This window comes from Klebsiella spallanzanii (genome assembly GCF_902158555.1).
Lineage (GTDB): Bacteria > Pseudomonadota > Gammaproteobacteria > Enterobacterales > Enterobacteriaceae > Klebsiella > Klebsiella spallanzanii.
This window is the reverse complement of record NZ_CABGGS010000045.1, coordinates 1-230,686: the sequence shown is the minus strand read 5'-3', so window position 1 is coordinate 230,686 and position 230,686 is coordinate 1. Positions and strand designations below refer to the sequence as shown.

Genomic DNA, 230,686 nt, shown 5'->3' with positions numbered 1-230,686 from the left:
GCGGCGAACTGCCCCTGCGACAGCAGCATTGAGCGGGTGAAGCGGCCATAGTCCAGACCGGTGAGTGATGCGGTCATCTCCAGCTTATCTTTGACCTTATCGGCGAGGATCTTGCCGTCGTCGCAACGTGCCAGTTCGACGCGCGGAGCCTGTAGATTACCATCCGGCTGGTTTCTCGCCCGGTTCTGACTCCAGAACGCGCGATAGGCCGTGCCTTTTACTTCGAATTCCACTTCCGCCAGGCATTCGGCAGTGTCGCGGGTCATCAGATCGTTCTGCGACTGCGATACGCTGCTCAGACGCGGGGTTTCGTGATACAGCGCAAGACAGATGGCATCCAGCAGGGTCGTTTTCCCGGCACCGGTTGGCCCGGTAATGGCGAACAGCCCGTTGCTGGCGAACGGCTCGGCGGTGAAATCGATTTTCCATTCGCCTTTCAGCGAGTTGAGGTTCTTCAGGCGTAAACTCAGGATTTTCACAGGCGATCCTCACCGTTCAGGCTATGCAGCGTTTCATTAAATAACTGTTGCAGGCGCTGCTGCTGCGCCTCTTCCAGGGTTTCCAGCGCCAGACGACGTGCGAATACGTCCTCGACCTGCAGTTCGCTGAGCGTTTCCCGCCGTTCTCCCGCCAGTATGCGCTCGCGCTGGGCGCGGCTGCGGCGTACCAGCAGCACTTCTACCGGTAGCGTTTCGGTCTGTGCCTGAATTTTGCGCTGAATATCATGTAAATACTCATCGCTGGTGATTTCAATATCCAGCCAGACGGTGGGCTGCTGGGGATTATTTTGCCATTGATTTAGCTGTTCGCTAATGCTGGCAAAATCGCCCTTTAGTACTGCCAGCGGCTGGGTTATGGGGACGACCAGCGGCGTGACGTCCGTCAGACGACCATTGCTAAAGGTCACCAGGTTGACGCTTTTGTTTTTTCCGGTTTCGTCAAAACTGAGTGGGATTGGGGAACCGCTATAGCGAATATGTTCGCAGCCGCCCACCACCTGCGCCCGGTGAATATGACCAAGCGCGATATAATCGGCAGGGGGAAAGTGGCTTGCCGGGAAGGCATCAAGGGTCCCGATATAGATGTCGCGAACTGCATCGCTTTTGCTGGCGCCGACGGTGGTTAGATGGCCGCTGGCAATAATCGGCAGCGGTCGGTCGCCGCGCAGTTCGCAAGCCTGCTGATACTGCTGCTGGTAGTAGTCGCTGATGGCGGAGAGAAGCTGCTGCTGCTTTTCGCCGCTGGAGTGTCCCGCCTGGCTGGTCACCAGCTCGCGCGGGCGCAGGAACGGCACCGGGCAAAAAATCGCCCCCGCTGAACCATCACGTAAGGGCAGAATAAAAGGAGCGTGACCGGCATTGGCGACTACCGTGGTTTTCAGGAAGGCGAGAATATCCCGCGACTCGTTGAGGGTCGCCACCGAATCGTGGTTTCCCGCCAGTACCACCAGCTGGCAGCCGGTCTGCTGTAGCTGAACGACAAAGCGGTTATACAGCTCGCGCGCATAGCTCGGCGGAGATCCTGTATCAAAAATATCGCCCGAGACAATAATGGCATCAACGTCATGCTCCTGCGCGCTGGCCAGCAGCCAGTCGAGAAACGCCTGATGTTCGGCGGCGCGACTTTTGCTGTAAAAATTCTGGCCAAGATGCCAGTCAGACGTGTGAAGGATGCGCATAGTAGTTCCATAGCGAAAAAGCGTAAGCGGCATTATAGCACTGCACTCCGGTGAGTTAAGTCCGTGTCACAATTCAAAATCCACGTTCATCAGGCCGTCATTTTTTTCATAAATCTGTCATAAATCTGACGCATAATGGCCGCGCACTTCTATACTGATGGCTAAAAAATACAGGGTAAATAATGGCGAGAAGAATTCTGGTCGTTGAAGATGAAGCTCCAATCCGCGAAATGGTCTGCTTTGTTCTGGAGCAAAATGGCTTTCAGCCCGTCGAGGCGGAAGATTTTGACAGTGCGGTGAATCAACTCAATGAACCCTGGCCTGATTTGATCCTCCTTGACTGGATGCTGCCGGGTGGGTCGGGTCTGCAGTTTATTAAACAGCTCAAGCGTGAAGCGATGACCCGCGATATCCCTGTGGTGATGCTGACTGCGCGCGGCGAAGAGGAAGATCGCGTTCGCGGCCTGGAGACCGGTGCGGATGATTACATCACTAAGCCATTTTCTCCGAAAGAGCTGGTGGCGCGAATTAAAGCCGTGATGCGGCGTATTTCGCCGATGGCGGTGGAAGAGGTGATTGAGATGCAGGGGCTGAGCCTCGACCCATCCTCTCACCGCGTGATGACCGGCGAAAATCCGCTGGATATGGGGCCGACGGAGTTTAAATTATTACACTTCTTCATGACGCACCCGGAGCGTGTCTATAGCCGCGAACAGCTGCTCAATCACGTCTGGGGAACCAACGTTTATGTCGAAGACAGAACGGTAGACGTGCATATCCGCCGTCTGCGTAAAGCGCTGGAACATAGCGGCCATGACCGGATGGTACAAACGGTTCGCGGTACGGGATATCGTTTCTCCGCCCGATTCTGAATGTTGACAGGAGTGTGAACCGTGCTGGAACGGCTGTCATGGAAAAGGCTGGCGCTTGAGCTTTTCTTGTGTTGTATTCCGGCCCTGATCCTTGGGGCGATTTTGGGTCACCTGCCGTGGTTTTTGCTGGCGGCGGTAACGGGCCTGCTTATCTGGCATTTCTGGAATCTTATGCGCTTGTCGTGGTGGCTGTGGGTTGACCGCAGCATGACGCCGCCGCCGGGTAGCGGCAGCTGGGAACCGCTGCTATATGGCCTGCATCAGATGCAGATGCGTAATAAAAAGCGCCGACGCGAGCTGGGCAGCCTGATCAAACGCTTTCGCAGCGGTGCGGAATCATTGCCCGATGCGGTGGTGCTGACGACCGAAGAAGGCGTCATGTTCTGGTGTAACGGCCTGGCCCAGCAGACGCTTAATTTGCGCTGGCCGGACGATAACGGACAGAATATCCTTAACCTGCTGCGCTACCCAGAATTTGCCAACTACCTGAAATATCGTGATTTCTCGAAGCCGTTGAATCTGGTGTTGAATAACGCCAGGCATCTGGAAATTCGCGTGATGCCTTACAGCGACAAACAGCTACTGATGGTGGCGCGCGATGTCACGCAGATGCACCAGCTTGAAGGGGCGCGGCGTAACTTTTTCGCTAATGTCAGTCATGAACTGCGAACCCCACTGACGGTGCTGCAGGGTTACCTGGAGATGATGCAGGAGGCTGTGCTGGAAGGCGCGACGCGCGAAAAAGCGTTGCACACCATGCGCGAACAAACCCAGCGTATGGAAGGCCTCGTTAAGCAGTTGCTGACGCTTTCACGAATTGAAGCCGCGCCGGTACTGGTGATGAACGACAAAATCGATGTTCCGATGATGCTACGGGTCGTCGAGCGCGAAGCGCAAACGCTGAGCCAGCAGAAGCATGTTCTGCATTTTTCGGTTGATGAGTCGCTAAAAGTGCTGGGTAACGAAGAACAGCTGCGCAGCGCGATTTCCAATCTCGTGTATAACTCGGTTAATCATACCCCGGCGGGAACGGAAATTACCGTGAGCTGGCAGCGTGCGCCGCACGGCGCGTTGTTCAGCGTCGAGGATAACGGGCCGGGAATCGCTCCGGAACATATTCCGCGCCTGACCGAGCGTTTCTATCGGGTTGATAAAGCGCGTTCAAGGCAAACCGGCGGCAGCGGTCTGGGGCTGGCGATTGTTAAACACGCCGTGAGCCATCACGACAGCCGCCTGGAAATTGAGAGTACGCCGGGTAAAGGCACGCGTTTTAGCTTCCTGTTACCGGAACGTTTGATTGCCAAAAATTGAACCCGACGGCCAGGGTGTCAGCATTACTTGCCAATGACCAGCTTCGGCTGGTCATTTTCGTTTGCAGCGAAATCGAAGCTGCGTAATTAACGAACGTTAGCTGCTTTTTTGTTCGCATGATTAGCCGTATGTTTTCCATATACCCGGTCAATAATTCTACTTATAAAAATAGAGTTAGCATAATCATCTACTTTCACGATCCCTCCTTGCTTTAAAACGTTATAAGCGTTTAAATTGCCCCCCTACAGTCGCAGACAGACTGTTTTTGCGTGGTAATTCAAAAAACAATTCTTTTCCACGCCGCTTTGGGAGCATATCCCGCTGAGTTTACTGACAATGGCCGCTGTATCATCCCCGAAGGGAAGGCGCGGTATTTAACCGTTTGTACAACACCACATCCACAGGCAGTAATGAATTTATGACCCATCAGTTAAAATCTCGCGACATCATTGCGTTGGGCTTTATGACCTTCGCGCTGTTCGTTGGCGCAGGCAATATTATCTTTCCGCCAATGGTTGGTTTACAGGCTGGCGAACACGTCTGGACCGCTGCCATTGGCTTTCTGATTACCGCCGTGGGTTTGCCGGTGCTAACGGTCGTGGCGCTGGCGAAAGTCGGCGGCGGCGTCGAGAGCCTGAGCACGCCGATTGGTAAAGTCGCCGGTATTCTGCTGGCCGTGGTCTGCTATCTGGCCGTTGGGCCGCTGTTCGCCACTCCGCGTACCGCGACCGTCTCTTTTGAAGTAGGGATTGCCCCGCTGACCGGCGATGGTCCGCTGCCGTTGTTGATTTACAGCGTTATCTATTTTGCGCTGGTGATCCTTGTTTCGCTCTATCCGGGCAAGCTGCTGGACACCGTGGGGAATTTCCTTGCACCGCTGAAAATCATTGCGCTGATTATTCTTTCCGTTGCGGCAATCGTCTGGCCTGCCGGCCCGCTGAGCCATGCGATGGAAGCCTATCGTACCGCACCGTTTTCTAACGGCTTCGTCAATGGCTACCTGACCATGGATACCCTCGGGGCGATGGTCTTTGGCATCGTGATTGTCAACGCCGCGCGTTCCCGTGGCGTAACCGAAGCCCGTCTGCTGACCCGCTACACCGTCTGGGCTGGCCTGATGGCCGGCGTGGGCCTGACGCTACTGTACCTGGCGCTGTTCCGCTTAGGCTCAGACAGCGGTACGCTGGTTGAACAATCCGCTAACGGCGCGGCAATTCTGCATGCTTACGTACAGCACACCTTCGGCGGCGCGGGAAGCTTCCTGCTGGCGGCGCTGATCTTTATCGCCTGCCTGGTGACCGCGGTGGGCCTGACCTGCGCCTGTGCGGAGTTCTTTGCTCAGTACCTGCCGTTCTCCTATCGTACGCTGGTCTTTATCCTTGGCCTGTTCTCAATGGCGGTCTCTAACCTCGGTTTGAGTCACCTGATTCAGATCTCGATTCCGGTGCTGACAGCTATCTATCCGCCGTGTATCGCACTGGTTGTATTAAGCTTTACCCGCGGTTGGTGGCATAATTCGTCCCGCGTTATCGCCCCGGCAATGTTTATCAGCCTGATGTTTGGTATCATTGACGGGATTAAAGCGTCGGCGTTTGCAGAGATTATGCCGTCCTGGACCGCGCGTCTGCCGCTGGCAGAGCAGGGTCTGGCCTGGCTGATGCCAACCGCCGTGATGGTGATTCTGGCCGTTATCTGGGATCGCGCAGCAGGACGTCAGGTGACATCCAGCGCGCATTAACCGACGCTTCACGCAGGCGTTTAACCACGGGACTTCAGGTCCCGTGGTTTTTTGTTTTTTTGGTCATGCTCCTTTGAATTTTGCCCCCGCGAAGGCCAGAGGAGAAAAACGGCATGGAACACGATGGAAAGTAGTAACAAGCTTAAGCGCGGGCTAAGTACCCGGCATATTCGCTTTATGGCGCTGGGGTCGGCAATCGGTACCGGCCTTTTCTATGGTTCGGCTGACGCGATTAAAATGGCGGGCCCGAGCGTTCTGCTGGCCTATATTATCGGCGGCGTCGCGGCCTATATTATTATGCGCGCGCTGGGCGAGATGTCGGTGCATAACCCGGCCGCCAGCTCGTTTTCACGCTATGCGCAGGATTACCTTGGCCCGCTGGCAGGCTATATCACCGGCTGGACATACTGTTTTGAAATCCTGATTGTCGCTATCGCCGACGTGACGGCCTTCGGTATCTATATGGGCGTCTGGTTCCCGGCGGTGCCGCACTGGATTTGGGTACTCAGCGTGGTGCTGATTATCTGTGCCGTCAACCTGATGAGCGTCAAGGTTTTCGGTGAGCTGGAGTTCTGGTTCTCCTTCTTCAAAGTCGCCACCATTATCCTCATGATTCTGGCTGGTTTCGGCATCATTATTTGGGGTATTGGCAACGGTGGTCAGCCGACAGGGATTCACAACCTGTGGAGCAACGGCGGCTTTTTCAGCAACGGCTGGCTGGGGATGGTGATGTCGTTGCAGATGGTGATGTTCGCCTACGGCGGGATTGAAATCATCGGTATTACCGCCGGTGAAGCGAAAGATCCGGAGAAATCCATTCCGCGCGCCATTAACTCGGTGCCGATGCGTATTCTGGTGTTTTACGTGGGTACGCTGTTTGTGATTATGTCTATCTATCCGTGGAACCAGGTCGGGACCAACGGTAGCCCATTTGTTTTAACCTTCCAGCATCTTGGCATTACCTTTGCCGCCAGCATCCTCAACTTTGTGGTGCTGACTGCCTCGCTGTCGGCGATTAACTCTGACGTCTTTGGCGTGGGCCGCATGCTGCATGGTATGGCGGAGCAGGGCAGCGCGCCGAAAATGTTCGCCAAGACGTCGCGCCGTGGGGTGCCGTGGGTGACGGTAATGGTGATGACTATTGCGCTGCTGTTTGCGGTCTATCTTAACTATATCATGCCGGAGAACGTTTTCCTGGTGATTGCCTCGCTGGCCACCTTCGCTACCGTCTGGGTGTGGATTATGATCCTGCTGTCGCAGATTGCCTTCCGCCGCCGTCTGCCGCCGGAAGAGGCGAAGGCGCTGAAGTTTAAGGTACCAGGCGGGGTAACGACGACGGTTATCGGTCTGCTGTTCCTGGTTTTTATTATTGGTCTGATTGGCTACCATCCGGATACCCGCATCTCGCTATACGTCGGTTTTGCGTGGATTATTCTGCTGCTGGTGGGCTGGCAGTTTAAAATCCGTCGCGAGCGTAAGCTGGTGAAAGCGTAGTCATTGCGTTCTTTTCTTGCCGGATACGCTCAGGCTATCCGGCAAGCGATCCCTCCACCCCCGCCATCCTCCCCCAATAATTCTGCCGATGATGAGTCATACGTCTGTACGCTATGGCAAGGTGTGCCCATTCTGCAAAGAGAGGAATAACGATGTTGAAGGCATGGCACCTCCCGGTTGCTCCATTTATTAAGGAACAGCAGGAACGACTGTTTATTACGTTATGGCTAAGCGGCGACGATCTGCCGCAGCGGGTGACGCTGCGGGCAGAAGAAGATAATGAAGAACTGTCGCTGCCGATGCACCGTCTGCGGCAGGAGCCGCATTCGGGCGTGGTGGCATGGCGCGGGGAAATCAACCTGGCCAACGGACAGCCGCGTCGCCGCTACAGCTTCAAGCTACTGTGGGCCGACCGTCAGCTGTGGTTCACGCCGCAGGGTTTTAACCGATTTCCACCGGCGAGGCTGGAGCAGTTTGCGGTTGATTTGCCGGACAGCGGGCCGCAGTGGGTTGCCGATCAGGTGTTTTATCAAATTTTCCCTGACCGTTTCGCCCGCAGCCAGTCACACGAGGCTGAACAGGACAAGGTTTACTATCATCATGCTGCCGGTCACGATATCGTGCGCAAAGAGTGGGATGAACCGCTCACCGGCGAGGCGGGCGGCTCTACTTTTTACGGTGGAGATCTTGACGGTATTAGCGAAAAGCTACCGTACCTGAAGCAGCTTGGCGTCACGGCGCTGTATCTGAACCCGGTCTTTGTCGCCCCCAGCGTACATAAATATGATACCGAAGATTATCGCCGCGTTGACCCGCAGTTTGGCGGCGATGCGGCGCTGCTGCGCCTGCGCCACAACACGCAAAAAGAGGGAATGCGTCTGATCCTTGATGGCGTGTTCAACCACAGCGGTGATTCGCACGCCTGGTTCGATCGCCATCAGCGCGGCAGCGGTGGTGCCTGCCATAATGTCGATTCGCCGTGGCGTGACTGGTATAACTTCTCCCCGGAGGGCGTGGCCCACGATTGGTTGGGATACGCCAGCTTGCCGAAGCTGGATTATCGGTCAGAAACCCTGGTCAATGAAATCTATGGCGGGGAAGATAGCGTGGTGCGCCACTGGCTGAAAGCGCCGTGGAGTATGGACGGCTGGCGGCTCGACGTAGTGCATATGCTGGGCGAAGGCGGCGGGGCGCGTAATAACCTGCGTCATATTGCCGGCATCACCCATGCGGCGAAGCAAGAGCAGCCGGAATCCTTTGTGTTTGGTGAGCATTTCGGCGATGCGCGCCAGTGGCTACAGGCCGACGTTGAAGATTCGGCGATGAACTATCGTGGGTTTACCTTCCCGCTGTGGGGCTTCCTTGCCAATACCGATATTTCCTACGATCCGCAGAAAATCGATGCGCAGACCTGCATGGCGTGGATGGATAACTATCGCGCCGGGCTATCGCACCAGCAGCAACTGCGGATGTTCAATCAGCTCGATAGTCACGATACTGCCCGCTTTAAGTCCCTGCTGGGCAAAGATGTCGCGCGTTTGCCGCTGGCGGTGGTATGGCTGTTTAGCTGGCCGGGTGTACCGTGCATTTACTACGGGGATGAAGTCGGCGTGGATGGTAATAACGATCCGTTCTGCCGTAAGCCGTTCCCGTGGGATCCGGCATTGCAGGATGGCGAGCTGCTCGGCTTGTACAAGCGCATGAGCAAGTTGCGTAAGGCTAATCAGGCGCTGCGCTACGGCGGTTGCCAGGTGATCTATGCCGAAGACAACGTGGTGGTGTTTGTGCGCGTCTATAAGCAACAGCGCGTGCTGGTGGCGATTAACCGCGGCGAAGCCTGCGAGGTCGTGGTTGAGGATTCACCGCTGCTTGACGTTAACGACTGGCAGTTGAAAGAAGGAGCCGGTGCGCTACACGACGGTGTGCTGACGCTACCCGCTATCTCCGCCAACGTGTGGTTTAGCCGTTAGTCATAGAGCTGGTTCAGATGTTCACTCTGGAGAATGGCCTCGCGCCACCAGCGCTGAGCCAGCCCATCATTACCGCTACGCCAGGCCATATAGGTAATATCTTTCTCGCGGCAAGAGATAACGGCTTTTTCTACCAGCTCGCCGCGTTCCAGCCACGGGCGGGCAATATGGCGCGGTAAAAAGCCGCAGCCCAGCCCGGCGCGCAACAGCTCAACTTTACTGGCGAAATCATCAACGCGAATTTGCGGCTGCTCGTCGAGCAGGTTGCTGTTGAGTGGGTGACAGTAGCGAGCGCTATCGCTGATGACCACCGCGCGATGCAGGCTTAGCTGCTTGTTGGTGAGCGGTTGGGTGGTTTCCGCCAGCGGATGCCCCGGTGCGATGACGAAAACATTGTCCATGGCGCCAAGCATTTTCCACGACCATTCGGCGGAGGTCGGCGGTTCATTAATTGCCCCGAGAATAATATCCGCCCCGTTGTGGGTGAGTTCTTCCCATGAACCCGCGAGAGTGTGGTGGGTAAAATTAAGCCGTGTTTGCGGGTGCCGGGCGTAGAATGCGTCGATCAGCGGTAGCAGCGCATTAAAAGGAAAAGAGTCATCCAGCGCGATAGCCAGATCCCGCTCCCAGCCGGCGCTGAGCTGGACCGCTTGTTTTTCCAGATCTTTGGCGGCATTAAGCAGCAATCGCCCCTTTTCCAGCATCATTCTGCCGGTATCGGTAAATTTAGCCCGGTGTCCGGAGCGATCCAGCAAGGTGATGTTCAGATCGCTTTCCAGCTTTTGAATCATATAGCTCAGCGCGGCGGGTGTTTTAAATAGCGATTCGGCGGCGGTAGCAAAAGAGCCATGCTTGTCCAGCGCGTCGAGAATCAACAGGACATCAAGGTTTAAGCGCATGAGTTAACTTCCGGTAAAAAATCGTGCCTATTTTTTACCGAAGAGCGATGTTCAATACCAGTGAATAATTTAGAACGGTTAACCGCAAAATTTTGATAAACATAATTTCATTAATATTGTGATGGGTAATTGATTGGTCATAAAATTTTGCTTTAGAAATAAATTAGAAAAAAATCTTTAATAACTCGTTAGAAATTACTGACTATACTCACCATGCTTTATCAGTCAGGATCCAGACAGCACAACGGTAACGGTAGTATCTTCTTAACTCATTGATTAACAGGATATGTTATGTCTATTCGTGAACTGATCGATCCCTCTAACTCTGCTCTTATTTTTATTGATCACCAGCCGCAAATGTCTTTTGGCGTGGCTAATATTGACCGCCAGACCCTGAAAAATAATACGGTGGCTTTAGCCAAGGCAGGGAAAATTTTTAATGTTCCGGTGATTTATACTTCAGTAGAAACCAAAAGCTTCAGCGGCTATATCTGGCCGGAATTGCTGGCTGTGCATCCAGATGTGAAGCCCATTGAACGCACGTCGATGAACTCCTGGGAAGATGCGGCATTTGTGGCTGCGGTAAAAGCAACCGGGCGTAAGAAATTGATTATTTCCGCACTGTGGACGGAAGTGTGCCTAACTTTCCCGGCGCTGATGGCGCTGGATGAAGGATATGAAGTGTATGTGGTGACCGATACCTCCGGCGGCACCTCGGTTGATGCTCACGAGCGTTCCATTGACCGCATGGTACAGGCCGGTGCGGTACCGGTGACCTGGCAACAGGTGCTGCTGGAGTATCAGCGCGACTGGTCGCGTAAAGAGACTTATGACGCGGTGATGGACCTGGTCCGTGAGCACAGCGGCGCTTACGGAATGGGCGTGGATTACGCGTATACCATGGTGCATGGCGCGCCGGAGCGTCAAGCCTAAATACACTTCATCCTTCAAGCTGCCTCTTTGTTGGCTTCGTTTGCCCGCCCCGGCGCAGCATGAATGATTTTGTGTATTGTCATTTATGGCTGATGGCGGGGTAAATCCCGTCATTACCCTGAAGCAAGGAACTCTTAATGGCGCAGCAGAAATCGGTGACCCTGGTTATCAGTCATGTACTCGACCCCGAACATGGCCAACGTTATGAAGAGTGGCTGGGTAAAATTATGCCGATTGCGGCGGAGTTTCCCGGACATCTTGGCGCCAACGTGATTCGTCCGGCCGTCGGGCAGAATTTATGGAGCGTAATCATTCGCTTCGACACCATTGAGCATCTTTACGCCTGGACGCAGTCAGAAACGCGTCGCGAGCTGGTGGCGGAAATCGCACCGCTGCTGAGCGAAGGCGACCGGACCGAAGTTCGCACCGAACCGGCCTTTTGGTTTACGCCACCGACTGCCAACGTGCGCCAGCCGCTGCGCTGGAAGCAATTTTTAATCACCCTGCTGGTGATTTTCCCCAGTACCAATCTGGTGCCCACGGTAACCGGAATGCTATTGCCCTCGCTGAAGGGAAGTCTGTTACTGCATTTGATCAATGATGCCTGTGTGGTCGCGCTGGTGGTCTGGTTCTGGATGCCCATCGTGACCCGTTTGTTTGCTGGCTGGTTAAAGAAAAGCTGAGCCAGCCTCCTGAAGGAGAGCGTTATGTCGCAAACTGCCACACTGATCCTGACCCATGGTCGGGTTCATACTCTCGATCGTCAAAATCCGCTCGCTGATGCGCTGGCGATCGCCGATGGTAAAATTCTCGCCGCCGGTAGCCACGATCGGATCATGAGCTTTGCTGCTGAAGGGACGCAAATTATCGATCTTAAAGGGCATACGGTGATCCCCGGACTGAACGACTCCCACCTGCACCTGATCCGTGGTGGCTTGAATTATAATCTGGAGCTGCGCTGGGAGGGCGTTCCCTCGCTTGCGGACGCGCTGCGGATGCTTAAAGATCAGGCCGACCGCACGCCGTCGCCACAGTGGGTGCGGGTGGTGGGGGGCTGGAGTGAATTCCAGTTTGCTGAACGGCGGATGCCAACCCTTGAAGAGCTTAACGATGCCGCGCCGGATACTCCGGTGTTCGTCCTGCATTTGTACGATCGCGCGCTGCTTAACCGCGCGGCGCTGAAGGCGGTGGGCTACACCAAAGAGACCCCGGATCCGGCGGGCGGCGAGATTGTTCGCGATGGCAACGGTAATCCGACCGGAATGCTGATCGCCAAGCCCAATGCGATGATCCTCTATTCGACGCTGGCGAAAGGGCCGAAGCTGCCGCTGGAGCTGCAGATCAACTCAACGCGCCAGTTTATGCGCGAATTAAACCGTTTAGGGTTAACCAGCGCCATTGATGCCGGGGGCGGTTTCCAGAACTACCCGGAAGATTACGAAATTATTGAGCAGTTACACGCCAAAGAGCAGATGACCGTGCGTATCGCCTATAACTTGTTTACCCAGCGGCCGAAGCAGGAGCTGGAAGATTTTGAGCGCTGGACCGATATGCTGAAGCCGGGTCAGGGGACCGATTTTTACCGCGCTAACGGTGCCGGGGAGATGCTGGTCTTTTCGGCGGCGGATTTTGAAGACTTCCTCCAGCCGCGCCCGGATCTGTCGGAAGGGATGGAAGATGAGCTGGAGCGGGTGGTGCGTCATCTTGTCGAGCACCGCTGGCCGTTCCGCCTGCATGCGACCTATGATGAGTCCATAAGCCGGATGCTCGACGTCTTCGAGAAGGTTAACCGCGATATTCCGTTCAACGGCCTGCACTGGTTTTTCGACCATGCGGAAACCATTACCGAGCGCAATATCGAACGCGTCAAAGCGCTGGGCGGCGGTATTGCGGTACAGCACCGGATGGCTTTCCAGGGCGAATATTTTGTCGATCGCTATGGTAAAGAGGCGGTTAAACACACCCCGCCGGTAGCGAAGATGCTTGAGCTGGACGTGCCGGTAGGATTGGGCACAGATGCCACCCGCGTGGCGAGCTACAATCCGTGGACCGCGCTGTACTGGCTGGTTTCCGGGCGCACCGTTGGTGGGATGGCGATGTATGACGAAAGCAATCGCCTGCCGCGCGACGTAGCGCTGGAATTGTGGACGGCGGGAAGCGCGTGGTTCTCCAGCGAGCAGGGTAAGAAAGGGCGAATTGAACAGGGACAGCTTGCTGACCTGGTGGTGCTGTCCAAAGACTACTTCAGCGTAGCGGAAGAGGACATTAAGGGAATTGAGTCGGTATTAACGGTGGTTGACGGTAAGGTAGTATACGCTGCCGGACACTTCTCGCCGCTGGCGCCGCCGCCAATCCCGGTATTGCCGGAGTGGTCGCCGCTGGTCAAGGTTCCGGGCCATTACCGCTCTGCGCCGACGGCGGCGAAAATTGGCGCGATAGTTCAGATGCACCAGTGCTGCGGTAGCTGCGGGGTACACGGTCACCAGCATGATATTGCGCGCAAGTCGTCGATTCCGGTGGCTGATGAGCAGGCGTTCTGGGGCGTGCTGGGCTGCTCTTGCTTTGCATTTTAGTTCACGATTAACCCGCCCCGGTGTTGTCCGGCGGCGGGTTTCTCCCTGGGATGACGTCAGTCTATAAAGCCAAAATTTTCTAATAGCGGTTTTGCGAGCCAAAAAGCTCGATACGGCGTGCAATCATTTCTCGTACCGGTTTTAGCCCCTGATTGATCACTTTGCGCGGGTCGTTGACATCGTGGCCGGTATCGGCGGCAAAAATTGCTTTTACTTCCTGACACCAGGCGTACATATTTTCTGTATTGACGTTAATCTTGGCCGTACCGCAGGCGATTGCCTTACGCATGTCTTCATCGGCAATACCCGTACCTCCGTGCAGAACCAGCGGAACATTCACCAGCTCGGAAATGGCCTTCATCTCCGTAAACCCCAGTTTGGCTTTGCCTTTGTACAGCCCGTGGGTTGACCCCAGCGCCGCTGCCAGGCAATCAACCTGTGTCTCTTTGACCAGGGTATAGCACTCCTGCGGGTCAGCATATATTACTTGGGAATTGACGATCCCGTCTTCGCTGCCGGCGATGGTCCCCAACTCTGCCTCAACTGAAACGCCTTTACTGTGCGCCAGTTCGACCAGGTGGCGGGTGATAGCCAGGTTTTCGTTAAACGGCAGGTGCGAACCATCAAACATAATGGAGCTGAATCCTGCTTCAATAGCCGCCTCGCAGGCTTCCCGAGTGGTCCCATGATCCAGGTGCAGCGATACCGGAGTATCAATATGTAAATAATCCATCGCGTTAACCACGATGTCATGGATACATTTTAATCCCAGCATATGTTTAACCGTACCGCCGGAAACGCCCAAAATAACGGGAGAGCGTAGCTGTTGCCCGGTGCTTAATACAGCACCGACCCATTCCAGATTATTGATATTGAATTGCCCTACGGCATAACCGTCCCGTAGGGCATGCTGAAGCATGTCCTTCATCGAAACTAACATAATCACCTCTGAAGTTTAATTAACAGCAATTATTCGCCAAAATATTGCTTTAAGTTTCTTTCGTAACTATTTAACGAGTTATGAACTACCGCAAGATCCGGCATGGATTCGCGTACACCTTTCTTCTCAATAGAGATAGCCGCAGTCAGACTGGCAAATAAAATAATATTATCGATATGCCACGAATAATGGACGCCGTAGGTAAATGCACCGTGAAATACATCCCCTGCGCCGGTGGTATCCACGGCATTACACAGCCAGGCGGGGACAATTTGCAGCATCCCGTTCTTTAAGAACGCACATCCTTTTTCTCCGAGGGTAATAAATGCTTCGCCACGGCAAATTTTATTTAACTCGATAAGCGCTGTTTTAATTTCAGCCTCGGTGCTGAGAGCGCGATATCCCATATAGTCTCGGGCAAAGTGTTCACTGACGACAAAATAATCGGTCCAGGCCGCTAATTTAATATTGCTGGCGCGTAATGAGCCACCGTCCATAACCACTTTCGCCGTGGGCAGTTTTTTGATTAAATACTCGCTAATTTCTGCTTCATGACCATCAACTAATAGCGTTACCGGTTCTTCTGATGCAATAAGCCGTTCAGCCAAATCATCGAGTTTGAGCTTCTGGTCATAAGTCAGCGAAGGTGGCGTCTGCATTTTACGGGTAATAATCGTCCGCGAGCCCGTCAAGCGATTGACCAGTACTGATGCCAGCGGGGTGATCATTTCATCGGAGAAGACCACATGGCTGGTATCGACGCCCGCTTCGGCAAATTCATCGATAATGCGCTGACCGTAAAGATCTTTATTCAAATGACCGATGTAATAAACATCTTCACCCCATAGTCCCAGCAGCCACGCCGCATTTGCTGCCGGGCCGCCACCGCTCTCGATAAAGTCATGGCAGAAATTTTTGGTATTCTCCTGCGGCCACTCGTTAAGAAAAAAGAACTGATCAAAACATGAAAATCCAATGGACAAGATAGCCATAACAACTCCTGATTATTTTGTCAGCTGCGGGAAGAAATCCCTTCCCGCAGGGAAAAATGAAACCACTTATTCATTTTTCTTATCCGCAGTGAGCTCCTCATAGCTGAGCGTGTCACCGACTACACGAACTGAACGGAAGCAGAATGGCACCAGCAGCGCAACAATGAGCGCCAGGCAAATCAGATAGATAGTTATCTGACCAAACTGGGTGAAAGCATTCCCGATGATGATGCCCCAGACGGCGAAATCGAAGTCGGCAAATGTGCTGTTTTCAAAGCCAAGGTTGCCCAGCGCCGGGAGTAGCATCGCCGGGAGGAAAGCGAGGAATATCCCGCCGATGAACGAGGCAATCACACAGCCGCGCTTGCCGCCAAGTTTGTCGGCAAAGACTCCGGAAGTCCCGCCGCAGAAGAAGTGCGGTACCATGCCAGGAATAATCAGCGCCATACCAAATGCGCCCAGGAACAGCATACCGACCAGACCGCCAATGAACGAGCTGATGAACCCCACGACCACGGCGGTTGGACTAAAGGTGAAGAACACCGCGCAATCAACGGCCGGGATAGAGTTCGGTATCAGCTTCTGACTGATCCCCTGGAAGGCCGGGACCAGATCGCCGAGGATCAGCCGCACGCCGTTGTAGACGATGGCGACGCCGACGGCAAACTGCAGACCGGTCAGGATGGAGAAGATCAGCATGTTCTGATCCGTTATCGTACGCAGGTACTCTGTGCCTGCGACGGCGCTACACACAAAGTAGATGATGAACATCACGATGCCTGTGGTGACCGTAGTATCGCGCAGAAAGCCCCATTTCTCTGATATTTCGGTATCGGCGAAAGAATTGGCCGGGTTGCCGGTTTTGGTCGCAATCCAGGCTGAGATGTAATAGCCGAGGGAACCGAAGTGCCCCATCGCAATGCCGCCGTCTTCGGTGACCTGCTTGGTATAGCGTTGACCAATGGCAGGAGAAATGGCTGACCATGAGCCCAGCAGGAATCCCCCGATCAGAACCAGCATCCAGCCGCGGAATTCTGCCGCCTGTAGCACCGCCGAGAACAGACAGGCCAGGAAGAAAGAGTGGTGGCCGGTCAGAAAGATATATTTGTACTTGGTGAAACGGGCAATCACCAGGTTGAAAATAAATCCGAGCAGCAAAATACTCATGGTTTCCACACCCAGCACTTTCTGCGCGACGGAAACAATGGCCTCGTTGTTAGGGATAACGCCGCGAATATTAAACCCGGCTTCGATAATGCCGCCAAGCGGGTTCAGGTTGGCAACGATAACCCCTGCACCCGCGCTTAACATCAAGTAGCCTAAAATAGGCTTCAAGGTACCGGTGAGTAATTTATTTCCGGGGGATCGCAGTGCCACTAAACCGACAAATGCGATAATCCCCATCAGAAATGCGGGTTGACTAAATATTTCCGATAAGAAACTAAGAATAGCCTGCATGATCGTTCCCTCAATAATGATTAAGAGTGAGTCGCAGCAACTTTGGTGAGTGCTTCAGTAATATCTTCAGCGATTTTCGCTTTATGCACATAGCTGCGAATAATGGCAACGTTACAGTGCGCAGGAAATTGGTTTGCCAATTCTTTTATCGTGACATAAAGATCGGCTTTTTCACCTACGGCATTGGCAAAATCAACGGAGGCGACGTCAGCTTTGATACCTAATTCATCACATATTTTTTTGACATTATTAGCAGCCATTAATGAACTGCCAATACCGTTACCACAAACTGTTCTGATAACTAACATAATGACTACTCCATTTGCTTTTGGATGAAATGTAATACTGAATTGATGTCATTCTCCTGTTGGAGAAAACTGACAATATCTGACTCAACCAGTGAGGCTATAAGTTGGATCATTTTTATATGACTATCGGCATCCGCCCCAGCGATGGCGATGATGACGTTAACCGGATCAAACTCCTCATGACCAAAGGCGATTGGTTGTTGGGTGGTAACTAATGAAAACCCTGTTCGTAATGCGCCTTTTTCTGGTCGTGCATGCGGCATCGCCAGACCGTAGTCGATAACAATGGCTGGACCAAAATCGCGATAGACTTCGAGCATTTCGCCGATATATTCCACCCGACAAATATTTTTCCGGACAAGCAGCGAGCCAGCGAATTCGATAGCCTGCTCGGCGGTTGAAATATTCTGCTTAAGCGCAATCAATGTAGGGTCAAAAATAATTTCCATCATCCGATCCTTAATGCGTTCATATTCCTGAACTAGATCATGGACAAATATATCAACAAAAATGATGGTTCAGATCACATATGGATTTTTAAATATTGAAGTTGATCACACTGGAGTAATGTTTGAATTATTTTTTATGTAAAAAATAGATTTATTATGTTGTTTAATATCAGTTAGTTACAATTATTCTCTTTGTGCGGAAGAAAAAGACAGGACGAATGAATGGTCGAACATCTGAATTTTAAATGAAGATGTGGGATGTTTATCACAAATATAGGGGTGTTTTTTTTACAAAGTTTGAACGGAGTATCAAAAAACGTGCAGAGGGACGATTTTAATCATTTGCGATATCAATGTTTGTATTGCGATGAGTTGAAAAAGGCGAAATCGGGGCACAAAAAAGGCCCGCAGCTGCGAGCCTTTTTCTGAAACGTCTGCCGATTACAGGCTGGAAACGTTCTCGGTCAGGTATTTAGCAACGCCTTCCGGAGAAGCGGCCATACCTTCTTTTCCTTTTTCCCACTGCGCCGGGCAAACTTCGCCGTGCTCTTCGTGGAACTGCAGCGCGTCAACCATGCGCAGCATTTCGTCGATGTTACGGCCCAGCGGCAGGTCGTTAACCACCTGGTGGCGAACAACGCCGTTAGCATCGATCAGGAAAGAGCCGCGCAGGGCAACGCCTTCGTCCGGATGCTCGATACCGTACGCTTTCTGGATTTCGCGTTTGATGTCAGCAACCATTGCGTATTTAACCGGACCGATACCACCCTGGTCGACTGGGGTGTTACGCCATGCGTTGTGCACGAATTCGGAGTCAAAAGAAACGCCAACGACTTCTACGCCGCGTTTCTGGAATTCTTCGTAGCGTTTGTCAAAAGCAATCAGTTCTGACGGGCAAACGAAGGTGAAGTCCATCGGCCAGAAAAACAGAACGGTGGCTTTACCGTTGGTGTGCTGTTTGAAATTGAATTTCTCAACGATTTCGCCGTTACCTAATACTGCCGCCGCGGTGAAGTCCGGAGCCTGACGAGTAACCAGAACCATATGATTCTCCTGTTAATACTAAGGTTAATTGGAACGCAACGCGGGCAAGTATAGGGAGAGGGGCGGGGGAACTCAACGTGACGCTGACAATCGATGAGATAGGTTTTGTCTATCAATCGTTATTTAAAAGCGCTTTTCAGGATAGTCTTTTGCGGGAAAAGAGCAATCATTTATAGCTCACGTTTTTTTGCCTGCGCCATCATCTGCGGATAGAAGCGCCAGAACTGCTGCTCAAGTCGATCGTAGTGCGTATCCAGATCCTGCCAGGAGTCGCGCAGGGCATCAAGGCGCGGGCGGCGGCTGGCCATACCGTTGAGCACGCGCTGAATAAAATCCATGTCCTGGTAGCGTTCAAGCCAGCGCTCTGACCAGAGGTATTCGTTGAGATTCACAAAGCGCGGCGGAGAATCGGGCAGGATCTGCGCTACCTGAGTATGCGCATAGCGAACGAACTCGGTCAGCGGCATCTCAGGAGAAATGCGTTCCCAGTGGTGCGACAGAAAGTGATCCCACATTACGTCGAGAGTAATCGGCGCGACGCGGCGGGTCTGCGGGCGGAACCACTCGCGGGCTTCTTTCACTTCTGCCAGGTTGTCGGTCATCACATCGATACGCCGATGCATAAAAATGCCGTCAACGATATCGGCGGGGTAATCCTGTTGCGGATTGCCGCGAACAAAGTCGGCCAGCAGGTTGCCGGGTAGCGAACTGTCGGCGAGATGGGCTAAGTGCAGGTGTGCAAGAAAATTCATCGTTTAATCTTTGTCCTGAGGTGGTAACGGTTGCAGGGAGAACCTCCCGGCACTAGACTACCCGCCTCTTTATTAGTCTGAGTTACCGTCATGCGCGTTGCCGATTTTTCCTTTGAATTACCCGAATCCCTGATTGCCCACTATCCCATGCCTGAGCGCAGTAGCTGCCGCTTGCTGTCATTAGACGGGCCGACGGGCGCGCTGACGCACGGTACTTTCACCGATTTACTCGATAAGCTCAACCCTGGAGATCTGCTGGTCTTTAATAATACCCGCGTGATCCCGGCGCGCCTGTTTGGCCGTAAAGCCAGCGGCGGCAAGATTGAAGTGCTGGTCGAGCGTATGCTTGATGATAAACGTATTCTGGCACATATTCGCGCTTCCAAAGCGCCGAAGCCGGGCGCCGAACTGCTGCTCGGTGATGATGAAAGCATTAACGCCACCATGCTGGCGCGTCACGGTGCGCTGTTTGAAGTTGAATTCAACGACTCGCGTCCGGTGCTGGATATCCTTAACGCCATCGGTCATATGCCGTTGCCGCCGTATATCGACCGCCCGGACGAAGATGCCGACCGCGAGCTATATCAAACGGTCTATAGCACTAAGCCTGGCGCCGTCGCCGCGCCGACCGCGGGTCTGCACTTTGACGATCCACTGCTGGCGGCACTGCGCGAAAAAGGTATTGAGACGGCGTTCGTTACGCTACACGTGGGCGCAGGGACGTTCCAGCCGGTGCGCGTAGATTCAATCGAAGACCACATTATGCATTCCGAATATGCGGAAGTGCCGCAGGATGTGGTCGACGCGGTGCTGGCGGCAAAAGCGCGCGGCAACCGGGTGATTGCCGTCGGGACGACGTCGGTACGCTCGCTGGAGAGCGCCGCGCAGGCGGCAAAAGACGCGCTGATTGCGCCGTTCTTCGGTGATACGCAAATCTTTATTTTCCCAGGTTATCAATATCAGGTTATTGATGCGCTGGTGACCAACTTCCACCTGCCGGAATCGACGCTGATCATGCTGGTTTCCGCATTTGCGGGCTATCAGCACACCATGAACGCCTATAAGGCTGCTGTAGAACAAGAATATCGCTTTTTTAGTTACGGTGATGCCATGTTTATCACGTACAATCCGCAGGCTATTTCTGAGCGTGTCGGGGAATAAGTTCCCGGCATGAGTGTTTAAAACGTCGGACTGTTTTTCTGACGCAGGAGTGATAATGAAATTTGAGTTAGATACCACCGATGGTCGCGCGCGTCGCGGCCGCCTGGTGTTTGAGCGCGGCGTGGTTGAAACGCCAGCATTTATGCCCGTTGGCACCTACGGCACCGTCAAAGGGATGACGCCGGAGGAAGTTGAAGCCACTGGCGCGCAAATCATTCTCGGTAATACCTTCCACCTGTGGCTGCGTCCGGGCCAGGAGATCATGAAGCTGCACGGCGACCTGCACGACTTCATGCAGTGGAAAGGGCCGATTCTCACCGATTCGGGCGGTTTCCAGGTCTTCAGCCTCGGCGATATTCGTAAGATCACCGAGCAGGGGGTGCACTTCCGTAATCCAATCAACGGTGATCCGATTTTCCTCGATCCGGAAAAATCGATGGAGATTCAGTACGATCTCGGTTCTGACATCGTGATGATCTTCGACGAATGTACGCCATACCCGGCGGACTGGGATTATGCTAAGCGCTCGATGGAGATGTCTCTGCGCTGGGCGAAGCGTAGCCGCGACCGTTTTGATGGTCTGGGTAACAAAAATGCGCTGTTTGGCATTATTCAGGGCAGCGTTTACGAAGATTTACGTGATATCTCTGTTAAAGGTCTGGTAGAGATTGGCTTTGATGGCTACGCTGTCGGCGGTTTGGCTGTTGGCGAGCCGAAGGAAGATATGCACCGTATTCTGGAGCACGTCTGTCCGCAGATCCCAGCCGACAAACCGCGATACCTGATGGGCGTCGGTAAGCCGGAAGATCTGGTCGAAGGGGTGCGCCGCGGGATCGATATGTTCGACTGCGTCATGCCGACGCGCAACGCGCGCAACGGCCACCTGTTCGTCACCGATGGCGTGGTGAAAATCCGCAACGCGAAGCACAAGAGCGATACTTCGCCGCTGGATGCAGAGTGTGATTGCTACACTTGTCGCAACTATTCACGCGCTTATTTGCATCATCTTGACCGTTGCAACGAAATATTGGGCGCGCGTCTCAATACCATTCATAACCTGCGATACTATCAGCGCTTAATGGCTGGTTTACGCAAGGCTATCGAAGAGGGTAAATTAGAGAGCTTCGTGACCGATTTTTACCAACGTCAGGGTCGAACCGTTCCACCTTTGAACGTTGACTAATTTTAATAATGAGGGAATTTCAATGAGCTTTTTTATTTCTGATGCGGTAGCAGCAACCGGTGGCGCGGCGCAGGGCAGTCCGATGTCTCTGATCCTGATGCTGGTGGTGTTTGGTCTGATTTTTTACTTCATGATCCTGCGTCCACAGCAGAAACGCACCAAAGAACATAAAAACCTGATGAACTCCATCGCTAAAGGCGATGAAGTGCTGACCAACGGTGGCCTGGTTGGGCGTGTGACTAAAGTTGCGGAAAGCGGATACATCGCTATTGCGCTGAACGATACCACCGAAGTGGTTATCAAACGTGACTTCGTAGCTGCCGTTCTGCCGAAAGGCACCATGAAGGCGCTGTAATTACTCATTTTCCCTAAGGGAACTGCCGTGTTAAACCGTTATCCTTTGTGGAAGTACATCATGCTGATCGTCGTTATCGTCGTCGGCTTAGTGTATGCGCTTCCCAACCTGTATGGTGAGGATCCGGCCGTTCAAATCACTGGCGCGCGCGGCGTCGCCGCCAGTGAGCAAACGCTGATCCAGGTCCAGAAAACACTACAAGAAGAAAAAATTACCGCTAAGTCTGTGGCACTGGAAGAGGGCGCAATTCTTGCGCGCTTCGACACCACTGATATCCAGCTGCGCGCGCGTGAAGCGTTGATGGGCGTGCTGGGTGACAAATACGTCGTGGCGCTTAACCTTGCTCCGGCAACCCCGCGCTGGCTGGCGGCAATGTATGCCGAGCCGATGAAGCTGGGTCTTGACCTGCGCGGCGGTGTCCACTTCCTGATGGAAGTCGACATGGACACCGCGTTGGGCAAACTGCAGGAACAAAACATCGACAGCCTGCGCAGCGAGCTGCGTGATAAAGGCATTCCTTACGCGACCGTGCGTAAAGAAGATAACTATGGTCTGAGCATCGCCTTCCGCGATAGCGCGGCCCGCGACCAGGCTATTTCATACCTTAGCCCTCGTCACCGCGATTTGGTTATCTCCACTCAGGGCAGCACTGGCCTGAAGGCCGTGATGACTGATGACCGCCTGAAAGAAGCTCGTGAATATGCGGTTCAGCAGAACATCAACATCCTGCGTAACCGTGTCAACCAACTGGGCGTTGCCGAACCTCTGGTTCAGCGTCAGGGTGCCGATCGTATTGTGGTTGAACTGCCGGGTATCCAGGACACCGCGCGCGCGAAAGAGATTCTGGGCGCGACCGCGACGCTGGAATTCCGTCTGGTTAATACCAACGTTGACAGCTCTGCAGCGGCTTCCGGCCGTGTACCGGGCGACTCTGAAGTGAAGTTTACCCGTGAAGGACAGCCGGTTGTGCTGTACAAGCGCGTGATCCTCACCGGTGACCATATCACCGACTCGACGTCGAGCATGGATGAGTACAACCAGGCGCAGGTTAACATCTCTCTGGATAGCGCTGGCGGCAACATCATGTCTAACTTCACCAAGGACAACATCGGTAAACCGATGGCGACCCTGTTTGTGGAGTACAAAGACAGCGGTAAGAAAGATGCCAACGGCCGTGCGATTCTGGCGAAAGAGGAAGAGGTGATTAACATCGCCAATATCCAGTCTCGTCTGGGCAACAGCTTCCGTATTACCGGTATCAGTAACGCGACAGAAGCGCGTCAGCTCTCTCTGCTGCTGCGTGCGGGCGCGCTGATTGCGCCGATTCAGATTGTCGAGGAACGTACCATTGGTCCAACTCTGGGTATGCAGAATATTCAGCAGGGCCTGGAAGCGTGTCTGGCCGGTCTGGTGGTCTCTATCTTGTTCATGATCTTCTTCTACAAGAAGTTCGGCCTGATTGCGACCTCAGCGCTGATTGCCAACCTGGTGCTGATTGTTGGCATTATGTCCCTGATTCCGGGGGCGACGCTGACCATGCCGGGGATTGCGGGTATCGTGTTAACCCTTGCGGTTGCGGTCGATGCGAACGTTCTGATTAACGAACGTATTAAAGAAGAGCTGAGCAACGGGCGTTCCGTGCAGCAGGCGATTCATGAAGGCTATGCTGGTGCGTTCAGTTCCATCTTTGATGCCAACATTACGACGCTTATCAAGGTCATTATCCTGTACGCGGTCGGTACCGGTGCCATTAAAGGGTTTGCAATTACCACCGGTATCGGTGTTGCGACCTCAATGTTTACCGCTATCGTCGGCACCCGTGCCATCGTGAACCTGCTGTACGGCGGCAAGCGCGTTAAAAAGCTGTCTATCTGAGGAGTGCGTTGTGGCACAGGAATATACTGTTGAACAATTGAACCACGGCCGTAAAGTCTGGGACTTTATGCGCTGGGACTACTGGGCCTTCGGCATTTCAGGTTTTTTGCTGATTTTGTCCATTATTATCATTGGCGTGCGCGGGTTTAACTGGGGTCTGGATTTCACCGGTGGTACGGTGATTGAAATTACCCTCGAAAAACCTGTTGATATGGATCAGGTGCGCTTGTCGCTGCAGCAGGCTGGCTTTGAGGAGCCGCAGTTGCAGAACTTTGGCAGCAGCCGCGACATCATGGTCCGTATGCCGCCGGTGCATGACGCCAACGGTAGTCAGGAGCTGGGCAGTAAGGTCGTTACCGTAATAAACGAGTCGACCAGCCAGAACGCAGCGGTTAAGCGTATTGAGTTTGTCGGACCGAGCGTCGGGGCAGATCTTGCGCAGACCGGCGCGCTGGCGCTTATCGCAGCGCTGGTGTGTATCCTGATCTACGTCGGTATTCGCTTTGAATGGCGTCTGGCAGCGGGGGTCGTTATCGCGCTGGCGCACGACGTGGTGATAACCATGGGCGTGCTGTCGCTGCTGCACATCGAGATTGACCTGACTATCGTGGCATCGTTGATGTCGGTTATCGGTTACTCGTTGAACGACAGCATCGTGGTATCTGACCGTATTCGTGAAAACTTCCGCAAGATTCGCCGCGGTACGCCGTACGAAATCTTTAACGTGTCGTTGACGCAGACGCTGCACCGTACCTTGATCACCTCCGGGACGACCTTGATGGTTATCCTGATGCTGTATCTCTTCGGTGGCCCGATTCTGGCTGGCTTCTCGCTGACGATGCTTATTGGTGTCTCTATCGGTACGGCGTCTTCTATCTACGTCGCCTCCGCGCTGGCGCTGAAGCTGGGCATGAAGCGTGAGCACATGCTGCAGCAGAAGGTCGAGAAAGAAGGGGCGGATCAGCCGTCAATTCTGCCGTAAGATCGGTTTTGTTGAACGTTCTGAATCAACCGCAGCACTGGTGCTGCGGTTTTTTTATTTAATGGTTTATGTCAGATGTTTTACTGGTGTCATCCCGCATCAGCGACAAGAGCTGAAAAATCACCTTTTTTAAGTGCGTCTTTATCGATGAAGAGCATTAACTTGTCTCCATCGTGCCATTCCCATACAAGCTTTTCGTCAGAGTCCAGCGTCAATAGCGCAACATAGTTTTCCCCTGGAGTAGGATCGTAGCCGAGCGAATAGTGGGAGGGGTAGCCCAGCAGGTAATTCTGGCTATGCAGTAGATCGCGCAACTGTGTATGGTAAGCATCTTCTTGTTCATGACTGAATGAAGGCCACTGTGGCGTCTGGTATTCATCGTAAGGAATATCCATACACGGGGTGAACTGGATGCGGCGAGCGTGGCGGGATATCCGTTTAGCTTCAGAAGGAAGAAGTGGAGTAAGCTCTTCTGTCGATGATGTATAGATTGCCAGAATATAGTCCTCATCCCGCCAGAAAACCTCACCCTCACCTTCATCTTCTGCGTAAAACAAACTCAGTAAACCTTTGGTTGGGAGGTCGGTTCCAGAGACGTTTATCTCAGCAAAGTTAATCTGTGCAATAAAGCGATAATACGCTTTAGGATGTTCAGGCCAGAGGGTCCCGGGCGGCAGATCCGGAGCGCCGCCAAACTTACTGCAACCGGGATTAATAGGTTGCGTAGAGGACGTGATATCTATTGCCGGGCGTACCGTTTGCGTGAAGAAGTCCTGAAATTGGGCCAGCGGGGAGTTTTTGATCTGTTCTAAAAACAATGGATTATGGGAATTCATAATATGTTCCATTTAAGGTTAAAGAGAAATTCCATCTTGCTCTGTAAATACTATCTGCCGAATAATGGTTTTGTTCGCGCGTTTTAAAAGTATATCTCAGTAGGGTATTGGCATGTTCTGAAACGTAGGACGATGGTTACTGACACAATGCTGTCAGTAGCCCTGTCATACACTCCTCCTGAACCCAAACAATGGACAGGAGGATATATGAGAAACGTAATTAACTGGTTTGAGATCCCGGTTGCGGATATGGATCGTGCCGTGGCGTTTTACGAACCGGTGATGCAGGTAACGCTGAAGCGGGAGAATATGGACTGTGCTGAAATGGCCGTATTTCCTTATCAGGATCCGGCTCCCGGCGGTGCGCTGGCAAAATTCGACGGCGTTAAACCTTCCGATCAGGGATGTATTATCTATCTGCATACTGACAACCTGGCGGCTGCGCTCGAACGCGTGAGTTCAGCGGGCGGAAGCTGCGTTTTTGGCCCGCTTGAGCTGGCGGACGATATTGGCACAATTGCCTTGTTTATTGATAGCGAGGGTAATCGGATTGGCCTTCACCAACCCGCGTAAATGAGATAACAAAAATGAGCCGACGCGCCGACCGCCTTTTTCAAATCGTCCAGATCCTGCGCGGTAGAAGGTTAACCACTGCCGGGCTGCTGGCCGAGCGGCTTGGCGTGTCCGAGCGTACGATTTACCGTGATATTCGCGATCTGTCGCTCTCTGGCGTGCCGGTGGAGGGGGAGGCGGGAAGCGGCTACCGGCTGCTGGCGGGTTATGATTTACCGCCGCTGATGCTGACGACGCAGGAGTCGGAGGCGCTGGTGGCTGCTATTCGGTTGTTGCAAACCTGGGGCGGCGCGTCGCTATCCCAGGCGCTGGAGTCGGCACAGGAAAAAGTGCTGGCGATATTACCGGCGGAGAGCCGACGCAAGGCGGAGCAGTCGCGCCTGTTTGCGCCCGACTTTGGTTCGCAGGGTTACACCAAAGATCAATTTGATTTAGTGCATCGGGCCGTCTCCGTACAGCAGGCGCTGGCGTTGCATTATCGTGATGAAGCTGGAAACGTGTCGCAGCGTGAAGTGCTGCCGCTGGGGCTTTTCTTCTGGGGTGAGCGCTGGCTGCTGGTGACCTGGTGCGAACTGCGGGAAGACTATCGCTGTTTTCGTCTCGATCGCTGCCTGGATATTGTCGTGACCGGGCGTCATTTCAGCGAGCGAGCCGATCGTTCATTGAGTGATTTTATGCGCAAGGTGAGATGCGAAGAGCGTTAAGGATGAGCGATCCCCGACGCGGACGCCGGGGACATTCACAGCGGATTAGAAGTTGTAACCGACCACGAGGTAACCACCCCAGCCGGTAGAGCGGACGTTAAAGTCGCCGCTGCCGAAGTTCAGCTTAGCGTCGTCCGCCCACTGGCCGCCGTTGTGCCAGTAACGGGCTACCACGGAGTAGTGCCAGTGATCGTAGTTCAGCGCCAGGATGTGGCTGGAGGCGATGGAGTTACTGGTACGCGCATGCTTGCCGTTCATGTCGTAGAAGTTGTCATCGCCCAGATCGGAACCCCAGTCAAAGTTGGTAAAGCCGATATAGCTCAGTGAACCGCCCCACAGATCGGTCAGCGGAACAAAGTATTTCACTTTGAAACGGTAACCGTCCCATTCGTTTTCGTTCGATGCTTCGTAGTTCTGCCACTGGTATTTAGCGTACACGTTCAGGGAGAGGCTCATCGGCAGACCGGTGTCGATATCGGTACCCAGACCCATATACCAGGTGCTCTGACGACCGGACTTATTGCGGCCCATATCGTAGATGTAGTTGTTAGCGAAATACCACTCTTTGAACGGACCGAAGCTGAGATCGGTTCCGGTCAGTTTATCGATAGAAAAGCGCGGCTCAATCTCCATAAACAGCGGAGAACCGTGGTTCCAGATACCTTTCGCGTTGGTGTTACCACCGAAGAAGACCGGCGCATCCATATAGCCATAGAAATCAAACCAATCTTTCTTGGCAAACGCTTCATATTCCAGGTAGGTATCGTTGCGGATCTGCGGCCCAAAACGAGTGTGGTAGCTACCGACCACGTTCACACTCTGGTGCCACCAATCAGACAGATATTGCGGTTTGTCGTTTTCTGCCGCGCTGGCAGAGAAAGATGCGGAGAGCGCCAGAGCTGCGCCGGCTGCCAGTAATGTTTTTTTCATAATGATGCCACTGTTTAAATTAAGCCTGAAGGCGTTAAAAGAATCGCCGAAGCGTTTCTAAATATTTCGTATTTCTGTGGCGTCTATTATAGGAATCCTTGCTCACAAAAATATGTGTTGTTTCACATAACGAACATGCACGTAATCGATTGCGTTCACGATTTTATGCATTTCTTGACAAAATGCCACCGAAATTCATAAACACAGTCAATTTTTAGTGAACTGAATGGGAAATCTGTAAATGGATTTGCGCGGCGGCAAAACGCCGGATGTTTGTGGCATCCGGCTGAGAGAATTACTGCATATCTGCGGGCTGGATATCGTGGATGCGAACGAAGCCGACCTGCTCTGGCGTAACGCCATTCAGGCGCAGCGGAATATCGACGTCGCTCGGTGCCAGAATGCTGGCCGGAGCGCTAATGAGCTGATTTTGTACATTAACTTCCTGGTAGCTATCGGTTGTGCCGCTAATCTGCCCTGAGGCTACCGTGGCGCTAAAAGCGGGGAGCGGATCGTTTGACTCGCCCTGGATGCGCAACGTCAGTCGGGTACCATCGCCATCTGGGGTGATGTTGAGTAACGACATGCGTAGGGTGCCAATCTGGCTTTTCAGCCGAGCCGGTGTTTTCGCGCCCGGTAGCAGGTACACGCCGCTGCTCGATTTCGCATTAAGAACGTTTTGCTGGGTGATTTTTACCGTTTGCTGATTGAGCTGAGTCATCTCTTTGCTCAGCGTGCTCACGCTCTGGTTCATCTGGCGGACTTCGCTTTGCTGTGCGCAGGCGCTGAGGGTGAAGAGGCTACCCATAATGGCCAGTTTTAGATAACGTCTTGTCATGGTCGGGATTCCGTTAACAGAGGATGCTTAATGGTAGATCGTTCAGGTAAACGCACTATAGATCCTTTGTCTCAAAAGCTCTTTCTTTGTTGTCGGGTCACTTCGCGGTAAACTACCCGTTAGTTTAACTACCTGTCAGGACGCGCTATGCATTGCCCTTTCTGTTTCGCCGTAGATACCAAAGTTATCGACTCTCGTCTGGTGGGCGAGGGCTCTTCCGTACGCCGTCGCCGCCAGTGTCTGGTCTGTAATGAACGCTTTACGACGTTTGAAGTGGCGGAGCTGGTGATGCCGCGGGTCGTGAAAAGCAACGATGTGCGCGAACCTTTTAATGAAGATAAACTGCGCAGCGGAATGCTGAAAGCGCTGGAGAAGCGCCCGGTGAGCGCCGATGACGTGGAAATGGCGGTTAACCATATTAAAACCCACCTGCGCGGGACCGGCGAGCGTGAAGTGCCGAGCAAAATGATCGGCAATCTGGTGATGGAGCAGCTGAAAAAGCTCGATAAAGTGGCCTATATCCGCTTTGCCTCTGTCTATCGCAGTTTTGAAGATATTAAAGAGTTCGGCGAAGAGATCGCCCGCTTACAGGACTAAGCCATGCAGGACGAAATATACATGGCGCGAGCCCTTAAGCTGGCCGCGCGTGGACGCTTCACCACTCATCCAAACCCGAATGTTGGCTGCGTGATCGTCAAAGATGGCGAGATCGTTGGCGAAGGTTTCCACTATCGCGCTGGCGAACCGCATGCGGAAGTGCACGCGCTGCGCATGGCGGGCGAAAAAGCGAAAGGCGCGACGGCTTACGTGACCCTTGAACCCTGTAGCCATCATGGCCGTACGCCGCCGTGCTGCGAAGCGCTGATTGCCGCAGGCGTGACCCGCGTCGTTGCCGCGATGCAGGACCCGAATCCGCAGGTTGCAGGGCGCGGCCTGTACCGTTTGCAACAGGAAGGCGTTGACGTGAGCCACGGGCTGATGATGAACGCGGCCGAAGCGCTGAATAAAGGCTTCCTGAAGCGGATGCGTACCGGTTTCCCTTATATCCAGCTTAAAATGGGCGCATCTTTGGATGGCCGCACGGCGATGGCCAGCGGAGAGAGCCAGTGGATAACTTCACCGCAGGCGCGACGCGACGTGCAGCGTCTGCGTGCGCAGAGCCACGCTATTCTTACCAGCAGCGCGACGGTGCTGGCGGACGATCCTCAGCTTACCGTGCGCTGGAACGAACTCAACGCCGACACCCAGGCGTTGTACCCGCAGGAAAACCTGCGTCAACCTTTGCGCATCGTTATTGATAGTCAGAACCGCGTCACTCCACAGCATCGTATTGTTCAGCAGACGGGAGAAACGCTGTTTGCCCGCACCCGTGAAGATGAACGGCAGTGGCCGGAGAGCGTACGTACGCTGTTAGTACCGGAACATAACGGTCAACTGGATCTGGTTTTACTGATGATGCAGCTGGGTAAGCAGCAAATTAACACGATTTGGGTGGAAGCCGGGCCAACGCTTGCCGGTGCCCTGTTACAGGCCGGATTGGTGGACGAGCTTATCGTCTATATTGCGCCTAAACTGTTAGGCAACGATGCGCGCGGTTTATGCGCGCTGCCGGGGCTTGAGAAACTGAATCAGGCACCCCATTTCAAATTCAACGAGATACGTCATGTAGGCCCGGATATTTGCCTGCATTTAGTGAACGCTTGATTTCCCCGGTCAAAAGGGAAAGCAGTGCGCCGATTATTATGATAGAATCCGCCCCCCTTGCGGGGCCAAATGAACCCGAAGGAAGAGTATGAACATTATTGAAGCTAACGTTGCTACCCCGGACGCTCGCGTCGCCATCACCATTGCGCGTTTCAACAACTTTATCAATGACAGCCTGCTGGAAGGTGCGATTGACGCCCTGAAACGTATTGGCCAGGTAAAAGATGAAAACATTACCGTTGTTTGGGTTCCGGGCGCGTATGAACTGCCGCTGGCGGCTGACGCACTGGCAAAAACCGGTAAATATGATGCGGTGATTGCACTGGGTACCGTTATCCGTGGCGGCACTGCGCACTTTGAATATGTGGCTGGCGGTGCAAGCAATGGCCTGGCGCACGTCGCTCAGGACAGCGGGATCCCGGTAGCCTTCGGTGTTCTGACCACAGAAAGTATTGAACAAGCCATCGAACGCGCTGGCACCAAAGCCGGTAACAAAGGCGCTGAAGCAGCGCTGACCGCGCTGGAAATGATTAACGTATTGAAAGCCATCAAGGCCTGATTTTTTGTAAGGGGAATTCCGTGAAACCTGCTGCTCGTCGCCGCGCCCGTGAGTGTGCTGTCCAGGCGCTTTACTCCTGGCAGTTGTCCCAGAACGACATCGCTGATGTTGAATACCAGTTCCTGGCGGAACAGGATGTGAAAGATGTCGACGTTCTGTATTTCCGCGAACTGCTGTCCGGAGTGGCGACTAACAGCGCGTACCTCGACGGCCTGATGAAGCCGTATCTTTCTCGTCTGCTGGACGAGCTGGGTCAGGTGGAAAAAGCGGTGCTGCGTATCGCGCTGTTTGAGCTGTCAAAGCGTAGCGATGTTCCGTACAAAGTTGCGATTAACGAAGCCATTGAGCTCGCGAAAACCTTTGGCGCTGAAGATAGCCACAAGTTTGTCAACGGCGTGCTGGACAAAGCTGCCCCGGTAATTCGTCCCAACAAAAAGTAAACTCCAGGGCCGGATTTGCAGAATTTCACTTCTGTAAGCCCGGCCTTATTCTTTTCTTTTGCTGAGGCATAACGTATGGCATGCGGCGAATTTTCCCTGATTGCCCGTTATTTTGATCGCGTAAAAAGCGCTCGTCTTGATGTTGAAACCGGCATTGGCGACGACTGCGCGCTCCTGAACATCCCCGAGAAAAAAACGCTGGCAATCAGCACCGACACCCTGGTGGCGGGAAACCATTTTTTACCCGATATTGACCCTGCCGACCTCGCTTATAAAGCGCTGGCGGTGAATCTGAGCGACCTCGCCGCGATGGGCGCGGAACCAGCGTGGCTAACGCTGGCTCTGACGCTACCGGAAGCAGACGAAGCCTGGCTTGAAGCCTTTAGCGACAGCCTGTTTGTTCAGCTCAACTATTACGATATGCAGCTCATTGGCGGCGATACTACTCGCGGACCGCTATCGATGACGCTGGGAATCCACGGATTTGTGCCAACGGGACGCGGTCTGAAGCGCTCCGGGGCGAAGCATGGCGACTGGATTTACGTCACCGGCACGCCGGGAGACAGCGCCGCAGGGCTGGCGATTTTGCAGGACAGGCTACAGGTGGAAGATGCCACCGACGCGGATTACCTCCTGGCACGTCATTTGCGTCCTCTACCGCGTGTTTTGCAGGGACAGGCGCTGCGCGATCTGGCGAATTCCGCCATCGATCTCTCCGACGGCCTGATTTCCGATCTGGGCCATATTCTCAAAGCCAGCGGCTGTGGCGCGCGCGTCGACCTTGATGCGATGCCGTTCTCGGATGCTATGCTGCGTCAGGTTGAGACGGAACAGGCGCTACGCTGGGCGCTCTCCGGCGGCGAAGATTATGAACTGTGCTTTACCGTGCCGGAACTTAATCGCGGGGCGCTTGACGTCGCCCTCGCCAATCTCGGCGCACGTTTCACCTGTATTGGCCAGATTCTCCCGGAATCGGAAGGCCTGCAATTTATCCGCGAAGGCAAGCCTGTCACGCTCGATTTTAAGGGATACGATCATTTTGGCGCGTAGTAGAGATGTGGCGAAAAGTCGCCTGAAGATGAGCAACCCCTGGCATCTTCTGGCGACTGGCTTCGGTAGCGGGCTAAGCCCCGTGGTGCCGGGAACAATGGGATCGCTGGCGTCGATCCCCTTCTGGTATCTGCTGACCTTACTCCCCTGGCAGCTCTATTCGCTGGTAGTGATGATGAGCATCTGCATTGGCGTCTATATCTGTCACCGTACGGCGAAAGATATGGGCACCCACGATCACGGTAGCATCGTCTGGGACGAGTTTGTCGGGATGTGGATAACCCTGATGGCGTTACCGACGATGGACTGGCAGTGGGTTGCCGCCGGCTTTGTGATTTTCCGCATCTTTGATATGTGGAAGCCGTGGCCTATCCGCTGGTTTGACCGCAATATCCACGGCGGGATGGGGATTATGGTAGACGATATCGTCGCCGGGGTGATTTCTGCCGGGGTGCTGTACGTGATTGGTCACCACTGGCCGATTGGTCTTCTCTAAGCACAGTAGACTCCAGGTCAGCAACTTTCCGGAGGCGGTGCTGCGCACCTGTCCGGGCTACAAAACCTGCAATTCACGCCGATCCCGTAGCCCGGGCAAGGCGCCGCCCCCGGGGAGCAAAGAGCGCAGAGTAGCCCTGTAGAAGTAGAACGTTACTTGAACCCGACAATCGGGTGCGGTTTGTACGGCGTCTCCAGCTTTTCAATCTGCTCTGGCGTTAGCGTTAAATCGACCGCATGTAGCAGTTCATCCATTTGCTCTTGCCTTGAGGCGCCGATAATCGGCGCGGCTACGCCGGGTTTGCTCAACAGCCAGGCCAGCGCCACCTGAGCGCGGTTGGCATCAAGCTCTTCCGCGACCTCGGCGAGGTTGTTGGCAATCAGTTCATCATTCTCATCTGCGGCATTGTAGAGCGCCTTACCGACCTCATCTGAGACCAGACGGGCGGTGGTTTCCCCCCACGGGCGGGTCAGGCGGCCGCGCGCCAGCGGGCTCCATGGCATTACCGCGACGCCTTCTCGGCTGCACAGCGGCAGCATCTCATTTTCTTCTTCACGATAAATCAGATTGTAGTGATCCTGCATGGTCACAAAGCGCGCCCAGTTATTCTGCTGTTGCAACGCCAGCGCCTGGGCGAACTGCCGCGCATGCATCGACGACGCGCCGATATAGCGAGCTTTACCCGCCTTAACCACATCGTTTAGCGCCTCCAGGGTCTCTTCAATGGGCGTGGTGTAATCCCAGCGATGGATTTGCAGCAGATCGACATACTCCATACCGAGACGGCGCAGGCTATCGTCAATAGAACGCAGAATTTGCGCGCGCGATAGCCCCTGTGAAAGATCGCCCACCTGGTGATAAACCTTAGTGGCGACGATAACGGCGTCGCGGCGGGCATACTCACGCAGCGCGCGGCCAAGGATCTCTTCGCTGCTGCCGTCTGAATAGTTGTTCGAGGTGTCGAAAAAGTTAATGCCGCCTTCGAGGGCGTATTTTATCAGCGGGCGACTGCTCTCTTCGGGTAAGGTCCAGGCATGGTTACCGCGGTCCGGTTCGCCGAAGGTCATACAGCCAAGGCAAAGCCGGGAAACGCGCAGATCGGTATCGCCAAGGGGAATGTAATGCATAATACGCTCCTGCTACTGTAAAGGTTATCCCTTAAGCATAGCAGGAGCGGTCACCGGAATTATGCTAGCCAGGCGTGGATTTTGGCTTCAATACCGGCGGCGTCGAGGCCGAGGTCGGCATAAACTTCTTCCTGGGTGCCCTGCGGGATGAAGAAATCAGGCAGGCCGAGATTCAGCACCGGAACCGCACGGCGGCGCGACATCAGCAGCTCGTTCACGCCGCTGCCTGCTCCGCCCATGATGGCGTTTTCTTCCAGAGTGACCAGCACGTCGTGTTCTGCAGCCAACTGCAGCACCAGAGGCTCATCCAGTGGCTTGGCAAAGCGCATGTCCACCAGAGTGGCATTGAGCTTTTCCGCCACTTTTGCGGCCTGCGGCAGCAGGGTACCGAAGTTCAGAATCGCGATTTTTTCGCCTTCACGTTTCACTACGCCTTTACCGATAGGCAGCGAGGCCAGCGGCTCAAACGCCGCGCCGGTACCAGCGCCGCGCGGATAGCGCACCGCGCTTGGTCCGTCGTTGTAGTGATAACCGGTATACAGCATCTGGCGGCATTCGTTCTCATCGCTCGGGGTCATGATGACCATATCCGGGATGCAGCGCAGGAAGGAGATATCGAATGCGCCCTGATGGGTCTGACCATCAGCGCCAACGATACCCGCACGATCGATAGCGAACAGCACCGGCAGTTTCTGGATAGCGACATCGTGAATCACCTGGTCGTAGGCGCGTTGCAGGAACGTAGAGTAAATCGCCACCACCGGTTTATAGCCGCCAATCGCCAGCCCGGCAGCAAAGGTCACCGCGTGCTGTTCGGCAATAGCGACATCGAAATACTGATCAGGGTATTTTTTCGAGAACTCGACCATCCCTGAACCTTCGCGCATTGCTGGCGTGACGGCCATCAGCTTGTCATCTTTCGCGGCAGTTTCGCACAGCCAGTCGCCGAAGATTTTCGAGTAAGAGGGTAGGCCGCCGCTGCTTTTTGGCAGTACGCCGCTGGTGTGGTCGAATTTAGGTACTGCGTGGAAGGTAATTGGGTCTTTTTCGGCGGGCTCGTAGCCGCGGCCTTTCTTGGTCATAATATGCAGGAACTGCGGCCCTTTCAGATCGCGCATGTTCTTCAGCGTATTAACCAACCCGATAACATCGTGGCCGTCCACCGGCCCAATGTAGTTAAAGCCCAGCTCTTCAAACAGCGTCCCCGGAACCACCATCCCTTTGATGTGTTCCTCGGTGCGTTTGAGCAGCTCTTTAATCGGCGGTACGCCAGAGAAGACTTTTTTGCCGCCTTCGCGCAGCGTGGAGTAGAGCTTGCCGGAAAGCAGCTGCGCCAGATGATTGTTTAGCGCGCCGACATTTTCGGAGATCGACATTTCATTATCGTTGAGCACCACCAGCAGGTCGGGTTTGATATCGCCAGCGTGATTCATCGCTTCAAACGCCATTCCGGCGGTTATCGCCCCGTCGCCGATCACGCAGACCGCGCGCCGCTGCTTATCTTCTTTGGCTGCGGCGATAGCGATGCCGATCCCGGCAGAGATGGAGGTCGAAGAGTGACCGACGCTCAGGACGTCATACTCGCTCTCTCCGCGCCACGGGAAGGGATGCAGGCCGCCTTTCTGGCGGATAGTGCCGATTTTGTCACGGCGTCCGGTCAGAATTTTATGCGGGTAAGCCTGGTGGCCGACGTCCCAGATCAGGCGGTCGAACGGTGTGTTATAGACGTAGTGCAGCGCCACGGTTAGTTCAACCGTGCCAAGGCCGGAGGCAAAGTGCCCGCTGGAGCGGCTGACGCTGTCCAGCAGGTAACGCCGCAGTTCGTCACACAGTTTCGGCAGGCTGTCTTTCGGCAACAAACGCAACTCCTGGGTGGAGTCCACCAGCGCCAGGGTCGGGTATTTGGCAATATCAAAACTCATCAGAGACTCATTTATTGTTTATTTATCACGCTGAATTATGTAATTCGCGAGCGCTTCCAGTGCCGTGGTATCCAGAGATTGCGCGGCCAGCTCATTTAGCGACTGGCGGGCGTCGGTAATCAGGTCATGGGCCTTTTTCCGGGCTTGCTCAAGTCCCAGAAGGGCGGGGTAGGTACTTTTGCCCAACTGTTGGTCGGCTCCCTGACGTTTGCCAAGGGTCGCAGTATCCCCTACCACGTCGAGAATGTCATCCTGCACCTGGAAGGCAAGACCGATATTTTCTGCATATCGATCGAGCGCGGGTAGCGCTCTGCGTCCTGCTTCACCGGCACTTAACGCGCCCATTCGTACCGCTGCGCGAATCAACGCGCCGGTCTTATGCCGATGAATGCGTTCCAGCGCCTGCAGATCGACCTGATGGCCTTCCGCTTCCAGATCCAGCGCCTGACCACCGCACATACCGGCAATGCCGCTGGCCTGAGCCAGCTCAGAAATCATGGCCAGACGATCGCGATCCGGCACTTCTGCCATTGGTGCATCGCTTAGTATAGAAAACGCCAGCGTTTGAAGGGCATCTCCGGCAAGAATTGCGTTCGCTTCGCCAAATTTAATATGGCAGGTTGGCTGGCCGCGGCGTAAATCATCGTCGTCCATCGCCGGGAGATCGTCGTGCATCAGCGAATAGGCATGAATGCACTCGACGGCGGCGGCAGGGGCGTCCAGCGTCGCGCGGCTAACGCCAAACATGTCGCCAGTGGCATAAACCAGGAACGGGCGCAGGCGTTTGCCGCCTAATAATGCGCCGTACTGCATGGCTTCGACCAGCGGAGTGTTCTGAAAGGGTTGCGGCGCGATAAAACGACGCAGCGCTTCATTGGCCTGCTCAACGCATGCCTGTAGCTGTTGCGGGAAGTCCATTTATTCAGCGTCCGGCGTAAAAGGCGTCAACGGCGCATCTTCGCTATCCGCCAGCAGAATTTGTACGCGCTGCTCGGCCTGCTGCAGTTTTGCCTGCCCCTGGCGCGCCAGCTGTATTCCGCGCTCAAATTCGCCGAGCGCTTCTTCTAACGGCAGCGAGCCGCTTTCCAGACGATTAACGATCTGCTCCAGCTCGCCCAGGGCGGTTTCAAAGCTGGCCGGGGCCTCATTTTTCTTTGGCATAGTGAATATAGACTCTTGTTATGTCTCGATGGCTATTAATATGGTAACGAAGTCGCGCGGTTAATCAAATAACGCGCAATGCCAGGTGAAAAGCGTCCAATAGTGGTATACTCCGCGCCCTGGATGCAGACGCTGGTTGCGCCTGTACAACTTTTTATGCTTAAAGCCCCGTCGGGCTTGCCAACGAACTATTGTCGCCATGAAGTTTATCATTAAATTGTTCCCGGAAATCACCATCAAAAGCCAATCTGTGCGATTGCGCTTCATTAAAATTTTAACCGGGAACATTCGTAACGTTCTCAAAAACTATGATGAGACGCTTGCCGTCGTTCGTCACTGGGATCATATCGAAGTTCGGGCCAAAGATGAAAATCAGCGCCCGGCTATTCGCGATGCCCTGACCCGTATTCCCGGCATCCACCATATTCTGGAAGTCGAAGACGTTCCTTTTACCTCTCTGCACGATATTTTCGAACAGACGCTGCCGCTGTGGCGTGAAGCGCTGGAAGGTAAAACCTTCTGTGTGCGCGTAAAGCGTCGCGGCAAGCATGAGTTTACCTCTATCGAAGTGGAGCGCTACGTCGGCGGCGGTTTGAATCAGCACATTGAAACCGCACGCGTGAAGCTGACCGACCCGGATGTGACGGTGAACCTCGAGATCGAAAACGATCGCCTGCTGCTGGTAAAAGGGCGCTATGAAGGTATCGGCGGTTTCCCTATCGGTACTCAGGAGGACGTGTTGTCGCTGATTTCCGGCGGCTTCGACTCCGGCGTCTCCAGCTATATGCTGATGCGTCGCGGTTGCCGAGTCCATTACTGCTTCTTTAACCTCGGCGGCGCGGCGCATGAAATCGGTGTACGTCAGGTAGCGCATTATCTGTGGAACCGCTTCGGCAGCTCCCACCGCGTGCGTTTTGTGGCGATTAACTTCGAACCGGTGGTGGGAGAAATTCTCGAGAAAGTCGACGATGGCCAGATGGGCGTGGTGCTCAAGCGTATGATGGTGCGCGCGGCGTCGAAAGTTGCCGAGCGCTATGGCGTGCAGGCGCTGGTCACCGGTGAAGCATTGGGCCAGGTTTCCAGCCAGACGCTGACCAACCTGCGCCTGATTGACAACGTCTCGGATACGCTGATTCTGCGTCCGCTGATTTCGCACGATAAAGAGCACATTATTAATCTGGCGCGTGAAATCGGTACCGAAGATTTTGCTCGCACCATGCCGGAATACTGCGGCGTTATTTCGAAAAGTCCGACCGTGAAAGCGGTGAAGGCGAAGATCGAAGCGGAAGAAGAAAACTTCGATTTCAGCATCCTTGAAAAAGTGGTGGCGGAAGCAAATAACATTGATATCCGCGATATCGCCCAGCAGACCCAGCAGGATGTGGTAGAAGTGGAAACCGTCAGCGGTTTTGGCCCTAACGACGTTATCCTCGATATCCGTTCTATCGACGAGCAGGACGATAAACCGTTGAAGGTAGAAGGCGTGGACGTGGTTTCTCTGCCGTTCTATAAGCTGAGCACCAAATTCGGCGATCTTGACCAGAGAAAAACCTGGCTGCTGTGGTGTGAACGCGGAGTGATGAGCCGCCTGCAGGCGCTGTATCTGCGCGAACAGGGCTTTGAGAACGTGAAAGTGTATCGCCCGTAGTTTCCCAGGGTAAGGGCGTCAACATTGCAAACGGCAACCCTGGGTTGCCGTTTTGCGTTTACTCGTAGTAGTTATATATTCCCGCCGCCATCACCAGCTGCGACGCGACTTCATAAGCTTTCTCACGCCCTGACAGCAGATCGATAATCTTCAAAGCGAAATCAATTGATGTCCCCGGCCCCTGGCTGGTGAGCAGGTTAACCCGCGGGTCCCAGACAACGCGTTTGTCTTGCCATTGCTCAGTGGGAATTTGCTCTTTCAGCGCCGGAAACCCGGTCATATTACCGATGGGGAACAGGTTATGCGGTACCAGAACAGTGGCCGCCGCAGCGCAAATAGCTGCGACGATACGCCCGGAAAGATGGAACTGACGTACCGTTTCAACCAGCAGCGGGCTGTCGCGGAAGCACTCCGCGCCCTTAATTCCGCCGGGCAAAACGATGATATCGAAATCGCCATCGGCTACTTCAACCAGCGGTGCATCGGCTAACAGTTTGACGCCACGCGAGCAAACAATAGTCAGATTGCCATCGCTGGCGACGCTGGCGGTAGTGACCTTTATGCCGCCGCGAACGAGTAAATCAATGGTGGTGACCGCTTCGGTCTCTTCGCTACCAGGGGCGAGGCAAATCAGTGCCGACGCGCTCATATTCATTCTCCTTACGCTTTACCAGTTCAAACAGGCGGGTATTTTCCGGTACGGCGATACCGTGGGCTCGGGCGCGCTTTAATAGAAAACCGGTGATATAGTCGATTTCCGTATGGCGCTGAGCGAGAATATCCTGCAGCATTGAGGATGTGTTTTCTGCCGTACTTTCAATAACCTGATGAACATAGAATAACAGGTTTTCCGGAGAGGTATGCATACCCTCGCGCTCCATAACCGCCGCAACTTCATAGCAAATAGCGGCGACCTCCTGCGGATATTCGCGCAAGTCGCCGTTCTGGCAATTCTTGAGCGCCGTCAGCGGATTAATCACACAGTTTACCGCCAGCTTGCTCCAGGTGGCGGGGTAGATATTATTATGCCAGGCGACATCGGGCAGTACGCCCTGCAGCACATCGGCAAGATAGCTGTAGTCCTGGGGATAATCTTTCGCCGGACCAATATGACTGGTGCCGCTGGCGACGTGGACGATAACGTTGCCGTCGCGGCGGGCCGCCTGGGTCGTCGAAGCCATCAGCAGCGGTTGCTTGATGGCTTTAAGCTCATCCACGGTACCCATGCCGTTATGCATTAACAAAATGGGCGCTGATGGGGGCAGAATAGTGCTCAGGTTTTTGACCGCATTAGAAACCTGCCAGGCTTTTAGCGTGACCAGCAACAGGTCGCTGCTGGCGAGAAAATCAGGATCGTTGGCAGTGAATGATTCATTGAACACGCTGCCGTCGGTTTCAATCACATTGACGCTACAGAATGGCTGTGGGACGCGTAACCAGCCCTGGACCTCATGTCCGTGTTTGTACAGCGCAGTTAGCCATAACTGTCCCAGTGCACCGCATCCGAGTACGGTTACTTTCATTATTCCTCCTCACCTGTAGTGCTGCATCAGGTGCTCATGGCTAAAGTATAGCGTTATCAGTTATCCTTTCGGGATAACAAGTTGAGTTATGTCGCGTTGCGGGTATTATGCAACGCAAAAGAAACTGAAGGAGAGGAAAAGATGCCATCTTTCGATATTGTCTCTGAAGTCGATCTTCAGGAAGTTCGAAACGCCGTAGAGAACGCGACCCGTGAAGTTGAATCGCGTTTTGATTTTCGTAACGTCGAAGCGAGCTTTGAGCTGAACGAAAAAAACGAGACCATCAAGGTCCTCAGCGAATCTGATTTCCAGATTAACCAACTGTTGGATATTCTGCGCGCCAAGCTGCTGAAACGCGGAATTGAAGGCAGTTCTATCGAGGTGCCGGATGAGTTCGTGCACAGCGGTAAAACCTGGTTTGTTGATGCTAAGCTAAAGCAGGGGATTGAGAGCGCGACGCAGAAGAAAATCGTCACGCTTATTAAAGACAGCAAGCTGAAAGTACAGGCGCAGATCCAGGGTGAAGAAATTCGCGTTACCGGGAAATCTCGCGACGACCTGCAGGCGGTGATGGCGCTGGTGCGCGGCGGTGATTTAGGCCAGCCGTTCCAGTTCAAAAATTTCCGCGATTAATATTGCTGGTTTATGTTCGCCGGGCCGGTCGCTAGCCGCCGCCCGGCAGAATATCTGAAACAGGTTGGTTAACTGTCTGAAAGCGGGTTATCCCGCTTTTTTTACGCCCCTTTGATCGCCTGCTCAATCTCAAAGCGGTTAGTTATCTTACTGTCGATTTTGATATATACCGAGCGCTCTTCGGCGATGACCAGAACCTCTTTTACGCCCTCTTTCGCCTGTAAGCGTTCCTGTAGCGCCTTATCCGCCACAACATTGTCGGGGATCTCTACCCGCAGGCTGCTGACGTACGGCGGCTCGCTCATGGTACCTGCTACCAGCAGCCACAGCATCGCCAGCAGCGCCCCGAGCAGGAAGACGGTTTGCGAGTCAAAGAAGCCGTCCACCCAGCCGCCTAGCGCCCCGCCAATAGCCACGCCGAGGAACTGGCTGGTGGAATAAATGCCCATGGCAGTGCCTTTGTATCCGGCCGGCGATTCTTTGCTGATCAACGATGGCAGTAGTGCTTCCAGTAGGTTAAATGCGAGGAAGAATAGTTGTACGCCAGCCACCAGCTCCCAGAAGTACCCTCCCGCGCCCCAGAGTACGATTTCCGCAATCAGCAGGATAGCGACGCACAGCAGGAAGACGCGCTTCATTTTACGCTTCACTTCGGCGTAGATAATAAACGGCACCACGGCGATAAATGAAACCAGCATGGTGACCAGATAGATTTTCCAGTGCTCGGCGGCCGGGAAACCGGCGGCCTCAAGCTGGCCTGGGAGGGCGACGAAGGTGGACATCAGCATGATGTGCAGGCACATAATGCCGAAATTAAGCTTCAGCAGTTTTGGCTCAGCAAGCACTTTGCTAAAGCAGCCTTTTACCATCCCGGACTCACGATTCAGCACGTGATTCTGGCTATTTGGCACTACCCACAGCGTGAGCAGAATGCCGAGCGTTGCCAGGAGGGCAATCATCCAGAACAGGGCGTGCAGGCCAAGCTGATGAGTAACAATGGGCCCGAGCACCATCGCGATAGCAAAGGTGATGCCGAAGCTGACGCCGATAAAGGCCATGGCTTTGGTGCGGTTCTGTTCGCGGGTTAAATCGGAAAGCAACGCCATTACCGCGGCGGCAATCGCTCCGGAGCCCTGGAGCGCGCGACCAAGAATAATGCCCCAGATGGAGTCAGAGAGAGCGGCGATAATACTGCCAATAACGAAAATTAACAGGCCGCCGACGATCAGCGGTTTACGACCAATGCGGTCGGAAAGCAGGCCGAAAGGTACCTGAAATACCGCCTGGGCCAGCCCATAGATACCGATTGCCAGCCCGATAAGGGCTTCACTTGCGCCCTGTAACGCCATGCCATAAGTGGTCAGAACCGGCAGGACCATAAACATGCCGAGCATGCGCAGAGAGAATACGGTCCCCAAACCCCAGGTCGCGCGCAGTTCGCCCGGCGTCATTTTGTTATCGTTCATTACCACCTCAATATAAAAACTGCGCCTAGTGTAGTGGGGGGAACCAAAAGCGTAAATAAATGTTTGTTTAACAGATATTACGGCTGTGTTGCATGATGAGGTGAGTGCGGTAGACAGAAAGAAACCAGTGGAGTGGCCCCCACTGGCGCTTAGCGATTATTGGCAGTTGAAGTCAACCCATTGGCCGCCTGCATCGGCGGATTTAACGCACTGTTCGACCCAGTAGACGCCGTGGAGCCCGGCTTCGACGTTTGGATACCAGAAGGTCTCCAGGAATGCATGGTCGCCGCGATCCATTGCGTCCATGGCAATAGCGTAGCGGCGGTAAAGGTTGGCCCATGCCTCGAATAACCCTTCGGGATGGCCACCGCCGATGCGGTCGTCCGCCAGCGCCTGCTGGCTCAGATAGGGCATCCCGCGTTCAAGAACGCGCGCCGGCTCGCCCTGTACCTCGTAGCTGAGCTGATTCGGGCGTTCATCCCACCACTCGATACTGGCTTTTTCGCCAATAACGCGGACTTTTTGCGAGTGCATCGCGCCGCTGTTGACTGCGCTGGTCCACAGCGAACCGACGGCGCCGTTGTTATATTCCATCAGCACAAAGGCATTATCTTCCAGCGGAGCGCGGGATTTGACGAAGCTTTGACGTGCGCACATTAACCGGGTGATGTTGAGGTCTGGCACCATCGTTTCCGCAATAAATAGCGGGTGGGTTGCCAGATCTCCCAGAACATAGCTAGGGCCGGCATATTTGGGAGTGACGCGCCAGCGGGTGGATTCAGCCTGCAGTTCGACGGCTTCGTTATGAAAACCGTGGGCAAACTGCATATTGATAATGCGGATCTCGCCGAGCATCCCCTCGGCAATCATCTGCCGTGCCTGTTGGATCATCTGATGCCCGGCGTATCCGTAGGTGACGCCAATGATTTTATTCTGTTTTTTGCTCAGCGCTAGCAGTTCGCGGGCTTCATCGGCGGTAAAGCACAGCGGTTTTTCGCAGACAACGTGCAGCCCGGCCTCCAGTGCCGCTTTGGTAATGGCAAAGTGGGTGTTGTTCGGCGTCGTCACCGATACGGCTTCAATACCGTCAGGACGTTTGGCCTCTTCTGCAAACAGCGTTTGATAATCGGCATAGCAACGCTCAGGTGCGATTCCGAGCTGCTCGCCGAATTGACGGCCGCGTTCGGCATCTATATCGAGCGCACCGGCCAGCAGAGTAAAGACGTTGTCGCGCAGCGCCGCACAGCGGTGGCTATAGCCAATCTGGCTGGTACCGCCACCACCGACCATTCCCCAGCGCAGGGAGCGAGATAAGGGTTTCATGCCGTTTAACATGATAGTGCTCTCCTTTATATAGATACTACGGATTTCAGATGTTCTTCTGTATACCCACGCTCGACGAGCGCGGGTGTGATTTTGCGGTTTTACATTTCTCCGCGGGCTTCGCGTTCTTTCAGCTCTTGCATAATCTGCGGGTATTGCTTGTCCAGCCGGTAAAACAGCAGGGTGATGATGACCACAATCCACAGGAAGAAAGAACCATAGAGATAAACATTGTTAATCATGTCGATAGCGCTCTGCGGCTGAACGCCGGAGCCGCTGCTGGAGCTGACGTAGCCCGCTATGCTTAACAGGCCAGAGATAACTGCGGCAGCAACGCCCGCGCCGAGTTTCGTCCCGACGGAACCTGCGGAAAATATCATCCCTTCCTGTCTGACGCGGGTTTTCCATTGACCGAATTCGACGGCATCGCCGCAGAAGCCGAACAGCACGGCATTTAGCGGAGCGAAGCCGATTCCGCGAATAATCGCGTTTGCCAGCGCCCAGTGGTAGTCGTTGGAATTGAACATGAACAGCACCTGACCAATGGTCGCCAGAACAATGCCGCAGAGGGCAACGTTGCGCTTACCGTACTTGCGGATGGGGACAGAGCTGAGGAAGGTGAAAATAATGATGCAGGCGGTTTCAGCAACGAAAATAGAGCTGTAGAAAGTGTCGTCGCCGAGCACGTAGCGGCAGTAATAAGGCAGAGCGATACCGACTACGGTGTAATAAACGCTCTGAGCGGTCCACAGAATTGCGCTGGCCCAGAAGTACTGGTTCCTGAAGAGTGCGGAAAGCTGGGTTTTTACCGGCACGTTACCCTGCTTTTCGCGCGCTTTGATAACGACTTTCTCTTCGCATTTATAGAAGCAAAACAGTAACAGCAGCAGGGCCAGAAAAGCCCAGATAGCCATGGTTTTGATCCATGCAGCCTGATCGTCGCCGAAGTATTTCACCAGCGGCAACGTGCAGGCCACGGCGAGAATACGACCAAATGGCGACATCGACATGCGGGTGATACTCAGCATATCGCGTTCCCAGGATGAGCGGGTCATCATGGCGGAAAGGCTGCCGTAGGGGAGGTTGATTGCGGTGTAGCACACGGTGGTACAGAAGTTATAGGCCACCAGAAGATAGAGGAACTGCAGGGTGCCTGTGGTCTGTGGCACGGTAAACAGCAGAATCGCCGATACAGCATAGGGGATGCTCATCCACAGCAGCCAGGGGCGTGATTTACCCCAGCGGGAGTTTGTGCGTTCAACCATCAGCCCCATTATCACGTCGGACACGCCGTCGAACATACGCGAGATCAGCATTACCAGGCCAACGGTGGCGATGCTGATACCGACATAATCGGTATAGAACAGGGTTAGTACAGTACCAATCATGCCAAAAACAACGTTACAGGCGGTATCGCCGCCGCCATAAGCAATGCGGGTCGTCCAGGTTAGCTTATCGCCGCGTACTGCAGCGGGAGAGAGAATGATCTGCTGTTCACTCATGGTCTATTCCTTTGTCGGGGGGACAAGTTAAGGACCTCAGCGCCAGCTCCGCCGGCACAACCTTAATCCTGAATGTTGGCTAGAACATATGGAAATAATTATTTCATTTCAATGGTTGTGTGAAATTTAATTTCTGAATATGGGAGGGGGATCGAAAAATGAAAAAGATTGTGCTGTGGTTTGTAAATCCTCAACCATCAAATTGAATTGATTGATAAGGTCATTAATTAGTTTATTGATACTTTAAGTATTTTTCATGCTGATTGAATATGGTGCTTTTATGCAAGAAATTGTGAAGTGAATCGATAATGCATTAGGTTTTAATTTTTCATTTAATAATTTAATGAAATTTATTTTCTTTTTTTGTGCGGAAGAACTCGAGTCTGCCCAATGAAAACCACCGAGTAGATAACCCGGTGGTATCAGCCACTTTCAGGCGGAGTTGATGTTACGGTGTACTTCTGATTACCGTCGTTGAGGATGATGATTTTGGCGACGGATCGGCAGCAAATATCCCTTTGGCTGCCAGACCGGCAACGGTAATTGCGGCAGGAATACCAAGGATCAGGAAAACGCTTTCGAAGCTGAGATTCAATGCCAGCATTTCAGCACCGGCAAAAGCGCTGAGAATAGCGCCCATACGGCCAACGCCGTGCATCCAACTGGAGCCGGTGGCTCGCGCTTCTGTAGGGTAATAGCGGGCGGAGAGCGCGTTCATACCGGTATTCGCTCCGTTCAGGCAGGCTCCGCTGATAAACGCCAGCAGGCAGATGAGCGCAAAGCTTGCCGCCGCATAGCCCATCGCCATCGTAAACAGGCCGCCAACCGCGTAAATTAGCCCAAGTGCCCGATGCGGGTTGATCCGATCCATTAGCCAGCCTGCAAACAGCGAACCAATGGTTCCGCCCGCCTGGTACATAGCCGTCATCACCGCCGCCTGGCTGACCGTTAATCCCACCTCTTTCACCAACGTCGGTAGCCAGCTGCCAAGGAGATAGACCAAAAAAAGCCCCATAAAGTAGACCAGCCATAGCATCATCGAGCCGAAGCGATACTGGCGAGAGAGCACAATACGCATTGCATTTGTCTGGACGGGCTGCGTCGGGAGGCTGAACTCAGCATCATCGGCGATTTTCCCGGGATAGAGCCGTTGCAAAATTGTGCGAATGCGTTCGGCTGGCGCACGCTTAACCACCAGAAAACGCACCGATTCCGGTAACAGCCAGATCAGTACCGGAGCAAAGAGCAGCGGAAGGATACCGCCGAGCAGCATCAGGGAGTGCCAACCAAACTGTGGGATAAGCCAGGATGCGGAAAAACCGCCCGCCGCTGCGCCAAAGGTGAAGCCGCAAAAAATTATAGTAATCAGAAACGAGCGCTGGCGCTCTGGCGCATATTCCGACACCAGGGTACCTATGTTTGGCATTGCGGCGCCTAATCCCAGTCCGGTCATAAAGCGAAAGAACACCATCTGTTCGATATTTTGTGAAAGGGCAGTGGCGATGGTCCAGAAGCCGAAGAAGAAAACGCTATTAATGATGATTTTCTTCCGCCCAAGACAGTCGGCGAGCGGCCCGGAAAAAATAGCGCCCAGTGCCAGGCCTATCAGCGCGGCGCTAATGACGAAGCCGAGTTCATGGTTGCTGACTCCCCACTCCTGCTTGAGCGTTGGGGCGATAAATCCCATGATGGCGATATCAAAACCGTCCAGCGCAATCACGCAAAAGCCTAAAAATACCACCAGCTTCTGAAAGCGGCTGAGCGGATTGGCGTTAATTAATTCCCTGACGTCCAGGCGTTGAGTCTGTGTCATGGGACGCTCCTTATGCGCAAGGGCGCAGGTAGGACTGCGCGGCGTTAAACAGCAACTGGGCACGAGCGAGCGCAGGTAATGCGCCGCGGTCGCCGCTGAGTGGAACTTCAAGAGAAACCGGTAGCGTAGCCGGCAGCGCTGCCATCAGACCGTGCAGGTCGAGCCCTCCTTCGCCGGGCACCTGGCGCGCGGCGCGGGCCTGGTAAATCAGCTCTTGCTCATCAATAGGTATCTGCGGTGAGGCATCGCAAAGCTGCATGTAGTTGAGGCAATTTTGCGGCAGCGTGGCAAGCGTAGAAAGGGACTCGCCCGCCCGCCAGAAGTGAATTGCGTCAATCAAAATACCGATATCCGAGCGGCCGCTGGCGTTAATCAGCGCCTGCGCCTCGGCGATGGTGCGCAGGTGGGTCCAGGGCATCGGTTCCAGGTTCATGGTTAAGCCATACTCCTGACCGGCTTCGGCAAGGCGGGCGAGATTTTCCGCGCTGCGCGCCCGGTTATCATCGTTGCCGGCGACCAGAACCTGTTTTGCGCCAAGGCGTGCGGCGGTATTAAGGAAACGCTGCAAACGAGCGTCCAATGAAAAGTCTGGCGTCAGACGGACTATCTCAACGTCTGAGACGCGGATGCCGGTTTCCATCAGTGCCGCCAGGGTGTCGCGGACGGCGGTGGTATCGCCGAGCATGTCGTAATCCGGATCGGAAGGCGTTGCGGGAAGCAGGCGCAGGCCAACGTGGGTGAATCCGGTTTGTGCCGCAATCCGCACCTGTTCCGGTGGCGGGACGTCGAGTAAGGTAAGCGCGGCGAGTGACAGGGTTCGCATGTTCATAAAGGACTCCAGTACAGTTGCAGGTGGTTGTTGTTATGTGTATTGCCGTCCCTGGTAAGATGTTTTACTGCATTGTTTTATTTATGTTTTCGGCTAGATTTTTACCGACCAGATAGCCGAAGGTCATGGCCGGTCCAAGCGTGATACCGCCGCTGGGATAGAATCCCTGCATCACGCTCGACATATCGTTACCGATAGCGTAAAGACCCGAAATAGGCTGCTGTCGGGCATCCAGAACCCGTGCGTGTTCATCGGTTTTTAATCCACTAAAAGAGCCCAATGAGCCTGGGAGAATGCGTACCGCATAAAAAGGTGCGTGGTTGAGTTTTCCAAGCGTTGGGTGGGGAGAGTGGCTGGCATCACCTTGCGCACGGTTGTATGCCGACGCGCCGCGATGAAAATCCTCGTCTTCTCCTTTGCTGGCGAAGCCGTTAAAGCGGGCCACCGTTTCCGTTAACTGCCGTGGATCGATTGCACATTGTTGTGCCAGCGCCTCCAGCGTTTCGCCGCTTTGCAGGTAGCCGGTTCGTAACCAGGCTGCCGGTGAAAAGGGGAAGGGGCGCGCGTGGCCTAACCCATAGCGGTGCAGCGCACGACTGTCTGCGATCAGCCAGGCCTGCGGCGTTTCGCCAGGCGGTGTTGCTTCCAGTAGGGCGGCAATAAAATCGTGATAGGAGTTGGCCTCATTGGTGAAGCGCTCGCCACTGGGCAAAACGGCTATAAAGCCGGGTTTGGCACGTTCAACCAGATGTGGGAATACCAGTTGCAGGCCGCTGGCAAGCGTCACGCGCGAGACCGGAGCCCAGGCCATAGCATGCCTGAGCGAGCCATCAAACTGCCCTCCAGCTGATTCGCCGAGCCGAATGCCATCGCCCTGATTACCCGGCGGCGCGGCGGAGAAGTGACCATAGCCGCTGGCGGCGTGCGGCACATTTTGCGCCAGACGCTGCCTGTCGTGAGGAAAACCGCCGCAGGCGAGGATTACCGCCCCGGCGCGAACGTCTATTTCACCGCTGTCGCTGCGCAATACCGCGCCTTCAACGCTGCTACCGGCGGTGAGAAGCCGTTCTACCGGTGCATTCAGTTGAAAGTGAACGCCCGCGTCCAGCGCCGAGCGTAGCAGGCGAGCAACCAGCGCATTGCCGTTAACCAGGTGCTGACCACGCCCGGCGCGAAGCCGCTGCCAGCCGTGGCGTAACAGGCGACGGGTTGCATATAGCGCCGAGCGTGGCGATCGGGTCGCGTTAAAAAAGTGCGCCATATCCGTGCCGCCGGCAATCCCCATCCCGGCAAGACTGATGATCTCCAGCGGCGGGCGCAGACGATGTAGCCAGTCGCCGAGCAGGCGGCCATCAAAAGGCTGCGCCGTAACCGAGCGGCCGCCCTGCGCATAACCGGGCGAGTTATGAAAGTCGGGCATTTTGCTGCCGGAAAGAAATTGCACCGCGGTGTGGCGGCGGAAAAAGTCGATCATCTCCGGTCCGTGCTGCAAGAAGGTAAGCAGGCGAGCGTCGGCAGGTTGCCCATCCATTTCATGCCGAAGATAGGTGAGCGGTGCATCTGGTTCTTCTTCAATACCTTCCTCGCGCGCCAGCGGATTGTGCGGGATCCACAGCCATCCGCCGGACCACGCGCTGGTGCCGCCAATCACCGACTCTTTTTCCGCAACCAGCACGCTGGCGCCGCCCAGCGCGGCGGTGACGGCGGCAGAGAGCCCTGCCGCGCCGGAGCCGACCACCAGAACATCCACGTTCATCTGCCCGCTCATGTCTGGCTCCTTATTGCAGTGGTGAAAAATCAGTGGGGCGCATGAGAACCGATTCCAGGCGTTCAACGGCGGCCAGTTCGCGGTTTTTACGCGAGAAAGTCAGCCAGCGCTCGTCTTGTGCCATCCGTGTGCGGCGCACCAGACGATCGTCGAGGCTTTCGTAGGCCCAGATGTGCACTACCTGATTGACCACCCCAATTTCGGTAAAGAAAAAGCCGATGAGTTTGCCGAGGTGTTCGGTCTGAACGGCATAGGCATCGCTTTTATATAGCGCCAGCCAGTCAGCCATTTTCAGCGGATTGATGGTGTAGGTGCGTTTTTCATAGATCATGGTGTTCTCCTGTTTACAGTGCGTGTTGTTGCGCCATATGGCTGGCTGAGAGATAGCCGAAGGTCAGCGCCGGGCCGAGGGTGATTCCGGGGCCGGGATAGGTTCCGGCCATTATCGAATCCATATCGTTGCCGACGGCATAGAGGCCTTTAATCGGTTGGCCCTGCTGATTGATGACCTGGGCATCGGCGGTAGTGACCAGCCCGCGCGAAGTACCGAGATCGCCGGTATAGAGCGTAACGGCATAAAATGGCGCGTTCGTTAGCGGTGCGTTACAGGCGTTTGGCTGGTGGCCGGGGTCGCCCATTGCGCGGTTATAGCTGTTGCCGCCTTTGGCGAACTCTGGATCAACTCCCGCTGCGGCATCGCGGTTATAGCGTGCCACCGTCTCGCCGAGCGTTTGCGGATCCAGCCCAAGCTGCTGCGCAAGTTCCGCCAGGGTATTGGCTTTGTGCAGATAGCCAGCTTTTACCAGGGCATCGTTATTTACCGGGGCAGGGCGCGCCAGGCCAAGGCCGTAGCGTTTCATGGCCTGCGCATCGCAAAGCAAAAAGCAAGGCGCGTTTTCTGCCCGGCTTTGCATGGCGCTGGCAAAGTGGTGATAAGAGTTTGATTCATTGACGAAGCGCACCGCGCGCTGGTTGACGGCGATAATGCCGGGTTTGGCGCGGTCAGTGACAAGATGCGGGAAGCGCTCCTGCGTGCCGTCCGGTCGATGTAAAATCGAGACTGGCGCCCAGAAAAAGTTAGACGGCAGGTCAGCGCCTTCACGGGCATTTACCGCGCTACCAAGACGCAGCGCAGCACCGTCGTTGGTGGCTGGCGACATGGTGTAATGCTCGTGAGTATTGGGGCGGTAGCGTTCTGCCAGCTTGCCTGCGGCAAAACCACCTGCAGCCAGAACTACGCCGCAGCGCGCTTCAAAAGTCTGCTTTTGCCCATCATGTTCAATTTCAACGCCCGTCACTTCGCCATCGCGTTCGGTCAGCGCAAGCACGTTAACGTTAAGCTTTAGCACCATGCCTTTGCGAAAGGCGAGCGTTGCCATGCGGGCAACCAGCGCGTTGCCCATTGCCAAACGGGTACCGCGATGGTGCTTGAGGCGGTCGCGGCCGAAGCGCAGCAGCAGCTTGCTACAGTGCGATAACGAGCGTAGAGATCGGCGTATATCAAGAAAGTGCTGGATATCAACGCGATTAACCATCATCCCGCCAAACAGCATCATTCCCGGCGGGGGAGAGCGGAGGTCGCGAAAATGTTCCCCCAGCTCACGCCCGTCATACTCCACTACCTCCAGCGCCCGCCCGGCATCAACGGCACCGGGCTCGTCCGGATAATAATCCGGGGAGAGCGGACGCAGGCTGTATTTCACCGCTCCCTCTTTTTCAAGAAACGCCAGCGCTTCGCGGCCAGAGTGGATAAAAGCATCGACCAGATCCTGACGATAATTTGCCTCGCCGATAATCGTTTGCAGATAGGTTTCGATCTTCTGTGGGCTGCCGCTTCTGGCCATTTTGCGCGCCTGATCGCTATCGTGGATCCATACCGCTCCGCCGGAAATCGCCGATGTGCCGCCAAACTGCGGTGCTTTTTCCAGCATTAGCACCGACAGCCCCTTACAGCAGGCGGTCACCGCAGCGGCAAAGCCCGCCGCACCGCTGCCGATAACGATGACATCCCAGCTTTTCATGCCGTCGCTCCTGGTTCATGCGGGATTGCGCCAATGAACTGCCCCATCAGTTTCATTTGCGCCAGCGCCATTTCAGGGCCGGTCTGGGTGATGCAGCCGCGATGTTGAGCAAAGGTGAGTAATGGTGTTATTACCGGTGCGGTTACTACGTCCGCGACGTGAGTAGATGGCTGGAGCGTTTCCAGTAGCGTCTGCGGTAGCGGTAAGGGATCAAAACCGGCCATTCCCGCCGGGGAGCCGTTGACCACTAAATCAAGTCCCGCGAGCGTTGCGGGCAGGTCAGTGAGATGAACCTGTGGAAAATGGGTGGCCAGCCGGTTGTGCAAAAGCTGAAGCGTGGCGGGATTCTGATCAAAAAGGGCCAACTGACTAATGCCCGCTTCGCACAGCCCCCATGCGATTGCGCTGCCGACGCCGCCGCAGCCAGATAGCAGCCCTTTTTTACCCCTGGCGCTAAATCCATGTGCCTCTGCGGCCAGCTGGAAACCGACGCCATCAAGCATATCGCCCTGCAAGCGGCCATCGTCCAGCTTGCGGATCACATTGACGGCATTCAGGTGCTGAGCTCGCGGGGTTAACTCATCCACCAGCGCTGCTGCGCGCTGTTTATGCGGAACGGTGACCAGCACACCGCTCATGTTGTGCCATCCGCGTAGCGTCTTCAGATAATCAGCCACGGCGTCGGGGGCGATATCGACCGGGATCATGATGCTGTCCATCTGCTGGCCAGCGAAGTAGCGGTTGAAGTTCTCCGGCGATTTAACCTGGGTAATCGGGTGGCCGATAACGGCGACGACCTGAGTGAATCCACTGACCATTTCAAACCTCATTTTGTTAAATGAATGTTGTGAAAGTATTTCAGTGGAAGCTGAGAGCGACAACGCAGAATTCGGCCATACTGGTTGTTAATCGCACCATCACTGCGATAATCGCACTAAACCAATTATTTTGTTGCGAAAGTGTGAACAACTATGCAAAACCAGATTCACTCCCGCGATCTGATCGTCGGCTTGCAAAAAGGATTGGCGCTGATCCAGTTATTCTCAAAAGAGTTTCCGCGGCTCACGGTACCGCAGGCGGCGAAAATGAGCGGACTGACGCAAAGCGCTGCGCGGCGCTTTTTCCTCACGCTGCTGCACGAACGCTATTTACAGACTGACGGGCGCTATTACTGGCTGACGGCTAAAGCATTACGACTGGGGCAGGCGTATGTTGATTCGGCGCAGTTTCCGCGCATGGTGCGGCCTATTGTGGAGTATATCGCCAGCCGGACGGAAGAGCATGCTTCGGTCGGGGTGATTGATGATGATGAACTGGTTTATATCGCCCGTAGTAAACACACACCATTTAACTCGACTTCAGTGCGGCTAGGGGAGAGGGTGCCGATTTACTGTACTGCGGGAGGGCGGCTGTGGTTGGCTTCGCTGCCGGAAGCTGAATGTGAAGCTGTGCTGCAGCGAATCCGTCGCGAACAGCGCACGCCTTATACGATAACGGATGTTGCGGCGCTGATGGATAAAATCGCTCAGGTTCGCCGCCAGGGTTATGCGGCGATTGAGCAGGAGTTTGAAATAGGCATGTTGGTACTGGCGGTACCGTTGTCAGACCGGGAGGGGACTTACTGGGGAGCGCTGAGCTTAACCAGCCATCTATCGCGCACTTCGCTTGAGGCATTATGTCGTGCGCATCTCGATCTACTTTATAGCGCCCAGGCGATGCTGGTGGGGTAATGACTGCGAGGTGAGTTGGGCAGGTTTCAGTACCTGCCCGTTGTACTATTACGCGTTCGCGCCGTCGATAAAGCTGTTCCAGTCAGCTCCTGCGTTATTGACGAAATTCGACCAGCTGTTTGCCGCGGTATTCACGAAGCCGTTCCAGTTGTTCAGTCCGGCAGAAACAAAGGTGTTCCAGTTTGACTGACCGGTGACGAACTTGCCAAATTCCGCCGTGCTGTCAATCACGAAGTTAGCAAAGGCAGCACCTGAGGTGGCGACAAAAGATCCGAAGCCAAGGCCGGAGTTGACGACAAAGTTTGTAAAGCCAGTTGCAGCGTTCAGCAGATTAAACCCACCTGAAACGTATTCCATTTTGTTAAAAGTTAATTCTTTCATTTTATTCCCTTATTAAACGGATTGTTATCAGTGAGCAATAGGCTCACTGCGAAAGGCTAACACCGCAAAAGAATGGTAAACCAGATAAAGGCATGGCCCAGATGCTGATTTTTCTATCATTTTTTTATGAATCTTATCGGCGAAAAATGAATGGAAATATCTAGTGAATATGAACTGATACCAGTTTTTGTTTTGTCAGAAGTGAATTTGAGGGGGGGAGGGCGTTATGCTTACTGATAAAAAACGGCCCCCGGTCTTGCGAGCGGGGGCCGTTGAGCGATTGCTGAATATGGTCTTATCTGACCATCGTCAGCAGGTTATGTGAATCTGGCACCATGAAGTCAACGGACATCATCACTGATAGTGCGGTAATGGCAACGATGGAAAAGACGAACAGCTTGCGCGCCCAGACTTTATCATCTACCACTTTATAACCGCGCAGCGCCATCCCAAGCCACCAGACGCTCACTGCCGCAGCGACAACCAGATATTTATATCCAGCGTAGCCGCCCAGAGAGAGCATCAGCGTCGCGACGGCGAAAGCGATGATGTAAACGGTGATATGGTTTTTAGCCACTGAAATGCCTTTCACTACCGGCAGAACCGGAATATTCGCCGCTTGATAATCCTTGAAGCGGAAAATCGCGATGGCGTAAGAGTGAGGCATCTGCCACAGGCTGAAAATCGCCAGCAGAATGGCGGCACCGCTGTCAAAGTCACCGGTCACCGCACAGTAGCCAATCACCGGCGGCGCAGCGCCGGAGAGAGAACCTATCAGCGTGCCGTAGACGGAGTGGCGCTTCATGTACAGGCTGTAAACGCCGACATAAACCACGAACCCCATCACTCCCAGCCAGCAGGCCAGGGGATTAGCGCCAAACCACAGGAGCATGAAGCCAGCAATACCCAGCAGGGTGGCGTATACCAGCGAAGCTTCTGGCGAGATCAGCCCTTTGACCAGCACCCGGTTTTTCGTCCGTTCCATCTTTCTGTCGATATCACGGTCGATGTAGTTGTTGAAAACACAACCCGAGGCGACCACCAGGGAGACTCCGAGGAGCGTCCAGATGAACAGCGGATAGTCGATGTGGCCCTTGGAGGCCAGCAGGAAACCGCCGATCACGGAGATCAGGTTGCCAAAAATAATGCCTGGTTTCGTTACTTGCAGGTATTGCTTAAACATACTCGCCGCTCTTAGTGCATCATCATGTTGTAGTTCAGGTTCCACATAATCCAGATGGAGCCGACGACAACGATAGCAATGATGATTACGGTGAAGATAAATGCGGTCAGGTTCCAACCTTCGTCCGATTTACTGTTCATGTGCAGGAAGTACACCAGGTGCACCACAATTTGCACAACCGCAGTTACCAGGATGGTTCCCAGAATAACCGCATGCGATGCGGAGCCACTCATCACCATTGCAAACGGGATAGCCGTCAGAATGATAGACAGGATGAAACCTGTCATGTAGCTCTTCACGCTGCCGTGAGAAGCGCCGCTATGATCGGTAGAATGACTCATTACATCGCCCCCATCAGATAAACAACAGAGAACACGCAGATCCACACCACGTCCAGGAAGTGCCAGAACAGGCTCAGGCACATGATACGGGTGCGGTTAGTGCTGGTCAGGCCACGACGAGAAACCTGTACCATCAGCACCGCCATCCAGATCAGACCGGAAGTCACGTGCAGACCGTGGGTGCCGACCAGCGCGAAGAACGCTGACAGGAAGCCGCTGCGATCCGGGCCCATACCTTCAACAATCAGATGATGGAATTCATAGAGTTCCATCGCGATGAACCCTGCCCCGAAGAGGAAGGTCAGCGCCAGCCAGGAAACCACCTGGCTCTTGTTGTTTTTGTACATGGCGATAGCCGCCATGCCATAGGTGATGGAGCTGAACAGCAGCAACGCGGTTTCAACCAGAACGAACGGCAGTTCGAAAATATCTTTACCCGTCGGACCGCCCGCCGTGCCGTTCACCAGAACGGCGTAGGTCGCGAACAGAGTGGCGAAGATAATGCAGTCGCTCATCAGGTAGATCCAGAAACCGAATACCTTCATCGGTCCTGTATCATGGTGCCCGTGTTCGTGCGCGTGGGCGTTGTGCGCAAGAGTATCAGTTGCCATTTTTCAGCCCTGCTTTGTTAATCTCATCGAAATGCTGATTTTCCAGTTTTTCGACTACTGCAACCGGCACGTAGTAATCCACGTCCTCGTCAAAGCTCTTAATAATCCAGGTCACCAGGATGCCGAGGAAGCTGGCAATCGCCATCCACCAGATATGCCAGATCATTGCGAAACCAAACACCGTTGCGAAAGCAGCAATAACGATGCCCGCGCCGCTGTTTTTCGGCATATGAATCTCTTCATAGCCAGCCGGTTTCTTATACGCTTCGCCTTTTTCTTTCATTTCCCAGAACGCGTCACGCTCGTGAACGTTAGGGACGATAGCGAAGTTGTAGAACGGAGGTGGAGAAGAGGTAGCCCACTCCAGAGTACGGCCGCCCCATGGGTCACCGGTCAGGTCACGGTTCTGCTCGCGATCGCGGATAGAAACGTAGAACTGAATCAGCTGGCAAAGAATACCGCAGGCGATCAGCGCTGCACCGCAAGCTGCAACAACCAGCATTGGGTGGAACTGCGGGTCAATCTGCTGGCTCAGGCGACGGGTCATACCCATGAAGCCCAGCACGTACAGCGGCATAAATGCGACGAAGAAGCCGATGATCCACAGCCAGAAAGCGCGTTTGCCCCAGGTTTCGTTCAGGGTGAAGCCAAAGGCTTTCGGCCACCAGTAGGTCAGGCCTGCGAAGCAACCGAACACCACGCCGCCGATGATGACGTTATGGAAGTGCGCGATCAGGAACAGGCTGTTGTGCAGAACGAAGTCTGCGCCCGGTACCGCCAGCAGAACGCCGGTCATACCACCTACAGAGAAGGTCACGATAAAGCCAATCGTCCACAGCATTGCAGAGTTGAAGACGATGCGGCCCTGATACATGGTAAACAGCCAGTTGAAGATCTTAACCCCGGTCGGGATGGCGATAATCATGGTGGTAATACCGAAGAAAGCGTTTACGTTCGCGCCCGCACCCATAGTAAAGAAGTGGTGCAGCCAAACGATGAACGACAGAACGGTAATACACACTGTTGCCCATACCAGCGAGGTATAGCCAAACAGACGCTTACGCGAGAAGGTTGCCGCGATTTCGGAGAAGACGCCGAATACCGGCAGAACCAGAATGTACACTTCCGGGTGGCCCCAGGCCCAAATCAGGTTGATGTACATCATCATGTTGCCACCCATATCGTTGGTAAAGAAATGGGTGCCCAGGTAGCGGTCCAGGGTCAGCAGCGCGACGGTGACGGTCAGAATTGGGAAGGAGGCGATAATCAGGATGTTGGCGCACAGAGATGCCCAGCTAAATACCGGCATCTTGAACATCGTCATGCCAGGGGCACGCATCTTGATAATCGTCACGAAGAAGTTAATACCGGTTAACGTTGTACCAATACCGGAGAGCTGAAGCGCCCAGATCCAGTAATCGACCCCGACTCCCGGACTGTACTCGATTCCCGATAGCGGCGGATAGGCCAGCCAACCAGTCTGCGCGAATTCACCGACGCCCAGAGAGAGGTTAACCAGAATCACGCCCACAACGGTGAACCAGAAGCTCAGGTTGTTAAGGAATGGAAAGGCAACGTCACGTGCGCCGAGCTGCAGCGGAACCACCAGGTTCATCAGACCGATAACAAACGGCATCGCTACGAAGAAGATCATGATAACGCCGTGGGCGGTAAAGATCTGATCGTAGTGGTGAGGCGGCAGGAAGCCTGCTTCCCCGGCCGAGGCCAGCACCTGCTGGCTACGCATCATAACGGCGTCAGCAAAGCCACGCAGCAACATGACGATTGCTACGATAACGTACATGATGCCGAGACGTTTGTGGTCAACCGAAGTTAGCCACTCGTTCCAAAGGTAGGACCACTTACCGAAGTAAGTGATGGCAGCCAAAAGCGCCAGTCCCCCAATGATAATTGCAGCCACCGTAACCACAATAATGGGTTCATGGTAGGGCACTGCATCCAGTGTAAGTTTTCCGAACATCGTTTTCTTCCTCGGCCCCTTAGTGAGCGGTTTCCGCGTGGCTCATGTCCATGCCTTCCATTCCTTCATGCGCTGCGTGCTCGCCTTCTGGTTGGGACATATCCATGCTCTTACCGTGAGACATAAATTTGTTAACAACATCTTTAAACAAATCAGGTTTCACGTCAGAGAAGTATTCCACTTTGTTGTATTCGCTAGGCGCAGCCAGTTTGTCGAATGTTTCCATGGAATCCATGGCATTCGCAGACTGTTTGGCTTTCGCTACCCACTGATCGAAGGTTGCGCGATCCGGCGTGGCGATAGCTTTGAACTTCATTCCTGAGAAGCCCGGGCCGCTATAGCTGGCGGAGATACCGTCGTAAGTACCAGGTTCATTCGCGATGAGGTGCAGCTGAGTCTGCATCCCGGCCATGGCGTAAATCTGGCTACCTAAACGTGGGATAAAGAACGAGTTCATCACGGAATTGGAGGTCACTTTGAAGTGTACCGGTACGTTCGCCGGGAAGGCGATTTCGTTGACGGTAGCAATACCTTGTTCCGGATAGATGAAGAACCACTTCCAGTCCATCGAAACAACTTCGATAGTGATCGGTTTTTCATCGTGAGCAAGCGGTTTGCTTGGCTCTAATGCGTGAGTTGTTTTCCAGGTCAGAACGGCCAGGAACAGGATGATCAGAATAGGAACCGTCCAGACCACTGCTTCAACTTTGTTGGAGTGTGACCAGTTCGGGCTATACTTCGCATCTTTATTGCTCGCACGATACTTCCAGGCAAATCCTACTGCCATCAAGACGGCTGGAATAACGACAATCATCATCAGGCCAAAGGCCGTCAGAATCAGAGAACGTTGCTCCAGTCCAATCTGTCCTTTTGGGTCGAGGAGCGCAGAATCGCAACCACTGAGTAATACAGTACCTGCGATTAATGACATCCATCCCAAACTTTTATTGTATTTCCTAAGTCTCATTGAACGACCTCAATTCCACGGAATCTGGTGGCGCTTAAAGTGTACGGGCATTTTACGGGAAGGTTGCATTACTGTAAACATCGTTGGAGCTGTGTCTTTTCTGTGTTAGCGGCTTCTGCTTGGTTTGTCACATATGTTACTGAGTGTGACATAATAGCTTGCAAACCTTGATTTGCGCGGGATCGATAACGAAAGGGATTAGAACGAAAGGATTTATAAGGGAATGGACATAACCACTCGCAAAACAAAACAAAAAATTAACAATTAATTATCAAATAAAAGACATCATAAAAACGAAAAATAAAATCACTTGAGCTGAATCGGTTAAATTATTTATAGATTCGAATAAAAATTGTCAATAATTTCCAGAAATCTAAAGCGCACAAAACAACAAATTAAGGATGAGGAATATAAGATCGTTAATAAGACGTTATAATTACGTTTCGTAATTACAACGCCTACTAACTTTTTTGCGATGATTTAAATTAGCTCAGTTTTGCGTAATGCCAGATAGTCAAGGATAGCGCCGAGTAAAATACCGCCCACGGCGGTGAGTACGGCGATTTCCAGCAGACCGGTCAGGAAGGAAAAAGCGGTGTAATCCAGCGCGTTCAGCACCAGCAGCAGCAGCCATATCGCCAGCAACAGGCAACCTACGGCAAGGATAAGTAACGCCAGGGCATAGGCCTGAGGAAAAAGCGTGCGCGGCATAAAGCTTTCTGATTGCTGGGTATGTTCCAGCGTGCGCCGACAAATTAACAGCAGCGCAATACCCGGAACTGCGGCAAAGACAGAGAAAAGGTAGAAGGTAGGCCAGCCGTGTGCTTCAACAAACCAACCGGCGATGGGGCCAACATAAACACGTCCAACGGCGGAAAGAGCGGAGAGCAGAGCAAACTGTGTCGCTGAAAATGATTTATTGCACAGCGTCATCAACAGCGCGACGAACGCCGCAGTACCCATCCCGCCGCACAGGTTTTCAAAAAAGACCGCCGTTGCCATGGAGATAAGGTGCTTATCAGTAATCGATAGCAGCCAATATCCTGCATTGGAAACGCCCTGCAATAAACCGAAAATAAACAACGCGCGGAACAGCGTCAGCCGCTGCATTAATACGCCGCCGTAAAGTGCGCCAACGATGGTGGCGAAGAGGCCCAGCGTTTTGTTGACCATACCCACTTCGCCTGCGTCAAAGCCGACGCCACGAATCAGAAATGTGGTGGTCAGGCTCATGGCAAAAGCGTCGCCAAGCTTATAAAGGACGATCAGCAGCAGGATTAGCCAGGCGTTGTTACGACCGAAGAAATCGCGTAACGGTGCGGCAACGGCCTGCTCCAGCGTTTTCGGTACCGGGATAACGTCGCTGGGTTCCGGGGCCAACAACGTGGCGATAATACAAGGGATCAGCAGCGCGGCCATCAGCCAGTACATTCCCTGCCATCCCAGCCAGCGGTCTGCCAGCCATAGCGCTAATCCGCCGGAAACCAGCATCCCCAGGCGATAGCCCAGCACGCTGATTGCCGCGCCGGTACCGCGCTCTTCCGCCGCCAGAACATCCGTTTTCCACGCGTCAAAGACGATATCCTGAGACGCGGAACAAAAGGCGATAACCACCGCCAGCGCTGCCATCCAGCGTAATTGCGTAGAAGGTTCAAGGAACCCCATCGCCGCAATGGCGATAAGCAACAGAAACTGGGTGGCCAGCAGCCAGCCGCGACGACGGCCAAGAAACGGCGGCGTGTAGCGGTCCATCAGCGGTGACCACAGGAACTTAAAGACGTAAGCCTGGCCAACGAGCGAGAAAAAACCGATTGTTTTTAAATCGATATTTTCCACGGTCATCCACGCCTGTAGCGTGCCAGATGTCAGGGCAAGCGGTAACCCCGACGCAAAACCGAGGATCAGCAGAATGGCTGATTTGGGCTGCGTAAAAATGCGTAAGTAATGATTGGACATGGCGTATAGCACAGACCCGGCGTGAAGCCGGGTCTGTGATTAATTAACGAGCGTTTTGCTTGATGAAATCGTGAATGCTGGTGTCCTGCGCCATATCGCTAATGGTATCGGTCATGACGCTATTAACCGCATCGGCGATATTTTTGTTCGAGGCCTGGAAAGCACCTTCGACAGAGTAGCTGGCACGATAGTTTTTGGTCATCTTATTACCGTTTGCGGCGGTTGCGATGATAGCAATATCGGCTTTGGTTGAGATGTTGTAACGCACGTTGCCCTGAGAAACGTCGGCGTACAGTTTGTTCACAATGATTTGCAGGTCAACAGCGCCGTTAGGGCCAATCATATAGCCACGCGCGGTCATCTGTTTCTCCAGCACTTCCTGCAGCAGGAAACGCAGGTCGCGGGAGGCGGTTAGCGTAACCTGCTGATTGTCGCGAGTCACTTTCGCCAGCGCCTGATCCGGACGCTGATCGGCACCGTTAATGCTGACGGTCACGCCCATCAGGCTAGGGTCCTGCTGCGGCAGCGTAATTTTCGGTGAAACATCAATGGTGGTCGGCGGAGTGGCGCATCCGGCCAGCATAAACAGCGCGACCAAAGGAAAAAGAATTTTCTTAAACATGTTCAGGGTCTCAACGCATGGGGGTGGTAATGAGGAAAATTCCCGCCATCATAACATCGCCATCGGCAAGGGGAAGTGGCAACGCATGTAAATTCATCGTCTTGTGCGTTTTCTGTCCTTGCCTCATTTATTCTTGCGATCCTGGCGGGGCTTTCAGGTCGTAGAATCAGTAAACCCGATACCTTTGTATGAAAATATCAGAGAAATGCTAATTTTTTGTTGTTTTCGCCTAATGGAAGCGGTAAAAGCGGCTAACATTTAAAGGGAATGGCGGCAATACAGCGTTGTCGGAGGAGAAAATTCATGATGATACGTGAACAGATCGAAGCAAAACTTAGGGCAGCGTTCGACCCGGTGTATCTTGAAGTCGTGGATGAAAGTTATCGCCACAACGTTCCAGCGGGCTCTGAAAGTCATTTTAAAGTGGTGTTGGTGAGCGATCGCTTCCTTGGCGAGCGTTTTCTTAATCGTCACCGTATGATTTACGGAACGTTGACTGAGGAGCTATCAAGCACCGTGCATGCTCTGGCGCTACACACCTACACCATTAAAGAGTGGGAAGGGCTACAGGATACCGTCTTTGCTTCTCCTCCTTGTCGCGGGGCGGGTAGCATCGCGTAGAAATCGTATTTGCAACTGCTGGAGCTTTTCCAGTATGTTGCGTGAAGATTTATGAGAAAACGGCCTGCGGGCCGTTTTGTTTTGCCTGGAAAATGAGCTGTTCGCGCGTTTTTACAGGCTAATTTGCTCGGGAAATGTGAAAAAAGCCGCAGCAGTGGGCGACAACCGTTCTCGACTCGCAAAAGTGATGCCGCTATAATGCCGCGTCTTTTATTATGAATGTCTTCGGGATGATTCTGACGACAGGGAATGTGTTTCTGATTTGAAGAGGGCATCCCGGTTCTGCGAAGCAACCTGTTACGCGCTTCCAGAGTTGACCGAGCACTGTGATTTTTTTGAGGTAACAAGATGCAAGTTTCAGTTGAAACCACTCAGGGCCTTGGGCGCCGTGTAACGATTACTATCGCCGCTGACAGCATCGAGAATGCTGTCAAAAGCGAGCTGGTCAACGTAGCGAAAAAAGTTCGCATTGACGGCTTCCGTAAAGGCAAAGTGCCGATGAATGTTGTTGCTCAGCGTTATGGCGCATCTGTTCGCCAGGACGTGCTGGGTGACCTGATGAGCCGTAACTTCGTTGACGCGATCATCAAAGAAAAAATTAATCCGGCTGGCGCGCCGAACTATGTTCCGGGCGAATACAAGCTGGGTGAAGACTTCACCTACGCGGTAGAGTTCGAAGTGTATCCGGAAGTTGAGCTGCAGGGTCTGGAAGCAATCGAAGTTGAAAAACCGGTTGTTGAAGTGACTGACGCTGATGTCGACACTATGCTGGATACTCTGCGTAAGCAGCAGGCTAACTGGAAAGATAAAGACGGCGCTGTAGATGCAGAAGATCGCGTTACCGTTGATTTCACCGGTTCCGTTGATGGCGAAGAGTTTGAAGGCGGCAAAGCGTCTGACTTCGTACTGGCTATGGGCCAGGGTCGTATGATCCCGGGCTTTGAAGACGGTATTAAAGGCCACAAAGCTGGCGAAGAGTTCACCATCGACGTGACCTTCCCGGAAGAGTACCACGCTGAAAACCTGAAAGGTAAAGCGGCTAAGTTCGTTATCAACCTGAAGAAAGTTGAAGAGCGTGAACTGCCAGAACTGACTGAAGAATTCATCAAACGTTTCGGCGTTGAAGATGGTTCTGTAGCCGGTCTGCGCGCTGAAGTGCGTAAAAACATGGAGCGCGAACTGAAAGGCGCCGTGCGTAACCGCGTTAAGTCTCAGGCTATCGAAGGTCTGGTAAAAGCTAACGACATCGACGTTCCGGCTGCGCTGATCGACAGCGAAATCGACGTTCTGCGTCGTCAGGCTGCTCAGCGCTTCGGTGGTAACGAGAAACAGGCTCTGGAGCTGCCGCGTGAGCTGTTCGAAGAGCAGGCTAAACGCCGCGTTGTTGTCGGCCTGCTGCTGGGCGAAGTGATTCGCACCCACGAGCTGAAAGCTGACGAAGATCGCGTGAAAGGCCTGATCGAAGAGATGGCTTCCGCTTACGAAGATCCGAAAGAAGTGGTCGAGTTCTACAGCAAGAACAAAGAGCTGATGGACAACATGCGCAACGTCGCGCTGGAAGAGCAGGCTGTTGAAGCCGTGCTGGCGAAAGCTAAAGTGTCTGAAAAAGCAACTACCTTCAGCGAACTGATGAACCAGCAGGCGTAATTCCGCCCCAAGGTTTAAGGTTTGAGCAAAAACCCGTTGCCGAAAGGCTGCGGGTTTTTTTATTGCAATGATAGCCTTAGGATGGGTGCGAAAAGGCGATTTCAGTGATAGCGTTACGGCAAAAGGTTGTTATGCTTGAATTATGGCAACGTCATCCCCATAACCGGGAGACGTAACTGCATCAGCATAACCATGCACCGTAATGAAGCATGTATATATGCACTTCTGCCAGGGGGCAGAAATTCTGGCTGATAATCCGTCCGTAAGGTTACAATCAGTGCAGCGGTTTTTTTCAAATTAATCCAGGAGACGGAAATGTCATACAGTGGCGAACGAGACAACTTTGCACCCCATATGGCCCTGGTGCCGATGGTCATTGAACAGACCTCACGCGGCGAACGTTCATTTGATATTTACTCCCGTCTGCTTAAGGAGCGCGTCATTTTTCTGACCGGCCAGGTAGAAGACCACATGGCTAACCTGATCGTGGCGCAGATGCTGTTTCTGGAAGCGGAAAACCCGGAAAAAGATATCTATCTGTACATTAACTCTCCGGGCGGGGTGATTACCGCCGGGATGTCTATCTACGACACCATGCAGTTCATTAAGCCTGATGTGAGCACCATTTGTATGGGCCAGGCAGCGTCTATGGGCGCATTCCTGTTGACCGCTGGGGCGAAGGGCAAGCGTTTCTGCCTGCCGAACTCCCGCGTGATGATTCACCAGCCGCTGGGCGGCTATCAGGGGCAGGCGACGGATATCGAAATTCACGCCCGCGAAATTCTGAAGGTGAAAGGCCGCATGAATGAACTGATGGCACATCATACGGGTCAATCTCTTGAGCAGATTGAGCGTGACACCGAGCGTGACCGTTTCCTGTCTGCCTCTGAAGCAGTGGAATACGGCCTCGTCGACTCCATTTTGACTCATCGTAATTGATGCCCCTGGCGCAAGGGTGCCGCTATACTTGTTTGTAAGAGGGCGGCACAACGCTTATCAGCGATTTGCGCCTGAGAATGGCATTTGCGTCGTCGTGTGCGGCACAAAGAACTTAATAAGAGGTTTGGACTCATGACAGATAAACGCAAAGATGGTTCGGGCAAACTGTTGTACTGCTCTTTTTGCGGCAAAAGCCAGCATGAAGTGCGTAAGCTAATCGCCGGGCCATCCGTGTATATCTGCGACGAATGCGTTGATTTATGTAACGACATCATTCGCGAAGAAATCAAAGAAGTCGCGCCGCATCGCGAGCGCAGTGCATTGCCGACTCCGCACGAAATTCGCCACCATCTGGACGATTACGTTATCGGCCAGGAGCCGGCGAAAAAAGTGCTGGCGGTGGCGGTATATAATCACTACAAACGCCTGCGCAACGGCGACACCAGCAACGGCGTTGAACTGGGCAAAAGTAACATTCTGCTGATCGGGCCAACCGGCTCGGGTAAAACGCTGCTGGCAGAAACGCTGGCGCGTCTGCTGGATGTTCCTTTCACCATGGCAGATGCAACCACGCTGACTGAAGCCGGTTACGTGGGTGAAGACGTCGAAAACATTATTCAGAAATTGCTGCAGAAGTGCGACTACGACGTACAGAAAGCCCAGCGCGGTATCGTTTACATCGATGAGATCGACAAAATTTCCCGTAAATCGGATAACCCGTCGATCACCCGCGATGTTTCCGGTGAAGGCGTGCAGCAGGCGCTGCTGAAGCTGATTGAAGGTACCGTGGCGGCCGTTCCGCCGCAGGGTGGCCGTAAACATCCGCAGCAGGAGTTCCTGCAGGTTGATACCTCGAAAATCCTGTTTATCTGCGGCGGCGCGTTTGCCGGTCTGGATAAGGTCATTTCCCACCGTGTAGAAACCGGCTCTGGTATTGGTTTCGGCGCGACGGTTAAGGCTAAGTCAGACAAAGCCAGCGAAGGCGAGCTGCTATCTCAGGTTGAGCCAGAAGATCTGATCAAGTTTGGTCTGATTCCTGAGTTCATCGGTCGTCTGCCGGTGGTGGCGACCCTGAGCGAGCTGAGCGAAGAAGCATTGATTCAGATCCTTAAGGAGCCGAAAAACGCCCTGACCAAGCAGTATCAGGCGTTATTCAGTCTGGAAGGCGCTGAGCTGGAGTTCCGTGACGAAGCGTTGGACGCTATTGCTAAGAAAGCGATGGCGCGTAAAACCGGTGCGCGTGGTCTGCGTTCCATCGTTGAAGCAGCGCTGCTCGATACCATGTACGATCTCCCTTCAATGGAAGACGTTGAAAAAGTGGTCATCGATGCCTCGGTTATCGATGGTCAAAGCAAGCCGCTGCTGATTTACGGCAAACCGGAAGCACAGCAGGCATCTGGTGAATAATTAACCAGTTTGCTCAAGCAGTTAACAAAAAGGGGGGATTTTATCTCCCCTTTTATTTTTCCTGCATTCCCGCCGTTGAATGTATGGAATACATCCCCATATACTGGTTTACATATTAACGGCGACGCGTCGTTGAGTTGCGTCGTCGGCTACCTGGCGGACTTTAAACTAAGAGAGAGCTCTATGAATCCTGAGCGTTCTGAACGCATTGAAATCCCCGTATTGCCGTTGCGCGATGTGGTGGTTTATCCGCACATGGTCATACCCCTGTTTGTAGGGCGGGAAAAATCTATCCGTTGTCTCGAAGCGGCCATGGACCATGATAAAAAAATCATGCTGGTTGCGCAGAAAGAAGCCTCGACGGATGAGCCGGGTGTAAACGATCTTTTCACCGTCGGGACCGTGGCGTCTATTTTGCAAATGCTGAAGCTGCCGGACGGTACTGTCAAAGTGCTGGTCGAAGGTTTACAGCGTGCGCGCATTTCTGCGTTGTCTGATAACGGCGAGCATTTTTCGGCGAAAGCGGAATATCTTGAATCGCCAGCGATTGACGAACGCGAGCAGGAAGTGCTGGTTCGTACCGCTATTAGCCAGTTTGAAGGCTACATCAAGCTGAACAAGAAAATCCCTCCTGAAGTGCTGACGTCGCTCAATAGCATTGACGATCCGGCGCGCCTGGCGGATACCATCGCTGCCCACATGCCGCTTAAGCTGGCGGACAAACAGTCCGTGCTGGAGATGTCCGACGTTAACGAACGTCTGGAATATCTGATGGCGATGATGGAGTCAGAAATCGATCTGCTGCAGGTTGAAAAGCGTATTCGCAACCGCGTGAAAAAGCAGATGGAGAAATCTCAGCGTGAGTACTATCTGAATGAGCAAATGAAAGCCATTCAAAAAGAGCTCGGCGAGATGGATGATGCCCCGGACGAGAACGAAGCGCTGAAGCGTAAGATCGACGCGGCGAAAATGCCGAAAGAGGCGAAAGAAAAAACCGAAGCGGAACTGCAAAAACTTAAAATGATGTCCCCGATGTCGGCGGAAGCGACCGTCGTTCGTGGCTACATCGACTGGATGGTGCAGGTGCCGTGGAATGCCCGCAGCAAGGTCAAAAAAGATCTGCGTCAGGCTCAGGAAATCCTCGATACCGACCACTACGGTCTGGAGCGCGTGAAGGATCGAATTCTTGAGTATCTCGCGGTGCAGAGTCGCGTTAACAAGCTCAAAGGGCCGATCCTGTGCCTGGTTGGGCCTCCGGGGGTGGGTAAAACCTCTCTGGGTCAATCCATCGCCAAAGCAACCGGACGTAAATACGTGCGTATGGCGCTGGGCGGTGTGCGTGATGAAGCGGAAATCCGCGGTCACCGTCGTACCTATATTGGCTCTATGCCGGGCAAGCTGATCCAGAAAATGGCGAAGGTGGGCGTTAAAAACCCGCTATTCCTGCTTGATGAGATCGATAAAATGTCTTCGGACATGCGCGGCGATCCGGCATCGGCGCTGCTGGAAGTATTGGATCCAGAGCAGAACGTGGCCTTTAACGACCACTATCTGGAAGTGGATTACGATCTCAGCGACGTGATGTTTGTGGCGACCTCTAACTCCATGAACATTCCGGCACCGCTGCTGGATCGTATGGAAGTGATCCGCCTCTCCGGTTACACCGAAGATGAGAAGCTGAACATCGCTAAACGCCACCTGCTGTCAAAACAGATTGAGCGTAACGCGCTCAAAAAAGGTGAGCTGACGGTTGATGACAGCGCGATTATCGGCATTATCCGTTACTACACTCGCGAAGCGGGCGTGCGTGGTCTGGAGCGTGAAATTTCGAAACTGTGCCGTAAGGCGGTTAAACAGCTGCTGTTGGATAAATCGCTGAAACACATCGAGATTAACGGCGACAACCTGCATGATTTCCTTGGCGTACAGCGCTATGACTATGGCCGTGCGGATAGTGAAAATCGTGTAGGCCAGGTCACCGGTCTGGCGTGGACAGAAGTGGGTGGCGATCTGCTCACCATCGAAACTGCCTGCGTCCCGGGCAAAGGCAAACTGACCTATACCGGTTCACTGGGCGAGGTGATGCAGGAGTCAATTCAGGCAGCGCTGACCGTGGTACGTTCGCGTGCGGACAAGCTGGGCATTAATTCAGACTTTTACGAAAAACGCGATATTCACGTTCACGTGCCGGAAGGGGCTACGCCGAAAGATGGCCCAAGTGCGGGTATCGCGATGTGTACCGCGCTGGTTTCCTGTCTGACAGGTAATCCGGTGCGCGCTGATGTGGCGATGACAGGGGAAATCACCCTGCGTGGTCAGGTATTGCCGATTGGCGGTCTGAAGGAAAAATTGCTGGCCGCACACCGCGGCGGCATTAAGACTGTTCTGATTCCTGATGAAAATAAACGTGACCTTGAAGAAATTCCAGATAACGTTATCGCCGATTTAGATATCCATCCGGTGAAACGAATCGAGGAAGTTCTGGCACTTGCGCTGCAGAACGAACCGTTTGGCATGCAGGTCGTCACGGCCAAATAGTGATTTCGCGCAAATAGCGCTAAGAAAAATAGGGCTGGTAAGTAAATTCGCACTTGCCAGCCTTTTTTTGTGTAGCTAACTTAGAACGCTGGCAGGGGGGTCATTTACAACTCTGTTGTAAGGGCATGACAGTCCTGATATAACTGCTGCGCGGTCGCACTACGAAGGATTCTGGTGCGATATAAATTATAAAGAGAGGAAGAGAACAGTGAATAAATCTCAACTGATTGACAAAATTGCTGCCGGTGCGGACATTTCTAAAGCCGCAGCTGGACGTGCGTTAGATGCTTTAATTGCTTCTGTTACTGAATCTCTGCAGGCTGGGGATGACGTTGCGCTGGTAGGGTTTGGTACTTTTGCTGTTAAAGAGCGCGCTGCCCGTACCGGTCGCAATCCGCAAACAGGTAAAGAAATCACCATCGCTGCTGCTAAAGTACCGGGTTTCCGTGCAGGTAAAGCGCTGAAAGACGCGGTAAACTGATCGACTTCCCCATTGGGGTCTGTGACGAAGTACAAGGGCGCATCGCGAGATGTGCCTTTTTTATTTGCCAGAATGAGACTTAATGTGACTTTATACGCACTTGTGGGCTGACAATCACCCCGTTTTCTTGTCAAAATACGTCCTCACGCGCGGCGGCCATCACATGCTATGCTGCGCGAGCAAAAGTCATCTACAGCGGAGCGTTGTTACACCATGATGGACAACCTACGCACGGCCGCCAACAGCGTCGTGCTCAAGATTATTTTCGGTATCATTATCGTCTCGTTCATTTTGACCGGGGTGAGTGGTTACCTGATTGGCGGTGGTAACAACTATGCCGCAAAAGTTAATGACCAGGAGATTGGTCGCGCACAGTTTGAAAATGCCGTTGCCAGCGAGCGTAATCGCATGCAGCAGCAGCTTGGCGACCAGTTCTCTGAACTGGCGGCCAATGAAAATTACATGAAGACCATGCGTCAGCAGGTGTTGAACCGTCTGATTGACGAGGCGCTGCTTGACCAGTATGCCCGTGAGCTGGGCCTTAATATCAGCGACGACCAGGTTAAGCAGGCTATCTTCAAGACCCAGGCTTTCCAGGCGGATGGCAAATTTGATAACGAGCGCTTTAGCCGTATCGTTAATCAAATGGGGATGACGACGGACCAGTACGCTCAGGCGCTACGCAACCAGTTAACGACGCAGCAGTTGATTAACGCCGTTGCTGGCACCGACTTTATGCTGCCAGGCGAATCCGATCAGCTGGCTGCGCTGGTTTCTCAGCAGCGCGTGGTGCGTGAAGCAACCATCGACGTGAATGCGCTGGCGGCGAAGCAAACGGCAACCGACGAAGAAATCAACGCGTTCTGGCAGCAGAACCAGGCGCGCTTTATGGCCCCTGAGCAGTTTCGTGTGAGCTACATCCAGATGGATGCCGCGAGCATGCAGGAAAACGTCTCTGACGAAGAAATTCAGTCATGGTACGACCAGCATCAGGATCAGTTCACTCAGCCGCAGCGTAACCGCTACAGCATCATTCAGACCAAAACTGAAGCAGATGCTCAGGCTGTGCTTGATGAGCTGAAAAAAGGTGCCGACTTCGCCACTCTGGCTAAAGAAAAATCAACCGATATCATCTCTGCCCGCAACGGTGGCGATATGGGCTGGCTGGAAGACGCGGCGACCGTGCCTGAGCTGAAAGATGCCGGTCTGAAGGAAAAAGGCCAGCTCTCCGGCGTGATCAAATCTTCCGTCGGCTTCCTGGTCGCACGTCTTGATGACATTCAGGCTGCGCAGGTAAAACCGCTGGCTGACGTTCGCGATGATATCGCGGCGAAAGTGAAGCAGGAAAAAGCGCTGGATGCGTACTACGCGCTGCAGCAAAAAGTGAGCGACGCGGCGAGCAACGACAACGAGTCGCTGGCAGGCGCAGCGCAGGTTGCGGGTCTGAAAGTGGTTGAAACCGGCTGGTTTGGTCGCGATAACCTGCCGCAAGAGCTGAACTTCAAACCGGTTTCTGACGCTATCTTCAACGGCGGTCTGGTTGGCGAAAACGGTACGCCGGGCAGCAACTCCGATATCATCACCGTTGACGGCGATCGCGCGTTTGTTCTGCGCATCAGCGAGCATAAACCGGAAGCGGTGAAACCGCTGGCGGACGTGAAAGCACAGGTGAGCGATATCGTTAAGCGCAATAAAGCGGAACAGCAGGCGAAGCTGGATGCTGATAAGCTGCTGACGGCTTTGAAAGAAGGCAAAGGTGATGAAGCGATGAAAGCCGCAGGCCTGAGCTTCGGCGCGCCGCAGACGCTGTCACGTACCGGCCAGGAAGCGCTGAGCCAGGCTGCTTTTGCTCTGCCGCTGCCGCAGTCGGGTAAACCGAGCTACGGTGTGGGTTCTGATATGCAGGGCAATGTGGTTCTGCTGGCGCTGGATGAAGTGAAAGCGGGTACGATGCCGGAAGAGCAGAAAAAAGCGATGATTCAGGGGATCACCCAGAATAACGCTCAGATCGCTTTCGAGGCTCTGATGAGCAACCTGCGTAAGGCCGCGAAAATTAAGCTCGGTGACATCATCGATCAGCAACAATAATTTCGTGCTGCTTCGCAAAAGCAAGTAACGTGATGTAATCCTCAAAGGCCGCTTTCGCGGCCTTTTCCATTTCTGATTTTTGCCTTTTGTACTCTTTTTCCCTCATCGTTATCGTGGCCTTGCTGTCAACAAACAAGGAGATAACAGCATGAAACGAGGAATGAGAACGCTTATTGCCGCCGCCGTACTGGTTTGCGCGGCGGGAAGTCAGACCGCACTGGCAGCCCCTTCAAGCGGGAAAACGTCGGCGACGGCGAAGGAGAGCGTACAGACGCCGCAGGCGAAAGCGCCTGAAGCGTTAAATGCGACTGATAGTGAAGGAACCAGGGTCAGTATCAATAACGCCAGCGCAGAAGAATTGGCCCAGGCTTTGAACGGCGTCGGCCTCAAGAAAGCACAGGCCATCGTCAGCTATCGCGAAGAGTACGGGCCGTTTAAAACCGTTGATGACCTTAAACAGGTTCCAGGAATGGGCAATTCTCTGGTGGAGAGAAATCTGTCACATCTGAAGCTGTAAATTTTCAGCGGAAGTTTGCACAGTCGTAAATATTTGCCAGACTGAAGAGGTCGCACAAGTGGTGTGACCTCTGACCTCAAAACAACAATGAAAGATAAGGCATTTGCGCTATGCAGACACAAATCAAGGTTCGTGGCTATCATCTGGACGTTTACCAGCACGTGAATAATGCGCGCTATCTGGAGTTTCTCGAAGAGGCGCGTTGGGATGGTCTGGAAAGCAGTCCGGCCTTCCACTGGATGACCACACACAACATCGCCTTTGTGGTGGTGAATATCAATATCAACTATCGTCGACCGGCAGTATTAGGCGATGTACTCACCGTCACCAGCAAACTGGAGCAGTTGAACGGTAAAAGTGGAACGTTAAGCCAGGTGGTGACTTTGAATCCTGGCGGTGAGGTGGTCGCCGATGCGCTCATCACCTTTGTTTGCATCGACCTGAAAACACAGAAAGCGCTGCCGCTGGAAGGCGAACTGCGTGAAAAGCTCGATCAAATGAATTTACGCTAACATAGCTTCCGCTTTCTTCCCGGTGGCGCTGCGTTGACCGGGCTACGGGTTCACAGTCGCCAGCAGGCCGGTAGCCCGGACAAGGCGCGTCGAGCGCCGCATCGGGGAAATAGCTGATTACTTCAGCCCGGTTTTCTGCTTCATAACCGCCATAATGCCAGGCTTATCAGCCTGGTACTGGTTTAGCCCGTTGGCGCGCAGGTTACAGGCCGCACATTGGCCACAACCATCGCCTTTAATGCCGTTATAGCAGGTCAGAGTTTCGCGGCGTACCAGATCCAACTGGCCCCAATAATCGGCTAAGGCCCAGGTCTCGGCTTTGTTTAGCCACATCAACGGTGTCTCGAAGCGAATATCTTTAGCCATTCCGAGGCTGACGGCATGGTGCAGCGCCTTTACGAACTCGTCGCGACAGTCCGGGTAGCCCGAAAAGTCGGTCTCGCAAACGCCGGTAATTATTGCTTCTGCCTTAACCTGATACGCGTAAATCGCCGTCAGGGTTAAAAACAGAATGTTGCGACCGGGCACGAAGGTATTGGGAATACCGCTGGCGTCCGGCTCGTAATCCGGAACCGGAATGCTATCGCGAGTCAGGCTGCTAACCGCCAGTTCGTTAAGCAGCGTGACATCAAGGACTTTGTGGGCGACGGCCCCTAGCTTTAGCGCCAGTTCGCGAGCAACGTCAATTTCCGCGCGATGGCGTTGGCCATAATCAAAAGTGACGCAATGCACTTCATCATACTGTTGCAGAGCCTGCACCAGGCAGGTCGTCGAATCTTGTCCTCCGCTGAAGACAACTACGGCGCGTTTCATGGTAATTCCTGACTATCGAAGTGAAGCGCATATGGTAGCGCCTGATGAGCGTGACCACCAGCTCCGTCACGGCGTTGACGCTGGCAGCCAGGCGCTGGCGAAATCAAACCAACCGCGTGCGTTAAGGCGTAGTCCGTTGACGCCAGGCGGCGCGCTGATTCGATAATTATAATTAAACAGCGGCGTCATGATGGCATCACCCATCAGGCTGTTAAACACGTTGTGTAACGCCTCGTTGCGGCTGCGTTCGTCCGGCAGTGTCTGCACGGCATCCAGCGTGGTCTGGAGATGGGCATATTGCGCCCCGGTCAACAAATTAGGCCACAGCGTGTCGCAGCGCAACCATTGTTCCAGCGCGTACTCGGGCGCCTCGCCAATCAGGCGGTCACCCATCATCAAATCTGCCTTCGAAAACTGCTGGCAGCCATCCCAATTTTTCGCGTCGTGGAAAATAATCGTCAGCTCGCAGCCTAATTTCGCGAGGTGTTGCCGAAGCTGTTCTGCCATGGCGTGTAGCTCTACCGGGAGATGATAGAGCAGGGTAAGTCGTGCAGGCAGCGGTACGTCGAGATTTTCGGGCCACTGCGGAATTGACCACCCCGGCAATATCTCATTGCTCGGGGTAATGAGATCTTCATCCAGTGGCAGGGTTTCTAACAGGGTGGAGCGATGAATCAGCGATACCAGCCTTTGCGCCTGCGCTTTATTGAGGCGGGGACTTTGGCGTAGCGTCAGGTAACAAAAGCCGAGGCTAATGCTATTACTGACCTGGCGCAGTCTGGTCAGTTCATCGGGATCGCCGATGGTTATCTGTACCGGGTGGCGGCAACTGGTGCCCAGATCCTGCTCGAACAGCTGCGGCGTGATCCAGAATTCAACGGCCTGCAATAGCGGGTGAGAGAGATGATAACGCTGATGATTTTCCAGCCGCACCAGTTCCGGAGTAAATAACTTCAGGCGGAATGGCCCGCTGCCGATTGATGAATCATCCGGATGCGCCAGCACGCTGCAGTAGCTGGCAAGACGAAACGGTAGCCAGTAATCTGCGCGATGCAGAGTGATTGTCAGACATTGAGAGTGGGTGACGTTAATCTCGCTGATACTCGTAAACAGCGTGCGTAGTGCGGGCAGCTTCAGCAGCATCAGAAGCCGCTGCTGAAGTTGTGAGGTTTCAATCGGATCGCCGTTATGCCAGAACAGGGTTGAACGGATATAAAAGTGCCAGCGCAGACCGTCAGGTGACACTTCCCAGTGATGCGCTAAATCCCCCATCGGACAAGTGCTCTGCGCATCAAATCGGGTCAGACCGGAAAAGATCTCTCCGGCCAGGTGCTGTTCCGCTCGTCCGGGCATGAAACCAGGGCGCAGCGGCTCCAGGGGGCGATAGTAAGGGATACGCAGCGTTGGTGTATTGTTTTGCCATTGTCCGCCAAGAAAAGGCGAGAGCAGCGCTTTGAGCTCCACTGGCGCAAGCTGGGCCAGCTCGAGAGCATTCTGCTGCTGCCCTTTATTCAGCGCCAGTTCCATCATTTCATTGCGCAGCGTCTCCGGGGCTTTATAAAACTGGAGTAATCCGCGCTTTCCGCGCCCGGAGCTGGCCTGCCAGCTTAACCAACCGGCGTCCTGCGCCTGGCGCAGCAGGGTACGGACATGCCGTTCGCTGCAAAAGCAGCGCTCCGCCAGTTCGCCGACGGTCACCTGCTGCGGCTCGCCGGAGGAGGGCTGCCACAGTCGCTGGTACTGATTCAGACGGTTTAAGAGCCTCATATTCCTTTAACTCTACTATTTTGCGAAAACCCGGAACAATAAAATTTATCTATTCACTATTACTTCCGTATATCTCAGGAGATACTGCAACACAAGCAAAATCCACCACGGTTTGGGGAAGAGGGTATGGCAAGACTGGCTGCATTTGATATGGACGGTACGTTACTGATGCCGGACCATCGTTTGGGAGACAAAACGCTTTCGACGCTCAAACGTCTGCGCGATCGTGATATCACCCTGGCGTTCGCGACCGGCCGCCATGCCCTGGAGATGCGCCATATTGTGGGTGAAATTTCGCTCGATGCGTTTTTAATCACCGGTAACGGGACGCGCATTCACTCACTGGAAGGAGAAGAACTGGATCGTCGCGATCTGGCACCCGATGTTGCGGAGGAAGTGCTGCACAGCGCCTGGGAAACAACATCCAGCATGCATTTTTTCAACGATGGTGGCTGGTATACCGGGCAAGAGATCCCTGAAATGCTGAAAGCGCATGTCTTTAGCGGTTTTCGCTACCAGCTTTACGATCCAAAACGGATCCCGGCGCATCAGGTGACCAAAATCTGCTTCTGTGGCGATCATGACGACTTACGGCGGTTGCGGATCCAACTAAACGAAGCGCTGGGCGATCGCGCTGACCTGTGTTTTTCGGCAGTGCATTGTCTTGAAGTTCTGCCGACCGGATGTAACAAAGGTTCGGCGCTGGCGGTGCTGAGCCAGCACCTGGGACTGACGCTGCAGGATTGCATGGCCTTCGGCGATGCGATGAATGACCGGGAAATGCTCGGCAGCGTTGGGCGAGGTGTGATTATGGGCAATGCCATGGCTCAGCTGAAAACTGAACTTCCGCACCTACCGATTATTGGCGACTGCCGCCATCAGGCAGTCTCCCACTTTTTAACGCATTGGCTGGATAATCCTGATCTTCCTTATTCCCCCGAATAGAGAGACCCTGCCAGCAAGCCAGATACCCTTTGTGATATCTGGCTTTTTTCATTTAGTCTGTATTATTTCCGCGATTTGCGCCTGCCATGGGGAGACATCGCCAATATTGGCCGCCACCCACTGCGGGTTATAGTAACTTTCCAGATAGCGTTCACCGCTGTCGCACAGCAACGTGACGATAGAGCCGGTGCGGCCCTCTTCGCGCATGCGGGCGGCCAGCTGCAGTACGCCCCACATATTGGTGCCGGTTGATGCGCCAACCTTCCGCCCGAGCAGCGTTTCCAGCCACAGAGCGGTAGCAACGCTGGCGGCATCCGGTACTCGCAGCATCTCATCGACCACATCAGGAATAAACGAAGGTTCGACGCGCGGGCGGCCGATGCCCTCAATTTTGCTACCGACCGGGCTGCGCAGGCTGGCGTTGCGGCTCTGCCAGTAGTCCATAAACACAGAGTTTTGCGGGTCAACCACCATTAGCTGCGTATCGTAACCCTGACTGCGAATGTAGCGCCCAATGGTTGCGGAGGTTCCACCAGTGCCCGCGCTCATGACGATATATGAAGGTTGAGGGTGCGGTTCATGGTTCATCTGACGGAAGATACTGTCGGCGATATTATTGTTTCCCCGCCAGTCGGTCGCCCGCTCGGCAAAGGTAAACTGATCCATATAATGACCATTCAGCTCGCGAACCAGTGTTTCAGAGGCGGCATAGATTTCGCAGGCGCTTTCGACAAAATGGCAGCGGCCGCCGTAGAACTCAATTTGTTCAATTTTACGTTTTGCCGTACAGGAGGGCATAACGGCAATAAACGGTAGGCCTAAAAGGCGGGCGAAATAGGCTTCAGAGACGGCGGTCGAACCGGAAGAGGATTCGATAATCGTCGTCCCTTCTTTTATCCAGCCGTTGCACAGACCATAGAGAAACAGCGAGCGGGCAAGCCGATGCTTCAGGCTACCGGTTGGATGGGTGCTTTCATCTTTCAGATAGAGCTGAATACCGGGGAACCCCGGTAGCGCCAGACGAATAAGGTGCGTGTCGGCGGAACGCTGATAATCGGCATTAATTTCACTAATCGCGTGTTTTACCCAGGCGCTGTTCATCTCAATTTCCTGTTTGTCATTTTGTGCCCAGCTTAGCGGAAATCGAAGGAAAAATTGTTGCCATTTAGCCTTTCAATTACAATGAATGGAGTAAATTTTTCTCCTGAGGTGAGCAATGTTAGATAAAATTGACCGTAAGCTGCTTTCTTTGCTGCAAACCGACTGTACCCTCTCTTTGCAGGCGCTGGCTGATGCCGTTAATCTGACCACCACGCCCTGCTGGAAGCGGCTGAAGCGGCTGGAAGACGAAGGTATTCTCCGCGGGCGAGTCGCTTTGCTGGATGCGGAAAAGGTCGGGCTTGGGCTGACGGCGTTTGTGCTGATTAAGACTCAGCATCACAGTAGCGACTGGTATTGCCGCTTTGTCAGCGAGGTCACGCAGATGGCGGAGGTCCTCGGCTTCTGGCGTATGGCCGGCGAGTATGACTATCTGCTGCGGGTCCAGGTGGCGGATATGAAGAACTATGATGATTTTTATAAACGCCTGGTCAACAGCGTGCCGGGGCTCTCGGATGTCACTTCGAGTTTTGCCATGGAACAGATAAAATACACCACAGCCTTGCCTATTGATTAACGGCCTCTGCCGCTACGAATTACATACTCGGGATTTAACTGCTTGCGATTATTTGTTCAACTTAGCTGGTATTTCCGCCGGGAGTGGCGTCGTTACCTCGGCGCTATTGCTCTGCTGATTATCATTGCCATCCTGCAACTGGTGCCGCCGAAAGTGGTGGGCATCGTGGTTGACGGCGTCACGAAGCAACATTACACCGCTGAAAAGGTGTGGATGTGGATCGGCCTGCTGGTCGTTATTGCGGTGATGGTCTACCTGCTGCGCTACGTCTGGCGCGTACTGCTGTTTGGCGCATCTTATCAACTGGCCGTAGAGCTACGGGAAGATTTCTATCGCCAGCTCAGCCGCCAGCATCCTGCCTTTTACCTGCGTCACCGTACCGGCGATCTGATTGCTCGCGCCACCAACGACGTTGACCGGGTGGTTTTCGCCGCCGGTGAAGGGGTGTTAACGCTGGTGGACTCCCTGGTCATGGGCTGCGCCGTGCTGATTGTGATGTCGACGCAAATCAGCTGGCAGTTAACCCTGCTGGCGCTGCTGCCAATGCCGATTATGGCGCTGGCGATTAAGCGTAACGGCGATGCGCTGCACGAGCGTTTTCGCGTGGCGCAGGCGGCATTCTCCAGCCTGAATGACCGTACCCAGGAGAGCCTGACCAGTATTCGCATGATCAAAGCCTTTGGCCTTGAAGATCGGCAATCGGCGCAGTTCGCCGCTGATGCCGCGGATACCGGGGCGAAAAACATGCGCGTGGCGCGTATTGATGCTCGCTTCGATCCGACGATTTATATCGCTATCGGTACTGCTAACCTGTTGGCAATCGGCGGCGGCAGCTGGATGGTTATCCAGGGCAGCCTGACCCTTGGCCAGCTTACCAGTTTTGTTATGTATCTTGGCCTGATGATTTGGCCTATGTTAGCGCTGGCATGGATGTTCAATATCGTCGAGCGCGGCAGCGCGGCCTATGCACGTATTCGCACCATGCTGGAAGAGGCGCCGGTGGTGAACGACGGCAGCGAGCCGGTGCCGGAAGGCCGCGGTACGCTTAGCGTCGCCGTGCGCGAATTTATCTATCCTCAGGCGAATAAAACCTCTCTGGAAAAGGTCAACTTTACGCTACAACCCGGGCAGATGCTGGGGATTTGCGGGCCGACCGGATCCGGAAAGAGCACTATTCTGGCGCTGATTCAGCGTCATTTTGACGTGACCGAAGGCGATATTCGCTTCCACGACGTTCCCCTGACCCGGCTACAGCTGGATAGCTGGCGTGCCCGGCTGGCAGTGGTTAATCAGACGCCGTTCCTGTTTTCTGATACCGTCGCCAGCAACATTGCGCTCGGTAGGCCTGACGCTACTCAGGAGCAGATCGAGCACGTCGCGCGACTTGCCAGCGTGCATGAGGATATCCTGCGTTTGCCGCAGGGATACCGCACCGAAGTCGGCGAACGCGGCGTGATGCTTTCCGGCGGGCAAAAACAGCGTATTTCCATTGCCCGCGCGCTGTTGCTGGAGGCGGAGATCCTGATTCTTGACGATGCGCTTTCGGCGGTGGATGGTCGTACGGAGCATCAGATTTTGCATAACCTGCGGCAGTGGGGGGAGGGGCGAACGGTGATCATTAGCGCCCATCGCCTGTCGGCGTTGACTGAAGCCAGCGAGATTCTGGTGATGCAGCATGGGCATATTGCTCAACGTGGTCGCCATGAGGCCCTGGCGGCGCAGCCGGGCTGGTATCGCGATATGTATCGCTATCAGCAACTGGAAGCGGCGCTGGATGAGGTCCCGCTGGAAGATGAGGAGATCGCCAGTGCGTAGTTTTACTGAACTCTGGCCGACGTTAAAACGCCTTCTGGCCTACGGCTCCCCGTGGCGTAAACCGTTGATGGTCGCGGTTGCCATTATGTGGGTTGCGGCAGTGGCGGAAGTCAGCGGCCCGCTGCTGATTAGCTACTTTATCGACAATATGGTGGCGAAGAATTCGCTGCCGCTGAAGTTGGTCTGCGGCCTGGCTGCAGCTTATATTGGCTTGCAAATTCTTGCTGCTGGCCTGCATTACTGCCAGTCGTTGCTGTTTAACCGTGCGGCGGTCGGCGTCGTGCAGCAACTGCGTAGTGATGTGATGGATGCCGCGCTGCGTCAGCCGCTTAGCGAGTTTGATACTCAGCCAGTGGGTCAGCTTATTTCACGGGTGACCAACGATACTGAAGTGATTCGCGATCTGTACGTCACCGTTGTGGCAACCGTGCTGCGAAGCGCCGCCCTGATTGGCGCGATGCTGGTGGCGATGTTCAGCCTTGACTGGCGAATGGCGCTGGTGGCGATTGCTATCTTCCCGGCAGTGCTGATCGTGATGATGATTTATCAACGTTACAGTACGCCAATCGTCAGACGCGTTCGCGCCTGGCTGGCGGATATCAACGACGGCTTCAACGAAGTGATTAACGGCATGGGCGTTATCCAGCAGTTTCGCCAGCAGGCGCGATTCGGCGAGCGGATGCGCGAAGCCAGCTATGCGCACTACCTGGCGCGAATGCAAACCTTGCGCCTCGATGGCTTCCTGCTGCGCCCGCTGCTAAGCCTGTTCTCTTCGTTAATTCTCTGCGGCCTGCTGATGCTGTTTGGCTTTAGCAGCGGTGGAACGATTGAGGTTGGGGTTTTGTACGCTTTTATTAGCTATCTTGGCCGACTGAATGAGCCGCTCATTGAGCTGACGACCCAGCAGTCAATGCTGCAGCAGGCGGTCGTTGCGGGCGAGCGCGTCTTCGAGCTGATGGACAAGCCGCGCCAGGCGTGGGGAGAGGATAGCGAGCCGCTGCGCAGCGGTGCGATTAGTATTGAGAATCTCTCTTTTGCTTACCGCGACGATAATCTGGTATTGCAGGATATCAATCTTGATATTCCGTCGCGCAGCTTTGTGGCGCTGGTCGGCCATACCGGCAGCGGTAAAAGTACTCTGGCCAGCCTGATGATGGGCTACTACCCGGTGACTCAGGGTGAAATTCGTATTGATGGTCGCCCGCTTTCCTCCTTGAGCCACAGTGCGCTGCGTCAGGGAATTGCGATGGTGCAGCAGGATCCGGTGGTGCTGGCCGATACCTTCTACGCCAACGTGACGCTCGGTCGTGATATCAGCGAAGAGCAGGTTTGGGACGCGCTGGAGGCGGTACAGTTGGCAGCGCTGGCTCGCGAAATGGAAAACGGTATTTATACACAGCTGGGCGAACAGGGAAATAACCTTTCCGTAGGGCAGAAACAGCTGCTGGCGCTGGCGCGGGTGCTGGTCGAGACTCCGCAGGTGCTGATTCTTGATGAGGCGACGGCCAATATCGACTCCGGTACCGAGCAGGCAATTCAGCAGGCGCTGGCTCGGGTGCGCGAGCATACAACGCTGGTGGTGATTGCGCACCGCTTATCGACCATCGTTGAGGCTGATACGATTCTGGTGTTGCACCGGGGGCAGGCTGTAGAGCGCGGCAATCACCAGCAGCTGCTGGCCGCCAAAGGCCGCTACTGGCAAATGTATCAGCTGCAGCTGGCGGGAGAAGAGCTGGCTGCGAGCGCGCAGGAAGAGTCGCTTATCGCCTGATGCACCATAAACAGGCAGCCGCTGTTTTGCGGTTTGATGTGGTGCAAAAGCGTCACATATCACGCACCGGAATGGTGCAATTTTAGGCGAAAGGGGCCATTCGCCGCTCCGTTTCCGCTGAATTATTGTTTTTCCTCCTCATAAAGGGCCGCTTCGCGGTCCTTTTTCATTTCTGGCATAGCCCTTGCTTTATTAGATTCGTGTTAGCTGCGGCCATTACCGAATTCTGACTGGAGGGGACTTATGAAGCTGGTTACCGTGGTAATCAAACCATTCAAACTGGAAGACGTGCGTGAAGCATTATCTTCAATGGGTATTCAGGGCCTGACGGTCACTGAAGTTAAAGGGTTCGGCCGTCAGAAGGGCCACGCGGAGCTCTATCGCGGTGCCGAATACAGCGTCAATTTTCTGCCTAAAGTGAAGATTGACGTCGCGATTGCCGACGATCAGCTGGATGAAGTCGTCGATGTCATTAGTAAAGCGGCTTATACCGGAAAGATTGGCGACGGCAAAATCTTTGTCGCCGAGCTGCAGCGCGTCATTCGCATCCGTACCGGCGAATCTGACGAAGCGGCTCTGTAACTTTCAGACCACACAGTGATGGGGAACGAAACAATGAAGATAGCAACAATGAAAACAGGTCTGGGAGCGCTGGCACTTCTTCCGGGGCTGGCGATGGCTGCACCGGCGGTAGCGGATAAAGCCGACAACGCTTTTATGATGATTTGCACCGCGCTGGTGCTGTTTATGACCATTCCGGGCATCGCGCTGTTCTACGGCGGCCTGATCCGCGGTAAAAACGTTCTTTCCATGCTGACTCAGGTCATCGTGACCTTTGCTCTGGTCTGCGTACTGTGGGTGGTTTATGGCTACACGCTGGCCTTCGGTACCGGCGGCAGCTTCTTCGGCAACTTTGACTGGGTACTGCTGAAGAATATTGAACTGAAAGCGCTGATGGGCAGCTTCTATCAGTATATCCACGTTGCCTTCCAGGGTTCATTTGCCTGTATTACCGTCGGCCTGATCGTCGGTGCGCTGGCGGAACGCATTCGTTTCTCTGCGGTACTGATTTTCGTGGTGGTATGGATGACGCTTTCTTATATCCCGATTGCGCACATGGTCTGGGGCGGCGGTCTGCTGGCCACCCACGGCGCGCTGGATTTCGCTGGGGGTACGGTCGTACACATCAACGCTGCGGTTGCCGGTTTGGTGGGTGCCTACATGATGGGTAAACGCGTCGGCTTTGGCAAAGAAGCGTTCAAACCGCATAACCTGCCGATGGTCTTCACCGGTACCGCTATTCTCTACGTTGGTTGGTTTGGCTTTAACGCGGGTTCAGCAAGCGCAGCGAACGAAATTGCCGGTCTGGCTTTCGTCAACACCGTGGTGGCAACGGCGGCGGCTATCCTCGCATGGACCTTCGGTGAGTGGGCAACCCGTGGTAAGCCGTCTCTGCTGGGCGCATGTTCTGGGGCAATTGCGGGTCTGGTCGGTATCACTCCGGCGTGTGGTTTCATCGGCGTCGGCGGCTCTCTGATTGTGGGTATCGCTGCGGGCCTGGCGGGCCTGTGGGGCGTCACCGTACTGAAACGCTGGCTGCGCGTTGATGACCCGTGCGATGTGTTTGGTGTTCACGGCGTCTGCGGTATCGTAGGGTGTATCCTGACCGGTATCTTTGCCGCGACCTCTCTGGGCGGTGTCGGTTACGCAGAAGGTGTGACCATGGGCCATCAGGTTCTGGTACAGCTGGAGAGTATCGCCATCACTATCGTCTGGTCTGGCATCGTTGCCTTCATCGGCTACAAAGTTGCTGATATGACCGTAGGTCTGCGCGTACCGGAAGATCAGGAACGTGAAGGTCTGGACGTCAACAGCCATGGCGAAAACGCCTACAACGCCTGATTCATCGTTATCTTGTTCATCGTAAAAAGCGGAGCTTGGCTCCGCTTTTTACATGGTTAGCTAATCGATTGGATCCAGGGCAATAGCGTTGACACCCATAGCCAGGAGAGGGGCATGACGATGATCAGACCCGGCAGTAAGTTAGCTACCGGAAATGATTTAATACCGCAGATTCTCAAGCCCGTCACAAACATAATAAAGCCGCCCAGCCCGGAGAAATCAGCAACCATCTCAGGCGTTAGCATTGGCATTATTGATTGCCCGATAAAAAGCAGAATCATTTGGACGATAAATTGCGGGATGGCGATAGTGGCGACCGAAAGACCGAGCAGGGTGGCAAAAATACCCGCCGTCAGGATATCGAGGAATGATTTAGTCAACAGGATAGATATGTCGCCGGTTATCCCTTCCCGCATCGCGCCAAAGATGCCCGTTCCTGAAGCCACAAAGAGCACCAGAATCCCAACGAATTTGTCGAGATACTCCTCTTGCGATAACGTGCTGCCGCTTTTTTGCGGCGCAACTTTGTCGATGACAAAACGCAATTTTGATGCGCCACGGCCAATGTTTTTCTCGATAGAAAATATTTCGCCGATAATTGCGCCAAAGAGTAATGAGGCGACGACGACGGGTAGAGCATGTAATTTGATAATTACCGTTATCCCCATTCCCATGGAAGCTGCACCAAAAGTCAGAGGTAGCGCGGTACGGAATTTCTCACTTAATCGATCGCCAATTAAGCCGCCGACGATCCCGCCTATAAGCGTTGAAGTGGAGTTAATGATTGGCCCAATCATTGTTTTTCCTTGTTAGTATTTGCGAAATATCGATTTCTGTTGTCGGACCGCAAATGCACTCACTATCCGGCAGGTTCTGCGGATTGCGAACCTGCCGAAAGTGAACGACTATTTTTTGAAGCCAGGAATAAAGCGATTGACATCCACTTCAAGGAATTTGCTGCGCTGAAAATGCGCTTTCAGGTTCCAGGGAATGGTACAGTCAAAAATCGTTTTACAGGCAATTCCGTGGCCGAGTATTGACGGGCTGAATGCTGGGTCGGATGAAGGATCGAGTGGGTGACAGCGTACTCCAGGAATAAATATAGTACTGACATCCCCCTGATATCGCGTCGTCATTGCCCACATCACATCGTTAATATCAAATACATCAACATCCTCATCAACCAACATGACATGTTTCAACTCTGAGAAGGCTGAAAATGCGAGAAGCGCTGCCTGGCGCTGCCTGCCTTCATCCGCTGGCGTGCGTTTTTTAACTTGCAAGACGGCCAGGTATTTACCCGTACCCGGCGATGGGCAATGGACGTTCTGAACGAAGCCGGGCAAGGCTTTTTCAACCATTTGTAAAATACTGGCTTCTGTCGGGATCCCCGCCAAATTGGTGTGCTCATCGCTGGCCCCAATACAGGTTTGCAGAATGGGATGGCGGCGGTGAGTAATGGCTTTCACTTTGATGACGGGAACCTGAGCCTGGGCGCTGCCGGTATAGCCGGGAAACTCCGGCATGGCTTTACCGGTATCGCTGTTCTGATCTTCACGGACCCTCACGTTGGGCAGGAGCTCGCCCTCAATAACGACTTCGGCATTAGCGATAGCCAGCGCATTCACGCTAACGCAATCGGTGAGTTCTACCGCCTGGTTGCGTAAGCTACCGGCAATCGATAGCTCGTCAAAACCTAAGGGCGTGGTCGGTGGCTCGAAGCAGGCACCGATTTCAATTGCCGGATCGACGCCAATACTAATGGAGATAGGTAGCGCTTTCCCTGCGGCCTCCGCTTTCTGGCGGAAAGTGTCAAGGTGGCGTCCCGGCACGAAATACATTGAGATTTCGTCTTTGCTCTGAACGCATAAACGGTGGATCGTGACGTCATGTTCGCCGGTTTCCGGATCGGCGGCGTAGCACATACCCATCGTAAAGTAGGGACCGGCATCTTCCGGAGTGTTCGTTGGCGCAGGCAATATTTTCAGGATATCGAAATCAGGATCGGTCGCCAGGTGGATAACTTCCTGACATACGGCCTGTTCACGTGGAATCACTATCGGCGCAATGGGATTGGCAACGGAATCTTTAAGCATAAACGCCAGGTTTTCAGGCGTGGTGCCAAACAGATGGGCGACGCGCTTGCGCGAGCAAAGCAAACCAATCAGGACTTTTACATCATCGTACCCTTTGACTTTGTTAAAGATCATGGCCGGGCCAACCCGGGTGGGGCGCTGGACGGTGCCGTGCGCGCCGACGTAGCGGTATACGCCAGATAATTCCGCGATAGGGTCAACGGGTTCATCGGTATAGATCAATTCATCATCGTAGTGGCTTAATACAGCCAATGCGGAACGCAGATCGGTCACTTTTTGCTGTTCCTTGAACATTAAAATCTCCTTTAAGTTTTACTTAACGATGACATGGCAGCTATATAGCGCAGACCCTGATTTTTAATCATCGTGGTGAATTTAATTTTCGCTAAATAGAAATAAGAGTCCAATAACATTGCCCCGGATTTTAATAAGGATTTATTATTAGTGACTTCCTGGAGGTTGTTATGGATTATCGGCAATTGCATGCCTTTGTAGTATTGGCAGAAGAGCTGCATTTTGGCCGGGCGGCGCAGAGGCTCAACGTTACGCAGCCTGCGCTAACTCAGCAGATTAAAAACCTTGAAAATGCGCTGGATCTGATGCTGTTTGTTCGCGATCGGCGTCATGTGTCATTGACCGCTGAAGGGCTCTTTTTGATTGACGAGGCGCGAGCTATTCTTGGCCACTGTGATAAATTTCTCGAAAATGCAAACAGCTTACGGCTGGGGCATAAGGGGCAGTTGAAAGTTGGCTATGTGGGGTCATCAATTCTCGATCCGGCATTAACATTGTTAATAAAAAATTACCGACATAAAAAATCAGAGGCCGATCTGATTATAGAAGAACATAACGCTCATAATTTATTAACATTTTTATTGGATAAACGAATTGATCTTGCTTTTGTTCGTTCGCCAATACCGCAATATGAACCGCTGGAGTATATGAATATTGCAACTCGTTCACTTATCGCGGTCTTGCCGCGCAACCATAGGCTGGGCCATTGCCGGAGGATTTCTTTATCATCGCTGGCCGACGAGCAATTTTTTATACAGAAAGATCCGTATGGCGTGGGGCTAGGATGGTCGGCGATAAGCGCTTGTCAGCAGGCAGGATTTACGCCTCAGCGAATTCAGTATACGCGTGATGTATCGGTCGCTATCGGCCTGGTGTCAATGGGGATGGGCGTCGCACTGGTGCCTGAAACGCAAAGTTCGATGCTAATGTCGGATGTGAGCTACTGCCTGCTGGAGGAAACATTTGCTACGACTACGCTAACCCTCTGTTGGCGGCGGCATACTAAAAATAACCTCTTGCGTGATTTTATAAACTATACCCGTGAACTCACTGGCCGCCAGCAGCATCTGGTTACTCAGGGCGTGGCGGCACAACGTTCTGGCGGTTTACAGTGAACTCATTATTGGCGAGCGTAAGCACCTATTTTCCTGGAAAGAGGCTCCGGTTTCGCATGACGCCTTCTTGTACCGTAGAAGCTACCAGGGTGCCGTCCTGAGTGTAGAACTCGCCGCGTACAAATCCACGAGCGCTGGAAGCAGAGGTACTTTCAACGCTGTAAAGCAGCCATTCGTTGATGTTGAACGGGCGGTGGAACCACATTGAGTGATCGATAGTAGCGACCTGCATTCCTGGCTCCAGGAAGCCGATGCCATGCGGCTGTAGCGCTACAGGCAGGAAGTTAAAGTCAGAGGCGTAGCCCAGCAGATACTGGTGGATGCGGAGATCTTCCGGCACTGCGCCGTTGGCGCGGATCCAGACCTGGCGAGTCGGCTCTGCAACATGGCCTTTCAGCGGGTTATGGAATTCGACAGGGCGAATTTCCAGCGGTTTATCGCAAAGAAACTTATCTTTGACCTGCGGCGGCAGCAGATGGGCCAGCTTGCGGGCGATGTCCGTTTCAGAGGGCAAAGCATCAGGATCAGCTGCAGCAGGCATGGTTTTCTGATGTTCGTAGCCAGGTTCCGGGGCCTGAAAAGACGCGGTCATATAGAAAATCGGTTTACCGTTCTGGATAGCCGCGACCCTGCGGGCGCTGAAACTATTGCCATCGCGCAGGACTTCAACATCGTAGATGATCGGTTTTTGGCTGTCGCCGGGACGCAGGAAGTAGCTGTGAAAAGAGTGGATCAGGCGCTCAGCGGGAACCGTCTCTTTTGCGGCATACAGCGCCTGACCAACTACCTGGCCGCCAAAAACCTGACGCAATCCCAGATCTTCGCTCTGCCCGCGGAACAACCCCTCTTCAATTTTTTCCAGATTTAACAATGCCAGCAGATTGGTTAATGCCTGACTCATAGTGACCCTCAATCAATGATGACTGCCTTGCGCAGCGCGTATTGAGGCAAAGTATAACCTGGAATCGCAAGTGGTCCGATGGGTGCAATAATCTGAATATGGGCTCTTTTCCAGGAAGAGATCTGAGATCTGTGCCACACTTATTCATGATACTAATGTCCTGTCCCCGATATCGGCAGGATGTACTCCTGCTAAAGAAGGGATGAAAAGGAGAAAAGAATGAAATTTGCCTATATGTTAAGTGCCTTGGCCGTAGCGGCTACGTTGTCAGCCTGTGCGAATAATCACAGCAACAATGCAGCGAATCAGACGGCAGCGCCCGATCCTTATGGCATTGCCTCACTAAGCTCCTCGCAGCAGCAGCCTAATGTTTCCGGGACAATCAATATTCGCCAGCGCGTGGCATTACCGCCGGATGCAGTATTGACCGTGACCCTCTCCGATGCATCTCTGGCCGATGCGCCAGCGCACGTGCTGTCGCAAAAAGCGGTCAGGACGGAAGGGAAACAGGCGCCATTTAACTTTGTGCTGCCCTATAATCAGGCACAAATCCAGCCTAATGCCCGCATTCTGCTTAGCGCGGCAATCACCGTTAACGGTCAGTTAATGTTTATCACTGATACTGTACAGACGGTGATTAACCAGGGGGGGAATCGCGCGGATCTACTTCTGGTGCCGGTCCAGCAAACGGCGGTACCGGTGGCAAATACCAATGTCCCCGCTGCGCAGTAATCTCACCGATGCCCCTCCTTCAGGGGCATTTTTTTGCCTTTAATAAACCCAGCGATAATGCTGCAGGTCGATGTGACCGCTACCTGAAACCTGTACACCCTCTGCCAGTAGCGCCTGACGCTGGCGCTGTAAATCGGGCCCAGTAAGGGAGATATCGCCATGGCGATTAACCACTCGATGCCAGGGAAGAGTGGAGCCTTCCGGTAGACGCTTTAACACGCCGCCAACCTGGCGCGCCGCGCGCGGTGAGCCCGCCAATTGCGCAATGTCGCCGTAGGTGGCAACGTATCCTTCAGGAATCGAGGCGACTATCTGCCAGACTCGCTGCGGAAAAGTATCGTGAGAATCCATGGTACGCCCTGTTGCCGGGAAAGGTTCAGGATAAGCGTTACGTGTCAGGCTGTACAGATAGCGGTTTAAGCCGATTTAATGACGGTAAACTCGAGGGCCAGACCCAGAATCTGCATGCCATGGACATTTTCGTTCGGCGTATTGGTTAGCAGACTTTCAAGAAACTTCAGGCGTTTTGATTGAGCATTAATAATCAGTTTGGCGTGCATTGCCGGGAGCTTAAGCGTTGATATCGGGTACACTACTCGGCCGCTGACTTCGATGGGAATTTTACGTAATTCAATGTGCTGAAGTACGCCAACGGTAGAGTAGAGCAGCGCAACCGGGGTGACGGCCAGCAATTGATGACTGCTAATCGTTATAAAATCCAGCAACACTTCCGGGCGTAGAAAGTGTAACCCGTGGAAGGGGACGGTCACTTCGTCGATAGGTGGCATCGCTAGTGTGGTGATTAAACGTGGTGATTCACTCATTCAGATACCATTAACATAACTTATTGATTAAAAATGATTCATTGCGTAATTCACAGTATGAATGATGCCAGGGAATTGTGCTGAGAGTACGCTCTCAATCTCTTGATATAGTCGTAAGAGTTTATGGTAAAAAGCATCTTTACAGCGCTTATTGAGCGACTTTGCGCAATAAACCAGCACCCAATCGGCGACGGCTTGCAATTCACGGGTTCAGCAGGGATAATGCGCCAGCGCGTTAGGTAACTAACGCTCTCAATGGGGGCTCTGTTGGTTCTCCCGCAACGCTACTCTGTTTACCAGGTCAGGTCCGGAAGGAAGCAGCCAGAGCAGACGACGTGTGTGCCGGGATGTAGCTGGTAGGGCCCCCACCCATTTCCGGGTAGCAAAAGTCATATCCATAATAAAAAAGCGGTTTAAAATTCCCCTTTATATTTAATACCCACAAAATCATTGTGTATTTTATTTGGTTTCTAAAACACGCCTTTCTTATACTAAAAAATGGCTATGTCATAAATGTGAAATTTAATTGAAATATTAATGTCATCTTTATGTCATATACAACGTGCAGATTATTCATGGGAAAATGTTGTTGGAAATAAGTCCAAAAATATATCTCTGGATCAGCATGTTAACTTCGTGTATTAATTATATGATAATTTTATTTCACGGGAAGCGTGACTATGACCACTGTGGTTCTGAACGTAAAAATTGATGGCGAGTTAAAAGAAAAACTGCGTCAGTATGCGGAAGAAAATAACGAAAATTTGGGAACAGCTACGGAGAAACTGCTGCTGCTGGCCTTTCAGGTAGCGGAATCAGCAGACGAGGCGGGGGTTTCGGAAGAAGATATCGATAGTCAGCATACCGAAGAAGAAACGTCTCCATTAACCCCTAAAGAAATCAAAGCATTACGTAAAATCCTGAAGAAGAAAAAATGAAACAACAACTCTCTACAGCCAGCAACTATAGCGAAGCCTGCGACATGCTGCGTTCTGGGTACGTTAAGCACGTGCGCCTGAACTGGAATATCGGTAGCGATGAGTTCTTTCGCATTGCCTCCGATTGGTGTGACACGGGTGCAAAAATTAAAAAAGATGAAGATGGTTTTATTATTTCCCTAAAAGGGTTCCCGATTCCACGTCAACATTAATGAATTTATTTCATTTTTGTCATCGGATTGACATGCAGCGATGACAAGATTGAAGCGCAATTTTATAACAACATCTCATATGCATCACGGATGATGGTTTTTGACGGGCTGGCTCCAGCCCGTCGATATTTTATTAGATGATTTTCCTCGGGCGGAAATTCTCTTTCTGTTCCGTAAGGCTGTGCCATAACGGCTGTAATGTATTAAACGCCCTGCGCAGTTCGTCATCCGAAAGGGTGAAAGGCAAACGCAAATAGCGGTCAAAAGCACCCGCCAGACCAAACCTTGTGCCTGTTCCTATGTGAATCCCTCTGCTTTCTGCCCGCACGGAAAAAAGCGTCGCCAGCATTCCGGGTAATTCAACCCAAAAAGAGAGCCCACCTTCCGGTGGTGAAAATCGCCAGTGGGGGAAATACTCTTCCATGAGCGCGCCGCACATATCCCGGCGAGCCGCCAGCATAGCGCGTCTCGACGGTAATAGTGCTTTCTCATTGTCCAGTAGCCAGCAGCAGGCCAACTGTTCCAGCAGCGGAGAGCCGAGATCGAGAGAGTCGCGCGCCTGAACCAGCGATGCAATGGTTCGCGAAGACGCGCGTATCCAGCCAATGCGCAAGCCTCCCCAGAAACTTTTTCCCGCAGAGCCGATGGTTATTACCGGAGCGTCAGGGTTAAACGTTGCTAGCGGCGGCGGCGGCGGGGCGTCGTACCATAAATCGACCATCGTCTCATCGACCACCAGAGTGGTGCGGGTTTGCGCAGCGAGATCGGCAACCCGTTGGCGCGTGGCGCTATCCATACAGCGACCGGTTGGGTTATGAAAGTCCGGCATCAACCATGCGAGTCGAGGAGCCGTTTGCGCAATTGTCGCTGCCAGGCCATCGCAATCCCAACCCTGCTGCGGTAATGCAACACCAACCGGGCGGCATGATGCGCCCTGAATCGCGCTAATGGCCATGGGATACGTTGGTGCATCCACCACCACGCGATCGCCGGGCCCGGTTAACAAACGCAACACCAGGGCAAAACCGCTCAGCGCGCCATTGACGATCATCACTTCATCGCGACGGGTTGGCAATCCGCGTTCGCTATAGCGGCGGGCAATCGCTTCACGCAGCAGCGGTAGCCCCTGTTGATCGTAACCGGTATTGGATAAATGCTGTGGCATGATCTTCAGGGCCTGACTGTACGCTTGATGGATCTCTGGTCCGGCGCTAAGTGCGGCAACGGCCAAATTCACCGATTGCGGATCCGGATTTTTGGCCGTCATATTAACAGGACGCTCCGGTAGAGCGATGCGCGAACCGCTTCCCTGGCGGCTGTAGAGATAGCCTTCCTCCCGTAGCAGCCCGAGCGCGCTGGCAACCGTGGTACGGCTGATATTCAGGGCTGTCGCCAGTTCACGCTCGCCGGGCAGGCGGGTTTCCAGCGCCAGGCGACCGTCAAGGATCAGCAGGCGCAGCGCTTCCGCCAGTTGACGCCAGATCGGCGTGCGAGAGGTGGACTCCTGCCAGTTGCCCAGCAGGCGTACCAGCGACTGTGAACCAAAGCGACGAGGTGACATAGCAATCCACTTTTTTAAAACTGGCCATTAATTATCAATCCATTTTTACTGATGATAGGCGATATCGCAATTGTTCTGAGGTGAAAAATGGTACGTCGCTTGCTACAACTTTACATAGGTCTGGTCCTGTATGGCGTGTCGACCGCGTTATTTGTGCATGCCAACCTGGGGGCCGATCCGTGGGATGTTTTTCATCTGGGGGTGGGTAAGCAGTTCAATCTGGATTTCGGCACGGTTATGATCCTGACGGGAGCGGCAGTACTCTTGTTGTGGATCCCGCTGCGGCAAATGCCCGGGCTGGGTACGGTCAGTAACGTGATTGTGCTGGGGCTGGCGGCAAATGCGACCCTGGCAGTGCTGCCGCCGCTGGAATCGCTGGTGGCACGCAGCCTATTGTTAGTAGGGGCGATAGTGCTGAATGCGCTGGCGACAGGGATGTATATTGGCGCAGGTTTTGGCCCAGGACCGCGTGATGGTCTAATGACTGGCCTGCATGCGCGTACCGGTTGGTCGCTGCGGGGGATTCGTACCGCGATTGAAGTTTCAGTCCTGATCATTGGCTGGCTGATGGGGGGTAAATTTGGCGTCGGGACCGTGTTCTATGCGTTAACGATTGGGCCGCTGATCCAGCTATGTCTGCCGTGGTTTCGCCAGCCGATAGCGCCCATCGCCGTAACCAGGGATACTGCCAAAACGGTAAACGAAGGAACCGGTGTATAGCGGCTTATAGCAGACTCTCATGACAGAGGGTGATGAATACTGTTATCGCCCCATCCTCATCCGCTTGAGGATGGGGATGTTGTTACAAGTTACTCCAGCCGTGCAGCATCATATATAAACCCACCACAATAATGAGCCCACCGGAAATCCACGGTGCTTTACGTGACAGCTCGTTCAGCCCCGGCCAGCGGTTAGCGACATGCTTCACACTCAAGGCGGCGATCGCTCCGGAGGCGACTAAGGTGAGCGCAAGCCCGACGCTAAAACCCAGCACTAACGTTGCTCCTAGCGAGAACTTCTTCAACTGCAGGCAGATGAGCAATACGGTAATTGATGCGGGGCAAGGGATTAATCCGCCCGTTAGCCCAAACAATACGATCTGTCCGGTGGTGACCTGCTGCCCGTTAAAGCGGCGATTGATCTCTTCCGCGTGCGCTCGCTGGTGGGCGTCCTGCCAGTTATCGGCGGCGACCAGCGGATGTTGATGAACATGAGATTTGTGTTCATGCGGGTGGCCATGATTATGGGGTTCATGTTCATGTTCATGTTCATGTGAGTGCGATTCGTGCCAGGTACGCCAGAGCATCCAGCAGGCAATCAGCACAATAAGAATCCCGGAAATCAGCTGAAACCAGGGTTCTGACGTTTGAGCGTCCCAGCCGCGACCAAACCACAGACCTGCCATTGCCACCAGCCAGACCACTGCTGTATGCGATACCGTCGCTGCTAACCCCAGCAATACTGCCTGCTTAAGCGTTCCACGTACCGCCACAATAAATGCCGCCATCATGGTTTTCGAGTGTCCGGGCTCAAGCCCGTGCAGCGCGCCCAGCAGAATGGCGCTGGGAATAAAGAGCCAGGCATTGCCCTGTTGCAGCAGCGAAGTGAAGTCGTTCATAACATGATCCATTATCAGAAGTTGTTGTATGTTACTCCCCCCCAGTACATTAATACTACCCCCCAGTAGAAAAATACTCCGGGGGAGTAGGGCATGTTATGCTGTTCTTATTGTGTACTGTGGTCGTCCGTGGAAATGACCAATCAATCAAATAGTGGATCGCGTAATGTCACATACCGTTCGTCACAAGAAGATGTTATTGACTCGATTAAAGAAAATTCAGGGGCAAAGTACCGCATTAGAAAAAATGCTTAATCGCGATCATGAATGCGCTGAGGTTTTACAGCAGCTGGCGGCGATTCGCGGTGCGGTAAACGGCATGATGTTGCAGGTTATCCAGGGACACTTAACGGATCACGTCGTTAAAGAGCCGGAGGAAGGCCAACGTGAAGCTGACCTTGACGTGGTCATGCAGGTGATAAAATCTTATCTGAAGTAGATTCAGGAGAGATTTTTCTCGGGCTGTTGTGAATGCGCTTTAAGGTTGTTCTCAGCCCACAGGATAAATTTCTCCTTTGGCAGCGCCTTGCTATAAAGCCAACCCTGGGCGTACAGCACCCCATGACTGCGTAGCCAGTCGCGCTGGCTTTGAGTTTCGATGCCTTCCGCGACGGTTGTCAGGTTGAGCGCTTTCGCCATTTCAATAATGTGTGGCGTTAGCGGTTTGTATTCCAACGTATCGACAAACGATTTATCGATTTTCAGGGTATCGACGTCCAGCTTTTGTAAATAGCTTAGACTGGAGTAGCCGGTACCAAAGTCATCAATGGAAATACGGTGTCCGGCCTGACGATAGCCGGCGATGACGGGTAAAGTGGTTTGCGGATCGACAAAACCGCGTTCGGTAATTTCCAAAGTGATCTGCTGAGCGCTGATACCCCAGCGCTGAAGCTGTTCGCGCAAAAGTATTGGCAGCTTTGGCGAACGCAAATCATCCACCGACAGATTGATCGAGATGTGTACCTCCGGACGCTGGCGCAGCCATGCACCCAGGTCGGCAAAAATCTTCCTCACAATATCTTCGGTTAAATGGGTAATGAGTCCCGTCTGTTCGGCAAGAGGGATAAAAATATCCGGCGATAAGAAGCTTCCGTCGGGCTGCTTCCAGCGAGCAAGCGCTTCCGCGCCCGCGATTTTTCCACTCTGCAACGAAATAATAGGCTGGTAGTAGACCTGAATAGCATTGGAATTCAGGGCATCCAGCATCCCATAACGCGGTGAACGCAATCTTCGCAGCAGGCGAATAAGCAGGAATGAGGCCAGAATACTGGTGAACAGGCCAATCGGCAGCCAAAATATCAGCTGCTGGTGGAGTTTTTTCTGTAATGGCAGCGTGGATGACCAGGTGGCGATAGCCAGACCCAGCTCGGGTATACGGTGGAGGCGATAAACGGTGTTATTGAGAGTTAACGTTTCGGCATCCAGATGTTTAATTTGCGCCCAGACGGCAGCCTCGAGGGGTTTACTGCTGATAATGATTTGGTCGCGCTTTGTTCCGAACAGGAGAGTGTGAATTTCTTCCTGACCTAACGGAATCACATCGATAAATGAAACGGGGTCGATCATCACCACGTGATGCTCGCTGCCCATTGCCGTCATTTTATGTTTCAGTCCCAGATCGCTAACCGATGTGAGCCAGGTGCGATAGCCATCGGCAGTAATATGGTCGGGAGATGGAAAGATGACTGAAACTTGATGATCTTCGAGGGAAGAGCATTGCGGAATACCATCGTGTAACCACAGAACTTCCTGTACGTAGCGGTGGGTGTAGGCAATCTGCCGCATATTGAGCAGATGCTGCGGACTGCAGGTCGCGGCGGTATGAGCATCTGCTTCCTTAAGCGCTTCTCTTGCCTGATCGGCAACCTGCTGAACGCGGGCCAGTACGCGGACAGAAAAATTATCCAGCTCGGTGTAAAACTGTGCTTTAGCTTGCTGAGTTGCCAGCCAGATGCTCAGTACGACCGGCAAAATAATGGCGAGAATCAGTACCCCTGTAACCAGACTCACCTGATGCCGGGTTGTCATGAGTATTTCCTTATTTTATCGAGGGGTTCGATGAGTATACGCGAAAGATAAAAAGAGGATTCAGCAAGCGGGATAAAAAAGGCCCGAACCGCAAGATACTCACGAATTCGGGCTAACAGTGGATGAACCGCGTCGTCCAAAGTTTGAACGACGCGGAGAAAACGAGGGCTGGCATGCTGACAGTAAGGGTTATCAGCATAGGTTCACATCCTAACGCGCAATCATGACAATCAGATGTTGCGCTTAATGGGCATCAGGCGCGGTGATGTCAGCGCTAATACGCAGGTCATTTTCGTCGAAGACCATGCAGTAGCGATCGTCGAACGCAACGCTGATTTTCTGCCAGGGACGGAAATGAACGTCGCCTGGTAGCAGGATTTTGACGTTATCATGACCATAGCACTGGCCGAACAGATAGGTGTTATTGCCCAGTCTCTCAACCACTTCACATTGAAACTCAACAACGGTTCCGATATTCACATCGGTTGAGAGATGCTCAGGACGAATACCAAGGGTAACGCAAGCGCCCGGCTGCAGCGGCGATGTGGTGATATTGAGCGTCAGGTTGTGGTCTTGCGCCATCTTTACGCTAAGCTGCCCCGGCTGCCATGCGGTTACCGTCGCGGGCAGGAAGTTCATTTTGGGTGAGCCGATAAACCCCGCGACGAATTTATTCACCGGGTTGTAATACAGCGACATCGGCGAGCCCATCTGTTCCACTTTGCCATAGTTCATCACCACGATTTTGTCGGCCAGGGTCATCGCTTCAACCTGATCGTGGGTGACATAGACCATTGTGGTCTTGAGTTCATGGTGCAGCTTCGCGATGTGCAGGCGCATTTCAACGCGTAGCTCGGCATCGAGGTTAGAAAGGGGCTCATCAAACATAAACACCCGTGGATTACGCACGATTGCGCGGCCGATTGCCACGCGCTGACGCTGGCCTCCGGAAAGTTGTTTAGGTTTACGATCCAGTAGATGAGAGAGCTGCAGCGTTTTCGCGACCATTTCAACCTGACGGCGAATTTCATCTTTTGGGACTTTATTGACCTTCAGGCCATAACCCATATTTTCCGCCACCGTCATATGTGGATAGAGCGCATAGGACTGGAATACCATGGCGACGCCGCGGTGGGCGGGGACGACATCATTCATCACTTCATCGCCAATCAGTACTTCACCATCGCTGACCTCTTCCAGGCCGGCAATCATCCGCAGTAGCGTCGATTTACCGCAGCCGGATGGGCCAACGAAAACTGCAAATTCGCCATCTTCAATATCAAGATTCACCTGATGCAGCGTCACTGTACTGCCGAACCGCTTGGTGACATTCCTCAGTCGTATATTGGACATCAACATTCCCCGGGTTAGTAGCGTTTCCTGCCGTTGGGATTTGGGCTGTGACGTATAATTTGTATAACGTGTAACAATTCAGCCAAACGATGCTCAACGACACTAAAATCATGCAGTGACTATAACTTCCAGCGTTTTAGCGCCATACATTGATGTTTCATTTCTGCAATCATGATCACACAACTGGCAGCTTTCAGTAGTTTTATCGGCATTCAAAGCGTAGCGTATAACAAATCAAGAATGACGGATGTTTTGTTTATGAACCGCCGTTTATCAATTGACTAAGGAATTGCCGGAAGTCAAATTGCTCAATAAAAACCATTAAATTGTTATACCTTCACATGAGGTTGATAATGAAAAAGAACACTCTTGCTGCACTGATCCTTACCACTCTGGCTGCCGGGCAGCTAGTGAGCCTGCAAGCGCACGCGGCCGGACAGCTCAACGTCTGGGAAGACATCAAAAAATCCGACGGCATTAAAGCTGCGGTAAATGATTTTGAAAAGCAGTTCGACGTTAAGGTTAACGTGCAGGAGATGCCGTACGCCCAGCAGTTGGAAAAGCTGCGACTTGATGGCCCGGCGGGCATCGGCCCGGATGTACTGGTTATCCCTAATGATCAGTTGGGTGGTGCGGTCGTCCAGGGGCTACTGTCTCCTCTGACTATGGATCAGGCGAAGCAGGAGGCCTTTACGCCTGCGTCAATCAACGCTTTCCATATGGATAACGTGCTTTATGGCGTGCCGAAAGCGGTGGAAACCCTGGTACTGATTTACAACAAAGACCTGATCGACAAGCCGCTGGATAGCCTGCAGGCGTGGTTCGACTATTCGAAAAAGCAGCGCGAAGAGGGCAAGTATGGTCTGTTGGCGAAGTTTGATCAGATCTATTACAGCTGGGGCGCTATTGGTCCGATGGGCGGCTATATCTTTGGCAAAAACGACAAGGGTGGCTTCAACCCGCAGGATGTCGGTCTGAACAAACCCGGCGCGGTGGAAGCGGTTACCTTCCTGAAAAAATTCTATACCGATAAGGTCTTCCCGGCGGGGATCCTTGGCGACAACGGGCTGAACGCCATTGATTCCCTGTTCACAGAGAAAAAAGCGGCGGCGGTGATTAACGGTCCGTGGGCTTTCCAGCCGTATGAAGCGGCAGGCATAAATTATGGCGTTGCGCCACTACCGATGCTGCCTGATGGCAAACCGATGAGCTCTTTCCTCGGCGTGAAGGGTTATGTGGTCTCGACGTGGAGTAAAGATAAGGCGCTGGCACAGCAGTTCATCGAATTCATCAACCAGCCCCAGTATGTGAAAGCGCGCTATGTTGCGACCGGTGAAATCCCGCCGCTGAAGTCAATGATTGACGATCCGGTGATTAAGAATGATGAAAAGGCCAGCGCGGTGGCGGTGCAGTCAGCGCGTGCGACGGCGATGCCTGGCATTCCGGAAATGGGCGAAGTCTGGGGCCCGGCTAATGCCGCGCTGGAGCTTAGCCTGACCGGCAAACAAGAGCCTAAAGCGGCGCTCGATAACGCAGAGAAGCAGATCAAAATGCAAATCGAAGCGATGCAGGCCAGCAATCAGTAATCAGGTGATGTAACAGAACGGGAGGAGGCCCTCCCGTTTTCAGAAGGAGTCGTGTGTGATTATCAATCCCAGCGAAAATATTGCCGAAGCGCGTGGCGCAGGACGCCATGCGTGGTGCGGCCTGTTGCTGGCTATCGTGCCGGGTTTTGGGCAGTTTTATCATCGCCAGTGGCTGAAGGGGATTGTTTTCCTGGTGCTGCTGAGCAGTTTTATGAGCATTTTTTATGACTTTCTCAGCGAAGGCCTGTGGGGGTTATATACCCTGGGCGAGGAAGTTCCGCGGGATAACTCGATCTTCCTGCTGGCGGAAGGGATTATCAGCGTGCTGATTATCGCTTTTGGCCTGCTGGTCTATTTCCTCTCGTTACGCGATGCCTGGGTTAACGGCAAAAAGCGCGATGAGGGCATGGCGCTGAATAGCGTACGTAAGCAGTATCAGATGCTGCTTAGCGATGGTTTTCCTTATTTGATGATCACCCCTGGCTTTATTCTGCTGGTGTTTGTCGTTATCTTCCCGATTTTGTTTGGTTTTGCCATTGCCTTTACCAACTACAACCTTTACCACACGCCGCCGGCGAAGCTGGTGGATTGGGTCGGGTTCAAAAACTTCATCAACATCTTCACATTGTCCATCTGGCGCTCAACCTTCTTTGATGTGCTGCAGTGGACGGTGGTGTGGACTTTACTGGCGACGACGTTGCAATGTACCGTTGGCGTGCTGCTGGCGATTCTGGTCAACCAGAAAGACCTGCGCTTTAAGCCGATGATTCGTACTATTTTTATTCTGCCGTGGGCGGTGCCTGGATTCGTGACGATTCTGGTTTTTGCCGGGATGTTTAACGATTCATTCGGGGTAATTAACAACGCTATTTTGTCCTTCTTCGGCATCAGCCCGAAGGCGTGGTTGACCGACCCGTTCTGGACTAAGACTGCATTGATCATGATGCAAACCTGGCTGGGCTTCCCGTTTGTTTTCGCCATGACTACCGGCGTACTGCAGGCGATTCCGGACGATCTTTATGAAGCGGCCACGATGGATGGTGCCAGCGCGTTTACCCGCCTGCGGACGATTACTCTGCCGCTGGTGTTGTACTCCATTGCGCCGATCATCATCACCCAGTACACCTTCAACTTTAACAATTTCAACATCATCTATCTGTTCAACAACGGTGGACCGGCGGTGGCGGGGTCTAATGCTGGCGGTACGGATATCCTGGTGTCGTGGATCTACAAATTGACGATGTCGTCTTCGCAATACGCCATCGCGGCCACCATTACGATCCTGCTGTCGATTTTTGTCGTTGGTCTGGCGTTGTGGCAGTTCCGCGCCACGAAATCCTTCAAAAATGACGATATGGCGTAAGGGAAGCAACATGGCTAAATCACCGAGTATTAAACGCGAAAAGTGGATTCGCCTGTCACTGACCTGGCTGGTGGTCATCCTGGTATCAACGATCATTATTTATCCGCTGGTCTGGACGGTAGGGGCGTCGCTGAATGCCGGGAATAGTCTGCTGAGTACGTCGATTATTCCTGAGAACCTGTCATTTCAGCACTATGCAGACCTGTTCAATGGCAATGTGAACTACCTGACCTGGTACTGGAACTCGATGAAAATCAGTTTCATGACCATGGTGCTGACCCTCATTAGCGTGAGCTTTACTGCCTATGCGTTCTCCCGTTTTCGTTTTAAAGGACGGCAGAACGGGCTGATGCTGTTCCTGCTGCTGCAGATGATCCCGCAGTTCTCAGCGCTGATTGCGATCTTTGTTCTTTCGCAGCTGTTGGGGCTGATCAATAGTCATCTGGCGCTGGTGCTGATCTACGTTGGCGGCATGATCCCGATGAATACCTGGCTTATGAAGGGGTATCTGGATGCGATCCCGAAAGATCTGGATGAATCGGCGAGAATGGATGGGGCCAGCAGTTTCCGCATCTTTATCGAAATCATTATGCCGCTGTCGAAACCGATTCTGGCGGTGGTTGCGTTATTTTCATTTACCGGTCCATTGGGGGATTTCATTCTCTCCAGCACCATCCTGCGCACTCCGGATAAGTACACGCTACCGATTGGCCTGTACAACCTGGTGGCGCAGAAAATGGGTGCCAGCTACACCACCTACGCGGCGGGCGCGGTACTGATTGCCGTCCCGGTAGCGATTCTTTACCTGGCGCTGCAAAAGTACTTTGTTTCCGGCCTCACCTCTGGCAGTACAAAAGGATAACTTCATGAAAAGATTAACACCCGCGTGGCTTGCTGTTTCTCTGGCATGCTGTTTTTCAGCCAGTACGCTGGCGGCAGACGCGCTGCAAACAAAAGCTTTTAACAATATGCCCGCTGATTTTATTAAAGGGGCGGATATTTCCACGTTGCTGGATGCTGAAAAGCACGGCGCAAAGTTTTTTAACCACAACAACCAGCAGCAGGATCCTATCGCGATTCTGAAGTCCGACGGCGTGAACTATGTTCGCCTGCGTCTGTGGGTTGATCCTACAGATGCTCAGGGTCAGGGCTACGGCGGCGGTGATAACGATCTGGCGGCAACGCTGGCGCTGGCAAAGCGTGCAAAAGCACAGGGCATGAAGCTGCTGCTGGATTTCCATTACAGTGACTTCTGGACCGATCCGGGTAAGCAGTTCAAGCCTAAAGCCTGGGAGAAAATGGACTATCCACAGCTGAAAACCACCATTCACGACTACACTCGCGACACGATTGCCCGCTTTAAACAGGAGGGCGTGCTGCCGGATATGGTGCAGATCGGCAACGAGATTAACGGCGGTATGCTGTGGCCGGAAGGCAAAAGCTGGGGGCAGGGCGGCGGCGAATTCGATCGCCTGGCGGGGCTGCTTAATGCTGCCATTGACGGCCTGAAGGAAAACCTCACCGGCGGCGAGCAAGTCAAAATCATGCTTCATCTGGCCGAAGGCACGAAAAACGACACCTTCCGCTGGTGGTTTGATGAAATCAGCAAGCACAACGTGCCTTACGACATCATTGGCCTGTCGATGTATACCTACTGGAATGGCCCAATTAGCGCGTTGAAAGCCAATATGGACGATATCAGCAAGCGTTATAACAAAGACGTGATTGTAGTTGAAGCCGCTTACGCTTATACCCTGGATAACTGCGATAATGCCGAAAATAGTTTTCAGGCAAAAGAGGAAAAGGATGGCGGTTATCCTGCTACCGTGCAGGGGCAATATAATTATATTCACGATTTAATGCAGGCCGTGGCTGACGTTCCTGAACATCGTGGTAAAGGTATTTTTTATTGGGAGCCGACATGGATTGCCGTACCGGGAAATACCTGGGCGACGCCTGCCGGAATGAAATATATCCATGATGAGTGGAAAGAAGGTAATGCCCGGGAAAATCAGGCTCTATTTGATTGTCAGGGGAAAGCATTGCCGTCAATGAAAGTATTTAATTAATTATTCGGCTTTAAACTTCAGGATGTTTATTATGAAAAAATTTGCGCCTTTGAGTCCTAAGGTTAATGCGCTATTGCATGGCGCTGACTATAACCCGGAGCAGTGGGAGAATTATCCCGATATTATCGACAAAGATATTGCCATGATGCAGCAGGCAAAATGTAATGTGATGTCGGTGGGGATATTTAGCTGGGCGAAGCTTGAACCTCAGGAAGGCGTATTTGAGTTTGGCTGGCTGGACAGTATTCTCGATAAACTGTATGCCGCTGGAATTCATGTCTATCTCGCCACCCCAAGCGGCGCGCGTCCGGCGTGGATGTCGCAGAAGTATCCTCAGGTGCTACGCGTTGGTCGCGATCGGGTGCCTGCGCTGCACGGTGGACGCCATAACCACTGCATGTCATCACCGGTTTATCGTGAGAAAACCCTGAAAATCAACACGCTGCTGGCTGAACGTTATTCGCAGCACCCGGCGGTGCTGGGCTGGCATATCTCCAACGAATACGGCGGTGAGTGCCACTGTAGCCTGTGCCAGGAGCGTTTCCGAGACTGGTTGAAAGCGCGTTATGAAACGCTGGATAACCTCAATCATGCCTGGTGGAGCGCCTTCTGGAGCCACACCTATAGCGACTGGTCGCAGATTGAATCTCCGGCACCGCAGGGAGAAGTCTCAATTCATGGTCTGAACCTTGACTGGCATCGTTTCAATACCGCGCAGGTGACTGACTTCTGCCACCATGAAGTTGCCCCTCTGAAAGCAGCAAATGCTGAACTACCGGTGACAACCAACTTCATGGAATATTTTTACGATTACGACTACTGGCAGTTGGCGCAGGCACTGGACTTCATCTCATGGGATAGTTACCCCATGTGGCACCGCGACAAAGATGAAACCACGCTGGCTTGCTATACCGCCATGTATCACGACATGATGCGCAGCCTGAAGGGCGGCAAGCCATTCGTCCTGATGGAATCCACGCCGAGTGCGACCAACTGGCAGCCGACCAGCAAGCTGAAGAAACCGGGAATGCATATCCTTTCTTCTATGCAGGCGGTGGCGCACGGCGCTGATTCGGTACAGTACTTCCAATGGCGTAAAAGCCGTGGCTCAGTAGAGAAGTTCCATGGCGCGATTATCGATCATGTGGGCCATCTGGATACGCGCGTAGGTCGTGAAGTGACCCGGCTCGGCGAGATGTTAAGCAAGCTGCCGGGTGTGGTGGGCTGCCGGACGGATGCGAAAGTGGCGATTATCTTCGACCAGCAAAACCGCTGGGCGTTGGATGATGCCCAGGGACCGCGTAATCTCGGAATGGAGTATGAAAATACCGTCAATGAGCACTATCGTCCATTCTGGGAGCAGGGGATTGCAGTTGATATTATTGATGCCGACGTTGACCTGAGTGCTTACCAACTGGTTATTGCGCCAATGCTGTATATGGTACGCGAGGGATTCGCCGAGCGCGCCGAGGCGTTTGTGGCCAATGGAGGTTATTTAGTTACAACATACTGGACAGGTATCGTTAACGAGTCAGATCTCTGCCACTTGGGTGGTTTCCCTGGCCCTCTGCGTAAACTGCTGGGTATTTGGGCGGAAGAGATCGACTGCCTGAACGATGGTGAACATAACCTGGTGCAAGGACTGGCGGGGAATAAAGGCGGATTGCAGGGGCCGTATCAGGTACGCCACCTGTGTGAACTGATTCATACTGAAGCCGCGCAGCCGCTGGCGACATACCGCGATGATTTTTATGCCGGAAGACCAGCGGTTACCGTCAATCACTTCGGTAAAGGTAAGGCCTGGCACGTTGCCTCACGTAACGATCTTGCCTTCCAGCGCGATTTCTTCGCTACCATAAGCAAAGAGTTGGCGCTGCCGCGTGCGGTTGAGGCTGATTTGCCGCCGGGGGTCGTGGCAACTGCGCGAACTGATGGTGAAACCACGTATGTATTCCTGCAAAACTACAGCGCGCAACAGCATAGCGTAACCCTGCCGCAAGGCTATCAGGATAGCCTCACCGGCACGGTTCTGAATGCGCCGTTGGCCTTAAATGCATGGGACTGCCGTATCCTTAGTCGTCACGCGTAATTTCTCTCTATCCGCGCCTGCTCCTGCGAGCAGGCGTTTTTTTATCTGCTTATCAGGAGTCTATTATGGTGAGTTTAAAATCCTTTCTGAGTTACTTCTCCCAGCCTCGTCCGGCGGTACCTTTGAATCAGGTGGAACAACAGCAAATTGAGCATTTAATTCAGGCTTTCGGCGGCGAGGCCAATATTATTAATGTCGATGCTTGTATTACCCGCCTACGCGTCACGGTGAATAATCTGGCGGTTGTTGATTCTCAGGCATTACAGCAGCAGGGAGCGCTTGGAGTTATTATTCTTGGGCAGCAGGTGCATGCTATTTTTGGTAAACAGTCGGATGCATTGCGACAATTACTAGATGAACACTTTGCTATCCGTAAATAAAATAAAAACGGGATAACGCAATAATGGGTTATCCCGAAAATTTAACAAGTTATTCAATGGCAATAATCATTACCGGAGGGTAATTAACGACCTTACAGTTGGAGATAAAACACGTTTAAATATCATTACCACCAGGCTTCTACCTGTACGCCAAAGTTCCAGGTATTGTTGGCAGTCTGATCTTCGAACGGTTTACCATTTTCAGAATCATTCAAATATGAAGCGAAAATACGCAGTTCAGGACGTGACATAAAGTCAGGGCCATCAGCCAGGCCCAGCGCAATGGTGTATTTTTCACCGGCCTGCTTGTACTCAGTATTGTTTTTGTAGCTATCTTTTTGGTAGAAACCGCCCACTTCGCCAATCAGGCGTACGTATTCGGTGAACTGGTATTGTCCGCGGGCGACCAGCGACAGCATACGCGTTTTATCCGTGTACTCAGTTATGTTGTCTGCAGAGCCCCATGTCAGGACATGGTTAATCGAGAACTTGTCGGTAATCGGGATTAAACCGGTGTTAATAACGCGGTAGCCGGTGGCATCGTTGACATTGTTCCACATGTCGTACCAACCGCCGCCCTGGGAGACCATATTCTGCGCCAGGCCTTTGTTCGCGTATTGCAGCACCGTTTTGTTGTAACCACCCAGCATATCCTGGCTGATCTCACCGGTTAGCATGACGCCATTTTCAGCATCATACAGCCCGCCGTAGGTGTCCTGCTTTTTGGTGGTATTCGGCATCGCGTAGTCGATACCAAATTCAGTCCACGATCCGGACCACGGCTTCCAGCCTGCGTAGCGCAGATCGAGGTAGTTAATATTAACGTTGCTATCACCATCGACGCGGTAATCGACGTCGTTAGCATCGCCGCGGATCCAGGCAAATGAGACGGCGCCCGGGCCGAGAGTATAGTTTTCGATTCCCGCACCGGACCCGGAAATATTCCAGTATTTGGTATCGATGATGTGCAGATCGTGGCGTTGATAGTAGCGTTTACCGCCCCAAATCACCGCGTTTGGATCGCCGGGAACCAGGCCTTTGATCTGCAGGTTTAGCTGGCGCAGGCCGAACTGCGCGTCGTCATCAAGCGTGGTTTCGTTATCATTGGATCCGTCAGAAACCATGCTGACCATGCTATCAAGGTAGAAGCTAACATCATTCTTCTTGTAGACCTCTGAACCTAACTCCAGCTCGCCATAGGTATCGGACTCGTTACCCAGACGACCAATTTTATTCTTTTGCCATTCGGCCTGGCTACCGTCACCGGAGACCCCAACCCCGGCGCGCATATAACCATGAAAATCGATACCCGGAAGGGTGGCGGAAGCAGCAAACACGGATGGTGAAATCAGCGCAGCGGCCAACGCAACGGAGAGTGTGCGCAGCGTAGTGTTCATGTCTATCCTCTTATTGTTTTGTATTACGTTCACATAACTTGTGTCATAAAATGCCTAAACCAGAATTCAGGCAATTTAATGATCGTCATAGTGTGATTAACTGCAAATAAATAAGCGGGTTTTGTTACGAGTAGTGAGTCTATTCACAATTTGTTGTATTGTGAGCGTCATACTTTTATTGGTGGTTGTTGCTCAGGGGATGCGGCAATGAGCGTTTTTTCAAATTGCCCCTGTTACAATCCAGGGATAACAACATAAGGAACCGGACCATGAAGTCTAAAAGCGCGACCTTAGAAGACGTTGCTCGCCATGCGGGCGTCTCCTATCAGACCGTGTCCAGGGTACTCAACAAGTCTGCTAATGTATCCAAAGCCACGCGCAGCAAGGTGGAGAAATCCATTGAAGAGCTACGCTATGTCCCTAACCGTCTGGCGCAACAGCTGGTAGGTAAGCAAAGCCATACCGTGGGGCTGGTCACAATTTCCCTCGCATTGCACGCACCTTCCCAGGTAGCCGCAGCGGTAAAACGCTACGCTAATGTTGAGGGCTATCAGGTACTCATCTCAATGATTGATGAGAGCGTCAACCAAAGTATTCAAGAATCTATTAACGAGCTGAAGTCTCAGCTGGTGGACAAGGTTATTATTAACGTGCCTCTGGAGACCGAACAGGCCCAGAAAATCGCTACTGACAATGATGATATTGTCTGTCTTTTTTTAGATGTCGATCCCTACAGTTCCGTGTTTAACGTTTCGTTTAACCCGGCTGATGGCACCCGAGCGAGCGTCAAATATCTCTATGAAATGGGGCATCGGGACATCGCGCTGCTGGCCGGGCCGGAAAGCTCGGTATCGGCAAAGCTACGTTTGAAAAGCTGGATGGAAACTCTGGAGGGGTATGGGTTACAGCCAGTAACGGTCATTCGTGGTAACTGGGATGCACAGAGCGGATATGCCGGCGCACTGCAAATGCTACGTGAGACGCCAAATTTTACCGCTGTTCTGGTGGGTAACGATCAGATGGCATTAGGCGTGCTGAGCGCGTTTCATCAGCATCAGGTACCGATCCCGGGTGAAAAATCGGTCATTGGCTATGATGATACTTATGAGAGCTCGTTCTTTTATCCTGCGCTCACGACCGTGTCATTGGATCTTGATTTACAAGGAAAAGAAGCCGTTCGCCGCATTCTCGATAGCGGCGATAATGAGAAATCCCACACTTCTTCCATATTGCCTGCACGTCTGGTCGTCCGTCATTCCACTGGGCCGAAAACGGAGCCGGGCAAAAATCTGCAATCTATAGCTGAACAGCTCAGATCGTTGGCGCATCAGCTAAATCCCTAAATAAATGGGCGGCAGGGTCGCCCATTTATTCCTCCCTTCATCAGGGTTGATCTTTGGATTTCTCCAGCGTACGATATTGTTATGTTATAACATAATCATTGAGGCTATGATGAAACCCAATATTCATCCGCACTACCGTACGGTGGTCTTTCACGACACCAGCGCCAACGAATTCTTTAAAGTCGGTTCAACGATTAAAACCGAGCGTGAGATTGAGCTGGAGGGAGAGACATATCCCTACGTGACGCTTGATGTGTCATCCAAATCGCATCCGTATTACACCGGTAAACAGAAGGCTTTCAATAATGAAGGCAGCACCGCGCGCTTCCGCCAGCGTTTCGGTGGTTTTATTGATGCGAAAAGGAGCAAATAATGCAGGTACTCAACTCGTTACGTAGTGCGAAACAGCGCCACCCGGATTGCCAAATAGTGAAGCGCAAAGGGCGGCTGTACGTGATTTGCAAAAGCAATCCCCGCTTTAAAGCCGTGCAGGGACGCAAGAAAAGGCGTTAACGGAAGCTCTCCAGCGGACGTAGCTGTTGGCCGTCGGCACTAAAGTTGCCGTCGGCCAGCCATTGCTGCATTGCCTTGTCAATCCGCGGCCACTCGGAATCGATAATGGAAAACCAGTCGGTATCGCGGTTATGACCCTTTATCACCAACGCCTGACGAAAGCGTCCCTCGTACTGAAATCCTAACCGCAGCGCCGCCCGGCGTGAAGGCTCATTCAGACTGTTGCATTTCCACTCGTAGCGGCGATAGCCAAGAGTATCAAATACATAACTCATCAGCAGCCAGTGGGCCTCTGTAGCCATCGCTGTCCGGCTCAATAAAGGTGAAAAGTGAACGTGGCCGACTTCAACAACGCCGTTTTTGGCATCGATTCTCATCAGCGCCAGTGAGCCAACGGGCTTATTGGTCTGCTTATCCATTACCGCAAAGTGAATAGGATCGGCCTGTTCCGAAACGCTCTCTATCCATGCGCTGTATTCCTCCACGCTACTGTCTGGCTCACGCAGCAGCCATGTCCAGCTTCGGGTATCCGGGGCTAAGCGGTGTGCTGCAAACAGCGCGCTGGCGTGCTTTGTGCTCAAGGGTTCCAGGCAGCAAAAGCGCCCCTGCAGGTTCAGCCTCTCGGGATGCGAGCGGGGCTGCCAGTCGGGTAGGGCAGTACCAACAGGTTGATCAAACTGATTAAGATGGCTCATGGGCTTTCCTTATATGGACGAATACCGTGAGATTAAGAACTTATTGGTTCCATAAAAAGTACCATCAGAGTATGTTTTTATGGTGCCACGAGGAGCCATGATGAATATTCCGGATGATGCTTTTTTTGCGTTGTTGGAACGGGGGTTGCGCGACAGAGGGAGTGAAACCCTGCAGCGTACGCTCTACCAGATGCTACGTGAGGCCATTTTGCAGGGGACGCTGGCGGGTGGTAGCCGTCTACCTGGTTCACGCGCTATGGCGCAGAGGCTGGAGCTTTCGCGTAATACTATCAACAGTGCGCTGGAGCAACTGGCGATAGAAGGATATTTACTGCGTAGCCGTCAGGGGACGCACGTAGCGCCTTTGGGAGCGCAAGGAGAGAGTGATGTTGAGGAACGCATCATTGTACTGCCTGACCGCTTACAGGGATTGCCAACAGGAACACGTCGTGATTCACCCACGTTGCTCTTTACGCCGGGGATGCCCGCGGTTAACTATTTCCCTCTTTCCATCTGGCGTCGGCTCCTTGACAAGGTATTGCGTGAAGAGGGAAGTGCCCTGCTGGGATATGGCGATGCTCAGGGGGAACCAGGGCTGCGAAAAGCGATTGCCCGCCACCTTGCGCTATCGCGAGGGATCCGCTGTGAAGCAAAGCAAATTGTGATTACGGAAGGCGCGCTGGAAGGCATCGATTTATGTACGCATCTGCTCAGCGTGGCGGGTGATACGGCATGGGTAGAAGAACCTGGCTACCTGGGCGCAAAAAGTATGTTTCTCAAAGCCGGACTTCATATGAAGGGCATTCCGGTTGATCATGAAGGTATGTATTTTGACATCCATGCTGGAAGTGAAGCGCCGCGGTTAATTTTCACGTCTCCTTCGCATCAATATCCTTGTGGGGCGGTGATGAGCGCAGGACGACGACTGGCGCTACTTGAGTATGCCCGGCAGCATGATGCCTGGATTATCGAGGATGATTACGATAGTGAATTTCGCTACAGCGGCGAGCCTGTTCCGGCGATGCTGGGGATGGCAAAGCAGGCGCCTGTGGTTTATTTGGGAACATTTAGCAAGACGTTGTTTCCAGCGCTACGTATTGGTTTTATGGTGATGCCGTCTGCGTTAGCAGATGCGGCGCAGGGGGCAATTGGTTCGCTATTGCGCGGTGGGCATCGGGCAGAGCAGAGAGCGCTGGCGTTGTTTATTGAAGAGGGATACTACGCGCGTCATCTGGCCGCAATGCGTCGTTTGTATCGCAAACGCCAGCAGCAGCTGCGGGAAACCCTGGCTGGATACCTCACTCATCCTTATGAGTTATTTGGCGGCGGGGGAGGGTTGCACCTGACGGTCGCTATTGAAAACATTGATGATGACGCTGTTGTTCAGCAGGCCCGACGATTTCAGCTTGCGCCTGCGGCATTAAGCCGTTTTTATCTCAATGCAAAAACGGCGAAAAGCGGCTTTGTTCTGGGCTACGGTAATACGTCCGCCTCGCATTTTACTTCAGCGGTGAGAACGCTAGATCGCCTTATTGCGCTGCACCGACGCGAGTAAGAGAAAATACGTCGTAAAATGAAAGCTCACCTTTAGTATCGATCATTTTCTGCAGTTGAGCTTTCTGTTCACCACCGACGCGAGGCGATTGCAGAATGCGCTCGATCAGCTGACCGGGGACAAATCGGGTGTTGTACCATTCGCCGTTGTAGCAAACGCGGAAATCCAGAACGTCAATATCTTCATAACGATAGCGTGGGTAGACATCAAAGAAGAAGAAACCGTTCAACAGCACAAACAATACAATTAATAGCCAGACAGAATCTACCAGCGTTTCTGAACGTAGCATCACAATAAGCGTTGCGAGGAAGGCTGCGTACATCGCGACAAATAGCCATGGATGATTGCGAATAAAGCTAATGCTAAAGCGTGGGCGGTTGTCGCGTTTTTCTTTTACATTAAGTTCATCAATCGTGTTCTTCAGCAGCAGCTGTATTTCTGTCATCTTATTCCCCAAATTCCGCTACGAGCCCGGATACCAGACTAACATGGTACGGCCTGGGCTCAGCCTGAAAGCTATTTTATGTTGCGTAAATCAGTGGGGAAAGTAACAGATTGGTTGCGGAAAAGCATAACAGTTACCGTTTTTCACTCTCCAGCATTTTTATGATTTGTGCTGGATTCCCGCCAACGACGGCATTTGCTGGCACATTTTTTACGACTACTGAACCTGAAGCAATAACAGCATTATCGCCTATGGTTACGCCAGGGTTAATAACCGCCCGGCCGCCGATCCACACATTGTGGCCGATGACGACAGGTTTGCCGTACTCTTTGCCGCTGTTACGTTCGACGGCATCCAGGGGGTGAGTTGCAGTGTAAATATGTACACCGGGCGCCAGCATACAGTTATCGCCAATATGGATTGGACAAACGTCCAGCATGACGCAATCAAAGTTGGCGTAGAAATTTTTGCCGAGGAAAATATTGTAACCATAGTCACAGCGGAAAGTGGGTTCGATATACGCATCGCCAGCGTCCCCCAACAGCTCTGCAAGCAGTGTTTTCCTTAATTCGCGCTCTTCCGGGGTCGAATGGTTATAGCGGTGCAGCAGCTGTCTGGCGCGCAGACGGTCGGTTTTCAGCGTAGGATCACCTGCCAGATATAGCTCACCGGCGATCATTTTGCGTTTTTCTTCACTCATGGGTACGTTCCTTTATTACCTTATGGTTTATGCCGCCACAGTATAAAAAAGAAACCGGTTTCACATTCGCACGCAGCTAACATATGTGACTGATATCACATTTGTTATCATTGCGAGAGAGGGATTACAGGCATCAATCATTCACTTTCATTTGAAATAAATTAACGGATGAATTTCCAGACTGAAGGTGGGATTTTGTCGTACAGTTTATTCATCGTCAATTCAGCAAGACGATGATCTGCTGCTGAGTAAAATACCGCCAGTTCATTATCGGAAAGTTCATATTTATTTTTTTCAATTACGCGTTCCAGCGTATCAATTGTCTGACAGCGTCGTAAACGCATCAAATAATCTATTTTGGTTAATGTTTTATCAGACATAAATTCACCTTTTGATTGTAATTATACTAACAAGAAAGACTGGCCGGGTTTTCCCGGCTGGCGTTCACAAAGCAGCGGAATAGCCGATTGCCTGATTTGCGCCATTTTTGTAGTTCTGCCGTGTTAATGCCGTAGTTGCTGAACAACACAAAGGTGTCATCCAGGTATTCGTCGAGCTGAGTAATCAGTTTATTATCCTCAGCATACTTAATTTTATAATTAAGTGCGAATGCGGCAATGTGCTCGATCAATTCATTTAGTTGAAGATTTACAGCCGAAGTAGGGTCATTAACCCAGCCATGGTTGCTCTCTTCAAGGTTTGCAAGACAGTCATGATACAGGGTTTCGCAGAGAAATTTAAGCTGCGCGATATCATGTCTTTTTGGCGAGTATTCGTCCATAACACATCCCCTTTTAAGTGGTTTAAACGACGACTAACAGCACCGTTATGGGATGAACACGACTAACAGACCTGACACATACTATGTAATCTTGCTGTTATAACTATAATCCACTCTCAAAAAGATTTCACCGTGCTATTACGAAAAATTACAATTATCACGGATACATTATCTTAAACGCCCCAGACCTTATTATATCGCAACATTGATGGTCATGGGGGAGGTTAAAGCAAGCCTTGTATATCATTGGGTTAGCTGAGTGTTTTCGTCATTATTAGCGTACAACCATACATAATGTCGGTGATTGAGAATATTCTGATTTGAGGTAAATGAGTGAACGGGTTGATCAAAAAAGCAGAGATAAATCTCATAACTCATCATCAAATATTATATATCAGGCTATAAAATAAACAATAACAATGAGTGCGTTTTAAATAGATGGGAAAGAAAAGGGCCGCAAATGCGGCCCTCAGAAGCAGAGATTAATGATGCTCAACCGTATGGCTGTGCTCAATATCCTCATTTTTCTTACTAAAGCGGCGGCGAACCACGACAAAGAATACTGGCACAAAGAAAATAGCCAGAACCGTCGCAGTCACCATCCCGCCCATTACGCCAGTACCTACGGCGTTCTGTGCACCGGAGCCTGCCCCGGAGCTAATAACCAACGGCATTACCCCAAGGATAAAGGCTAGGGAGGTCATCAGGATCGGACGCAGACGCATACGTACTGCTTCCAGCGTCGCTTCAATCAGACCTTTTCCTTCTTTATCCATCAGGTCTTTGGCGAACTCGACGATAAGTATTGCGTTCTTCGCCGACAGACCAATGGTGGTCAGCAGGCCCACCTGGAAGTAAACGTCGTTGGTTAGCCCGCGGAAGGTTGCTGCCAGCAGTGCGCCGACAACGCCGAGCGGAACGACCAGCATAACTGAGAACGGGATAGACCAGCTTTCATACAGCGCAGCCAGACACAGGAAGACGACAATCAGTGAGATAGCGTACAGTGCTGGCGCCTGGTTACCGGATAAACGTTCCTGATAGGACATACCGGTCCAGTCGTAGCCGATACCCGCAGGCAGTTTACCCGCCAGCTCTTCCATCAGGTTCATGGCTTCACCGGTACTCTTACCCGGTGTCGCCTGGCCGAGGATTTCCATGGAAGGCAGACCGTTGTAACGTTCCAGACGCGGTGAGCCGTATTCCCAACGTGAAGTTGAGAAGGCGGAGAACGGTACCATCTGCCCATCGCTGCCGCGTACATACCAGTTGCCAATATCTTCCGGCAGCATGCGGTATTTCGCTTCAGACATGATGTACACTTTCTTCACGCGACCGCGGTCGATGAAGTCGTTGACATAGCTACCACCCCATGCTGCTCCAAGCGTGGTGTTAATGTCGCTGATAGAAACACCGAGTGCCTGCGCTTTTTCCTGATCGATATCCACTTTGAACTGCGGAGTATCTTCCAGGCCATTTGGACGAACGCCGCTCAGTACATCAGGGTGCTGAGCGACCATGCCAAAGAGCTGGTTACGCGCCTGAGTCAGTTTTTCATGTCCCAGACCGGCCTGGTCAATCAGCTGGAAGTCAAAGCCCGTTGCGGTACCCAGTTCGACGATAGCCGGCAGGTTAAAGGCGAACACCATCGCGTCTTTAATCTGCGAGAAGTAGCCCATCGCGCGGCCGGTAATCGCTTCAACCTTGTTCTCTTCTCCTGGACGCTGGCTCCAGTCTTTCAGAGAGACGAACGCGATGCCGGTGTTCTGCCCGCGACCCGCAAAGCCAAAGCCGTTTACGGCAAATACCGATTCAACGTTGTTTTTTTCTTTGGTGAGATAGTAGTCGGTCATCTCATCAAGGACTTTCTGCGTACGCTCCTGTGTCGCACCAGCAGGTAGCTGCGCCATGCTCAAGAATACGCCCTGATCTTCGTCCGGCAGGAACGAGCTCGGCAGACGAACGAACAGCCAGGCCATCCCGACAACGATGATCAGATACAGCACCAGATAACGACCAGTACTACGCAGGATATTTCCTACGCTATCGGTGTAGTGGTGCGTGCTCTTATCAAACATGCGGTTAAACCAACCAAAGAAGCCAGTGGTTGCGCCATGGCTGCCTTTTTGGATAGGTTTCAGCATTGTGGCGCAAAGCGCCGGAGTCAGAATCAAAGCTACCAGTACCGACAGCGCCATCGCCGAAACGATAGTGATAGAGAACTGGCGGTAAATCGCACCGGTAGAGCCACCGAAGAAGGCCATTGGGATAAATACCGCAGAAAGCACCATCGCAATACCTACCAGCGCGCCCTGAATCTGGCCCATTGATTTACGCGTGGCTTCTTTTGGCGGTAGCCCCTCTTCCGCCATCACACGCTCGACGTTTTCCACCACCACGATGGCGTCATCCACAAGCAAGCCGATGGCGAGCACCATACCAAACATGGTGAGGGTGTTTATCGAGAAACCAAACAGTGCGAGGACGGCGAATGTCCCCAACAGTACAACCGGCACCGCGATAGTAGGAATCAACGTTGCGCGGAAGTTCTGCAGGAACAGGTACATCACCAGGAACACCAGAATGATCGCTTCAACCAGCGTTTTAACCACTTCGTGAATTGAGATTTGCACGAATGGAGTGGTGTCATACGGGTAAACAATTTTCAGGCCGGAAGGGAAGAACGGTTCCATTTTCTTCAGTTCGGCACGAATGGCGTTCGCAGTATCCAGGGCGTTAGCACCGGTTGCCAGCTTAATACCCAGACCGGATGCTGGCTGACCGTTAAACTTCGCGATAACGTCATAGTTTTCACCACCCAGCTCAATGCGCGCGACATCGCGCAGACGAACCTGGGAGCCATCCTGGTTAACCTTCAGCAGAATGTTGCCAAACTCTTCAGTATTGGTCAGACGAGTCTGCGCCACGATGGAGGCATTCAGCTGCTGGCCTTTCACCGGGGGCGTACCGCCTAACTGTCCTGCTGCAACCTGGGCGTTCTGCGCTTTCAGGGCGCTGATAACGTCAACCGGCGTCAACTGGAAGTTATTAAGTTTGTTTGGGTCCATCCAGATACGCATAGCGTACTGGGAACCAAACAACTGCACGTCACCAACGCCGCTGGTACGGCTAATCGCATCTTTCATGTTGGCGGCAACATAGTCAGAAATGTCATCCTGATTCATGGTGCCGTTAGTATTAATAACGCCGACAACCATCAGGAAGCTGCTGGATGCCTTTTCAACGCTAATACCCTGCTGCTGTACTTCCTGCGGCAGCAGCGGTGTCGCCAGCGCCAGTTTGTTTTGAACCTGTACCTGAGCAATATCCGGATCGGTACCGGATTCAAAGGTCAGAGTGATGGTTGCTGTACCGGTGGAGTCGCCATTTGAAGACATGTACATCAGGTGATCGATACCGTTCATGTTCTGTTCGATAACCTGAGTCACGGTGTTCTGCACGGTTTCTGCGTCGGCACCGGGGTACATGGCCGTGATGGAAATTGCCGGCGGCGCAATCGTCGGATATTGCGCTATTGGCAACTTGAGGATCGAGAGCCCCCCAGCCAGCATAATGATGATGGCGATCACCCAGGCAAATATGGGGCGATCGATAAAGAAATTAGGCATGTCTTAACGGCTCCTGTTTAAGTTAAGACTTGGTTTGTTCTGACTGAGCGTTGCCTGCGGCTTGCTGTTTTTCATCAGAAACGACTTCCTGCGCTTTTACCTGTACGCCTGGTTTGACTTTCTGCAGACCGCTAATAATGACGCGATCGCCAGTTTTCAGCCCTTCGGTGACCAGCCATTTATCGCCAATCGCCTGAGTGGCGGTAATCTGGCGAACTTCGACTTTGTCACCTTCACCAACCAACATCACGCTCGCATCGCCGCGCGGCGTACGGGTTACGCCTTGCTGAGGAACCAGCATCGCATCAGGGTTAACGCCTTCTTCCAGACGTGCTCGGACGAACATTCCTGGCAGCAGGGTGTGATCCGGGTTCGGGAAGATAGCGCGTAACGTGATAGAACCGGTGGTCTGGTCAACGGTGACGTCAGAGAACTCCAGCGTACCGCCCTGCGGGTATTTGAGACCGTCGTTAGTCACCAGTTCAACCTTCGCTTTACCGTTCTCCTGCTGCAGTTTACCGTTAGCCAGCTCTTGTTTCAGGCGAAGGAAATCGTTGCTTGACTGAGTTACGTCAACGTAGATTGGATCCAACTGCTGCACGGTGGCCAGCGCAGTGGTTTGTCCATTTTGTACCAGAGCGCCTTCCGTCACGGTAGATTTACCGATACGACCGCTAATAGGGGAGGTCACCTTGGTGTAGGCCAGATTAATGCGCGCGGTTTCAACCGCTGCTTTAGCAGCGACCACGGCGGCATTGCTCTGCTGAGCGGTCGCCACGGCAGTATCGTAATCCTGTTGACTAATGTACTTAGTGCCTAACAGTTTCTGATAACGTTTCACCGTTAACTGATCCATATTTGCCGCAGCTTGCGCTTTCGCTAAGTCGCCCTTCGCGCTTTCATAGGTGGCCTGATAGGTCGCCGGATCAATTTGATAAAGAGACACTCCTGCCTGAATATCACTACCTTCGGTGAAGTTGCGTTTCAGAATAATGCCACTGACCTGAGGACGAACTTCCGCAACGCGATAGGCGCTGGTGCGGCCTGGCAGTTCGGTAGTTATTTGTAGAGGAGCGGATTTGAGCGTCACAATGCCGACTTCCGGCATCTGCTGGGCCCCTTGCTGAGCCGGTTTGTCGTCACATCCTGTTAGCGCTAAGCTGCCTGAGAGCATCAGAACGACCGCCAGAGGCGTTAACCCTCTGTTTTTGTTCATATGTAAACCTCGAGTGTCCAATTTCAAATTGTTCAGTGGCTCAATCGACCACAAACCCACTACTGCGTTTCTATTATGGTCATGCTATGGTACATACATTCACAAATGTATGTAAACGTAACCTCTGTAAACTCATCGACCTATGGCACGAAAAACCAAACAACAGGCGCTTGAGACCCGGCAACAGATTCTGGATGTTGCTCTGCGTTTGTTTTCGCAGCAAGGCGTATCATCCACTTCGTTGGCCGCAATTGCAAAAGCCGCTGGCGTGACAAGGGGCGCTATCTACTGGCATTTCAAAAATAAATCAGATTTATTTAATGAAATATGGGTACTTTCGGAAGCCAATATTAGCGATCTCGAAGTTGAGTATCGGGCAAAATTCCCTAACGATCCACTGTCAGTTGTGCGTGAGATCTTAGTCTATGTTCTTGAAGCAACAGTGACAGAGAAACGCAGGCGGTTGATGATGGAAATCATCTTCCATAAATGTGAATTCGTTGGTGAAATGGTCACGCTTCAACAGGCGCAGCGTAGCATATGTCTTGAAAGTTACGATCGTATCGAACAAACGCTAAAAGAGTGCATTGCGGCGAAAATGTTGCCTGCCAATTTGCTCACCCGGCGAGCGGCAATATTAATGCGCAGCTACCTTTCGGGCCTGATGGAAAACTGGCTATTGGCGCCGAACGCCTTCGATTTGCAAAAAGAAGCGCGAGAATATGTCGCAACGTTGCTTGAAATGTATCAATTTTGCCCCTCGCTGCGCTGTTCTGAAGGACTAGAGGCTTAAGCATTTTTGCGGACAAAAGGTGAGTATTTCCTGCTGTCCGCCGCTATTCGAGTGATAACAGAAGTGCTATTCTTCGCGCTGCGACGATCCCCGGTATTCTCCGGCTTTTGCAATCACTCATGTTAACACTATGCTGCATACAATCCGTTGGCGAAACGCCATATCCGCTTTTGTTATTACCCTGATTCTTTTTATCGGCTGTATCAGCGCGAACTCAGCGCTTGCGGCTGATTTACCCGAACGCTCCGAGGTACAGAGCCAGCTCACTACGCTGAATAAGCAAAAAGAGCTGACCCCGCAGGACAAGTTGGTTCAGCAGGATTTGGCTCAGACCCTGGAAACCCTCGATAAAATTGAACGAATTAAATCGGAAACGGCACAGCTGCGCCAGCAGGTGGCTCAGGCGCCAGCGAAAATGAATCAGGCTGTAGATAACCTGAACGCATTGAGCGATGTTCCTGATGATGAAGCGACGCGTAAAACGTTGAGCACGTTATCGCTGCGCCAGCTGGAATCGCGCGTCTCTCAGACGCTGGACGATTTGCAGAATGCTCAGAACGATCTGGCAACGTATAACAGCCAGTTAGTTTCTCTACAGACGCAGCCTGAACGTGTGCAAAATGCGATGTATTCCGCTTCGCAGCAGTTGCAGCAGATTCGTAATCGTTTAAACGGAACCTCGACAGGTGATGAGGCGTTACGTCCGACTCAACAGAATTTATTGCTGGTACAGCAGGCTTTACTGAATGCGCAGATAGACCAACAGCGCAAAAGCCTTGAAGGTAACACGGTGCTGCAGGACACTCTGCAAAAGCAGCGTGATTATGTTACTGCCAATAGTAACCGCCTGCAGCACCAGCTTCAGTTATTACAGGAGGCCGTCAACAGTAAGCGCTTAACGCTCACTGAGAAGACCGCTCAGGAAGCGGTCTCGCCGGATGAAGCGGCGCGGATTCAAACTAACCCGCTGGTAAAACAAGAGCTGGATATTAACCATCAGCTTAGTGAAAAACTCATCTCGGCGACGGAAAATGGCAATCAGCTGGTTCAGCGCAATATCAAAGTGAAGACCTGGCTCGATCGCGCTTTGCAATCTGAGCGTGATATAAAAGAACAGATCTCCGTGCTAAAAGGCAGCTTGCTGCTGTCGCGTATCCTTTATCAACAACAACAAACGCTACCCTCGGCGGATGAACTGAGCGATATGACTAACCGTATCGCTGACCTGCGTCTTGAGCAGTTTGAGGTTAATCAGCAGCGCGATGCGTTGTTCCAGAGCGATGCTTATGTTGCGAAGCTGGAGGAGGGGCATAGCAGCGATGTGAATCCTGAGGTGCATGATGCGCTTCTGGAGATCGTTGATATGCGCCGGGAACTGCTCGATCAGTTTAACAAACAGCTGGGTAACCAGTTGATGATGGCGATTAACCTGCAAATCAACCAGCAGCAGTTAATGAGCGTTTCGACCAACCTGAAAGCTATTCTGACGCAGCAGATTTTCTGGGTAAACAGCAACCGCCCGATGGACTGGGAGTGGATTAAAGCCTTCCCGGAAGCGCTTAAGGGGCAGTTTAAGGCGATGAAAATTACCGTAAACTGGGAAAAGGCCTGGCCTGCGGTATTTATCGCTTTTCTTGCTGGCTTACCATTACTGCTGATTGCCGGGCTTATTCGCTGGCGCCTGCAGTGGCTAAAAGCGTATCAGGCGAAGTTAGCATCGCAGGTAGGCCAACTGCGCAATGATACTCAACTCCATACGCCGAAAGCGATTCTTATCGATCTTATTCGGGCGTTACCGGTAGTGCTGTTGATTCTGGCCGTTGGCCTGATTCTACTGACGATGCAACTGAATATCAGCGATTTGCTATGGGCCTATAGTAAGAAGCTGGCGATGTTCTGGCTGGTGTTTGGTCTGTGCTGGAAGGTGCTGGAAAAAGACGGTGTGGCGGTGAATCACTTTAATATGCCATCCCAGTTGACCAGCCACTGGCGGCGGCAGATTGTCCGCGTCAGCCTTGCGTTATTGCCGCTAAACTTCTGGTCCGTGGTGTCGGAACTGTCGCCACTGCATCTGATGGATGACGTCCTCGGACAATTCGTTATTTTCCTCAACCTGTTGTTGATTGCGGTGCTTGTCTGGCCGATGTGTCGTGAAGGCTGGCGCGATAAAGAGTCTCACAGTCTGCGTCTTGTCACCGTTACCGTGCTGTCGATTGTTCCCATAGCGCTGATGGTGCTAACGGCAACGGGCTATTTCTACACGACGCTGCGTCTGGCAGGCCGTTGGATTGAAACCGTATATCTGGTGATGCTGTGGAACCTTCTGTACCAGACCGTACTGCGCGGCCTGAGCGTCGCAGCCCGACGCATAGCGTGGCGTCGGGCGCTGGCGCGCCGTCAGCATCTGGTTAAAGAGGGCGCTGAAGGAGCCGAGCCGCAGGAAGAACCAACGATCGCGCTGGAGCAGGTTAACCAGCAGACTCTACGTATTACGATGTTGGTGATGATCGCGCTGTTTGGCGTGCTGTTCTGGGCGATTTGGTCCGATCTGATCACCGTTTTTGCCTATCTCGACAGTATTACGCTATGGCACTACAACGGCACTGAAGCCGGTGTCAGCGCGGTTAAAAGCGTGACAATGGGAAGCCTGCTGTTTGCCATTGTGGCTTCCATGGTGGCATGGGCGCTAATACGTAACTTGCCAGGACTGCTGGAAGTTCTGGTACTGTCTCGGTTGAACATGCGCCAGGGGGCGTCATACGCGATTACCACGATTCTGAACTACGCCATTATTGTTATTGGCGCGATGACGGTATTTGGTTCGCTGGGGGTCTCGTGGGACAAACTGCAGTGGCTGGCGGCAGCATTATCGGTTGGTTTAGGTTTCGGCCTGCAGGAAATCTTTGGTAACTTTGTTTCCGGCTTGATTATTCTTTTCGAACGCCCGGTGCGTATTGGCGATACGGTGACTATCGGTACCTTCTCAGGAACCGTTAGCAAGATTCGTATCCGTGCTACCACGATTACCGATTTTGACCGCAAAGAGGTCATTATTCCGAACAAGGCCTTCGTTACGGAACGTCTCATTAACTGGTCGCTTTCCGACACCGTGACACGCGTGGTGATCCGCCTCGGCGTGGCCTATGGTTCCGACCTTGATAAGGTAAAAGAGGTACTACTGAAGGCCGCGCACGATCATCCTAAAGTGATGCAAGAGCCTGCACCATCGGTCTTCTTTACTACCTTTGGGGCCAGTACGCTCGATCATGAACTGCGTCTGTACGTGCGTGAACTGCGCGACCGCAGCTACGCGGTGGATGAGCTCAACCGTGCTATCGATCGTTTATGCCGGGAAAACAATATCGATATTGCCTTTAACCAACTGGAGGTTCATCTGCGCAATGAGAAGGGGGATGAAGTGACAGAGGTGAAGCGCGATGCTAAAGGGGACGATACTTCCCCAGCGATTGGCTAAGCATACCGGGGCGGTGGATATCCGCCCCGCAGATTTTAATGGCTGAGCGAGGAGAGTTCTTCCTGGCTCAGGCCTGTTATCTCCATCACCATATTCGGCTCCAGCCCGCTGGCGGATATGTTTTTGCAGCAGTTCCAGCATCGTTGTACATTGCAAACGATGACTCTGGCACCTTCCGCTGTCCGCCAACAGACTACTCTTCCTCATTATTTACTTTGTTTTCATAGTCACGGCGAACAATCTCCAGCGCAGCTAGCACGGTTTGCGCGGGGACGTTACTCTCTTCAAGCAGCACAATTAAATCGACGGCCAGTTTGACCTCGTCAGGCGCATTTTCCAGCGACATACTTCTTCCTCATGTTATCGTGTTAAGCGGGCTAGCTTGTTTTCAATTTTTTCCAGCGCATCGCGACAGCGGGCTAAGCGCGCGGCGTACGCCTCAACTTCTTTTGCCAGCCGCTGCTGTTCATCAAGGCTTGTGGCCTGCGCCAGCTGTCTCTGGCGATCGTTGCGCATTGCCAGAAGACGACGTTCGTATTCCTGATGCTGGATTCGTCGGCGCTGCCAGCGGTTAAGCGTTGGTGAGGCGCTGTCCCATGCGCGTAATGACCAGGTTGCCGCTTCTCGGCTGATGGCGGCGATTTGAGCCACGAGACGCTCCGCCAGCCAGGTAACCTGCGGTAGCTGCTGGCGTTCGACCGCCTGCTGTAGCTCAGAGAAGTGCTCCTTGGTTTCGTCGAGATAAGCCTGCATTTGTGTACTGCGGGTACGGAATAGCTGACGATCGAAACGCGGGCTGATTGTGGCGTGATTCGCCAGCGGTGCAACCTGCGAGTCCAGCTCTGCGAGCTGATTTTTCAGCGAGTGTAAAAGCCGGGTCGTTTTCAAATAACTCCTCCATCCCCCGTTAAACAACTGTGCTACATTAACGTTATCTTTTTGATAACGATTCGCATTATGCCACGTATTATTTTGATCATCATTGGCTGGCTCGCGGTAGCGCTGGGAACGCTGGGCGTGTTTTTGCCGCTACTGCCGACGACGCCGTTTATCCTGCTTGCCGCATGGTGTTTTGCCCGTTCATCGCCGCGCTTTCACCACTGGCTTTTGTACCGTTCATGGTTTGGCGGCTATCTACGTCACTGGCAGAAATACCGTGCTATGCCGCCGGGTGCTAAACCGCGGGCGGTGGTGATGATTTTGCTGACCTTTGCTATTTCCCTTTGGCTGGTTAATCTTACCTGGGTGCGCATCCTGCTGCTGGTGATTTTGACCTGTCTGCTGATATTTATGTGGCGCATTCCGGTGGTTGATGCAAAGCAACAAAAGCACTGATGCGCAATAATGATGGTTGCAATTGTCGCTGACAGACAGTAAATTCTGGCGTTTTCGAGCGCGGGTAAGCCTGGTCAAAGGTTAAACAAATGTTTCTTTGACCCATTTGGCATGCCCGCGAGTAACACCGTTTTAATCAGGCATAAACTTATGACCGCAACAGCACAGCAGCTTGAATATCTGAAGAACAGCATCCAAAGCATCCAGGACTATCCGAAACCTGGCATCCTTTTCCGTGATGTCACCAGCTTGCTGGAAGACCCGAAAGCCTATGCGCTCAGTATTGAGCTGCTGGCGGCGCGTTATAAAGACGCGGGTATTACCAAAGTGGTGGGCACCGAAGCGCGTGGTTTCTTGTTTGGCGCACCGGTTGCGCTGGCGCTGGGCGTAGGCTTTGTTCCGGTACGCAAGCCGCGTAAGCTGCCACGTGAAACTATCGCAGAAAGCTATGAGCTTGAATATGGCACCGATCAGCTGGAAATCCACGTTGATGCCATTAAAGAAGGCGATAAGGTTCTGGTGGTTGACGATCTGCTGGCGACCGGCGGTACCATCGACGCAACCGTCAAACTGATTCGTCGTTTGGGCGGCGAAGTGCATGATGCGGCCTTTATTATCAATCTGTTTGATCTGGGCGGCGAACAGCGTCTGGAAAAACAGGGAATCAATTGCTATAGCCTGGTGCCTTTCCCGGGCCACTAAGCATTTCCCTCCACATAGCCTCGCTGATTGGGCGGGGCTGTGATAGCATGACCCCCTCGTGATTTCACCTTCCAGCGTTTCAGAGCCAGCCCATGAGTTATCAGGTCTTAGCCCGTAAATGGCGCCCACAAACCTTTGCTGACGTCGTCGGCCAGGAACATGTGCTGACCGCACTGGCGAACGGCTTGTCGTTAGGGCGCATTCATCACGCATATCTCTTTTCCGGCACCCGCGGAGTGGGGAAAACCTCCATCGCGCGCCTGCTGGCAAAAGGACTAAACTGCGAAACCGGCATTACCGCTACCCCTTGCGGCGTTTGCGATAACTGCCGCGAAATAGAGCAGGGGCGCTTTGTCGATCTGATTGAGATCGATGCCGCCTCACGAACTAAAGTCGAAGATACCCGCGATCTGCTGGATAACGTTCAATACGCGCCGGCCCGTGGTCGCTTCAAGGTCTATCTGATCGATGAAGTCCATATGCTATCGCGCCACAGCTTCAATGCGTTGTTAAAAACGCTGGAGGAGCCGCCTGCGCACGTTAAATTCCTGCTGGCGACGACCGATCCGCAAAAGCTGCCGGTGACGATTCTTTCCCGCTGCCTGCAGTTCCATCTCAAGGCGCTGGACGTTGAACAGATTCGCCATCAGCTAGAGCATATTCTCGGCGCGGAGCAAATTTCCTTTGAACCGCGCGCGCTGCAGCTGCTGTCGCGCGCGGCGGATGGTAGCCTGCGCGATGCTTTGAGCCTGACCGATCAGGCGATTGCCAGCGGCGATGGTCGCTTAACGACTGAATCGGTTAGCTCCATGCTTGGCACTCTTGACGACGATCAGGCGCTTTCGCTGATTGAAGCGCTGGTGGCCGCCGACGGCGAACGCGTGATGGCGGGCGTCAATGAAGCGGCCGCGCGCGGCGTGGAGTGGGAAGCTTTACTGGTTGAGATGCAGAGTCTGCTGCACCGCATTGCGATGGTGCAACTCTCTCCGTCGGCGTTAGGAACGGATATGGCGGCGATAGAGCTGCGTATGCGCGAGCTGGCGCGGACGGTGCCGCCAACCGACGTTCAACTGTACTATCAAACGTTGTTGATTGGCCGCAAAGAGCTGCCGTATGCCCCAGACAGACGCATGGGCGTCGAAATGACGCTGCTGCGGGCGCTGGCGTTCCATCCGCGCATGCCGTTACCGGAGCCCGAAGCGCCGCCGGTACAGGCTGCTCAGGCCGTACCTGTACAGCAGTCTGTCCCGGTATCTGCTCCGCCGCCGCCGCAGAATTTGCCGCAGACCACCAGCCAGGTGCTGGCGGCCCGCAGCCAGCTGCAGCGTAGTCAGGGAGCACCCACCCCAAAAAAGAGTGAACCGGCAGCCGCTTCCCGCGCGCGGCCGGTGAATAATGCCGCGCTGGAACGTCTGAGTTCGATTACCGAGCGCGTACAGGCACGTCCGGCTGCTGCTGCGCTGGAGCAGGCTCCGGCGAAGAAAGAGGCCTATCGCTGGAAATCGACGACCCCGGTTGAAGAGGTCAAAGTCGAAGTCGCTACGCCGAAGGCGCTGAAAAAAGCGCTGGAGCATGAAAAAACGCCAGAACTGGCGGCTAAGCTGGCCATCGAAGCGGTCGAGCGGGATAGCTGGGCGGCGGAAGTCAGCCAGCTCGCGGTACCCAAACTGGTGGAACAGGTGGCTCTCAACGCATGGAAAGAGCAAGAGGGTAACCGTGTCTGCCTGCACTTACGGCCAAGCCAGCGCCATCTGAACTCGGCAGGCGCTCAGCAAAAGCTGGCGGAAGCGTTGGGTATTTTGTACGGTACGCCGGTTGAATTGACCATCGTGGAAGATGATAATCCCGCGATGCGCACGCCGCTTGAGTGGCGGCAGGCAATTTATGAAGAAAAGCTCGCGCAGGCGCGCGAAGCGATTATCGCGGATAATAACATTCAGACGCTGCGTCGATTCTTCGACGCAGATTTGGATGAAGAGAGTATTCGCCCCATTTGATTGCAAGCCTGGCTTGCGGTCAGCATCCTTAACGACGACATACTGAGAGAGTAGCCTATGTTTGGTGGAAAAGGCGGTCTGGGTAACCTGATGAAACAGGCCCAGCAGATGCAAGAAAAAATGCAGCAGATGCAGGAAGAAGTGGCCCGACTGGAAGTGACCGGTGAATCCGGTGCCGGTCTGGTTAAGGTCACCATCAACGGCGCGCATAACTGCCGCCGCGTTGAGATCGACCCGAGCCTGCTGGAAGACGACAAAGAGATGCTGGAAGATCTGGTTGCCGCCGCGTTTAACGACGCTGCCCGCCGCATCGAAGAAACCCAGAAAGAAAAAATGGCGTCTGTTTCTGCCGGTATGCAGTTGCCGCCAGGCTTTAAGATGCCGTTCTGATGCAGACCAGCCCGCTGTTAACGCAGCTGATGGAAGCACTGCGCTGCCTGCCGGGCGTTGGCCCGAAGTCGGCGCAGCGTATGGCGTTTACCCTGCTGCAGCGTGACCGCAGCGGCGGAATGCGTCTGGCGCAGGCGCTCACGCGCGCGATGTCGGAAATCGGCCACTGCGCTGATTGCCGCACCTTCACCGAGCAGGAAGTGTGCAATATTTGCAGCAACCCGCGACGTAAAGAAAACGGCCAGATCTGCGTTGTAGAGAGCCCGGCGGATATCTACGCCATCGAGCAGACCGGGCAATTTTCCGGTCGCTACTTTGTGCTGATGGGCCATCTGTCGCCGCTCGACGGTATTGGGCCGGATGATATTGGGCTCGATCGTCTGGAACAGCGTCTGCGTGACGAATCGATGCAGGAAGTGATCCTCGCCACCAACCCTACGGTTGAAGGCGAGGCCACTGCGAACTATATTGCCGAGCTTTGCGCGCAGTATGGCGTAGACGCGAGCCGTATTGCCCATGGCGTACCGGTTGGCGGCGAGCTGGAAATGGTAGACGGCACTACGCTGTCCCACTCTCTCGCCGGGCGGCATAAGATTCGTTTTTAATCAAACGGAGGCGCTTTTCAGGGCCTCCGCTTGAAAATTTCCCTCTCTGTCCCCATCTCACACTCAACGGTTTTTTTACCATTAACAATGGCATTGTTGAGGTTGATTTAGATGAAAGGACAAGAAACTCGTGGTTTTCAGTCAGAGGTAAAACAGCTTCTGCACCTGATGATCCATTCTCTTTATTCCAATAAAGAAATTTTCCTGCGTGAGCTGATTTCCAACGCCTCCGATGCGGCCGACAAGCTGCGCTTCCGCGCGCTGTCCCAGCCGGATCTGTACGAAGGCGACGGCGAGCTGCGCGTGCGTGTTTCATTTGATAAAGACAACCGCACCCTGACCATTGCCGATAACGGCATTGGTATGAACCGCGATGAAGTAATTGACCATCTCGGCACCATCGCGAAGTCCGGCACCAAAGCATTCCTTGAGTCTATGGGCTCTGACCAGGCAAAAGACAGCCAACTGATCGGCCAGTTCGGTGTGGGCTTCTATTCGGCGTTTATTGTTGCCGATAAAGTCACCGTTCGTACCCGCGCGGCGGGCGACAGCGCTGAAAACGGTGTGTTCTGGGAATCCGCTGGCGAAGGTGAATATACCGTTGCCGACATCAACAAAGCCGATCGCGGAACCGAGATCACTCTGCACCTGCGTGAAGGTGAGGACGATTTCCTCAATGACTGGCGCGTGCGTTCGATCATCAGCAAGTACTCCGATCATATCGCGCTGCCGGTTGAGATTGAAAAACGTGAAGAAGTTGACGGTGAAACCGTTATCTCCTGGGAGAAAATTAACAAAGCCCAGGCGCTGTGGACCCGCAATAAGTCGGAAATTAAAGACGACGAGTACAACGAATTCTACAAGCACATTGCTCACGACTACAGCGATCCGCTGACCTGGAGCCATAACCGCGTTGAAGGTAAGCAGGAGTACACCAGCCTGCTATATATCCCGTCGCAGGCGCCGTGGGATATGTGGAATCGCGATCATAAACATGGTCTGAAGCTGTACGTACAGCGCGTCTTCATCATGGATGACGCTGAGCAGTTTATGCCGAACTACCTGCGCTTCGTACGCGGCCTCGTGGATTCTAACGATCTGCCGCTGAACGTCTCGCGTGAAATCCTCCAGGACAGCAGCGTCACCCGCAATCTGCGCACCGCGCTGAGCAAACGCGCCCTGCAAATGCTGGAAAAACTGGCAAAAGACGACGCGGAAAAATATCAGACCTTCTGGCAGCAGTTTGGCCTGGTGTTGAAAGAAGGCCCGGCGGAAGACAATGCTAACCAGCAGACCATCGCTAAACTGCTGCGCTTTGCCAGCACCCATACTGATTCTGCTGCGCAGACCGTGTCGCTGGAAGAGTACGTCTCCCGCATGAAAGAAGGGCAGGAGAAGATTTACTACATCACCGCCGACAGCTATGCCGCCGCGAAGAGCAGCCCGCATCTGGAACTGCTGCGTAAGAAAGGTATTGAAGTTCTGCTGCTTTCCGACCGCATCGACGAGTGGATGATGAGCTATCTGACCGAGTTCGACGGTAAGCCGTTCCAGTCGGTCGCGAAAGCCGATGAGTCGCTGGATAAGCTGACCGACGAAGTGGATGAAACCACGAAAGAGGCCGAGAAGGCGCTGGAGCCGTTCGTTGAGCGTGCCAAAACCCTGCTGGGCGACCGGGTGAAAGAGGTTCGTCTGACCCATCGTCTGACCGATACTCCGGCCATCGTCACCACCGATGCGGATGAAATGAGCACCCAGATGGCGAAACTGTTTGCCGCTGCGGGCCAGGCCGCGCCGGAAGTGAAGTACATTTTTGAACTGAACCCGGTTCATCCGTTGGTGAAACGCGCTGCCGATACTCAGGACGATGCGCAGTTCGGCGAGTGGGTTGAGCTGCTTCTCGATCAGGCGCTGCTGGCCGAGCGCGGGACGCTGGAAGATCCGAACCAGTTTATCCGCCGCATGAATCAGCTGCTGGCGTCGTAATTTTACTCTCACCCTAACCCCTCACCCGGTGCTGTTTTTCTCCCTCTCCCTGTGGGAGAGGGCCGGGGTGAGGGCATCCAACCGCACTCTACGTAAAATATCTCACCATTAACCGTTTCAGCCGCCCCGCCTTCCTTGAGCCATCCGCGTTCTGGTGGTATGGTTTAGCGTTTTTTGAAAAATTGAATCAACTTTTGAGGGGATTTTCGTAATGCGTATTATTCTGCTTGGCGCTCCGGGCGCGGGTAAAGGAACTCAGGCTCAGTTCATCATGGAGAAATACGGTATTCCGCAAATCTCCACCGGTGACATGCTGCGTGCCGCGGTGAAGTCAGGCTCCGAGCTGGGCAAACAAGCAAAAGATATTATGGACGCCGGTAAGCTGGTGACCGACGAACTGGTTATCGCGCTGGTGAAAGAGCGTATTACTCAGGAAGATTGCCGCAACGGTTTCCTGCTGGACGGTTTCCCGCGTACCATTCCGCAGGCTGACGCGATGAAAGAAGCGGGCATTGCCGTGGATTACGTGCTGGAATTCGACGTTCCTGACGAACTGATCGTTGATCGCATCATCGGTCGTCGCGTTCACGCCGCTTCCGGTCGTGTTTATCACATCAAATTTAATCCGCCGAAAGTTGAAGGCAAAGACGACGTGACCGGCGAAGAGCTGACCACCCGTAAAGACGATCAGGAAGAGACCGTACGTAAGCGTCTGGTTGAGTATCATCAGATGACGGCTCCGCTGATCGGCTACTATCAGAAAGAAGCTGAAGCGGGCAATACCCAATACGCGAAAGTCGATGGCACCAAAGCGGTTGCTGACGTTCGCGTAGAGCTGGAAAAAATCCTCGGTTAATTCCGTCGGTTCTCATCCTGCAGCTGCGGGATGAGAACTTCTCTCATATTACCTTTTTCTATGATTGGTTCCGTTTAGCGCCATTTAAGCTACAATTGTCAGCGATTCAAATGGTTAAGAGGCGGTAATGCATCAGACGAAAACAGGTATTTTATTAGCCAATTTAGGCACTCCCGATGCGCCCACGCCCGATGCGGTGAAGCGCTATCTGCGACAATTTCTCAGCGACAAGCGCGTGGTGGATACCTCCCGTCTGCTGTGGTGGCCGCTGCTGCGCGGTGTGATCCTGCCTCTGCGCGCGCCGCGAGTGGCTAAGCTATACCAGTCCATCTGGATGGAAGAAGGTTCGCCGCTGATGGTCTACAGCCGCCAGCAGCAGCAGGCGTTGGCCGACCGCCTGCCGGATACGCCAGTTGCGCTGGGAATGAGCTACGGCTCGCCCTCTCTGGACCGCGCGGTCGATGAACTGCTGGATCAGGACGTTGACCATATCGTGGTGCTACCGCTTTATCCGCAATACTCCTGCTCCACTGTGGCTGCAGTTTGGGATGAACTGGCGCGTATTCTTGCCAAAAAGCGCGCAATCCCTGGCATCTCCTTTATTCGCGATTATGCCGATGATGTGGACTATATTCACGCGCTGGCCGCCAGCGTGCGCGCTTCGTTTGCGGTGCATGGTGAGCCTGATTTACTTCTGCTCTCTTATCATGGGATCCCGCAGCGTTATGCTCAGCAAGGGGATACCTATCCTCAGCGTTGTCGGGATACCACCCGCGAGCTGGTTTCGGCTCTGGGGCTATCGCATGACCGGGTGATGATGACTTTCCAGTCGCGCTTTGGCCGTGAACCCTGGCTGACGCCCTATACTGACGAAACGCTGAAAATGCTCGGTGAGAAGGGCGTGAAGCATATCCAGGTTATCTGCCCTGGTTTTGCCGCCGATTGCCTGGAGACGCTCGAGGAGATCGCCGTGCAAAACCGGGAAATATTCCTTGAAGCCGGTGGCCAGCAATATGAGTACATTCCTGCACTTAATGCGGACGCCGCGCATATTGAAATGATGGTTAACCTGACGGCGAAATATCGCTGATCGCGCGCGCAGCGGGGAGTATGCTACTATTCCCCGCTTGTTCACTGCCAATAAATCACCACTATGAAATTTCCCGGTAAACGCAAATCCAAACACTACTTTCCTGTCAACGCTCGCGATCCGCTGCTGCAACAAATTCAGCCGGACAATGAGTCCAACGTCGCCTGGGTGGTCGGCATCGATCAAACGCTGGTAGATATCGAAGCGAAAGTGGATGAGGCGTTTATCGTACGCTACGGCCTGAGCGCTGGGCATTCGTTGGTGATTGAAGATGATGTCGCCGAAGCGCTATATCAGGAACTGGTGCGCAACGATCTGATTACCCACCAGTTTGCGGGCGGTACGATTGGCAACACCATGCATAACTACTCTGTACTGGCGGACGATCGTTCCGTCCTGCTTGGCGTCATGTGCCGCAATATTGAAATTGGCGGCTACGCATACCGCTATCTGTGCAATACCTCCAGCCGTACTGACCTTAACTATCTGCAAGGGGTTGATGGTGCGATTGGACGCTGCTTTACGCTGATTAGCGATTCCGGCGAGCGTACTTTCGCCATTAGCCCCGGTCATATGAATAAGCTGCGCGCGGAAAGCATCCCGGAAAGCGTAATCGCCGGAGCCTCCGCGCTGGTGCTGACTTCCTACCTTGTACGCTGCAAGCCGGGCGAGCCGATGCCGGACGCGACGATGAAAGCAATCGAATATGCGAAAAAGCATGATGTGCCGGTGGTCCTGACGTTGGGAACCAAATACGTCATCGCTGATAACCCGCAGTGGTGGCAGACGTTCCTTAAGGAGCACGTCTCTATTCTGGCGATGAACGAAGAGGAAGCGGAAGCGCTGACGGGCATTGGCGATCCGCTGCTGGCTTCGGATAAGGCGCTGGAGTGGGTTGACCTCGTGCTGTGCACCGCCGGCCCTGCCGGGCTTTATATGGCGAGTTTTACTGAGGAAGAGGCTAAGCGTAAAACCCAGCATCCACTGCTGCCGGGAGCGATTGCCGAGTTTAACCAGTTTGAGTTCAGCCGCGCGATGCGCCATCAGGATTGCGTGAATCCGCTGCGTATTTATTCACATATCGCACCCTATATGGGCGGGCCGGAGAAGATCATGAATACCAATGGCGCGGGCGACGGTGCGCTGGCGGCGCTGCTGCATGATATCACCGCCAACAACTATCATCGCAATAACGTGCCGAACTCCAGCAAGCATAAGTGCAAGTGGCTGACCTATTCATCCCTGGCGCAGGTATGTAAATACGCCAACCGCGTGAGCTACCAGGTGCTGAATCAGCATTCGCCGCGTCTGACCCGAGGTCTGCCTGAGCGCGAAGATAGCCTGGAAGAGGCCTACTGGGATCGTTAACTCCCGATCGATAATATGTATCCCGGAAAAGGTGGTTTATCGCTGATTCCGGGGTATTAAAAATATTCGACTTCATAGCTAATGATACCGAGAATCGGTCCGACCTTCGTAGGCTGACCATCGGTTTTCCATATCCTGAAGATGTAGTGCATATCCATTTTTTCTGGGGATAACGGCAGAGGGTAGCTCTTTCCAGTGCTCTGGTTAAAACCGATCATGTCGGCGGGATAACCCACATCCTGGTTGCTATAGATATACATTGAAAAGTTCTGCGGACCATTTTTATCCATATTGATTAACCTGCCGCCGCTATCCAGGGTTCCGGAGGTCAGAAAGCGTGGGCGGACATTTTGCATTTCCGCTGTGGCCTGACAATGGGCAAGCCGGATGAAAAAACGGACGTCACCTGTCTGGTTGGTGCTTTGCGTGTCACCATCAATAAAAACGTTGGAGGCAAATTCAAAGTCAATATTCGGGCTGGGAACACCGCTGCCGCCTTCATCAGGGTCTATAACGACGCCTTCAACTTTACAGGTTCCATTAATAATATGACCTTCAATATTAAGACTGCCGTCGGTAGCCCATACGGCGGCGGATAATAGCGTGAATACCATCATCGTTATTCGTATAACGCTTAACATAATGTCGTCCTTTTATTCATTCGTATCCGCTGGTATCAAAAGTAGATAACTTCATAATTCAGTACGCTCTGTACGGGGCCGGGGGTGACGGCCTGAGAGGGATCCAGTTTTTGATAGGAAGCGCTATATTTCATTGTCAGATAACTTCCGTGGACATTCCATGTTGTGCCGGTTCTGTAGCGCGGTGTTGCACTGCTGCTCTCGGCGGGACCGTTCACTTTTATCGGGGCCCCTGAATCATGGCGGATCAGGATCCCGACGTTGGTGGCGCCGTTTTTTGCGGTATTTAACAATACGCCATCGCTGCTGGTTGCATCTGAAGTCATACTGACTTTCACGTTGTCGAGATTAACTAACTCTGTCCATTGGCATGAGATAGAGATATTAAACTGTACGCTACCGCTTAGGTCCATAGTCGACACGACGGGCAACGGAATTGTGAGGTCGCGTAGTCCTTTATATACATCTGGAGTATCCGCGCTAATCATACAGGCTCCCGCTCTTAGCGTGGACCTGAATATCATTGTGCCATCAACGGCGTGGGAATTTGGGGACGTTACGAGAATAGCTAATAATAGCGCCCATGGTTGATATCTGTTACCCATTATTACGCAACCCTCTTATATATGGACGGTTTCTTGAAGTTCACAGGATAGATAATATTATCCTGAGGGTAAATAAAATGGCGGGATATTAATGATGAATAATGCTAAGTCTATGCTATTTTTGATGATTTAAAATGAGATGAAGATAATATGAAATGTTTTTTTTCAATGATGGCAGCTGATTAATTAATTCTATAAATTGGCTGTTTGCGTAATAACCTATAATAAAGAACGTGCGGAGCCGACGTTTTTTGCGATCGGCCCCGCTATCTATCTTAGCCTGTGGTCACTTCCAGCGGCGCTGGCGGCGTTTCCAGCAGGTTTATCATTGCGCGAGCGATTTCCCGCTCACCCATGACGACCTGATTAGCGCCGCGTTCAACGATGTATTCCACTTCATCGTCATAATGGGCGCGCGCGATGATTTCGATATTCGGGCACTTCTCACGCGCCGAAGCGACAATTTCCCCGGCTTCATAGCCGTTAGGTATGGTCAGCAGCAGCCAGCGGGCGCAGTCCAGATGCGCCAGGTTCATAATTTCTTCGTTGGCGGCATTACCTAATACCGCGCGAATGCCCCGCGCACGCAGCTCGTCTACGCGGGTACGCGACGTTTCGATGACCACCAGAGGTACGCCCTGAGCCATCAGTTTTTCACCGAGCAGGCTGCCGACGCGACCGAAACCCACCAGCAGCGCATGGTTGCAAATATCGACGGGGATCTGTTTCTCTTCTTCAAGCACCTCTTCCAGCGTCTGATCGTCCAGCGTCTCCGTTTTATCGAGGTATTTTTCCAGCAGGGTAAACAGCACCGGGTTGAGCATGATTGAGATTATCGCCCCGGCGAGCACCAGATTTTGCCCGGCCTGCGGCAGCAGATTCAGCGCCATTCCCAGACCCGCAAGGATAAAGGCGAATTCGCCGATTTGCGCCAGGCTGGCGGCAATCGTTAGCGCGGTGCGCGGTGAGTGCCCAAACATCCTTACCAGGAAGAAAGCGGCAGCCGATTTACCGAAAATAATGATTGCCAGCGTAGCCAGTACCGCCAGCGGCTGCTCCAGCAGGATCATCGGGTCAAACAGCATACCCACAGAAACGAAGAACAGAACGGCGAACGCATCGCGCAGCGGCAGCGTATCGTGGGCTGCGCGATGGCTCAGTTCGGATTCATTCAGCACCATACCGGCGAAGAACGCGCCCAGGGCGAAGGAGACGTCAAACAGCTCAACTGCGCCGAAGGCGATACCGAGCGCCAGCGCCAGTACCGACAGCGTAAACAGCTCGCGTGAACCGGTGGCGGCGCTGCGTGACATAATCCACGGCACCAGGCGGCGGCCGACCAGCATCATAATGGCAATAAAAGCGACGACTTTACCGATGGTAATGCCCATATCGAGGGCCAGGGAGGCCAGACCAACGTCGCCTTTCTCCGCCATACCAGCGACGGCCGGCAGCAGAACCAGCGTCAGCACCATCACCAGATCTTCAACAATCAGCCAGCCGATGGCGATTTGCCCCCGCTGGCTATCAATAAGCTGTCGTTCTTCCAACGCGCGCAGCAGCACCACGGTACTGGCGGTAGAAAGACACAAACCAAAAACGATGCCGGTCATCAGCGACCAGCCTAACATTGCAGAGAGCGCCATACCCAATAGCGTCGCCACGGCTATCTGGGCGATTGCGCCAGGGATGGCAATGGCCTTTACCGCCATCAGATCTTTTAAAGAGAAGTGCAGACCCACGCCGAACATCAGCAGGATCACGCCAAGCTCAGCCAGTTCCGGCGCCAGCTTGGTATCAGCAACGAAACCAGGGGTAAAAGGTCCGGCCAGCACGCCCGCTAATAAATATCCCACCAGAGGAGAAATACGTAGCTTATTGGCAATCATGCCGAGAATAAAGGCGAGCACAAGGCCGCCGACAATGGTGGTGATTAGCGGTGTTGCGTGGTGCATTCCGTCTCCTTGCAGTGGTGAGCTGATCCATTTTCGGTATAAAAACCAAAAAACCGAATAATAGTTTATGACAATTTCAGTGGTTTTGTTTATGAATAATTGTTGAATTTTGCAAAAAAATGGAATTGACACGCAAAAAAGCACGGACCGCAAAATGGCAGCAGGTTATGCGGGGTAATGCTGGTGGTATAAGGGATTGTGGCAGCCAAAGTTACACTTTGGCTGCCGGATAATCATGACTTTTGGTGGTTGTTAGGGAGAAATATCGTCAGGATGCCGAGAAGCGGCAGGAAAGCACAGATTTTATAGACCAGTTCAATACTGGTATGGTCAGCTAAAAGCCCTAGTACCGCGGCTCCGAGGCCACCCATACCAAAAGCAAATCCGAAGAACAAACCAGAAACCATGCCAATACGGCCCGGCAGCAGCTCCTGAGCGTAGACCAGAATGGCAGAAAAGGCCGATGCGAGGATAAAACCAATGATCACCGTTAAAATACCGGTCCATTCCAGCGTTGCATAGGGTAAAATAAGGGTAAATGGCGCTACGCCAAGGATAGAGCCCCAAATAACATATTTACGCCCAATCTTATCGCCAACAGGCCCGCCAATCACCGTCCCTGCCGCTACCGCAAAAAGGAAAGCAAACAGGTGGAATTGCGCATTTTGCACCGATAAACCGAATTTTTGCATCAGATAAAAGGTGTAATAGCTGCTGATGCTCGCCATATAGAAGTATTTAGAGAAAATTAGCAGTAAAAGGATGCTAACGGCAAGGATGACCTTGTTTTTTGGCAGCGGATTAACAATTACCGCTTTTGGTTTACCTTTATTCATCCGATGCTGGGCGGCATACCAGCGGCTGATCTGCGCCAGCACGACGATAGCCAGCAGCGCTGCCAGCACAAACCAGGCAACGTTACCTTTGCCATATGGCGCGATAATAATGGCGGCAAGCAGCGGGCCTAACGAGCTGCCAAAGTTACCGCCAACCTGGAATATCGACTGCGCCAGACCGTGGCGTCCGCCTGAGGCCATACGCGCCACGCGCGAAGATTCCGGGTGAAAGACTGAAGATCCGGTACCCACCAGCGCAGCGGCCAGCAGAACCATTTCGAAGCTGCCGGACATTGCCAGCAGCACCAGGCCGCTCAACGTAAAACACATGCCAATGGGTAGCGACCACGGCATTGGATGTTTATCCGTCAGATAACCGACAACGGGCTGCAGCAGCGACGAAGCCAGCTGGAAGGTGAGGGTGATCAAACCGATCTGTACGAAGGTCAGGGAAAACTCGGCCTGTAGCAGCGGGTAAATCGCCAGAATAAGCGACTGGATCATATCGTTGAGCAAATGGGAGAGGCTAATCGCTCCGAGAATGCCAAACGAAGTGCGTGCTTTTTGCGGCGCAGCAGCGGGGCCGGATAAGGGTTGTGCGGTCTGATTCATTGCCATAGGTTCACTTAAGTGTTTTTTATAGAGGATGCAGGTGGAATTATTATCTGCCTAACATACCTGCCCCTAAGGTTTGAAGGAAGTCGCAATTCTGAAAACATACTTGTCTAATCTGCTAACTCGCTATACTTTCGGCACTTGTTACTTCGTCAGGGAGAGAAATATGCACTTTATGAAGCGGGGCGTTGCGCTGGCGCTGTTTACTGCGTTATCGCTGGGGAGCTTGTCAGCACAGGCTTATGAACAGGATAAAACCTACAAAATTACCATCCTGCATACTAACGACCATCATGGCCACTTCTGGCGCAGCGATTATGGTGAATACGGGTTGTCAGCACAAAAAACGCTGGTGGACGGTATTCGTAAAGAGGTCGCCGCAGAAGGCGGCAGCGTGCTGCTGTTATCCGGTGGTGATATTAACACCGGCGTACCGGAATCAGATTTACAGGACGCGGAACCTGATTTTCGCGGCATGAATCTGATTGGCTACGATGCGATGGCGGTGGGCAATCATGAATTTGATAACCCGCTGAGCGTGCTGCGTCAGCAGGAAAAATGGGCGAAGTTTCCATTCCTCTCCGCCAATATTTACCAGAAAAGCACCGGTGAGCGTTTGTTTAAGCCGTGGGCGCTGTTTAAACGCGGTGGGCTGAATATTGCGGTTATCGGCCTGACGACGGACGATACGGCTAAAATTGGCAATCCTGAGTACTTTACGGATATCGAATTCCGTAAACCGGCTGAAGAAGCCAAATTAGTGATCCAGGAGCTGCAGCAGAACGAAAAGCCGGACGTGATTCTGGCGACCACCCATATGGGACATTATGACAACGGCGCGCACGGTTCTAATGCGCCGGGCGACGTTGAGATGGCGCGTAGCTTGCCGGCAGGATCGCTGGCGATGATTGTCGGTGGTCACTCTCAGGACCCGGTATGTATGGCGTCTGAGAATAAAAAGCAGGTGGATTATGTGCCGGGCACCCCGTGCGCGCCGGATAAACAGAATGGAATCTGGATAGTCCAGGCCCATGAGTGGGGTAAATATGTTGGCCGCGCCGACTTTGAATTCCGCAATGGTGAAATGAAGCTGGTGCACTATCAGCTGATCCCGGTCAACCTGAAGAAAAAGGTGACTTACGATAACGGTGACAGCGAGCGCGTGCTCTATACGCCGCAAATCGCCGAAAACCCGCAGATGCTCTCTCTGCTGACGCCGTTTCAGAATAAAGGCAAAGCGCAGCTCCAGGTAAAAATCGGTAGCGTAAACGGGCATCTGGAAGGCGATCGCAGCAAGGTGCGTTTCGTGCAAACCAATATGGGCCGCCTGCTGCTGGCGGCGCAAATGGCGCGCAGCAATGCCGATTTCGCGGTGATGAGCGGCGGCGGGGTGCGTGATTCAATTGAAGCGGGCGATATCACCTATAAAGACGTGATGAAGGTGCAACCCTTCGGCAACGTGCTGGTGTATGTCGATATGAGCGGCAAGGAAGTCACGGAGTATCTGACCGCCGTGGCGCAGATGAAGCCGGATTCCGGTGCTTATCCGCAGTTTGCCAACGTTGGTTTTGTGGCTAAAGACGGCAAGCTTAACGATTTGACCATCAAGGGCGAGCCGGTAGACCCTGCGAAAACCTACCGAATGGCGACGCTGAGCTTTAACGCTACCGGCGGCGATGGCTATCCGCATATCGATACCAAACCGGGCTATGTCAATACCGGTTTTATCGACGCCGAGGTGCTGAAAGAGTATATCCAGCAGAACTCGCCGCTGGATGTTGGCGCGTTTGAGCCGAAAGGCGAGGTGAGCTGGCAGTAACGTCTGAGCAATTCCCCGGTGGCGCTTACGCTTACCGGGGCTACAGGCCTGTGCGGTTTGGGTTTTGTAGCCCGGGTAAGGCGCATCAAGCGCCGCCTCCGGGATTGCCCTCTGACGGATAAACCGGGAGCTAATCGCGCCGCGCGATATCGGCGAATTCCGCCTCAAGGATCTTCGCCAGATCGCTGGCCGCCAGTTCAATATCCAGCCCGCGTTTGCCGCCTGAAATATAAATGGCGGCAAACGCCTGGGCCGGAGCGTCAATTACCGTCGGCAGGCGCTTTTTCTGCCCAAGTGGGCTGATACCGCCCACCAGGTAACCGGTGACGCGCTGAGCGACCATCGGATCGGCCATATCCACTTTCTTCGCGCCTAAGGCTTTCGCTACCTTTTTCAAATCCAGCTGACCCGCCACCGGAGTTACCGCGACGGCAAGGTGTTTCATATCGCCGTTGATGGCGACCAGCAGCGTCTTATAGACTTGGTCAGCGTTCAGCCCCAGCTTTCGCACGACCTCATCGCCAAAATTGGTTTCGTTCGGATCGTGATCGTAGCTGTGGATCTTAAAAGGGATTTTGTTTTTTTCGAGTAATTTTACGGCGGGAGTCATCGTTATCCTTCTTACCAACCGATTTCATGTGACTTAAGCATACGCCCGACGGCTGTCTAAAAAATAGTATCATCTTGCGCAATAGTATTGGCAGTGATGGTCACTTTGAGCGACAATCAGACGATCCGGGGCGTGAACCCCGGAATAATAATAATGATGAAATTCCTCTTTGACGGGCCAATAGAGATATTGGCCATTTTTTTATGTCAGCATATCCGGCAGATTCCCTTCCCCGTACAAATGTAACGCCCCTACGGCAACCACGTAGTGCCCCGGCGGCAGCCCCTGCAGCGTTTCTCGCCAGGCCAGGTTGCGCTGATGCATCAGCACATCATATAGCGACTGACTAAAGGTCGTTGGCAGCACGGTTGCACCTTTTGACGGCGGCTGCTCCAGCCACCAGCCGATCATCACCTGCAGTAGACGCGCATTCGTGTGCCAGTGGGTTAGCGTATCCTCCAGCAGAGCCAATCCGCCGTCAGGAAGGTTGCGCAACAGGTCAATTTGGCTATCGGCACCCTCCAGCTCCATCACGCGGATCTTGCTCTCACGTGCCGCCATCAGTAGCTGATAATCAATACCGTAATCCGCCCTTAGCCCGAGCTTTTGCGCCTGGGTGGCCTGCAACACCATCGCGACCTGCCACAGCGGCTGACTATCAAATAGCGCAACAGACAGGCCCATTTCTCCCGCTCGCTCTTCCAGTTCAGCGAGCTGGGATGCGCTCAGGCGTTCCGCCAGCGGCGCACAGGAGGGGAGGTTGCTGAACGGCGTTTCGCTGCCGGTAATATCGGCCTCAACAATGAGCGCATCGGCCTGGCGAATCTTTTTCAACAGCCTGGCGGGCGGAGGCGACATATCGCGGGTGCCCATATGAATACTGCCAACCAGGTGCAAATAGCGTTCGCCGGGAAGAGTGACATCCAGCGCGGGCCAGGAATAAGACGAACCGACGGCGGTTTGCCACAGCATTTTTATTCGGTTTAACAGGCCCATACGTGCTCCGTAGTGTGAGGAACCCATGCTAGCGCGCGGGGAACAGAGGCGCAAGAGGGCGGATGGGGCGCGATGGAGCAGGCCTTTTACAATGTCACAAAACTAACAAAAAAATTTGATGTTCTTGTTTTTTGTAATTTTCGCAATGGCGTTTTTATAGTAATTATCCAATAAAATAAAATTGATATGTTTTATTATGCAAGTCGTAGGTGGTGCTTTTTTCTCAAAAATGGGTGAATTGTGATAATTAAATAAAAAATCTGTAACGAAAAATAAACAAAGCGCTTCTATATTGGCCCCTTCAATTTTTGGGGGGAGTGTCATGCGTAACTGGAGTGAGCCTAAAAAGAATAAAGCCCATATCGAACTGATCCCGATGATCGATGTGATGATGTTTTTACTGGTCTTCTTTGTCCTGATTAGCCTGAATGTGATCCCGGCTCTGGGCTTGAAAACCCAGCTGCCGTCAGCCAGCAGCGCCCAACAGCTTAAGCCGCAAAAAAAAGCCATTATCACCCTCGGCGCCGGTGATCAGCTGCAGCTGGATGGCCAGCCGCTGGTGCTTGATGCGCTGGTTAATACCCTGAAGCAACAACAGCAGGAAAACCAAACCACCACCATTATCGTCAACAGCGATAAAGAGGTTGCGGTGGAACGCCTGGTCGCAGTGATGGATACCTTGCGTCAGGGCGGTTTCTTCTCCATTTCCATCGCCACACGGAAGCAGTGATATGTATCTGCTTTATCGCTCACGTCACGTTGTTAGCTGGTTACCCGCGATAGTCATCGCCGGATGCTTGCTGTTTGTCAGCCAGCAGGCCGTCCTGCAGGTGAAACCGCATTATGACGATACGGTGATGGAACTGTCGCTGGCCGAACCCGAGCCACCGCAGCCAGAACCTGTCCCGGAACCGCAGCCAGAGCCGCCGCCGGAACCCCAACCTGAGCCGGAACCGATTGCCGAGCCCGTCGTTCCTGCCCCGGAACCGATTATCCAGGCTAAACCGGTTGTTAAACCCAAACCTAAGCCGAAGTCAAAACCGGTTCAGGAGAAAGCAGCGAAGCCGCAGGAGCGCGTGGCTCCGCAGCCCGCCGTCGTGCGCAGCCCGGTGGTGAGTAAACCCGCTGCGCCGCCTTCTCCTCCGACACCGAAGGTGAACGCACAAGCGGTGGAAAACGGCTATCTGCAGGTGCTGCGCCGCGAGCTGGAGCAGCGCAAACGCTACCCGAGCGGTCGTCAGGCTTCGCTGGAGCGCCCGCAGGGCAACGTCGAGGTGTGGCTGGAGGTCGACCGCAGCGGCAGAGTGCTGGCTTCCGGTATTGCCAGCAAGGCCCCGAGCATGCTGCTCAATCGCGCCGCGCTGAGCTCTTTACAAAGTATTAGCCAGCTGAAGCCCTTTCCTGAAGAGGCTTTTGCCGGACAAAGAAGCAAAAGATTTACCGCAACGTTTAATTATCAGGCGCCATAAAGCCTAATTAATCATTTGTTTTTTATAGGAAAAGAAATGAAGAACTTTCATTATTCTGGGATTGCGTTAGCTGTGGTGTCGGCATTGTTATCGGGTTCCTCGCTGGCGGCGGAAAGTAGCGATGTGGGGGAGATTAACGTCAAAGGGCAGTCGCTCGGCGGCGGTCTGATGGTGCAGGAGGACAGCAGCAAAGCGCGCTCCACTTTGACCAAAGAAGCGATGGATAAAGCGCCGGGTGCCAGCAATGCCATCGACATGCTGAAATATACGCCGGGTATGAACGTCAACAGTAATGACGCCAGTGGCCTGAGCGGTATCGATTACACCATGCGCGGGATGAACTCCGATCAAATCGGCCTGTCAATGGACGGCATCCCGATTAACGATTCGGGCAACTACGCGGTCTATCCGAACCTGTTAGGCGATGCGGAAAACCTTGAGCAGATCTTTGTTACTCAGGGATCTTCTGAAGCCGACGGCCCGCATATTGGATCCAGCGGCGGCAACATTGGTCTCGTTACCAGGCGCCCCTCCAAAGAGTTCGGCGGCTTCGTCAAGCAAACGCTGGGCAGCAATAACCTCAGCAAAACTTTCGCCCGCCTGGAGACCGGCGAGTACAACGGTTTCAGCAACTGGCTCTCTTACTCGCACACTGAAGCCAAAAAATGGCGCGGGGAAGGACGCCTCTATTCCGATAAGTTCGAGATGAACTCGCTGTATGAGGACGGGAACGGCAACAGCAGTAACCTGATCATGAAGTATAACCGTCAGGATAACAGCAACTACAACACCCTAAGCAAAGCCCAGTTTGACGAAGACCCGCGTCAGGACTACTCGACCTCGCCGGTCTATAACAACAAAGGCCAGTTGAGTAAATATTACAAGCTCAACCGTAACCCGTTTGAAACCTTTACTCTCTCTTTCTCACAAAGATTGCAGCTGCGCGACAATCTTGCATTGACCGTTCAGCCCTATTACTACTGGGGTAACGGCGGCAGCTTTACCGGGCAAACGGCCTCGGTACTGTCGAATACTTCTGATAAAGCCGGGCAGTACGACCTGAGCAATTTAAGTTCCAATACTTACTACCGACCTTCGTGGACCCAGACCTGGCGACCGGGTGTCACCACTAAGCTTAAGTGGGACATTAACGACGAGCACAGCCTGGATATCGGCTACTGGTATGAGCGAGCGCGCCAGTCGCAGACCCAGCCGTTTATCAGCATTCAGGATGACGGCAACCCGGCGAACGTCTCCGGTAAACCGGGCGGTTCCGATCAGGTGAAAGACGCCAACGGCAACACGGTACAGGGCCGTAACCAGTACACCGTCACTCCGGCGCAAAAAGTATGGCTTCAGGATACCTGGTTTGTGACGCCGGACTGGACGCTGGTGGGCGGGCTGGCGTACCAGTACGTCGAACGTAAAGGCGATAACAAAGGCAGCCTGTATAACGCTCCGGAAAAACGTAATGCGACCTACCATGAATTCCTGCCGAACTTTAGCATTAGCTATAAGCCGGATATGGAAAACCAGCTGTTCTATAACCTGACGCGCAACATGCGTACGCCGCCAAACTACGTGCTCTACAACGTCGGCGATTCAATTAACACCAAGCCGGAGCTGAGCTGGAACCACGAGCTGGGCTGGCGTTTCCAGCGTGAAGATATGCTGCTGAGCGCCACGCTTTTCTACATGCGCTATACCGACCGTCAGATTTCGACCACCAATGCGGACGGCGACTACGAAATGATGAATATCGGTAGCGTCGAAAGTAAAGGCGTGGAGCTGGAGTGGAGCGGTAAGCTGCCGCACAACTTCAACTACTACACCTCTTACACCTATACCCATTCCGAGCAAAAGGATGACATTGTCAGTAACGGCGGTCATCCGCTGCCAACGGCAGGAAAAACGGTGCCTAACGTACCGAAAAACATGCTCAACGCATCGCTGGGTTATGACGATGGTCTCTATTACGGCAGCTTCGGCGGCAAATACGTCAGCGCGTTCTATGGCGATTTGACCAACGATGAAAAAATCGGCGGGCGCACGGTGTTTGATGTCTCCGCAGGCGTTCATCTGCCGGTGGATAAAAAGATTGTCAAAAATGCCACCCTGCGTTTTGGCATCGATAACCTGTTCGATAAACAGTACCTGACCTCCGTACGCTCGACGACCTTTAACGCGGCACCTTACGACGGCGTGAGGGCCAGCACCCCGTATTACAACGTCGGCGAAGAGCGCACCTTTAGCGTTTCGCTGGAAGCTACCTTTTAATTAACCGGAGGGCACTTTGATGGATGCCAACCTGATTCACGACATTATTTTCTACGTTATGTATGCCGCGCTGGCGATCGCCGTGGTGATTCTGGTGGAACGCGGGCTCTATTTTTCATGGGCCCAGCGTCAGGCGCAGCGCTTTGAGAAGGCGCTGACGCCGGAGGTCCGCCGTGTGTCGGACCTGCCGGAATCGCTGACCAGTCGTAGCAGTCTTCCGCTGACCCTTATTCTGCCAGTGCTGGAGAAAAAGCAGACGGCGGAAGACCGGGAAGCGATGAGCGATCTGATTGATGCTCAGTACTTGCTGAGTAAACCGCAGATGTCGCGCGGGCTATGGATGCTCGAAACCGTCGTCACCGCCGCGCCGCTGCTTGGCCTGCTGGGTACGATTCTGGGGATTATGGATACCTTTAAGGCGCTCTCCGCCTCGGGCGTCTCTGATGCCAGCATGGTTTCCGCCGGGATGGGCACTGCGCTGTACGCCACCGGCCTGGGGATTGCGATAGCGCTGCTGTGCCTGGTGGGTAATAACTACCTGCAAAGCCGCATGGAACGCATTAACGAACTGCTGAAGGTGCTGCTGATCCGCGCCGGAAGTCCGGCTAGTCGTCCGGAGCAGGACAGCAACCGCTGGGAAGGTCGTGAGGCGCAGCGCTATGCCTGATTATCGTCGATGCGGGTGGCCGGGAGGCCGCCTGATGAGCCTGGTCGCGGGTGCCTGGATACTGCTAAGTCTGCCCGCACAGGCGGCGTTTTCGATACCGGGTTATGAGCTGGTGTATAACGCACCGCAGGAAACCACGCTACAGGATAGTGATTTGCGCAATGCTGCCGAAGTCTGGCAGCAGATGTTTGATGCGGCGCACAACCATATCGATGTGGCGCAGTTTTACGTGGCAAATGAAAAAGGCTCTCTGCTGGACGGCGTGCTGAATCATCTGCGGGCAGCCGGTGAACGCGGGGTGAAAATTCGTTTTCTGATGGAGGAGAAGGGCATTGGCCTGTCGACGCCGGAAACGCTGGCGGCGCTGAAAACGATCCCGAATCTGGAGCTGCGAATTATTCCGTTCCATCGGCTGACCGGCGGGATTGTCCACGCCAAGTATCTGTTGGTGGATGGTAAAGAAGCCTTTGTCGGCAGCCAGAATTTTGACTGGCGCGCGCTGGAGCAGATTCAGGAAACCGGTCTGCGCATCAGCGATGCGCAAGCGGTACGGCAGATTCAGGCTATTTTCGATCAGGACTGGCAGGCGCAGGCCCTGCTTGCAGAAAATAAACCGGTGCCGAAGCTGGCATGGCAGGCTCCGGAATCAGCCCCGCAGGGCAATTATCTGGTTGCCAGCCCGCGTGATTACAACCCGAGCGGGGTGATCGATTCGCAGGCTGAACTGCCGCGTCTGCTGGCTAATGCGAAGACGCGGATCCGGGTGCAGGTGATGGACTACGCGCCGCTCTCATGGGGTGAGAAGGGAAACCGACCTTTCTATGCCCCCATTGATAACGCCCTGCGCAGCGCGGCGGCTCGCGGCGTGCAGGTTGAGCTGATGGTTGCCAGCTGGAATCTGAAAAAGCCGGAGTTGTTCTGGTTAAAAAGCCTGTCGCTGGTGCCTAACGTTCAGCTAAAGGTAGTGACTATTCCTCCCGCCAGCCGGGGATTTATCCCGTTTGCGAGGGTGGTTCACAGTAAACTGATGACTATCGACGGTTCGACGGCGTGGGTGGGAACCAGCAACTGGAGCGGGGGCTATTTTGATAACTCACGCAACCTTGAGCTGGTGCTGAACAGCGTGCCGATGGCAGAGCGCGTGGACGCGCTTTACAGTCAGCTATGGAACAGCCGCTACGCGGAGCCGATCAACGTTGACTTTGATTATCCGATCCCGCATCCAGGTCGCGAGCACGAATAGAAAATCGGGGCGGTTTTCTCCTTCTCCCGGTGGGAGAGGGCGGGGTGAGGGCATCAGCGTGCACATTTTCCCCTCACCCTAACCCTCTCCCCAAAGGGGCGAGGGGATCATCCTCCGCGGGATGATGGTGAACGGAATCTGCCTTATGACTTCGGTTTAAAGCGCAGCAACCGGTTAGCATTACTCACGACCGTAATTGAGGAGAGCGCCATTGCCGCTCCGGCGACAACCGGGTTAAGCAGAGTACCGGTCAGCGGCCAGAGGATCCCGGCGGCAATCGGAATACCCAGCGAGTTGTAAACAAACGCTCCCAGCAGGTTCTGCTTCATATTACGCAGCGTCGCTTTTGAAATTTCCAGCGCATCGGCGACGCCGTTCAGGCTATGGCGCATCAGGGTGATAGCCGCCGTTTCAATGGCCACATCGCTGCCGCCGCCCATGGCGATACCGACATCGGCCTGCGCCAACGCGGGCGCATCGTTGATGCCATCGCCAACCATCGCCACCTGATGCCCCTGGCTTTGCAGACGCTTAATGGCATCGGCTTTGCCGTCCGGCAGCACCCCGGCGATCACCTCATCAATGCCTGCCTCTTTGGCAATGGCGTTGGCCGTGGTCGGGTTATCTCCAGTCAACATCACCAGGCGATAGCCCTGACGATGCAGTCTGGCGAGTGCAGCCACGCTATCTTCACGCAGCGGATCGCGAATAGCGAACAGCGCTGCGACCTGGCCATCCACCGCCAGCAGCACCGGCGTCGCACCCTGTGAAGCCTGGGCGGTCATTTCGCTTTCTATTTCGGCGGTTGCCACATGGTTCTCATTGAGTAACGCCTGATTGCCAAGCAGCAGGCTGCGGCCTTCGGCTTCACCGCTGACGCCCAGCCCACGCAGAGTGCGGAAGTTATTGACCGTCGGCAGTCGATCGTCTGCGGCTTTATCAAGGATGGCTCGCGCCAACGGGTGGCTCGAACCTTGTTCCAGAGATGCAGCCAGACGCAGAGCGGTCGTTTCATCAATGGCGGCAAAGGTTTTTATCGCCACCACCTGCGGCTTACCTTCGGTCAGAGTGCCGGTTTTATCAAAGACCAGCGTATCCAGGGTGCTGGCGCGCTGCAGCGCATCGGCATCGCGAACCAGCACGCCATATTCTGCCGCGCGACCCACGCCGGAAATAATCGACATCGGCGTCGCCAGCCCCAGCGCACAAGGACAGGCAATAATCAGCACCGTGGTGGCGATCACCAGGGTATAAACAATTTGCGGCGCCGGGCCGAAAAAGTACCAGATAGCGGCGCTGAACAGGGCAATCGCTACCACCGCCGGGACGAATACGGCGGAGATTTTGTCCGCCAGTTGGCCAATTTCCGGTTTGCTGCTTTGCGCCTGGCGCACCATACGGATGATTCGCGCCAGAGTGGTCTGGCTGCCGACGGCGCTGGCGGTAAACAGCACGCTGCCGTCCTGCACCACGGTCCCGGCGTGAATGGCGTCAGCGTTGCCTTTTTGCTGCGGTATTGGTTCACCGGTCAACATAGCTTCATCAAACCACGCTTCGCCCTGGCTAATCACGCCGTCGACCGGAACGCGATCGCCGGTGGTCAGGCGCAGGGTCATTCCTGCCTGAACCTCCGCCAGCGGCAGATCTTTTTCGCCTTCATCGGTGACCACCCGCGCAGTCGGCGGGGTTAAGTCGAGGAGTTTCTCCAGTGCCTTTGAAGAACGCTGGCGCGCGCGGGCTTCCAGCATATGGCCGAGGTTAATCAGGCCGATAATCATCGCGCTGGCTTCATAATAGAGGTGGCGGGCTTCCATCGGGAACCACTGCGGCCACAGATTGACGCTCATTGAGTAGAGCCAGGCGACCCCGGTACCCAGCGCCACCAGGGTATCCATGGTGGCGGTGCCGTTCTTCAGGCTTTTCCATGCGCTGCGGTAGAAATGACCGCCAGCAAAGACCATCACCGCCAGGGTAATAAGGCCGATAACCAGCCACAGCGAACGGTTGTCATCGCTGACCATCATGTTGTCGCCGATCATCCCCCAGCCCATCACCGGGATACCGACCAGCAGGGCGACAATGGCCTGCCAGCGGAAGCGTTTCATGGTGGCGACGGCGGTCTCCTGCTGGCGCTCGCGACGTTCGAGATCATCTTCGATAGCCTCCGCGCCGTAGCCTGCTTTCTCCACCGCCTGCACTAATTCTGCTGCGGACGCGCTGCCCATCACCAGCGCAGTGCGTTCCGCAAGGTTGACCCGCGCCTGCGAGACGCCCGGTACCGCGGCAAGCGCGTTTTGTACCCGGGAGACGCAGCTGGCGCAGCTCATGCCGTTGATTAACAGTTGTTGGCTGTCATCCTCGTCACGGGCTGCCGGAAGCTCAGAGGTGGCCGCTGTCAGCGCTTCCGACGGGATTGATGATTCTGCCAGCGGTTTAGCCTTTGGGTGGCTGAGCTCCGCGCCGTATCCGGCCTGTTTAATGGTTTCAATCAGCGCTTCTGCGCTGGCGCTGCCCGTAACGTGAGCTTCGGTAACGGTAACGTCCGCCAGCTCAACATCAGGACGTTGCTCCAGACTTTCTTTCACGCGTTTGACGCAGTGGCCGCAGGAGAGGCCATCAAGCGCCAGGTCAATAGTATGAGACATGGTTTTGACTCCTTGGTTTAACAACTGTGCTTAAGCTTAAACCTTCCAGCAACTGGAAGGTCAAGCGTTAATCCCGGTAATTTTTATCGTTCGTCCCCCACGTTAAATAAGGAATAGCGGATAAAAGCGCGCGCGGCGTAAAATGGAAGACTTGCTCTCTGATAATTATCTCCAGGCTGATCTTAGAACGCTAAAATATGAGTGCGTGGCTTCTGTGTTTTTTGATTTCAGAAAGAGCTTATTTTTGCAGGGCGAGCCGGATGCCGACCCTGATTAAGGCAAGGGAAGGTGTTTCACGCTGCATCCCGGGAGAAGAGAAGTGCAAACTTATTATGATAATCTTAAAGTCCCTCGCACCGCGTCGCTGGAGGAGATTAAGAAAGCGTACAAACGACTTATTTTTATTCATCATCCTGATCGTCATCCACCTGAATTAAAAGATGAAAAAACTAAAATCATCCAGCTATTAAATGAGGCCTGGCGAACTCTTTCCGACCCGGTGCTGCGAGCCCGCCACGATGAGTGGATCGCCCAGCAGGAAAGCCAGAAGAATAGCGCATTCTCAGGTGCCAGCACTCGGCAAGATCGCGAACGTGAACGCCAGCAGGAAGAGCGTGCCTATCGCGATTTCTGGCAGAAGATGGAAGCCGAATGGGAAGAAGAATATCAGTTACAAAAGCGCAAAGATGAGTGGATGAATCAGCGCCGCAAGCAGGATCCTGATTACTCTTATCAGGCAAAAGCCAGCGAAGCTTTTACCGCAGCGGAAGAGATGTTTGGCAAAGGGAAAGAGTTTGTCAAACAGAAGGGGGCTCCAGTGGTTAGCGCTGGGAAAAGAATGGTTGTGCGAATTTTCAAATTCACTCTTGGCCTGGTGGTGCTGCTTATCGTCATTGGAGTAATTAGAGTCATTGGCCGTGAAGTCAGTAAAACGGCGGTCGAAAGCGTGGTTAACGCGCCTGTATCGGTCACTGACCAGGAAACGGCCAGCAATAATTTTATGCGCTCATTAATGAGCAATGAAGCTGATGCCAGGCAAAAGTCGGCTCCTTCTTATAAAAATAAAGGCCTTAACTTAGGCGATATCTTTATTGATGGTCACTCGCTGGTGTATGACATTCATTACTATTCTCAAAGCGCAAATATCACGTTAAACCCTGCGACATTTGTAGCGAAGACCATTGTCGATAGTAGCCCTGCCTATAATGGCAGAAACCCGTGGAGCATTATGTGCCCGCATATTGGCGACTATATGGACGCCAGTACATTTTTCCCGGCCGATGGTGCCATGATTTATCGCTATATCAATGATTACAATAACGATGTTCGCATTCTGTCTGTTCCCTTCTCTCTGATATGCCAGCAGACTCCGCTGTAGTTTTTACGCTGATTGGCGCTAGAATGACGGCGTAGCACCGTTGTCTGTTCCGTCAGGAGGAAACATGAATATTAGCGATGTGGCGAAAAAAACTGGCTTAACCAGTAAAGCGATTCGTTTTTACGAAGAGAAGGGGCTGGTGACACCGCCGCTGCGTAGCGAGAACGGCTACCGTAGCTACAGCCAGCAGCATCTGGATGAGCTGACCCTGCTGCGCCAGGCCCGCCAGGTGGGGTTTAATCTGGAAGAGTGCCGCGAGCTGGTATTTCTGTTTAACGATCCGTCACGACACAGCGCCGACGTTAAACGCCGGACGCTGGAAAAAGTGGCGGAAATTGAACGCCATATCAGTGAGCTGCAAAGCATGCGCGCGCAGTTGCTGGCGCTGGCGGAATCCTGCCCCGGCGATGACAGCGCCGATTGTCCGATAATCGATAACCTCTCGGGTTGCTGTCATCGTAAGGCGCAGGCTTAGCGACCTGCGGGAATCTCTCTGACTCGCAGCGTAATTCCCTCGACGGCGATCACTTCAACCTTGCAGCCCGCCTCGAGGTCGTCCTCGGCAATCACCGGCCATGAGCTATCGCCAACGCGCACGTGCCCGCGACCGTTGACCAGCGTGGTTTCCAGGATGAAGCGACGGCCAATCAGCTGCTGCCCGCGCTGATTTAGCTGGGCGTCTGCCGGTTTCTGGCGCTTTACGCGGTTACGCAACCAGCGTGACCATAGCCAGGCCGCCAGCAGCGTCAGCACGGCGAACAGCGTTCCCTGCCACTCCCAGCTAAACGGCAGTATCCAGATTAATACCCCGGTGACTACGCCTGCGATGCCGCTCCACAGCAGATAACCACTACCGCCGAGCATTTCCGCTGCCAGCAGCAGCCCGCCAAGGCTGAGCCAGAAAATATGCGGGTGGGCGATAATCATCTCAATCATGATTTTTTCCGGTCGCCGGCACCTTCTTTGATCAGTTCGCTAATCCCGGCGATAGAACCCATCAGGCTGCTGGCATCCAGCGGCATCAGCACCACTTTACTGTTATTAGCCGCGCCAATTTGCTGCAGCGCGTCGGTATATTTCTGCGCCACGAAGTAGTTAATCGCCTGAATGTCGCCGGACGCGATCGCTGAAGAAACCATCTGCGTTGCGCGAGCTTCCGCTTCCGCAGAACGTTCGCGGGCCTCCGCCTGTAAAAACGCTGACTGACGCTCACCTTCAGCCTTGAGGATCTGCGACTGTTTCTCACCCTCTGCTTTGAGAATTTCCGCCTGGCGCACACCTTCGGCCTCAAGGATATAGGCACGTTTGGTTCGTTCGGCCTTCATCTGGGCGTTCATTGAGGCAATCAGCTCTGCCGGTGGGCGCACGTCGCGGATCTCAACGCGGGTGATTTTGATCCCCCACGGGTTAGTCGCTTCATCGACAATATGCAGCAGGCGGGTATTGATACTGTCGCGCTGGGAGAGCATTTCGTCCAGTTCCATGGAGCCCAGTACGGTACGAATGTTGGTCATGGTCAGGTTGATAATCGCCAGCTCAAGGTTGCTAACCTCATAGGCGGCTTTTGGCGCGTCAATAACCTGAATAAAGCACACTGCATCGATGGTGACGTTGGCGTTATCCCGCGAAATAACCTCCTGCGAAGGGATATCGAGAACTTGTTCCATCATATTGATCTTGCGACCAACGCGGTCCATAAACGGCACGACAAGGTTTAAGCCGGGTTGTAGCGTTTTTGTATAACGCCCAAAGCGTTCGACGGTCCACTGGAAGCCCTGGGGAACAATTTTCACACCGGCAACAACGATAACCAGCGCGACAAAAATAAGTATGGGGATAAAAATCAGCATCAAAAACCTCCTGTCTTGTTGCTTGTTGACGCGTCGGGAGAGTGACGCATGTTTAATCAGAGTATATCTTTCTGCGCATCCAGGTGAAAGAAAACTGGAGTAAACTAGCGTCGTTGTGGAAAAAATGGGAAAAGTAATGACGGAAAGTAACGCTATTTTGCGGTTAGAGGACGTGGGGTTTCAGCCCGAAGATATAGTTATCCTTAACGGGATTAATTTTCAGCTTAGGGCAGGGGAATTTAAGCTGATTACCGGGCCTTCCGGCTGTGGGAAAAGTACCTTATTAAAAATTATCGCTTCGCTGCTTAGCCCCACTTCCGGGAAGATTTTTTTCGCCGGTAAAGACGTCAACGCTTTATCGCCGGAAACCTATCGTCAGCAGGTTTCTTACTGTGCGCAAACTCCGGCGCTGTTCGGCGATTCGGTGTATGACAATCTGGTTTTTCCGTGGCAAATCCGTAATAAACAACCGGATCCTAAAGCGCTGGTGGCCGACCTTCAGCGTTTTGGGCTGGCGGAAAATACGCTGGAAAAATCAGTTAACGAACTCTCGGGCGGGGAAAAGCAGCGCGTTTCGTTGATTCGTAATCTGCAATTTTTACCGCAGGTCCTGTTGCTTGATGAAATTACCAGCGCGCTGGATGAGAGCAATAAAAACAATGTGAATGAGATTATTCATCGCTATGTGACGGAAAAAAATATTGCCGTGCTGTGGGTGACTCACGATCAAAGTGAAATAGCCCATGCGGATGAAGTGATTAGGCTACAGCCTGCTGGCGGGAAAGCGCAGGAGGTGACAAATGAACGGGCATAATATTACTAACGAATCGCTGGCGTTATCCATGGTTCTGGTGCTGGTGGCGATTGTGGTGAGCTACCGGGAAAAGCTGGCGCTGGAAAAAGATATTATCTGGAGTATTTGCCGGGCGATTGTGCAACTGATTATCGTCGGCTACGTACTGAAATATATCTTTAACGTCAATCATGCCGTACTGACCCTACTGATGGTGCTGTTTATCTGTTTTAACGCGGCATGGAATGCGAAAAAGCGCAGTAAATATATCGATAAAGCCTTTGTCTCCTCGTTTATCGCGATAACTACCGGTGCCGGGTTAACGCTGGCGGTGCTGGTCTTTTCCGGGTCGATTGCTTTTGTGCCGATGCAGGTGATCCCGATAGCCGGGATGGTCGCCGGAAATGCGATGGTGGCGGTAGGGCTGTGCTACAACAATATGGGCCAGCGTTTTAGCAGCGAGCAGCAGCAGATTCAGGAGAAACTGAGCCTGGGTGCGACGCCGAAGATGGCCTCGGCAAGGCTGATTCGCGATAGCATTCGCGCCGCGCTGATCCCAACGGTCGATTCCGCAAAAACGGTTGGATTAGTGAGTTTGCCGGGGATGATGTCGGGGCTGATTTTTGCCGGGATTGACCCGGTAAAGGCGATTAAGTATCAGATTATGGTGACGTTTATGCTGCTATCGACCGCCAGCCTGTCGACGATTATCGCCGGATATCTGACCTATCGGAAGTTCTTTAACGCGCGCCATCAGCTGGTGGTAACGCAGTTGAAAAAGCGCCCGTAGCTTTCCCCGGGTTGCGGCGTAAACGCCTTACCCGGGCTACCGGCCCGCAGACAGCGGTGAACTCGTAGCCCGGTCAGCGCAGCGCCACCGGGAAAATGCCACGCCTGGGTATCAGACCCGGCACATTTCCCGGAGGCGATGCTGCGCATCTGTCCGGGTTGCCGGCCCGCAGACAACGGTGAACTCGTAGCCCGGTCAGCGCAGCGCCACCGGGAAGATGCCACGCCTGGGTATCAGACCCGGCACATTTCCCGGAGGCGATGCTGCGCATCTGTCCGGGCTGCCGGCCCGCAGACAACGGTGAACCCGTAGCCCGGTCAGCGCCACCGGGGTTTTTACGATTAATAAAGCAGTGAATAGAGCTGGCGGCGGTACTTCGCGGCCAGCACGTCACCAGTGCCAAGCGCGGAGAGGATCTCCTGAAGCATCTTACGTACTTCGCCGTTGCCAGCGCCTAAATCTTTTTGCAGATGGCTGAACAGCAGCGCCAGCGCCTCTTCATTACGCCCAACCTGATGCAGCTGCAATGCTAACTGGGAAGCCAGCGCCGCATCTTCCGGGTTCTGCTCTACCTGCTGCTGCAACTGCTGAATTTCCGGCGTGTCGGCGGCTTTTTTCAGCAGCTCGATCTGCGCCACCAGACCCTGATAGCGGGTATCCTGATCCTGTAGCGGGACGGTTTTCAGTACGGCTTCTGCTTCGTCTGAACGGTGCAGCGCGATCAGCGTTTCTGCCAGCAGCAGGCCAATCTGGCTCTCCTGGTTTGACAGCTGCCAGGCATCTTTCAGCAGCGGCAGCGCCTCGGCGTAGTTCTCTTCCTGCATCAGCGCCATGGCCTGCTGCGCCTTCAGCTCCTCTTCGCGCGGCAGGAATTTATCCAGCAGCGCACGAACCGCTTCTTCCGGCTGCGGGCCTTCGAATCCGTCCACCGGCTGACCGTTCTGGAACAGGTATACCGTAGGAATTGCGCGCAGGCCAAACTGTGAAGCCAGCATTTGCTCGGCGTCGCAGTCAACTTTCGCGAGGGTAAACAGACCGTTGTACTGAGCGGCCAGGATTTCCAGCACCGGAGTCAGCTGTTCGCAGTGTTGGCTGCGCGCGGACCAGAAATAGAACAGCACTGGCGTTGCAGCGGATTGCTGCAGCGTCTGGTGTAGGTTGGCTTCGGTAATATTAACGATATTCTGTGCGGACATGAGCAAGTCTCTTTAATCGATATTTGTATAGATATATGGGGACGGCGGCAGGTGCTTCAACTCAGCCCTGGATAATTTTGTCCATCGCGCGGGTCGGCAGCAGGCGTTTAAGCAGGGCTACCGCGTGCGTCACCAGAGTCACCGGGTAGCGCAGTTTCGGTTTATCGCTGACAAATGCATGGCGCACTTTTTCCACTACCGCTTCCGGCCCTAAGGTAAAGCGGGCGGCGATACCCGGGTTTTCCACCGGTTTATCGGCCTGAGTCTGGTTAACGTTGGTGGTAAATTGGGTGCGGATAGGGCCAGGCTCAATCAGGCTGACCTTAATCCCGCTATGGCGCAGTTCCATACGCAGGGCATCGGACCAGGCTTCCAGCGCATATTTACTGGCGGCATAGGCGCCGCGACCCGGGCTGGAGATAATCCCCATTACCGATGACGTCATGACAATACGCCCTTCGCCGTGCGGCTCCATCGCCGGAAGCAGCAGCATCGTTAACTGATGCGCGCCGAAAAAATTGGCGGAAAACTGCTGCTCCATCTGCTGACGACTGATAGTTGGCAGCGGGCCGTAGACGCCATATCCCGCGTTATTAAACAGGCCATACAGGCGATTGTCTGTCAGGGCGATAACCTCTGCGGCGGCGCGTTCAACGCTCTGCGGATCGTCAAGATCCAGCAAAACACCGGTCAGACCAAGCGCCTGCATCCGCGCGACGTCATCCGCTTTGCGGCAGGCGGCCAGCACATTAAAGCCCTGGCGCTTTAAATCCAGCGCGCTTTCGAGGCCAATTCCGCTGGAACATCCTGTAACTAAAACCGATTTTTGCATAACTTTACCTGCAAATGACCCCTTGCTATCAGGAGTCATGATTAACTAAGGGTGCCAAACGCGTGGCCATCCAGTCGGCGATAAACGGCTGGGCGTCGCGATTAGGGTGAATTCCATCGTCCTGCATCCACTGCGGTTTCAGATAAACCTCTTCCATAAAAAAGGGCAGCAGAGGAATATCAAACTCTTTGGCCAGTGCCGGATAGATTGCGCTAAAGGCTTCATTATAACGGCGACCATAGTTAGCGGGCAGGCGAATTTGCATCAGCAAAGGCTCGGCGTTCGCCGCCTTGATATCCTGAATAATGGTACGCAGGGTCTGCTCCGTCTGCTGCGGCGGGAAGCCGCGCAGCCCATCGTTGCCACCCAGCTCAACCAGCACCCAGCGCGGCTGATGCTGTTTGAGCAACGTCGGAAGCCTTGCCAGCCCCTGCTGCGAAGTATCGCCGCTGATGCTGGCGTTAACCACTGGCGTTTTGGTCTGCCACTTATCGTTAAGCAGCGCAGGCCAGGCGGTATTGCCCGCCATTCGATAACCGGCGCTCAGACTGTCGCCGAGAACCAACAGCGTGTCGGCCGCCATTGCGCGGCAGGTAAACAGGACCAGAAACAGGAAAGGCAAATGCCAGCGGAAAACATACTTGAAGTTCATCATCTTAAGAAGTCCGTCGGTCAGGGTGAGCATCAGCTTTCCATCCTTACCGGAGTTGAGCTGGTTGTCAAACAGGGGCAGACCATCGCCCTGATTGGCGAGTCGGGTTCCGGTAAATCGACGCTGCTGGCGATCCTCGCTGGTCTGGATGACGGCACGAGCGGAGAAGTCTCGCTGATCGGGCAGCCGCTGCATCAGATGGACGAAGAGGCGCGGGCAAAGCTGCGCGCTAAGCACGTCGGCTTTGTTTTTCAATCTTTTATGCTGATACCGACGCTGAATGCGCTGGAAAACGTCGAGCTTCCGGCGCTGCTGCGCGGCGAAAGCGACAGCCAGAGCCGCGGTAGCGCCCGCGCGTTGCTGGAACAGCTGGGGCTGGGAAAACGTTTGCATCATCTACCGGTACAGCTTTCCGGCGGCGAACAGCAGCGTGTCGCGCTGGCCCGTGCGTTTAACGGTCGTCCGGAACTGCTGTTCGCCGATGAACCCACCGGTAACCTCGACAGGCAGACCGGGGATAAAATTGCCGACCTGCTGTTTTCACTGAACCGCGAGCACGGCACTACGCTAATTCTGGTGACCCACGACCCGCTGCTGGCGGGGCGCTGCGACCGACGGCTGCGGCTGGTTGATGGCCAGCTGCAGGAGGAAGCATGATTGCCCGCTGGTTTTGGCGCGAATGGCGCTCACCGTCGCTGCTGATTGTTTGGCTGGCGCTGAGCCTGGCGGTGGCCTGCGTGCTGGCGCTGGGGTCGATAAGCGACCGCATGGAGAAAGGGCTTAGCCAACAGAGTCGCGAATTTATGGCCGGAGACCGCACGCTGCGTAGCTCGCGCGAGGTCCCAGCCGCATGGATTGACGAAGCGCGTCGGCTCGGCTTAACCGTTGGTGAGCAACTGAACTTCGCCACTATGACCTTTTCCGGCGATACGCCGCAGCTGGCGGAGGTGAAAGCAGTTGACGACACCTATCCGCTATATGGTCAGCTGCAAACCCAGCCGCCGGGGCTGAAGCCGCAGGCTGGCACCGTGCTGCTGGCGCCGCGATTGATGGCTCTGCTGAACCTGAAAACCGGCGACACCATTGACGTAGGCGACGCTACGCTGCGCATTGCCGGGGAGGTCATTCAGGAGCCGGACGCCGGATTTAACCCCTTCCAGATGGCGCCGCGGCTGATGATGAACACCGCCGATGTGGCGAAAACCGGCGCGGTGCAGCCCGGCAGCCGCGTCTCCTGGCGCTATAAATATGCCGGAACTCCGCAGCAGCTGGCGGACTATGAAAAGTGGCTGCTGCCGAAGCTGGGGCCGGAACATCGCTGGATCGGGCTCGAGCAGGACGATAGCGCGTTAGGTAAATCGCTGGAGCGCTCGCAGCAGTTTTTACTGCTGTCGGCGCTGTTAACGCTGCTGTTGGCGGTTGCAGCAGTGGCGGTGGCGATGAGCCATTATTGCCGCAGCCGTTACGATCTGGTGGCGATCCTTAAAACCCTCGGTGCCGGGCGGACGCAGCTGCGCAAGCTGATCGTCGGCCAGTGGCTGATGCTGCTGACGCTGGCGGTGATTGCCGGTGGGGCGATGGGCGTCGGGCTGGAAAATATTCTGCTGGTGATGCTAAAACCGGTGCTCCCCTCGGCGCTGCCGGCGGCGAGCGGCTGGCCGTGGCTGTGGGCGATTGGCGCGATGGTGGTGATTTCCCTGCTGGTCGGGCTGCGTCCCTATCGGCTGCTGCTGGCGACGCTGCCGCTGCGGGTATTGCGCCAGGATGTTGTCGCTAACGTCTGGCCGCTGAAGTTCTATATTCCGCTGGTGTGCGCGGTGGTGGTCGCGCTGTTGGCGCTGCTGATGGGCGGCAGCCCTCTACTCTGGGCGGTACTGGCGGGGGCGGTGGTGCTGGCGCTGCTGTGCGGCCTGGCGGGTTGGGGCGTCCTGTGGCTACTGAAACGCGTGACGCTAAAAGCGCTGCCGCTGCGCCTGGCGGTAAATCGCCTGCTACGTCAGCCGTGGTCGACGCTAAGCCAACTGGCGGCCTTCTCGCTGTCATTTATGCTGCTGGCCCTGCTGCTGGTGCTGCGCGGCGATCTGCTTGACCGCTGGCAGCAACAGCTGCCGCCGGAAAGCCCCAACTATTTCCTGATTAACATCGCGCCAGAGCAGGTGGTGCCGGTGAAAACCTTCCTCGCTGAACATCAGACCCGCGCGACCGAGTTCTATCCGATCGTTCGCGCTCGCCTGACGCAAATTAATGGTCAGGCAGCGGAGGGCAATAAAGATGAAGCGCTGAATCGGGAGCTGAATCTCACCTGGAGCAACGAGCGGCCGGATCATAACCCGTTGGTGGCCGGAAGCTGGCCGCCGAAAGCGGGTGAAGTCTCGATTGAAGAGGGGCTGGCGCAGCGGCTGGGGGTGAAGCTCGGCGATAGCGTGACCTTTACCGGAGATACCCAGGACTTTAGCGCCAAAGTGACCAGCGTACGTAAAGTGGACTGGGAGAGCCTGCGACCAAACTTTTTCTTTATCTTCCCGCAGGGAGCGCTCGATGGACAGCCGCAAAGCTGGCTGACCAGCTTCCGCTGGGATAACGGCAACGGGATGCTGACGCAGCTCAACCGCGAGTTCCCGACCGTCAGTCTGCTGGATATCGGCGCGATTTTGCAGCAGATTGGTCAGGTGCTGACTCAGGTAAGCCGTGCGCTGGAGGTGATGGTGATTCTGGTGACGGCCTGCGGTGTCTTGCTTCTACTGGCTCAGGTGCAGGTGGGGATGCGTCAGCGCTATCAGGAGCTGGTGGTCTGGCGCACGCTGGGGGCAGGGAAGTCTCTGCTGCGCACCACGCTGTGGGCCGAATTTGCCCTGCTGGGCGTGGTTTCCGGCGTGGTGGCGGCGATTGGCGCAGAGGTGGCGCTGGCGCTGCTGCAAACCAAAATCTTTGATTTCCCATGGTCTCCGGACTGGCGGCTATGGGTAATGCTGCCGCTCTGCGGGGCGATACTGCTGTCGCTGTGCGGCGGTTGGCTGGGGTTGCGTTTGCTAAAAGGCAAAGCGCTATTCCGCCAGTTTAGCCAGGGATAGGGTTAACGCCCCAGTAAGTTATGCCATCATGTAGCCCGGGTAAGGCGCTAGCCGCAACCCGGGGGTTTTTTACTCGATACGGATGCGAGTTGCTATTGCAGATGACCATGGTTCAGCGCAGTCAGCGGCTCATTAACGTCAAAAACTTTACAGGTAACCTCATCCACGCCGAGAGATTTCAGGCGCGCGGTATGTTTGTTGAGGTAAGCAAGCGCGGTTGCTTCATCCTCGAAAAGATAGATTCCGCCCGCTTCCTGATTCTTTTCGCTCTCCGTCCAGACCTTCCAGATAAACCCCGGCTCCTGATTAATTGACTCGGCCAGCTCCACAAGCTGACGGGACATGTCACTACCGAAGGGGCCGTTAAAGGCAAAGTGCAGCTGTAGCAATTTTTTCGACATAATTCCTCCTTGGATGATGTAGAGCGGCAATGCTTCATTTTAATGACAAAGCGATGAAATTATAACCACGGATATTTTAACGGCACAAAATGATAAGTCACTGATTTTTAACCGCACGAAACATTAAAAAACCAACAACACGGCATACTGAATCGCAGTTAATATTCAACTGGCAAATATAAGGTTGCTTATTAATCAAGGAAAAAGTATGGCACATAAAATAAAAGCGCTGGCGATATCGATCGGCGCAGCCCTGGCGTTAACCTCTTTTGCATCCCAGGCTGAGATTACGCTGTTAAAACAAGATCCGCAGGCGGGCGATCCGTTAAGCCGTCTTAACTTCACCGTCGGCGGGAGTATCCGTCCCCAGTTCAACATGATGTCCGGCGATGGCGACAAAGGCTCTTATAAACGCAACGGTTTTGACGGCGGCACCCGTTTCCGTTTCGCTGCCGATTACTATCTGTTTGATGATATTAGCTGGATAAGCTACTACGAGCTGGGCGTCAATATTCCGGCCCTCTTCGACTGGGATAACCACTATGCGGAAGGCGCGAATAATACCAGCCGCCGTATGCTCTATACCGGTCTGAAAAGCGATACCTGGGGCACCTTAACCTACGGTCAGCAAAACAGCGTTTATTACGATGTCGTCGGGGTGAAAACCGATATCTGGGATTATGACATGGTCGGCCAGGCGCCGGGCAACGGGATCAACGGTGATTACGATGGATCCTACCGTTCACGTAATATGCTGAAATATAAGAAAACCGTTGGCGATGTCGATCTCTACGCTTCTTATTTGTTTGAAGACAGCGAATACCTGCCGGGCAACGGTCTGCGCTACAAGCGCAAAGGCGGCGGCTCTATTGGTGCGGATTACCACATCATGAAGGACCTGACCTGGGGTACCGCGTGGAACTATACCCGCGCCGATATGCGTAACCCGTCAAATTCAGACAGCAAATCTTACGATCAGAACATCGTTGGTACCGCGCTGAGCTGGACGCCGGATAACTGGACCTTCTCCTTCGGCGGCGGCTGGTATCAGAACTTCCTGACCACCAAGAAAACTGATGTACATAACTACTTCGCGGGCGATGCGTGGGGTATTGAGTACTTCGCCGGTTATAAATTCCCGATTGGTCAGTATGCGGTGAAATCTATTCAGCCGTACTTTATGGGCGACCGCCTGCAGTACGTGAATGGCCGCAACTACCAGCGTATTGATAACGGCGTCGGCGTAAGCTTCCAGCTGGATTACGGCTTCCGCGTTGATTACGAACACGTCTTCACGTCCAGCACCGACAACCTGGGCGATATGAACCTGGTGCGTCTGCGCTACGACTTCTAAGCGGTCAAAACTCCCCGGTCGCGCTGTGCTTACCGGGGCTACAAGTCACACCGACCGGTAGCCCGGCTAAGGCGCTTACGCCGCAAGCCGGGGCTCCAGGAATACAATTACCGCGCCAGCCAGGCGGCGACTTCCTGCCAGTTGCCGCGAAAAACAATCTTCTCCGCTTTTTTGCCCAGTTGATAACGGTACATCGGATCGTAATATTCGTTCAGCAGGGGAACCAGCCAGCTGAAATGCGCTTCGGTGCTGGCGGTACGCTGCTGTGCAAGGAGCGCCTCATCAAGGTGGGCGGTGAGCTGGGCAAAACGCTGTAACCCCAGGCGACGACGAATGGCAAACAGGCCATGATGCAGATACTCGCTATACGCTTGCCAGCCCTGTTCTTCGCCACAGGCGGCAATAAAGTCGCGATGCATCCGCGTAAAATACTCTTCGCGCAGGCGTTCAAGGCGAAGCTCGAACGGGTCTTCCACTACCGCCAGCGGCGACTGCGCCATGCGCAGACGCATGCACTCCGGGAGATGATTCGCGCCAATCATATGCCCTTCATCTTCCAGCACCCAGCGCGTCTGCTGCACGGACTTTTTAAGCATCGCCACGGCCAGATGATTTTCAAAGGTGGCCTGCTGATGCTGCTCCTGCAACGTCCGGCCAAACGAAGAGCCGCGATGATGAGCGAGGCCCTCGAGATCGATACCGTCCGGTTGTGCGCACACCAACTGGGTTTTTCCGTTACCGGTACAGCCGCCGATCAGTACGATTGGGCGCTGCACCAGCTCTTCGGTAAGCTGTATAGCCGCCTGACGCAACGCTTTATAACCGCCAATGATTAGCGGGTAATCCACTCCCGCTTCCTTTAGCCACTGCTGCACAATATGTGAACGCTGGCCGCCGCGAGCACAGCACAGGTAGCCATCGGGATGGCGCGCACAGGCCTCTTTCCAGGCGGCAAGGCGGCTGGCGCGAACCTCGCCGTTGACCAACTGATGTCCCAGCGCGAGCGCAGCTTCCGGCCCCTGACGCTTATAGCAGGTGCCGACGGCAGCGCGTTCGTCATCGTTCATCAGCGGCAGATTGACCGCCGCGGGCATGGCGCTTTGCCTGAACTCAATCGGGGCGCGTACGTCAATCAGCGGCGTATCGCTGGCGAGAATCTGCCGAATATTCTGTGATACTAATTCCATCATCCAAACCGTTAATCAATCCAGACGCGTCGCTCGACGCGATAATCTGCCTATTGTACGCGGTGGGCGGCAGACTGGATTGATTTTTCACGGTGTATCGCTGAATAGCGTCAGGAATCCCTGAATTTCCGGGGCGGAATGGCTGAACAGCGAAGCGATATCCTGCACCGCTTTGCCGGGATGATCTTTGCGCCAGGCGAGACTGAGAGGCGAAGGCGGGCGCATGGCCGGAATTTGTCGGGCAATCAGCTCGCCGCGGGCGATAAGGGGCTGGCACAGCGGCTCCGGCAAAAAGCCGATGCCGACACCGGCAATGTGCGCTGCGACTTTGGTTTCGATATCGGGAACCACAATCTCTTTTTGTCCAGGCAGGCGCCAGGCGACGCGCTTGGTCAACCGGCGGGCGCTGTCTTCAATGTTGACCGCCGGGTAGCGACGCAACTGGGCTTCCGATAGCGGATCGGCTTGCTGACTTAAGGGGTGATTCGGCGACATCACGAACAGCCAGGTCACTTCGCCCAGCGGGTTGACCGCAATATTTTCTGATAGCGGTTCGGTACCGGTGACGCCAATGGCCAGCGAGAAATCATCGTGAAGAAGCGTATCCCAGACGCCCATATAAATTTGGCGCGAAAAATGAAATTGTGTAAAAGGATAGCGCTGAGTGAGCCAGGCCAGCAGTCGTGCAATGGCCTGAGGGTGATACATCAGGTTATTCACGACGATATTGACCTGACGCTCAACGCCGTCGTTTATCTGCTGTAGCTCACCGGGCATACTGTCAATCCAGCCCAGCCACTCTCTGGCCTGCGCCAGAAGGTGCATTCCTGCCGGGGTAAGCAGGACGCTACGGGTGGTACGGCTAAACAGCGCCACGCCGGTATTATCCTCCAGCAGCTTGATGCGATAGCTAATAGTGGCGGTGGTTTTGTACAGTTTTTCCGCCGCTCTGGAGAAACTGCCGGTCTCCGCGACGCTAACAAAGGTACGTAGTGTTTCGGGATCTAGCATCGCTAATTTCCTCGTTATTTAATAATTCACCCCTGATTTTTAAGTATTTTTTCACAATATCCTTTTCAATTATGTGGCTTAAATCAGGTTTTGGAAAATTATTCCAACTTACAGTTGATGTCACTTTTAGATAACTCTAGATTGACCGACATAGACACCGACTTCCTCTTTGGATGAGGATGGTGGAACGGCTCTTAATGACTAAGGAATATGCAATGAAGCTTGAAGTATTGCCGCTGACGTACGAAGCATTCCGCCCCTACGGGGATGTTATCGAAACGGAAGGCCAGGATTTTTTCCATATTAATGATGGCAAAGTGCAGCGTTTTCACGACCTGGCCAAGGTTGAGACGCTGCAGCAGGATCGGACGCTTATCAGCATCAACCGCGCCCAGCCAGCGGTGCTGCCGATTGTGGTGACGGAGTTGGAACGCCATCCGTTAGGCACCCAGGCGTTCATGCCGATGAACGGCGAAGCCTTTGTGGTGGTAGTGGCGGCAGGAGGTGATGAGCCGGATATGAACACGCTGCGGGCATTTATCTCTAATGGTCGTCAGGGGGTGAATTACCACCGCAATGTCTGGCATCACCCGCTGTTTGCCTGGCAGGTCGAAACCGATTTTTTGACCGTTGATCGCGGCGGAAAAGATAACTGTGATGTCGTGGAGATCCCGACCGTGGAGTTGAGCTTTGCGTGAGGTTGCACGTGACGCTACCGATTATCTTGCATAACATGTGGGCGCTTACACACTATTTATGCTCAGGTTTTGAGCCGGAGATAATCGAGGTATGACAGAAGTAAGAAGGCGTGGAAGGCCGGGCCAGCAGGAGCCTTCCGCGCAAAAAGGCGCTCAGGCGCTGGAGAGAGGGATCGCGATACTGCAATACCTTGAAAAGAGCGGCGGCAGCTCGTCGGTTAGCGATATTTCCCTGAATCTGGACTTACCGTTATCGACCACCTTTCGCCTGCTTAAAGTGCTGGAAGGCGCAGATTTTGTTTATCAGGACAGTCAGTTAGGTTGGTGGCATATCGGTCTTGGCGCGTTCAATATCGGGTCGGCGTATATCCACAACCGGGATGTCTTGTCCGTTGGCGGCCCCTTTATGCGGCGGCTAATGCTGATGTCCGGAGAGACGGTTAATGTGGCGATTCGCAACGGCAACGAAGCGGTGCTGATTGGCCAGCAGGAGTGCAAGTCGATGGTGCGAATGTGCGCCCCGCTGGGAAGCAGACTGCCGCTGCACGCGTCGGGAGCCGGGAAAGCGTTGTTGTACCCGCTCTCGTCGGAAGAGCTGGTCGATGTGATTGTGAAGACCGGGCTGCAGCGGTTTACGCCGACGACGATCGTGGATTTGCCGGTCCTGCAGCGAAATCTGGATGAGGCGCGAGCCTGTGGCTACAGCATTGACCAGGAGGAGCATGTGACAGGATTAAACTGCATTGCTTCAGCGGTTTACGATGATGTGGGTTCCGTGGTGGCGGCCATTTCGATTTCCGGACCCGCGTCCCGATTAACCCCGGACCGTTTTGTCAGCCAGGGAGAGCTGGTGAGGGAGACGGCAAGGAATATCAGCACCGCGCTGGGACTCAAGCCCCAGGCAGATTGATAGCCGATCCGACCCGCTCGCAGGAGCGGGACTTTTTTGGCTTTGTTTAAATTTGGAAAAATTTTCCAATATAGCGAGGTAGTAAAAAATGGCAAAAATGAGAGCCGTTGACGCGGCAATGTATGTACTGGAAAAAGAAGGGATTACCACCGCATTCGGCGTGCCCGGCGCGGCAATTAACCCGTTCTATTCGGCGATGCGTAAACACGGCGGGATCCGTCATATCCTGGCCCGTCACGTAGAGGGTGCGTCGCATATGGCGGAAGGCTATACGCGCGCCACTGCCGGTAACATCGGCGTATGCCTGGGAACATCCGGCCCGGCGGGTACGGATATGATTACTGCCCTTTACTCTGCCTCCGCCGATTCCATTCCCATTCTGTGCATTACCGGTCAGGCACCGCGCGCTCGTCTGCATAAAGAGGATTTCCAGGCGGTGGATATTGAGTCTATCGCCAAGCCGGTCACCAAGATGGCGGTGACCGTGCGCGAAGCTGCGCTGGTGCCGGGCGTGCTGCAGCAGGCTTTCCACCTGATGCGTTCCGGCAGACCGGGTCCGGTGCTGATCGACCTGCCTTATGATGTCCAGGTGGCGGAAATCGAGTTCGATCCTGAGCTGTATTCGCCGCTCCCGGCTTATAAACCTGTTGCCACGCGTCCACAAATTGAACGTGCGCTGGCGATGTTACTGATGGCGGAGCGCCCGGTGATTGTCGCCGGTGGCGGGGTGATTAACGCCGACGCCGCGGCGCTGTTGCAGCAATTTGCGGAAATCACTCATGTGCCGGTGATCCCGACGCTCATGGGCTGGGGCTGTATCCCGGATGATCACGAGCTGATGGCCGGGATGGTTGGTTTACAAACCGCCCATCGCTACGGCAACGCCACGCTGCTGGCCTCCGACCTGGTGTTCGGTATCGGCAACCGCTTTGCTAACCGCCATACCGGTTCGGTCGAGAAGTACACCGCAGGCCGCAAAATTATCCATATCGATATTGAACCGACGCAGATTGGCCGCGTGCTGTGCCCGGATTTAGGCATCGTTTCCGATGCGAAAGCCGCGTTGACCCAACTGGTGGAGATCGCCCAGCAGATGCAAAAAGAGGGCCGCCTGCCGCGCCGCGAGAGCTGGGTGAACGAGTGTCAGGAGCGTAAGCGCACGCTGCTGCGTAAAACGCACTTCGATAACGTGCCGGTTAAACCGCAGCGCGTCTACGAAGAGATGAACAAGTCCTTTGGCCGCGACGTGTGTTACGTCACCACTATCGGTTTGTCGCAAATCGCCGCCGCGCAGATGCTGCACGTATTTAAAGACCGCCACTGGATCAACTGCGGTCAGGCGGGCCCGCTAGGCTGGACGCTGCCTGCTGCGCTGGGCGTCTGCGCCGCTGACCCGGAACGTAACGTGGTGGCGATTTCCGGTGACTTCGACTTCCAGTTCCTGATTGAAGAGCTGGCGGTGGGCGCGCAGTTCAATATTCCTTACGTCCACGTACTGGTGAACAACGCTTATCTGGGCTTAATCCGCCAGTCCCAGCGCGCGTTCGATATGGATTACTGCGTCCAGCTGGCGTTCGAAAATATTAACTCCAGCGAAGTGAACGGCTACGGCGTCGATCACGTGAAAGTTGCCGAAGGCCTCGGCTGTAAGGCGATTCGCGTCTTCAAACCTGAGGATATTGCGCCCGCATTTGAGCAGGCGAAAGCGTGGATGAAAGAGTATCGCGTGCCGGTCGTTGTGGAAGTGATCCTTGAGCGCGTAACCAATATTTCGATGGGTAGCGAGCTGGATAACGTGATGGAGTTCGAAGACGTTGCCGATAGCGCCATCGATGCGCCAACCGAAACCTGCTTTATGAAATATGAATAAATGAGGTGAACCTATGTTGCGCTTTTCTGCCAACCTTTCGATGTTATTTCAGGAATATGATTTTCTGGATCGTTTTGAGAAAGCGGCGGCCTGCGGTTTTCGCGCCGTTGAATTTATGTTCCCGTATGACTATGCGCCCGAGGTATTAAAGCAAAAGCTGAGCGACAACCAGCTGGAGCATACCTTACACAATTTACCCGCTGGCGACTGGGCGGCAGGGGAGCGCGGCATAGCCTGTATTCCCGGTCGCGAAGCGGAGTTTCGTGAGGGCGTTGACGCCGCGGTTCGCTATGCCAAAGCGCTGGGCAATCGAAAAATTAACTGCCTGGTCGGCAAAACGCCGGCGGGCTACCGCGAAGAACATATTCGCTCAACGCTGGTGGCGAATTTACGTTTTGCCGCCGCCGCGTTGGCCCAGGAAGGCATTCTTCTGCTGATTGAGCCGATTAATTATTTCGATATGCCGGGCTTTTATCTGAATACCACCCATCAGGCGCTGGCGCTGATTGACGAGGTCGGCAGCGATAATCTGAAAATCCAGTACGATATTTACCATATGCAGCGCATGGAGGGAGAGTTAACCCATACGATGCAAACTTATGCTAATCGTATTGGCCATTTACAGATTGCCGATAATCCAAACCGCGGCGAGCCGGGAACCGGTGAAATTAATTATGATTATCTTTTTAAATTTATCGATAAATCTAATTATGACGGCTGGGTCGGCTGTGAATATAAACCGTTGAGCACCACTGAAGCGGGACTGATATGGTTTAATCACTACCGTTAATTTTTAATTTACCCGTCATACTTCAAGTTGCTTGTGCGTTGGCTGCGTTCACTCACCCCAGTCACTTACTTCTGTAAGCTCCAGGGGATTCGCTCTCTTGCCGCCTTCATGCAACTCGAATTATTTAGGGTATATACCTTTGGGCAGTATTTATTATTCCATTTCCAGGAAGGGATAACTATTGCCCAGGTAAATCAAAACAGAAATTCTAAGAGGATACTTATGAAACTGGGATTTATTGGTCTGGGTATTATGGGCACCCCGATGGCGGTCCGGCTCGCGAAAGCGGGCCACGCTCTGCATGTCACCACCATTGGCCCGGTTGCCGACGAGCTGCTTTTGCAGGGCGCACAGCATCTGGCAACCGCAGAACAGGTCGCGGAGCAGTCCGAGATTATTTTTATCATGGTACCGGATACCCCGCAGGTTGCCGAAGTGCTGTTTGGTGAACACGGCTGCGCGAAAGCGGCGCTGAAAGGGAAAACCATCGTTGATATGAGCTCCATCTCGCCGATTGAAACCAAACGTTTTGCCCAGCAGGTGCGGGATTTGGGCGCTGATTATCTGGATGCGCCGGTATCCGGTGGGGAAATCGGCGCGCGTGAAGGGACGCTCTCGATTATGGTTGGCGGTGAAGAAAGCGTATTTAATCGCGTTAAACCGCTGTTTGATATTCTGGGGAAAAACATCACTCTCGTTGGCGGTAACGGCGACGGGCAGACCTGTAAAGTCGCCAATCAGATTATCGTGGCGCTGAATATTGAAGCGGTCTCCGAAGCACTGGTTTTTGCTTCTAAAGCCGGTGCGGATCCGGCTCGCGTACGTCAGGCGCTGATGGGCGGCTTCGCGTCTTCGCGTATTCTGGAAGTACACGGTGAAAGAATGCTGAACCGGACGTTTAATCCTGGCTTTAAAATTTCTCTGCACCAGAAGGATCTTAATCTGGCGCTGCAGAGCGCGAAAGCGCTGGCGCTTAATTTACCGAATACGGCAACCTGTCAAGAGCTATTTAATACCTGCGCAGCCAACGGTGGTAGTGAATTAGACCATTCATCTTTAGTTCAGGCCCTGGAACTAATGGCGAATCATAAAATATCTTAATAATAAAATGCTGCCGGTTGCGGCAGCATTTCTAAACCTCTGTGGTGAGTTTATGGATAAAATCAATAAAACGGGTATCGACTATTGGAAGAAAATAGTCGTCGTAATGAGTCTGGGTTGGGTGGCGATATGGATTTACCGAACCGTATTAACACCTATTTATCCGGAAATTCAGGCCTCGCTGGGCAACGTCAGCAATGCTGAAATTGGCGCAATTGCCAGCTTCTATTTTCTGGCCTACTGCGGAATGCAAATTCCCTGCGGCATTCTGGTTGATAAGCTGGGCCAGAAAATTATGCTGATGTGCGGTTTTTCGCTATTTATTATCGGTACGTTGAGTATCGCTAATGCGGGAAATCTGACGCTGATTTATATCGGTTCATTACTGGCCGGTGCGGGCTGCGCCTCCTTCTTTAGCTCTGCCTATTCGCTCTCGTCAGCTAACGTACCGCAGGAGCGCCGGGCGCTGGCTAACGCTATCATCAACAGCGGCTCCGCTATCGGGATGGGGATTGGCCTGATCGGCTCTAGTATTCTCGTGAAGAGCATGAACATGGCCTGGCAAAACGTGTTGTTTATCGTCGCTGCGATTCTGGTCGTTATGCTCTGCGTATTTACCCTTGTGATTCGCCGTAAGCTGAAAGAGCCTGTTGCTGCGGAGAACAAAAATAGCGCGGCGGCGTCAGCGCCGGTCGCTGAAGAGAAATCAGCACCGCTGTTTTCGCCACTGCTGTGCAGCGTGTACTTCCTCTATTTTTGCACCTGCTACGGCTACTATCTGATTGTGACCTGGCTGCCTTCATACCTACAGACCGAACGCGGGTTTGACGGCGGCGCCATTGGTCTTGCTTCAGCGCTGGTGGCAGTGGTCGGGGTTCCGGGCGCGCTGTTCTTTAGCCATCTCTCGGATAAATTCCGCGACAGCAAAGTTAAAGTTATTCTCGGGCTGGAGATCGTCGCTGCAGCAATGCTGATGTTTACCGTTCTGTCGCCGAATACCACCATGCTGATGATTAGCTTGGTGCTCTACGGCCTGCTGGGCAAAATGGCCGTTGACCCGATTCTGATCTCGTTTGTCTCCGAACAGGCGTCAGCGAAAACATTAGGTCGCGCCTTCAGCTTATTTAATTTCTTTGGTATGAGCTCAGCAGTGGTTGCACCGACGCTCACCGGTTTTATTTCCGACCTGACCGGTTCAAAAGAAATTAGTTTTGTGATGTCTGCCGGATTAGTGATTACCGGAACAATACTGTTTGCGCTCATTACTTTGCGTAAGAACAAAATACAGCCTAAGACAATCCCAGTATAATAAAAATAATAATCATAATAATAAGTTTTTTGTTCCACATAGCTAAACCTATTTACAAACGTAATCCGATGCGTATTAAGAGGGAATTATGGAACAAGCTCAAGATGTATATAAAGCCAGAGGTTACAGTGACGATCTATTACCCAAAGTAGAATCGCAGCGTAACTGGAAAACATTTAACTACTTTACTTTATGGATGGGCTCCGTACACAACGTACCTAATTATGTGATGGTTGGCGGTTTTTTTATTCTAGGTTTGTCGACGTTTAGTATTATGATGGCAATAATATTGAGCGCTTTTATTATTGCACTGGTGATGGTGTTTAACGGTGCCGCCGGGAGTAAATATGGCGTACCCTTCGCCATGATATTACGAGCCTCTTATGGCGTGCGTGGGGCATTATTACCCGGACTGCTCAGGGGCGGCATTGCGGCGATTATGTGGTTTGGTTTGCAATGCTACGCAGGATCGCTGGCCTTTCTGATCTTATTAGGAAAACTGTGGCCGTCGTTTCTGACGCTCGGCGGTGATTTCAAGCTGCTGGGGTTGTCGCTACCGGGGCTGATCGCATTTCTGGTTTTCTGGTTGATTAACGTTGGTATTGGTTTTGGTGGCGGAAAAGTTCTCAATAAATTCACCGCGATACTGAATCCCTGTATCTATATTGTCTTCGGCGGCATGGCAATCTGGGCTATCTCGTTGGTAGGGATCGGCCCGATCCTCGACTACCTGCCGACCGGGGTGGCAAAAGCGGAACATACTGGCTTCTTGTTCCTGGTGGTGATTAACGCGGTGGTTGCCGTATGGGCGGCGCCAGCGGTGAGCGCGTCTGACTTTACCCAGAACGCGCGCTCGTTTCGCGATCAGGCTCTTGGCCAAACGCTTGGCTTAGTGGTGGCTTATATTCTGTTTGCAGTCGCCGGGGTGTGCATTATCGCCGGAGCCAGTATCCATTACGGCATGGATACCTGGAACGTGCTGGATATTGTGCAGAAATGGGACAGCCTGTTTGCCTCCTTTTTTGCGGTGCTGGTGATATTGATGACCACGATTTCGACCAACGCCACCGGTAATATTATTCCGGCGGGCTATCAAATCGCGGCGATTGCCCCCACGAAACTGACGTATAAAAATGGCGTACTGATCGCCAGTATTATTAGTCTGCTGATTTGTCCGTGGAAATTAATGGAGAACCAGGACAGCATTTATCTCTTCCTCGATATTATCGGCGGTATGCTTGGCCCGGTTATTGGGGTGATGATGGCGCACTATTTTGTGGTCATGCGTGGGCAAATTAATCTTGATGAATTGTATACCGCACCCGGTGATTATAAATATTTTGATAATGGATTTAACGTCACTGCATTTGTTGTAACGATTGTGGCGGTTATTTTGTCTCTCGGTGGGAAGTTTATTCCGCTGTTGGAGCCATTCTCCCGCGTGTCATGGTTTGTTGGCGTTATTGTTGCTTTTGCCGCCTACGCGTTACTGAAGAAACGGACTCAGCCAAATAATCTGCCGCGTCCGAATGCTGTTAGCTGATTTTATTATATCGAGAAAGTTTTATAGCCTAAATTATCTGTACACATACAAGGAGTTTTATATGTCTTTTGATTTAATTATTAAAAACGGCACCGTTATTCTGGAAAACGAATCTCGGGTGGTGGATATCGCGGTGACCGACGGCAAAATCGCCGCTATCGGTGAAAACCTCGGCGAAGCAAAGCAGGTGATGGATGCTTCGGGCCTGATCGTTTCTCCGGGGATGGTCGATGCGCATACGCATATTTCTGAACCGGGCCGTACCCATTGGGAAGGTTACGAGACCGGCACCCGCGCGGCGGCAAAAGGCGGCATCACCACGATGATTGAAATGCCGTTGAACCAGCTGCCAGCTACCGTCGATCGTGAAACTATCGAGCTGAAATTTGACGCCGCGAAGGGCAAGCTGACCATTGACGCCGCGCAGCTTGGCGGACTGGTCTCCTATAACCTGGACCGTCTGCACGAACTGGATGAAGTGGGCGTTGTGGGCTTCAAATGCTTCGTTGCCACCTGCGGTGACCGTGGAATCGACAATGACTTCCGCGATGTTAACGACTGGCAGTTCTTCAAAGGCGTGCAAAAGCTGGCCGAGATGAAGCAAACCGTGCTGGTGCACTGCGAAAATGCGCTGATCTGCGATGAACTGGGCGAAGAGGCGAAAAGGGAAGGCCGCGTGACTGCCCATGATTACGTCGCGTCGCGTCCGGTATTTACTGAAGTAGAAGCTATTCGCCGCATTCTGTACCTGGCGAAAGTCGCCGGTTGCCGCCTGCATGTGTGCCACGTCAGCAGCCCGGAAGGGGTTGCCGAAGTAACGCGCGCCCGTCAGGAAGGGCAGGACGTTACCTGCGAATCTTGCCCACACTACTTTGTGCTGGATACCGATCAGTTCGAAGAGATTGGCACCCTGGCGAAGTGTTCTCCGCCGATCCGCGATGCGGAAAACCAAAAAGGTCTGTGGGAAAAACTGTTCAACGGCGAAATCGACTGCCTGGTCTCCGACCACTCTCCGTGCCCGCCGGAAATGAAGGCGGGCAATATCATGCAGGCCTGGGGCGGGATTGCCGGTCTGCAAAGCTGCATGGACGTGATGTTCGATGAAGCGGTACAGAAGCGCGGTATGTCCCTGCCGCAGTTTGCTCGCCTGATGGCGACTAACGCTGCCGATATTTTCGGCCTTAAGCATAAAGGCCGCATCGCCCCGGGCAAAGATGCCGACCTGGTGTTTATTCAGCCGAACAGCAGCTACGTTCTGCAGGCGGAAGATCTTGAGTATCGCCATAAAGTCAGCCCGTACGTGGGTCGTAAGATTGGCGCGCGTATCACCAAAACCATCCTGCGCGGCGATGTAATTTATGACATCGAGCAGGGCTTCCCGCACGCGCCGAAAGGGAAATTTATCCTTAAGCATCAGCAGTAACGGGCGAATAAAAAGTGGGGACGGTTTTCTCCCTCTCCCTTTGGGAGAGGGCCGGGGTGAGGGCATTTGTGGGCATATTTCCCCTCACCCTAACCCTCTCCCCAAAAGGGGAGAGGGGACCGTTCCTCGCCCCATTCTATATTTAGCGCCTGTTTAACGGCAGGCGCTGTTTCAGGATTTCATCATGATGGTATTGCCGCTATATAAACGAAACACCCTGGCGGGATTTCAATGGTTCTTCTTTATATTCTGCAACACCGTTGTGGTACCGCCGACACTACAGTCCGCTTTTCAGCTTCCGGCCAGCGCGCTTATCACGCTCACTCAGTACGGTTTTATCACCACCGGGCTGGCCTGCCTGGCGCAGGCGCTACTGGGCCACCGCCGCGCGATTATGGAAGGGCCGACGGGACTCTGGTGGAGCACGATCCTCACCGTTACCGTCGGCGAGGCGGCACGCGGCACCCCGTTCGACAGCATTGCGACCAGCCTGGCGGTCGGTATATTTCTTTCTGCTGTTCTGACCATCATCATTGGCGTCAGCGGCATCGGCCATCGCCTGGCGAAGCTCTTCAGCCCGACGGTGATGGTCTTTTTTATGCTGCTGCTCGGCGCGCAGCTCACCACTATTTTTTTCAAAGGTATGCTCGGACTGCCCTTTAGTTCGACGCAGGCCAACGTGGCGATTCAGCTGGCCCCGTTTAGCCTGGCGCTGGCGGTGATGATTTTGGTGTTGGGGATGATTATATTCCTCCCGGACGGCATCGCCCGCTACGCTCTGCTGATTGGAACCCTTGTGGGATGGGCAGGCTGGTATCTACTATTCCGTACTCCGCCCGACACGGCGGCATCCGGGCCGATTCACTGGCAGTGGTTTCCGCTCGGCTACGGCGGCGAACTACGCTCGGGCATTATTTTGACGGCATTGCTGGCGGGGCTGGTGAATATTACTAACACCTACGGCGCGATTCGCGGCACCGACGTTTTTTATCCTGAACAGGGCGCCAGCAATACCCGTTATCGACGGAGTTTTATTATCTCCGGATTAATGACGTTAATTACGGTTCCGCTCAGCGTGGTGCCGTTTTCGCCTTTTGTTTCGTCGATAGGATTATTAACCCAAACCGGAGAAACTTCGCGCCAGCCGTTTATTATCGGCTGCCTGTGCTGTCTGCTGGTTGGGTTATTTACGCCGTTAACTCATTTTTTTACCACATTACCGTTGCCAATTAGCAGCGCAGTCATGCTGGTCTCATATCTTCCGTTGTTATATTCGAGCTTATCTTTCAGTAAGCAAATTACCTTCACTGCACGAAATATCTACCGGCTGGCGCTGCCGCTATTTGTCGGCATCTTTTTAATGGGGCTGCCGCCGGTCTATCTCCAGACGCTCCCTCTGACAATTCGACCGCTATTGGGCAACGGCTTATTAATCGGCGTACTGCTGGCGGTGGTCATGGAAAATCTCATTCCCTGGGAGCGTATTAAGTAATGACAGCAAAAAAGGACGAACAATGAAAATTATTATTGCACCGGACTCTTTCAAAGAAAGCGTGAGCGCTAGCCGCTGCGCACAAGCAATTAAAGCGGGCTTTGTCTCTATTTTCCCGCAGGCGGAGTGCATCTGCCTGCCAATAGCCGACGGCGGTGAGGGGACGGTTGAGGCGATGGTTGAGGCCACCGAGGGCAAAATGGTGATGCTGCCGGTAATGGGGCCGATGGGGGACTTTGTTGGTGCCTTCTATGGCCTGAGCGGTGATGGGCAAACCGCGTTTATTGAAATGGCGGCGGCCAGCGGGCTGATGCTGGTTCCTGCCGGTGAGCGTAATCCCGTGCGGGCCACCAGCTACGGTACCGGAGAGCTGATTCGCCACGCGCTGGACGCGGGCGTTCGCCATATCATTCTCGGCATTGGCGGTAGCGCCACGGTGGACGGCGGAATGGGTATGGCTCAGGCTCTGGGGGCGCGTTTTCTTGATGAGCGTGGCGAGAGCGTCGGCCTCGGCGGCGGTGCGTTAGAGCGGCTGGCCAGCATTGATTTGCGCGAACTCGATCCGCGCCTGAAAGAGTGCCGGGTTGACGTGGCCTGCGATGTTGATAACCCGTTGCTTGGCGAGCGCGGCGCAGCGGCGGTTTTTGGCCCGCAAAAAGGGGCCAGCAGGGAAATGGTTGTCGCCCTGGAGCGTGGTTTACAAAATTATGCTCAGGTACTGATGGCGGCAACCGGTCAGGATGTGACGGCGATGGTCGGCGGTGGCGCTGCGGGTGGCATGGGGGTTGCGGCTCGCGTATTTCTTAACGCGGCGCTGAAGCCGGGCATCGATATCGTGATTGAGGCAGTGCATCTGGAGGAGGCGCTGCGCGATGCGGATCTGGTGATCACCGGCGAAGGGCGGATTGATTCGCAAACCGTCGGCGGTAAAGCGCCCATCGGCGTGGCGCGAATCGCTAAAAAATACGGTATACCGGTTATCGGTATCGCCGGTGTGCTGGGCGATGGCGTGGAAGCAGTGCATCAGCATGGTATTGATGCGGTATTCAGCATTCTCCCCGCGCTTGCGCCGCTGGACGAAGTATTGGATCGCGGAGAGCAGAACCTTTACGCCAGCGCACGCAATATTGCCTGCGTAATCAAACTCGGCCAGAACATCCCCGCCTGAATAAAAAATGCCACGGTTTTCACCGTGGCAAAATCCAACATAGCTAAACAAAAACAAATTCAACGATCGGACATTTCAGCGACAATCAAATCTCAACGTCGCGGTTGCAATCTTTCGAGTAGATATAGCTAAACGCCTCGCGACCGACGCCGTATCCTGCCTGCAGTGAATAAGCGCCCATAAAGATATAATCGCCTTTTTTCACCGGTACCCAGTTATTGTCGAGGTTATAAACGCCCTGGCCGGAAAGAATATAGGCACCGTGCTCCTGCACGTGGGTTTCGATATAGCCGTGGCTGGCACCCGGCTCGAAGGAGAGAATGTGCATATTCATATCGAAGCCCAGCTCTTTCGGCAGGAAATCGATCAGGATAACGTCTTCCATCCCTTCATAATGAATCCGCTCAAGCTGGCTGACGTTACCGGTGACCAGATACGGCGCATGGCCTTCTGCCGGAATATAGCGGCGCTTGTAGAGGAATAGCTGGCTATCGCCTGAATGGCTATTGGTGAAGATGACCTTTTCGCCCGGCGGGCAATAAATATAGCCACCTTTGGTCAACGGGAAGGTTTTGCCTTGCGCCTGGGCGATGATTTCACCCTCAATCACATACAGGAAGGTTTCAATTCCTTCGCCGCCGAAACCGCTCTGATTACCGCCGTTTTCATGCAGCGTGACCAGATAGTCAACAAAGGTTGCGCCTAATTTCGGCGTCGACAGAATCGTCACATCACAATTATCAAAGCCAGGAATAATATTTTTGACCAGGCCATCCGGTGTCAGCAGCGCGTAATTACCGTGGCGCACGATGGAACGGCTGGCCAGTAAATCGTCGCGATAGCCCACTACATTATTTAAATATCCCATTATTTTTTCCTTATTCAGTCCAGGCCAGTTGATGCAACATTAATGCGAGGGTTTTCACGCCTTCCGCCAGATCGTCAATATGCGTGCTTTCCGCTGGGTTATGGCTGATGCCTTTAATACTCGGCATAAAGATCATGCAGGTCGGGAAGCAGGGGGCAAAAATCTGCGCGTCATGCCCCGCGCCGCTGTGCATCACGCGGAAATTCACCTTCTCTTTTTCGCAAAGCGCGGTGAGCTGAGCCACCAGATTCTTATCCATTGGAACCGGGGCTTCATCCATCCACAGGTCAATCTCAATGCCGATCTCCATTTCCTGGCAGATCCGCCGCATATCGGCTTCAATCACTTCAGTAAATGCAGTTAATTCAAGGGCATCGGTATGGCGGCAGTCCATGGTGAAGACCGTTTTACCCGGCACCACGTTGACGGTGTTCGGCTGCGGGTCGACCTTACCGAAGGTTAGAACCAGCGGGTCGCCGTGGGCCTTTGCTTTGGCGATAGATTCACAGCAGATGCGGCTGAAGGCATGAACGGTGTCGCGGCGGTAGCCCATTGGGGTCGTGCCGGCATGGTTGGATTCGCCGTTGAGGGTAATGGTGTAACGGCGCTGCCCAACGATGGCGTTGACCACGCCGATGGACTGCTTATTGGTTTCCAGTACGCGGCCCTGTTCGATATGCAGCTCAACGAAGGCTTTTATATCGCGGCGCGGCGCCAGCGGTGCGGCGGGTAGCGTGAAGCCGCACTGCTTCATGGCATCAACAAAAGCCACGCCTTTGGTGTCTTTGATATCGCAAACGTCTGCCGGGTTGGCGATGCCGACGATATTTTTGCTGCCCCAGAACACATAAGGAAAGCGGCTACCTTCTTCTTCCGCTAACGCCAGCACTTCGACGGTACGCAGCGGTTCGCCGTAGGTCTCTTTCAGCCAGTGAACCGCCAGCCATGCCGCCAGCGCGCCGAACTGGCCGTCAAGATTACCGCCGTTGACCACGCTATCAATATGCGAGCCGCTAAGGATAACTTCGTCGGGAAAGCGCGAACCTGGCAGGCGACCATACAAGTTGCCGACTTCATCAAAGCGCGTCTCCAGCCCACTTTCGCTCATCTTTTGCTTGAACGCCTGCTGCGCCTGTAGCCATTCCGGCGAGTAGAGCAGGCGGGTTATGCCTCCGGTAGGGTCAGCGCCGAAGGAGGAAAGCCAGGGCAGTGTCTCTTCAATTGCCTGTCGAAAGTAATTAGCCATACGCAACTCCTGTATTTTAATTTATTGAGCAAAAGGGGAATTGGTTTCATAAGAGCGGTTGTATAAAGCGTCCGAAACCAGATAGTCATAAATCTCATCAACGATCTCGATACCGTCGACGGCGCTGTTTTTCTCATTGATATCCAGGTTCTGCCCAGGGTAATAAACCTGGTTAAATCCAGGGGCTGGCGTAATGGCGTTTAATTCGCGCATGGTGTCGCTGATATGCTGGCGGAATAACGCGCTGGAGGAGAAAAACTCCGGGTTGATGACGATATGTAGCTGCCCCAGCTCGCGCCCCTTGCTCAGGTTGTCGTACATCGAGCTGACCTGGCGGCCAAAGGGAAGGTTGAGCAAAATGCCGGAGAGAACGTCGATCATCATCATCAGGCCGTAGCCTTTTGGTCCCGCAGCCGGCAGCAGGGCGTGAACGGCAAACGGGTCGCTGGTCGGCGCGCCGTTTTTATCCACCGCCCAGCTATCGGGGATGGTTTCATGACGCGAGCGGGCATCGAGAATTTTCCCCCAGGCTTGCACGGTGGTCGCCATATCGAAGGTGATGATATCGTCGCCCTCGCCGGGTGCGGCAAAGGCCAGCGGGTTGGTGCCGTAATAGATTTCCGCGCCGCCAAATGGCACGACCATCGGGTCTGACTGACACAGCGAAAGTCCGATAAACCCGGCCCGGGCCGCCTGCTGCGCGAAGTAGGAGATCGCGCCGCTATGTCCCATGCGCCGAATGCCGACCACGGCCACGCCGTTTTCCCGGGCGATTTCTATCGCCTGTTCCATACCCATTTTGGCGGCAACCTGACCGGCGGCGTTATCGGCATGCAAAATCCCGCTGCAGGGGCCGCTCTTTTCAAAGGTGAAGGTGGGGTTACGATTGGTTCCGCCTTTTGAAATACGCTCCGCATAATATTCAACGCGAACCGCGCCGTGCGAATGAATTCCCCTGGCATCGGCATAAACCAGCACGTCGGCAATAATATCCGCGTGATCATGAGTAAGCCCTGCTGTGTTCAGCTTATTGGCAATAAGCTGATGAAGTGTTTCCCGACTGACTTTCATCTGTCTTCCTTTTAACGACGGTGTAGAGCCTGACTGCCGACTAAAATACGGGGAAAATAAACTTAAATTGTGATCTGTATTGGTAAAAATAGTTAGTTAGATTTTATTTGATAATCACCGCCGATTTATCAGAAGGGACCCGGTTAATCTATACCCAAAATAATTCGAGTTGCTTAAAGGCGGCAAGGGAGTGAGTCCCCAGGAGCATAGATAACTATGTGACTGGGGTGAACGAATGCAGCCAACACATAAGCAACTTGAAGTATGAAGGGTATATTCATTGAAAATTACGAGATAATGTTATGGCGTTTATTTGAAAGCATCTTGTAATAATTCCCATGTGATATTGGTCACGCCGACAATAAATTTATCTCGTTAGCCTGATGGCAGATTAACCATGCTCATTCAATTGCAATGGGTGCAATTATTGGGGAGTTATTATGATCCATGCCTTTATTAAAAAGGGCTGTTTTCAGGATTCAGTCAGTTTAATGATTATTTCAAGAAAACTGAGTGAGTCAGAAAATGTCGACGATGTTTCGGTCATGATGGGAACACCGGCCAATAAATCGCTGCTGGAAACCACCGGTTTCTGGCACGACGATTTTGCCACGGCGACGCCGAACGATATTTGCGTGGCGATCCGCACCGATTGCGCGGATGCGTCGGTGACGGAAATGGTTATTGCTGGTCTTGATGAAGCTCTCAGCGCCCTGGCGCAGGGGAGCGGGCAGAGTCAGAGCCTCAGCGTGGTTCGTCGCTGGCAAAGCGCCACGCAAAAGTTGCTTCAGGCCAATATGACCTTGATTTCCGTTGCTGGAGAGTATGCTGCGGAGTTAGCCCACCAGGCGCTCAGCAGTGAGAAAAACGTGATGATTTTCTCCGACAACGTCACGCTGGAGGACGAAATCGCCCTCAAAAAACGTGCTCGCGATAAAGGGCTGCTGGTGATGGGGCCGGACTGCGGCACCGCCATGATTGCCGGAACGCCGCTGGCTTTTGCCAACGTCACGCCGGACGGCAATATCGGCGTGATTGGCGCATCCGGTACCGGCATTCAGGAACTGGTCTCGCAAATTGTCCTCGGCGGCGAAGGAATCAGCCATGCGATTGGTCTTGGCGGACGTGACCTGAGCGCTGAAGTGGGCGGTATTAGCGCGCAAACGGCGCTGGAAATGCTGACGCAGGACGGGCAGAGCCAGGTGCTGGCCTTTGTTTCTAAGCCGCCCGCCGAGGCGGTGCGCCTGAAGATCGTTAGCGCCATGAAGCGCAGCGGTAAACCGGTAGTGGCGCTGTTTCTTGGCTATGCGCCGAAAGCTACCCGCGATGAGAACGTCTGGTTTGCCCGCACGCTGGATGAAGCCGGGCGTCTGGCCTGCCTGCTGGCGCGGGTGGTGCGCCATCAGGAAACCCTGACCGCGGTGGCGGGAAAACAGATTCGCGGTTTGTACACCGGCGGCACGCTGGCCGCGGAATCCGCCGGGCTGCTCGCTGAACGGCTGGGTATCACTCCTGACGAACATCATCCACAGGGCATGATGCTCAATGCGCAGGGCCACCAGATAGTCGACCTCGGCGATGATTTTTACACCGTAGGCCGCCCGCATCCGATGATCGACCCTTCGCTGCGCAACCAGCTGATTGCTGAACTGGGTGAGCAAACTCAGGTTGGCGTACTGCTGCTGGACGTGGTGATTGGTTACGGCGCGACTGCCGATCCTGCTGAATCGCTGGTGGCAGCTTGCCAGCGGGCCTGGGCGCTCAGGGATGATAGTCATCCGCTGCACGTTATTGCGACGGTGACCGGCACCGAAACCGATCCGCAGTGCCGTTCCCGCCAGATAGCCGTTCTTGAAGATGCGGGGATTGTGGTGGTCGACAGCCTTCCCGAAGCCACCCTGCTCGCCAGCGCGCTGATTAGCCCGCAACGGATGGCCGAACTGGCCCCGCGCGCCACCCTGCTGGACGGCGTGGCGGTGATCAACGCTGGCCTGCGCAGCTTCGCGCTCGATTTACAGTCCGCCGGAACGCCGGTTGTCCACTATCAGTGGGCGCCGATCGCCGGGGGGAATAAGAAACTGGCTCGTTTATTAGAACGTTTGCAATAAGAGGTCTCTATGTTTACATCAGTGGCGCAGGCCAATGACGCAGTAATAGAACGAATTCGTAATGCACGTCCGCACTGGCTGGATGTGAAGCCGGCGGGTTCTTTAATCGGGGCGTTGAATCAGAATAAAACCTTGCTTCATGCCGGGCCGCCGATGCGCTGGCAGGAGATGACCGGCCCGATGAAAGGGGCCTGTATTGGCGCATGTCTGTTTGAAGGCTGGGCGCAGGATGAAAAAACGGCCCATGCGATGCTGGAAAGCGGCGAGATTACCTTTATTCCCTGCCATCACGTTAACGCCGTGGGGCCGATGGGCGGCATTACTTCGCCAAATATGCCGATGCTGGTGGTGGAGAACATCGCCGAAGGCAACCGCGCGTATTGCAATCTGAATGAAGGGATTGGCAAGGTGATGCGTTTCGGCGCTTACGGCGAAGACGTCCAGCAGCGCCTGCGCTGGATGCGCGATGTGCTGATGCCGGTTCTCAGCGCGGCGCTGAAACAGATGGAGCGCGGCATCGACCTCACCGCGATGATGGCGCAGGGCATCACTATGGGGGATGAGTTCCACCAGCGCAACATCGCCACCTCCGCGCTGCTGATGCGCACGCTGGCGCCGCATCTGGCGCGCCTCAACCATGACAAACAGCAGATTGCTGAAGTGATGGACTTCCTTGCCATTACCGATCAGTTCTTCCTTAACCTGGCGATGGCCTACTGCAAAGCGGCGATGGATAGCGGGGCGCAAATTCGTGCGGGCAGTATCGTCACCGCGATGACCCGCAACGGCGATATGTTCGGTATCCGCGTCAGCGGGCTGGGCGACCGTTGGTTTACCGCGCCGGTCAATACGCCGCAGGGGCTGTTTTTCACCGGCTTTTCTCAGGAGCAGGCCAACCCGGATATGGGCGATAGCGCCATTACCGAAACCTTCGGTATTGGCGGCGCGGCAATGATCGCGGCCCCAGGCGTGACGCGCTTTGTCGGCGCGGGCGGAATGGAGGCGGCGAAATCCGTTTCCGAGGAGATGGCGGAAATCTTCCTTGAGCGCAATATGCAGCTGCAAATTCCGGGATGGGATTTCCAGGGGGCCTGTCTGGGCCTGGATATTCGTCGGGTGGTTGAAACCGGCATTACTCCGCTTATCAACACCGGCATTGCCCACAAAGAGGCGGGGATCGGCCAGATTGGCGCCGGGACCGTCAGAGCGCCGTTGGCCTGTTTCGAACTGGCGCTGGAAGCGCTGGCGGACGAGCTGGGCGTGAGCTGAGGAGGCGCGATGGAGACTATTCGTCCGCTGATAGGCAGCGTCGATGCGCCGGACCATCGCCAGCCCTGGCGAACCGGCGGCCTCTGGCAACGCACTATCAATCTCTATGTTGAAGGCGGCGCGCTGCTGACGCTTCATCATCAGGGGCAGGGGGTGAGCCCTGGCGGATGGGTATTACGCCATCGCGATTTTATCCGCTTACACGCGGCGCTGCGGGCGGGAGCGCTGCCGCTCGCGCGGGATAACGGCATTCAGGTCGATAGCCTTTTGCTGTCGCCACCGCGCCGGCGCTGCTCCCTACGGCCTTGTTATCAGCCTAATGGTGCTTATCTGCCAGCAACGTTAATGAATCGCCCGGAAGAGACCGGGCTGTTCGGGCCGCTGTCGCAGGCGATTCATCTGCCGCAGCATCCTGAGCTGCGGCAATTACGCCACTGTTTTGCCTCGGCGCTGACCGGCAATGCTATCGACTGGCGATTATGGCTGGGTAAAGGGCCGGGCCTGACGCCGAGTCTGGACGATATGCTGATCGGCATGATGCTGGCGGCGTGGTGCGCGGGGCAAATGTCCCGTTACGGTGGGCGGACTTTCTTTCGCGCTTCCGGCGATCTGCATGCGACGACGACCCAGGTGAGCGTCAACTATTTACGCTACGCCAGCGAGGGGCGTTTTGCCTCGCCGCTAATGCATTTTGCTCATGCTCTGCAACGCCGACGACGTATTGAACCCGCCATCGAAGCTCTGCTGGCGATGGGCCATACCTCCGGCGCCGATACCTTGCTGGGATTCTGGTTAGCGCAACACATTATCTAAGGAAAAATCATGAAAACGCTGGTGGTTGCCCTCGGCGGCAACGCTTTATTACAGCGCGGGGAAGCGCTGACCGTTGAAAATCAGTATCGCAATATTGAGAGCGCGGTTCCGGCGCTGGCGCGCCTGGTGCAGAACTATCGGCTGGCGATTGTTCACGGTAACGGACCGCAGGTGGGCCTGCTGGCGCTGCAAAATCTGGCCTATCGCGATGTTGAACCTTATCCGCTGGACGTGCTGGTGGCGGAGAGCCAGGGCATGATTGGCTATATGCTGGCCCAGCGTCTGGCGCAGGAGCCAGAGATGCCGCCGGTGTCGACGGTGATGACGCGCATTGCGGTAGCCTCGAACGATCCGGCTTTTTCATCGCCGGAGAAGTTTATTGGCCCGGTTTACGATCCGGAGTTGCAGAAACAGCTTGAAGCGGAGTACGGCTGGACGATGAAGCGCGATGGCAAGTACCTGCGCCGGGTGGTTCCTTCGCCGACGCCGGTGCGGATTGAGGAGAGCGAGTCGATTGAGCGCCTGCTGGGCGTAGGTCACGCGGTGATTTGCTGCGGCGGCGGGGGAATTCCGGTGCTGGAGAGCGGGCAGGGTGCGGAGGCGGTGATTGATAAAGACCTCGCCGCCGCGCTGCTGGCAGAGCAGATTAATGCTGATGGCCTGGTGATCCTCACCGACGCGGATGCGGTCTATGAACATTGGGGGACTCCGATGCAGCGACCGATCCGCGAAGCAACGCCGGAAGAGCTGGCCCCGTTTGCCCGTGATGACGGCGCAATGGGGCCGAAAATCGCGGCGGTAAGCGGCTACGTGCGCCGCCGGGGCAAGCGAGCGTGGATAGGTGCGCTATCGCGCATCGATGACACTCTGGCCGGGTTGGCGGGAACCTGCATCAAGCCCTGATGGGTGGCTATTGTGCGCGCTTTTCCCGGGGCGGCGCAAAGCGCCTGCCCGGGCTACAAGATTGTGCGATCGGGTAGCCCGGACAGGTGCGCAGCACCGCCTCCGGGAAAATACCCGAAGAATCCGTGCGCATAGAGGGTTTTATAGCCCGGCTAAGGCGCAGCGCGCCGCAAGCCGGGATGACGGGCAGGATTATGCGAGCTGCGCCTGCGCCCAGAAGATACCGCTGGTGTATTCCGGCGGCAGCAGCGGCTTCAGCGCTTCCAGCGTCGCGCTCAGGCGGTCGGTATCGCTGTCGGTCAGGTTCAGGTGCCCAACTTTACGACCCGGACGCACCTCTTTATCGTACCAATGCAGATGCACCAGCGGCAGCTTCAGCCAGTCGTAGTTCAGGTCGGTACCGATCAGGTTGATCATCACCGACGGGCTGTTCACTACCGGCGGCGGCAGTGGCAGGCTGGTAATCGCCCGCAAATGCAGTTCGAACTGACTAATAGACGCTCCGTTCTGCGTCCAGTGGCCGCTGTTATGCACGCGCGGCGCCAGCTCGTTAATCAGCAACCCTTCCGGAGTGATAAAGCACTCCATCGCCATCACGCCGACATAGCCTAGCTCATGCATAACCGCCGACAGCATTTGCTCCGCCTGCGCTTGCTGGCGGGCATTGGCCTGCGGAAAAGCGACGCTGGCACGTAAAATACCGTCCTGATGCAGGTTGCGGGTCAACGGGTAGAAGACCGTGCTACCATCCTGAGCGCGTGCGCCGACCAGCGACACTTCGCCAGAGAAGTTAATCCCCTGCTCGACGATACACTCGCCGTAGTTTTCATCCGGCAGTTGCGCGGTTTCATTTTCCCGCAAACGCCACTGGCCGCGACCATCGTAGCCGCCGACGCGGCGCTTAACGATAGCCAGTTCGCCAAGGCGAGCAAATACCGCAGGCCACTCGCTTTTATCCGCCAGAAGCTGCCACGGGGCGGTGGCGAGTTCCAGCTTGTCGAACAGCTGCTTTTGTGTCAGACGATCGGCGATAATCGGGAAGACATCGCGGTTGACGAAGGCAGAATGACGCGCCAGTTCGCGGGTCAGGGCGGTCTCCGGCCAGCGTTCAATCTCTGCGGTGATCACGCTCTGCTGAAACGGCACCGCTTCCGGGTCGGCTTCCAGACCGACCGGCCAGACCGCAATACCCAGCGGCTCGCCGGCCTGGCGCAGCATCCGGCCTAGCTGGCCGTTACCGAGAACGCAAACCTGCTTCATGCCGCACCCCGCGGGTCCGGGTTATCCAGCACTTCATCGGTTTGCGCCTGACGCCAGGCGCTCAGGCGCTGGTGCAGTTCAGCATCATGCTGCGCGAGGATCTGCGCGGCCAGCAGGGCGGCGTTGGCGGCCCCGGCTTTACCGATCGCCAGAGTGCCAACCGGAATGCCGCGCGGCATCTGGACAATGGAGTAGAGACTGTCAACGCCGCTTAATGCTGCGCTTTGCACCGGTACGCCTAAAACCGGCACCAGCGTTTTCGCCGCAATCATGCCCGGCAGATGCGCCGCGCCGCCCGCACCGGCAATAATCACCTGAAAACCGTTCTCTTCTGCGCTTTCGGCGAAGCTAAACAGTTTATCGGGAGTGCGGTGTGCGGAGACCACGTCGACATGGTACGGAACGTTCAGGGCATCAAGGATTTCTGCGGTAAATTGCATGGTAGCCCAGTCGCTTTTGGACCCCATCACGATGGCGATACGCGCCGAATTATTGCGGGAAGACATGCGTCTTAAAACTCCTGTGGGTGTGTTTCACACTGCTTTAGAGGCCACAGAGAATAGCATGAACTCCCGGTAAGGAAAACGGTTGCGTATGCATGGTCAGGCGTCTTTTGTCTCATCGGTATCTGATGAAACTCGCTGGTTGTGGGCTTTGGTCGCGCTGGCGAAAAAGGTAAAAACCAGCACCAGTCCCCAGGGCAGCATAAGAATACTCATAATCAGCATGTATATTTGCACGAAGCGGTCATCATGGGGACGCGTGCAGAGCAGATAAATCGCGTAAAAATAGAGGATCCAGAGTAAAACCGCGATTCCCACTACGCTGAGCGAACCGAGATAGATAAACGCCAGACCGAAAAAACTTACCGTAATCGGGGCGATGATGGCGATAACCATTCCCCAAATCAGGGGCTGACTCCACTTTTGCATGCTCGTTCCTTGAGAGTGATTTGGCTGAAAACTAACCTGGCGGTTAAGCGTAAAGACAGCAATTCTGTTGCCAGGAGGGGCTTTTTCAGAATTGTGCTTGCAGGGCGCTAGAAAGGGAAATGAATCAGCTCGACGTCTTCTGGCGTGACTTTGACCATTGAACCTTCGCTATGCCACGCGCCAAGAACCACGCGATAAGCGGTCTGGTCGTTGGCTTGTAGCTGATGAACGGCAGGACGGTGCGTATGCCCGTGAATCAGCCACTGGACGTGATGCTTCTCCATGACGTCAATCACTGCCTGCGGGTTCACGTCCATGATTTCCATCGACTTGCTGCTGTTGGCGGCTTTGCTGTTGGCGCGCATTTTGGCGGCAATACGGCGGCGGATAAACAGCGGCAGGGCCAGAAACAGGCGCTGGATCCAGGGGGAATGAACCTTGGCGCGAAACGCCAGATAGCCAGCGTCGTCGGTGCAAAGGGTATCGCCGTGCATAATCAGCACCTTGCGCCCGTAGAGATCGAGAAGCTGCTCTTCCGGCAGCAGAGTCATCGCGCTTTGGCGGGCAAATCGCTTGCCGACGAGAAAATCGCGGTTGCCGTGGATGAAGTAGCAGGGGACGCCGGAGTCGGTTAATGCTTTGATCGCTGAGGCAATTTGCTGATGCAGCGGGTTCGGATCGTCATCACCGATCCACGCTTCAAACAGGTCCCCAAGAATATACAGGGCGTCTGCCTTGCGGGCTTCACCCTGTAAAAAGTGCAGAAAACCGGCGGTAATCGCCGGTTCTTCCGTTTGCAGATGCAAATCCGCAATAAAAAGTGTCGCCACGAATTACTCGCTGACGGTGACGCTTTTGATCACAACATCTTCTTTCGGCACATCCTGGTGCATGCCGCTGCGGCCAGTGGAGACCGATTTGATTTTGTCGACCACGTCCATACCTTCAACCACTTCTGCGAATACGCAGTAGCCCCAACCCTGCAGGCTTTCGCCAGAGAAGTTCAGGAAGTCGTTATCGGCGACGTTGATGAAGAACTGCGCGGTGGCGGAGTGAGGGGCCTGAGTACGAGCCATTGCCAGGGTACCACGGGTGTTTTTCAGACCGTTGTTCGCTTCGTTCTGAATCGGGGATTTGGTGGTTTTCTGATTCATGCCGGGTTCAAAACCGCCGCCCTGAATCATAAAGCCGTTGATAACACGGTGGAAAATGGTGTTGTCGTAGAAACCTTCACGACAGTAGTCCAGGAAGTTTTTAACTGTTTCCGGCGCCTTGTCGTCAAACGTCTTGATTACGATATCGCCATGATTGGTGTGGAAAGTTACCATTTTTGCATCCTGTTCCGATGATTGTGGTGCCTGCACCCGGAGTCGGGTGAGATATAGGGGGCTGTTATAGCATAACCTCGGGGTTGGATCACCTTGCAATGTGTGCTGCTTCGGGGTTGAATTAAGGTTAGAATACGCGACTTATACCCACACACGTTTACACGGAATCTTCGATGTTAAAAATTTTTAATACACTAACGCGCCAAAAAGAAGAATTTAAACCTATCCATGCCGGGGAAGTTGGCATGTACGTGTGTGGTATTACCGTTTACGACCTCTGTCATATCGGCCATGGCCGTACGTTTGTCTCATTCGACGTGGTTTCCCGCTACCTGCGCTTTCTCGGCTTCAAGCTGAAGTATGTGCGCAACATCACCGACATTGACGACAAAATCATTAAGCGTGCTAATGAAAACGGTGAAAGCTTCGTTGCGCTGGTGGATCGTATGATTGCCGAGATGCACAAAGATTTCGACGCGCTGAATATCCTGCGCCCGGATCAGGAACCACGTGCAACTCACCATATTGCCGAGATTATTGAGATCACCGAACAGCTGATCGCCAAGGGCCACGCCTACGTTGCCGACAACGGCGACGTGATGTTCGACGTGCCGACCGACCCGAACTACGGCCAGCTGTCGCGCCAGGATCTCGACCAGCTGCAGGCCGGTGCGCGCGTTGATGTGGTTGACGTCAAGCATAACCCGATGGACTTTGTGCTGTGGAAGATGTCGAAAGAGGGCGAGCCGAGTTGGCCGTCGCCATGGGGCGCGGGCCGTCCAGGCTGGCACATTGAATGTTCAGCGATGAACTGCAAACAGCTGGGCAACCATTTTGATATTCACGGTGGCGGTTCGGATCTGATGTTCCCGCACCATGAAAACGAAATCGCCCAGTCCACCTGTGCCCACGACGGCGAGTACGTTAATTACTGGATGCACTCCGGAATGGTGATGGTTGACCGCGAGAAGATGTCAAAATCGCTGGGCAACTTCTTTACCGTGCGCGATGTGCTCAAGTACTACGACGCGGAGACCATTCGCTACTTTCTGATGTCCGGCCACTATCGTAGCCAACTGAACTATAGCGAAGAGAACCTCAAACAGGCGCGCTCAGCGCTGGAGCGCCTGTACACCGCGCTGCGCGGGACCGACAAAACCGCAGAGCCTGCCGGTGGCGAGGCGTTTGAGGCGCGCTTTATCGAAGCGATGGACGACGATTTCAACACTCCGGAAGCCTATTCCGTACTGTTCGATATGGCGCGTGAAGTGAACCGCCTGAAGAGCGAAGATGCCGCCGCAGCCAACGCAATGGCCGCGCATATGCGTAAGCTCTCTTCGGTTCTGGGCCTGCTGGAGCAGGAGCCGGATGCCTTCCTGCAAAGTGGTGCGCAGGCGGACGACGGAGAGGTGGCTGAAATTGAGTCTTTGATCCAACAGCGTCTGGATGCGCGTAAAGCGAAAGACTGGGCGGCGGCGGATGCTGCGCGTGACCGTCTCAACGAGATGGGCATTGTGCTGGAAGATGGCCCGCAGGGCACTACCTGGCGGCGTAAGTAATCTCTTATTGAAGTTAAGGCCGCTTTACTGCGGCCTTATCATTTATAATAAACCCCGATAAGCACAAATTCTCTGAATTCAATTCCTTACAGTTTTTTTCCGGCTTCTGTATGCCCACAAACACAGCGTCAGAGCGGCTCCCGGCAGCCAGACCCACTGTAGTTCTGAAATAATAACCTGATGGCCGGATGGCGTAGTGTATTGCGCTAAGGCAAAAGGAGCGACTTTGATGACCTGCCAGGGCGCAAAAAAACGCTCATCCAGCCAAGGCCACAGCCAGCCTACGCCTTTCCCTCCTGTGGTAACTGAATCCAGCAGGCTATGCGATAACAGCGAAACCGTTAGAAAGAGCCAACTACGCACAAGGCCGACGCGGAACCACCGCTGCGCGACCAGCACGCACAGCAGAGGAACAATAAACGCAAACAGTAGGGAATGCGTAAAACCGCGATGGCCGAAGACATTGCCGTAGGCGATGCCGAACTTGAATGACAGCACATCGGCATCCGGCAACATGGCAAGTATGACGCCAGTCAGCAACAGACGTGGCGGGATAATACGCAGCCCCAGCCCGGCTCCAAGGCACAAAGGCACGGCGGCGTGGGTGATGATGGTAGGCATATCCCGTTATCCTGAGTAAATAATTGCCATTATCGCCTTTACACCTGGTAAAGACATTCCCTCCAGATTCTGATTTTGGGCAAATGAATGGATTACCGCACTGATTTTCTGCGTTGCGACTATTCCTGTTCGAACATTAACGCGCTAGCGTGAAGCTAAATATCATAAGGGAGAAGATGTATGCAGAAGGTGGCGCTGGTTACCGGGGGCAGTAAAGGCATTGGTTATGCGGCGGCGAAAGCGCTGTATCAGATGGGCTATGGGGTTATTGTTGTGGCGCGTAACGAGCAGCAGCTTATCGAGTGCGCTCAGGGGCTGGACGCGGAGCGGTTTATTCCGATTGCCGCAGACGTCACTGACCCGCGGCAGGTTGAGGCGCTTTTTCAGCGTGTCCGCGAGCAGTTTGGTCGTCTGGATCTGTTGTTTAACAATGCGGGTAATAACAGCCCGGCAAAATCAATTGAAGAGATCCCATTTGAGGAGTGGCAGCGGGTGTTCAATCTTAACGTACACGCCAGTTTCCTCTGCGCCAAAGAAGCTATCAAGATAATGAAACAGCAGCAGCCGATGGGCGGACGCATTATAAACAACGCTTCCATCTCGGCGACTACACCACGCCTGTATAGTGCTCCGTATACCGCCTCGAAGCATGCGATTACCGGGCTGACGAAATCTATCGCGCTTGACTGTCGGCAGTACAATATCGCCTGCGGGCAGATTAACGTCGGTAACGCCGAGACGCAGCTCTCTGCGCGGATGCGTAAAGGCGTTTATCAGGCTGACGGCACGATTGCGCCAGAGGCGATGATGGACGTGGCCGACGTTGCGGCGGCGATCCAGATGATTGCGGCGTTGCCGCCAACGACGAATGTGCTTGAGCTGACGATTATGGCTAACGAGATGCCTTTCGTCGGGCGGGGATAAAATTCAGGCGCCGGTTGTGGCGCCTGTGCTCTTTACTCGGTAACGGTAATGCTCTGACCTTCAAAGCTGACCGTTTGACCGGCGACGATTTTGCAGCGTTTGCGGGTTTCGACCGCGCCGTCGACTTTGACCAGACCGTCGGCAATGGCGATTTTCGCCTGTGCGCCGCTTTCGCTCCAGCCTTCCAGCTTCAGCAGGTCGCAGAGTTCAACGTGCGGGTGTTTGCCTAAAGAAAAATTCGCCATCTCAGGCCTCCTGAATATCGTGATACTCTTCGCACGCTTGCAGCGTGTTCTGAATAAGGGTGGCGACGGTCATCGGGCCGACGCCGCCGGGAACCGGCGTGATGTAAGACGCGCGCGCGGCGGCATCTTCATAGACCACATCGCCAACCACTTTGCCGCTTTCCAGGCGGTTAATGCCGACATCGACGACGATTGCGCCTTCTTTAATCCACTCGCCTGGAATAAAGCCCGGCTTGCCGACTGCGACGATCAGCAGGTCGGCATTTTCGACGTGGTGACGCAGGTTTTTGGTAAAGCGATGGGTGACGGTGGTAGTGCAACCCGCCAGCAGCAGCTCCATACTCATCGGGCGTCCGACAATATTGGATGCGCCAATGACCACCGCGTTCAGGCCGTAGGTATCGATGTTGTAACGTTCAAGCAGCGTGACGATACCGCGCGGGGTGCACGGACGCAGGCGCGGCGCGCGCTGGCACAGGCGACCCACGTTATACGGGTGGAAACCGTCGACGTCTTTGTCCGGCGAAATGCGCTCGAGAACTTTTACATTATCAATACCGGCGGGCAGCGGCAGCTGGACCAGAATACCGTCAATAGCGTTATCGGCATTCAGCGTGTCGATAAGTTCCAGCAGCTCCGCTTCGCTGGTGGTTTCTGGGAGATCGTACGAGCGGGAGACGAAGCCTACCTCTTCACACGCTTTGCGCTTGCTGCCGACATAAATCTGCGAGGCCGGGTTGCTGCCGACCAGCACGACGGCTAGCCCTGGCGCGCGCTTTCCTGCCTCAACGCGAGCCTTCACTTTTTCCGCAACCTCAGAGCGTACCTGCTGCGCAATCGTTTTACCGTCAATAATTTTTGCTGCCATCAGAGAGAGGATTCCATCTGTATCTTTACGAAAGGGGGATGACGATATTTTGTCAGAAGCCAGCCCCGCTGTCAGTCTTCGTTTGAGATTTTATCTTTCTTTAGTCATCGTCAGGCAAGATATACGGATAGATTTGCTTAATTTTCAGGCAAAGCGAGTAATGGTTGCCGTCAACTCCATTTCTTTCACCGGAGGTGAGATAAAATAGCCCTGAAAGTGGTTAACTCCCATCTTTAATAATGAATTGAGTTTCTTCTGGCTGTCTATGCCTTCGGCAATGCATTGACTGCCTGTGAGCTTACTATAGTAAATCAGGCTCTTAATTAACGCGCTAGCATGCGGGTCGTGCTGGAAATCGTCAATGATGCTTTTATCCAGTTTGTAGTCGCTGAACTGAACAGCCCTGACCGGAAAGATGACGCTGCTTTGCGAAAAACAATCATCCAGCATAATGCGAAAACCTTGCTCTTTGAGTCGTGCTAGATACTTTCCGCTTTGCGCGTACGGATTAAAGTCTATCGTTTCGGAAAATTCCAGTACCAGCTTTTCCGTCCAATCAGAACGACGCAGTTGGCGACGAGCCGCCATCACCATTTGCACCAGACTGGAGCTACTCGCAATGCAGGGGGGAACATTGATGGAGAAATAATAGCGACCTGCGCAGGTGTTTATATGCTGCACGGCTTCCTTTAGGACCGATGCGGTCAGCAGCAGCCAAGCGTAGTAAGTACGTATTTGCGGCAGGAATTCGCCTGGAGAGAGAATTAGACCATCCCGATACCAGCGTACCAGAATTTCAAACCCTTGCAGGCGCATTTGTCCATCGACGATCGGTTGAAACACTGGATAGACCTGACGGCAGTGGATGGCCTGGATGAATTCGCGTTCTAGAGCGGAAAGGCTTGCGCTGGCTTCTTCTGTTTGCCATTTTTGCCGTGCGCCGGGGATGTTTGCCGCTAGTAGGGGAATATGTTTGGCCATCTTTCTCAATCCCGATTTTCTTTGGCAATAAAGGGTCTTGTTACTGCGGCTTTTGACCTGGGACTGACGGTTTATGCTGTACCCGCCAAAAAGATCTGTCAGCACTGATACCTCTTTTAGCGTCAGGCCGCTTTTCTTATGTCCCCATACCTGTTCTTCCATCATCGCTTGTTGCTCCAGACAGAGGCATTCGTGATATCCGCCGTGCAGCAGAGTAGCTAACTGGCTGCAGGGAAGGTCGGAGCTGATGGCCCGGATGCCGACAAGCTTTTGAGGATGAGTGACTAATTTTTGTAAGGTTTGCCATAGCCAGGCCGCAGAGACGCGGCTCAGAATCAGCATTGATATCGGCTCGCAGGTGCGGTTGAGCAGCAGGGCGGTCTCCTGCAACGTTGTTAGCAACCAGTACGGATTATCAGGAAGATAGACCACCACTCTTTTAATCATCCCGGTGCTGGGAATAGACGGCATATTTTCCGACTGAGGATGTAGAACGGTTATTTGCTGACACTCTACACTCATCAACCCGACCAGGCCTTCAGCGGTCATGGTACAGGGGGACAAAATATAGTCCATCTGGCCGTAGAGGTCGAAATCAGGGCTATTGATAGACAAAGGTCACCCCAATAATCGATTGCACATTGCCTGCGCTAACCTGTCCGTTGGTGCGGGCGTATTGGGCGCTTAGCCCCAGATCCACTGGCGAGGTGCCGACTATGCCCATTGCTACCGTGTCGTTCGCTGCTAAGCTGCTGCCTTTACGCGTAATTTGTACCCCAACCCCCTGCGCAGGTTGCGTGCTGGCGGTATTGGTAAAGATGATATTGCCAGAGTCCTCCGTTGCTCCTGAAAGATAGAAGCCCAGGTTTTGGTTTTGCGCGCAGCGTACCGTTAATGGGATTGGCGTGGAACCAGGGTAATCAGGCAGCATCACTGTGACATCGCGGGCGGAAACATCGCAACCGCCGGTGGGTACAACCACATCATTGTTAGAGTAGATATTCCACACGAACTGGAAATCATCGGCATCTTTGTTATTGGTCTGATGCAGGATCAGGACCGCAATAAGCGAACCAGCGCTAATAGCCACGCCGCCTGCGGTGCTCACCGGCGTCAGATAAAGAATGGCAGGCCACGGTTTATCTGTTTTGGAGTTATAAATCACCCGTGAGGTTTCGCTGGTGGTCGGAAATGGGTAAGTGGTGCCGTTATATTTTACGGTTCCAGTAAAGTTTTTCAGGACGCCGCCATAGGCTGACCCGCGCTGTAGGGTGACGTAATCGGTAATCGACGTTGGATAATCGTTATGACAAAAAATCTGCGTCGAGAGATCAACTACCAGGTTCTGCCCAACGTTGACCGCCGGGGCCATGGTGACGTAAACATTTGCCGAACCGCCACCGATAGGAATCGCCACGCCAGCAGCAGTCTGGCAGGCAAAGGACCAGGCGTTAAACGAGCAGCCCAGAAGTAATAACGTGATAAAAAAACTACTGACTTTCTTCATTTTTCCTCCGGTGTCAGGCCCAGGTGTAAGTGACATTAATGACGGCCTGAATCGTTCCCTGCGTTACGCCGCCGTTCACCGACAACGCTCTGACCTGTAACGGAAAGCGTGTTGACTGGGTTACGTCATCTATACGCATCGTTTTGCTCGAACCGTTGTTTAGCGTTTTGCCGTCATTATCCTGTAGTTCTAGTTGGATATTGGTGGCGGTACCCTGGTTCTGGTAATAGCCGGTGCTATCGGCGGTGCCACTAAAGCTTGCAGTCACTCGTGAGGTGCCTACCGGGCAGTTAGTCAGATTGAGGTTCACGTCGTGCCACTCGGAAGCAGCGCCTGCCGAGACCATATTGAAGGTGTAGAGATCCTCCAGGGTGACGTTCTCGGTGGTGGTCGTGATAGTGCAGGGTTTTGCTATCACCTTGCCCTTCACGGTGATGGTAACGTCCGCCGCCTGTGCCACAGAAACGGTAGCTGCCAGCAGTCCCGCGGCTAACCCGCGGGAATAAATCCATTTCATGTCAGCCTCCAGTTATTGAAATTCAAGGGTGAATGTCGCCATGGCGTTAACCTGCCCGGCGGTCACCGGGACGCGGGTGGACATGAGGCGAGCATGGAAATTCAGCGTATTGGTCTGCCCTGGCGTCAGAGGGATCCAGGCAAGCGATGCCGAGCTGGCGTTGAGTGGCAAAGCTACGCGCTTACTGTTAAGGATTTGTACGCCAATACCGGCGGCAGTTGACGGACCGGCAAACAGCTTCAGCAGGTCGGGATTATCGTTATCGGCCTGACCGTTAAAGCCAACTTTTACCGCCGTTACCGCGCCACCGCAGGGGGAGAGCACTATGTTGAAAGGGACCGGGGGTGTCGTCGCGCCCACAATATGAAACTGCTTATCTGCTTCGCTGCCCATGACCACGGTAAACTCTTTCGACTCTGCTGCCACCGCACAGCCGTTGTCACGGACGTATCCGCTAATGGAGATTGTGCTGTCTGCCGCGAAGGCCAGACTGGCGTAGCCATAGAGCAGGAGGACGCAGAGATAGCGTTGGGTTGTCATCATGATTGTTTCCTCAGTGACAAGTGAGCGTCAGTTGGCTTAGCGCCTGCTGTTGGCTCTCTTTTGGCAGGTGATAATCCGCCATGCAGTTTGCGCCAGCGCCGTCGCCCCACTTCGCCAGGACCTGGCCTGTCAGCGGCATTCCGCTGAGATAAACCTGACCGTTATCCGCAACGATGCTGCTACTGCGGTTGCTCTCAGAAGTGACTATTGCGCCGAAGGGCAGTGGTCTGCCGTTGCGCATCAGCGTTAACAACAGCTTCATTCCCACCTGTGCGCGAAATTCCGCTCGCACGATGGCCCCGTGGGTCGGCACTACGCTTGCCACGGCTTCATTCAGGTCTACGTTATCTGCCAGCGAGTTGGTATCCAGTGCCACCCGGTTTTCACGATATTCCGTGGCGTAGGGGATGACGGCATATCCTCGCCAGTCGGTGGTCACGCCGGTTTGGTTTTCAACTTTGACATTGTTCGCGCCCGGCGCTTTAATCAGGACCGTGGTGTCGTTCAGCGGTTGGCTGAAGGTGATGCCGTTAGCATGCGCCAGCACGCCGCCGCTTATGCCGTAGTAAAGCTGCCTGAACCCATCGCTACGGCTGTAACCAAGATTGGCGTTGCCGTAGCCGCCGCGATAGTTAAGGGCCGTATAGCCGGTGCCGCCGCTGGATCCCATGCCGCCGCCTGCGTATCCGGTCTGCATGCTGTAACTTAGGTTGTTGTCTTCAAGCAGCGTACCGTACAAGCCCGCGAGATTGCTCATTCGTCCGTTGAGATCTTGCGACATGCTGTAGCTGGCGCTCGCGTGCCGCCAGACGGATCGGCTGTCAGAGCGTATCCAGTGGCTGAATGGAATATTGACGTTGAGGGCCAGTATTTGGTCCCGCCCCTCCATCCAGGCATTCCTGGTCAGGCTATAGCTCAGGGTCAAGTTGATATCGTCAACCACGCCATTCAAACCGGTCTGGAGCTGTTGGTCCGCGCTGCCAGTGCCCCAGTAAGTCTGATGGCTGCCGCTCAGATAGAGCGTCGCCGTTCGGCCCAGTTGTTGGGTGATGCTGACTTGAGCCTTGCCGCGCTTATTCCATGCGAGGTTGTAGTAGTCGGTAAATTTGGGTTTCATCTCGATAATCCCGTCTTGGGTATCAATGTTGTAACCACTCATCCGGTTATAGGTCGTATCGGCGAAGTTAAAATAGCCGCGCGTTGAGTAGCGATAGCCGACAAGCTGAAAATTGGTTCCCGTTTCGGTTAGTGATTTGTTGTAGAGAAAACGCAGAGATTGCCCCTGATGTTCGCTGTCGTCAGCAAGCTTTGCGTTGGCCTGGGTGATATCCAGCGATAGCGCGCCGAAATCGCCCATGTTTTTGCCAAAACCGAGGTTGAAGGCGCGATAGCGGTCCGCTAGTTGGGTGCCACCATACAGCGTCCATCCGTCAGGAAAACCGCGTAATACACTGCTTTGGAAGAACTTTGGTTTTTGCTGCTGCCCATTACCGCTGCGATATTCCCCGACCGTCATGGCATAACGTGTATGACCTTCACGCTGTAAAACCGGCACCGACGACCAGGGGACGCTATAGACCTGGCTGCTGCCATCGGTTTCTTTAATGGTGACCTGTAGGTCACCGCCATTGCCCGCAGAGTAGAGATCGCTAATGGTAAACGGGCCTGGTGGCACTGTACTTTGATAGATTTCGTAGCCGTTTTGTTTGACCGAAACTTGTGCCGTGCCGCGGGCGATACCGTGAATGACAGGCGCAAAACCTTTCTGGCTGTCCGGGAGCATATTGTCATCGGAAGCTAGCTGTGCGCCGCGGAAGTTAATGCCGTCGAAAATATCGCCATCGGTAAAGCCATCGCCGAGCGTCATCCGCGAGCGTAGCGGCGTGATATCGCGCTCAAGCCAGGTGTTGACGTGTTGCCACTTATTTTCATGACTGGAGGAATCGTCACCGCCGCTATAGCTCCAGTTAGTGTTGTCGCGCAGACGCCATGCGCCAATGTTCAGCCCACTTTGTAGATTCAGCCAGGCGTAGTGGCTGGTGTCGCCGGTCGCGGTACGCACATTGTTTCCAGTCAGGCTGTAATTGAGCAGGGCTGCGTTAATCCCATCATCCCAAAGTTCAGGAGGGATATATCCGCGTGCGCGATTACCCATAAATGCCTGCGGGATCGTCAGGTAAAGGCGCTGCTGGCCGACATCAAAGCGTGTGGTCGCCTCTTTTATCATAGCGACAAGCGGTACGCAGGCATCAACCTCCAGAGCGTTCATTTTGGCCACTGCGGCTGGATTGACTCCCATACTCGCCAACTGTCCACGAGTCAGGCAGGGCGCCAGCCCGATGGTATTTTCTGCCACATTAAATTCGACATCGCGTGTGGTCATAAAACCATCATTCAGATATATATCGACGCGATATAAACCGGGCGGCACTTCCTGACCTTTTTCAAACCCAGATAAATCAGCAACGGATGACGGATCGTCGGATAAAAAGCGTGGGTTAAAGTAGAGTTCCCCCCGCGCGGAAAAAGTTTGCGCGGCAATCAGCAGAGCAAGCGGTATCTGGATAAAAAGGTGTCCCGGTCGCAGACGATGGCCTGTGGTGATCCGGGAGCCGAAATGGCGCGATCCATTTTTCAGATGTGACATGGTCCCTCCGGCTCGAAGTCGTCCGGCGATAATTTCTGATGCGTTAATTCAGCGGTTGTGCGGTGAAAAGCGTCCTGCTGAGGCTATTGCGCGAGGCCTTGCATTCTTGCCGTCAAAGCGCCGTAATCATTGATAGTCCGGTAAGTAATTGTGCTACCAGCGTCAGGCGGAAGCGAAACCGATGCTTCGCCCATTGGTGGTACTAGCGCGTTTTCCAGCACCCGTGTACCGGCATTTAATTCAGTTACCGTCAGGTAATACGGGGTCGGGTTGCTGAGCGTCAGGCTGGAGGCGCTGCGGCGAAAGCGCAGCTTTTCCGGGGCTTGATCGGGAGGAAAAGCCAGTTTCGTCGGTCGGTAGTAGAGCTTGATGCGGCTAATAATCGCCAACTGGAGCGTGTTATCTTTGAGCTTCGCTTTATCCATTGAAGGAATCGCTTTCACGTTGATCCAGAACAGGCTTTCGCGATCTTTCGGCAGCAGATTGTTGGTCGCATCAATAATGCGCAGCGTGTTCTCTTTCTTGCCCTGCATGGCGAACAGCGGCGGGGTAATAACAAAGCGGCTCTCTTTCTGCCCGTCGTTGTTTTCTACCCAGGATTGAATCAGATAGGTGCTGTTTTCGGCATTGTTGGTTACCGGTAGTTGAACCTGTTTCTGCCCGGCAGGGTAGATAACGCGGGTTGTACCCAGCGCGACACCGGCTTCGGCGCGAAGCGCGGCTATCATTAGTAAACCCGCCAGTAGGCAGCGAGCCATCACGGTGGTCTTTTTCACGTATTCCTCTTTATTAATCAACGTCATTTCCTGTCCCTACGTGTTGGCTATGTCTTATTGGTAGGTCAAGGTGAATCCAGCCTGAGCGTTAGCGATGCCCCCGGTGACCTGCCGGCCAGTAGCACGATATTTGGCGACAAAATGCAGTGTTACCGGCCCGTTATACAGTGGCGTCCAGGCGAGTGGTGGGCTATTGAGCGGGATTTGACGATCCTCCTCGTCGAATAGCGCAACGCCGATGCCGCTAGCGATGCCTGGGCCTTCGCCAACCGACAGTACGTCCGAATTTTTACCGTCAGCCACGCCGAGAAAAGCGATACCGACGCGCTGGCTGACTGCCGTTGTGCAATCCTGTAAATGAATATCAAAAGAGACGGGATTGGTATCTTCCCCTGCCGCGTGCAGGCGGTTGCTGCTGATGCGTCCCATGTTGACTGTCATCTGCTGGTCTCCAGTCTCTACGCGGCAGGATTCGGCAATAATGACACCCTGAAAGCGCATATTTCCTTCCGGCAAGGTGATATCCCAGCGGTTGGAGGCTAGCGCGAGCGATGGCAGCAGAAACATCAACAGCCCTGATTTCATCCCTTGCATCGTAGTTACCTTAAGCACGTTAAAGAAGGTGGGCCGTCCTGGCCCTTAACGCTTCCCTGCAACTCTTTGGAATTACTCGTATTGAACTTTGAAAGTGGCGTCAGCGTTGGCGGTACCGGCCGTTGCTGTGCCAGTGGCGTAGTAACGAGCCTGGAACGGGATGATATTGGTGCCATCGATCAACGTTACAGCGGAGCTGAAGGATGTGCCATCAAGCGCCAGCGGGGTGCCGGTTTTATCGAGGATCTGTACGCCGACATTGGATGCACCACCTGCGGCAGAGCTTTGCAGAGCCAGAACGTTGGCATTAGTGCTGTTGATCGCTGTACCGGCGAATGCGACGGAAGCTTTGGTTGCGACGCTGGTGTCACAATCGTTTAGCTGGATGTTGAAGCCAACGGCGGTGCTGGTGCTGCCTGCGCTGGCGAGTTTAGCTGTGCGCACCTGGCCCATTTGTACCGTTTGCTCTACTGAATCGGCGTCGACTGCGCAGGCGGCGTTGACCACTTCCCCTTTAAAATGCACTGTGCCGCCGTTGACCGCGGTGGTATCTGCATAAGCTGCCGCTGAACTCAGGGACATGGCTGACAGTACAGCAATCGCCAGGGTTTTGATTTTCATACAATGTTCCTTTTTATTTAGATAGAGATATTACGAATCGAATAGATGGTCGTCCTGGCCTCCAGGGTTTCTCTATTTAGAGAATGATCCGGTCGCCGAACCTGCACATTTTCATCCTATTCAACGTCACTATTTAGCGTGGGTTAGGATGTATTCGGCACAGTGCTTTGCCGATATATAATGTCGCTCCCTTGGTGATTAATTAATTCCATCACAATCATTAGAATTTGACTGTGGAAAGCAGTTTTTCTAAAAGTGGTGAACATCATTAAAATTGAGTTTTGTTTTCTATTTTTCACGATTTTTTCCTTGCTGAAAATATGCAGATGATTCCTTTACTCTCCTATCCCAATGGCGGCATAAGAAACTGAATTAGTCACTTGCGTTATTACTAATTTAAGAGCGGGCAAGTTGTAGTAGCACTTTCATATGCAACAAAATGTACCTGCTAAGCGTGTGGTGTTACCACTCATGTATTTATGAGATTAATGAATTATTTATTTGTATGATGATTTTAAGGTTGTGATTTTGTTGTGATTTATGAAGTTTTTTAGAAAACCTGACAATTATTTTAAGAAAGTAAATGTTTATTTTATTTGAGTGGAGTTATCGATTTTAATATAATCCATATCAATTAGTCAGTTGAGAAAGAAAGCTTTTGCAGCGACACATTTTGCTGCTGTGTGACCGTGCCTGACATTATCTTATCGGAGGTGGTTTGAGTGGCTGTACTTTATATTATAAATGAATCGCTTATATATGATTCTGAGGCACACCTTATTAGCTATGTTGACGGGGATAAAATGGTGTCATTGCCTATCCCTGCTAGTAACTGTTTTAAAATATTGCTTGAAAATCAGGGCGAAATCATCACTCAGGAAGCATTGTTAACGCGGGTCTGGAATGAGCGGGGTATGAATGTTAATGCGAATACATTGCATCAAAACATCTCATTGTTGAGAAAGGCGTTAGCGCGAATAGACGGTGGCAGGGAAGTGATCAAAACGATCCCCAAGCGTGGATTTACTATCCCTTCCAGTATCGCCATCGAACGCAAGGAGAGCATTATAGATGCTAAGGAAGAACTTCATGAGATTTTAGAAATAAATCACACTGTAGTTGAAGTGAATAAAAATCATGTAGAAAAGAGTGTTGATGGTAAAAAAAAAGGGCTGATTGTTTTTTATGCCATAGGGATTTTTTCTCTAATGCTCCTGGGATTGTATTTTTTCATTTCGCCGCAGAAGGATTACTTTTCTTCTTACGTAGAAAGCAATCCCGTTGATAAGTGCCGGATTTTTGCCAACGTTACCACTGATGATGACGGTGTTTTTGAGAATTTAATCAGTAAGTCAGCGGTAGATTGTCGTACCGATCGCTGGGTTTATATCACCGGAAATCATGTGGCTGAATATCCGTCATTAATTGCCTGTCGTAATAGGTCCGGTTCAGGCGCCTATGCAAAGTGTCAATCATTTTATTTTTTAAATTGATAGGTTAGTGAACCATGTGGAAGTTGAATGACAATGTTAGCTATGTTATGGCGTTTAGTTCTTTGATTATATTGATTATTTGTGTTTATCTCATTAGTCATTTCAGGTCGCAGGCGGAAGCCATAGCCTGTGATGCGAACCTGAGTATTCTTGATAAAGACCGTACCATTGATTTTCATATGAATATCTCTTTTGACAATGGGGATGGGTTTATCACTATCGCCGGCCGTGATTCGGCAAGCGATGCCATATTGAGAATACGCAAGACTTTTAGCTATCTGATGAAAAAGAATAACGTTATGGTTATGTATAATGACGCCAGCATTATGAATTACAGTAACGGCGAGGAGTTCGGCTACTTTAAAAAGTATCTACCGGCATTTTTCTTTTCAACCCGGCCTGAGCAAAAAATGTTGACCAGAGTGATCAGGGTTAGAGACGATACGCTAGTTTTCATGATTGTCGATACACCGCTGTTTGTGTGCGAAGTGAAACGATGATCGATGAACTGACGCTTGTGCAGGCGCTTTAGCGGCTTTACGCAAGCCGTAGCAGTCTTGCAGACTTTACGTGCTGTAAAAGTCTGAATTGTATGCAATTTGAGCGTGTGAGATGGGTAATTCAATAAGTTAGCCGCACAACCGCAGTTTCACGGCAAAATACATTGACTCGTCAGGCGTGCACCGTATAATTCTCGGCGATTGCACATCATGAAGTTCTCACTTCTCAGTGCGCCCTTAGCTCAGTTGGATAGAGCAACGGCCTTCTAAGCCGTAGGTCACAGGTTCGAGCCCTGTAGGGCGTACCATTTTCAAGTCAACACACCTCTACTGAATTCTCTTTTTATCCTTTATACTCCCTGATATTACTGGATTTTTCTGTCACGAGTTCTATCGAAGTCAACTCAGTTCTACCTAAATCAAGTGGTAGCTGGGGGCCTTTGAGGGGGCTCATCTCGTTCAATGGAAATTAGGGGCCCCATATGCCACTAAATGCACGACAGATAGACACTGCAAAACCAAAGGAGAAGGAATACAAACTTACTGATGGTGGTGGGTTGTATTTGCTGGTAAAACCTAACGGCGCAAAGTATTGGCGTTTGAAGTACCGATTTTTTGGGAAAGAGAAAAAGCTTTCTATCGGTGTTTACCCAGATATCTCTTTGGCTGATGCTCGCCTGAAGCGAGAAGAAGCACGGAAGGTTATTGCTTTGGGTGGTGACCCAGGAGAAGAAAAGAAAGCAGAAAAATTGGCTAAAAAAGCCAGTGTTGAAAATACCTTCAAAGCGATTGCGCTGGAATGGCATGAATACAAGCGTCCTAACTGGTCGAAAGGCTACGCTGAAGATCTGATGGAAGCGTTTGAGAACGATATTTTTCCTGATATCGGTAAACGACCCATTGCTGAGATTACGCCGCTAGAAGTGCTCAATTCGCTCCGTAAATTAGAAAAGCGAGGCGTCCTCGATAAGTTGCGTAAAATTCGTCAGGCCTGCAATCAGGTGTTTCGCTATGCCATTGTCACTGGCAGGGCTGAAACAAACCCAGCCTCTGAACTAGCCAGCGCACTGACTGCGCCTAAGTCTACCAATTATCCCCACCTGCTAGCTGGTGAATTACCTGATTTCTTACAAGCTCTTGCTGCGTATTCAGGTAGCCCGATAACTCGGCTTGCCACACGCATTTTGATGCTGACTGGCGTTCGCACTATCGAGCTTCGTCAGGCAGAGTGGAAGGAGTTTGATTTCGGTAAGCGAGTGTGGGAGGTGCCAGTAGAAAGGATGAAGATGCGCCGCCCGCATTTGGTCCCCTTATCTGATCAAGTTGTGGCGTCACTTCGTGAAATTCAGGCAGTTACTGGTCGTTACAATCTGGTTTTCCCTGGTCGTAACGACATCACAAAACCAATGAGTGAAGCGAGCATCAATCAAGTACTAAAAAGAGTTGGTTATCACGGAAGGGCTACCGGGCATGGTTTCAGGCATACGATGAGTACGATCTTGCACGAAAAGGGCTATAACACGGCGTGGATCGAGTTACAGCTTGCACATGTTGATAAGAACACTATCCGTGGTACTTACAACCATGCTCAATATCTAGAGCAGCGTAGGGAGATGTTGCAGTGGTATGCAAATTATATTGACTCTTTAGCAAACAGGACTGTGATGCAAGGAGTGTTTGATAAAACAGCGTGAAAACCCAATTGATTATTTAATTACTAAATAACCATTAACGATAAAATTACCTATGAGAAGGCATCCGTTCAGTAACGTTCGGATGCCTTTTTGCTTTTAACAACTATAAATCAGGAGAATAAGAAATGACTACGATATGCCCGGAATGTGGTTCTGACCGTGTAAGTGAACGTAATATTGGGAGGAAGGCAGGAAGTATTGCTGGAGGTGTGGCTGGAGCCCTTAGTGGAGCAAGCTCGGGGGCTGCAATTGGCTCTGTTGTGCCAGTTCTGGGGACTGCGACCGGGGCTGTTATTGGTGCTGTTTTAGGGAGGTTTGTGGCTGGTGCAACTGCGGGAGCGGTTACCGGCTCAGCCCTTGATGGACTCCTGTTTGACAGATATGAGTGTGGCGATTGTGGTCATACCTTTGACTAGAAGGTTATGAGAAATGTCATATCCTTATGTTTTTAATGAATAAAAAATACCCACTATTTGCCTCATCAATTTTAATACACAACACCCCCCACCTAAACTGATCTGCAAAAACGATCGATATCATTATAATGATAGTTATAAGCTATCAAATTAATTAAATTGATCGTTTATACAGATAGATTGTACAGATCAATTATTGAAATTCGATCGGTAATAACAATTTTACCTGCACTCATAACCTCCCTATCTTAGAGAGGATTTAATTAGAATCAGGCCAGGATTCTTACCGGGTGACAATAAGGAGATGCACCATGCGCCTATAGCAAGGATGTTTCAATGCGGCAGATATAAGTCTGCCCATCTATTCAACATGTTTACCGGACAAAGTGACGGCATTAAACCACCACTTCAGTCATTTATTGCTATTTTTCAAGGAGCCAACGATGGCATTTATTCTTTTACTTTTGTGGATCGGAGCATCGATAGTTATTGGTAAATTAGCTCAGGCCAGTGGCCGTTCGTTCTTCATATGGTTTGTTATCAGTATGCTTATAGACCCCATATTTGGTGCTATTCTTTTTGCTGTAGTCGTGAGGTCAAAATGAAACCAGAAAGAATTAAGAGGCTTTTTAAAGCCTATCTTGGCTTTGGCGCTTTATTCATGTTGCTTGTCTGTATAGGGATTGTTGTTTTGTTAGGTCAATAAGGGAAATGATTACGTATTTTAATAATTATTTTATATTTACCGCCATACTCTCCTCCTGTTCAATACTCTTGAAGTATACCAGTTTAACGTTCTCTGTAATATTTCGGCTATTATGTAAAGATAAGGAATTATCATGATAAACTATTATGAATATCTTGAGCTGGATATGAATGCCAGCGTTGATGAATTAAACCATGCGATACAAAAAGTAAGTGAGCGTGATGATGCAGATTTAAAATTCATCCGTGAAATGAAATCAATTTTGTTAAACGATGAAGCCAGGGTACTGTATAATAATAAATTGATTTCTTTTATTGTTGGCGATCGTAAACAGTCTGATTTGGTAAGCGCTGAGAGTATCCGTAAATTATTAAATATAGACAACTCGTCGTTACATGAAAAATATATCTGGATTGCAACGGGATTGTTTTTTATCGGCGTTTTATCCGCATGTTTGTTTAGTTTAGCTGTCAACTATACGGTTAATCTGTTCGTTATGATTGCCCTGATTATCTTGTTCTATATGGACTGGAAGCTACTGGATAAACATGGTAAGGCAAGTTTTTCAAAATGGTGGATTCTTTTTTCGCCAGTTTATATTGCTAAACGTTGTAAAGCCGTTGGCCAGGGGAAAATGCTGTTGCTGGTCTGGCTTGGGATCTGGATTGTATATGGCATCGGGAACTTTGCGTTCAACGGAAGCAAAGCGATGCTGGAACGTACAGCATGCGAGGTGGTAACGGATATCTATCATAAACAGTTACGTCAATACTCACAGCAATGTGAGAACGTAACGTTAACTGAAAGTGAAGGGAAACAGCACTATGGATTTGCTCAACTTAGTGATGGTACAACTAAAGATATTACCGTGACAGAACAATCAGATGGTAAGATTGTTGTATATATTGAATAGGCATTTTTGATGCAAAGCGCTTACCTTTGGGGTAAGCGCTTTTTATATATTATTTATTTTTAGAGAAAAATAGCATGGAATTTTTAAAGAAGCTGGAATATATGATAACCTTAGGGTTAATTTCCATCTCCTGTTCAGTAATGGCATCACCTTATGGAGGTTTAGATGTCTTGTTCGGGTGTATAATAAAAGGAAAAACTACTAGAGAGGTGGCTGTGTTAAGGAATAATAATAAGGTCACTTATTTATTTGGTAAATCGGACATTACCGGAGGTGGCGGAGTTATTCCTGAAATTACTCTGGTAAAAAATGTGAGCCAGTTAAGTCAGTCATGGAATTACAGTAGGGCTGAAGGCGTGTCGATACATACATTAAATATACCTGAGAATGATTATACTTACTCTGTTTCCTATATCGATGATGGAAAAAATACTGATGGGGAAATAACTGTTTTAAAACAGGGGAAAGAAATCAGTACGATAAAATGCGATGACGTCTGGGAGCAACATTTGGGTGACAGCAATATGATGCATGGTATCCCCGATGAGTCAGATTGATGTATCTGGTTTGTACCAGTTCACATGAATGTGAACTGGTACAAAAGATAGAAAGATTGACCTTGTCGGTAAATAATCCTTTATAACTTCTCTAAATAAGCGTTCCAAATAGTAGATCACTTTAGGGGAACTCAGCCCGGATTGTGCGATCTGATCAATCGCCAAAAAGAAACAAACCACCAACCGGACTGAGCGATGCCGATCATAGCACCCCATCCCCCGCGCTGAACGACGCCTGATGCAGAAAACTATCCATAAAACGCGTGACAAAAATCATGCACGCAGACTCACTGCTCTGCTGATGTTGCACTGGGGCGATCGTGTCAGTGACGTAGCCAGAACACTCTGTTGCGCCTGTTCATCCGTCGGCCGCTGGATTAACTGGTTCACGCTGTCGGGAGTTGAAGGCCTGAAATCATTGTATAGGGAATTGCTTTAATTGATAAAGGAAACCAGCACTGAATTCGCCTCCACTGATCATTCAACTTGACATATTCTAATGAAGGCCAGTCACATCATTTCAAAACGCTGAGTAAGTTTAGGTAATCAACGATTCCGGCTAACTTGAAGTAATCGCATGGACTCACGAACTGTTGAAAAATATGACTGAAGATAAACGTCTGCTAATGACTTTAAAATCTGAAATCATGATGTGCGTGTTTTGCAATGAGTCATTGTCCTGGAATCATGCCGTATTGGCCATGATGTCTATCCCATTCTTTTCAAATCTTATTTCAAAATTCCTGCATATTTGAATTTTTGTAGTTTTTCTCTCCTAAGTTGCAAGAGAAAATCTCATGGATTGTAGGCTGGATTGCTGTAATTATAATCAATAGTTGGCTGGAACTGATTTGTACTAATTGAGTTGATTGGAAAAAAACAAAACATAACTAGAATATAAACCTATAATATATGATTATTGAAAAACAAAAAACTATATATTAGTTTATTTCTGTTTTTATTTGCTGTAGTGGAGGATTTCTAGTTTCATATGATTCGAAGAGTCGGTCTGCACTGAAAGGAGCGGTGAGATGAAAGTTTAGGTATGAGAAAAGCAAGGAGTGATAGCTTTTATTAAAGCAATCTAGTCGATAAATACGCCATCTTTATATTTTATTCTACGTGGAAAGATTGGCATCATAACATGTAAATTTTATGGGATTTCCTTAACCTTTAAACTGCAATGAGAATATTCTAAAAGATGAAGACAAAAAATTGGTATGGCTTTACAACTTTAATGATTTATTCAATTACATCAATTTTGTTTGTAATAGCCATCAATCTCAATTGATTATATGTTTTGTGATGCTACGGAAGCAACTTTTACCGAAATTCGTTTTTTTTTATAAATATGTAACAAGGTTTTGTCACAAGTAATTTATCTGAGCATGCAGAAACTTTGTGGTATGATGTAAAGAACTGCAAAGATGTTGGAGTGCTATCATCATGATTTTTATTATCGGGGAAGTAATCAAATTCAACTCTGAGGATGGTTCGATAACGCATGATGAAACGCATGAATCAATTGTGCTTACATTAACGGCAAGTCGATTACTTGAGGCCTTATTAAAATCACCGCATGAAATATATTATCGAGATCAGTTATTGAGTCGCGTTTGGGATGACTATGGTTTGCAGGGATCGAATAGTAGTCTCAATCAGTATATTAGTATACTACGTCGTTCGTTAGCCACTTTCGGTTGCGAAAATTTTATTATTACTGTTCCTAAAATGGGATTCAGGTTAAATCCGGACATAGCATTACACTTACCTATCGATTCTTCTCATTGTGAGCAAAAACAAGATAAATTTAAGAAAAAATCACTATTAAGTAAAGGTTTTTTTATATTATTCGCTTTTGTCTCTCTTTTAATATATATTCTTTTTTCTTACTCTGACCATTTAAGAATGAAAGATTCAAATCATTATTCATTGTATTATGATAGATTGGATAACGGTTGTGATGTCGTTTTCATAAAGAACTTAACAAAAGAAAGAAAAGATAAAGCAAAAAAATATATAGAAAAAATTATTTCCGATAATGCCATTATCTGTGGGAGTGATAAGAAAATAATCTTTGATCAAAATGGATTATTCACCTCTGACAGAATGCAGCGTACTTTATTTTCTATATGTATTAAAGATATTAATCAACAGATAGTTTCATGTGATAATGTATACTATCATAACTGGAAACCATTATGAATAAAAAATTGAAGTACGTTGCTAGTTTCTTTTTGATGATTGTTTTGATTCTCTCGGCCACAATATTTCAGAGAAAAAGGAATGAGATAGATAATTTTAAATGTACTAATCAATCCAGATATTATATTTTTAATAACGATGTTGAATATGATTTTTACGTTGTTCAAACACTACAGTTGTATAATGATAATACAGGTTTTATATCTTTTAATGGTAAAGTAATTCGTGAGGGTATAACTCAAAGTGTTAGTCGTAAAATTCTTTTGAATGATGGAAAAAAAATAGATGGTCATACATTTAAGTATCGAAATGGTGGCATCAGAAAATTATCAGTTGATTATGTTGATGATAAAGTATTTCGTCTTTTATTATCTGAGGTAAGCATTGACGATTCAATCATAATATTCGAACGACAGAAAGTTGATAGTAAAGCCTGGCTAATAGGTAACCCAGATGCATGGGTGCTCACTTGTGTGGAATACTGATTTTATAAAATATATAATTAATGGGATCTTAATAATATCTATCAAATATTTAGTATTTTTTGCAAGAGGTATTCGTGTTTTTTCTTGATCGCCAACTCTCATTCCATTGAATGTACAAGTCTAATTGATTTCTTCCTGTCTGTTGATCCTGGTTTAAGACTGTATTAGGTCAATAAAGCATTGGCTTAACTAAGTTAATAACTTTATTCTGTTCTTTTATTCGTCAGGATAGCTGGCATTATTCTTCTTTTCTATACTAAGAAACCTTCTTTAACAAGTACTTCACTATCAGTCCTGACCTGTGGTTTTCTTTTTTAAAGAATGTTTGGCTAAAGATATAGTTGTCTGCCTGTCGATGATCCATTACAGATTGAGATTTTTCTCCTTTTTTAGTTAGGTATCTTTGTGTGCTGAACTTAGGGATGTCAGTCTGTCACGCCTGGTGATCTAAAATTGACTCAAGTAGCCTGATTTTAAATTCAATTAAGAAGTTTTTTAGATTACTAAATTATAATCTTGTGTTTTTTGACTCTACTACTGATTAGAGGGTGTGAGGTTGTTCGTTTATTTTCTGGGTGTATATTTTTAACGCTATTTCATTTTTTACCAAACCTAACTTTAATTATATTTTGTTCTAGATCATATATATTTTATGTCATTGATTTATATGAATATTTATTATTTAATGAATGTTGTTTTCTCCTTAGAAAAGTAACGATATGTAACGGAAAGATTTTTTAAAAATAGCGTTGTAAGTTCATTAAAACAACGTGCTGAGACTATTCCTATTTCATCAGAAAGTATTTATATTTGTTCTATCAGATGCTGACTGATTAACCCTATGTAAAAAATGGTTATCTCTCCACTCATCAAGATAAAATCCTTTATGTGTCAATATTAAAGGATTTTTCTCTGTATTGTTTTTTTGTTTTTCTAAAGTTATTTTTATGTAAGGAAGGTGTATTTGTTGATTTTTAATCTTTTCATTTTTCTTTTGTTTGGGTTTTTATGCTGATTTATTTTAATTTTTGGTTTTTTATTCGTATAAAACATTCCCATTGTGTGGGGGGGAGGGTATTACTAATATGCCGATCCGTTGCCAGGGGTATCAGGAAAAGATATGCAGAATATGCGCCACCATCTGTTGTACGGATATAACTTGAACCGGAGTGTAGAATTCCGGGTGACATCCGGGCTTCTGATAAATATCCGTGATGCCCGCGTAAAAAAATTATCCGACACCAGTGCCCGGTTACTGCGCGTCTTTATTGAAGGGACGCAGAATGGCCTGGTCAGCGATGATGATATTGCCCGGGATGTTTTTGAAAGTGCAGGTCTCAAAAGCTCTTCCTCCCGGATTCGCGGTGTGATCCGTGATCTAAAGGATGCATTCAGAGATTTAGGTTTTCATCCGGACTTTATCAGCCGTCATATCCGACAGGGGTATTATGTGCACTTTGACAAGGTTGAATTTTTAATCGCCCTGGATAATAGCATGGAGTGGCCCCATGATTCTGGTTTTTACACGGAATGTGATGACTGCGGCGGCAATCAGGTCGTTATCCGCAAACTCTGACCACCGGCAGGTATTTGTCTTCGACAACCGGATGGCATTTCTGGTCTGCGCCACAGTGTGCCGCCAGGCAGTTACCATTATTGATACCCTTGACCGGGAAACCTTCAGTGACGTGAAGTGGCTGGTCAATAAAATGGAAGCGCGGGGGCTGGATAATATCCGCTACCTTGCCCGGCATTCTGTTTACAGCGCTTATATTAATGTGCGGCGTTTTATTTTCACCCTGGCGCAGCTTAAACGCATCGTCAGTAAAAAAAAGAAACGACCTGCGGGGCGTAATAACATGCTGCCCGGTGAGGCATTATCTCTGGCTGAGCACATCAGGGAGAGCCTGCAGGATAGTCTGCTCCCGGGCGTGTACACCTTTCTGCTGGCCGACACCCCGGCAGCAGAAGGCGATGCCCGGGAGCGCAAGCGCCGGCTGAATATCCGCTACCGGATACGCCATAAATTAAATCTGGGAAGCCGTCTGGAATATTCGATGCTGCTGTCGCTTATTCAGGCCGGATAAAGAACGGAACACGGTTTACATTCTCCGCGGACTTTACGGCGGAGGCATATTCACGCCGGCATATTTTTCCGGGATCAGTAAAAAGTATTAAGGAATGCCGTCTGCGGTATTCCGGGGTTTTATTCGCGGGGTATTCCGGCGAATAAATTAACATGCCGGCCATTTGCTCCGGCATACATTCAAAAAATGGAGTTTGACTTAATATGAAACACGTTCTTTCCGCTATGACCGTTACCGCCCTGATGCTGTCCTCTTCTGCTGCCCTGGCGGCGTCCACCGGCACCATCACCTTTAACGGTGAGCTGACGGACACCACCTGTGAAGTGGACATCAACGGCCAGGGCTCTGACGCCACCGTGATCCTGCCGACCGTGGGTGTTAACCAGTTGACGCAGAGCGGTGACACTTCCGGCCGTACATCCTTCAACATGAACATCTCGGACTGCGTTATTGGCACCGAAGGTGGCCACTCCAAAGTCTCCACCTTCTTCCAGGCCGGCAACACCGTTGACCTGAGCACCGGTCGTCTGAAGAACATGACCGGCGGCGCCACTAACGTTGACCTGCGCCTGCTGGACGCGTCCAACAGCTATGCCCCGATTAACGCCGGTAACACCGACCAGGTGAACGACACTGCGTATGTTGACATCAGCGCAGACGGTACCGCCTTAGTGCCGTACGCGGTGGAGTACTACGCAAATGCCCAGACCACGCCGGGTACCGTGGTCAGCAGCATCGTTTACAACCTGCAGTACAAGTAAGCCTGACCTCTGCAGTCGGTAAATAAGTCATAAAGGACCACAGGAGGGGCGGGGGACCCGCGCCTCCTGTTATTCAGGAGCACGCCATGACACACGCCATGACCTCTTCATCCTTTTTCCGCACCCTGGCACAGGCGGCCTGCCTCACCGCGGCGGCGCTGTCCTTCCCGGCGGCGGCCAGCGTCATCATCAACGGCACGCGCGTGATTTACAACGGCGCGGAGAAAGAAGTCTCGGTCCGCCTCACCAACACCGGCACGCAGCCCGTGCTGGTCCAGAGCTGGACCGACGAGGGCGACGCGAACGCGACGCCGGACCGGATCCGCACCCCGTTCACCCTGTCGCCGCCGATTAACCGCATCAACGCCGGCAAGGCCCAGACGGTCCGCCTCAGCTACACCGGCGTCCCGGCGCTGCCCCAGGACCGGGAGTCCGTCTACTGGCTCAACGTGCTGGAAGTCCCGGCCGCGAAGCAGGACGAGACCCTGAGCAGGCTGCAGGTCGCCTTCCGCTCCCGCATCAAGCTGTTCTACCGTCCCGCGGCCCTGGCTAACCGGGAGCAGGTCCGGGCAGGGGCCGAAGGCCTGACGTGGACGGTCTCCGGGCAGACCCTGACGGCGTCAAACGCCTCACCCTATTTTGTCTCCCTGGTCTCGGTGTCGCTGAAGGGCGCCGGTAAGGGCGGCTCCGTCGAGGGCGAGATGGTGCCCCCGAAAGGAAAACAGACCTTCACCCTGCCGAAAACCGCCCGGGCGGGCGCGGGCACCGTGCTGGTCTACGAGTATGTGAACGACTGGGGCGCACTCAGAAAAGTCGAATACACCTTATAAATTTGTTCAGCCACCAGGAAGCAATGTTATGCGTTTTCAGTCCGGATATTCATTAATTGCCCTTGCGGTGATGACGGCCATAGCCCTTTCACGGGGAGCGGCGGCCGCGCCGTTATCCCCGTCGTCTGCCGGCGATGACCGGATAACCTTTGACCCCATTTTTCTGAATACCTCCGGTGCTGACAAAATCGACTTATCCCGGTTTGAAAACGGCGGCTCGGCGACGCCGGGCACCTGGTCGACGGACATCTTTGTCAACGGCATCTCCGTGGCCCGGGAAAAGGTCCTGTTTAAAGAACAGGCGGACAAAAAGGTCCGTCCGTGCATCACGCCTGAGCTGATTAAGCAGCTCAACTTCAATTTTGACCGGCTGCCGGCGGGCTTCACCGCCGCGCTGCGGGAGAACCGGGCGTGCTATGACCTGGAGGCGATGCTGCCGGACGTCAGCGTGGTCTATGACTCCTCGTCCCAGCGCCTGGATGTTGATATTCCCCAGGCCCTGCTGCGCAACACCGCCCGGGGGTACGTGAGCCCGGCGCTGTGGGACACCGGTATCCCGGCGGCGATGCTGGGGTACAACGCCAGCACCTACACCACCCGCTCGCACGGCCGGGACTTCACCTCCTCCTATGTCGGGCTCAACGGCGGCGTGAACGTCGGGGGCTGGTACTTCCGCCACGACGGGAACTACACCTGGCAGCAGGGGGACGGGGGAAAGTACCAGTCGGTCAACAACTACGTGCAGCGTGACATCACCTCCATCCTCGGGCGGGTCCTGGTGGGGGAGACCTCCACCGGCGGCCAGCTGTTCGACACCCTGCCGTTCCGCGGGGTGGCGCTGGTCAGCGACGACCGGATGCTGCCGCAGTCCCGCCGGGGGTATGCGCCGGAAATCCGCGGTATCGCGCGGACCAATGCCCGGGTGACGGTGCGCCAGAACGCGCGGACCATCTATGAGACCACGGTGCCGCCGGGGGCCTTCGTCATCGAGGATCTGTACCCGACCGGGTACGGCGGCAACCTGGACGTCACGGTGACGGAAGCGGACGGCAGCGTGCAGACCTTCCAGGTGCCCTTTGCCTCGGTGACGCAGCTCCTGCGCCCGGGGGCGCACCGCTATAACGTGGTGGCGGGGCGGCTGAACGACCCGAGCCTGTCCATTAACCCGACGCTGTACCAGGCGACGTACCAGCGGGGGCTGTCGAACATCCTCACCGGGTACGCGGGTATCCAGGGGAGCGGGGCCAGCTACTACGCGATACAGCTGGGGATGGCCATCAGTACGGCCATCGGGGCGTTCTCGGCGGACGTGACGCAGGCGCGGGTGCACCTGCAGACCGCGGAGAAGACGGCGAACAGCGGGCAGAGCTTCCAGGTGAGCTACAGCAAGTTCCTGCCGGAGACCAACAGTAACCTGACCATCGCGGCATACCGCTTCTCGACGTCAGGGTATTACGACTACCAGACGGCGATGCGTGCCATCGACGAGGAAACCCGCGGGGGCGTGGCGTCGAATATCTGGCGGCCGAAGAACCGGCTGAACGTGACCATGAACCAGGGGCTGCCGGCGGGCTGGGGCCAGGTGTACGTGACCGGCTACACCCAGGACTACTGGAACAACAGCAAGTCGGATATCCAGTACCAGATGGGGTACAGCAACAGCCTGGGGCGGATGAACTACAACCTGAGTGCAGGACGCGTGAGGAACAGCGGCGGGAAGATGGAGAACAACTTCCTGCTGAACATCACCACCCCGCTGGGCGGGTATGACCAGAAACATGTGCCGATGCTGACGGCAAGCCTGAACAAAAGCGGCAGCGGGCGCATGGGTGAGCAGGTGGGCGTGTCGGGGTCGTACGGAGCGGACAACCAGTTCAACTACGGGATGACGGCGGCGAACTACAACCAGGGCACCGGGAGCAGCATGACGGCGAACGGGGGATGGCGGACGCCTTACACCCACCTGACGGCGAGCTACGGGGCGGGTAAACACTACCAGAGCGCGAGCGTGGCGGCGAGCGGGACGGCGATAGCGTGGCAGAACGGGGTGGTGGCGACACCGTACACGGGTGACACGTTCGCGGTGGTGGAAGCGAAGGATGCGAAAGGGGCGAAGGTGGGCGGCTACCCGGGCCTGAAGGTGGACGGGTTCGGGCACGCGGCAGTGCCGAACCTGACGCCGTATGAGATGAACGAAGTGACGATAGATCCGAAAGGGCTGTCGCAGGAGATAGAGCTGAGCAACACCACGGAGAAGGTGGCGCCTCACTGGGGGGCGGTGAGCCGGGTGGTGTTCGGGACGCGTAAGGGCTTCCCGCTGCTGGTCAGCGCGAAGAATGCGAAAGGCGAGCCGCTGCCGTTCGGGGCGGAGGTGCTGGACGCGTCAGGCGCGGTAGTGGGCAACGTGGGGCAGATGGGACAAATCTATGCGCTGACGGAAGCGGCGGCGGGGGTGCTGACGGTGAAGTGGGGCAGCCAGAAAAGCGAGCAGTGCAGCATCAGCTACCAGGTGAAGGACGAGAAGCAGAGCGGGTTCCGCAAGCTGTCGGCGGTGTGCCGGTGACGGGGGGTAAGGTGGAGGTGCGTATCCTCACGGCGAACCGGTACCTGGCGCAAGGGCTGCAGTCGTTAATCGGGGGATGCCCGGAGCTGAGCGGGATGCTGAGCACGAAGGCGGCGACGGACACTACGGGGCTCCGGCTGGCCCTGGTGGATGTGGACGGGATACTGGCCGGGAAAGCGGACTGGCAGCGGATATCGGAGGGGATGGCGGAATCGGATGTGTGCGTGTTCATGTCGCTGCGGGGCATGCGGGTGCAGGGACTGCCGTGGCTGTCGGTGGACACGCCGGTGGCGGTGCTGAGGCGGGCGCTGGCGTCCACGGTGCGTTACGGGCTGAGCCGGCGGGAGGGGCTGAGCCGGTCGGCACTGCTGGCGCCGCTGTCACAGGCTGAGCGGGAGGTGTTCCTGTTCCTGCTGTGCGGTTATGAGCTGACAGAGATACACGAGTCCGTCGGGGTGAGCCGGAAAACGATGTACTCCATCAAGTCGAAAATCCTGCGCAGGCTGGGTCTGGAGAGCACGCGTGAGCTGTGTGCGGTGTTGCGGTTGTGTGAGTTCGCGGAGTTCCATGAGCACAGCGTGTACCAGAGTGCGGACCGGGGGGGGCGGGCGGTAAGTGCGGGAGAGTACGCGTCACTGGCCGGGCGGGCGGGGTGAGGCGGATATCTTCCGTCCCCGGAAACAGAAGTCGTTGTCCCGTGAGCGGAAAGCACGTTCCGTCCACGGGTTTTAAACAGAGACAGAGGTTGAACAATGAAACAGATAATGCGCATGGCGGAGCGGAGCGGGCGGCGGATGAAGGGGGGGCTGAGCCTGCTTGCGGCACTGGCGGGACTGCTGGCCGCTCAGGTTCAGGCGGTGACTCCGACCTGCGAGCTGGCTCCTATTTTTACTGAGACCGTCTCTATCCCTGTCGTTGGTCCGGGATTATCCACCGCAGGTGAGGATGCTCCTGTCGGAACGGTTCTGTATAAGGGCCAGTATAGCGGGATGTCAAATAAAACCACGAAGTATAGTTGTGGTGGCGGCGAGAACGAAGTAACAGACGTGGATTTTATAATGACGATACTGACTAAAGCTGAGGTCGTGACAACGCCTTCAGGCGCTGCCATTACATCAGGTGGAAAGGATATATTTCCAACAAATGTGGAAGGGATTGGCGCCATTTTTTACTTCAGCGCATACACTGCGACACAGTGGTCGCAGTTCCCTGCGAGCAGGTCAGTCAGCACCTCAGTTACTGCAGGCAGTTTGGGCATTGTGGGCCTCAGCAACGCTATATTTAATGGCGTAACCGTTGAGCTGGTAAAAACGGGCCCGATTGCCTCAGGCACCCATCAGGTGCTGGGGTCATCATTTCCTGTCTTTCAGTTTTCGGTAGATGCAACAGGCCCGGATTCATTTTCTAATGTCTTTTTCATTGTTAATTTCACCGGGGCCACGACGATGTACACGAAAACATGCCAGCTCGCCAGCTCAAATATTGACGTCTATCTGGGTAGACATGACATCAGTAGCTTTGACGGGGCAGGAGCAACATCAGACTGGCAGGATTTTGATATCACCCTGAAGGACTGCCCGCCCTTCTATGGTTACGGTAATTACAGGCTGTCAGCGAGTACTGGAAACCTGACAGACTCCAGCTCAGCGAACAGCGTGGCGCTCTCTTTCAACAGCGTCAATGGAGTAGTCGACGGTAATCCTGCGATAGCCAGCCTGGACAGCAGCGATGACGCCGCCACCGGGGTCGGGATTGAACTGTCCCGGCGGGACGTCTCCGGGAACATTCCTCTGGACGGCACAGGCGGATTTGAGCTGGATAACCTGACCACTGATGACAATGCCACTTACGTTATTCCCCTGAAGGCGAGATATGTCCAGACAGAATCAAATGTGACCGCCGGGATTGCCAATGGCGCGGTTGTCTTCACTATCGTTTACCAGTGAGCCATGATTTAGCCGCTGCACGGTGATACCGACGTGCAGCGTGGCCGTTTTTTCCGGATGATACGGATTTGATTATGCACAACAGAACGTTCTTTCATGCTGCGGCGATGCTGGCGCTGTCTTTGTTTTCTGCCGTGCCCGCGCAGGCGGGGATTGTGATTACCGGAACGCGTGTCATTTACCCTGCCGGAGAGCAGGAGGTGACCGTTAAAATTGATAATGACGGCGAAAGGCCAGTTCTGGTGCAGAGCTGGATAGATGAAGGTGACGCAAACGCCTCTCCCGAAACAGCCAGCGTCCCTTTTACCCTCACCCCGCCGGTCAGCCGAATCAATAAGGGTAAAGGTCAGATGCTGCGCCTGATTTACACCGGGGCAACCTTACCCGCAGATAAGGAATCCCTGTTCTGGCTGAATGTCCTGGAAATCCCCGCAACCAGTCAGGAGAAACAGAATAAACTGAAGATGGCTTTTCGCTCGCGGCTGAAAATCTTCTACCGCCCCGCAGGATTACCGGGGAGTGCAAATGAAGCCGGGCAGTCAGTCACCTGGAAAAAAGTCCCGGGCGGCATCGAGGGAACCAATCCCACACCGTATTTCGTCTCGATGGCGAACGTGACCGGGGATAAGGAAGGAAAGGTGGTGGTCGCGAAGGGCGGAATGATTGAGCCCCGGGGCCGGATATTTTTCCCGGGGAAGAAAAAACTGTCGGTAATTTACCCTTCCTATATTGATGACTACGGCGGGATTAAGCAGGTCTCTCAGCCGGTCAGTTGATACACCAGGCAGAGCGTTTCATGCTCTGCCTGGAAAGACAGCCCGTCAGTGGCGTATCTGCGCCAGGTCTTCTTCGCTCAGGCCGGTCATTTTCATGACGGTACTGCGGTCAATACCGTTCTGCAGCATAGTCCGGGCAATTTTCAAAGTAGCCTGCCGTTCACCCTCTGAGCGACCTTTTTCAATTCCACGCTGTTTACCGAGCTGAATCCCCTTCTCGATGCCCTTCTGTTCAAGCTGCTGTGCGATGGTCATAAGTGCGTCCCCGTGTTGCGGCACACGCAGTGCCAGTTCGCGTACAAAGGCTTCGGCGTCCGCTGTTTCGCCTGCCTGCACGATATAGTGTACCAGCGAAATCACCTGGGATGAAGACAGATATCCGGCCAGCAGAATGGGCGCCAGCCGGTCAACCAGCTCTGCCAGATCCCGCTGATGGATGTGTTTCTGCAGCAAGGTGAGGGCGGCCATACTGCGATGACCGGCGATATCATCATCCGGAATGACGGTCACATCAACCAGCGGAAAGGCGCTGCTGTAGAGTGTGCCAGCCAGACAGGGGTCGTCGAATTCATCCAGCCAGCGGGTGGAGTAGGGATAGGGGCTGCGCTTACCGGTATAGAACAGGACCGGTATCACCAGGGGCAGTTTTTTATGCCCGGCTTCAAGATGGCGCTGCATGGCGACCACGGCATAGCGTATCAGGCGAAAAGCCATATGCTTATTATGGGCTATTGCGTCAGACTCATCCCCGCACAACACGTAAAAGCTTTTGTCCGTAGCCAGAAAAATGATGCCAATGATGCGTTGGCAATTTGTGAGACAGCATTTCGCCCAGGTATTCACTTTGTTTCTGTAAAAACCACAGAACAGCAGGATATCAAGGCGCTTCGGAATACACGTCAACTGATGGTTGAGCAGAGAACGGCGCTGGCCAACCAGCTTCGTTCTCTGCTCGCTGAATATGGTTTCACTATTCCTGTCGGGATCCTGCGTCTCCAGCAACAGCTACCGGAGCTGATTGAAGATGCCTCAACCAGTTACAGAAAGAAAGCGATACCCTTACCGGTCGGGTGGATGACCCGGCCGTGCAGCGCCCGCTGCGGCAGACCCGTACCCGCAAACCGACTATTATCAGCCGACTGAGCACCATCCTTGAAAATAATAATTTACCTCTGTATCTCAGTAAGTTATTGCAGAAACTACAGCAACATTACCATTATCTTCTTGAGAAAATAAAGGATCTGGAAGCTCAGCTAAAGAAAAAGTTAAACGAGGATGAAGTTGGACAACGTTTACTAACCATTCCCTGTGTGGGAACGCTGACGGCCAGTACTATTTCCACTGAGTTTGGCGATGGGAAACACTGCGCCGCCGTGATTTCGCAGCGGCAACGGGATTGGTTCCACGTCAGTACAGCACCGGTGGTCGAACAACGCTGTTGGGGAGCAGCAAACGAGGCAACAAAAAGATCCGAACATTGCTGGTCCAGTGCGCGAGAGTTTTCATACAAAAACTGGAACACCAGAAAGGCAAACTGGCGGACTGGGTCAGGGGATTACTGTGCAGAAAAAGCAACTTTGTTGTGACCTGCGCACTGGCAAACAAGCTGGCCAGGATAGCCTAGGCGCTTACGATGCGACAACAGACGTTTGCGTCGTAAGTCTCTACAACAATAAATTGTTTAAACAATCACTTATCTGGTTTTGCGAATACTGATCATTGATGATACAAACGGCCGACCGGCCTGTTGAAGAACCTGTATATCGGAATGGCTCATCTGAAGCCGTATAATTTTTCTGAGGTTCATCAGGCGCGGAACTCATCGTGGCGTGATTCAGACGCCGGATAGATTTAAGCAAGCCAATGATATCGTCGAAAATCAGTGTTGCAAAAACGGGAGTGACCATAGATTCGATATCCAAACTGACCCTTTATGGGCGCATCAGAAAAACCTCCGGCTATGCCGGAGGATATTTATTACTCGTTACGACGCCTTTTCGTTCTCCTGCTGCTCAGCGGCTTCAAATTCACGGTACCAGCGCGGATGATGTTTCTTCGCCCAGCGGCGGCTGACCTTACCTTCAATCATTCCGCTAATCGATCCTTTCACCCAGAACGCCATATAAATATGAATCAGAATGGCGTGGACCAGCACGATCGCTGCCGTCGCATGAACCAATAAACTCCAACGAACCACCACAATCGGGAAATAGTGGGCAAAGTATGGCCGCCAGATAATGATGCCGGTGGCCAGCAGAACAAAGATCAGGCTCATGATGCTCCAAAACATCATTTTCTGACCGGCATTATATTTGCCAACATCCGCCACTTTATGCTCGTTGCCCTTCAGCACTTCAACAATCCCTTTGATCCAGGGGAGGTCTTGTTTATCGGGAATATTGTGGTGCACGAAACGGACGAACATAAGCATCAACACGACGAAAATCATCACCCCGAAAAACGGATGTAAAATCCGCCCCATCTGCGGCGTGCCGAAGGTTTCGGTCAGCCATTGCAGCGTCGGGAAGAACAGCGCAATCCCCGAAAGCGACACCAGGAAAAAGCTGATCACCACAGTCCAGTGGCAGGCTCGGTCGATAAATTTGGTGCGTAAAATCATCTTGCTCTTACTCATGACCGTTTTCCTCTTCGTCATCATCATCCGTCTCTTTGTTTGGCCCCACGCCCACGTAGTGGTAAATCAGCCCGGCAAAGGTGACGATAAATCCGGCCGCGGAGAGCGGCTTGAGAATGCCTTTCCACAGATTTACCGGCGCGGCGATTTTCGGATCGTCCGGTAAATTGTGGTACAGCGAAGGCTGGTCCGCGTGGCGCAGCACGTACATCACGTGCGTCCCGCCGACGCCTTCAGGGTTGTAAACTCCCGCGTTAGCATAGCCGTTTTTTTTCAACTGCATAACGCGGTTTTCGGCGACGTTGAGCATCTCCTTTTTAGTGCCAAACTGGATGGCCCCGGTCGGGCAGGTTTTCACGCAGGCCGGTTCCTGGCCGACGCTAACGCGATCGACGCACAGCGTGCATTTGTAGACGCGATTGTCTTCAGGATTGAGGCGCGGAATGTTGAATGGGCAGCCGGCAATGCAGTAGCCGCAGCCAATGCAGTGTTCGGACTGGAAATCCACGATTCCGTTGGCGTATTGGATAATCGCCCCGGCGGACGGGCAGGCTTTCAGGCAGCCCGGGTCAGCGCAGTGCATACAACCGTCTTTGCGAATCAACCATTCCAGCTTGTCATTCTGGATGATTTCACTAAAACGCATCACCGTCCAGGCTTTGGCGCTGAGATCTGTGGGGTTATCGTACACGCCGTGGCAGTAGCCCACCTCATCGCGAATATCGTTCCACTCGGAACAGGCCACCTGACAGCCCTTACAACCGATGCAGGTGGTCACGTCGATAAGTTTTGCCACTTCGGCACGGTAGTCGCGCGCCTGCGGCGGCGGCGTCATGCCGTTGGTCGCCGAACGCTTGATAATATCTTGTGATTGCATAGCCATGAGTTCTCTCCCTTATGCCCGCTCAACATTAACCAGAAATGCTTTGTATTCCGGCGTTTGTGAGTTGGCATCGCCGACCGACGGCGTCAGCGTGTTGGCAAGAAAACCCTTGCGCGTTGCCCCTTCAAAGCCCCAGTGACAAGGGATGCCTATGGTATCAACCTGCTTACCGTCAATGGTCAGTGTTTGCAGGCGTTTGGTGACCACCGCTTTGGCTTTGATAAAGCCGCGCTTCGACATCACTTTCACCGTATCGCCTGCCGCAATCCCTTTTTTGCTCGCCAGCGCTTCGCCGATTTCGATGAACTGGTCAGGCTGCGCAATCGCATTCAGCAACGCATGTTTGGTCCAGTGGCGGAACAGTTCGGTAATCGAGTAGGTCGTCGCGACGTAGGGGAAATCATCCGCTTTGCCCATGTTGGCGATATCGTCATGGTAAATACGGGCAACCGGGCTGGAGACAACTGCCGGATGCAGCGGATTGGTGCCGATCGGCGATTCAATCGGTTCGTAATGTTCCGGGAACGGCCCGTCGTTCATTTTGTCGATGGAGAACAGCCGCGCCACCCCTTCCTGGTTCATGATGAATGGCCCGATGTTACTGCCCGGCGCAGCCTGACCGTAGTCGGCGACATCCATGCCCCCCCATTTCTGACCGTTCCAGTGCAGCAACGCGCGCTTAGCATCCCACGGTTTTCCCGCCGGGTCAGCGGACGCGCGGTTATAGAGAATGCGGCGGTTTGCCGGCCAGGACCACGCCCAGCCTGGCGTACAGCCAAGGCCATACGGATCGCTATTATCGCGATTGGCCATCTGGTTGCCCTGCTCCGTCCAGCTACCGCAGTACACCCAGCAGAAACTGCTGGTCGAACCGTCATCACGAAGTTCGGCAAAGCTGCTGAGCTGCTGACCTTTTTTGGCGATAAGTTGCCCTTTATTATCATAAAGATCCGCCAGAGCCATTCCGTTCGCCTCGCAGGCAACTTCTTCAGGCTGCGGAGCGTACGGATCTTTATAGTCCCAGCTCATGTTCAGCAGCGGTTCGGGGTTAGCTCCGCCCTCCTGCTGATACAGTTCACGCAGGCGCATGTACAGGCGGCCAAGAATTTTGGCATCGTGCAGCGCTTCTCCCGGCGGTTCGGCGGCAGCCCAGTGCCACTGCAACCAGCGCCCGGAGTTGGCAATTGAACCATCTTCTTCAGCAAAGCAGGATGACGGCAGGCGGAAGATTTCAGTCTGGATATCTTCCGGTTTCACGTCGTTCATTTCGCCATGATGCTGCCAGAAGTTTGAAGATTCGGTCGCCAGTGGGTCGATGACCACCATGTACTTCAGTTTTGCCAGCGCGCGCGAGGATTTGTTTTTATCCGGGAACGCCGCCAGCGGGTTGAAGCCCTGCACGATGTAACCGTTAATTTTTCCTTCCAGCATCAGCTCGGCCTGGGTCATCACATCGTACAGACGGTCCCATTTCGGCAGCCAGTCGTAGCCCCAATGATTTTCCGCTGTGGCGTGGTCACCCCAGAAACTTTTCATCATGCTGACGAAGAATTTTGGCGTATTTTGCCAGTAGTTCACTTCGTTTACGCCAAGCGATGGCGGGGTGATTTGGGAGATATAGGTCTGGTAGTCAGGCTGTTTTTCAGAAGGCAGCGGCATATAGCCGGGGAGATTGGTCGATAGCAAGCCAAGGTCGGTATAGCCCTGAATATTCGAGTGGCCACGCAGCGCATTCACGCCGCCGCCCGCCATACCGATATTGCCCAACAGCAGCTGGAGCATCGCGGCGGCGCGGATAATCTGTGCCCCGGCGGAGTGGTGCGTCCAGCCCAGCGCATAGAGAATGGTCGCGGTGCGGTCAGGCACACAGGTGCTGGCGAGGATGTCGCAGATGCGTTTGAAATCTGCCACCGAGGTGCCGCACAGGCGGTTAACCATTTCCGGCGTGTAGCGTTCGACGTGGGTTTTTAACAGATTCCACACGCATCGCGGGTGACTTAAGGTTTCATCACGCAGCGCGTTGCCCTGTTCATCCAGCTGATAGTACCAGCTTGATTTATCATACTGGTGTTTTTTCGCGTCGTAGCCGCTGAACAGGCCGTCGTTAAACTGATAGTCATCGCGAATAATCAGGCTGGCATTGGTGTAGTGGCGCACATATTCGTGCTGCACACAGTCATTTTCCAACAAGTAGCGAATCACACCGAGCAGGAATGCGGTGTCGGAGCCTGCGCGGATTGGTGCATAGAGATCAGCCACCGCGGCGCTGCGGTTAAAACGTGGGTCAACCACCACCACGGTGGCGTCATTTTTGGTTTGTGCTTCAATCACCCACTTGAAGCCCACCGGATGTGCTTCCGCCGCGTTGCCTCCCATGATCAGCACAACGTTGGCGTTTTTGATATCCACCCAGTTGTTGGTCATTGCGCCGCGGCCGAAGGTTGGTGCCAGCGCCGAAACGGTCGGCCCGTGGCACAGCCGCGCCTGGCAGTCGATGGCCACCATCCCCAGGCTGCGGGTAAATTTACCGTCAAGAATCCCGGTTTCATTACTGGCGGCAGAGGAACAGAGCATGCCGGTCGTGGTCCAGCGGTTGACGGTCACCCCTTCGGCGTTCTTCTCAATAAAGTTCGCGTCGCGGTCATCTTTCATTAACCGTGCAATCCGATTAATCGCCTCGTTCCAGCTAATACGCTGCCATTTATCCGAACCCGGCGCACGGTATTCGGGATACTGCAGACGGTTTTCGCTGTGAATATAATCCAGTACGCCAGCACCTTTCGGGCACAGTGAACCGCGACTCACCGGATGATCCGGATCGCCTTCAATATGATAAATACTTTCTTTGACGTTTTTGGCGTTATCGCCAAGGCTGTACATCAGCATGCCACAGCCTACAGAGCAGTAGGTACAGTTATTACGCGTCTCTTTTGCTTTTAACAGTTTGTATTGACGGGTTTCCGCATGAACGGAAAAAGATGATAAAAATCCGAGAGATGCAACAGTGGTTCCTGCCATACCGCCCGCGCAGATTCGAAAGAACTGCCTCCGGCTGAGCTCCATGTATCCTCCAGCTTAAACTTAAGACATGAAAAGGTATGGCGATTATAAGGTTATTTCCGGCGGGAAACCATTACTCTTATATGGTTATTGATAGAGCTCAATAATGAGAATATTGCTGACATCAGATAAATTGATCGTAATTGAGACGAACAGTTTAATTGCAGGCGAAGGAGCCTCTTACTGATTTAGGGTATCGTAAGTACAGCCAATTTCGGGGGCAATGGAGAGAAGAGTTTCCCGTTCGGATTTGTATTCACAGCAGTGCCCCAGAACCATTCTGATGGCTCGTTCACGCAGTTCAGGTGAGTATCTGCCTTGGATGTTCAGAAAGATGACTGCAGGTATTCAGAAAAAGCGCAGCTATTGCATCGGTAGTGCCACGGTGCAGGAAGTGATCGCCGACCACGGCAATGCACGGAAACAGTTCAAGCGTTCCCGGTTGCGCTGGCGCGTCAGTGGTGGTGTTCGCCGCTCGCTGGGCTGGGTGCCGTTTAAATCGCGGGCTGCACAATGGCAGAACGGCTGCGTTAAGTTTGCCGGGCACTACTTTAAGGTCTGGGATAGCTACGGCCTGGCGGGCTTTAAATTCCGCGCAGGCAGCTTTTCCGAAGATAGTAGGGGCCGTTGGTACTTCAATATCTGCGTAGAGGTCGAAACCGTCCCGACCGCTGGCACAACTGCCGTGGGAGTTGATCTGGGGTTGAAGGACTACGCCAGAAAAGCTGGTTGCAGGACGTTTCTATCGTGATCTGGAGCCAGCATGAGGTAAGGCGCAGCGTGCAAGCAAAAAAAACCGTGTACGCGCCATCCACGCCAAAATTAAGAACCGCCGCAAAGATGTCCTGCATAAATACAGCACGGCACTGGTAAACAGCCATGCGGCAATATACGTGGGTGACGTGAGCAGCAGCAAATTAGCCAAAACAAAAATGGCTAAAAGCGAGTTAGACGCTGGCTGGGCGATGCTCAAAACACAACTGGAATATAAAGTGATTGCGCGGTCAGTGGTGTTTGAAGTGGTCAACGAAAGGTATTCCACCCAGGCGTGTTCGTGTTGCGGATCAATATCCGATAACAGTCCGAAAGGTAGAGCAGACCTGCGAATAAGAGAATGGACTTGTTGTTAGTGCGGAACAACTCATGACCGCGACGTAAACGCCGCAAAGAATATTCTCGCGGCAGGACATTGCCGTCTAAATAGCTGCGCGGAATAGTAGATCACTTTGAGGGAACTCAGCCCGGATTGTGCGATCTGATCAATCGCCAAAAAGAAACAAATCACTAACCGGACTGAGCGATGCCGATCATAGCACCTATACCACGTACCGAACGACGCCTGATGCAGAAAACTATTCATAAAACGCGTGATAAAAATCATGCCCGCAGGCTGACCGCCATGCTGATGTTGCATCGGGGCGAGCGCGTCAGTGACGTTGCCAGAACGCTCTGCTGCGCCCGTTCATCTGTTGGACGCTGGATTAACTGGTTCACTCTCTCGGGTGTTGAAGGCCTGAAATCGTTACCCGCAGGCCGTTCCCGGCGCTGGCCCTTTGAGCATATCTGCACGTTGTTACGTGAACTGATAAAGCATTCACCCGTCGATTTTGGTTATCAGCGTTCTCGCTGGAGCACAGAGCTGTTGGCAGTTAAAATCAAAGACATAACCGGATGCACGCTACATGCCGGCACTGTTCGCCGCTGGTTGCCATTAGCGGGGCTGGTCTGGCGCAGGACTGCACCGACCCTGCGTATCCGTGACCCGTATAAAGATGAAAAGATGGCAGCCATCCGCAAAGCGCTGAATGAGTGCAGCATAGAGCACCCGGTATTTTATGAAGACGAAGTCGATATCCATCTCAATCCTAAAATCGGTGCGGACTGGCAGGTTCGTGGGCAGCAAAAACGTATCGTTACGCCGGGTCAAAATGAAAAATATTATCTGGCCGGTGCGCTGCACAGCGGAACGGGCAAAGTCAGCTACGTTGGGGGCAGCAGCAAAAGTTCCGACTTATTTATTAGTCTGTTGAAGCGCCTGAAATCGACGTACAAACGGGCGAAAACTGTCACACTCATCGTGGACAACTACATTATTCATAAAAGTCAGGAAACACAGCGCTGGCTGAAAGAAAATCCGAAGTTCAGGGTGATTTATCAGCCGGTTTACTCGCCATGGGTGAATCACGTTGAGCGGCTATGGCAGGCGCTTCAAGATAGGATAACGCGTAATCATCAGTGCCGCTCAATGTGGCAACTGCTGAAAAAGGTTCGTCATTTTATGGAAACCGTAAGCCCCTTCCCCGGAGGTCAACATGGGCTGGGAAAAGTGTAGCGGTATTTGGCGCAGCTATTTAGGGGGCTATCGTAAATACTTTAAATTTAGCGGGCGTTCAGGGCGAAAAGAGTTTGGAGTGTTCTTCGTTATAACTCAGGTTATCGGTGCAATACTTGTTGCCTTAGTTTTTGAGCTTGGATTCCCCCCCATAATTACAACAATATTTGCAGTGTATGTTTTTTTTTACTGTAATTCCAGCTATAGCTGTTAAAGTTAGACGACTACATGATTTAAACTTATCAGGATGGTGGTACTTCGGTTGTTTAATTTATGGCAATGTAACAACCGGAATAATTGTAAAGCAAATCGAATCTGTTAATAACATCGCCGGATTGATAATGCTATGCATTGTCGGAATATTGATAGTGTATGCCGTTGATCTTTATCTAATTTTTACCAAGGGTACTTCGGGTGTTAATCGATTCGATGTAGATAAAAAAACTAATAAGCTGTCCCCATGGGAGTGATTTTATTATCTATCTTACTAAAAGTTCTGTTGTATCTGAATAGTATCGGAGCCATCAAGGCAAGTAAAAACGATAGTTATTGCTCTTTCCACACAAGATTATTTACATAAACAGTCGCAATTTAGTCATTTTTTGCCTCTAACTGCGTGCCACAGTCATCTCGGCGGCGTCAGTCCGGAGGCCTTCGAACAGGCCACGTCGTGAGGACAGGAAATGTCTACTGTCGCGGGGTCAGTCCACGTTGAGCATTATCTAGTGGTCGCGATGCACCTTACGGCCCGTTGAATCACGTCCCATGACTTACTTCATAATATCCTTTGTAATCAATACTCTGCTTTACAATTGCATGTTCCACTCTGGCGACTTTTTATTGCCACAGCCGTCATGGCTATTCTTTTCTGATCTGGCTTATCTCCATTTTCCCGAATATGAACGTAAACGTGACGGACTGTGAGTGGATGCATAATCTGCACGAAAAATATTACGAGACATGAAGTAATCTATTTCTGCCTGAGCGCTGAATTAACGAAAGAGTATCCTTTGTGTTTGGGTAGGCTATAACGATTTTTCGATGGGAACGTAAAGAATCGTGACGGGAATTGGTTCACGTCTTGAACGGCCTTAACTGGTAATTATTTACCAGCCTGAAGGTTCAATATGACCAGATTAGAAATCATCCGAGCTATCGCCGTGGATAAACGCGATGGGATAGGCATAATCCAAGGAAGCGGCCATTGTGGTGAGTCAAAAAAGAAATGACGTGTGGTAAATACACGTTCTTCGTTTCATGGCAACATCCCCTTGATTTCTGCCAACGAAGGAGATCGCTATGCGTAAATCCCGTTTTACTAAGCATCAAATCATCACTGTAATTAAGTTGGTTGAAGCCGGACGTACCGTTAAAGATGTCTGCCGGGAGGCCGCTATTTCTGAAGCCACCCACTACAGTTTCAAAAAATTCATAGAACTAAAACAGGTCTATTTATATTAACTCATGGTATTTTCTTTTGATACTCAGAGATAATTGACCCAATCTTCCTGCACCAAGCCTGACACTCGCGTAAACTCCCACGTAGTTCGACTCTATCGCGCCACAATTCTTACCTTACAAGCTTAATCAGTTCCGCTGTTAGAAACAGCGGAACTGATTGTATCAATATTCCTATCTGAATCAGAGTAGATACGCGATTGTAAGTTATTGGGCAATGTTCATAGAAGACTCCAAAAGTATCAAGTTGCAGTTGAAGACTATCGAGAGCCAGCTTAGTTCGATGTTCATGAACACCTCTTTGCTTTCAGAGTCGGGTTTTCGGACCAAAAGATAAAATATCACTCAGAGCAACAAACTCATCGAATACTCATTTCTTCTTTGGCTATTTTAGTTTAAAAGTTATTGATATTAAGCTTTCAGGTTCAACTCCATCCGGAATGTTTTTATATAGCACTCCAGCTTTTCCATACAAGCTGACTATTCCTCCGCGACCGCCTTTTGAAATTATTTTTTCGAGCAGAGGGTCTTTCACTTGTTCTAGCTTGATTTTCGTATTCATTGTATTAAGAATGGGTTTGCCATCCATTTTTTTCTCTATCATATCGAACGTAATCACACTGTCCTTAACATACTTATCCGATGTTGATTTTTCAGTAACGAGAAAAGATCCATTTGACAGAACTTCATATGGTTTTTTCTTTATATATTTTAATATTTTCTTTGCATACTCGCTATTAACACTTTGTACAACTCTATCAACTTCTAGGACATTTTCCATGATTTTATCTTTTTTCATTCTCAAAGAATTATAATATGCATCATTAACACCTGAGATCATCATAGAAGGAGTAAGATCAATATTGCTTTTTTTAATTTTTTCAAACTCTTTATTTATCATGTCATAATAGAAAACCCCTAAAGAATATGATTTCCTTCCTTTGATTGTTTTTAATTCTTCATTTTTTGCATTTTCTGTTAATTCATCTTGTTTACGCAGAGCCGTCAGCGCGGAGGTGGCTTCAGCAAGCTGCTTACGTGCCGCATCGGCTTCGGCAGTCAGACGGGTATTCTGCTGGCTGAGCGTGGCCAGGTCGTTCTGCTGCTTGGTGGCCGACTGTTCACCTTCTTTGCGCAGCGCGGCCAGCGCGGAGGTGGCTTCAGCAAGCTGCTTACGTGCCGCATCGGCTTCGGCAGTCAGACGGGTATTCTGCTGGCTGAGCGTGGCCAGGTCGTTCTGCTGCTTGGTGGCCGACTGTTCACCTTCTTTGCGCAGCGCGGCCAGCGCGGAGGTGGCTTCAGCAAGCTGCTTACGTGCCGCATCGGCTTCGGCAGTCAGACGGGTATTCTGCTGGCTGAGCGTGGCCAGGTCGTTCTGCTGCTTGGTGGCCGACTGTTCACCTTCTTTGCGCAGCGCGGCCAGCGCGGAGGTGGCTTCAGCAAGCTGCTTACGTGCCGCATCGGCTTCGGCAGTCAGACGGGTATTCTGCTGGCTGAGTGTGGCCAGGTCGTTCTGCTGCTTGGTGGCCGACTGTTCACCTTCTTTGCGCAGGACAGATTGTACAGAATTTGCCTCATTTAGTCGTTTGTTAAGCAAAGAATTTTCTAATATGAGTTTTTCCTTTTCGGCAGTAAGGGCTGCTATAGTGTTATTGAGATTAGTCGGGTTTGTAGGCTTATCTTTTAACTTTATCTCATTGTATGCGCCTAGAAGTTTTTCATACTTTAACTGAAGGTTTTCATTTTTTTTCTCCAGTTTAGCTTTAAACTCTATATTATTTTCTTCTGAATTATTTAAACTGGCTTTAGTTTCCGCATGAAACTTGTTTGAATCTAAGCCTTGCAGGTTAATATTTTTCATCGCATTGATAAATTCATTTTCTTCTGACGCTGCACTGGCATTTAATGCAATGATGAAAAGCAGTAAGCTTAGATTTAAACTCTTACTTTTTAACATATGTTACTATACACCTTTTGATTTATTGTTTTCAGGTATTTTAATAATATTGCGCTGGAACTCTTCTATCAACAATGTAGATATGCCATTGCATATCTCATTCAATTTAAAATCAAAGAAAGGTGTGATAGTAGAAGTAACATTAGCTGACGAATCATCTGCTACAGACGCATAAAATTTCGCGTTATTAACAAGCGCATATAACTCTCTAGTATTTTTTTCGTACTTTACATCCAACTGAGATAGAGTTTTTGCATCAGTGAGGCATCGTTGGAATTTCAACATTTTTGGGGGTTGAATATCACTCACTGTGGTTTTTTTTTTCATTTGCTTAGAACATCCTTGCATGACAAACATCATTAAAACAATAAAAATGACAGGCATGATTTTCAATCTACTCACCTCAAATCAAGTAAAACCTCAAAGAAAATAGATTAATACTATAAAGACAACCTCTCCTGTTAACAATGCTGGACTGTAAACGCAACGTTCATCAAAAAAAATAAAATTATCTTTTAATTCATATTGTTACTATAATGATTTTGTTGAAACCCACCCTCAACAACCCAATAAATAGGATTATTCGATGCTTTGTAACTAAGTTTTAAGGTTTGCACTTCAGAAATCCTTCCAGCAAAAAAACAAACTAACAAATAATTTATATATTTTTAACATGATTATTAAGACCTACCAATCCAATAAAGTGATATATATGAGCATTAATTAATCCATTTTGAACTCACGATTGAGGCTCGATTCATTCATGATTAATGGCAAATTCTTAAAAAGATAAAGTGCCTAGTGACGTCGTAGGTTAGCAATGATACTATCTGTTCCTTAATTTAAAAGGAATGAAATGGAAAACACGTTAAATAAAAAACTGATTCTACTGGCATTAACGTTTAGTGGACGTACAGTGCGTAAGGAGTTTGTTTTTAATAAAAACACGCCTCTATTTTTATTTTTCGACATCACATTCATTCTATTGACCCTCAGGGATTATCGTTACCGCAATCAAATTTTATTAAAACCTTAGTGTTAGTTATACTTCCCCCATTATGACAATAATAAGTTCATAAGCAATGGTCGGAAAGAGTTGGCTGATTAGAATTAGAATGTCAATAAAATTTAATAACAGCACTAAAATCCCATAAAATCTGATGCGTAAAGTTGGTTAATTAAGGGAAATTATAACTCAATCAGGCGAGCACAGTTTTAAGCTTGAACTAACATTTAAAAATAAATAGACAATCGATCTTAAAGTAAGAACGATCTCTAAGTTTGGACAATCTCAGATTGAATCTAAGGATATTTAATGGTTAAGTTTACAGCAAAAGTTGCGCTCTTGGTTCTATGTGCAACTCCGGCTTTAGCTAATCTCAAAAATCTTGAAGTAATGTGCGGCGAATACAATATTAGAATATATCCTAATGCTATTTTTTTTGAATGAAGAAAAAATGGATAATTCATCCCACCAAGCTGATACTAAAAAAGTAATAACTTATACTTTTGAAGCTTATGATGAGATGATGGGAAAGTATCTAACACGTTTCATATTGAAGGTTCCATCCAAAAGTAACGCGATACTTCTACATCAATTACAGGACACTGATGGTAATTTGCTAAGCACGGTTTCATGGGAGGAATGTGAAAAATTTCGGTCTTTCAACGGTAAGGCGCCGGAAAAATTATCTAATCTTGAAAAACTACAGGCGGTTTCTAATCCAGAAATTTCAACCACGTTGTGAGGTTGCACATGTAAGTATCCCGGCAAAACGAACCATTCACTTTTAGAGATCTTCCGACATACTGATAATGTCCCCTGAGGAGATCGCTATGCGTAAGATCCGATTCACTGAACACCAGATCATCGCCGTTCTGAAGTCCGTCGAAGCCGGACGTACCGTCAAGGATGTGTGCCGTGAGGCCGCTATTTCGGAAGCCAGCTATTACAACTG

General features: G+C 52.9%; 215 protein-coding genes, 1 tRNA gene, 1 other RNA gene, 7 pseudogenes and 1 other annotated feature (1 of these 225 cut by a window edge). Of the genes and pseudogenes, 125 read left to right on the top strand and 99 right to left on the bottom strand.

The features are described from left to right. Together sbcC and sbcD are read right to left on the bottom strand one after the other, a co-directional pair. Nucleotides 1-479 carry the start of an exonuclease subunit SbcC gene (gene sbcC, locus FN082_RS25730; RefSeq protein ID WP_142982617.1) on the bottom strand. The gene continues 2,656 nt to the left of window position 1, outside the view, so 479 of the gene's 3,135 nt are visible here — the first part of the coding sequence; its start codon is at nt 477-479; its stop codon lies off the left edge, out of view. Then, the gene (gene sbcD / locus FN082_RS25725; RefSeq protein WP_142982616.1) at nt 476-1,678 is read right to left on the bottom strand and encodes an exonuclease subunit SbcD; all 1,203 of its coding nucleotides are present in this window, start codon (nt 1,676-1,678) and stop codon (nt 476-478) included. Before sbcD ends, sbcC begins: the two co-directional genes overlap by 4 nt. Nucleotides 1,679-1,860: 182 nt before the next feature. Between sbcD and phoB the strand changes: the two genes are divergently transcribed. The 5 genes from phoB (at nt 1,861) to malZ (ending at nt 9,063) form a co-directional block, all read left to right on the top strand. Beyond that, nucleotides 1,861-2,550, top strand: coding sequence for a phosphate response regulator transcription factor PhoB (gene phoB, locus FN082_RS25720; RefSeq protein WP_004099401.1), 690 nt, complete (start codon nt 1,861-1,863; stop codon nt 2,548-2,550). 21 nt (nt 2,551-2,571) lie between these two features. Next, on the top strand, nt 2,572-3,861 hold the full coding sequence (gene phoR / locus FN082_RS25715; protein WP_142982615.1) for a phosphate regulon sensor histidine kinase PhoR: 1,290 nt from the start codon (nt 2,572-2,574) through the stop codon (nt 3,859-3,861). A gap of 418 nt (nt 3,862-4,279) precedes the next feature. Further along, on the top strand, nt 4,280-5,599 hold the full coding sequence (gene brnQ / locus FN082_RS25710) for a branched-chain amino acid transporter carrier protein BrnQ (protein ID WP_112214103.1): 1,320 nt from the start codon (nt 4,280-4,282) through the stop codon (nt 5,597-5,599). Between the two features lie 123 nt (nt 5,600-5,722). Further along, nucleotides 5,723-7,093: a proline-specific permease ProY gene (gene proY / locus FN082_RS25705; protein WP_142982614.1), complete on the top strand. Its 1,371-nt coding sequence runs from the start codon at nt 5,723-5,725 to the stop codon at nt 7,091-7,093. A 152-nt stretch (nt 7,094-7,245) separates the two neighbouring features. Next, nucleotides 7,246-9,063: a maltodextrin glucosidase gene (malZ, locus tag FN082_RS25700; protein WP_142982613.1), complete on the top strand. Its 1,818-nt coding sequence runs from the start codon at nt 7,246-7,248 to the stop codon at nt 9,061-9,063. Here malZ and FN082_RS25695 read toward each other — a convergent pair. Then, entirely contained in the window at nt 9,060-9,962 is a 903-nt protein-coding gene (locus FN082_RS25695) for a LysR family transcriptional regulator (protein ID WP_139541284.1), read from the bottom strand. The two genes, malZ and FN082_RS25695, sit on opposite strands and share 4 nt — an antisense overlap. Nucleotides 9,963-10,253: 291 nt before the next feature. On the opposite strand from FN082_RS25695, the gene FN082_RS25690 reads away from it, so the two are divergent. The 3 genes from FN082_RS25690 (at nt 10,254) to FN082_RS25680 (ending at nt 13,468) form a co-directional block, all read left to right on the top strand. Further along, nucleotides 10,254-10,895, top strand: coding sequence for a hydrolase (locus tag FN082_RS25690; RefSeq protein ID WP_112214107.1), 642 nt, complete (start codon nt 10,254-10,256; stop codon nt 10,893-10,895). 137 nt (nt 10,896-11,032) lie between these two features. Then, nucleotides 11,033-11,578 (top strand): antibiotic biosynthesis monooxygenase, encoded by a 546-nt coding sequence (locus FN082_RS25685; RefSeq protein ID WP_139541285.1) that lies wholly within the window; start codon nt 11,033-11,035, stop codon nt 11,576-11,578. A 24-nt stretch (nt 11,579-11,602) separates the two neighbouring features. Beyond that, complete coding sequence (locus FN082_RS25680) at nt 11,603-13,468, top strand: amidohydrolase (RefSeq protein WP_142982612.1); 1,866 nt, start codon at nt 11,603-11,605, stop codon at nt 13,466-13,468. A 79-nt stretch (nt 13,469-13,547) separates the two neighbouring features. Here FN082_RS25680 and fba read toward each other — a convergent pair whose 3' ends face one another. The 7 genes from fba to acpH all read right to left on the bottom strand — a co-directional run bounded on the left by fba (nt 13,548) and on the right by acpH (nt 19,411). Next, a complete protein-coding gene (fba, locus tag FN082_RS25675; protein WP_142464371.1) occupies nt 13,548-14,408 on the bottom strand; it encodes a class II fructose-1,6-bisphosphate aldolase in 861 nt (286 codons plus the stop codon). Nucleotides 14,409-14,437: 29 nt separating this feature from the next. Beyond that, nucleotides 14,438-15,400, bottom strand: a complete 963-nt coding sequence (locus tag FN082_RS25670; protein ID WP_139541288.1) for a carbohydrate kinase family protein — start codon at nt 15,398-15,400, stop codon at nt 14,438-14,440. Between the two features lie 66 nt (nt 15,401-15,466). Then, nucleotides 15,467-16,858, bottom strand: coding sequence for a PTS ascorbate transporter subunit IIC (locus FN082_RS25665; RefSeq protein ID WP_139541289.1), 1,392 nt, complete (start codon nt 16,856-16,858; stop codon nt 15,467-15,469). 20 nt (nt 16,859-16,878) lie between these two features. Continuing rightward, nucleotides 16,879-17,166: a PTS sugar transporter subunit IIB gene (locus FN082_RS25660; protein ID WP_110273789.1), complete on the bottom strand. Its 288-nt coding sequence runs from the start codon at nt 17,164-17,166 to the stop codon at nt 16,879-16,881. Between the two features lie 5 nt (nt 17,167-17,171). Then, nucleotides 17,172-17,615, bottom strand: a complete 444-nt coding sequence (locus tag FN082_RS25655; RefSeq protein ID WP_139541449.1) for a PTS sugar transporter subunit IIA — start codon at nt 17,613-17,615, stop codon at nt 17,172-17,174. Nucleotides 17,616-18,056: 441 nt separating this feature from the next. Further along, nucleotides 18,057-18,659, bottom strand: a complete 603-nt coding sequence (locus FN082_RS25650) for a peroxiredoxin (protein ID WP_004858569.1) — start codon at nt 18,657-18,659, stop codon at nt 18,057-18,059. 170 nt (nt 18,660-18,829) lie between these two features. After that, complete coding sequence (gene acpH, locus FN082_RS25645; RefSeq protein WP_139541291.1) at nt 18,830-19,411, bottom strand: ACP phosphodiesterase; 582 nt, start codon at nt 19,409-19,411, stop codon at nt 18,830-18,832. Between the two features lie 90 nt (nt 19,412-19,501). Here acpH and queA point away from each other — a divergent pair, with 90 nt between their 5' ends. From queA to secF, 5 genes are read left to right on the top strand one after another with little or no spacing between them, the layout of a single operon-like run. Further along, on the top strand, nt 19,502-20,572 hold the full coding sequence (gene queA, locus FN082_RS25640) for a tRNA preQ1(34) S-adenosylmethionine ribosyltransferase-isomerase QueA (protein WP_139541292.1): 1,071 nt from the start codon (nt 19,502-19,504) through the stop codon (nt 20,570-20,572). A gap of 55 nt (nt 20,573-20,627) precedes the next feature. Further along, complete coding sequence (gene tgt / locus FN082_RS25635) at nt 20,628-21,755, top strand: tRNA guanosine(34) transglycosylase Tgt (protein ID WP_004129667.1); 1,128 nt, start codon at nt 20,628-20,630, stop codon at nt 21,753-21,755. Nucleotides 21,756-21,777: 22 nt separating this feature from the next. Further along, complete coding sequence (gene yajC, locus FN082_RS25630; protein WP_004099423.1) at nt 21,778-22,110, top strand: preprotein translocase subunit YajC; 333 nt, start codon at nt 21,778-21,780, stop codon at nt 22,108-22,110. Nucleotides 22,111-22,137: 27 nt separating this feature from the next. After that, nucleotides 22,138-23,985: a protein translocase subunit SecD gene (gene secD, locus FN082_RS25625; RefSeq protein WP_139541293.1), complete on the top strand. Its 1,848-nt coding sequence runs from the start codon at nt 22,138-22,140 to the stop codon at nt 23,983-23,985. 10 nt (nt 23,986-23,995) lie between these two features. Next, nucleotides 23,996-24,967, top strand: a complete 972-nt coding sequence (gene secF / locus FN082_RS25620; RefSeq protein WP_139541294.1) for a protein translocase subunit SecF — start codon at nt 23,996-23,998, stop codon at nt 24,965-24,967. An 89-nt stretch (nt 24,968-25,056) separates the two neighbouring features. Here secF and FN082_RS25615 read toward each other — a convergent pair whose 3' ends face one another. Continuing rightward, the gene (locus tag FN082_RS25615) at nt 25,057-25,803 is read right to left on the bottom strand and encodes a YwqG family protein (RefSeq protein WP_185932160.1); all 747 of its coding nucleotides are present in this window, start codon (nt 25,801-25,803) and stop codon (nt 25,057-25,059) included. Between the two features lie 207 nt (nt 25,804-26,010). Here FN082_RS25615 and FN082_RS25610 point away from each other — a divergent pair, with 207 nt between their 5' ends. Beyond that, entirely contained in the window at nt 26,011-26,376 is a 366-nt protein-coding gene (locus FN082_RS25610) for a VOC family protein (protein WP_139541296.1), read from the top strand. 14 nt (nt 26,377-26,390) lie between these two features. Beyond that, nucleotides 26,391-27,080, top strand: a complete 690-nt coding sequence (locus FN082_RS25605) for a helix-turn-helix transcriptional regulator (RefSeq protein ID WP_139541297.1) — start codon at nt 26,391-26,393, stop codon at nt 27,078-27,080. Between the two features lie 45 nt (nt 27,081-27,125). Here FN082_RS25605 and FN082_RS25600 read toward each other — a convergent pair whose 3' ends face one another. Both FN082_RS25600 and FN082_RS25595 read right to left on the bottom strand, forming a co-directional pair. Further along, nucleotides 27,126-28,010: a nucleoside-specific channel-forming protein Tsx gene (locus tag FN082_RS25600; protein WP_139541298.1), complete on the bottom strand. Its 885-nt coding sequence runs from the start codon at nt 28,008-28,010 to the stop codon at nt 27,126-27,128. 295 nt (nt 28,011-28,305) lie between these two features. After that, on the bottom strand, nt 28,306-28,848 hold the full coding sequence (locus FN082_RS25595; RefSeq protein ID WP_139541299.1) for a SadB/YajI family lipoprotein: 543 nt from the start codon (nt 28,846-28,848) through the stop codon (nt 28,306-28,308). 147 nt (nt 28,849-28,995) lie between these two features. Here FN082_RS25595 and nrdR point away from each other — a divergent pair, with 147 nt between their 5' ends. The 6 genes from nrdR to pgpA all read left to right on the top strand — a co-directional run bounded on the left by nrdR (nt 28,996) and on the right by pgpA (nt 33,097). After that, on the top strand, nt 28,996-29,445 hold the full coding sequence (nrdR, locus tag FN082_RS25590) for a transcriptional regulator NrdR (protein WP_139541300.1): 450 nt from the start codon (nt 28,996-28,998) through the stop codon (nt 29,443-29,445). A gap of 3 nt (nt 29,446-29,448) precedes the next feature. After that, nucleotides 29,449-30,552: a bifunctional diaminohydroxyphosphoribosylaminopyrimidine deaminase/5-amino-6-(5-phosphoribosylamino)uracil reductase RibD gene (gene ribD, locus FN082_RS25585; RefSeq protein WP_139541301.1), complete on the top strand. Its 1,104-nt coding sequence runs from the start codon at nt 29,449-29,451 to the stop codon at nt 30,550-30,552. A gap of 88 nt (nt 30,553-30,640) precedes the next feature. Beyond that, nucleotides 30,641-31,111 carry a 6,7-dimethyl-8-ribityllumazine synthase gene (gene ribH, locus FN082_RS25580; protein WP_003021575.1) on the top strand — a complete coding sequence of 157 codons (471 nt, stop codon included), beginning with the start codon at nt 30,641-30,643 and terminating at the stop codon, nt 31,109-31,111. Nucleotides 31,112-31,131: 20 nt separating this feature from the next. Beyond that, entirely contained in the window at nt 31,132-31,551 is a 420-nt protein-coding gene (gene nusB / locus FN082_RS25575; RefSeq protein WP_000801128.1) for a transcription antitermination factor NusB, read from the top strand. Nucleotides 31,552-31,626: 75 nt separating this feature from the next. Further along, nucleotides 31,627-32,601 carry a thiamine-phosphate kinase gene (gene thiL / locus FN082_RS25570; RefSeq protein ID WP_139541302.1) on the top strand — a complete coding sequence of 325 codons (975 nt, stop codon included), beginning with the start codon at nt 31,627-31,629 and terminating at the stop codon, nt 32,599-32,601. Next, nucleotides 32,591-33,097, top strand: coding sequence for a phosphatidylglycerophosphatase A (gene pgpA / locus FN082_RS25565; protein WP_139541303.1), 507 nt, complete (start codon nt 32,591-32,593; stop codon nt 33,095-33,097). The genes thiL and pgpA overlap by 11 nt, the downstream gene beginning before the upstream one ends. A 152-nt stretch (nt 33,098-33,249) precedes the next feature. On the opposite strand, the gene FN082_RS25560 is transcribed toward pgpA, so the two are convergent. From FN082_RS25560 to xseB, 4 genes are read right to left on the bottom strand one after another with little or no spacing between them, the layout of a single operon-like run. Further along, nucleotides 33,250-34,224 (bottom strand): aldo/keto reductase, encoded by a 975-nt coding sequence (locus FN082_RS25560; protein ID WP_142982610.1) that lies wholly within the window; start codon nt 34,222-34,224, stop codon nt 33,250-33,252. Nucleotides 34,225-34,283: 59 nt separating this feature from the next. After that, a complete protein-coding gene (gene dxs, locus FN082_RS25555; protein WP_142982609.1) occupies nt 34,284-36,146 on the bottom strand; it encodes a 1-deoxy-D-xylulose-5-phosphate synthase in 1,863 nt (620 codons plus the stop codon). An 18-nt stretch (nt 36,147-36,164) separates the two neighbouring features. Further along, on the bottom strand, nt 36,165-37,064 hold the full coding sequence (ispA, locus tag FN082_RS25550; protein ID WP_139541306.1) for a (2E,6E)-farnesyl diphosphate synthase: 900 nt from the start codon (nt 37,062-37,064) through the stop codon (nt 36,165-36,167). Then, complete coding sequence (xseB, locus tag FN082_RS25545; protein ID WP_004099468.1) at nt 37,065-37,307, bottom strand: exodeoxyribonuclease VII small subunit; 243 nt, start codon at nt 37,305-37,307, stop codon at nt 37,065-37,067. A gap of 199 nt (nt 37,308-37,506) precedes the next feature. Here xseB and thiI point away from each other — a divergent pair, with 199 nt between their 5' ends. Further along, a complete protein-coding gene (gene thiI, locus FN082_RS25540) occupies nt 37,507-38,955 on the top strand; it encodes a tRNA uracil 4-sulfurtransferase ThiI (RefSeq protein WP_139541307.1) in 1,449 nt (482 codons plus the stop codon). 58 nt (nt 38,956-39,013) lie between these two features. Here the strand turns inward: thiI and yajL are convergent, their stop codons facing one another. Beyond that, nucleotides 39,014-39,604, bottom strand: a complete 591-nt coding sequence (gene yajL, locus FN082_RS25535) for a protein deglycase YajL (RefSeq protein WP_139541308.1) — start codon at nt 39,602-39,604, stop codon at nt 39,014-39,016. After that, entirely contained in the window at nt 39,567-40,478 is a 912-nt protein-coding gene (gene panE, locus FN082_RS25530; protein WP_139541309.1) for a 2-dehydropantoate 2-reductase, read from the bottom strand. The genes yajL and panE overlap by 38 nt, the downstream gene beginning before the upstream one ends. 141 nt (nt 40,479-40,619) lie before the next feature. Between panE and FN082_RS25525 the strand changes: the two genes are divergently transcribed. Beyond that, nucleotides 40,620-41,111 (top strand): YajQ family cyclic di-GMP-binding protein, encoded by a 492-nt coding sequence (locus FN082_RS25525; RefSeq protein ID WP_142982608.1) that lies wholly within the window; start codon nt 40,620-40,622, stop codon nt 41,109-41,111. Between the two features lie 101 nt (nt 41,112-41,212). Here the strand turns inward: FN082_RS25525 and FN082_RS25520 are convergent, their stop codons facing one another. From FN082_RS25520 to FN082_RS25480, 9 genes are all read right to left on the bottom strand, one after another. Continuing rightward, entirely contained in the window at nt 41,213-42,577 is a 1,365-nt protein-coding gene (locus FN082_RS25520; RefSeq protein WP_139541310.1) for an MFS transporter, read from the bottom strand. A gap of 156 nt (nt 42,578-42,733) precedes the next feature. Further along, the gene (locus tag FN082_RS25515) at nt 42,734-43,912 is read right to left on the bottom strand and encodes a Gfo/Idh/MocA family protein (protein WP_142464361.1); all 1,179 of its coding nucleotides are present in this window, start codon (nt 43,910-43,912) and stop codon (nt 42,734-42,736) included. Nucleotides 43,913-44,001: 89 nt separating this feature from the next. Next, the gene (locus tag FN082_RS25510; RefSeq protein WP_139541312.1) at nt 44,002-45,402 is read right to left on the bottom strand and encodes an MFS transporter; all 1,401 of its coding nucleotides are present in this window, start codon (nt 45,400-45,402) and stop codon (nt 44,002-44,004) included. Between the two features lie 448 nt (nt 45,403-45,850). Next, the gene (locus FN082_RS25505) at nt 45,851-47,215 is read right to left on the bottom strand and encodes an MFS transporter (RefSeq protein WP_142982607.1); all 1,365 of its coding nucleotides are present in this window, start codon (nt 47,213-47,215) and stop codon (nt 45,851-45,853) included. A 10-nt stretch (nt 47,216-47,225) separates the two neighbouring features. Further along, nucleotides 47,226-48,044: a sugar phosphate isomerase/epimerase family protein gene (locus tag FN082_RS25500; protein WP_139541314.1), complete on the bottom strand. Its 819-nt coding sequence runs from the start codon at nt 48,042-48,044 to the stop codon at nt 47,226-47,228. A 64-nt stretch (nt 48,045-48,108) separates the two neighbouring features. Beyond that, nucleotides 48,109-49,812: an FAD-dependent oxidoreductase gene (locus FN082_RS25495; RefSeq protein ID WP_139541315.1), complete on the bottom strand. Its 1,704-nt coding sequence runs from the start codon at nt 49,810-49,812 to the stop codon at nt 48,109-48,111. Between the two features lie 10 nt (nt 49,813-49,822). Beyond that, nucleotides 49,823-50,143, bottom strand: coding sequence for an NIPSNAP family protein (locus FN082_RS25490; RefSeq protein ID WP_139541316.1), 321 nt, complete (start codon nt 50,141-50,143; stop codon nt 49,823-49,825). A 13-nt stretch (nt 50,144-50,156) separates the two neighbouring features. Next, the gene (locus tag FN082_RS25485) at nt 50,157-51,833 is read right to left on the bottom strand and encodes an FAD-dependent oxidoreductase (RefSeq protein ID WP_142982606.1); all 1,677 of its coding nucleotides are present in this window, start codon (nt 51,831-51,833) and stop codon (nt 50,157-50,159) included. Then, complete coding sequence (locus FN082_RS25480; RefSeq protein WP_142982605.1) at nt 51,830-52,651, bottom strand: shikimate dehydrogenase family protein; 822 nt, start codon at nt 52,649-52,651, stop codon at nt 51,830-51,832. Before FN082_RS25480 ends, FN082_RS25485 begins: the two co-directional genes overlap by 4 nt. A gap of 153 nt (nt 52,652-52,804) precedes the next feature. Between FN082_RS25480 and FN082_RS25475 the strand changes: the two genes are divergently transcribed. Beyond that, nucleotides 52,805-53,563 (top strand): IclR family transcriptional regulator domain-containing protein, encoded by a 759-nt coding sequence (locus FN082_RS25475; RefSeq protein ID WP_142982604.1) that lies wholly within the window; start codon nt 52,805-52,807, stop codon nt 53,561-53,563. A gap of 48 nt (nt 53,564-53,611) precedes the next feature. Here FN082_RS25475 and FN082_RS25470 read toward each other — a convergent pair whose 3' ends face one another. The 8 genes from FN082_RS25470 to FN082_RS25435 all read right to left on the bottom strand — a co-directional run bounded on the left by FN082_RS25470 (nt 53,612) and on the right by FN082_RS25435 (nt 61,605). Then, the gene (locus FN082_RS25470; protein WP_142982603.1) at nt 53,612-53,944 is read right to left on the bottom strand and encodes a hypothetical protein; all 333 of its coding nucleotides are present in this window, start codon (nt 53,942-53,944) and stop codon (nt 53,612-53,614) included. A 295-nt stretch (nt 53,945-54,239) separates the two neighbouring features. Then, nucleotides 54,240-55,127 (bottom strand): heme o synthase, encoded by an 888-nt coding sequence (gene cyoE, locus FN082_RS25465; protein ID WP_139541321.1) that lies wholly within the window; start codon nt 55,125-55,127, stop codon nt 54,240-54,242. An 11-nt stretch (nt 55,128-55,138) separates the two neighbouring features. After that, nucleotides 55,139-55,468: a cytochrome o ubiquinol oxidase subunit IV gene (locus tag FN082_RS25460; protein WP_032732610.1), complete on the bottom strand. Its 330-nt coding sequence runs from the start codon at nt 55,466-55,468 to the stop codon at nt 55,139-55,141. Next, complete coding sequence (locus FN082_RS25455; protein ID WP_004099525.1) at nt 55,468-56,079, bottom strand: cytochrome o ubiquinol oxidase subunit III; 612 nt, start codon at nt 56,077-56,079, stop codon at nt 55,468-55,470. Before FN082_RS25455 ends, FN082_RS25460 begins: the two co-directional genes overlap by 1 nt. Further along, nucleotides 56,069-58,060 (bottom strand): cytochrome o ubiquinol oxidase subunit I, encoded by a 1,992-nt coding sequence (gene cyoB, locus FN082_RS25450; RefSeq protein ID WP_139541322.1) that lies wholly within the window; start codon nt 58,058-58,060, stop codon nt 56,069-56,071. Before cyoB ends, FN082_RS25455 begins: the two co-directional genes overlap by 11 nt. 19 nt (nt 58,061-58,079) lie before the next feature. After that, complete coding sequence (cyoA, locus tag FN082_RS25445; protein ID WP_139541323.1) at nt 58,080-59,027, bottom strand: cytochrome o ubiquinol oxidase subunit II; 948 nt, start codon at nt 59,025-59,027, stop codon at nt 58,080-58,082. A gap of 480 nt (nt 59,028-59,507) precedes the next feature. Next, nucleotides 59,508-60,983: a muropeptide MFS transporter AmpG gene (gene ampG, locus FN082_RS25440; protein ID WP_142464356.1), complete on the bottom strand. Its 1,476-nt coding sequence runs from the start codon at nt 60,981-60,983 to the stop codon at nt 59,508-59,510. 43 nt (nt 60,984-61,026) lie between these two features. Further along, a complete protein-coding gene (locus FN082_RS25435) occupies nt 61,027-61,605 on the bottom strand; it encodes a lipoprotein (RefSeq protein ID WP_139541325.1) in 579 nt (192 codons plus the stop codon). Nucleotides 61,606-61,908: 303 nt separating this feature from the next. Between FN082_RS25435 and bolA the strand changes: the two genes are divergently transcribed. From bolA to FN082_RS25390, 9 genes are all read left to right on the top strand, one after another. Beyond that, complete coding sequence (gene bolA / locus FN082_RS25430; RefSeq protein ID WP_004133447.1) at nt 61,909-62,226, top strand: transcriptional regulator BolA; 318 nt, start codon at nt 61,909-61,911, stop codon at nt 62,224-62,226. Between the two features lie 348 nt (nt 62,227-62,574). Then, on the top strand, nt 62,575-63,873 hold the full coding sequence (tig, locus tag FN082_RS25425; protein ID WP_142982602.1) for a trigger factor: 1,299 nt from the start codon (nt 62,575-62,577) through the stop codon (nt 63,871-63,873). A gap of 315 nt (nt 63,874-64,188) precedes the next feature. After that, nucleotides 64,189-64,812, top strand: a complete 624-nt coding sequence (gene clpP, locus FN082_RS25420; protein WP_003021624.1) for an ATP-dependent Clp endopeptidase proteolytic subunit ClpP — start codon at nt 64,189-64,191, stop codon at nt 64,810-64,812. Nucleotides 64,813-64,944: 132 nt separating this feature from the next. Further along, nucleotides 64,945-66,219, top strand: coding sequence for an ATP-dependent protease ATP-binding subunit ClpX (gene clpX / locus FN082_RS25415; RefSeq protein ID WP_004099538.1), 1,275 nt, complete (start codon nt 64,945-64,947; stop codon nt 66,217-66,219). A gap of 183 nt (nt 66,220-66,402) precedes the next feature. Further along, on the top strand, nt 66,403-68,757 hold the full coding sequence (gene lon / locus FN082_RS25410) for an endopeptidase La (RefSeq protein ID WP_139541328.1): 2,355 nt from the start codon (nt 66,403-66,405) through the stop codon (nt 68,755-68,757). Nucleotides 68,758-68,965: 208 nt separating this feature from the next. Beyond that, nucleotides 68,966-69,238, top strand: coding sequence for a nucleoid-associated protein HU-beta (hupB, locus tag FN082_RS25405; protein WP_002444653.1), 273 nt, complete (start codon nt 68,966-68,968; stop codon nt 69,236-69,238). A gap of 213 nt (nt 69,239-69,451) precedes the next feature. After that, nucleotides 69,452-71,326: a peptidylprolyl isomerase gene (ppiD, locus tag FN082_RS25400; RefSeq protein ID WP_142982601.1), complete on the top strand. Its 1,875-nt coding sequence runs from the start codon at nt 69,452-69,454 to the stop codon at nt 71,324-71,326. 148 nt (nt 71,327-71,474) lie between these two features. Next, nucleotides 71,475-71,843 (top strand): helix-hairpin-helix domain-containing protein, encoded by a 369-nt coding sequence (locus tag FN082_RS25395; protein WP_185930440.1) that lies wholly within the window; start codon nt 71,475-71,477, stop codon nt 71,841-71,843. Between the two features lie 110 nt (nt 71,844-71,953). Continuing rightward, nucleotides 71,954-72,355, top strand: a complete 402-nt coding sequence (locus FN082_RS25390) for a YbgC/FadM family acyl-CoA thioesterase (RefSeq protein WP_142464353.1) — start codon at nt 71,954-71,956, stop codon at nt 72,353-72,355. Nucleotides 72,356-72,472: 117 nt separating this feature from the next. Here FN082_RS25390 and queC read toward each other — a convergent pair whose 3' ends face one another. Then, the gene (gene queC / locus FN082_RS25385; protein WP_142464352.1) at nt 72,473-73,168 is read right to left on the bottom strand and encodes a 7-cyano-7-deazaguanine synthase QueC; all 696 of its coding nucleotides are present in this window, start codon (nt 73,166-73,168) and stop codon (nt 72,473-72,475) included. Between the two features lie 66 nt (nt 73,169-73,234). Next, nucleotides 73,235-74,935 carry an SgrR family transcriptional regulator gene (locus FN082_RS25380; RefSeq protein ID WP_139541332.1) on the bottom strand — a complete coding sequence of 567 codons (1,701 nt, stop codon included), beginning with the start codon at nt 74,933-74,935 and terminating at the stop codon, nt 73,235-73,237. Between the two features lie 126 nt (nt 74,936-75,061). On the opposite strand from FN082_RS25380, the gene cof reads away from it, so the two are divergent. After that, the gene (gene cof / locus FN082_RS25375; RefSeq protein ID WP_142467572.1) at nt 75,062-75,880 is read left to right on the top strand and encodes an HMP-PP phosphatase; all 819 of its coding nucleotides are present in this window, start codon (nt 75,062-75,064) and stop codon (nt 75,878-75,880) included. A 48-nt stretch (nt 75,881-75,928) separates the two neighbouring features. Here cof and FN082_RS25370 read toward each other — a convergent pair whose 3' ends face one another. Beyond that, nucleotides 75,929-76,981 (bottom strand): PLP-dependent cysteine synthase family protein, encoded by a 1,053-nt coding sequence (locus FN082_RS25370; protein WP_142982600.1) that lies wholly within the window; start codon nt 76,979-76,981, stop codon nt 75,929-75,931. 115 nt (nt 76,982-77,096) lie between these two features. On the opposite strand from FN082_RS25370, the gene FN082_RS25365 reads away from it, so the two are divergent. The 5 genes from FN082_RS25365 to amtB all read left to right on the top strand — a co-directional run bounded on the left by FN082_RS25365 (nt 77,097) and on the right by amtB (nt 83,043). After that, nucleotides 77,097-77,555 carry an Lrp/AsnC family transcriptional regulator gene (locus tag FN082_RS25365; protein ID WP_004135994.1) on the top strand — a complete coding sequence of 153 codons (459 nt, stop codon included), beginning with the start codon at nt 77,097-77,099 and terminating at the stop codon, nt 77,553-77,555. A 42-nt stretch (nt 77,556-77,597) separates the two neighbouring features. Then, on the top strand, nt 77,598-79,370 hold the full coding sequence (locus FN082_RS25360; protein ID WP_142982599.1) for a SmdA family multidrug ABC transporter permease/ATP-binding protein: 1,773 nt from the start codon (nt 77,598-77,600) through the stop codon (nt 79,368-79,370). Then, a complete protein-coding gene (locus FN082_RS25355; RefSeq protein WP_139541336.1) occupies nt 79,363-81,141 on the top strand; it encodes a SmdB family multidrug efflux ABC transporter permease/ATP-binding protein in 1,779 nt (592 codons plus the stop codon). The genes FN082_RS25360 and FN082_RS25355 overlap by 8 nt, the downstream gene beginning before the upstream one ends. A 243-nt stretch (nt 81,142-81,384) precedes the next feature. Then, nucleotides 81,385-81,723, top strand: a complete 339-nt coding sequence (gene glnK / locus FN082_RS25345; protein WP_004099573.1) for a P-II family nitrogen regulator — start codon at nt 81,385-81,387, stop codon at nt 81,721-81,723. Nucleotides 81,724-81,756: 33 nt separating this feature from the next. Further along, nucleotides 81,757-83,043, top strand: a complete 1,287-nt coding sequence (gene amtB, locus FN082_RS25340; protein WP_180349669.1) for an ammonium transporter AmtB — start codon at nt 81,757-81,759, stop codon at nt 83,041-83,043. Nucleotides 83,044-83,099: 56 nt separating this feature from the next. Here the strand turns inward: amtB and FN082_RS25335 are convergent, their stop codons facing one another. Continuing rightward, nucleotides 83,100-83,840 (bottom strand): DUF554 domain-containing protein, encoded by a 741-nt coding sequence (locus FN082_RS25335; protein WP_142982598.1) that lies wholly within the window; start codon nt 83,838-83,840, stop codon nt 83,100-83,102. A 108-nt stretch (nt 83,841-83,948) separates the two neighbouring features. Continuing rightward, nucleotides 83,949-85,433 (bottom strand): UbiD family decarboxylase, encoded by a 1,485-nt coding sequence (locus FN082_RS25330; RefSeq protein ID WP_142467576.1) that lies wholly within the window; start codon nt 85,431-85,433, stop codon nt 83,949-83,951. A gap of 170 nt (nt 85,434-85,603) precedes the next feature. Here FN082_RS25330 and FN082_RS25325 point away from each other — a divergent pair, with 170 nt between their 5' ends. Continuing rightward, nucleotides 85,604-86,548, top strand: a complete 945-nt coding sequence (locus tag FN082_RS25325) for a LysR substrate-binding domain-containing protein (protein ID WP_142464347.1) — start codon at nt 85,604-85,606, stop codon at nt 86,546-86,548. A 25-nt stretch (nt 86,549-86,573) separates the two neighbouring features. Here FN082_RS25325 and tesB read toward each other — a convergent pair whose 3' ends face one another. Beyond that, a complete protein-coding gene (gene tesB, locus FN082_RS25320; RefSeq protein WP_139541340.1) occupies nt 86,574-87,449 on the bottom strand; it encodes an acyl-CoA thioesterase II in 876 nt (291 codons plus the stop codon). A 219-nt stretch (nt 87,450-87,668) separates the two neighbouring features. Between tesB and FN082_RS25315 the strand changes: the two genes are divergently transcribed. Further along, complete coding sequence (locus tag FN082_RS25315) at nt 87,669-88,181, top strand: YbaY family lipoprotein (protein ID WP_139541341.1); 513 nt, start codon at nt 87,669-87,671, stop codon at nt 88,179-88,181. A 39-nt stretch (nt 88,182-88,220) separates the two neighbouring features. Here FN082_RS25315 and FN082_RS25310 read toward each other — a convergent pair whose 3' ends face one another. Then, nucleotides 88,221-88,532 carry an MGMT family protein gene (locus FN082_RS25310; RefSeq protein WP_139541342.1) on the bottom strand — a complete coding sequence of 104 codons (312 nt, stop codon included), beginning with the start codon at nt 88,530-88,532 and terminating at the stop codon, nt 88,221-88,223. A gap of 65 nt (nt 88,533-88,597) precedes the next feature. Further along, nucleotides 88,598-89,005, bottom strand: a complete 408-nt coding sequence (locus FN082_RS25305) for a dTDP-glucose pyrophosphorylase (RefSeq protein WP_139541343.1) — start codon at nt 89,003-89,005, stop codon at nt 88,598-88,600. Between the two features lie 265 nt (nt 89,006-89,270). On the opposite strand from FN082_RS25305, the gene ffs reads away from it, so the two are divergent. From ffs to FN082_RS25290, 3 genes are all read left to right on the top strand, one after another. Beyond that, an RNA gene (gene ffs / locus FN082_RS25300) (signal recognition particle sRNA small type) lies at nt 89,271-89,367 on the top strand. 318 nt (nt 89,368-89,685) lie between these two features. Next, nucleotides 89,686-89,943 carry a hypothetical protein gene (locus tag FN082_RS25295; protein ID WP_139541344.1) on the top strand — a complete coding sequence of 86 codons (258 nt, stop codon included), beginning with the start codon at nt 89,686-89,688 and terminating at the stop codon, nt 89,941-89,943. Then, nucleotides 89,940-90,155: a hypothetical protein gene (locus FN082_RS25290; protein WP_004129860.1), complete on the top strand. Its 216-nt coding sequence runs from the start codon at nt 89,940-89,942 to the stop codon at nt 90,153-90,155. Before FN082_RS25295 ends, FN082_RS25290 begins: the two co-directional genes overlap by 4 nt. Before the next feature lie 133 nt (nt 90,156-90,288). Here the strand turns inward: FN082_RS25290 and yczR are convergent, their stop codons facing one another. Continuing rightward, nucleotides 90,289-91,716, bottom strand: a complete 1,428-nt coding sequence (gene yczR / locus FN082_RS25285) for a MocR-like transcription factor YczR (protein ID WP_142464122.1) — start codon at nt 91,714-91,716, stop codon at nt 90,289-90,291. Nucleotides 91,717-91,803: 87 nt separating this feature from the next. Here yczR and yczE point away from each other — a divergent pair, with 87 nt between their 5' ends. Further along, nucleotides 91,804-92,436, top strand: a complete 633-nt coding sequence (gene yczE / locus FN082_RS25280; protein WP_139541346.1) for a membrane protein YczE — start codon at nt 91,804-91,806, stop codon at nt 92,434-92,436. An 82-nt stretch (nt 92,437-92,518) separates the two neighbouring features. Here yczE and FN082_RS25275 read toward each other — a convergent pair whose 3' ends face one another. Beyond that, on the bottom strand, nt 92,519-93,334 hold the full coding sequence (locus tag FN082_RS25275) for a nickel/cobalt efflux protein RcnA (RefSeq protein WP_142982597.1): 816 nt from the start codon (nt 93,332-93,334) through the stop codon (nt 92,519-92,521). A 166-nt stretch (nt 93,335-93,500) separates the two neighbouring features. Here FN082_RS25275 and FN082_RS25270 point away from each other — a divergent pair, with 166 nt between their 5' ends. Further along, the gene (locus FN082_RS25270) at nt 93,501-93,773 is read left to right on the top strand and encodes a metal-sensing transcriptional repressor (RefSeq protein ID WP_139541348.1); all 273 of its coding nucleotides are present in this window, start codon (nt 93,501-93,503) and stop codon (nt 93,771-93,773) included. A 2-nt stretch (nt 93,774-93,775) separates the two neighbouring features. Here the strand turns inward: FN082_RS25270 and FN082_RS25265 are convergent, their stop codons facing one another. Both FN082_RS25265 and FN082_RS25260 read right to left on the bottom strand, forming a co-directional pair. Next, the gene (locus tag FN082_RS25265; RefSeq protein ID WP_139541349.1) at nt 93,776-95,362 is read right to left on the bottom strand and encodes an EAL domain-containing protein; all 1,587 of its coding nucleotides are present in this window, start codon (nt 95,360-95,362) and stop codon (nt 93,776-93,778) included. A gap of 243 nt (nt 95,363-95,605) precedes the next feature. Beyond that, nucleotides 95,606-96,715, bottom strand: a complete 1,110-nt coding sequence (locus FN082_RS25260) for an ABC transporter ATP-binding protein (RefSeq protein WP_139541350.1) — start codon at nt 96,713-96,715, stop codon at nt 95,606-95,608. Between the two features lie 353 nt (nt 96,716-97,068). Here FN082_RS25260 and FN082_RS25255 point away from each other — a divergent pair, with 353 nt between their 5' ends. From FN082_RS25255 to FN082_RS25230, 6 genes are all read left to right on the top strand, one after another. Then, on the top strand, nt 97,069-98,301 hold the full coding sequence (locus FN082_RS25255; RefSeq protein ID WP_139541351.1) for a maltodextrin ABC transporter substrate-binding protein: 1,233 nt from the start codon (nt 97,069-97,071) through the stop codon (nt 98,299-98,301). Between the two features lie 55 nt (nt 98,302-98,356). Next, complete coding sequence (locus tag FN082_RS25250) at nt 98,357-99,664, top strand: carbohydrate ABC transporter permease (RefSeq protein ID WP_112214162.1); 1,308 nt, start codon at nt 98,357-98,359, stop codon at nt 99,662-99,664. A 10-nt stretch (nt 99,665-99,674) separates the two neighbouring features. Beyond that, nucleotides 99,675-100,526, top strand: a complete 852-nt coding sequence (locus FN082_RS25245; protein WP_139541352.1) for a sugar ABC transporter permease — start codon at nt 99,675-99,677, stop codon at nt 100,524-100,526. Between the two features lie 4 nt (nt 100,527-100,530). Further along, the gene (locus FN082_RS25240) at nt 100,531-101,733 is read left to right on the top strand and encodes a glycoside hydrolase family 53 protein (RefSeq protein ID WP_142982596.1); all 1,203 of its coding nucleotides are present in this window, start codon (nt 100,531-100,533) and stop codon (nt 101,731-101,733) included. Between the two features lie 31 nt (nt 101,734-101,764). Then, on the top strand, nt 101,765-103,822 hold the full coding sequence (locus FN082_RS25235; protein ID WP_142982595.1) for a beta-galactosidase: 2,058 nt from the start codon (nt 101,765-101,767) through the stop codon (nt 103,820-103,822). 65 nt (nt 103,823-103,887) lie between these two features. After that, a complete protein-coding gene (locus tag FN082_RS25230; RefSeq protein ID WP_142463974.1) occupies nt 103,888-104,202 on the top strand; it encodes a glucose PTS transporter subunit EIIB in 315 nt (104 codons plus the stop codon). 125 nt (nt 104,203-104,327) lie between these two features. On the opposite strand, the gene FN082_RS25225 is transcribed toward FN082_RS25230, so the two are convergent. Then, complete coding sequence (locus FN082_RS25225) at nt 104,328-105,599, bottom strand: maltoporin (protein WP_142982594.1); 1,272 nt, start codon at nt 105,597-105,599, stop codon at nt 104,328-104,330. Nucleotides 105,600-105,868: 269 nt separating this feature from the next. Here FN082_RS25225 and FN082_RS25220 point away from each other — a divergent pair, with 269 nt between their 5' ends. The 3 genes from FN082_RS25220 (at nt 105,869) to ykgO (ending at nt 107,455) form a co-directional block, all read left to right on the top strand. Continuing rightward, a complete protein-coding gene (locus tag FN082_RS25220) occupies nt 105,869-106,942 on the top strand; it encodes a LacI family DNA-binding transcriptional regulator (RefSeq protein ID WP_139541357.1) in 1,074 nt (357 codons plus the stop codon). 109 nt (nt 106,943-107,051) lie between these two features. Beyond that, nucleotides 107,052-107,315: a type B 50S ribosomal protein L31 gene (locus FN082_RS25215; protein ID WP_139541452.1), complete on the top strand. Its 264-nt coding sequence runs from the start codon at nt 107,052-107,054 to the stop codon at nt 107,313-107,315. Then, the gene (ykgO, locus tag FN082_RS25210; RefSeq protein ID WP_003859006.1) at nt 107,315-107,455 is read left to right on the top strand and encodes a type B 50S ribosomal protein L36; all 141 of its coding nucleotides are present in this window, start codon (nt 107,315-107,317) and stop codon (nt 107,453-107,455) included. Before FN082_RS25215 ends, ykgO begins: the two co-directional genes overlap by 1 nt. Here ykgO and FN082_RS25205 read toward each other — a convergent pair. Further along, nucleotides 107,452-108,150: a GNAT family N-acetyltransferase gene (locus tag FN082_RS25205; protein ID WP_139541358.1), complete on the bottom strand. Its 699-nt coding sequence runs from the start codon at nt 108,148-108,150 to the stop codon at nt 107,452-107,454. The two genes, ykgO and FN082_RS25205, sit on opposite strands and share 4 nt — an antisense overlap. Before the next feature lie 100 nt (nt 108,151-108,250). Between FN082_RS25205 and pdxR the strand changes: the two genes are divergently transcribed. Next, entirely contained in the window at nt 108,251-109,705 is a 1,455-nt protein-coding gene (gene pdxR / locus FN082_RS25200; protein WP_142982661.1) for a MocR-like pyridoxine biosynthesis transcription factor PdxR, read from the top strand. Here pdxR and FN082_RS25195 read toward each other — a convergent pair. The 6 genes from FN082_RS25195 to acrA all read right to left on the bottom strand — a co-directional run bounded on the left by FN082_RS25195 (nt 109,680) and on the right by acrA (nt 116,476). Continuing rightward, entirely contained in the window at nt 109,680-110,150 is a 471-nt protein-coding gene (locus tag FN082_RS25195; protein WP_139541359.1) for a YlaC family protein, read from the bottom strand. The genes pdxR and FN082_RS25195 overlap by 26 nt on opposite strands. 133 nt (nt 110,151-110,283) lie before the next feature. Next, on the bottom strand, nt 110,284-110,850 hold the full coding sequence (maa, locus tag FN082_RS25190) for a maltose O-acetyltransferase (protein WP_139541360.1): 567 nt from the start codon (nt 110,848-110,850) through the stop codon (nt 110,284-110,286). 161 nt (nt 110,851-111,011) lie between these two features. Next, nucleotides 111,012-111,230: an HHA domain-containing protein gene (locus tag FN082_RS25185; protein WP_004099646.1), complete on the bottom strand. Its 219-nt coding sequence runs from the start codon at nt 111,228-111,230 to the stop codon at nt 111,012-111,014. A gap of 26 nt (nt 111,231-111,256) precedes the next feature. Beyond that, nucleotides 111,257-111,631 (bottom strand): Hha toxicity modulator TomB, encoded by a 375-nt coding sequence (gene tomB / locus FN082_RS25180; RefSeq protein ID WP_139541361.1) that lies wholly within the window; start codon nt 111,629-111,631, stop codon nt 111,257-111,259. A 482-nt stretch (nt 111,632-112,113) separates the two neighbouring features. Continuing rightward, nucleotides 112,114-115,260, bottom strand: a complete 3,147-nt coding sequence (gene acrB / locus FN082_RS25175; RefSeq protein ID WP_142982593.1) for a multidrug efflux RND transporter permease subunit AcrB — start codon at nt 115,258-115,260, stop codon at nt 112,114-112,116. A gap of 22 nt (nt 115,261-115,282) precedes the next feature. Further along, the gene (gene acrA, locus FN082_RS25170; RefSeq protein ID WP_142982592.1) at nt 115,283-116,476 is read right to left on the bottom strand and encodes a multidrug efflux RND transporter periplasmic adaptor subunit AcrA; all 1,194 of its coding nucleotides are present in this window, start codon (nt 116,474-116,476) and stop codon (nt 115,283-115,285) included. A gap of 142 nt (nt 116,477-116,618) precedes the next feature. Here acrA and acrR point away from each other — a divergent pair, with 142 nt between their 5' ends. Further along, nucleotides 116,619-117,269: a multidrug efflux transporter transcriptional repressor AcrR gene (acrR, locus tag FN082_RS25165; RefSeq protein ID WP_139541364.1), complete on the top strand. Its 651-nt coding sequence runs from the start codon at nt 116,619-116,621 to the stop codon at nt 117,267-117,269. A 130-nt stretch (nt 117,270-117,399) separates the two neighbouring features. Next, complete coding sequence (gene mscK / locus FN082_RS25160; RefSeq protein WP_142982591.1) at nt 117,400-120,744, top strand: mechanosensitive channel MscK; 3,345 nt, start codon at nt 117,400-117,402, stop codon at nt 120,742-120,744. A 193-nt stretch (nt 120,745-120,937) separates the two neighbouring features. On the opposite strand, the gene rsmS is transcribed toward mscK, so the two are convergent. Further along, on the bottom strand, nt 120,938-121,090 hold the full coding sequence (gene rsmS / locus FN082_RS25155) for a pleiotropic regulatory protein RsmS (protein WP_139541366.1): 153 nt from the start codon (nt 121,088-121,090) through the stop codon (nt 120,938-120,940). A gap of 14 nt (nt 121,091-121,104) precedes the next feature. After that, the gene (gene priC, locus FN082_RS25150; RefSeq protein WP_142982590.1) at nt 121,105-121,632 is read right to left on the bottom strand and encodes a primosomal replication protein N''; all 528 of its coding nucleotides are present in this window, start codon (nt 121,630-121,632) and stop codon (nt 121,105-121,107) included. A 69-nt stretch (nt 121,633-121,701) separates the two neighbouring features. Here priC and FN082_RS25145 point away from each other — a divergent pair, with 69 nt between their 5' ends. The 9 genes from FN082_RS25145 to FN082_RS25105 all read left to right on the top strand — a co-directional run bounded on the left by FN082_RS25145 (nt 121,702) and on the right by FN082_RS25105 (nt 131,073). After that, the gene (locus FN082_RS25145) at nt 121,702-122,079 is read left to right on the top strand and encodes a DUF454 family protein (protein WP_110273695.1); all 378 of its coding nucleotides are present in this window, start codon (nt 121,702-121,704) and stop codon (nt 122,077-122,079) included. A 150-nt stretch (nt 122,080-122,229) separates the two neighbouring features. Further along, the gene (gene apt, locus FN082_RS25140) at nt 122,230-122,781 is read left to right on the top strand and encodes an adenine phosphoribosyltransferase (protein ID WP_139541369.1); all 552 of its coding nucleotides are present in this window, start codon (nt 122,230-122,232) and stop codon (nt 122,779-122,781) included. Between the two features lie 92 nt (nt 122,782-122,873). Further along, the gene (gene dnaX, locus FN082_RS25135; protein WP_142982589.1) at nt 122,874-124,778 is read left to right on the top strand and encodes a DNA polymerase III subunit gamma/tau; all 1,905 of its coding nucleotides are present in this window, start codon (nt 122,874-122,876) and stop codon (nt 124,776-124,778) included. Then, nucleotides 124,111-124,175: a sequence feature (DnaX frameshifting element), on the top strand. It overlaps the preceding gene by 65 nt. Nucleotides 124,779-124,835: 57 nt before the next feature. After that, nucleotides 124,836-125,168: a YbaB/EbfC family nucleoid-associated protein gene (locus FN082_RS25130; protein ID WP_004099673.1), complete on the top strand. Its 333-nt coding sequence runs from the start codon at nt 124,836-124,838 to the stop codon at nt 125,166-125,168. Continuing rightward, nucleotides 125,168-125,773, top strand: a complete 606-nt coding sequence (recR, locus tag FN082_RS25125; RefSeq protein WP_004129946.1) for a recombination mediator RecR — start codon at nt 125,168-125,170, stop codon at nt 125,771-125,773. Before FN082_RS25130 ends, recR begins: the two co-directional genes overlap by 1 nt. Before the next feature lie 111 nt (nt 125,774-125,884). Next, nucleotides 125,885-127,759 (top strand): molecular chaperone HtpG, encoded by a 1,875-nt coding sequence (gene htpG, locus FN082_RS25120; protein WP_142463982.1) that lies wholly within the window; start codon nt 125,885-125,887, stop codon nt 127,757-127,759. A gap of 211 nt (nt 127,760-127,970) precedes the next feature. Further along, on the top strand, nt 127,971-128,615 hold the full coding sequence (gene adk / locus FN082_RS25115; protein WP_009653605.1) for an adenylate kinase: 645 nt from the start codon (nt 127,971-127,973) through the stop codon (nt 128,613-128,615). Nucleotides 128,616-128,742: 127 nt separating this feature from the next. Continuing rightward, the gene (gene hemH, locus FN082_RS25110) at nt 128,743-129,705 is read left to right on the top strand and encodes a ferrochelatase (RefSeq protein ID WP_139541373.1); all 963 of its coding nucleotides are present in this window, start codon (nt 128,743-128,745) and stop codon (nt 129,703-129,705) included. Between the two features lie 63 nt (nt 129,706-129,768). Then, a complete protein-coding gene (locus FN082_RS25105; RefSeq protein WP_139541374.1) occupies nt 129,769-131,073 on the top strand; it encodes an inosine/guanosine kinase in 1,305 nt (434 codons plus the stop codon). A gap of 56 nt (nt 131,074-131,129) precedes the next feature. Here FN082_RS25105 and FN082_RS25100 read toward each other — a convergent pair whose 3' ends face one another. The 4 genes from FN082_RS25100 to FN082_RS25085 all read right to left on the bottom strand — a co-directional run bounded on the left by FN082_RS25100 (nt 131,130) and on the right by FN082_RS25085 (nt 135,728). Next, complete coding sequence (locus tag FN082_RS25100; RefSeq protein ID WP_142982588.1) at nt 131,130-131,714, bottom strand: fimbrial protein; 585 nt, start codon at nt 131,712-131,714, stop codon at nt 131,130-131,132. A gap of 35 nt (nt 131,715-131,749) precedes the next feature. After that, nucleotides 131,750-132,238, bottom strand: a complete 489-nt coding sequence (locus FN082_RS25095; RefSeq protein ID WP_268887497.1) for a fimbrial protein — start codon at nt 132,236-132,238, stop codon at nt 131,750-131,752. A gap of 356 nt (nt 132,239-132,594) precedes the next feature. Beyond that, nucleotides 132,595-134,274, bottom strand: coding sequence for a YbaL family putative K(+) efflux transporter (gene ybaL, locus FN082_RS25090; protein WP_139541377.1), 1,680 nt, complete (start codon nt 134,272-134,274; stop codon nt 132,595-132,597). A gap of 233 nt (nt 134,275-134,507) precedes the next feature. Continuing rightward, a complete protein-coding gene (locus FN082_RS25085) occupies nt 134,508-135,728 on the bottom strand; it encodes an MFS transporter (protein WP_142463985.1) in 1,221 nt (406 codons plus the stop codon). 163 nt (nt 135,729-135,891) lie between these two features. Between FN082_RS25085 and ushA the strand changes: the two genes are divergently transcribed. Then, complete coding sequence (gene ushA / locus FN082_RS25080; RefSeq protein WP_139541379.1) at nt 135,892-137,544, top strand: bifunctional UDP-sugar hydrolase/5'-nucleotidase UshA; 1,653 nt, start codon at nt 135,892-135,894, stop codon at nt 137,542-137,544. Between the two features lie 130 nt (nt 137,545-137,674). On the opposite strand, the gene ybaK is transcribed toward ushA, so the two are convergent. Together ybaK and FN082_RS25070 are read right to left on the bottom strand one after the other, a co-directional pair. After that, entirely contained in the window at nt 137,675-138,154 is a 480-nt protein-coding gene (gene ybaK / locus FN082_RS25075) for a Cys-tRNA(Pro)/Cys-tRNA(Cys) deacylase YbaK (protein ID WP_139541380.1), read from the bottom strand. Between the two features lie 201 nt (nt 138,155-138,355). Beyond that, entirely contained in the window at nt 138,356-139,150 is a 795-nt protein-coding gene (locus FN082_RS25070) for a TraB/GumN family protein (RefSeq protein ID WP_142982587.1), read from the bottom strand. A gap of 322 nt (nt 139,151-139,472) precedes the next feature. On the opposite strand from FN082_RS25070, the gene FN082_RS25065 reads away from it, so the two are divergent. The 5 genes from FN082_RS25065 to FN082_RS25045 are packed head-to-tail and all read left to right on the top strand — an operon-like array spanning nt 139,473 to nt 144,806. After that, nucleotides 139,473-139,880: an ExbD/TolR family protein gene (locus FN082_RS25065; protein WP_139541382.1), complete on the top strand. Its 408-nt coding sequence runs from the start codon at nt 139,473-139,475 to the stop codon at nt 139,878-139,880. Nucleotide 139,881: 1 nt separating this feature from the next. Next, complete coding sequence (locus FN082_RS25060; protein ID WP_142982586.1) at nt 139,882-140,619, top strand: energy transducer TonB; 738 nt, start codon at nt 139,882-139,884, stop codon at nt 140,617-140,619. A 36-nt stretch (nt 140,620-140,655) separates the two neighbouring features. Then, nucleotides 140,656-142,896, top strand: a complete 2,241-nt coding sequence (locus FN082_RS25055) for a TonB-dependent receptor family protein (protein ID WP_139541384.1) — start codon at nt 140,656-140,658, stop codon at nt 142,894-142,896. 19 nt (nt 142,897-142,915) lie between these two features. Continuing rightward, nucleotides 142,916-143,563, top strand: coding sequence for a MotA/TolQ/ExbB proton channel family protein (locus tag FN082_RS25050; protein WP_139541454.1), 648 nt, complete (start codon nt 142,916-142,918; stop codon nt 143,561-143,563). Beyond that, on the top strand, nt 143,556-144,806 hold the full coding sequence (locus tag FN082_RS25045) for a phospholipase D-like domain-containing protein (RefSeq protein ID WP_142982585.1): 1,251 nt from the start codon (nt 143,556-143,558) through the stop codon (nt 144,804-144,806). The genes FN082_RS25050 and FN082_RS25045 overlap by 8 nt, the downstream gene beginning before the upstream one ends. A gap of 143 nt (nt 144,807-144,949) precedes the next feature. Here the strand turns inward: FN082_RS25045 and copA are convergent, their stop codons facing one another. Beyond that, complete coding sequence (copA, locus tag FN082_RS25040) at nt 144,950-147,451, bottom strand: copper-exporting P-type ATPase CopA (protein ID WP_139541386.1); 2,502 nt, start codon at nt 147,449-147,451, stop codon at nt 144,950-144,952. A 319-nt stretch (nt 147,452-147,770) separates the two neighbouring features. Between copA and FN082_RS25035 the strand changes: the two genes are divergently transcribed. Beyond that, nucleotides 147,771-148,829, top strand: coding sequence for a J domain-containing protein (locus FN082_RS25035; protein ID WP_180349671.1), 1,059 nt, complete (start codon nt 147,771-147,773; stop codon nt 148,827-148,829). A 64-nt stretch (nt 148,830-148,893) separates the two neighbouring features. Continuing rightward, the gene (cueR, locus tag FN082_RS25030) at nt 148,894-149,304 is read left to right on the top strand and encodes a Cu(I)-responsive transcriptional regulator (RefSeq protein ID WP_139541388.1); all 411 of its coding nucleotides are present in this window, start codon (nt 148,894-148,896) and stop codon (nt 149,302-149,304) included. On the opposite strand, the gene FN082_RS25025 is transcribed toward cueR, so the two are convergent. Then, nucleotides 149,301-149,765: an NfeD family protein gene (locus tag FN082_RS25025; RefSeq protein ID WP_142982584.1), complete on the bottom strand. Its 465-nt coding sequence runs from the start codon at nt 149,763-149,765 to the stop codon at nt 149,301-149,303. The genes cueR and FN082_RS25025 overlap by 4 nt on opposite strands. After that, nucleotides 149,762-150,679: an SPFH domain-containing protein gene (locus FN082_RS25020; RefSeq protein WP_139541390.1), complete on the bottom strand. Its 918-nt coding sequence runs from the start codon at nt 150,677-150,679 to the stop codon at nt 149,762-149,764. The genes FN082_RS25025 and FN082_RS25020 overlap by 4 nt, the downstream gene beginning before the upstream one ends. Before the next feature lie 136 nt (nt 150,680-150,815). Between FN082_RS25020 and fetA the strand changes: the two genes are divergently transcribed. Continuing rightward, the gene (fetA, locus tag FN082_RS25015; protein WP_139541391.1) at nt 150,816-151,493 is read left to right on the top strand and encodes an iron efflux ABC transporter ATP-binding subunit FetA; all 678 of its coding nucleotides are present in this window, start codon (nt 150,816-150,818) and stop codon (nt 151,491-151,493) included. Further along, nucleotides 151,480-152,262: an iron efflux ABC transporter permease subunit FetB gene (gene fetB / locus FN082_RS25010; RefSeq protein ID WP_139541392.1), complete on the top strand. Its 783-nt coding sequence runs from the start codon at nt 151,480-151,482 to the stop codon at nt 152,260-152,262. Before fetA ends, fetB begins: the two co-directional genes overlap by 14 nt. 341 nt (nt 152,263-152,603) lie before the next feature. Here fetB and FN082_RS25005 read toward each other — a convergent pair whose 3' ends face one another. The 3 genes from FN082_RS25005 to tesA form a co-directional block, all read right to left on the bottom strand. Next, the gene (locus FN082_RS25005) at nt 152,604-153,458 is read right to left on the bottom strand and encodes a co-chaperone YbbN (protein ID WP_142982583.1); all 855 of its coding nucleotides are present in this window, start codon (nt 153,456-153,458) and stop codon (nt 152,604-152,606) included. 61 nt (nt 153,459-153,519) lie between these two features. Further along, nucleotides 153,520-154,290: an SDR family oxidoreductase gene (locus tag FN082_RS25000; protein ID WP_139541394.1), complete on the bottom strand. Its 771-nt coding sequence runs from the start codon at nt 154,288-154,290 to the stop codon at nt 153,520-153,522. Between the two features lie 28 nt (nt 154,291-154,318). Continuing rightward, on the bottom strand, nt 154,319-154,945 hold the full coding sequence (tesA, locus tag FN082_RS24995; RefSeq protein ID WP_139541395.1) for a multifunctional acyl-CoA thioesterase I/protease I/lysophospholipase L1: 627 nt from the start codon (nt 154,943-154,945) through the stop codon (nt 154,319-154,321). Between tesA and ybbA the strand changes: the two genes are divergently transcribed. Beyond that, complete coding sequence (gene ybbA / locus FN082_RS24990; RefSeq protein ID WP_139541396.1) at nt 154,913-155,599, top strand: putative ABC transporter ATP-binding protein YbbA; 687 nt, start codon at nt 154,913-154,915, stop codon at nt 155,597-155,599. The genes tesA and ybbA overlap by 33 nt on opposite strands. Further along, the gene (ybbP, locus tag FN082_RS24985) at nt 155,596-158,013 is read left to right on the top strand and encodes a putative ABC transporter permease subunit YbbP (RefSeq protein ID WP_142982582.1); all 2,418 of its coding nucleotides are present in this window, start codon (nt 155,596-155,598) and stop codon (nt 158,011-158,013) included. Before ybbA ends, ybbP begins: the two co-directional genes overlap by 4 nt. A 92-nt stretch (nt 158,014-158,105) precedes the next feature. Here the strand turns inward: ybbP and FN082_RS24980 are convergent, their stop codons facing one another. Further along, nucleotides 158,106-158,414, bottom strand: a complete 309-nt coding sequence (locus FN082_RS24980) for a monooxygenase (RefSeq protein ID WP_139541398.1) — start codon at nt 158,412-158,414, stop codon at nt 158,106-158,108. A 208-nt stretch (nt 158,415-158,622) separates the two neighbouring features. Here FN082_RS24980 and FN082_RS24975 point away from each other — a divergent pair, with 208 nt between their 5' ends. Continuing rightward, the gene (locus tag FN082_RS24975) at nt 158,623-159,768 is read left to right on the top strand and encodes a porin (protein WP_112217225.1); all 1,146 of its coding nucleotides are present in this window, start codon (nt 158,623-158,625) and stop codon (nt 159,766-159,768) included. A 107-nt stretch (nt 159,769-159,875) separates the two neighbouring features. On the opposite strand, the gene mnmH is transcribed toward FN082_RS24975, so the two are convergent. Then, nucleotides 159,876-160,955, bottom strand: a complete 1,080-nt coding sequence (mnmH, locus tag FN082_RS24970) for a tRNA 2-selenouridine(34) synthase MnmH (protein WP_142463994.1) — start codon at nt 160,953-160,955, stop codon at nt 159,876-159,878. Between the two features lie 87 nt (nt 160,956-161,042). Further along, nucleotides 161,043-161,966, bottom strand: coding sequence for an HTH-type transcriptional activator AllS (gene allS / locus FN082_RS24965; RefSeq protein WP_112217226.1), 924 nt, complete (start codon nt 161,964-161,966; stop codon nt 161,043-161,045). 215 nt (nt 161,967-162,181) lie between these two features. Here allS and allA point away from each other — a divergent pair, with 215 nt between their 5' ends. The 10 genes from allA to glxK all read left to right on the top strand — a co-directional run bounded on the left by allA (nt 162,182) and on the right by glxK (nt 174,270). After that, complete coding sequence (allA, locus tag FN082_RS24955; protein ID WP_112217227.1) at nt 162,182-162,664, top strand: ureidoglycolate lyase; 483 nt, start codon at nt 162,182-162,184, stop codon at nt 162,662-162,664. A gap of 91 nt (nt 162,665-162,755) precedes the next feature. Next, the gene (gene allR, locus FN082_RS24950; protein WP_112217228.1) at nt 162,756-163,574 is read left to right on the top strand and encodes an HTH-type transcriptional repressor AllR; all 819 of its coding nucleotides are present in this window, start codon (nt 162,756-162,758) and stop codon (nt 163,572-163,574) included. Nucleotides 163,575-163,662: 88 nt separating this feature from the next. After that, nucleotides 163,663-165,444 carry a glyoxylate carboligase gene (gcl, locus tag FN082_RS24945; RefSeq protein ID WP_142982581.1) on the top strand — a complete coding sequence of 594 codons (1,782 nt, stop codon included), beginning with the start codon at nt 163,663-163,665 and terminating at the stop codon, nt 165,442-165,444. A 13-nt stretch (nt 165,445-165,457) separates the two neighbouring features. Continuing rightward, nucleotides 165,458-166,234 carry a hydroxypyruvate isomerase gene (gene hyi / locus FN082_RS24940; RefSeq protein WP_142982580.1) on the top strand — a complete coding sequence of 259 codons (777 nt, stop codon included), beginning with the start codon at nt 165,458-165,460 and terminating at the stop codon, nt 166,232-166,234. A gap of 222 nt (nt 166,235-166,456) precedes the next feature. Further along, entirely contained in the window at nt 166,457-167,335 is an 879-nt protein-coding gene (glxR, locus tag FN082_RS24935) for a 2-hydroxy-3-oxopropionate reductase (RefSeq protein WP_139541403.1), read from the top strand. Between the two features lie 52 nt (nt 167,336-167,387). Then, entirely contained in the window at nt 167,388-168,644 is a 1,257-nt protein-coding gene (locus tag FN082_RS24930) for an MFS transporter (RefSeq protein ID WP_142463995.1), read from the top strand. 88 nt (nt 168,645-168,732) lie between these two features. Next, nucleotides 168,733-170,187, top strand: a complete 1,455-nt coding sequence (locus FN082_RS24925; RefSeq protein WP_139541405.1) for an allantoin transporter — start codon at nt 168,733-168,735, stop codon at nt 170,185-170,187. Between the two features lie 61 nt (nt 170,188-170,248). Further along, nucleotides 170,249-171,610 carry an allantoinase AllB gene (gene allB / locus FN082_RS24920; RefSeq protein WP_139541406.1) on the top strand — a complete coding sequence of 454 codons (1,362 nt, stop codon included), beginning with the start codon at nt 170,249-170,251 and terminating at the stop codon, nt 171,608-171,610. Nucleotides 171,611-171,794: 184 nt separating this feature from the next. After that, the gene (locus tag FN082_RS24915; protein ID WP_142982579.1) at nt 171,795-173,102 is read left to right on the top strand and encodes a uracil/xanthine transporter; all 1,308 of its coding nucleotides are present in this window, start codon (nt 171,795-171,797) and stop codon (nt 173,100-173,102) included. 22 nt (nt 173,103-173,124) lie between these two features. Continuing rightward, nucleotides 173,125-174,270 carry a glycerate 3-kinase gene (gene glxK / locus FN082_RS24910; RefSeq protein ID WP_139541408.1) on the top strand — a complete coding sequence of 382 codons (1,146 nt, stop codon included), beginning with the start codon at nt 173,125-173,127 and terminating at the stop codon, nt 174,268-174,270. Nucleotides 174,271-174,355: 85 nt separating this feature from the next. Here the strand turns inward: glxK and allE are convergent, their stop codons facing one another. The 3 genes from allE to allD are packed head-to-tail and all read right to left on the bottom strand — an operon-like array spanning nt 174,356 to nt 177,455. Then, entirely contained in the window at nt 174,356-175,138 is a 783-nt protein-coding gene (gene allE / locus FN082_RS24905) for a (S)-ureidoglycine aminohydrolase (protein WP_142982578.1), read from the bottom strand. A 10-nt stretch (nt 175,139-175,148) separates the two neighbouring features. Beyond that, nucleotides 175,149-176,384, bottom strand: coding sequence for an allantoate deiminase (gene allC / locus FN082_RS24900; protein ID WP_142982577.1), 1,236 nt, complete (start codon nt 176,382-176,384; stop codon nt 175,149-175,151). 21 nt (nt 176,385-176,405) lie between these two features. Then, nucleotides 176,406-177,455: an ureidoglycolate dehydrogenase gene (allD, locus tag FN082_RS24895; protein WP_142982576.1), complete on the bottom strand. Its 1,050-nt coding sequence runs from the start codon at nt 177,453-177,455 to the stop codon at nt 176,406-176,408. Between the two features lie 440 nt (nt 177,456-177,895). On the opposite strand from allD, the gene FN082_RS24890 reads away from it, so the two are divergent. Genes FN082_RS24890 through FN082_RS24875 form a run of 4 tightly spaced genes read left to right on the top strand, consistent with a single transcriptional unit; the run spans nt 177,896 to nt 182,548 of the window. Then, complete coding sequence (locus tag FN082_RS24890; protein WP_142982575.1) at nt 177,896-179,563, top strand: acyl-CoA synthetase FdrA; 1,668 nt, start codon at nt 177,896-177,898, stop codon at nt 179,561-179,563. 9 nt (nt 179,564-179,572) lie between these two features. Then, on the top strand, nt 179,573-180,832 hold the full coding sequence (locus FN082_RS24885; protein WP_142982574.1) for a YlbE family protein: 1,260 nt from the start codon (nt 179,573-179,575) through the stop codon (nt 180,830-180,832). 9 nt (nt 180,833-180,841) lie between these two features. Next, entirely contained in the window at nt 180,842-181,645 is an 804-nt protein-coding gene (locus FN082_RS24880; protein ID WP_142982573.1) for a DUF2877 domain-containing protein, read from the top strand. A 9-nt stretch (nt 181,646-181,654) separates the two neighbouring features. Next, on the top strand, nt 181,655-182,548 hold the full coding sequence (locus FN082_RS24875) for a carbamate kinase (RefSeq protein WP_142982572.1): 894 nt from the start codon (nt 181,655-181,657) through the stop codon (nt 182,546-182,548). A gap of 192 nt (nt 182,549-182,740) precedes the next feature. Here FN082_RS24875 and purK read toward each other — a convergent pair whose 3' ends face one another. The 5 genes from purK to ppiB all read right to left on the bottom strand — a co-directional run bounded on the left by purK (nt 182,741) and on the right by ppiB (nt 186,068). Further along, nucleotides 182,741-183,808 carry a 5-(carboxyamino)imidazole ribonucleotide synthase gene (purK, locus tag FN082_RS24870; protein ID WP_142982571.1) on the bottom strand — a complete coding sequence of 356 codons (1,068 nt, stop codon included), beginning with the start codon at nt 183,806-183,808 and terminating at the stop codon, nt 182,741-182,743. Then, entirely contained in the window at nt 183,805-184,314 is a 510-nt protein-coding gene (gene purE / locus FN082_RS24865; RefSeq protein ID WP_139541418.1) for a 5-(carboxyamino)imidazole ribonucleotide mutase, read from the bottom strand. The genes purK and purE overlap by 4 nt, the downstream gene beginning before the upstream one ends. A gap of 96 nt (nt 184,315-184,410) precedes the next feature. After that, nucleotides 184,411-184,740 (bottom strand): hypothetical protein, encoded by a 330-nt coding sequence (locus FN082_RS24860; protein ID WP_139541419.1) that lies wholly within the window; start codon nt 184,738-184,740, stop codon nt 184,411-184,413. A gap of 107 nt (nt 184,741-184,847) precedes the next feature. After that, a complete protein-coding gene (lpxH, locus tag FN082_RS24855; protein WP_142982570.1) occupies nt 184,848-185,570 on the bottom strand; it encodes a UDP-2,3-diacylglucosamine diphosphatase in 723 nt (240 codons plus the stop codon). A gap of 3 nt (nt 185,571-185,573) precedes the next feature. Next, nucleotides 185,574-186,068 carry a peptidylprolyl isomerase B gene (ppiB, locus tag FN082_RS24850; protein WP_112215399.1) on the bottom strand — a complete coding sequence of 165 codons (495 nt, stop codon included), beginning with the start codon at nt 186,066-186,068 and terminating at the stop codon, nt 185,574-185,576. Between the two features lie 173 nt (nt 186,069-186,241). On the opposite strand from ppiB, the gene cysS reads away from it, so the two are divergent. Continuing rightward, the gene (gene cysS / locus FN082_RS24845; RefSeq protein WP_142982569.1) at nt 186,242-187,627 is read left to right on the top strand and encodes a cysteine--tRNA ligase; all 1,386 of its coding nucleotides are present in this window, start codon (nt 186,242-186,244) and stop codon (nt 187,625-187,627) included. Between the two features lie 78 nt (nt 187,628-187,705). Here cysS and FN082_RS24840 read toward each other — a convergent pair whose 3' ends face one another. Next, a complete protein-coding gene (locus FN082_RS24840) occupies nt 187,706-188,248 on the bottom strand; it encodes a metal-dependent hydrolase (RefSeq protein ID WP_142982568.1) in 543 nt (180 codons plus the stop codon). 180 nt (nt 188,249-188,428) lie between these two features. Here FN082_RS24840 and FN082_RS24835 point away from each other — a divergent pair, with 180 nt between their 5' ends. Then, nucleotides 188,429-189,172, top strand: a complete 744-nt coding sequence (locus FN082_RS24835) for an SDR family oxidoreductase (RefSeq protein ID WP_139541423.1) — start codon at nt 188,429-188,431, stop codon at nt 189,170-189,172. A 32-nt stretch (nt 189,173-189,204) separates the two neighbouring features. Here the strand turns inward: FN082_RS24835 and ybcJ are convergent, their stop codons facing one another. The 10 genes from ybcJ to fimA form a co-directional block, all read right to left on the bottom strand. Continuing rightward, nucleotides 189,205-189,417, bottom strand: coding sequence for a ribosome-associated protein YbcJ (gene ybcJ / locus FN082_RS24830; protein ID WP_110273138.1), 213 nt, complete (start codon nt 189,415-189,417; stop codon nt 189,205-189,207). A gap of 1 nt (nt 189,418) precedes the next feature. Beyond that, nucleotides 189,419-190,285 (bottom strand): bifunctional methylenetetrahydrofolate dehydrogenase/methenyltetrahydrofolate cyclohydrolase FolD, encoded by an 867-nt coding sequence (folD, locus tag FN082_RS24825; protein WP_139541424.1) that lies wholly within the window; start codon nt 190,283-190,285, stop codon nt 189,419-189,421. Nucleotides 190,286-190,429: 144 nt separating this feature from the next. Further along, the gene (locus FN082_RS24820; RefSeq protein WP_142982567.1) at nt 190,430-191,881 is read right to left on the bottom strand and encodes an EAL domain-containing protein; all 1,452 of its coding nucleotides are present in this window, start codon (nt 191,879-191,881) and stop codon (nt 190,430-190,432) included. Beyond that, the gene (locus tag FN082_RS24815; protein ID WP_139541426.1) at nt 191,868-192,773 is read right to left on the bottom strand and encodes a fimbrial protein; all 906 of its coding nucleotides are present in this window, start codon (nt 192,771-192,773) and stop codon (nt 191,868-191,870) included. Before FN082_RS24815 ends, FN082_RS24820 begins: the two co-directional genes overlap by 14 nt. 13 nt (nt 192,774-192,786) lie before the next feature. Continuing rightward, on the bottom strand, nt 192,787-193,290 hold the full coding sequence (gene fimG, locus FN082_RS24810) for a type 1 fimbrial minor subunit FimG (protein ID WP_139541427.1): 504 nt from the start codon (nt 193,288-193,290) through the stop codon (nt 192,787-192,789). A gap of 12 nt (nt 193,291-193,302) precedes the next feature. Further along, nucleotides 193,303-193,830, bottom strand: coding sequence for a type 1 fimbrial adaptor subunit FimF (gene fimF, locus FN082_RS24805; RefSeq protein ID WP_371336525.1), 528 nt, complete (start codon nt 193,828-193,830; stop codon nt 193,303-193,305). Nucleotides 193,831-193,843: 13 nt separating this feature from the next. After that, the gene (locus tag FN082_RS24800) at nt 193,844-196,480 is read right to left on the bottom strand and encodes a fimbrial biogenesis usher protein (protein ID WP_139541429.1); all 2,637 of its coding nucleotides are present in this window, start codon (nt 196,478-196,480) and stop codon (nt 193,844-193,846) included. 83 nt (nt 196,481-196,563) lie between these two features. Then, complete coding sequence (locus tag FN082_RS24795) at nt 196,564-197,283, bottom strand: fimbria/pilus periplasmic chaperone (protein ID WP_139541430.1); 720 nt, start codon at nt 197,281-197,283, stop codon at nt 196,564-196,566. 27 nt (nt 197,284-197,310) lie between these two features. After that, nucleotides 197,311-197,850 (bottom strand): type 1 fimbrial minor subunit FimI, encoded by a 540-nt coding sequence (fimI, locus tag FN082_RS24790; RefSeq protein WP_139541431.1) that lies wholly within the window; start codon nt 197,848-197,850, stop codon nt 197,311-197,313. Nucleotides 197,851-197,922: 72 nt separating this feature from the next. Beyond that, nucleotides 197,923-198,471, bottom strand: a complete 549-nt coding sequence (fimA, locus tag FN082_RS24785) for a type 1 fimbrial major subunit FimA (RefSeq protein WP_139541432.1) — start codon at nt 198,469-198,471, stop codon at nt 197,923-197,925. Nucleotides 198,472-199,193: 722 nt separating this feature from the next. On the opposite strand from fimA, the gene FN082_RS24780 reads away from it, so the two are divergent. The 18 genes and pseudogenes from FN082_RS24780 to FN082_RS24695 all read left to right on the top strand — a co-directional run bounded on the left by FN082_RS24780 (nt 199,194) and on the right by FN082_RS24695 (nt 216,403). Then, on the top strand, nt 199,194-199,964 hold the full coding sequence (locus tag FN082_RS24780; RefSeq protein ID WP_139541433.1) for a winged helix-turn-helix domain-containing protein: 771 nt from the start codon (nt 199,194-199,196) through the stop codon (nt 199,962-199,964). A gap of 14 nt (nt 199,965-199,978) precedes the next feature. Then, nucleotides 199,979-200,464, top strand: coding sequence for a hypothetical protein (locus tag FN082_RS24775; RefSeq protein WP_139541434.1), 486 nt, complete (start codon nt 199,979-199,981; stop codon nt 200,462-200,464). 231 nt (nt 200,465-200,695) lie between these two features. Next, nucleotides 200,696-200,772: transfer RNA gene (locus tag FN082_RS24770), tRNA-Arg, on the top strand. Nucleotides 200,773-200,946: 174 nt separating this feature from the next. Beyond that, a complete protein-coding gene (locus FN082_RS24765; protein WP_065806339.1) occupies nt 200,947-202,158 on the top strand; it encodes a tyrosine-type recombinase/integrase in 1,212 nt (403 codons plus the stop codon). A gap of 859 nt (nt 202,159-203,017) precedes the next feature. Then, entirely contained in the window at nt 203,018-203,179 is a 162-nt protein-coding gene (locus tag FN082_RS30035) for a hypothetical protein (protein ID WP_040216727.1), read from the top strand. 234 nt (nt 203,180-203,413) lie between these two features. Then, the gene (locus FN082_RS24755) at nt 203,414-204,193 is read left to right on the top strand and encodes a hypothetical protein (protein ID WP_142982565.1); all 780 of its coding nucleotides are present in this window, start codon (nt 203,414-203,416) and stop codon (nt 204,191-204,193) included. A gap of 74 nt (nt 204,194-204,267) precedes the next feature. Then, on the top strand, nt 204,268-204,750 hold the full coding sequence (locus tag FN082_RS24750) for a hypothetical protein (RefSeq protein WP_142982564.1): 483 nt from the start codon (nt 204,268-204,270) through the stop codon (nt 204,748-204,750). Between the two features lie 195 nt (nt 204,751-204,945). After that, nucleotides 204,946-205,171: pseudogene (locus tag FN082_RS24745) on the top strand (helix-turn-helix domain-containing protein); the annotation flags it as partial. Between the two features lie 1,025 nt (nt 205,172-206,196). Continuing rightward, the gene (locus FN082_RS24740; protein ID WP_142982563.1) at nt 206,197-206,955 is read left to right on the top strand and encodes a winged helix-turn-helix domain-containing protein; all 759 of its coding nucleotides are present in this window, start codon (nt 206,197-206,199) and stop codon (nt 206,953-206,955) included. Continuing rightward, entirely contained in the window at nt 206,952-207,440 is a 489-nt protein-coding gene (locus tag FN082_RS24735; protein WP_235892154.1) for a hypothetical protein, read from the top strand. Before FN082_RS24740 ends, FN082_RS24735 begins: the two co-directional genes overlap by 4 nt. Before the next feature lie 1,120 nt (nt 207,441-208,560). After that, complete coding sequence (locus FN082_RS24730) at nt 208,561-209,016, top strand: hypothetical protein (RefSeq protein ID WP_142982562.1); 456 nt, start codon at nt 208,561-208,563, stop codon at nt 209,014-209,016. Further along, nucleotides 208,949-209,527, top strand: a complete 579-nt coding sequence (locus FN082_RS24725) for a hypothetical protein (RefSeq protein ID WP_185932158.1) — start codon at nt 208,949-208,951, stop codon at nt 209,525-209,527. The genes FN082_RS24730 and FN082_RS24725 overlap by 68 nt, the downstream gene beginning before the upstream one ends. 203 nt (nt 209,528-209,730) lie before the next feature. After that, entirely contained in the window at nt 209,731-210,288 is a 558-nt protein-coding gene (locus tag FN082_RS24720) for a fimbrial protein (RefSeq protein ID WP_142982560.1), read from the top strand. Between the two features lie 86 nt (nt 210,289-210,374). Further along, entirely contained in the window at nt 210,375-211,118 is a 744-nt protein-coding gene (locus FN082_RS24715; protein ID WP_235892153.1) for a fimbrial biogenesis chaperone, read from the top strand. Between the two features lie 28 nt (nt 211,119-211,146). Then, on the top strand, nt 211,147-213,681 hold the full coding sequence (locus FN082_RS24710; protein WP_142982559.1) for a fimbria/pilus outer membrane usher protein: 2,535 nt from the start codon (nt 211,147-211,149) through the stop codon (nt 213,679-213,681). A 95-nt stretch (nt 213,682-213,776) separates the two neighbouring features. After that, nucleotides 213,777-214,337, top strand: coding sequence for a helix-turn-helix transcriptional regulator (locus FN082_RS24705; protein WP_142982558.1), 561 nt, complete (start codon nt 213,777-213,779; stop codon nt 214,335-214,337). 96 nt (nt 214,338-214,433) lie between these two features. After that, nucleotides 214,434-215,627: a fimbrial protein gene (locus FN082_RS24700; RefSeq protein WP_142982557.1), complete on the top strand. Its 1,194-nt coding sequence runs from the start codon at nt 214,434-214,436 to the stop codon at nt 215,625-215,627. Between the two features lie 74 nt (nt 215,628-215,701). Further along, nucleotides 215,702-216,403 (top strand): fimbrial biogenesis chaperone, encoded by a 702-nt coding sequence (locus FN082_RS24695; protein ID WP_235892152.1) that lies wholly within the window; start codon nt 215,702-215,704, stop codon nt 216,401-216,403. A 45-nt stretch (nt 216,404-216,448) separates the two neighbouring features. Here the strand turns inward: FN082_RS24695 and FN082_RS24690 are convergent. Next, nucleotides 216,449-217,126 (bottom strand): annotated as a pseudogene (locus FN082_RS24690) (Rpn family recombination-promoting nuclease/putative transposase); the annotation flags it as partial. Nucleotides 217,127-217,129: 3 nt separating this feature from the next. Here FN082_RS24690 and FN082_RS24685 point away from each other — a divergent pair. From FN082_RS24685 to FN082_RS24680, 3 pseudogenes are all read left to right on the top strand, one after another. After that, nucleotides 217,130-217,432: pseudogene (locus FN082_RS24685) on the top strand (IS110 family transposase); the annotation flags it as partial. Next, a pseudogene (locus FN082_RS30280) lies at nt 217,432-217,527 on the top strand (hypothetical protein); the annotation flags it as partial. The pseudogenes FN082_RS24685 and FN082_RS30280, both read left to right, overlap by 1 nt. Continuing rightward, a pseudogene (locus FN082_RS24680) lies at nt 217,528-218,027 on the top strand (transposase); the annotation flags it as partial. Nucleotides 218,028-218,387: 360 nt separating this feature from the next. On the opposite strand, the gene fdnI reads toward FN082_RS24680, so the two are convergent. The 3 genes from fdnI to fdnG are packed head-to-tail and all read right to left on the bottom strand — an operon-like array spanning nt 218,388 to nt 222,984. After that, nucleotides 218,388-219,038: a formate dehydrogenase-N subunit gamma gene (fdnI, locus tag FN082_RS24670; RefSeq protein WP_142982554.1), complete on the bottom strand. Its 651-nt coding sequence runs from the start codon at nt 219,036-219,038 to the stop codon at nt 218,388-218,390. After that, entirely contained in the window at nt 219,031-219,921 is an 891-nt protein-coding gene (fdxH, locus tag FN082_RS24665; RefSeq protein ID WP_142982553.1) for a formate dehydrogenase subunit beta, read from the bottom strand. The genes fdnI and fdxH overlap by 8 nt, the downstream gene beginning before the upstream one ends. A gap of 12 nt (nt 219,922-219,933) precedes the next feature. Beyond that, nucleotides 219,934-222,984: a formate dehydrogenase-N subunit alpha gene (gene fdnG, locus FN082_RS24660; protein ID WP_142982552.1), complete on the bottom strand. Its 3,051-nt coding sequence runs from the start codon at nt 222,982-222,984 to the stop codon at nt 219,934-219,936. A gap of 331 nt (nt 222,985-223,315) precedes the next feature. On the opposite strand from fdnG, the gene FN082_RS30275 reads away from it, so the two are divergent. The 4 genes from FN082_RS30275 to FN082_RS30515 all read left to right on the top strand — a co-directional run bounded on the left by FN082_RS30275 (nt 223,316) and on the right by FN082_RS30515 (nt 225,783). Then, nucleotides 223,316-223,732 (top strand): hypothetical protein, encoded by a 417-nt coding sequence (locus FN082_RS30275; protein ID WP_235892151.1) that lies wholly within the window; start codon nt 223,316-223,318, stop codon nt 223,730-223,732. Nucleotides 223,733-223,790: 58 nt separating this feature from the next. Further along, nucleotides 223,791-224,111 carry a transposase gene (locus FN082_RS30405; protein WP_328592367.1) on the top strand — a complete coding sequence of 107 codons (321 nt, stop codon included), beginning with the start codon at nt 223,791-223,793 and terminating at the stop codon, nt 224,109-224,111. 170 nt (nt 224,112-224,281) lie between these two features. Continuing rightward, nucleotides 224,282-225,313 (top strand): IS630 family transposase, encoded by a 1,032-nt coding sequence (locus FN082_RS24650; protein ID WP_142982551.1) that lies wholly within the window; start codon nt 224,282-224,284, stop codon nt 225,311-225,313. A 176-nt stretch (nt 225,314-225,489) separates the two neighbouring features. Then, complete coding sequence (locus tag FN082_RS30515) at nt 225,490-225,783, top strand: DUF805 domain-containing protein (RefSeq protein ID WP_142982550.1); 294 nt, start codon at nt 225,490-225,492, stop codon at nt 225,781-225,783. A gap of 286 nt (nt 225,784-226,069) precedes the next feature. Here FN082_RS30515 and FN082_RS30510 read toward each other — a convergent pair. Beyond that, nucleotides 226,070-226,214 (bottom strand): annotated as a pseudogene (locus FN082_RS30510) (IS110 family transposase); the annotation flags it as partial. 398 nt (nt 226,215-226,612) lie between these two features. Here FN082_RS30510 and FN082_RS24640 point away from each other — a divergent pair. Further along, nucleotides 226,613-226,738, top strand: a pseudogene (locus FN082_RS24640) (transposase); the annotation flags it as partial. Between the two features lie 418 nt (nt 226,739-227,156). On the opposite strand, the gene FN082_RS24635 reads toward FN082_RS24640, so the two are convergent. Both FN082_RS24635 and FN082_RS24630 read right to left on the bottom strand, forming a co-directional pair. Next, a complete protein-coding gene (locus FN082_RS24635; RefSeq protein ID WP_142982549.1) occupies nt 227,157-228,728 on the bottom strand; it encodes a hypothetical protein in 1,572 nt (523 codons plus the stop codon). A gap of 6 nt (nt 228,729-228,734) precedes the next feature. Further along, complete coding sequence (locus FN082_RS24630) at nt 228,735-229,121, bottom strand: hypothetical protein (RefSeq protein WP_142982548.1); 387 nt, start codon at nt 229,119-229,121, stop codon at nt 228,735-228,737. A gap of 922 nt (nt 229,122-230,043) precedes the next feature. Between FN082_RS24630 and FN082_RS30370 the strand changes: the two genes are divergently transcribed. The 3 genes from FN082_RS30370 to FN082_RS24625 all read left to right on the top strand — a co-directional run. After that, nucleotides 230,044-230,178, top strand: coding sequence for a hypothetical protein (locus FN082_RS30370; protein WP_268887529.1), 135 nt, complete (start codon nt 230,044-230,046; stop codon nt 230,176-230,178). A gap of 7 nt (nt 230,179-230,185) precedes the next feature. Then, on the top strand, nt 230,186-230,476 hold the full coding sequence (locus FN082_RS30030) for a hypothetical protein (protein ID WP_185932157.1): 291 nt from the start codon (nt 230,186-230,188) through the stop codon (nt 230,474-230,476). An 88-nt stretch (nt 230,477-230,564) separates the two neighbouring features. Beyond that, on the top strand, nt 230,565-230,686 hold a 122-nt coding region (locus FN082_RS24625; RefSeq protein WP_142981504.1), incomplete at its 3' end, for a transposase.

Bases quoted from the DNA above. Each gene is read 5' to 3' on its own strand.
- sbcD (WP_142982616.1), bottom strand. From the start codon at position 1,678: ATGCGCATCCTTCACACGTCTGACTGGCATCTTGGCCAGAATTTTTAC.
- phoB (WP_004099401.1), top strand. From the start codon at position 1,861: ATGGCGAGAAGAATTCTGGTCGTTGAAGATGAAGCTCCAATCCGCGAA.
- brnQ (WP_112214103.1), top strand. From the start codon at position 4,280: ATGACCCATCAGTTAAAATCTCGCGACATCATTGCGTTGGGCTTTATG.
- proY (WP_142982614.1), top strand. From the start codon at position 5,723: ATGGAAAGTAGTAACAAGCTTAAGCGCGGGCTAAGTACCCGGCATATT.
- malZ (WP_142982613.1), top strand. From the start codon at position 7,246: ATGTTGAAGGCATGGCACCTCCCGGTTGCTCCATTTATTAAGGAACAG.
- FN082_RS25695 (WP_139541284.1), bottom strand. From the start codon at position 9,962: ATGCGCTTAAACCTTGATGTCCTGTTGATTCTCGACGCGCTGGACAAG.
- FN082_RS25690 (WP_112214107.1), top strand. From the start codon at position 10,254: ATGTCTATTCGTGAACTGATCGATCCCTCTAACTCTGCTCTTATTTTT.
- FN082_RS25685 (WP_139541285.1), top strand. From the start codon at position 11,033: ATGGCGCAGCAGAAATCGGTGACCCTGGTTATCAGTCATGTACTCGAC.
- FN082_RS25680 (WP_142982612.1), top strand. From the start codon at position 11,603: ATGTCGCAAACTGCCACACTGATCCTGACCCATGGTCGGGTTCATACT.
- fba (WP_142464371.1), bottom strand. From the start codon at position 14,408: ATGTTAGTTTCGATGAAGGACATGCTTCAGCATGCCCTACGGGACGGT.
- FN082_RS25670 (WP_139541288.1), bottom strand. From the start codon at position 15,400: ATGGCTATCTTGTCCATTGGATTTTCATGTTTTGATCAGTTCTTTTTT.
- FN082_RS25665 (WP_139541289.1), bottom strand. From the start codon at position 16,858: ATGCAGGCTATTCTTAGTTTCTTATCGGAAATATTTAGTCAACCCGCA.
- FN082_RS25660 (WP_110273789.1), bottom strand. From the start codon at position 17,166: ATGTTAGTTATCAGAACAGTTTGTGGTAACGGTATTGGCAGTTCATTA.
- FN082_RS25655 (WP_139541449.1), bottom strand. From the start codon at position 17,615: ATGGAAATTATTTTTGACCCTACATTGATTGCGCTTAAGCAGAATATT.
- FN082_RS25650 (WP_004858569.1), bottom strand. From the start codon at position 18,659: ATGGTTCTGGTTACTCGTCAGGCTCCGGACTTCACCGCGGCGGCAGTA.
- acpH (WP_139541291.1), bottom strand. From the start codon at position 19,411: ATGAATTTTCTTGCACACCTGCACTTAGCCCATCTCGCCGACAGTTCG.
- queA (WP_139541292.1), top strand. From the start codon at position 19,502: ATGCGCGTTGCCGATTTTTCCTTTGAATTACCCGAATCCCTGATTGCC.
- tgt (WP_004129667.1), top strand. From the start codon at position 20,628: ATGAAATTTGAGTTAGATACCACCGATGGTCGCGCGCGTCGCGGCCGC.
- yajC (WP_004099423.1), top strand. From the start codon at position 21,778: ATGAGCTTTTTTATTTCTGATGCGGTAGCAGCAACCGGTGGCGCGGCG.
- FN082_RS25615 (WP_185932160.1), bottom strand. From the start codon at position 25,803: ATGAATTCCCATAATCCATTGTTTTTAGAACAGATCAAAAACTCCCCG.
- FN082_RS25610 (WP_139541296.1), top strand. From the start codon at position 26,011: ATGAGAAACGTAATTAACTGGTTTGAGATCCCGGTTGCGGATATGGAT.
- FN082_RS25605 (WP_139541297.1), top strand. From the start codon at position 26,391: ATGAGCCGACGCGCCGACCGCCTTTTTCAAATCGTCCAGATCCTGCGC.
- FN082_RS25600 (WP_139541298.1), bottom strand. From the start codon at position 28,010: ATGAAAAAAACATTACTGGCAGCCGGCGCAGCTCTGGCGCTCTCCGCA.
- FN082_RS25595 (WP_139541299.1), bottom strand. From the start codon at position 28,848: ATGACAAGACGTTATCTAAAACTGGCCATTATGGGTAGCCTCTTCACC.
- nrdR (WP_139541300.1), top strand. From the start codon at position 28,996: ATGCATTGCCCTTTCTGTTTCGCCGTAGATACCAAAGTTATCGACTCT.
- ribD (WP_139541301.1), top strand. From the start codon at position 29,449: ATGCAGGACGAAATATACATGGCGCGAGCCCTTAAGCTGGCCGCGCGT.
- ribH (WP_003021575.1), top strand. From the start codon at position 30,641: ATGAACATTATTGAAGCTAACGTTGCTACCCCGGACGCTCGCGTCGCC.
- thiL (WP_139541302.1), top strand. From the start codon at position 31,627: ATGGCATGCGGCGAATTTTCCCTGATTGCCCGTTATTTTGATCGCGTA.
- FN082_RS25560 (WP_142982610.1), bottom strand. From the start codon at position 34,224: ATGCATTACATTCCCCTTGGCGATACCGATCTGCGCGTTTCCCGGCTT.
- dxs (WP_142982609.1), bottom strand. From the start codon at position 36,146: ATGAGTTTTGATATTGCCAAATACCCGACCCTGGCGCTGGTGGACTCC.
- ispA (WP_139541306.1), bottom strand. From the start codon at position 37,064: ATGGACTTCCCGCAACAGCTACAGGCATGCGTTGAGCAGGCCAATGAA.
- xseB (WP_004099468.1), bottom strand. From the start codon at position 37,307: ATGCCAAAGAAAAATGAGGCCCCGGCCAGCTTTGAAACCGCCCTGGGC.
- thiI (WP_139541307.1), top strand. From the start codon at position 37,507: ATGAAGTTTATCATTAAATTGTTCCCGGAAATCACCATCAAAAGCCAA.
- yajL (WP_139541308.1), bottom strand. From the start codon at position 39,604: ATGAGCGCGTCGGCACTGATTTGCCTCGCCCCTGGTAGCGAAGAGACC.
- panE (WP_139541309.1), bottom strand. From the start codon at position 40,478: ATGAAAGTAACCGTACTCGGATGCGGTGCACTGGGACAGTTATGGCTA.
- FN082_RS25525 (WP_142982608.1), top strand. From the start codon at position 40,620: ATGCCATCTTTCGATATTGTCTCTGAAGTCGATCTTCAGGAAGTTCGA.
- FN082_RS25520 (WP_139541310.1), bottom strand. From the start codon at position 42,577: ATGAACGATAACAAAATGACGCCGGGCGAACTGCGCGCGACCTGGGGT.
- FN082_RS25515 (WP_142464361.1), bottom strand. From the start codon at position 43,912: ATGTTAAACGGCATGAAACCCTTATCTCGCTCCCTGCGCTGGGGAATG.
- FN082_RS25510 (WP_139541312.1), bottom strand. From the start codon at position 45,402: ATGAGTGAACAGCAGATCATTCTCTCTCCCGCTGCAGTACGCGGCGAT.
- FN082_RS25505 (WP_142982607.1), bottom strand. From the start codon at position 47,215: ATGACACAGACTCAACGCCTGGACGTCAGGGAATTAATTAACGCCAAT.
- FN082_RS25500 (WP_139541314.1), bottom strand. From the start codon at position 48,044: ATGAACATGCGAACCCTGTCACTCGCCGCGCTTACCTTACTCGACGTC.
- FN082_RS25495 (WP_139541315.1), bottom strand. From the start codon at position 49,812: ATGAGCGGGCAGATGAACGTGGATGTTCTGGTGGTCGGCTCCGGCGCG.
- FN082_RS25490 (WP_139541316.1), bottom strand. From the start codon at position 50,143: ATGATCTATGAAAAACGCACCTACACCATCAATCCGCTGAAAATGGCT.
- FN082_RS25485 (WP_142982606.1), bottom strand. From the start codon at position 51,833: ATGAAAAGCTGGGATGTCATCGTTATCGGCAGCGGTGCGGCGGGCTTT.
- FN082_RS25480 (WP_142982605.1), bottom strand. From the start codon at position 52,651: ATGGTCAGTGGATTCACTCAGGTCGTCGCCGTTATCGGCCACCCGATT.
- FN082_RS25475 (WP_142982604.1), top strand. From the start codon at position 52,805: ATGCAAAACCAGATTCACTCCCGCGATCTGATCGTCGGCTTGCAAAAA.
- FN082_RS25470 (WP_142982603.1), bottom strand. From the start codon at position 53,944: ATGAAAGAATTAACTTTTAACAAAATGGAATACGTTTCAGGTGGGTTT.
- cyoE (WP_139541321.1), bottom strand. From the start codon at position 55,127: ATGTTTAAGCAATACCTGCAAGTAACGAAACCAGGCATTATTTTTGGC.
- FN082_RS25460 (WP_032732610.1), bottom strand. From the start codon at position 55,468: ATGAGTCATTCTACCGATCATAGCGGCGCTTCTCACGGCAGCGTGAAG.
- FN082_RS25455 (WP_004099525.1), bottom strand. From the start codon at position 56,079: ATGGCAACTGATACTCTTGCGCACAACGCCCACGCGCACGAACACGGG.
- cyoB (WP_139541322.1), bottom strand. From the start codon at position 58,060: ATGTTCGGAAAACTTACACTGGATGCAGTGCCCTACCATGAACCCATT.
- cyoA (WP_139541323.1), bottom strand. From the start codon at position 59,027: ATGAGACTTAGGAAATACAATAAAAGTTTGGGATGGATGTCATTAATC.
- ampG (WP_142464356.1), bottom strand. From the start codon at position 60,983: ATGTCCAATCATTACTTACGCATTTTTACGCAGCCCAAATCAGCCATT.
- FN082_RS25435 (WP_139541325.1), bottom strand. From the start codon at position 61,605: ATGTTTAAGAAAATTCTTTTTCCTTTGGTCGCGCTGTTTATGCTGGCC.
- bolA (WP_004133447.1), top strand. From the start codon at position 61,909: ATGATGATACGTGAACAGATCGAAGCAAAACTTAGGGCAGCGTTCGAC.
- tig (WP_142982602.1), top strand. From the start codon at position 62,575: ATGCAAGTTTCAGTTGAAACCACTCAGGGCCTTGGGCGCCGTGTAACG.
- clpP (WP_003021624.1), top strand. From the start codon at position 64,189: ATGTCATACAGTGGCGAACGAGACAACTTTGCACCCCATATGGCCCTG.
- clpX (WP_004099538.1), top strand. From the start codon at position 64,945: ATGACAGATAAACGCAAAGATGGTTCGGGCAAACTGTTGTACTGCTCT.
- lon (WP_139541328.1), top strand. From the start codon at position 66,403: ATGAATCCTGAGCGTTCTGAACGCATTGAAATCCCCGTATTGCCGTTG.
- ppiD (WP_142982601.1), top strand. From the start codon at position 69,452: ATGATGGACAACCTACGCACGGCCGCCAACAGCGTCGTGCTCAAGATT.
- FN082_RS25395 (WP_185930440.1), top strand. From the start codon at position 71,475: ATGAAACGAGGAATGAGAACGCTTATTGCCGCCGCCGTACTGGTTTGC.
- FN082_RS25390 (WP_142464353.1), top strand. From the start codon at position 71,954: ATGCAGACACAAATCAAGGTTCGTGGCTATCATCTGGACGTTTACCAG.
- queC (WP_142464352.1), bottom strand. From the start codon at position 73,168: ATGAAACGCGCCGTAGTTGTCTTCAGCGGAGGACAAGATTCGACGACC.
- FN082_RS25380 (WP_139541332.1), bottom strand. From the start codon at position 74,935: ATGAGGCTCTTAAACCGTCTGAATCAGTACCAGCGACTGTGGCAGCCC.
- cof (WP_142467572.1), top strand. From the start codon at position 75,062: ATGGCAAGACTGGCTGCATTTGATATGGACGGTACGTTACTGATGCCG.
- FN082_RS25370 (WP_142982600.1), bottom strand. From the start codon at position 76,981: ATGAACAGCGCCTGGGTAAAACACGCGATTAGTGAAATTAATGCCGAT.
- FN082_RS25365 (WP_004135994.1), top strand. From the start codon at position 77,097: ATGTTAGATAAAATTGACCGTAAGCTGCTTTCTTTGCTGCAAACCGAC.
- glnK (WP_004099573.1), top strand. From the start codon at position 81,385: ATGAAGCTGGTTACCGTGGTAATCAAACCATTCAAACTGGAAGACGTG.
- amtB (WP_180349669.1), top strand. From the start codon at position 81,757: ATGAAGATAGCAACAATGAAAACAGGTCTGGGAGCGCTGGCACTTCTT.
- FN082_RS25335 (WP_142982598.1), bottom strand. From the start codon at position 83,840: ATGATTGGGCCAATCATTAACTCCACTTCAACGCTTATAGGCGGGATC.
- FN082_RS25330 (WP_142467576.1), bottom strand. From the start codon at position 85,433: ATGTTCAAGGAACAGCAAAAAGTGACCGATCTGCGTTCCGCATTGGCT.
- FN082_RS25325 (WP_142464347.1), top strand. From the start codon at position 85,604: ATGGATTATCGGCAATTGCATGCCTTTGTAGTATTGGCAGAAGAGCTG.
- tesB (WP_139541340.1), bottom strand. From the start codon at position 87,449: ATGAGTCAGGCATTAACCAATCTGCTGGCATTGTTAAATCTGGAAAAA.
- FN082_RS25315 (WP_139541341.1), top strand. From the start codon at position 87,669: ATGAAATTTGCCTATATGTTAAGTGCCTTGGCCGTAGCGGCTACGTTG.
- FN082_RS25310 (WP_139541342.1), bottom strand. From the start codon at position 88,532: ATGGATTCTCACGATACTTTTCCGCAGCGAGTCTGGCAGATAGTCGCC.
- FN082_RS25305 (WP_139541343.1), bottom strand. From the start codon at position 89,005: ATGAGTGAATCACCACGTTTAATCACCACACTAGCGATGCCACCTATC.
- FN082_RS25295 (WP_139541344.1), top strand. From the start codon at position 89,686: ATGACCACTGTGGTTCTGAACGTAAAAATTGATGGCGAGTTAAAAGAA.
- FN082_RS25290 (WP_004129860.1), top strand. From the start codon at position 89,940: ATGAAACAACAACTCTCTACAGCCAGCAACTATAGCGAAGCCTGCGAC.
- yczR (WP_142464122.1), bottom strand. From the start codon at position 91,716: ATGTCACCTCGTCGCTTTGGTTCACAGTCGCTGGTACGCCTGCTGGGC.
- yczE (WP_139541346.1), top strand. From the start codon at position 91,804: ATGGTACGTCGCTTGCTACAACTTTACATAGGTCTGGTCCTGTATGGC.
- FN082_RS25275 (WP_142982597.1), bottom strand. From the start codon at position 93,334: ATGAACGACTTCACTTCGCTGCTGCAACAGGGCAATGCCTGGCTCTTT.
- FN082_RS25270 (WP_139541348.1), top strand. From the start codon at position 93,501: ATGTCACATACCGTTCGTCACAAGAAGATGTTATTGACTCGATTAAAG.
- FN082_RS25265 (WP_139541349.1), bottom strand. From the start codon at position 95,362: ATGACAACCCGGCATCAGGTGAGTCTGGTTACAGGGGTACTGATTCTC.
- FN082_RS25260 (WP_139541350.1), bottom strand. From the start codon at position 96,715: ATGTCCAATATACGACTGAGGAATGTCACCAAGCGGTTCGGCAGTACA.
- FN082_RS25255 (WP_139541351.1), top strand. From the start codon at position 97,069: ATGAAAAAGAACACTCTTGCTGCACTGATCCTTACCACTCTGGCTGCC.
- FN082_RS25245 (WP_139541352.1), top strand. From the start codon at position 99,675: ATGGCTAAATCACCGAGTATTAAACGCGAAAAGTGGATTCGCCTGTCA.
- FN082_RS25240 (WP_142982596.1), top strand. From the start codon at position 100,531: ATGAAAAGATTAACACCCGCGTGGCTTGCTGTTTCTCTGGCATGCTGT.
- FN082_RS25235 (WP_142982595.1), top strand. From the start codon at position 101,765: ATGAAAAAATTTGCGCCTTTGAGTCCTAAGGTTAATGCGCTATTGCAT.
- FN082_RS25230 (WP_142463974.1), top strand. From the start codon at position 103,888: ATGGTGAGTTTAAAATCCTTTCTGAGTTACTTCTCCCAGCCTCGTCCG.
- FN082_RS25225 (WP_142982594.1), bottom strand. From the start codon at position 105,599: ATGAACACTACGCTGCGCACACTCTCCGTTGCGTTGGCCGCTGCGCTG.
- FN082_RS25220 (WP_139541357.1), top strand. From the start codon at position 105,869: ATGAAGTCTAAAAGCGCGACCTTAGAAGACGTTGCTCGCCATGCGGGC.
- FN082_RS25215 (WP_139541452.1), top strand. From the start codon at position 107,052: ATGAAACCCAATATTCATCCGCACTACCGTACGGTGGTCTTTCACGAC.
- ykgO (WP_003859006.1), top strand. From the start codon at position 107,315: ATGCAGGTACTCAACTCGTTACGTAGTGCGAAACAGCGCCACCCGGAT.
- FN082_RS25205 (WP_139541358.1), bottom strand. From the start codon at position 108,150: ATGAGCCATCTTAATCAGTTTGATCAACCTGTTGGTACTGCCCTACCC.
- pdxR (WP_142982661.1), top strand. From the start codon at position 108,251: ATGAATATTCCGGATGATGCTTTTTTTGCGTTGTTGGAACGGGGGTTG.
- FN082_RS25195 (WP_139541359.1), bottom strand. From the start codon at position 110,150: ATGACAGAAATACAGCTGCTGCTGAAGAACACGATTGATGAACTTAAT.
- maa (WP_139541360.1), bottom strand. From the start codon at position 110,850: ATGAGTGAAGAAAAACGCAAAATGATCGCCGGTGAGCTATATCTGGCA.
- FN082_RS25185 (WP_004099646.1), bottom strand. From the start codon at position 111,230: ATGTCTGATAAAACATTAACCAAAATAGATTATTTGATGCGTTTACGA.
- tomB (WP_139541361.1), bottom strand. From the start codon at position 111,631: ATGGACGAATACTCGCCAAAAAGACATGATATCGCGCAGCTTAAATTT.
- acrB (WP_142982593.1), bottom strand. From the start codon at position 115,260: ATGCCTAATTTCTTTATCGATCGCCCCATATTTGCCTGGGTGATCGCC.
- acrA (WP_142982592.1), bottom strand. From the start codon at position 116,476: ATGAACAAAAACAGAGGGTTAACGCCTCTGGCGGTCGTTCTGATGCTC.
- acrR (WP_139541364.1), top strand. From the start codon at position 116,619: ATGGCACGAAAAACCAAACAACAGGCGCTTGAGACCCGGCAACAGATT.
- mscK (WP_142982591.1), top strand. From the start codon at position 117,400: ATGCTGCATACAATCCGTTGGCGAAACGCCATATCCGCTTTTGTTATT.
- rsmS (WP_139541366.1), bottom strand. From the start codon at position 121,090: ATGTCGCTGGAAAATGCGCCTGACGAGGTCAAACTGGCCGTCGATTTA.
- FN082_RS25145 (WP_110273695.1), top strand. From the start codon at position 121,702: ATGCCACGTATTATTTTGATCATCATTGGCTGGCTCGCGGTAGCGCTG.
- apt (WP_139541369.1), top strand. From the start codon at position 122,230: ATGACCGCAACAGCACAGCAGCTTGAATATCTGAAGAACAGCATCCAA.
- dnaX (WP_142982589.1), top strand. From the start codon at position 122,874: ATGAGTTATCAGGTCTTAGCCCGTAAATGGCGCCCACAAACCTTTGCT.
- FN082_RS25130 (WP_004099673.1), top strand. From the start codon at position 124,836: ATGTTTGGTGGAAAAGGCGGTCTGGGTAACCTGATGAAACAGGCCCAG.
- recR (WP_004129946.1), top strand. From the start codon at position 125,168: ATGCAGACCAGCCCGCTGTTAACGCAGCTGATGGAAGCACTGCGCTGC.
- htpG (WP_142463982.1), top strand. From the start codon at position 125,885: ATGAAAGGACAAGAAACTCGTGGTTTTCAGTCAGAGGTAAAACAGCTT.
- adk (WP_009653605.1), top strand. From the start codon at position 127,971: ATGCGTATTATTCTGCTTGGCGCTCCGGGCGCGGGTAAAGGAACTCAG.
- hemH (WP_139541373.1), top strand. From the start codon at position 128,743: ATGCATCAGACGAAAACAGGTATTTTATTAGCCAATTTAGGCACTCCC.
- FN082_RS25105 (WP_139541374.1), top strand. From the start codon at position 129,769: ATGAAATTTCCCGGTAAACGCAAATCCAAACACTACTTTCCTGTCAAC.
- FN082_RS25100 (WP_142982588.1), bottom strand. From the start codon at position 131,714: ATGTTAAGCGTTATACGAATAACGATGATGGTATTCACGCTATTATCC.
- FN082_RS25095 (WP_268887497.1), bottom strand. From the start codon at position 132,238: ATGATATTCAGGTCCACGCTAAGAGCGGGAGCCTGTATGATTAGCGCG.
- ybaL (WP_139541377.1), bottom strand. From the start codon at position 134,274: ATGCACCACGCAACACCGCTAATCACCACCATTGTCGGCGGCCTTGTG.
- FN082_RS25085 (WP_142463985.1), bottom strand. From the start codon at position 135,728: ATGGCAATGAATCAGACCGCACAACCCTTATCCGGCCCCGCTGCTGCG.
- ushA (WP_139541379.1), top strand. From the start codon at position 135,892: ATGCACTTTATGAAGCGGGGCGTTGCGCTGGCGCTGTTTACTGCGTTA.
- ybaK (WP_139541380.1), bottom strand. From the start codon at position 138,154: ATGACTCCCGCCGTAAAATTACTCGAAAAAAACAAAATCCCTTTTAAG.
- FN082_RS25070 (WP_142982587.1), bottom strand. From the start codon at position 139,150: ATGGGCCTGTTAAACCGAATAAAAATGCTGTGGCAAACCGCCGTCGGT.
- FN082_RS25065 (WP_139541382.1), top strand. From the start codon at position 139,473: ATGCGTAACTGGAGTGAGCCTAAAAAGAATAAAGCCCATATCGAACTG.
- FN082_RS25060 (WP_142982586.1), top strand. From the start codon at position 139,882: ATGTATCTGCTTTATCGCTCACGTCACGTTGTTAGCTGGTTACCCGCG.
- FN082_RS25055 (WP_139541384.1), top strand. From the start codon at position 140,656: ATGAAGAACTTTCATTATTCTGGGATTGCGTTAGCTGTGGTGTCGGCA.
- FN082_RS25050 (WP_139541454.1), top strand. From the start codon at position 142,916: ATGGATGCCAACCTGATTCACGACATTATTTTCTACGTTATGTATGCC.
- FN082_RS25045 (WP_142982585.1), top strand. From the start codon at position 143,556: ATGCCTGATTATCGTCGATGCGGGTGGCCGGGAGGCCGCCTGATGAGC.
- copA (WP_139541386.1), bottom strand. From the start codon at position 147,451: ATGTCTCATACTATTGACCTGGCGCTTGATGGCCTCTCCTGCGGCCAC.
- cueR (WP_139541388.1), top strand. From the start codon at position 148,894: ATGAATATTAGCGATGTGGCGAAAAAAACTGGCTTAACCAGTAAAGCG.
- FN082_RS25025 (WP_142982584.1), bottom strand. From the start codon at position 149,765: ATGATTGAGATGATTATCGCCCACCCGCATATTTTCTGGCTCAGCCTT.
- FN082_RS25020 (WP_139541390.1), bottom strand. From the start codon at position 150,679: ATGCTGATTTTTATCCCCATACTTATTTTTGTCGCGCTGGTTATCGTT.
- fetA (WP_139541391.1), top strand. From the start codon at position 150,816: ATGACGGAAAGTAACGCTATTTTGCGGTTAGAGGACGTGGGGTTTCAG.
- fetB (WP_139541392.1), top strand. From the start codon at position 151,480: ATGAACGGGCATAATATTACTAACGAATCGCTGGCGTTATCCATGGTT.
- FN082_RS25005 (WP_142982583.1), bottom strand. From the start codon at position 153,458: ATGTCCGCACAGAATATCGTTAATATTACCGAAGCCAACCTACACCAG.
- FN082_RS25000 (WP_139541394.1), bottom strand. From the start codon at position 154,290: ATGCAAAAATCGGTTTTAGTTACAGGATGTTCCAGCGGAATTGGCCTC.
- ybbA (WP_139541396.1), top strand. From the start codon at position 154,913: ATGCCAGCGGAAAACATACTTGAAGTTCATCATCTTAAGAAGTCCGTC.
- tesA (WP_139541395.1), bottom strand. From the start codon at position 154,945: ATGATGAACTTCAAGTATGTTTTCCGCTGGCATTTGCCTTTCCTGTTT.
- ybbP (WP_142982582.1), top strand. From the start codon at position 155,596: ATGATTGCCCGCTGGTTTTGGCGCGAATGGCGCTCACCGTCGCTGCTG.
- FN082_RS24980 (WP_139541398.1), bottom strand. From the start codon at position 158,414: ATGTCGAAAAAATTGCTACAGCTGCACTTTGCCTTTAACGGCCCCTTC.
- FN082_RS24975 (WP_112217225.1), top strand. From the start codon at position 158,623: ATGGCACATAAAATAAAAGCGCTGGCGATATCGATCGGCGCAGCCCTG.
- mnmH (WP_142463994.1), bottom strand. From the start codon at position 160,955: ATGGAATTAGTATCACAGAATATTCGGCAGATTCTCGCCAGCGATACG.
- allS (WP_112217226.1), bottom strand. From the start codon at position 161,966: ATGCTAGATCCCGAAACACTACGTACCTTTGTTAGCGTCGCGGAGACC.
- allA (WP_112217227.1), top strand. From the start codon at position 162,182: ATGAAGCTTGAAGTATTGCCGCTGACGTACGAAGCATTCCGCCCCTAC.
- allR (WP_112217228.1), top strand. From the start codon at position 162,756: ATGACAGAAGTAAGAAGGCGTGGAAGGCCGGGCCAGCAGGAGCCTTCC.
- gcl (WP_142982581.1), top strand. From the start codon at position 163,663: ATGGCAAAAATGAGAGCCGTTGACGCGGCAATGTATGTACTGGAAAAA.
- hyi (WP_142982580.1), top strand. From the start codon at position 165,458: ATGTTGCGCTTTTCTGCCAACCTTTCGATGTTATTTCAGGAATATGAT.
- glxR (WP_139541403.1), top strand. From the start codon at position 166,457: ATGAAACTGGGATTTATTGGTCTGGGTATTATGGGCACCCCGATGGCG.
- FN082_RS24930 (WP_142463995.1), top strand. From the start codon at position 167,388: ATGGATAAAATCAATAAAACGGGTATCGACTATTGGAAGAAAATAGTC.
- FN082_RS24925 (WP_139541405.1), top strand. From the start codon at position 168,733: ATGGAACAAGCTCAAGATGTATATAAAGCCAGAGGTTACAGTGACGAT.
- allB (WP_139541406.1), top strand. From the start codon at position 170,249: ATGTCTTTTGATTTAATTATTAAAAACGGCACCGTTATTCTGGAAAAC.
- FN082_RS24915 (WP_142982579.1), top strand. From the start codon at position 171,795: ATGATGGTATTGCCGCTATATAAACGAAACACCCTGGCGGGATTTCAA.
- glxK (WP_139541408.1), top strand. From the start codon at position 173,125: ATGAAAATTATTATTGCACCGGACTCTTTCAAAGAAAGCGTGAGCGCT.
- allE (WP_142982578.1), bottom strand. From the start codon at position 175,138: ATGGGATATTTAAATAATGTAGTGGGCTATCGCGACGATTTACTGGCC.
- allC (WP_142982577.1), bottom strand. From the start codon at position 176,384: ATGGCTAATTACTTTCGACAGGCAATTGAAGAGACACTGCCCTGGCTT.
- allD (WP_142982576.1), bottom strand. From the start codon at position 177,455: ATGAAAGTCAGTCGGGAAACACTTCATCAGCTTATTGCCAATAAGCTG.
- FN082_RS24890 (WP_142982575.1), top strand. From the start codon at position 177,896: ATGATCCATGCCTTTATTAAAAAGGGCTGTTTTCAGGATTCAGTCAGT.
- FN082_RS24885 (WP_142982574.1), top strand. From the start codon at position 179,573: ATGTTTACATCAGTGGCGCAGGCCAATGACGCAGTAATAGAACGAATT.
- FN082_RS24880 (WP_142982573.1), top strand. From the start codon at position 180,842: ATGGAGACTATTCGTCCGCTGATAGGCAGCGTCGATGCGCCGGACCAT.
- FN082_RS24875 (WP_142982572.1), top strand. From the start codon at position 181,655: ATGAAAACGCTGGTGGTTGCCCTCGGCGGCAACGCTTTATTACAGCGC.
- purK (WP_142982571.1), bottom strand. From the start codon at position 183,808: ATGAAGCAGGTTTGCGTTCTCGGTAACGGCCAGCTAGGCCGGATGCTG.
- purE (WP_139541418.1), bottom strand. From the start codon at position 184,314: ATGTCTTCCCGCAATAATTCGGCGCGTATCGCCATCGTGATGGGGTCC.
- FN082_RS24860 (WP_139541419.1), bottom strand. From the start codon at position 184,740: ATGCAAAAGTGGAGTCAGCCCCTGATTTGGGGAATGGTTATCGCCATC.
- ppiB (WP_112215399.1), bottom strand. From the start codon at position 186,068: ATGGTAACTTTCCACACCAATCATGGCGATATCGTAATCAAGACGTTT.
- cysS (WP_142982569.1), top strand. From the start codon at position 186,242: ATGTTAAAAATTTTTAATACACTAACGCGCCAAAAAGAAGAATTTAAA.
- FN082_RS24840 (WP_142982568.1), bottom strand. From the start codon at position 188,248: ATGCCTACCATCATCACCCACGCCGCCGTGCCTTTGTGCCTTGGAGCC.
- FN082_RS24835 (WP_139541423.1), top strand. From the start codon at position 188,429: ATGCAGAAGGTGGCGCTGGTTACCGGGGGCAGTAAAGGCATTGGTTAT.
- ybcJ (WP_110273138.1), bottom strand. From the start codon at position 189,417: ATGGCGAATTTTTCTTTAGGCAAACACCCGCACGTTGAACTCTGCGAC.
- folD (WP_139541424.1), bottom strand. From the start codon at position 190,285: ATGGCAGCAAAAATTATTGACGGTAAAACGATTGCGCAGCAGGTACGC.
- FN082_RS24815 (WP_139541426.1), bottom strand. From the start codon at position 192,773: ATGAAGAAAGTCAGTAGTTTTTTTATCACGTTATTACTTCTGGGCTGC.
- fimG (WP_139541427.1), bottom strand. From the start codon at position 193,290: ATGAAATGGATTTATTCCCGCGGGTTAGCCGCGGGACTGCTGGCAGCT.
- fimF (WP_371336525.1), bottom strand. From the start codon at position 193,830: ATGACAACCCAACGCTATCTCTGCGTCCTCCTGCTCTATGGCTACGCC.
- FN082_RS24800 (WP_139541429.1), bottom strand. From the start codon at position 196,480: ATGTCACATCTGAAAAATGGATCGCGCCATTTCGGCTCCCGGATCACC.
- FN082_RS24795 (WP_139541430.1), bottom strand. From the start codon at position 197,283: ATGACGTTGATTAATAAAGAGGAATACGTGAAAAAGACCACCGTGATG.
- fimI (WP_139541431.1), bottom strand. From the start codon at position 197,850: ATGCAAGGGATGAAATCAGGGCTGTTGATGTTTCTGCTGCCATCGCTC.
- fimA (WP_139541432.1), bottom strand. From the start codon at position 198,471: ATGAAAATCAAAACCCTGGCGATTGCTGTACTGTCAGCCATGTCCCTG.
- FN082_RS24775 (WP_139541434.1), top strand. From the start codon at position 199,979: ATGTGGAAGTTGAATGACAATGTTAGCTATGTTATGGCGTTTAGTTCT.
- FN082_RS24765 (WP_065806339.1), top strand. From the start codon at position 200,947: ATGCCACTAAATGCACGACAGATAGACACTGCAAAACCAAAGGAGAAG.
- FN082_RS30035 (WP_040216727.1), top strand. From the start codon at position 203,018: ATGGCATTTATTCTTTTACTTTTGTGGATCGGAGCATCGATAGTTATT.
- FN082_RS24755 (WP_142982565.1), top strand. From the start codon at position 203,414: ATGATAAACTATTATGAATATCTTGAGCTGGATATGAATGCCAGCGTT.
- FN082_RS24750 (WP_142982564.1), top strand. From the start codon at position 204,268: ATGGAATTTTTAAAGAAGCTGGAATATATGATAACCTTAGGGTTAATT.
- FN082_RS24740 (WP_142982563.1), top strand. From the start codon at position 206,197: ATGATTTTTATTATCGGGGAAGTAATCAAATTCAACTCTGAGGATGGT.
- FN082_RS24735 (WP_235892154.1), top strand. From the start codon at position 206,952: ATGAATAAAAAATTGAAGTACGTTGCTAGTTTCTTTTTGATGATTGTT.
- FN082_RS24730 (WP_142982562.1), top strand. From the start codon at position 208,561: ATGCAGAATATGCGCCACCATCTGTTGTACGGATATAACTTGAACCGG.
- FN082_RS24725 (WP_185932158.1), top strand. From the start codon at position 208,949: ATGATTCTGGTTTTTACACGGAATGTGATGACTGCGGCGGCAATCAGG.
- FN082_RS24720 (WP_142982560.1), top strand. From the start codon at position 209,731: ATGAAACACGTTCTTTCCGCTATGACCGTTACCGCCCTGATGCTGTCC.
- FN082_RS24715 (WP_235892153.1), top strand. From the start codon at position 210,375: ATGACACACGCCATGACCTCTTCATCCTTTTTCCGCACCCTGGCACAG.
- FN082_RS24710 (WP_142982559.1), top strand. From the start codon at position 211,147: ATGCGTTTTCAGTCCGGATATTCATTAATTGCCCTTGCGGTGATGACG.
- FN082_RS24705 (WP_142982558.1), top strand. From the start codon at position 213,777: ATGCTGAGCACGAAGGCGGCGACGGACACTACGGGGCTCCGGCTGGCC.
- FN082_RS24700 (WP_142982557.1), top strand. From the start codon at position 214,434: ATGAAACAGATAATGCGCATGGCGGAGCGGAGCGGGCGGCGGATGAAG.
- FN082_RS24695 (WP_235892152.1), top strand. From the start codon at position 215,702: ATGCACAACAGAACGTTCTTTCATGCTGCGGCGATGCTGGCGCTGTCT.
- fdnI (WP_142982554.1), bottom strand. From the start codon at position 219,038: ATGAGTAAGAGCAAGATGATTTTACGCACCAAATTTATCGACCGAGCC.
- fdxH (WP_142982553.1), bottom strand. From the start codon at position 219,921: ATGGCTATGCAATCACAAGATATTATCAAGCGTTCGGCGACCAACGGC.
- fdnG (WP_142982552.1), bottom strand. From the start codon at position 222,984: ATGGAGCTCAGCCGGAGGCAGTTCTTTCGAATCTGCGCGGGCGGTATG.
- FN082_RS30275 (WP_235892151.1), top strand. From the start codon at position 223,316: ATGACTGCAGGTATTCAGAAAAAGCGCAGCTATTGCATCGGTAGTGCC.
- FN082_RS24650 (WP_142982551.1), top strand. From the start codon at position 224,282: ATGCCGATCATAGCACCTATACCACGTACCGAACGACGCCTGATGCAG.
- FN082_RS30515 (WP_142982550.1), top strand. From the start codon at position 225,490: ATGTTTTTTTTTACTGTAATTCCAGCTATAGCTGTTAAAGTTAGACGA.
- FN082_RS24635 (WP_142982549.1), bottom strand. From the start codon at position 228,728: ATGTTAAAAAGTAAGAGTTTAAATCTAAGCTTACTGCTTTTCATCATT.
- FN082_RS30370 (WP_268887529.1), top strand. From the start codon at position 230,044: ATGGTTAAGTTTACAGCAAAAGTTGCGCTCTTGGTTCTATGTGCAACT.
- FN082_RS30030 (WP_185932157.1), top strand. From the start codon at position 230,186: ATGGATAATTCATCCCACCAAGCTGATACTAAAAAAGTAATAACTTAT.